199 protein-coding genes, 1 tRNA gene, 9 pseudogenes and 1 riboswitch (2 of these 210 cut by a window edge) are annotated in these 230,686 nt (G+C 36.8%); of the genes and pseudogenes, 123 read left to right on the top strand and 86 right to left on the bottom strand.

Going from position 1 to position 230,686, the window contains the following annotated elements; translation table 11 throughout:
- From ltrA (NSQ14_RS08445) to NSQ14_RS08490, 10 genes and pseudogenes are all read left to right on the top strand, one after another.
- Positions 1-463: the 3' portion of a group II intron reverse transcriptase/maturase gene (ltrA, locus tag NSQ14_RS08445; RefSeq protein ID WP_346208456.1), read on the top strand. 794 nt of this gene lie to the left of the window's left edge; 463 of the gene's 1,257 nt are visible here — the last part of the coding sequence; its start codon lies off the left edge, out of view; its stop codon occupies positions 461-463.
- 452 nt (positions 464-915) lie between these two features.
- Positions 916-2,475, top strand: a complete 1,560-nt coding sequence (rny, locus tag NSQ14_RS08450; protein ID WP_034769944.1) for a ribonuclease Y — start codon at positions 916-918, stop codon at positions 2,473-2,475.
- Between the two features lie 185 nt (positions 2,476-2,660).
- Complete coding sequence (locus NSQ14_RS08455) at positions 2,661-3,458, top strand: TIGR00282 family metallophosphoesterase (RefSeq protein ID WP_346208457.1); 798 nt, start codon at positions 2,661-2,663, stop codon at positions 3,456-3,458.
- A gap of 152 nt (positions 3,459-3,610) precedes the next feature.
- Positions 3,611-3,871 carry a stage V sporulation protein SpoVS gene (gene spoVS / locus NSQ14_RS08460; RefSeq protein WP_033829016.1) on the top strand — a complete coding sequence of 87 codons (261 nt, stop codon included), beginning with the start codon at positions 3,611-3,613 and terminating at the stop codon, positions 3,869-3,871.
- 433 nt (positions 3,872-4,304) lie between these two features.
- Positions 4,305-5,855, top strand: coding sequence for a tRNA (N6-isopentenyl adenosine(37)-C2)-methylthiotransferase MiaB (miaB, locus tag NSQ14_RS08465; RefSeq protein WP_034769948.1), 1,551 nt, complete (start codon positions 4,305-4,307; stop codon positions 5,853-5,855).
- Between the two features lie 4 nt (positions 5,856-5,859).
- Complete coding sequence (locus tag NSQ14_RS08470) at positions 5,860-6,300, top strand: RicAFT regulatory complex protein RicA family protein (protein WP_034769950.1); 441 nt, start codon at positions 5,860-5,862, stop codon at positions 6,298-6,300.
- Positions 6,301-6,381: 81 nt separating this feature from the next.
- Complete coding sequence (locus tag NSQ14_RS08475; RefSeq protein ID WP_231553315.1) at positions 6,382-7,170, top strand: metallophosphoesterase; 789 nt, start codon at positions 6,382-6,384, stop codon at positions 7,168-7,170.
- Between the two features lie 182 nt (positions 7,171-7,352).
- On the top strand, positions 7,353-7,892 hold the full coding sequence (gene cotE / locus NSQ14_RS08480) for an outer spore coat protein CotE (RefSeq protein WP_034769951.1): 540 nt from the start codon (positions 7,353-7,355) through the stop codon (positions 7,890-7,892).
- A 609-nt stretch (positions 7,893-8,501) separates the two neighbouring features.
- Complete coding sequence (gene mbcS, locus NSQ14_RS08485) at positions 8,502-10,067, top strand: acyl-CoA synthetase MbcS (RefSeq protein WP_346208527.1); 1,566 nt, start codon at positions 8,502-8,504, stop codon at positions 10,065-10,067.
- 80 nt (positions 10,068-10,147) lie between these two features.
- Positions 10,148-10,828, top strand: a pseudogene (locus tag NSQ14_RS08490) (ISL3 family transposase); the annotation flags it as partial.
- 93 nt (positions 10,829-10,921) lie between these two features.
- Here the strand turns inward: NSQ14_RS08490 and NSQ14_RS08495 are convergent.
- Positions 10,922-12,094, bottom strand: a complete 1,173-nt coding sequence (locus NSQ14_RS08495; protein WP_328189306.1) for an MFS transporter — start codon at positions 12,092-12,094, stop codon at positions 10,922-10,924.
- Positions 12,095-12,106: 12 nt separating this feature from the next.
- Positions 12,107-12,574, bottom strand: coding sequence for a MarR family transcriptional regulator (locus NSQ14_RS08500; protein WP_034769954.1), 468 nt, complete (start codon positions 12,572-12,574; stop codon positions 12,107-12,109).
- A 212-nt stretch (positions 12,575-12,786) separates the two neighbouring features.
- Between NSQ14_RS08500 and NSQ14_RS18900 the strand changes: the two genes are divergently transcribed.
- The 13 genes from NSQ14_RS18900 to glnA all read left to right on the top strand — a co-directional run bounded on the left by NSQ14_RS18900 (position 12,787) and on the right by glnA (position 29,630).
- Positions 12,787-12,915 carry a tRNA-dependent cyclodipeptide synthase gene (locus tag NSQ14_RS18900; protein ID WP_081912311.1) on the top strand — a complete coding sequence of 43 codons (129 nt, stop codon included), beginning with the start codon at positions 12,787-12,789 and terminating at the stop codon, positions 12,913-12,915.
- Between the two features lie 336 nt (positions 12,916-13,251).
- On the top strand, positions 13,252-13,947 hold the full coding sequence (locus NSQ14_RS08505) for a tRNA-dependent cyclodipeptide synthase (protein WP_034769955.1): 696 nt from the start codon (positions 13,252-13,254) through the stop codon (positions 13,945-13,947).
- Positions 13,948-13,968: 21 nt separating this feature from the next.
- Positions 13,969-15,177, top strand: a complete 1,209-nt coding sequence (locus NSQ14_RS08510; RefSeq protein WP_034769956.1) for a cytochrome P450, cyclodipeptide synthase-associated — start codon at positions 13,969-13,971, stop codon at positions 15,175-15,177.
- Between the two features lie 185 nt (positions 15,178-15,362).
- A complete protein-coding gene (locus tag NSQ14_RS08515; protein ID WP_340733982.1) occupies positions 15,363-17,129 on the top strand; it encodes an IS1182 family transposase in 1,767 nt (588 codons plus the stop codon).
- A gap of 110 nt (positions 17,130-17,239) precedes the next feature.
- Positions 17,240-19,912, top strand: a complete 2,673-nt coding sequence (gene mutS / locus NSQ14_RS08520) for a DNA mismatch repair protein MutS (protein WP_034769969.1) — start codon at positions 17,240-17,242, stop codon at positions 19,910-19,912.
- Between the two features lie 26 nt (positions 19,913-19,938).
- Complete coding sequence (gene mutL / locus NSQ14_RS08525; protein WP_034769971.1) at positions 19,939-21,933, top strand: DNA mismatch repair endonuclease MutL; 1,995 nt, start codon at positions 19,939-19,941, stop codon at positions 21,931-21,933.
- 276 nt (positions 21,934-22,209) lie between these two features.
- The gene (gene miaA, locus NSQ14_RS08530; RefSeq protein WP_227091377.1) at positions 22,210-23,160 is read left to right on the top strand and encodes a tRNA (adenosine(37)-N6)-dimethylallyltransferase MiaA; all 951 of its coding nucleotides are present in this window, start codon (positions 22,210-22,212) and stop codon (positions 23,158-23,160) included.
- A 28-nt stretch (positions 23,161-23,188) separates the two neighbouring features.
- Positions 23,189-23,413, top strand: coding sequence for an RNA chaperone Hfq (gene hfq / locus NSQ14_RS08535; RefSeq protein WP_034769975.1), 225 nt, complete (start codon positions 23,189-23,191; stop codon positions 23,411-23,413).
- Positions 23,414-23,890: 477 nt separating this feature from the next.
- Positions 23,891-24,820, top strand: a complete 930-nt coding sequence (gene spoVK / locus NSQ14_RS08540; protein ID WP_034769978.1) for a stage V sporulation protein K — start codon at positions 23,891-23,893, stop codon at positions 24,818-24,820.
- 191 nt (positions 24,821-25,011) lie between these two features.
- Positions 25,012-26,277 (top strand): GTPase HflX, encoded by a 1,266-nt coding sequence (hflX, locus tag NSQ14_RS08545; protein ID WP_346208458.1) that lies wholly within the window; start codon positions 25,012-25,014, stop codon positions 26,275-26,277.
- Position 26,278: 1 nt separating this feature from the next.
- Positions 26,279-27,550: an aminotransferase class I/II-fold pyridoxal phosphate-dependent enzyme gene (locus NSQ14_RS08550; RefSeq protein ID WP_041845207.1), complete on the top strand. Its 1,272-nt coding sequence runs from the start codon at positions 26,279-26,281 to the stop codon at positions 27,548-27,550.
- Between the two features lie 246 nt (positions 27,551-27,796).
- Positions 27,797-28,198: a MerR family transcriptional regulator gene (locus tag NSQ14_RS08555; protein WP_034769983.1), complete on the top strand. Its 402-nt coding sequence runs from the start codon at positions 27,797-27,799 to the stop codon at positions 28,196-28,198.
- Between the two features lie 94 nt (positions 28,199-28,292).
- Positions 28,293-29,630: a type I glutamate--ammonia ligase gene (glnA, locus tag NSQ14_RS08560; protein WP_041848549.1), complete on the top strand. Its 1,338-nt coding sequence runs from the start codon at positions 28,293-28,295 to the stop codon at positions 29,628-29,630.
- A gap of 488 nt (positions 29,631-30,118) precedes the next feature.
- Here glnA and lexA read toward each other — a convergent pair whose 3' ends face one another.
- On the bottom strand, positions 30,119-30,739 hold the full coding sequence (gene lexA, locus NSQ14_RS08565) for a transcriptional repressor LexA (protein ID WP_041848548.1): 621 nt from the start codon (positions 30,737-30,739) through the stop codon (positions 30,119-30,121).
- A 145-nt stretch (positions 30,740-30,884) separates the two neighbouring features.
- On the opposite strand from lexA, the gene NSQ14_RS08570 reads away from it, so the two are divergent.
- From NSQ14_RS08570 to NSQ14_RS08610, 9 genes are all read left to right on the top strand, one after another.
- On the top strand, positions 30,885-31,064 hold the full coding sequence (locus NSQ14_RS08570) for a hypothetical protein (protein WP_034769986.1): 180 nt from the start codon (positions 30,885-30,887) through the stop codon (positions 31,062-31,064).
- Positions 31,065-31,104: 40 nt separating this feature from the next.
- A complete protein-coding gene (locus tag NSQ14_RS08575) occupies positions 31,105-31,782 on the top strand; it encodes a YneB family resolvase-like protein (RefSeq protein ID WP_041848547.1) in 678 nt (225 codons plus the stop codon).
- Between the two features lie 12 nt (positions 31,783-31,794).
- Positions 31,795-32,028 (top strand): DUF896 domain-containing protein, encoded by a 234-nt coding sequence (locus NSQ14_RS08580; RefSeq protein WP_034769989.1) that lies wholly within the window; start codon positions 31,795-31,797, stop codon positions 32,026-32,028.
- 151 nt (positions 32,029-32,179) lie between these two features.
- Positions 32,180-32,632: a sporulation inhibitor of replication protein SirA gene (sirA, locus tag NSQ14_RS08585; protein ID WP_251245670.1), complete on the top strand. Its 453-nt coding sequence runs from the start codon at positions 32,180-32,182 to the stop codon at positions 32,630-32,632.
- A 133-nt stretch (positions 32,633-32,765) separates the two neighbouring features.
- Entirely contained in the window at positions 32,766-32,984 is a 219-nt protein-coding gene (locus NSQ14_RS08590; RefSeq protein ID WP_034769993.1) for a YneF family protein, read from the top strand.
- A gap of 192 nt (positions 32,985-33,176) precedes the next feature.
- Complete coding sequence (locus NSQ14_RS08595) at positions 33,177-34,925, top strand: ABC transporter transmembrane domain-containing protein (protein WP_216405258.1); 1,749 nt, start codon at positions 33,177-33,179, stop codon at positions 34,923-34,925.
- Positions 34,926-34,928: 3 nt separating this feature from the next.
- Entirely contained in the window at positions 34,929-36,767 is a 1,839-nt protein-coding gene (locus tag NSQ14_RS08600) for an ABC transporter ATP-binding protein (RefSeq protein ID WP_342014926.1), read from the top strand.
- Between the two features lie 113 nt (positions 36,768-36,880).
- On the top strand, positions 36,881-37,588 hold the full coding sequence (locus NSQ14_RS08605; RefSeq protein ID WP_346217076.1) for a cytochrome c biogenesis CcdA family protein: 708 nt from the start codon (positions 36,881-36,883) through the stop codon (positions 37,586-37,588).
- A gap of 26 nt (positions 37,589-37,614) precedes the next feature.
- A complete protein-coding gene (locus NSQ14_RS08610) occupies positions 37,615-37,974 on the top strand; it encodes a response regulator (protein ID WP_041845202.1) in 360 nt (119 codons plus the stop codon).
- A 124-nt stretch (positions 37,975-38,098) separates the two neighbouring features.
- Here NSQ14_RS08610 and NSQ14_RS08615 read toward each other — a convergent pair whose 3' ends face one another.
- Positions 38,099-38,527 carry a DUF2621 family protein gene (locus NSQ14_RS08615; RefSeq protein WP_041845201.1) on the bottom strand — a complete coding sequence of 143 codons (429 nt, stop codon included), beginning with the start codon at positions 38,525-38,527 and terminating at the stop codon, positions 38,099-38,101.
- 331 nt (positions 38,528-38,858) lie between these two features.
- On the opposite strand from NSQ14_RS08615, the gene coaW reads away from it, so the two are divergent.
- The 3 genes from coaW (at position 38,859) to lepB (ending at position 41,735) form a co-directional block, all read left to right on the top strand.
- Positions 38,859-39,659 carry a type II pantothenate kinase gene (gene coaW / locus NSQ14_RS08620; RefSeq protein ID WP_346217077.1) on the top strand — a complete coding sequence of 267 codons (801 nt, stop codon included), beginning with the start codon at positions 38,859-38,861 and terminating at the stop codon, positions 39,657-39,659.
- 247 nt (positions 39,660-39,906) lie between these two features.
- Positions 39,907-40,989, top strand: a complete 1,083-nt coding sequence (locus tag NSQ14_RS08625) for a PRK06851 family protein (RefSeq protein WP_346217078.1) — start codon at positions 39,907-39,909, stop codon at positions 40,987-40,989.
- Positions 40,990-41,189: 200 nt separating this feature from the next.
- On the top strand, positions 41,190-41,735 hold the full coding sequence (lepB, locus tag NSQ14_RS08630; RefSeq protein WP_041845200.1) for a signal peptidase I: 546 nt from the start codon (positions 41,190-41,192) through the stop codon (positions 41,733-41,735).
- 57 nt (positions 41,736-41,792) lie between these two features.
- On the opposite strand, the gene NSQ14_RS08635 is transcribed toward lepB, so the two are convergent.
- Positions 41,793-42,887 carry a mechanosensitive ion channel family protein gene (locus NSQ14_RS08635; RefSeq protein WP_095142276.1) on the bottom strand — a complete coding sequence of 365 codons (1,095 nt, stop codon included), beginning with the start codon at positions 42,885-42,887 and terminating at the stop codon, positions 41,793-41,795.
- Between the two features lie 173 nt (positions 42,888-43,060).
- Here NSQ14_RS08635 and NSQ14_RS08640 point away from each other — a divergent pair, with 173 nt between their 5' ends.
- The 20 genes from NSQ14_RS08640 (at position 43,061) to NSQ14_RS08735 (ending at position 62,214) form a co-directional block, all read left to right on the top strand.
- Positions 43,061-43,165, top strand: a complete 105-nt coding sequence (locus tag NSQ14_RS08640) for a YjcZ family sporulation protein (RefSeq protein ID WP_072012673.1) — start codon at positions 43,061-43,063, stop codon at positions 43,163-43,165.
- A gap of 216 nt (positions 43,166-43,381) precedes the next feature.
- On the top strand, positions 43,382-43,891 hold the full coding sequence (locus NSQ14_RS08645; protein ID WP_034770006.1) for an acyl-CoA thioesterase: 510 nt from the start codon (positions 43,382-43,384) through the stop codon (positions 43,889-43,891).
- Between the two features lie 28 nt (positions 43,892-43,919).
- Positions 43,920-44,480, top strand: coding sequence for a DNA-3-methyladenine glycosylase I (locus NSQ14_RS08650; protein ID WP_034770007.1), 561 nt, complete (start codon positions 43,920-43,922; stop codon positions 44,478-44,480).
- Between the two features lie 228 nt (positions 44,481-44,708).
- A complete protein-coding gene (locus NSQ14_RS08655) occupies positions 44,709-45,008 on the top strand; it encodes a hypothetical protein (RefSeq protein ID WP_051989069.1) in 300 nt (99 codons plus the stop codon).
- A gap of 244 nt (positions 45,009-45,252) precedes the next feature.
- Positions 45,253-46,461: an acyl-CoA dehydrogenase gene (locus NSQ14_RS08660; RefSeq protein WP_034770009.1), complete on the top strand. Its 1,209-nt coding sequence runs from the start codon at positions 45,253-45,255 to the stop codon at positions 46,459-46,461.
- A gap of 22 nt (positions 46,462-46,483) precedes the next feature.
- Positions 46,484-47,263 carry an SDR family oxidoreductase gene (locus NSQ14_RS08665; protein ID WP_034770011.1) on the top strand — a complete coding sequence of 260 codons (780 nt, stop codon included), beginning with the start codon at positions 46,484-46,486 and terminating at the stop codon, positions 47,261-47,263.
- A gap of 160 nt (positions 47,264-47,423) precedes the next feature.
- Complete coding sequence (locus NSQ14_RS08670; protein WP_034770012.1) at positions 47,424-47,996, top strand: TetR/AcrR family transcriptional regulator; 573 nt, start codon at positions 47,424-47,426, stop codon at positions 47,994-47,996.
- A gap of 178 nt (positions 47,997-48,174) precedes the next feature.
- A complete protein-coding gene (locus NSQ14_RS08675) occupies positions 48,175-49,242 on the top strand; it encodes a phosphotransferase family protein (RefSeq protein WP_231553320.1) in 1,068 nt (355 codons plus the stop codon).
- Between the two features lie 4 nt (positions 49,243-49,246).
- Complete coding sequence (locus NSQ14_RS08680) at positions 49,247-50,008, top strand: 2-phosphosulfolactate phosphatase (RefSeq protein WP_034770013.1); 762 nt, start codon at positions 49,247-49,249, stop codon at positions 50,006-50,008.
- 1 nt (position 50,009) lies between these two features.
- Entirely contained in the window at positions 50,010-51,683 is a 1,674-nt protein-coding gene (locus tag NSQ14_RS08685) for a long-chain-fatty-acid--CoA ligase (RefSeq protein WP_041845198.1), read from the top strand.
- A 117-nt stretch (positions 51,684-51,800) separates the two neighbouring features.
- Positions 51,801-53,414 (top strand): long-chain-fatty-acid--CoA ligase, encoded by a 1,614-nt coding sequence (locus NSQ14_RS08690; RefSeq protein WP_251240916.1) that lies wholly within the window; start codon positions 51,801-51,803, stop codon positions 53,412-53,414.
- Positions 53,415-53,552: 138 nt separating this feature from the next.
- Positions 53,553-55,205, top strand: coding sequence for an AMP-binding protein (locus tag NSQ14_RS08695; RefSeq protein WP_346217079.1), 1,653 nt, complete (start codon positions 53,553-53,555; stop codon positions 55,203-55,205).
- Positions 55,206-55,272: 67 nt separating this feature from the next.
- Positions 55,273-56,025 carry an NADPH:quinone oxidoreductase family protein gene (locus NSQ14_RS08700; RefSeq protein WP_346217080.1) on the top strand — a complete coding sequence of 251 codons (753 nt, stop codon included), beginning with the start codon at positions 55,273-55,275 and terminating at the stop codon, positions 56,023-56,025.
- Entirely contained in the window at positions 55,977-56,258 is a 282-nt protein-coding gene (locus NSQ14_RS08705; protein ID WP_346217114.1) for a zinc-binding dehydrogenase, read from the top strand. Before NSQ14_RS08700 ends, NSQ14_RS08705 begins: the two co-directional genes overlap by 49 nt.
- Positions 56,259-56,288: 30 nt before the next feature.
- Complete coding sequence (locus NSQ14_RS08710; protein WP_041845196.1) at positions 56,289-57,032, top strand: SDR family NAD(P)-dependent oxidoreductase; 744 nt, start codon at positions 56,289-56,291, stop codon at positions 57,030-57,032.
- Positions 57,033-57,065: 33 nt separating this feature from the next.
- Positions 57,066-57,473: an acyl-CoA thioesterase gene (locus NSQ14_RS08715; RefSeq protein ID WP_343127744.1), complete on the top strand. Its 408-nt coding sequence runs from the start codon at positions 57,066-57,068 to the stop codon at positions 57,471-57,473.
- Positions 57,474-57,493: 20 nt separating this feature from the next.
- A complete protein-coding gene (locus NSQ14_RS08720; protein ID WP_326974269.1) occupies positions 57,494-58,504 on the top strand; it encodes an NADP-dependent oxidoreductase in 1,011 nt (336 codons plus the stop codon).
- Between the two features lie 249 nt (positions 58,505-58,753).
- Positions 58,754-58,996 (top strand): YkuS family protein, encoded by a 243-nt coding sequence (locus tag NSQ14_RS08725; RefSeq protein ID WP_041845194.1) that lies wholly within the window; start codon positions 58,754-58,756, stop codon positions 58,994-58,996.
- Positions 58,997-59,409: 413 nt separating this feature from the next.
- The gene (locus NSQ14_RS08730; protein WP_041846195.1) at positions 59,410-60,618 is read left to right on the top strand and encodes an acyl-CoA dehydrogenase family protein; all 1,209 of its coding nucleotides are present in this window, start codon (positions 59,410-59,412) and stop codon (positions 60,616-60,618) included.
- Between the two features lie 447 nt (positions 60,619-61,065).
- Complete coding sequence (locus tag NSQ14_RS08735; RefSeq protein WP_041846191.1) at positions 61,066-62,214, top strand: saccharopine dehydrogenase family protein; 1,149 nt, start codon at positions 61,066-61,068, stop codon at positions 62,212-62,214.
- Positions 62,215-62,264: 50 nt separating this feature from the next.
- On the opposite strand, the gene NSQ14_RS08740 is transcribed toward NSQ14_RS08735, so the two are convergent.
- Entirely contained in the window at positions 62,265-62,675 is a 411-nt protein-coding gene (locus NSQ14_RS08740) for a bis(5'-nucleosyl)-tetraphosphatase (RefSeq protein WP_326974270.1), read from the bottom strand.
- A gap of 204 nt (positions 62,676-62,879) precedes the next feature.
- Between NSQ14_RS08740 and NSQ14_RS08745 the strand changes: the two genes are divergently transcribed.
- Both NSQ14_RS08745 and NSQ14_RS08750 read left to right on the top strand, forming a co-directional pair.
- Positions 62,880-63,344, top strand: a complete 465-nt coding sequence (locus tag NSQ14_RS08745; protein WP_041846193.1) for an NUDIX hydrolase — start codon at positions 62,880-62,882, stop codon at positions 63,342-63,344.
- 320 nt (positions 63,345-63,664) lie between these two features.
- Positions 63,665-64,198 (top strand): YceI family protein, encoded by a 534-nt coding sequence (locus NSQ14_RS08750; RefSeq protein ID WP_251240910.1) that lies wholly within the window; start codon positions 63,665-63,667, stop codon positions 64,196-64,198.
- An 83-nt stretch (positions 64,199-64,281) separates the two neighbouring features.
- On the opposite strand, the pseudogene NSQ14_RS08755 reads toward NSQ14_RS08750, so the two are convergent.
- Positions 64,282-64,525, bottom strand: a pseudogene (locus NSQ14_RS08755) (winged helix-turn-helix transcriptional regulator); the annotation flags it as partial.
- A gap of 486 nt (positions 64,526-65,011) precedes the next feature.
- Here NSQ14_RS08755 and ltrA (NSQ14_RS08760) point away from each other — a divergent pair.
- Entirely contained in the window at positions 65,012-66,421 is a 1,410-nt protein-coding gene (gene ltrA, locus NSQ14_RS08760; protein ID WP_041845759.1) for a group II intron reverse transcriptase/maturase, read from the top strand.
- A 150-nt stretch (positions 66,422-66,571) separates the two neighbouring features.
- On the opposite strand, the gene NSQ14_RS08765 is transcribed toward ltrA (NSQ14_RS08760), so the two are convergent.
- The 3 genes and pseudogenes from NSQ14_RS08765 to NSQ14_RS08775 all read right to left on the bottom strand — a co-directional run bounded on the left by NSQ14_RS08765 (position 66,572) and on the right by NSQ14_RS08775 (position 69,893).
- Positions 66,572-67,681, bottom strand: a complete 1,110-nt coding sequence (locus NSQ14_RS08765; RefSeq protein WP_041845813.1) for a site-specific integrase — start codon at positions 67,679-67,681, stop codon at positions 66,572-66,574.
- 115 nt (positions 67,682-67,796) lie between these two features.
- A pseudogene (locus tag NSQ14_RS08770) lies at positions 67,797-68,120 on the bottom strand (DUF771 domain-containing protein).
- Between the two features lie 576 nt (positions 68,121-68,696).
- The gene (locus NSQ14_RS08775; RefSeq protein WP_346217081.1) at positions 68,697-69,893 is read right to left on the bottom strand and encodes a transposase; all 1,197 of its coding nucleotides are present in this window, start codon (positions 69,891-69,893) and stop codon (positions 68,697-68,699) included.
- A 425-nt stretch (positions 69,894-70,318) separates the two neighbouring features.
- On the opposite strand from NSQ14_RS08775, the gene NSQ14_RS08780 reads away from it, so the two are divergent.
- The 3 genes from NSQ14_RS08780 (at position 70,319) to NSQ14_RS08790 (ending at position 72,457) form a co-directional block, all read left to right on the top strand.
- Positions 70,319-70,519: a hypothetical protein gene (locus tag NSQ14_RS08780; protein ID WP_041846081.1), complete on the top strand. Its 201-nt coding sequence runs from the start codon at positions 70,319-70,321 to the stop codon at positions 70,517-70,519.
- A 64-nt stretch (positions 70,520-70,583) separates the two neighbouring features.
- Entirely contained in the window at positions 70,584-71,816 is a 1,233-nt protein-coding gene (locus tag NSQ14_RS08785; protein WP_033827106.1) for an ISL3 family transposase, read from the top strand.
- 188 nt (positions 71,817-72,004) lie between these two features.
- Positions 72,005-72,457, top strand: a complete 453-nt coding sequence (locus tag NSQ14_RS08790; RefSeq protein ID WP_326973550.1) for a hypothetical protein — start codon at positions 72,005-72,007, stop codon at positions 72,455-72,457.
- A gap of 330 nt (positions 72,458-72,787) precedes the next feature.
- Here NSQ14_RS08790 and NSQ14_RS08795 read toward each other — a convergent pair whose 3' ends face one another.
- Positions 72,788-73,333, bottom strand: coding sequence for a helix-turn-helix domain-containing protein (locus NSQ14_RS08795; RefSeq protein WP_346217082.1), 546 nt, complete (start codon positions 73,331-73,333; stop codon positions 72,788-72,790).
- 133 nt (positions 73,334-73,466) lie between these two features.
- Here NSQ14_RS08795 and NSQ14_RS08800 point away from each other — a divergent pair, with 133 nt between their 5' ends.
- From NSQ14_RS08800 to tnpC (NSQ14_RS08890), 18 genes and pseudogenes are all read left to right on the top strand, one after another.
- On the top strand, positions 73,467-73,670 hold the full coding sequence (locus NSQ14_RS08800; RefSeq protein ID WP_095142587.1) for a PLD nuclease N-terminal domain-containing protein: 204 nt from the start codon (positions 73,467-73,469) through the stop codon (positions 73,668-73,670).
- Complete coding sequence (locus tag NSQ14_RS08805) at positions 73,667-74,572, top strand: ABC transporter ATP-binding protein (RefSeq protein WP_034770145.1); 906 nt, start codon at positions 73,667-73,669, stop codon at positions 74,570-74,572. Before NSQ14_RS08800 ends, NSQ14_RS08805 begins: the two co-directional genes overlap by 4 nt.
- On the top strand, positions 74,569-75,357 hold the full coding sequence (locus tag NSQ14_RS08810) for an ABC transporter permease (RefSeq protein WP_034770142.1): 789 nt from the start codon (positions 74,569-74,571) through the stop codon (positions 75,355-75,357). Before NSQ14_RS08805 ends, NSQ14_RS08810 begins: the two co-directional genes overlap by 4 nt.
- Before the next feature lie 33 nt (positions 75,358-75,390).
- On the top strand, positions 75,391-76,074 hold the full coding sequence (locus NSQ14_RS08815) for an ABC transporter ATP-binding protein (RefSeq protein ID WP_052514553.1): 684 nt from the start codon (positions 75,391-75,393) through the stop codon (positions 76,072-76,074).
- 4 nt (positions 76,075-76,078) lie between these two features.
- The gene (locus NSQ14_RS08820) at positions 76,079-77,656 is read left to right on the top strand and encodes a hypothetical protein (RefSeq protein ID WP_034770137.1); all 1,578 of its coding nucleotides are present in this window, start codon (positions 76,079-76,081) and stop codon (positions 77,654-77,656) included.
- A gap of 1,586 nt (positions 77,657-79,242) precedes the next feature.
- The gene (gene ilvE / locus NSQ14_RS08825) at positions 79,243-80,169 is read left to right on the top strand and encodes a branched-chain-amino-acid transaminase (RefSeq protein WP_041845960.1); all 927 of its coding nucleotides are present in this window, start codon (positions 79,243-79,245) and stop codon (positions 80,167-80,169) included.
- A gap of 47 nt (positions 80,170-80,216) precedes the next feature.
- The gene (locus tag NSQ14_RS08830; RefSeq protein ID WP_346217083.1) at positions 80,217-95,501 is read left to right on the top strand and encodes a non-ribosomal peptide synthase/polyketide synthase; all 15,285 of its coding nucleotides are present in this window, start codon (positions 80,217-80,219) and stop codon (positions 95,499-95,501) included.
- 14 nt (positions 95,502-95,515) lie between these two features.
- Complete coding sequence (locus tag NSQ14_RS08835) at positions 95,516-107,524, top strand: amino acid adenylation domain-containing protein (protein WP_346217084.1); 12,009 nt, start codon at positions 95,516-95,518, stop codon at positions 107,522-107,524.
- 136 nt (positions 107,525-107,660) lie between these two features.
- Positions 107,661-108,278, top strand: a complete 618-nt coding sequence (locus NSQ14_RS08840) for a YIP1 family protein (RefSeq protein WP_041845477.1) — start codon at positions 107,661-107,663, stop codon at positions 108,276-108,278.
- 236 nt (positions 108,279-108,514) lie between these two features.
- Entirely contained in the window at positions 108,515-109,312 is a 798-nt protein-coding gene (locus NSQ14_RS08845) for a 2-keto-4-pentenoate hydratase (RefSeq protein WP_052514515.1), read from the top strand.
- Between the two features lie 124 nt (positions 109,313-109,436).
- Entirely contained in the window at positions 109,437-110,162 is a 726-nt protein-coding gene (locus NSQ14_RS08850) for a 4'-phosphopantetheinyl transferase family protein (protein WP_041845478.1), read from the top strand.
- Positions 110,162-110,890 carry a thioesterase II family protein gene (locus NSQ14_RS08855; protein ID WP_041845479.1) on the top strand — a complete coding sequence of 243 codons (729 nt, stop codon included), beginning with the start codon at positions 110,162-110,164 and terminating at the stop codon, positions 110,888-110,890. Before NSQ14_RS08850 ends, NSQ14_RS08855 begins: the two co-directional genes overlap by 1 nt.
- A 431-nt stretch (positions 110,891-111,321) precedes the next feature.
- The gene (tnpA, locus tag NSQ14_RS08860) at positions 111,322-111,645 is read left to right on the top strand and encodes an IS66 family insertion sequence element accessory protein TnpA (RefSeq protein ID WP_041845480.1); all 324 of its coding nucleotides are present in this window, start codon (positions 111,322-111,324) and stop codon (positions 111,643-111,645) included.
- A complete protein-coding gene (gene tnpB, locus NSQ14_RS08865; protein WP_041845481.1) occupies positions 111,642-111,998 on the top strand; it encodes an IS66 family insertion sequence element accessory protein TnpB in 357 nt (118 codons plus the stop codon). Before tnpA ends, tnpB (NSQ14_RS08865) begins: the two co-directional genes overlap by 4 nt.
- A 59-nt stretch (positions 111,999-112,057) precedes the next feature.
- Positions 112,058-113,634, top strand: a pseudogene (gene tnpC / locus NSQ14_RS08870) (IS66 family transposase).
- Positions 113,635-113,852: 218 nt separating this feature from the next.
- A complete protein-coding gene (locus tag NSQ14_RS08875; RefSeq protein WP_041846703.1) occupies positions 113,853-114,047 on the top strand; it encodes a hypothetical protein in 195 nt (64 codons plus the stop codon).
- Positions 114,044-114,397, top strand: coding sequence for an IS66 family insertion sequence element accessory protein TnpB (tnpB, locus tag NSQ14_RS08880; RefSeq protein WP_041847042.1), 354 nt, complete (start codon positions 114,044-114,046; stop codon positions 114,395-114,397). Before NSQ14_RS08875 ends, tnpB (NSQ14_RS08880) begins: the two co-directional genes overlap by 4 nt.
- 90 nt (positions 114,398-114,487) lie before the next feature.
- Positions 114,488-116,060 (top strand): annotated as a pseudogene (tnpC, locus tag NSQ14_RS08890) (IS66 family transposase).
- A 383-nt stretch (positions 116,061-116,443) separates the two neighbouring features.
- On the opposite strand, the gene istB reads toward tnpC (NSQ14_RS08890), so the two are convergent.
- Together istB and istA are read right to left on the bottom strand one after the other, a co-directional pair.
- Positions 116,444-117,217, bottom strand: a complete 774-nt coding sequence (gene istB / locus NSQ14_RS08895) for an IS21-like element helper ATPase IstB (protein ID WP_041846498.1) — start codon at positions 117,215-117,217, stop codon at positions 116,444-116,446.
- Positions 117,214-118,758: an IS21 family transposase gene (gene istA, locus NSQ14_RS08900; RefSeq protein WP_285856810.1), complete on the bottom strand. Its 1,545-nt coding sequence runs from the start codon at positions 118,756-118,758 to the stop codon at positions 117,214-117,216. The genes istB and istA overlap by 4 nt, the downstream gene beginning before the upstream one ends.
- Before the next feature lie 106 nt (positions 118,759-118,864).
- Here istA and tnpC (NSQ14_RS08905) point away from each other — a divergent pair.
- From tnpC (NSQ14_RS08905) to NSQ14_RS08920, 4 genes and pseudogenes are all read left to right on the top strand, one after another.
- Positions 118,865-120,340 (top strand): annotated as a pseudogene (gene tnpC, locus NSQ14_RS08905) (IS66 family transposase); the annotation flags it as partial.
- A gap of 489 nt (positions 120,341-120,829) precedes the next feature.
- A complete protein-coding gene (locus NSQ14_RS08910; protein WP_346217087.1) occupies positions 120,830-122,203 on the top strand; it encodes a S1C family serine protease in 1,374 nt (457 codons plus the stop codon).
- Between the two features lie 244 nt (positions 122,204-122,447).
- Positions 122,448-122,562, top strand: a riboswitch (TPP riboswitch).
- 65 nt (positions 122,563-122,627) lie between these two features.
- On the top strand, positions 122,628-123,200 hold the full coding sequence (thiT, locus tag NSQ14_RS08915) for an energy-coupled thiamine transporter ThiT (protein ID WP_346217088.1): 573 nt from the start codon (positions 122,628-122,630) through the stop codon (positions 123,198-123,200).
- 149 nt (positions 123,201-123,349) lie between these two features.
- Positions 123,350-124,015, top strand: a complete 666-nt coding sequence (locus tag NSQ14_RS08920; RefSeq protein ID WP_342020153.1) for a hypothetical protein — start codon at positions 123,350-123,352, stop codon at positions 124,013-124,015.
- An 86-nt stretch (positions 124,016-124,101) separates the two neighbouring features.
- On the opposite strand, the gene NSQ14_RS08925 is transcribed toward NSQ14_RS08920, so the two are convergent.
- The 3 genes from NSQ14_RS08925 to NSQ14_RS08935 all read right to left on the bottom strand — a co-directional run bounded on the left by NSQ14_RS08925 (position 124,102) and on the right by NSQ14_RS08935 (position 126,245).
- On the bottom strand, positions 124,102-125,475 hold the full coding sequence (locus tag NSQ14_RS08925; RefSeq protein WP_034770045.1) for a dipeptidase: 1,374 nt from the start codon (positions 125,473-125,475) through the stop codon (positions 124,102-124,104).
- Positions 125,476-125,594: 119 nt separating this feature from the next.
- Positions 125,595-125,960 (bottom strand): Hsp20/alpha crystallin family protein, encoded by a 366-nt coding sequence (locus NSQ14_RS08930; RefSeq protein WP_041845127.1) that lies wholly within the window; start codon positions 125,958-125,960, stop codon positions 125,595-125,597.
- A gap of 138 nt (positions 125,961-126,098) precedes the next feature.
- Positions 126,099-126,245, bottom strand: coding sequence for a small acid-soluble spore protein P (locus NSQ14_RS08935; protein WP_072012675.1), 147 nt, complete (start codon positions 126,243-126,245; stop codon positions 126,099-126,101).
- A gap of 114 nt (positions 126,246-126,359) precedes the next feature.
- On the opposite strand from NSQ14_RS08935, the gene NSQ14_RS08940 reads away from it, so the two are divergent.
- From NSQ14_RS08940 to NSQ14_RS08985, 10 genes are all read left to right on the top strand, one after another.
- The gene (locus NSQ14_RS08940; protein ID WP_041845128.1) at positions 126,360-126,611 is read left to right on the top strand and encodes a hypothetical protein; all 252 of its coding nucleotides are present in this window, start codon (positions 126,360-126,362) and stop codon (positions 126,609-126,611) included.
- Between the two features lie 104 nt (positions 126,612-126,715).
- Positions 126,716-126,788 (top strand) — tRNA-Lys (locus NSQ14_RS08945).
- Between the two features lie 319 nt (positions 126,789-127,107).
- The gene (acnA, locus tag NSQ14_RS08950; protein WP_041845129.1) at positions 127,108-129,837 is read left to right on the top strand and encodes an aconitate hydratase AcnA; all 2,730 of its coding nucleotides are present in this window, start codon (positions 127,108-127,110) and stop codon (positions 129,835-129,837) included.
- A 148-nt stretch (positions 129,838-129,985) separates the two neighbouring features.
- The gene (locus NSQ14_RS08955; protein ID WP_043988134.1) at positions 129,986-130,117 is read left to right on the top strand and encodes an FbpB family small basic protein; all 132 of its coding nucleotides are present in this window, start codon (positions 129,986-129,988) and stop codon (positions 130,115-130,117) included.
- A 226-nt stretch (positions 130,118-130,343) separates the two neighbouring features.
- On the top strand, positions 130,344-130,487 hold the full coding sequence (locus NSQ14_RS08960; protein ID WP_041845130.1) for an acid-soluble spore protein N: 144 nt from the start codon (positions 130,344-130,346) through the stop codon (positions 130,485-130,487).
- A 99-nt stretch (positions 130,488-130,586) separates the two neighbouring features.
- A complete protein-coding gene (gene tlp, locus NSQ14_RS08965) occupies positions 130,587-130,808 on the top strand; it encodes a small acid-soluble spore protein Tlp (protein WP_034770057.1) in 222 nt (73 codons plus the stop codon).
- A 118-nt stretch (positions 130,809-130,926) separates the two neighbouring features.
- Positions 130,927-133,230 (top strand): AAA family ATPase, encoded by a 2,304-nt coding sequence (locus NSQ14_RS08970; protein WP_041845131.1) that lies wholly within the window; start codon positions 130,927-130,929, stop codon positions 133,228-133,230.
- A 2-nt stretch (positions 133,231-133,232) separates the two neighbouring features.
- Complete coding sequence (locus NSQ14_RS08975; RefSeq protein ID WP_041845132.1) at positions 133,233-133,655, top strand: acyl-CoA thioesterase; 423 nt, start codon at positions 133,233-133,235, stop codon at positions 133,653-133,655.
- Positions 133,656-133,666: 11 nt separating this feature from the next.
- Positions 133,667-133,972: a hypothetical protein gene (locus NSQ14_RS08980; protein WP_041901930.1), complete on the top strand. Its 306-nt coding sequence runs from the start codon at positions 133,667-133,669 to the stop codon at positions 133,970-133,972.
- 129 nt (positions 133,973-134,101) lie between these two features.
- The gene (locus NSQ14_RS08985; RefSeq protein WP_041845134.1) at positions 134,102-134,563 is read left to right on the top strand and encodes a FixH family protein; all 462 of its coding nucleotides are present in this window, start codon (positions 134,102-134,104) and stop codon (positions 134,561-134,563) included.
- Between the two features lie 228 nt (positions 134,564-134,791).
- Here NSQ14_RS08985 and NSQ14_RS08990 read toward each other — a convergent pair whose 3' ends face one another.
- From NSQ14_RS08990 to NSQ14_RS09000, 3 genes are all read right to left on the bottom strand, one after another.
- Positions 134,792-136,246, bottom strand: coding sequence for a transposase (locus tag NSQ14_RS08990; RefSeq protein WP_041845943.1), 1,455 nt, complete (start codon positions 136,244-136,246; stop codon positions 134,792-134,794).
- A gap of 441 nt (positions 136,247-136,687) precedes the next feature.
- A complete protein-coding gene (gene yidC, locus NSQ14_RS08995; protein ID WP_041845135.1) occupies positions 136,688-137,554 on the bottom strand; it encodes a membrane protein insertase YidC in 867 nt (288 codons plus the stop codon).
- Positions 137,555-137,588: 34 nt separating this feature from the next.
- On the bottom strand, positions 137,589-137,876 hold the full coding sequence (locus NSQ14_RS09000; protein ID WP_041845136.1) for a hypothetical protein: 288 nt from the start codon (positions 137,874-137,876) through the stop codon (positions 137,589-137,591).
- 234 nt (positions 137,877-138,110) lie between these two features.
- Here NSQ14_RS09000 and spoIIP point away from each other — a divergent pair, with 234 nt between their 5' ends.
- Positions 138,111-139,226 carry a stage II sporulation protein P gene (gene spoIIP, locus NSQ14_RS09005; protein WP_041845137.1) on the top strand — a complete coding sequence of 372 codons (1,116 nt, stop codon included), beginning with the start codon at positions 138,111-138,113 and terminating at the stop codon, positions 139,224-139,226.
- Positions 139,227-139,339: 113 nt separating this feature from the next.
- On the opposite strand, the gene plsY is transcribed toward spoIIP, so the two are convergent.
- Positions 139,340-139,942: a glycerol-3-phosphate 1-O-acyltransferase PlsY gene (gene plsY, locus NSQ14_RS09010; RefSeq protein ID WP_041845138.1), complete on the bottom strand. Its 603-nt coding sequence runs from the start codon at positions 139,940-139,942 to the stop codon at positions 139,340-139,342.
- Positions 139,943-140,142: 200 nt separating this feature from the next.
- On the bottom strand, positions 140,143-140,433 hold the full coding sequence (locus NSQ14_RS09015; protein ID WP_034770074.1) for a hypothetical protein: 291 nt from the start codon (positions 140,431-140,433) through the stop codon (positions 140,143-140,145).
- Positions 140,434-140,650: 217 nt separating this feature from the next.
- Here NSQ14_RS09015 and NSQ14_RS09020 point away from each other — a divergent pair, with 217 nt between their 5' ends.
- Complete coding sequence (locus NSQ14_RS09020) at positions 140,651-141,016, top strand: helix-turn-helix domain-containing protein (protein WP_041845139.1); 366 nt, start codon at positions 140,651-140,653, stop codon at positions 141,014-141,016.
- Positions 141,017-141,201: 185 nt separating this feature from the next.
- Here the strand turns inward: NSQ14_RS09020 and NSQ14_RS09025 are convergent, their stop codons facing one another.
- Positions 141,202-141,684, bottom strand: coding sequence for a spore coat protein (locus NSQ14_RS09025; RefSeq protein ID WP_082035235.1), 483 nt, complete (start codon positions 141,682-141,684; stop codon positions 141,202-141,204).
- A gap of 182 nt (positions 141,685-141,866) precedes the next feature.
- The gene (locus NSQ14_RS09030; protein ID WP_041845140.1) at positions 141,867-142,154 is read right to left on the bottom strand and encodes a hypothetical protein; all 288 of its coding nucleotides are present in this window, start codon (positions 142,152-142,154) and stop codon (positions 141,867-141,869) included.
- A gap of 222 nt (positions 142,155-142,376) precedes the next feature.
- On the opposite strand from NSQ14_RS09030, the gene NSQ14_RS09035 reads away from it, so the two are divergent.
- From NSQ14_RS09035 to NSQ14_RS09050, 4 genes are all read left to right on the top strand, one after another.
- Positions 142,377-142,790: a CoA-binding protein gene (locus NSQ14_RS09035; protein ID WP_041845141.1), complete on the top strand. Its 414-nt coding sequence runs from the start codon at positions 142,377-142,379 to the stop codon at positions 142,788-142,790.
- Positions 142,791-143,140: 350 nt separating this feature from the next.
- Positions 143,141-145,132, top strand: a complete 1,992-nt coding sequence (gene parE, locus NSQ14_RS09040) for a DNA topoisomerase IV subunit B (protein ID WP_095141260.1) — start codon at positions 143,141-143,143, stop codon at positions 145,130-145,132.
- Positions 145,119-147,587 (top strand): DNA topoisomerase IV subunit A, encoded by a 2,469-nt coding sequence (gene parC, locus NSQ14_RS09045; protein ID WP_346200890.1) that lies wholly within the window; start codon positions 145,119-145,121, stop codon positions 147,585-147,587. The genes parE and parC overlap by 14 nt, the downstream gene beginning before the upstream one ends.
- A gap of 301 nt (positions 147,588-147,888) precedes the next feature.
- Positions 147,889-148,356: a CarD family transcriptional regulator gene (locus NSQ14_RS09050; RefSeq protein WP_034770087.1), complete on the top strand. Its 468-nt coding sequence runs from the start codon at positions 147,889-147,891 to the stop codon at positions 148,354-148,356.
- 522 nt (positions 148,357-148,878) lie between these two features.
- On the opposite strand, the gene NSQ14_RS09055 is transcribed toward NSQ14_RS09050, so the two are convergent.
- Both NSQ14_RS09055 and NSQ14_RS09060 read right to left on the bottom strand, forming a co-directional pair.
- A complete protein-coding gene (locus tag NSQ14_RS09055) occupies positions 148,879-149,253 on the bottom strand; it encodes a hypothetical protein (protein WP_034770090.1) in 375 nt (124 codons plus the stop codon).
- On the bottom strand, positions 149,234-149,590 hold the full coding sequence (locus tag NSQ14_RS09060; RefSeq protein ID WP_346217089.1) for a hypothetical protein: 357 nt from the start codon (positions 149,588-149,590) through the stop codon (positions 149,234-149,236). The genes NSQ14_RS09055 and NSQ14_RS09060 overlap by 20 nt, the downstream gene beginning before the upstream one ends.
- 466 nt (positions 149,591-150,056) lie before the next feature.
- On the opposite strand from NSQ14_RS09060, the gene NSQ14_RS09065 reads away from it, so the two are divergent.
- Both NSQ14_RS09065 and NSQ14_RS09070 read left to right on the top strand, forming a co-directional pair.
- Positions 150,057-150,413, top strand: a complete 357-nt coding sequence (locus NSQ14_RS09065; RefSeq protein WP_141227936.1) for an MFS transporter — start codon at positions 150,057-150,059, stop codon at positions 150,411-150,413.
- 101 nt (positions 150,414-150,514) lie between these two features.
- Positions 150,515-150,739, top strand: coding sequence for a hypothetical protein (locus NSQ14_RS09070; RefSeq protein ID WP_034770111.1), 225 nt, complete (start codon positions 150,515-150,517; stop codon positions 150,737-150,739).
- A gap of 201 nt (positions 150,740-150,940) precedes the next feature.
- Here NSQ14_RS09070 and NSQ14_RS09075 read toward each other — a convergent pair.
- Positions 150,941-151,192 (bottom strand): annotated as a pseudogene (locus NSQ14_RS09075) (proline dehydrogenase family protein); the annotation flags it as partial.
- On the opposite strand from NSQ14_RS09075, the pseudogene NSQ14_RS09080 reads away from it, so the two are divergent.
- Positions 151,184-151,327: pseudogene (locus NSQ14_RS09080) on the top strand (PLP-dependent aminotransferase family protein); the annotation flags it as partial. The pseudogenes NSQ14_RS09075 and NSQ14_RS09080 overlap by 9 nt on opposite strands.
- Positions 151,328-151,387: 60 nt before the next feature.
- On the opposite strand, the gene NSQ14_RS09085 reads toward NSQ14_RS09080, so the two are convergent.
- From NSQ14_RS09085 to NSQ14_RS09110, 6 genes are all read right to left on the bottom strand, one after another.
- On the bottom strand, positions 151,388-151,771 hold the full coding sequence (locus NSQ14_RS09085) for a hypothetical protein (RefSeq protein WP_034770093.1): 384 nt from the start codon (positions 151,769-151,771) through the stop codon (positions 151,388-151,390).
- Positions 151,772-151,784: 13 nt separating this feature from the next.
- Complete coding sequence (locus NSQ14_RS09090) at positions 151,785-152,573, bottom strand: hypothetical protein (protein ID WP_251241773.1); 789 nt, start codon at positions 152,571-152,573, stop codon at positions 151,785-151,787.
- 266 nt (positions 152,574-152,839) lie between these two features.
- Positions 152,840-153,457, bottom strand: a complete 618-nt coding sequence (locus tag NSQ14_RS09095; RefSeq protein ID WP_108898031.1) for a histidine phosphatase family protein — start codon at positions 153,455-153,457, stop codon at positions 152,840-152,842.
- 221 nt (positions 153,458-153,678) lie between these two features.
- Positions 153,679-153,825 carry a hypothetical protein gene (locus NSQ14_RS09100; protein WP_162835737.1) on the bottom strand — a complete coding sequence of 49 codons (147 nt, stop codon included), beginning with the start codon at positions 153,823-153,825 and terminating at the stop codon, positions 153,679-153,681.
- Between the two features lie 94 nt (positions 153,826-153,919).
- Positions 153,920-154,309 (bottom strand): thiol-disulfide oxidoreductase DCC family protein, encoded by a 390-nt coding sequence (locus NSQ14_RS09105; RefSeq protein WP_095141255.1) that lies wholly within the window; start codon positions 154,307-154,309, stop codon positions 153,920-153,922.
- A 133-nt stretch (positions 154,310-154,442) separates the two neighbouring features.
- Positions 154,443-154,991 (bottom strand): HD domain-containing protein, encoded by a 549-nt coding sequence (locus NSQ14_RS09110; protein WP_095141254.1) that lies wholly within the window; start codon positions 154,989-154,991, stop codon positions 154,443-154,445.
- Positions 154,992-155,376: 385 nt separating this feature from the next.
- On the opposite strand from NSQ14_RS09110, the gene NSQ14_RS09115 reads away from it, so the two are divergent.
- The gene (locus NSQ14_RS09115) at positions 155,377-155,640 is read left to right on the top strand and encodes a DUF1292 domain-containing protein (protein WP_216405244.1); all 264 of its coding nucleotides are present in this window, start codon (positions 155,377-155,379) and stop codon (positions 155,638-155,640) included.
- 35 nt (positions 155,641-155,675) lie between these two features.
- Positions 155,676-155,822: a hypothetical protein gene (locus NSQ14_RS09120; RefSeq protein WP_176458874.1), complete on the top strand. Its 147-nt coding sequence runs from the start codon at positions 155,676-155,678 to the stop codon at positions 155,820-155,822.
- Positions 155,823-155,880: 58 nt separating this feature from the next.
- Here the strand turns inward: NSQ14_RS09120 and NSQ14_RS09125 are convergent, their stop codons facing one another.
- The 3 genes from NSQ14_RS09125 to NSQ14_RS09135 form a co-directional block, all read right to left on the bottom strand.
- On the bottom strand, positions 155,881-157,479 hold the full coding sequence (locus NSQ14_RS09125; protein ID WP_346217090.1) for an acyl-CoA synthetase: 1,599 nt from the start codon (positions 157,477-157,479) through the stop codon (positions 155,881-155,883).
- A gap of 158 nt (positions 157,480-157,637) precedes the next feature.
- The gene (gene htpG, locus NSQ14_RS09130; protein WP_227091330.1) at positions 157,638-159,524 is read right to left on the bottom strand and encodes a molecular chaperone HtpG; all 1,887 of its coding nucleotides are present in this window, start codon (positions 159,522-159,524) and stop codon (positions 157,638-157,640) included.
- A 120-nt stretch (positions 159,525-159,644) separates the two neighbouring features.
- The gene (locus tag NSQ14_RS09135; RefSeq protein WP_227091329.1) at positions 159,645-160,418 is read right to left on the bottom strand and encodes an NRDE family protein; all 774 of its coding nucleotides are present in this window, start codon (positions 160,416-160,418) and stop codon (positions 159,645-159,647) included.
- A 185-nt stretch (positions 160,419-160,603) separates the two neighbouring features.
- Between NSQ14_RS09135 and NSQ14_RS09140 the strand changes: the two genes are divergently transcribed.
- The gene (locus NSQ14_RS09140; protein ID WP_244810831.1) at positions 160,604-161,317 is read left to right on the top strand and encodes an NAD-dependent protein deacylase; all 714 of its coding nucleotides are present in this window, start codon (positions 160,604-160,606) and stop codon (positions 161,315-161,317) included.
- Positions 161,318-161,484: 167 nt separating this feature from the next.
- Here the strand turns inward: NSQ14_RS09140 and NSQ14_RS09145 are convergent, their stop codons facing one another.
- The 12 genes from NSQ14_RS09145 to NSQ14_RS09200 all read right to left on the bottom strand — a co-directional run bounded on the left by NSQ14_RS09145 (position 161,485) and on the right by NSQ14_RS09200 (position 174,405).
- The gene (locus NSQ14_RS09145; protein ID WP_346217091.1) at positions 161,485-163,011 is read right to left on the bottom strand and encodes an aldehyde dehydrogenase family protein; all 1,527 of its coding nucleotides are present in this window, start codon (positions 163,009-163,011) and stop codon (positions 161,485-161,487) included.
- A gap of 50 nt (positions 163,012-163,061) precedes the next feature.
- Positions 163,062-164,159 (bottom strand): SDR family oxidoreductase, encoded by a 1,098-nt coding sequence (locus NSQ14_RS09150; protein ID WP_346217092.1) that lies wholly within the window; start codon positions 164,157-164,159, stop codon positions 163,062-163,064.
- Positions 164,160-164,192: 33 nt separating this feature from the next.
- Positions 164,193-166,040, bottom strand: coding sequence for a long-chain fatty acid--CoA ligase (locus NSQ14_RS09155; protein WP_343191133.1), 1,848 nt, complete (start codon positions 166,038-166,040; stop codon positions 164,193-164,195).
- Positions 166,041-166,070: 30 nt separating this feature from the next.
- Positions 166,071-166,982: a R2-like ligand-binding oxidase gene (locus NSQ14_RS09160; protein ID WP_216405240.1), complete on the bottom strand. Its 912-nt coding sequence runs from the start codon at positions 166,980-166,982 to the stop codon at positions 166,071-166,073.
- A 251-nt stretch (positions 166,983-167,233) separates the two neighbouring features.
- Positions 167,234-167,581 (bottom strand): SCP2 sterol-binding domain-containing protein, encoded by a 348-nt coding sequence (locus NSQ14_RS09165; protein ID WP_041845154.1) that lies wholly within the window; start codon positions 167,579-167,581, stop codon positions 167,234-167,236.
- A 26-nt stretch (positions 167,582-167,607) separates the two neighbouring features.
- Positions 167,608-168,741, bottom strand: coding sequence for a thiolase family protein (locus NSQ14_RS09170; RefSeq protein ID WP_095141246.1), 1,134 nt, complete (start codon positions 168,739-168,741; stop codon positions 167,608-167,610).
- Between the two features lie 38 nt (positions 168,742-168,779).
- A complete protein-coding gene (locus NSQ14_RS09175; RefSeq protein WP_346217093.1) occupies positions 168,780-169,622 on the bottom strand; it encodes a 3-oxoacyl-ACP reductase family protein in 843 nt (280 codons plus the stop codon).
- Positions 169,623-169,644: 22 nt separating this feature from the next.
- Entirely contained in the window at positions 169,645-170,433 is a 789-nt protein-coding gene (locus NSQ14_RS09180; protein WP_346217094.1) for an enoyl-CoA hydratase/isomerase family protein, read from the bottom strand.
- A gap of 132 nt (positions 170,434-170,565) precedes the next feature.
- A complete protein-coding gene (locus NSQ14_RS09185) occupies positions 170,566-171,768 on the bottom strand; it encodes an acyl-CoA dehydrogenase family protein (protein ID WP_043988138.1) in 1,203 nt (400 codons plus the stop codon).
- Positions 171,765-172,904, bottom strand: coding sequence for an acyl-CoA dehydrogenase family protein (locus tag NSQ14_RS09190; protein ID WP_043988140.1), 1,140 nt, complete (start codon positions 172,902-172,904; stop codon positions 171,765-171,767). Before NSQ14_RS09190 ends, NSQ14_RS09185 begins: the two co-directional genes overlap by 4 nt.
- A gap of 34 nt (positions 172,905-172,938) precedes the next feature.
- A complete protein-coding gene (locus NSQ14_RS09195) occupies positions 172,939-173,277 on the bottom strand; it encodes an SCP2 sterol-binding domain-containing protein (RefSeq protein WP_041845160.1) in 339 nt (112 codons plus the stop codon).
- Between the two features lie 168 nt (positions 173,278-173,445).
- On the bottom strand, positions 173,446-174,405 hold the full coding sequence (locus NSQ14_RS09200; RefSeq protein WP_251245681.1) for a hypothetical protein: 960 nt from the start codon (positions 174,403-174,405) through the stop codon (positions 173,446-173,448).
- A gap of 550 nt (positions 174,406-174,955) precedes the next feature.
- On the opposite strand from NSQ14_RS09200, the gene NSQ14_RS09205 reads away from it, so the two are divergent.
- Positions 174,956-176,440: a response regulator transcription factor gene (locus NSQ14_RS09205; protein ID WP_052486045.1), complete on the top strand. Its 1,485-nt coding sequence runs from the start codon at positions 174,956-174,958 to the stop codon at positions 176,438-176,440.
- Between the two features lie 254 nt (positions 176,441-176,694).
- On the opposite strand, the gene NSQ14_RS09210 is transcribed toward NSQ14_RS09205, so the two are convergent.
- Positions 176,695-176,994: a hypothetical protein gene (locus NSQ14_RS09210; RefSeq protein ID WP_041845162.1), complete on the bottom strand. Its 300-nt coding sequence runs from the start codon at positions 176,992-176,994 to the stop codon at positions 176,695-176,697.
- Between the two features lie 15 nt (positions 176,995-177,009).
- Positions 177,010-178,269: an MFS transporter gene (locus NSQ14_RS09215; RefSeq protein WP_034770166.1), complete on the bottom strand. Its 1,260-nt coding sequence runs from the start codon at positions 178,267-178,269 to the stop codon at positions 177,010-177,012.
- A 173-nt stretch (positions 178,270-178,442) separates the two neighbouring features.
- Here NSQ14_RS09215 and NSQ14_RS09220 point away from each other — a divergent pair, with 173 nt between their 5' ends.
- Genes NSQ14_RS09220 through NSQ14_RS09230 form a run of 3 tightly spaced genes read left to right on the top strand, consistent with a single transcriptional unit; the run spans position 178,443 to position 180,451 of the window.
- Positions 178,443-179,192 (top strand): phosphosulfolactate synthase, encoded by a 750-nt coding sequence (locus NSQ14_RS09220; RefSeq protein WP_034770169.1) that lies wholly within the window; start codon positions 178,443-178,445, stop codon positions 179,190-179,192.
- A 1-nt stretch (position 179,193) separates the two neighbouring features.
- The gene (locus NSQ14_RS09225) at positions 179,194-179,739 is read left to right on the top strand and encodes a histidine phosphatase family protein (RefSeq protein WP_034770171.1); all 546 of its coding nucleotides are present in this window, start codon (positions 179,194-179,196) and stop codon (positions 179,737-179,739) included.
- Position 179,740: 1 nt separating this feature from the next.
- Positions 179,741-180,451, top strand: coding sequence for a phosphoadenylyl-sulfate reductase (locus tag NSQ14_RS09230; protein WP_269147492.1), 711 nt, complete (start codon positions 179,741-179,743; stop codon positions 180,449-180,451).
- A gap of 237 nt (positions 180,452-180,688) precedes the next feature.
- Here NSQ14_RS09230 and NSQ14_RS09235 read toward each other — a convergent pair whose 3' ends face one another.
- Entirely contained in the window at positions 180,689-181,306 is a 618-nt protein-coding gene (locus NSQ14_RS09235) for a YitT family protein (RefSeq protein WP_346217095.1), read from the bottom strand.
- A gap of 274 nt (positions 181,307-181,580) precedes the next feature.
- Between NSQ14_RS09235 and NSQ14_RS09240 the strand changes: the two genes are divergently transcribed.
- The gene (locus NSQ14_RS09240) at positions 181,581-181,808 is read left to right on the top strand and encodes a hypothetical protein (RefSeq protein ID WP_034770178.1); all 228 of its coding nucleotides are present in this window, start codon (positions 181,581-181,583) and stop codon (positions 181,806-181,808) included.
- A gap of 183 nt (positions 181,809-181,991) precedes the next feature.
- Here the strand turns inward: NSQ14_RS09240 and NSQ14_RS09245 are convergent, their stop codons facing one another.
- The 11 genes from NSQ14_RS09245 to NSQ14_RS18905 all read right to left on the bottom strand — a co-directional run bounded on the left by NSQ14_RS09245 (position 181,992) and on the right by NSQ14_RS18905 (position 191,346).
- Positions 181,992-182,774 (bottom strand): SDR family NAD(P)-dependent oxidoreductase, encoded by a 783-nt coding sequence (locus NSQ14_RS09245; RefSeq protein WP_034770180.1) that lies wholly within the window; start codon positions 182,772-182,774, stop codon positions 181,992-181,994.
- A gap of 20 nt (positions 182,775-182,794) precedes the next feature.
- The gene (locus NSQ14_RS09250; RefSeq protein ID WP_346217096.1) at positions 182,795-183,553 is read right to left on the bottom strand and encodes a GNAT family N-acetyltransferase; all 759 of its coding nucleotides are present in this window, start codon (positions 183,551-183,553) and stop codon (positions 182,795-182,797) included.
- Positions 183,554-183,732: 179 nt separating this feature from the next.
- The gene (locus NSQ14_RS09255) at positions 183,733-185,679 is read right to left on the bottom strand and encodes an LTA synthase family protein (RefSeq protein ID WP_270577128.1); all 1,947 of its coding nucleotides are present in this window, start codon (positions 185,677-185,679) and stop codon (positions 183,733-183,735) included.
- Between the two features lie 1,172 nt (positions 185,680-186,851).
- On the bottom strand, positions 186,852-187,193 hold the full coding sequence (locus tag NSQ14_RS09260; RefSeq protein ID WP_095141243.1) for a hypothetical protein: 342 nt from the start codon (positions 187,191-187,193) through the stop codon (positions 186,852-186,854).
- Positions 187,194-188,028: 835 nt separating this feature from the next.
- The gene (locus tag NSQ14_RS09265; RefSeq protein ID WP_095141242.1) at positions 188,029-188,595 is read right to left on the bottom strand and encodes a GNAT family N-acetyltransferase; all 567 of its coding nucleotides are present in this window, start codon (positions 188,593-188,595) and stop codon (positions 188,029-188,031) included.
- Positions 188,596-188,606: 11 nt separating this feature from the next.
- Positions 188,607-189,035, bottom strand: coding sequence for a GNAT family N-acetyltransferase (locus NSQ14_RS09270; protein ID WP_034770195.1), 429 nt, complete (start codon positions 189,033-189,035; stop codon positions 188,607-188,609).
- A 22-nt stretch (positions 189,036-189,057) separates the two neighbouring features.
- A complete protein-coding gene (locus NSQ14_RS09275; protein ID WP_346217097.1) occupies positions 189,058-189,816 on the bottom strand; it encodes an AAA family ATPase in 759 nt (252 codons plus the stop codon).
- Between the two features lie 48 nt (positions 189,817-189,864).
- Positions 189,865-190,269: a type VII toxin-antitoxin system HepT family RNase toxin gene (gene hepT, locus NSQ14_RS09280; RefSeq protein WP_346217098.1), complete on the bottom strand. Its 405-nt coding sequence runs from the start codon at positions 190,267-190,269 to the stop codon at positions 189,865-189,867.
- Positions 190,259-190,663, bottom strand: a complete 405-nt coding sequence (mntA, locus tag NSQ14_RS09285) for a type VII toxin-antitoxin system MntA family adenylyltransferase antitoxin (protein WP_034770202.1) — start codon at positions 190,661-190,663, stop codon at positions 190,259-190,261. Before mntA ends, hepT begins: the two co-directional genes overlap by 11 nt.
- A gap of 16 nt (positions 190,664-190,679) precedes the next feature.
- Positions 190,680-190,868 (bottom strand): DUF4083 family protein, encoded by a 189-nt coding sequence (locus NSQ14_RS09290; RefSeq protein ID WP_034770205.1) that lies wholly within the window; start codon positions 190,866-190,868, stop codon positions 190,680-190,682.
- 268 nt (positions 190,869-191,136) lie between these two features.
- Positions 191,137-191,346 (bottom strand): hypothetical protein, encoded by a 210-nt coding sequence (locus NSQ14_RS18905; RefSeq protein ID WP_428831587.1) that lies wholly within the window; start codon positions 191,344-191,346, stop codon positions 191,137-191,139.
- A gap of 83 nt (positions 191,347-191,429) precedes the next feature.
- On the opposite strand from NSQ14_RS18905, the gene NSQ14_RS09300 reads away from it, so the two are divergent.
- Complete coding sequence (locus NSQ14_RS09300) at positions 191,430-191,825, top strand: hypothetical protein (RefSeq protein ID WP_346217099.1); 396 nt, start codon at positions 191,430-191,432, stop codon at positions 191,823-191,825.
- A 16-nt stretch (positions 191,826-191,841) separates the two neighbouring features.
- Complete coding sequence (locus NSQ14_RS09305) at positions 191,842-192,054, top strand: hypothetical protein (RefSeq protein WP_041903506.1); 213 nt, start codon at positions 191,842-191,844, stop codon at positions 192,052-192,054.
- Positions 192,055-192,315: 261 nt separating this feature from the next.
- Here NSQ14_RS09305 and NSQ14_RS09310 read toward each other — a convergent pair whose 3' ends face one another.
- The gene (locus tag NSQ14_RS09310) at positions 192,316-193,527 is read right to left on the bottom strand and encodes an MFS transporter (RefSeq protein WP_346217100.1); all 1,212 of its coding nucleotides are present in this window, start codon (positions 193,525-193,527) and stop codon (positions 192,316-192,318) included.
- A gap of 384 nt (positions 193,528-193,911) precedes the next feature.
- On the opposite strand from NSQ14_RS09310, the gene csaA reads away from it, so the two are divergent.
- The 3 genes from csaA (at position 193,912) to NSQ14_RS09325 (ending at position 195,276) form a co-directional block, all read left to right on the top strand.
- Complete coding sequence (gene csaA, locus NSQ14_RS09315) at positions 193,912-194,241, top strand: chaperone CsaA (RefSeq protein ID WP_034770213.1); 330 nt, start codon at positions 193,912-193,914, stop codon at positions 194,239-194,241.
- 35 nt (positions 194,242-194,276) lie between these two features.
- Complete coding sequence (locus tag NSQ14_RS09320) at positions 194,277-194,606, top strand: hypothetical protein (RefSeq protein WP_034770216.1); 330 nt, start codon at positions 194,277-194,279, stop codon at positions 194,604-194,606.
- Positions 194,607-194,775: 169 nt separating this feature from the next.
- Complete coding sequence (locus tag NSQ14_RS09325) at positions 194,776-195,276, top strand: YbaK/EbsC family protein (RefSeq protein WP_034770219.1); 501 nt, start codon at positions 194,776-194,778, stop codon at positions 195,274-195,276.
- A gap of 23 nt (positions 195,277-195,299) precedes the next feature.
- Here NSQ14_RS09325 and NSQ14_RS09330 read toward each other — a convergent pair whose 3' ends face one another.
- Both NSQ14_RS09330 and NSQ14_RS09335 read right to left on the bottom strand, forming a co-directional pair.
- Positions 195,300-196,241 (bottom strand): alpha/beta hydrolase, encoded by a 942-nt coding sequence (locus tag NSQ14_RS09330; RefSeq protein ID WP_034770222.1) that lies wholly within the window; start codon positions 196,239-196,241, stop codon positions 195,300-195,302.
- 211 nt (positions 196,242-196,452) lie between these two features.
- Positions 196,453-197,622 carry an MFS transporter gene (locus tag NSQ14_RS09335; RefSeq protein ID WP_034770225.1) on the bottom strand — a complete coding sequence of 390 codons (1,170 nt, stop codon included), beginning with the start codon at positions 197,620-197,622 and terminating at the stop codon, positions 196,453-196,455.
- 209 nt (positions 197,623-197,831) lie between these two features.
- Between NSQ14_RS09335 and clpB the strand changes: the two genes are divergently transcribed.
- Positions 197,832-200,429 carry an ATP-dependent chaperone ClpB gene (gene clpB, locus NSQ14_RS09340; RefSeq protein WP_346216266.1) on the top strand — a complete coding sequence of 866 codons (2,598 nt, stop codon included), beginning with the start codon at positions 197,832-197,834 and terminating at the stop codon, positions 200,427-200,429.
- Between the two features lie 260 nt (positions 200,430-200,689).
- Here clpB and NSQ14_RS09345 read toward each other — a convergent pair.
- The 4 genes and pseudogenes from NSQ14_RS09345 to NSQ14_RS09360 form a co-directional block, all read right to left on the bottom strand.
- Positions 200,690-201,721, bottom strand: a pseudogene (locus NSQ14_RS09345) (tripartite tricarboxylate transporter substrate binding protein).
- Between the two features lie 76 nt (positions 201,722-201,797).
- A complete protein-coding gene (locus NSQ14_RS09350; RefSeq protein WP_428831592.1) occupies positions 201,798-203,303 on the bottom strand; it encodes a tripartite tricarboxylate transporter permease in 1,506 nt (501 codons plus the stop codon).
- A 29-nt stretch (positions 203,304-203,332) separates the two neighbouring features.
- Positions 203,333-203,833 carry a tripartite tricarboxylate transporter TctB family protein gene (locus NSQ14_RS09355; RefSeq protein ID WP_081912320.1) on the bottom strand — a complete coding sequence of 167 codons (501 nt, stop codon included), beginning with the start codon at positions 203,831-203,833 and terminating at the stop codon, positions 203,333-203,335.
- A 375-nt stretch (positions 203,834-204,208) separates the two neighbouring features.
- Entirely contained in the window at positions 204,209-204,379 is a 171-nt protein-coding gene (locus tag NSQ14_RS09360; RefSeq protein WP_162835728.1) for a hypothetical protein, read from the bottom strand.
- A 136-nt stretch (positions 204,380-204,515) separates the two neighbouring features.
- Between NSQ14_RS09360 and NSQ14_RS09365 the strand changes: the two genes are divergently transcribed.
- The gene (locus NSQ14_RS09365) at positions 204,516-205,430 is read left to right on the top strand and encodes an SDR family oxidoreductase (RefSeq protein WP_346216268.1); all 915 of its coding nucleotides are present in this window, start codon (positions 204,516-204,518) and stop codon (positions 205,428-205,430) included.
- Between the two features lie 619 nt (positions 205,431-206,049).
- On the opposite strand, the gene NSQ14_RS09370 is transcribed toward NSQ14_RS09365, so the two are convergent.
- From NSQ14_RS09370 to NSQ14_RS09390, 5 genes are all read right to left on the bottom strand, one after another.
- Positions 206,050-208,038: a hypothetical protein gene (locus NSQ14_RS09370; RefSeq protein ID WP_231553321.1), complete on the bottom strand. Its 1,989-nt coding sequence runs from the start codon at positions 208,036-208,038 to the stop codon at positions 206,050-206,052.
- Positions 208,039-208,235: 197 nt separating this feature from the next.
- Positions 208,236-208,595 carry a hypothetical protein gene (locus tag NSQ14_RS09375; protein ID WP_034770240.1) on the bottom strand — a complete coding sequence of 120 codons (360 nt, stop codon included), beginning with the start codon at positions 208,593-208,595 and terminating at the stop codon, positions 208,236-208,238.
- A gap of 20 nt (positions 208,596-208,615) precedes the next feature.
- Complete coding sequence (locus NSQ14_RS09380; protein ID WP_034770243.1) at positions 208,616-209,272, bottom strand: ABC transporter ATP-binding protein; 657 nt, start codon at positions 209,270-209,272, stop codon at positions 208,616-208,618.
- Positions 209,273-209,495: 223 nt separating this feature from the next.
- A complete protein-coding gene (locus NSQ14_RS09385; RefSeq protein ID WP_346208528.1) occupies positions 209,496-210,443 on the bottom strand; it encodes a HAMP domain-containing sensor histidine kinase in 948 nt (315 codons plus the stop codon).
- Between the two features lie 122 nt (positions 210,444-210,565).
- Complete coding sequence (locus NSQ14_RS09390; protein WP_034770246.1) at positions 210,566-211,276, bottom strand: response regulator transcription factor; 711 nt, start codon at positions 211,274-211,276, stop codon at positions 210,566-210,568.
- 561 nt (positions 211,277-211,837) lie between these two features.
- Here NSQ14_RS09390 and NSQ14_RS09395 point away from each other — a divergent pair.
- From NSQ14_RS09395 to NSQ14_RS09410, 4 genes are all read left to right on the top strand, one after another.
- A complete protein-coding gene (locus NSQ14_RS09395; protein ID WP_346216269.1) occupies positions 211,838-212,806 on the top strand; it encodes a bile acid:sodium symporter family protein in 969 nt (322 codons plus the stop codon).
- Between the two features lie 479 nt (positions 212,807-213,285).
- Positions 213,286-214,653: a spore germination protein gene (locus tag NSQ14_RS09400; protein ID WP_251241749.1), complete on the top strand. Its 1,368-nt coding sequence runs from the start codon at positions 213,286-213,288 to the stop codon at positions 214,651-214,653.
- A complete protein-coding gene (locus NSQ14_RS09405; protein WP_346216270.1) occupies positions 214,650-215,744 on the top strand; it encodes a GerAB/ArcD/ProY family transporter in 1,095 nt (364 codons plus the stop codon). Before NSQ14_RS09400 ends, NSQ14_RS09405 begins: the two co-directional genes overlap by 4 nt.
- On the top strand, positions 215,744-216,859 hold the full coding sequence (locus NSQ14_RS09410; RefSeq protein WP_346216271.1) for a Ger(x)C family spore germination protein: 1,116 nt from the start codon (positions 215,744-215,746) through the stop codon (positions 216,857-216,859). Before NSQ14_RS09405 ends, NSQ14_RS09410 begins: the two co-directional genes overlap by 1 nt.
- Before the next feature lie 64 nt (positions 216,860-216,923).
- Here the strand turns inward: NSQ14_RS09410 and NSQ14_RS09415 are convergent, their stop codons facing one another.
- From NSQ14_RS09415 to NSQ14_RS09470, 12 genes are all read right to left on the bottom strand, one after another.
- A complete protein-coding gene (locus tag NSQ14_RS09415) occupies positions 216,924-217,619 on the bottom strand; it encodes a hypothetical protein (protein ID WP_216405224.1) in 696 nt (231 codons plus the stop codon).
- A 24-nt stretch (positions 217,620-217,643) separates the two neighbouring features.
- Complete coding sequence (locus NSQ14_RS09420) at positions 217,644-218,531, bottom strand: LysR family transcriptional regulator (protein WP_346216272.1); 888 nt, start codon at positions 218,529-218,531, stop codon at positions 217,644-217,646.
- 93 nt (positions 218,532-218,624) lie between these two features.
- Complete coding sequence (locus tag NSQ14_RS09425) at positions 218,625-219,395, bottom strand: ABC transporter ATP-binding protein (RefSeq protein ID WP_034770261.1); 771 nt, start codon at positions 219,393-219,395, stop codon at positions 218,625-218,627.
- Between the two features lie 19 nt (positions 219,396-219,414).
- Positions 219,415-220,170 carry an ABC transporter permease subunit gene (locus NSQ14_RS09430; RefSeq protein ID WP_034770263.1) on the bottom strand — a complete coding sequence of 252 codons (756 nt, stop codon included), beginning with the start codon at positions 220,168-220,170 and terminating at the stop codon, positions 219,415-219,417.
- Positions 220,171-220,181: 11 nt separating this feature from the next.
- Entirely contained in the window at positions 220,182-221,159 is a 978-nt protein-coding gene (locus NSQ14_RS09435) for a sulfonate ABC transporter substrate-binding protein (protein WP_346208500.1), read from the bottom strand.
- 65 nt (positions 221,160-221,224) lie between these two features.
- A complete protein-coding gene (gene ssuD, locus NSQ14_RS09440) occupies positions 221,225-222,355 on the bottom strand; it encodes an FMNH2-dependent alkanesulfonate monooxygenase (protein ID WP_346208501.1) in 1,131 nt (376 codons plus the stop codon).
- Between the two features lie 53 nt (positions 222,356-222,408).
- The gene (gene ssuE, locus NSQ14_RS09445) at positions 222,409-222,975 is read right to left on the bottom strand and encodes an NADPH-dependent FMN reductase (protein ID WP_346208502.1); all 567 of its coding nucleotides are present in this window, start codon (positions 222,973-222,975) and stop codon (positions 222,409-222,411) included.
- A 160-nt stretch (positions 222,976-223,135) separates the two neighbouring features.
- Entirely contained in the window at positions 223,136-223,294 is a 159-nt protein-coding gene (locus tag NSQ14_RS09450) for a YezD family protein (protein WP_197057088.1), read from the bottom strand.
- A 104-nt stretch (positions 223,295-223,398) separates the two neighbouring features.
- On the bottom strand, positions 223,399-224,301 hold the full coding sequence (locus tag NSQ14_RS09455) for a sulfite exporter TauE/SafE family protein (RefSeq protein ID WP_041846127.1): 903 nt from the start codon (positions 224,299-224,301) through the stop codon (positions 223,399-223,401).
- 417 nt (positions 224,302-224,718) lie between these two features.
- Positions 224,719-225,630, bottom strand: a complete 912-nt coding sequence (locus NSQ14_RS09460) for an NAD-dependent epimerase/dehydratase family protein (RefSeq protein ID WP_346208503.1) — start codon at positions 225,628-225,630, stop codon at positions 224,719-224,721.
- A gap of 193 nt (positions 225,631-225,823) precedes the next feature.
- Positions 225,824-226,453, bottom strand: coding sequence for a DUF1796 family putative cysteine peptidase (locus tag NSQ14_RS09465; RefSeq protein ID WP_034770283.1), 630 nt, complete (start codon positions 226,451-226,453; stop codon positions 225,824-225,826).
- A 227-nt stretch (positions 226,454-226,680) separates the two neighbouring features.
- Positions 226,681-227,907 carry a glycosyltransferase family 4 protein gene (locus NSQ14_RS09470; protein ID WP_034770285.1) on the bottom strand — a complete coding sequence of 409 codons (1,227 nt, stop codon included), beginning with the start codon at positions 227,905-227,907 and terminating at the stop codon, positions 226,681-226,683.
- Between the two features lie 338 nt (positions 227,908-228,245).
- Here NSQ14_RS09470 and NSQ14_RS09475 point away from each other — a divergent pair, with 338 nt between their 5' ends.
- Positions 228,246-229,037, top strand: coding sequence for a sulfotransferase family 2 domain-containing protein (locus NSQ14_RS09475; protein ID WP_034770288.1), 792 nt, complete (start codon positions 228,246-228,248; stop codon positions 229,035-229,037).
- A 44-nt stretch (positions 229,038-229,081) separates the two neighbouring features.
- Here NSQ14_RS09475 and NSQ14_RS09480 read toward each other — a convergent pair whose 3' ends face one another.
- Positions 229,082-230,155: a glycosyltransferase family 4 protein gene (locus tag NSQ14_RS09480; RefSeq protein ID WP_095141226.1), complete on the bottom strand. Its 1,074-nt coding sequence runs from the start codon at positions 230,153-230,155 to the stop codon at positions 229,082-229,084.
- Between the two features lie 146 nt (positions 230,156-230,301).
- Between NSQ14_RS09480 and NSQ14_RS09485 the strand changes: the two genes are divergently transcribed.
- On the top strand, positions 230,302-230,686 hold the 5' portion of the coding sequence (locus NSQ14_RS09485) for a glycosyltransferase (protein WP_041846123.1). Its footprint extends 353 nt past the window's final position; only the first 385 of its 738 coding nucleotides appear in the window; its start codon is at positions 230,302-230,304; its stop codon lies off the right edge, out of view.

A 230,686-nucleotide genomic window follows, 5' to 3' on the forward strand; every position in this document is an offset into this window, starting at 1 on the left:
AAAATTCCTCGGATATGGATTTTACCTTTATCGTGGAAAGTGTCGTTTCAGAGTCCATCCCAAGAGTGTACAAAAACTGAAAGATAGTATTCGCGAAACCACTAGCAGAAGTAATGGTATGAGCATGGCTGAAAGAAAGAAAAAGCTAAATCAGAAAATAGTGGGTTGGGTGAATTACTTTAAACTAGCTGATATGAAGAAACTCATGGAAAGAACGGATGAATGGACGCGAAGACGTATAAGAATGATAACCTGGAAAAATTGGAAGAGAGTCCGAACGAGGTATAAATGGCTTAGGAAATTAGGTGTTAACCATTGGAAAGCACTAGAGTGGGCAAATACAAGAAAAGGCTACTGGCGAATTGCAGGTAGCAAGATTCTGAGCCAAACTCTGACGAATAAGCTCTTCAAAAGAGCTAAGTTCAAGAGTTTCCTAGAACACTATTTGTCTGTACGGCAGTAAACTCTTGGAACCGCCGTATACGGAACCGTATGTACGGTGGTGTGAGAGGTCGGCTAACCAATTAATGGCTAGCCTCCTACTCGATTCGTTAAAACATACAAACGGTCAATAAATCTTCCACTTGTTGCTTAAGGGAAATAAAGATGAACGAGGAGGGAGATAAGTGCAACTAACTATCTGTGGAGATCAAAAACTCCCCTAGTGGAAGTTTTACTTTATTCCATCCTTTTTTGGAATCGTTCTATTACTTGACAATGAAAATTCACACCTTTACAATGAAAATGTATATTTTACAATTTTTTTGTAGTTTTTGGCATAAAATTTGGCTTATTGCAATATTTTGCCTTTATGTTAGGTTCTTCATACCTGACGTTATTTATTAAAAACTTTTTGAAAATGTACATGCCGACATGTATGAAATTGTAAAGTTCATAGCAAGAGGAGGTGAAATGATGGACTTAGTGCAAATCATCATCTCCATTTTGCTTCTTATCGTCGGTGTTGTTGCTGGTTATTTCATTCGAAAATCCATTGCTGAACAGAAGATTGCAGGAGCAAAAGATGCTGCAGAAAAAATATTAGCTGATGCAAATCGAGATGCAGATTCTTTGAAAAAAGAAGCCCTGTTAGAAGCAAAGGATGAAATTCACAAACTTCGTACAGAAACTGAACGTGAACTTCGCGAACGAAGGAACGAATTGCAAAAACAAGAAAATCGGTTATTGCAAAAGGAAGAGAATCTTGATCGAAAAGATGAAACATTAGACAAGCGTGAAATGATATTGGAAAAAAAGGAGGATTCTCTAAATCAAAGACAACAGCATATTGAACAGATGGAAAGCAAAGTGGAAGAGATGGTTCGAAAACAACAGGAAGAACTTGAACGAATTTCCAAATTAACATTGGATCAAGCAAAATCCATCATACTAGAACGAGTTGAAAAAGAGCTTTCCCACGATATTGCCAAGATGGTGAAAAATGCAGAAAATCGTGCGAAAGAAGAAGCGGATAAAAAAGCAAAAAGTATTCTCTCACTGGCTATTCAACGATGTGCTGCTGATCATGTCGCTGAAACAACAGTATCTGTAGTCAATTTACCAAATGATGAGATGAAAGGTCGGATTATCGGACGTGAAGGTCGTAATATCCGTACGCTTGAAACATTAACTGGTATTGATTTAATTATTGATGACACACCTGAAGCAGTAATCTTATCTGGTTTTGATCCAATTCGAAGGGAAACAGCGCGACTTGCATTGGAAAAATTAGTTCAAGACGGAAGGATTCATCCGGCCAGAATCGAAGAAATGGTCGATAAATCCAGACGTGAAGTGGACGAATATATCCGTGAAGTCGGAGAACAAACGACTTTCGAAGTTGGTGTTCATGGTTTACATCCGGACTTAATTAAGATACTCGGACGACTGAAATACAGAACCAGTTATGGTCAAAATGTATTAAATCACTCAATTGAGGTTGCTCAATTAGCAGGAATATTGGCTTCTGAATTAGGAGAAGATGTAACGCTGGCAAAAAGAGCCGGACTTCTACATGATATTGGTAAAGCTGTCGATCATGAAGTAGAAGGAAGTCACGTTGAAATCGGCGTCGAACTTGCCACCAAGTATAAAGAACATCCTGTCGTAATCAATAGCATTGCATCTCACCATGGTGATACAGAACCTACTTCGGTTATATCCGTTTTAGTAGCTGCCGCTGATGCATTATCGGCTGCAAGACCTGGGGCCAGAAGTGAGACTTTAGAAAGCTATATTCGTCGTCTGGAAAAACTTGAAGAAATTTCCGAATCCTATGATGGTGTAGAGAAATCATATGCCATTCAAGCAGGAAGAGAAGTTCGGATTATTGTAAAACCGGAAATGATTGATGATTTAGAAGCACATCGATTAGCTAGAGATATACGGAAAAAAATCGAAAATGAACTCGACTATCCCGGTCATATTAAAGTTACTGTTATTCGGGAAACCCGGGCAGTCGAATATGCCAAATAAAACGGAGGGGACATTCCTTGGTGGTGTTTCTTCCTTCTTGAAATCACCTTTAAAAAATGGTTTTCAAGAAAGGAAGATAATCGACACGTATCCATGGTTTGTCCCTTTCCTTTATTCTTCGTATCGATTATAATATGGCAAAATAAAAATAGATGAAACACTTTTTATAAAAGAAAGGAAACAATATGAAAATTCTTTTTATTGGTGATGTGGTGGGAGAACCAGGTCGAAAAACAGTAGCAGAATATTTACCTAAGTTAAAAGTAAAGTATCATCCAACATTTACTATTGTAAATGGAGAAAATGCCGCTGCCGGAAAAGGGATTACGGAAAAAATATATCGGCAATTTCTTGAATTGGGTGTACAAGTAATTACAATGGGAAATCATACTTGGGATAATAAAGACATTTTTGAGTTTATTGATCATGCGAAGTATCTTATAAGACCGGCAAATTTCCCCGAAAACAATCCGGGGAAAGGGATCGTTTATGTGAAAATTAATTCATTTGAATTGGCCGTCATAAATTTGCAAGGCAGGACATTTTTACCGCCAATTGATTGTCCTTTCCAAAAAGCAGAACAATTAGTAAATGAAGCAAAAAAGCGAACCCCCTATATTTTTGTCGATTTCCATGCAGAAGCTACCAGTGAAAAGCAGGCAATGGGTTGGTTTTTGGATGGTCGTGTCAGTGCTGTTGTGGGCACGCATACCCACGTTCAAACAGCAGATAACCGTGTTTTGCCGGGGGGTACAGCCTTTATAACAGATGTGGGCATGACAGGTATTTATGATAGTATACTTGGTGTAAATAAGGAAACGGTGTTAAGAAAATTTTTAACAAATTTACCGTCAAGGTTTGACGTTCCGAAACATGGCCGGACGCAACTTTGTGGTGTTGTTGTTGAAATCAATGACAAAACGCGATTGGCTGAAAATATTGAACGGATGATTTTAAATGATGATCAGCGGTTATTTAATTAGATGAAAGTATGATAAAGAAAAATTATTTAAAAATCAGTTTCAGCTTGGAATAAGGGTTCGACTCCTTGAATATAGTAGCAATGGAATGGTTTTACACTTGCAGGTCAGTCCACGAAAAAAATAAACCAGAGAGATTCAAGGAGGAACAAAGTATGGAAATATTAAAGGTTTCAGCAAAATCGAGCCCGAATTCAGTAGCCGGTGCACTTGCAGGAGTTCTACGGGAAAGGGGCGGTGCAGAAATCCAAGCTATTGGTGCAGGTGCGTTAAATCAAGCGGTAAAAGCGGTAGCCATTGCCAGAGGTTTTGTTGCCCCGAGCGGAGTTGATTTGATTTGTATTCCAGCTTTTACCGATATTCAAATTGATGGGGAGGAACGAACAGCAATTAAGTTGATTGTAGAACCTCGATAGAGCAGTTTAAAACCATTTTCAACTTGTATCGTGATGATACTTTCATCATTTTGAAATTTATAAAAGGTCCTTTTACAAAAGTCTGGTTGTTTAACGCAATCAGACTATTTTTGTCTAATGTTTCAATTTCTACTTTTCTTACGCATAAGTGTACAAGGAAAGCTTCGCGGGAATACATCGCAGCAGAAAAAATTTTATATTTTTTCGGTGAACCCACGGCTCGAACGCACGAGTTTTCTTTAGTTTATCTCACCTTATCCGAGTTTTGATTATTTTATGGAACTTCCATGTCTTCATATAACCACCCATTACATACTATATCTTATTGTTAATTGCTTTATAAACGTTTATAATGATAAATTGAATAGAGATGTGTTTTAACAGATGTGGCAAGAATATGATTTGTTTTTATGGTCTTGAAAGGAGTTTAATTATGAACGAACAACAACGGTTACAAAGTCAACAAGTGAAACAAGCTTCTCCAACGGACAAAAAATCCGCTGCCGGAGAAAAAGATTATAGTAAATATTTTCAAACTGTCTACATGCCGCCTTCCCTAAAGGATGCAAGGAAACGAACAAAAGGAAATGTAGGTTATTTTAAAGATTTTGACGTGCCGGAACCATTAAAAGGAATGGGGGAAGGTCGAAAATTTTATATCCGTACGTATGGTTGTCAAATGAATGAACATGATACCGAAGTAATGGCCGGAATTTTCATGGAATTAGGCTATGAACCGACCGATACAACCGAGGATGCCGATGTCATTTTACTCAATACTTGCGCGATTCGGGAAAATGCCGAAAATAAAGTGTTTGGCGAACTGGGTCATTTAAAATCATTAAAACAAGAAAAACCGGATCTTCTTCTCGGGGTTTGCGGGTGTATGGCACAAGAAGAATCAGTCGTCAACAGGATTTTGCAAAAACATCAACATGTCGATATGATTTTCGGTACCCACAATATCCATCGTTTGCCGCAGATTTTACATGAGGCTTATATGGCTAAAGAAATGGTTGTTGAAGTTTGGTCAAAAGAAGGCGATATTATTGAAAGTCTTCCTAAGGCACGGAAAGGTAACATTAAAGCTTGGGTTAACATTATGTACGGCTGTGATAAATTCTGTACATATTGTATTGTTCCATACACACGCGGGAAAGAAAGAAGCCGCCGTCCGGAAGATATTATCGAAGAAGTTCGTCATTTAGCTGCCCAAGGGTATAAAGAAATTACTTTACTTGGCCAAAACGTGAACGCATATGGAAAAGATTTTGAAGATATCGATTATCGCTTCGGTGATTTAATGGATGATCTGCGGAAAATTGATATACCGCGAATTCGCTTCACAACCAGCCATCCGCGTGATTTCGATGATCATTTAATTGAAGTATTGGCAAAACGCGGCAATCTTGTTGAACATATTCATCTTCCGGTTCAATCCGGTTCCAGTTCCATGCTGAAAATTATGGGACGGAAATATACCCGGGAATCTTATTTGGAATTGGTGCGCAAAATTAAAGCGGCCATACCGGATGTTGCCTTGACAACGGATATTATTGTCGGTTTCCCGAATGAGACGGATGAACAATTTGAAGAAACGTTATCCTTGTACCGTGAAGTGGGATTTGATTCAGCTTTCACTTTCATTTACTCACCTCGGGAAGGAACACCTGCGGCAAAAATGAAGGACAATGTCCCGATGGAAGTGAAGAAAGAACGGTTACAACGATTAAATGATTTAGTGAACGAAATTTCTGCACAAAAAATGAAAGCAATGGAAGGGCAAACCGTCGAAGTACTTGTTGAAGGTGAATCGAAAAACAATCCGGAAGTACTCAGCGGTTACACGCGAAGAAACAAACTGGTCAATTTTGTCGGACCAAAATCGGCCATCGGTCAAATTGTAAAAGTAAAAATTACGGAAGCAAAAACATGGACATTAAACGGGGAAATGGTGGTTGAGGAAAAAATCGAGGTGAGCTAAAACAATGGGGAAATATACAAAGACGGAAATCATTGATAAAGCAAGGGAACTGGCTAAAATGATCGCCGAGACAGAAGAAGTGAATTTTTTTAAGCGGGCGGAAGCAAAGATTAATGAAAATCAAAAGGTTAGGGAAAAAATTAACAGCATAAAAAGTTTACAAAAACAAGCAGTTAACTTCCAAAACTATGGAAAAATCAAAGCTTTGAAACAAGTCGAAGAAAAAATAGAAGCGCTGGAAAAGGAAATTGATGAAATTCCGATTGTGCAGGAATTTAAAGAGTCACAATATGAAGTAAATGAACTTTTACAAATGGTTTCAAATACAATTGCCAATACAGTTACAAATGAAATTATTCTGTCGACTGACGGTGACTTGTTGCAAGGTAAAACAGGCGCACAAGTCCGGAGTGAAAAAGCAGTCATGTCACAAGACTTATCATAAAAAGGATATTTCCATCCTGTTAAACACATAAACGATTAAGGGTCTATCTTCCAGAGGTAGGCCTTTTTTAGGAGACATATTATGGAAATTTTATTGATTATTATTATCGTTTTACCGGTTCTTTTCCTTTGGTATATGTGGAAAGTCGCTCAAGAAAATCATATGATTAAACACAAGTTATCTTTTCCTTCGTTCCCCGTTTCCTTTGGCGAAATCAACATTTTTTTCATATCTGATATCCATCGACGTCTTATCAGTGAAAAAATCATTGATCAAGTTAAGGGGAAAGCTGATCTTGTCATCATTGGCGGTGATTTAACAGAAAAAGGAGTTCCCTATACGAGAACGGAAGAAAACTTACGGCGACTAAATGAAATAGCCCCCATCTACTTTATTTGGGGAAATAATGACTATGAGAAGAACCGAACAAAATTGATGGAAATCTTCCATAAAAATTTTGTCACTGTTTTAGAAAATGATTATCGAGTGCTTCAATCAGATAAAGGGGAAAAATTATATATCATTGGGATCGGTGAAATAAAATATCAGGACATTTGTTTGAAGAGTGTTTTAGAACCTGTAGACAAGGAATCGTTTAAAATTGTTATTTGCCATAATCCGGAAATTTGGAATGATGTAAAAAAAGAACATCGTATTTCTTTGTTGTTAAGCGGTCATACCCATGGAGGACAAATCCGTTTATTTGGGCTTGGTCTATATCCAAAGGGGAAATTGTATCAAGGACAAGAAACAACCTTATTAATAAGCAACGGATATGGAACGACGCAATTACCGTTACGATTGGGAGCAAGGCCTGAAACCCATTTAATAAAAATAACCGGAAATAAGGAAAACGAAGATCACCCGTAACAGTGTAAACTCAATCTTCCGTTAATCATTTTATCTGCTTCGTATCGACTGCCGGTAGACAATTGCCAACCTCTCTTCCTTTAGTCATTTTCCTTGAAAACGAACTTCCAAGAAAATTTACGCACACTGGTTTTTTGTCCCGCATAGGATGAAGTGATAAAACTTGAGGAGGTTACGCTCGCATGGGAAATACAAGAGAGATTATTACAAAAGCGGTCGTTGCGAAAGGGCGAAAAAATACCACTTCCAATCATACAATCCGACCAAACCATGCTCCGTCCAGTATCCTTGGTGCATGGATTATCAACCATGCATATAAAGCGGAGAAAGTCGGAAAAACTGTGGAAGTAAGTGGACATTATGATATTAACTGCTGGTATTCCTGCAATGATAATACGAAAACGGATGTTGCAACTGATCGGGTCGAATACAAAGATGTCATCAAATTAAAATATAAAGATGACAAAACCATTGCCGATAAAGAAGTCAATGTACAAGTACTTCAACAACCGAATTGTGTCGAAGCAGTCATTTCACCGAATGGGAATAAACTGGTTGTTACGGTCGAACGCGAATTTTTAGTCGAATTGATTGGTGAAACGAAAGTAGTTGTCCGATTAAGTGATGAAGATTTTGAAGATGACGATTGGGATCTCGATATTGACGATGAGGAGTTTGAAGAATTAAACCCGGATTTTCTTGTAGATGGGGAAGAGGAATAACGAAAATTTATTGATAATACTATTTGGTTCTGTCTGACACTCACTTCCAACACGGTACAATGGTGATAAACCTTAAAATGATATCATGTGGGGTCAGACTCCTTTTGTTTTACATGAAGAATGTATAAATTTCCAGCAAAAGAGAGAATTTGCTTGGTACGGGAAATTAAAAGAATGAAGGAAAAGTGCACAAGGAAAGCAACGAAGCGTTTTATCGGAATCGAAAAACCAGGGTATTTTTTCGTTGAACTGTGCTCTTCTCTCACCTAAAGCTCGGACCCCCGAGTTTCTTTATACGTTAAGAAAGTATAAATTTCCAGAAAAGAAGCGAATTCGACGTAGTGGGAAATTTTAAGAATTAAGTATAAGTGCATAAGGAAAGCTTCACTGGAATACATCGCAGCCGAAAAAATTTTATATTTTTTCGGTGAACTACGGCTTTGCCACCGCCTAAAGGCTCGGCAATCGCCGAGTTTTCTTTATTTGGAAAAATTTTTTTGAAAAAATTTATTACCTAGTACTAACATTTAGTAATATGTTGAGGTATAATATACATATTCGATTTAATTTAAATAGAAAGTGTGATTAATAATGGTGGAAAACAAGTCAATTACATTGAAAAGTTTAATTGCGCCTACAAAATATAATATTATTGATGAAATTGAAAAACATAAATCGAGTAAAATTGCTTTGAAATTTATTAGTCAAAATGGCGATCGGAAAGAAATTTCTTATGAAGAGTTCATTGCACGGGGCAACAAACTTGCAAATGCCTTAAAAAAATTAGGCTTAAAAAAGGGCGACCGTGTTTTTATCATGGTCCCGCGGATGATTGAGACCTATATTATTTATTTTGCTTGTTGGAAGGCCGGTCTTGTTATCATCCCGGGTTCTGAGTTACTTCGGGCGCAAGATATTCTTTTTCGGCTGAATAATGGGAAAGTGAAAGCAATCATTTCTTATTTTTCATTTTGTGAAGAAATCGACAAAATAACAAATGAAGCGACCAATTTACAATATAAAATTACTTTTTCAGAGTCAGTACCCGGTTGGAAGCAAATGGAAGAACTTACTGAAAATGAATCAGAAATTTTTAAAAAGGTAGAAACTTCAAGGGATGACTATGCATTAATTACGTATACTTCCGGAACAACCGGACAACCAAAAGGAGTTGTTCACGTACATGGTTGGGCATATGCACATTTACGGATTGCCGCGACACAATGGCTCGATATTCATGAAGGGGATATTGTTTGGGCGACTGCAGGCCCCGGTTGGCAAAAGTGGGTGTGGAGTCCTTTCCTTTCTGTACTTGGCATGGGGGCGACCGGGCTGGTATATTTAGGCAGGTTTAATCCGGAAACCTATTTAAAAATACTGGATCAAGAAAAAGTGAATGTTCTCTGCTGTACGCCAACAGAATATCGACTAATGGCAAAAGTCCATGATTTATCGAAATATCATTTATCCCATTTACAAAGTGCCGTTTCAGCCGGAGAAGCATTAAATCGGGAAGTCATCGATATCTTCCAAAATCAATTTAATATCATGGTTCGTGATGGCTATGGTCAAACAGAAAGTACGCTTGTCATCGGAACCGTAAAAGGAATGGAAATCAGACCGGGATCAATGGGTAAACCGATTATGCCGGAATTTGTGGAGATTGTTGATGAAGATGGGAAGCCGGTAAAAGTAGGTGAAAAAGGGAATATTGCCTTACGAAAAGATTTCCCGGCACTTTTTGTCAAATACTACGAAGATCTCGAAAGAACTGAAAAAGCTTTTAAAGGGAATTATTTTGTAACCGGAGATCTTGCCTATAAAGATGAGGATAATTATTATTGGTTTGTCGGAAGAAGCGATGATATGATCATTAGTTCCGGATATACAATTGGACCTTTTGAAGTGGAAGATGCGTTAATGAAACATCAATTTGTAAAAGAATGTGCGGTTGTTGCCCATCCCGATCCGATTCGGGGAAATGTGGTGAAAGCTTTTGTTGTTCTTAAAGACGGAATTGAAGCCGGTAAACATTTAGTTAGAGAACTTCAAGATCATGTTAAACAACTTACTGCACCTTACAAATACCCAAGATTAGTTGAATTTGTTCAATCTTTACCAAAAACAGATTCAGGAAAAATCCGTCGTGTTGAATTGAGAAGCCAAAATTCATAATAACGAAAAATAGGACTCCTCACATATAACTTGGATGTTTCAGTGGTTAAAAAAAGGGGACAACCGAAAAAGGAAAATATCAATGTGTCATCGGAGACCCTCGAGGCTTCAAGGTATTTGATGTGATTCAAGACCGTAAGTTGTCCACGCTAAAAGATTATTTTCGTTCTTTACCGACTCATCGTGTTCAAATGGTGGTCATGGATATGTGGCAGCCGTATAAAATATTGGCTCAACAACTCTTTCAAAATCCAATTATCATCGTGGACAAATTCCATTATGCTCGTCATAACTTCTGGGCACTTGAACGAGTACGAAAGAGAGTACAAAAGTCGTTCCAAGACAAAGATCGAAAATCGATGAAAAAGTTACGTTTTCTCTTACATAAACCGAAAGAGAAGTTAACCACAAGAGAACAGGAGCTCCTGCAATATTATTTAGAGTTGTCCCCCGATTTAAAGAAAGCTTACCAAGTGAAAGAAGTCTTTAAAAAATGGATGACACAAAGCAATGAACGCAATGTAAGGTTGAACTTAGAACAACTGTATCAAGCGATTGACGAATCAGGACTGGACGAATATCAGTACATGAAACGAACCTTTAAAAGCTGGGAGAAAGAAATCATCAATTCGTTTATTTATCCCTACACTAACGGTTATTTAGAAGGGATTAACAATAAAATGAAAGTCATTAAACGAATGTCTTATGGTATTCGCAACTTTCAACGACTTAGAAATAAGGTATTATGCTCACTTATTTAACTTTCATACATATAAAAGAGGTGCACTTCACATCAAGTGCACCCCAACAATTGACATAGAACCATTGTAAATAAAGGATGAAGAAACCATTTTTTATTTTAAAATCTGATTAATCATGAACGAAATCACTAAAAACACGATTCCTAGAATAAGAAATAAGGAAGAGGAACTCAGAAAGCTAATTCCGACAATTCCTGCTCCTATTGCCATTCCACAATATCGTACAAAATTAAATATTCCTAATGCCAATCCTTTTTCATTTGTATATTGACTACTAATGATTGTTGAAAATAATGGTGGAGAGAATCCTAGTAAAACACCATAAATGAATAAAATAATACTTAATATGATAATGTTCTTTTTCATCATTAAACCAAATAATATAATGAAAAATGGCATTAAGTATAAAATTGCACGATATAACTTTTCTAAATTAAATCTTCTTTGTAACTTTTTAAATAGGGTACTACCTATAATCATACTAATTGTCAAAGGCAAATATAATAATCCGATAATCTGTAAAGATATTTGATAGTGATCGTGCAATAAAACAGGTAAATATGTCAATATTGAAAAATATACCAGAAAGACGAAAAAACCAATTCCGATAACACTCATGCCTTTTTTATTTGCCCATAAAATTTGATATTTTAGAAGTGTTTGAGCTTTATTTTTATTATCGGATAATTGTTTACTATTTAATGTTGGAAGTTTGTATCCTAAAAAAATCAACAATGTCATTGAAATGACAAATAGAAATAAAAATACACCTGAATAATTGTAGTATTGTCCAATGAATCCTCCCAAGATCGGCGCAAGTGCGGGGGCTAATGTCAATAAGATTTGATATGTTCCCATTGCATCGCCCCGTTCTGCCCCTTCAAATAAATATGCAATGACATTCACTGCAATCAACGGAATCATTCCTGTACCGATGGCTTGAAACATTCGTGCAACAAAAAATACCATAAAATTTGTTGTAAATGCACAAAATAAGGTTGAGATACTTGTAATCAAAAGACTAGTGATCATTAACTTTTTTTGATTAGCAGAATCAATAAATGTTCCTAATATTACTTGCATGATAGAAATAATAAAGATAAAACCACTAACTGTTAAATCCACCCAAAAAATCGTTGTGTCAAAAGTATCTCGAATAAGAGGAATCAAAGGGGAATAAATATTTTGATTTAATGACGCAAAAAAAGCTGAAATACTTAGGAGAAGAACCAGAACTTTGCTTTTTTGTTGAAGGGCTTTATCCAAAGCTCTTCCCTCCTACTTCATATTTTCATTTTTCAAATGATTAGTAAGCGTATTTAAAAATAATATGATTGTTTCAAGTTGTTCCTTATTGAAGTTATCTAAAAGTGATAAATATTGTTCTTCAGCCTCCTTATGCAGCTTCTCATGAATTGCGGCCATTGTTTCCCCTTTTTCAGTTAAAACATAGAAAATTTCTTTTTTATTTCCTTCATTTTGTTTTTCCTTAATAATACCTTTCTCCAGTAATTTTTTTGTTGCTTTAGTTACCGCTGGTTTAGATATATTAAGTTCTTTAGCTAAGGTTGTATTATTCATTAATTCATTTTCTTTCAGAAGGGCAACAATGTGAAATTGTGTCAATGTCCATGAAACACCGAACAATACGTTCTTATTATTACTCGATTCAGTTCTTCTGATCGATTCTCTAGTTGTGATGAATTCTTGTAATGCTTTTAGAACTTTCTTTTTAGTGCTTTCCATTTTTATCCTCCTTACGATAGTTAACCAGTTAACAATAATGGTAAGGGAATTTTTACGTGTTGTCAAGAAATAAAGGAAAAATATTTAAATGATAATTCGCATAACTCAATAATGTTTTTGAGTTGTGTTATATTATGTTAAATGTTTAATGTTAACTTATTAATCATAGTTAGGGAAAGGAGTTTTTTTAATGCAACAAGTTATTAAAAGATTTGTTCCATGTTGTTCCACCATCTAGAAATTGCGAGGAAATTTATAAGAATAAGACTCACATGCTCTTAGGTATCAGTCCCTCTAACAATAAGTTTTCCCAAAACTATATTCATCAACGGGTTAGATAAACAACAATGTGAAATTGTGTCAATATCCATGAAACGCCAAACAATACATTCTTATTATCACTCGATTCAGTTCTTCTGATCGATTCTCTAGTTGTGATGAATTCTTGTGATGGATGCTTTTAAAACTTTCCCTTTAGTGCTTTCTATCTTATTGTTAACCGGTTAACAATAATACTAAAGGAATTTTCGTGTGTTGTCAAGGGGGTTCGAATAATAATTTGTTCAATTCGATAATGTTTGACAATATTTTTGGGGTGTGTTATATTATCGTTAACCAGTTAATATTAATCGGTTAATATTAACTGGTTAATTATAATTGGGGAAAGGGGTTTTTAAATGCAACAAGTTATTAAAGATTTGTTCTATGTTGTTCCACTATCTAGAAATTGTGAGAAAATTTATAAGAATAAGACTCACATACTTTTAGGTATCAGTCCCTTTAACAGTAAGTTTTCACAAAACTATATTCACCAACTTATTGATTGGTCATCAAAAAATTTCAAAAATGTGACCGTTTTATTAGCTGGAGATGAAGCTAAGAACTTACTTGAAGCCCTCGGAACTCCTACAACAAAAGCGGAAAGAAAAGTCAGAAAGGAAATCAGACGTCATTTCCGTTTTAGCGAAGAAGCATTAAGGAAAAATGGTAGAGAGATTGATATATATACTTTTTCAGATTTTAAAAACAACAAAATTTATAATGAAGTTTATCAAAACGTAATTTATTACTTTGAAAAAGATGAAAAATTTAGGAAATCTTGTTTGGCAATGTCTCATGATGCACTTTCTAGCCGAGCGAAGTCTTTAAATATGGAAGATATAGAAATTACAGATAATATGTTATTTCACGCTGTAAAATACGTATTAGCAGAACTACCTTTCTTTCTATCAGGTGCTTCAATTCTAGGCTATAAAGAGTCCGTGCTTGCATATCATAGACCATGGAAATTAGGAGAGAAAATAAAAAATTCAGAATTTTATATTAAGATGAGTGACAACCAAGGCTATATCATCTTGAAACAAATTAATTAATATTTGAAAGGAGTTTTATATATGCTGCAACAAAGTAAAATAAGTATTTTTTCAGAAGCTTACTCAAAAGATCCTTACAAGTTTTTCCCTTATTTTAGAACACAAGAGCCTGTTTTTTATGAAGAATCTATTGACTGTTATTTTGTTAGTAATTATGAAGATGTAAAATATGTTTTAGAAAATGAAGAAATATTTACTACTAAAACGTTAGCGAAACGAGCTCAACCAGTTATGCGTGATAGAGTTTTAGCCCAAATGACTGGAAAAGAGCATAAAGAAAAAAAGAAAATGATAATGAAAGGGCTCACAGGTGAAAATCTCAAACGATTACTTTCTTTATTCAAACAAAATGCTATTGAAGTCTTAAAACCTTATCTTAATCGTGGAAAAATAGACTTAGTAAATGATTTTGGCAAGATATTTGCTGTTCAATCAACAATGGATATGTTGGGCTTAGATAAAAAGGATCAAGAGCAAATTGCCGAATGGCACAAAGGCATAGCAAAATTTATTACTTCTTTCAATCTCTCTGATGAAGAAATTGAGTATTGCTTTTGGTGCAGTGAACAGTTAGAAAAATATTTACTTCCAATCATAGAAAGTAAAAAAGACTCTTCTGGAAACGATTTAATATCTATACTACAACGTTCAGAATTTAATGGCATAAAAATGACTTCTCAGGAGATTCTTGCCCTAACATTGAATATTTTATTGGCTGCAACTGAACCTGTCGATAAAACTTTAGCTTTGCTATTTTACAATCTACTTCAAAATCCAAAACAATTCGAGGATGTAAAAAATAATCGCAAGCTTTTGAAGAATGCTATTAATGAAACATTGCGTTTTAAACCTCCAGTTCAATTTATTCCTAGACAAGTTTCTAGAGAAGTGACTATCAAAGGAGTTTTGATTCCTAAAAATGCAGTAATTATAAATATGATTGGTGCTGCTAATAGGGATCCTAAAGCCTTTTCAAATCCAGATAAATTTGATATTTATAGAAGCATTGAAGATAATAAAGCTTTCACTAGTCACTCACAAAATCTAGCATTTGGGTATGGAACACATACTTGTGTAGGGGCTTCCTTAGCGCTTATGCAATTAGAACTTGTAGCAAATATTATTTTAGACAGTTTTAAAAACATTGAGTTGGACGAGTCTTTTTCGTATGAAGAAAAAGGATTATATACTAGAGGTCCAGTTTCTTTAGTTTTAAAGTTCACTACATAGTGAACTCGAGACTTTTCTGAGATTCAAATATATCAATAAATTTATAGAATCAAGGGGCTGTCCGAAAAGTCGATTGAATCGACCTTGGGCTCAGCCCTTTTTTCTGTTTTTAGGGTACAAAAAAATCGTCCTTTTTTATAGAATGAAATTGACCAAAAAACATTCTACAGAAAGGACGATTTCTTATGAATAATCAAATGACTATTCAAGAAAATTATAACACGCAATTAGAAATGACTCTAGAGGGTATTCAAAAAATAGAGGTTCAAAAGAATAAGAAACGCAAAAAACTAGTTTTCCAACCTTATTGCAATCGTCAAGTCATGAGCATTTTAGATATCGAAATGTATATTCCTGAAAATCATGTCGCCCGTTTAGTGGATGAAATGGTGGAATCGATTCCGGATGAAGTGTTGTATACTCATTATGTTGGTGGGGGTCGTGCACCCTATCACCCTAAAATGTTATTGAAAGTGATTTTATATGCGTACACTCAAAATGTTTATTCAAGTCGGAAAATAGCGCAAATGGTGAAAGAAAATCTTCCGATGATGTGGTTGGCGGGATTGCAAACCCCTGACCATCGCACAATAAATGATTTTCGTAGTGTTCGTATGTCAAACATGATGGATTCTGTATTTGAACAATTTGTCCTTCAACTAGTAGAACAAGGACTTATCGACCTCGACCATATTTTTGTGGATGGTACGAAAATAGAAGCGAATGCCAACAAATATACGTTTGTATGGCGAAAATCCGTAGAAAAATATGATCAGAAACTACGAGCCAAAATTCAATCGTTTCTACAAGAAGCGCACCAAATCGCCTTGGAGGAATTAAAAGAAGAACAATTAGAAGAAGAATTAGAAAAATCATCGGCACAACTTTCTGAGAGAATAGAAGCTTTGGAAAAAGATTATAAACAGGAAGAAGACAAAGAAAGAAAAAAAGAACTTCGCTCTAAAAAATCCCAACTCACCAAACAACTGAAAACGATTCAAACGGATTATCTTCCACGATTACGAAAATACAAAGTACAAAAACAGATTCTAGGTGAACGAAATAGCTACTCGAAAACCGACCATGAGGCCACTTTTATGCGAATGAAAGAGGACCATATGAAAAACGGCCAACTCAAGGCGGGTTATAATGTTCAACTCGCCACACAACATCAATTTATCGTGGGATTTGAAATTTATCAAAATCCAGGAGATACTCGCTGTTTCCAACCATTTATGGAAAAGTTATTGGAATCGATGCCGAAGGAAAAGAAACTCAAGTATGTCATTGCCGATGCAGGATATGCGAGTGAAGAAAACTATTTATATGCGATTGGCGAAGAAAAAGAACCTCGTTTTGAATTATTAGCCCCATACCAAACCTATTTGAAGGAACAAAGTAAAAAGTTTAAAAAGGATTTATCAAAAGTACAAAACTGGAAATACATCGAAGAAGACGATTGCTTTATCTGTCCGAACAATCGGAAAGTCGTATTCAAGTATTATCAAAAAAGAAAAAATGCATCTGGATACATACAAGATTTGAAAGTGTACGAGTGTGAAGATTGTACGGATTGCCCGTTGAAGAATGGGTGTACGAAAGCCAAAGGAAATCGTCGAGTATATTGGAACACGATTTATGAAGAAATGAAAGCGAAAGCCAAAGCAGCTCTTGGTGACGAACAAAAGGCAGCTCTTTATGCGAAGCGTAAAGTGGATGTCGAAAGTGTGTTCGGTAACATCAAGGGCAATTTGCGTTTCACTCGATTTCTGTTACGGGGGCTTCATAAAGTCCGAACAGAATTCGGGATTGTGGCAATGGCCCACAACATACTGAAATGGGCCGCAAATTCCCAAACCAATTTCAAAAATAAGGAAACAGAGCGAATGGAAAAACTCATTGTTTTCTCCATTCGCTCTGTTTTTATGGACTTTTTAGACAAGCCCTTTTAAAATTTATAAAAAAATGAAGGGAAAGGAACATGAATTTTTTCGAATGATAACTCCATAATGATATGTTATAATTATTATTTGAGAATGAAACGGAAAAGGTGTGGGCAAAAATGAAACAATATACGCCTATGATCCAACAATATTTGAGCATAAAGGCAGAATACCAAGATGCCTTTTTATTTTTTCGTTTAGGCGATTTTTATGAATTATTTTTTGAAGATGCTGTCAAAGCAAGTCAAGAACTGGAAATTACGTTAACGTCCAGAGATGGCGGAGTTGAGGAAAAAATACCGATGTGTGGCGTACCCTATCACTCTGCTTCCGGATATATTGAAACTCTGGTAAATCGTGGCTATAAAGTAGCGATATGTGAACAAATGGAAGACCCGAAACGAGCAAAGGGAATGGTTAAGAGAGAAGTTATTCAGTTAATTACTCCCGGTACATTGATGGATGGGACTAGCCTTCACGATAAAGATAATAATTATATCGCATCCATTACCCTGTTTAACGATGGTACTTTTGGATTATCCTTTTGTGATTTATCAACGGGGGAAAGCCGGGTAACATTGATACAAGAAGAATTCGAGGAAGTCATGAATGAACTGTCCACGTTCAGAACAAAAGAGGTTGTTGTTTCACCGGATTTTTCCGAGGAATTGCAAAGTCAAATGAAAGAACGTTTCCCTATCGCCATCTCCTTTGAAGAAAGTATCGACATTCCGGCGGTATTTTCGGATAAGTTGGTCAAAATTACGCAAGAAAAATTACGAATGACCATTGCTCGTCTCTTTAATTATTTATATCGCACCCAGAAACGAAATTTAGATCATATTCAACCGGTCGAGTTTTATCAAGTCAATCAATATATGAAAATTGATTATTATTCGAAGCGAAATTTAGAATTAACCGAAACGATCCGGTCAAAAGGAAAAAAAGGGTCCCTTCTTTGGTTGCTTGATGAAACGATGACGGCGATGGGTGGAAGGTTGTTAAAACAATGGATTGACCGCCCGCTTTTATCGATTGATGCGATTGAACAACGGTTAAATAGTGTGGACACGCTGAAAAATCATTATATGGAACGACAAGAATTACGTGAAAAATTGAAGCAAGTCTATGATATTGAAAGACTTGCCGGCCGTGTCGCATTCGGAAATGTCAATGCCCGCGATCTAGTCAGTTTAAAGACAACACTATGGCAAATTCCGGAAATTATACATATTTTACAATCTATTTTAGATCCGGAAATGCAAAGAAGGGCGAAAAACCTTGACCCATGTACTGAACTGGCTGACATGATTGACCGGGCAATTATTGAAACTCCTCCATTATCGGTAAAGGAAGGGGGAATCATTCGCGATGGTTATAATGACCGCTTGGATTCTTATCGCTATGCCAGTCGCAACGGAAAAGTATGGATCAGTGAAATGGAAAAGAATGAACGGGAAAAGACAGGAATTAAGTCGTTAAAAATCGGTTATAACCGGGTTTTTGGGTATTATATTGAAGTGACAAAGGCTAATCTCCACCTTCTTCCAAAAGATGGATCCTATGAACGAAAACAAACCTTGGCCAATGCCGAACGATTTATTACACCGGAATTAAAGGAAAAAGAAAGTATTATTCTGGAAGCAGAAGAAAAAAGTGTTGACCTCGAATATGAGTTGTTTATTGAAATTCGTGAACAAGTAAAGGAATATATTCCAAGATTGCAAGAGTTGGCGAAACAAGTAAGTGAGCTTGATTGCTTACAATGTTTTGCCACCGTCAGCGAGGAAAGAATGTACACAAAACCTGTTTTTCGAAAAGACAGAAAACTAATTATTAAAGAAGGTAGGCATCCTGTCGTTGAAAAGGTCATGAATCTCCAATCTTATGTACCGAATGATTGCTTTATGGATGGAGACAGAGAAATGTTATTGATTACCGGTCCAAATATGTCAGGGAAAAGTACATATATGCGGCAAATTGCTTTAACCGCCATACTTGCACAAATCGGCTGCTTTGTCCCGGCTCAAGAGGCGGAATTGCCGATTTTTGATCAAATTTTTACTCGGATTGGTGCGGCAGATGATTTAATTAGTGGCCAAAGTACATTCATGGTGGAAATGTTGGAAGCGAAAAATGCGATCAGTGGTGCAACGGAAAACAGTTTAATTTTATTTGACGAAATTGGGCGGGGAACATCAACCTATGATGGTATGGCTCTTGCTCAGGCTATGATCGAATATATACATGATAAAATCGGTGCGAAAACACTTTTTTCGACCCATTATCATGAATTAACTGTTTTGGAACAATCATTAAAGAAATTGAAAAATGTTCATGTTAGTGCAGTAGAAAAAGACGGTCATGTTGTTTTCCTCCATAAAATAAAAGAAGGACCTGCTGACAAAAGCTATGGTATCCATGTCGCAAAATTGGCAGACTTACCACCGGAGTTGATTACACGTGCGGAAGAAATTTTGCAGCAATTAGAAAATCAGGATGAAAAACCAAATTTTGCCAAAGTGTCACACTTGCCAGATCAAATGACAGAAATTGAAGAAGCAAAAACAGACACCCAAATGAATTCGGAACAAATATTTGAATCAACTACTACGGATATAGAGCAATTATCATTCTTTCAAGAAGAACCAAAATCACCGGCTTCAACCAGATTAACAAATAAAGAGAAGAAAGTGGTTGATGAGTTAAAATCGTTGAACTTGTTAGAAATGACTCCGCTTGATACGATGAATGCATTATATAAGTTACAAAAAAAGCTGAATAAAAATTGAACGATTATGTTGGGTGGTGAGAAAAAATGGGCAAGATTATCCAATTAGATGAAGTACTTTCCAATAAAATAGCAGCAGGTGAAGTGGTTGAACGTCCAGCATCAGTTGTAAAAGAACTTGTTGAAAATGCTATTGATGCGGGTAGTACGATGATAGAAGTGGAAGTGGAAGAAGCGGGCTTGAAAAAGATCCGGGTGATTGACAATGGATCCGGGATTGAACCGGAAGACGTACCCCTTGCTTTTGAAAGACATGCAACCAGCAAAATAAAAGATGAAAAAGATTTGTTCCGTATCAAGTCGCTCGGATTTCGCGGTGAGGCTTTACCAAGTATTGCTTCGGTGGCAAAAGTTGAACTGGTGACAAGCACCGGCAGTGGACCCGGAAGTCGTCTCGTTGTAGAGGGAGGGACGAAGCTTCTGTTTGAACCCGCTCCGAGCCGAAAAGGAACAGATTTTACAGTAACCGATTTATTTTTTAATACACCAGCCCGTTTGAAATATATGAAAACCATCCATACCGAGTTAGGAAATATTACAGATGTTATGAACCGATTGGCACTTAGTCATCCTGAAGTTGCAATGAAACTCATTCATAACGGTAGAACGCTTCTGCAGACAACCGGAAATGGAGATTCCCGGCAAGTTCTCGCCGGGATCTATGGCTTAAATATTGTCAAAAAAATGATTCCCATTCACGGTGAATCACTCGATTTTCAAGTCGATGGTTATATCACATTGCCGGAAGTAACCAGAGCATCACGAAACTATATTTCAATCATGGTTAACGGTCGGTTTATTAAAAATTATCCAATTTCTAATGCGGTTATTGCTGGATATCACACCTTGCTTCCCATTGGACGCTTTCCCATCGTTTACTTGAACATTACGATGGATCCCATCTTAGTTGATGTGAATGTTCATCCTGCGAAACTAGAAGTACGTTTAAGTAAGGAAAAAGAATTGTCAGAATTAATTACGGAAACCATTAAACAGAGCTTCAAAAAAGAGACACTGATCCCTGCCGGTCAAGCGCCAAAACAAGAAAAATTAAAATCCGAACAAATTTCACTTTCTTTAGATCATTTACCTGAGAACTTGGGACAACAAGATGAACCGTTTGATCAGAAACGAGAGAAAGTCGCAAGGTCCAATATTGACAATGGACACTCCACATTAACAAAAGAAGAAAGAACAGTAGCCGGCTTATTTTTGCAATCGCTGAAAGAACATGAATCGGTTAACGAAATAAAAGAGAGTGAAGAATCGTTTCACCAAACGAATCATAATCAAGAGGAAAATTTTGACAAAGTAACCGAAAATTCAATTGGGGAAAATTTGAACGGTATTGATCTTGATGAAGCAACGAATGAGAAAAAAGCTCATGATGATCATGAACCATTCGATAATAACCCGGATTTTACCAAACAACCGGTAAGTAGAATTCCGGTCTTATATCCAATCGGGCAAATGCATGGCACATATATTTTTGCTGAAAATGAAAAAGGATTATACATCATCGACCAGCATGCAGCCCAAGAGCGGATAAAATATGAGTATTTTAAAGAAAAAATTGGGGAAGTTTCAAATGATTTGCAAGAGCTGCTTATCCCGCTGACACTCCAGTTTTCTAACGACGAATTTATTAAGTTGGAAGAAAATCTGGAAGAACTTAAAAAAGTCGGCTTATTTCTCGAACCTTTTGGAACGAATACATTTATCATCAGGAATCACCCACAATGGTTTCCCCGCGGTGAAGAAGAAGAAACCATTCAAGAAATCATTGAACAAGTGTTGACAATGAAAAAAGTTGATATTAAAAAATTGCGTGAAGAAACAGCTATTATGATGAGCTGCAAAGGTTCGATTAAAGCCAATCACCGGCTGCGTCATGATGAAATTCAGCAATTGCTGGATACATTGCGGATGACAAGTGATCCATTTACATGCCCGCATGGACGACCAATTATCATTCATTTTTCAACATATGAAATGGAAAAAATGTTCAAAAGGGTCATGTAAGAAAGCTTGAAGAAAAGATGGAATTTTACTCTAATCGAATCTGGCTAAAAATGCAGTTAAAATTTAGCGGAAACATTTCTATCCTCACGCTTACTTTTTATAGCATATATTTTAAAAAAAGTTTTCGAAATTCCATCATGAATCGACAAAGTGAGGTATATCTTTCCTGTTTCGGGACATAATAGTTTGATGTTTAACATATTTATTTTATTGTGGTAAACTAAAAATGACAGGAAATTATTTCAAATAAATGTGTTGAAAGTAGTGGGATTTTTTGTGAACAAGGAGAAGTTGCTGTGTATTATCGGACCTACCGCAGTGGGAAAAACCAAATTGAGTATTGATTTGGCAAAACAATTTCATGGTGAAATTATTAGTGGAGATTCAATGCAAATTTATCGCGGACTTGATATTGGGACAGCCAAAATCTCCAAAGAGGAAATGAAAGGAATCCCACATCATCTAATCGATATTAAAAATCCGGATGAATCTTTTTCTGTATATGATTTTCAACAACTTGTCCGAAAAAAAATTTCCGCTATTACCGATCGAAATCATTTACCGATGGTTGTCGGAGGGACAGGGCTTTATATTCAAGCTGTTATTTATGATTATCAATTTTCTAATCAAGGAAAAAACAACAAAATACGTAGCCTTTTAGAAGAAAGAGTGAAATTAGAAGGGATTGAACGTTTGTATCAATACCTTTCAAAAGTCGATCCGGAGACTGCCCGGCAAATTCATCCTAATAACGAGCGCCGTGTTATCCGGGCTTTAGAAGTATATTTTTCTACCGGGCAAACGATGGCGGAATTAAAAGCAAAACAACAATATACATTATTATATGATGTTGCGATTGTTGGTTTAACAATGAATCGTGACATTTTATATAAAAGAATAAATGAACGAGTCGACCAAATGATCGAAAATGGGCTAATCAACGAGGCAAAAGCTTTATATGATCAAGGGTTCAAAAATGTTCAGGCGACACAAGCGATTGGCTATAAAGAATTGTTCGCTTACTTTGACGGAAAAATTACCCTTGAAGAAGCGGTAGACCAATTAAAACAAAATACGAGACATTTTGCCAAAAGACAATTGACATGGTTTCGGAATAAGATGGATGTCGAGTGGTTTGATATCACGAATCTGAAAGAATATGAAAAAAATTTACAAAAAATTTCTGATTTCGTTGCAGGAAAGCTTCACCTTAGAGCGAATATATAAATTAGGAGAATAATGAGGAGGACAAAGAATGAAACAACCGATCAATATTCAAGACCAATTTTTAAATCAAATACGGAAAGAGAATATTTTAGTTACCGTATTCCTAACAAACGGTTTCCAAATCCGCGGTCTCGTCCGAGGGTTTGATAATTTTACTGTTTTATTTGAAACCGATGGCAAACAACAACTCGTTTTTAAACATGCAATATCAACTTTTGCCCCGTCACGAAATGTGCAAATTGATTTAGAGTAGGGGAAAGTAATAATACAAAAGAGGTATGGTTTTCATAAATCATACCTCTTTTTCTATTTGTAGGCTATAAGTATAATCGAGGACGTATTACTTTTAAGGAAAATATGATACTCGAGTCATGACTTGTATTATTTATGAATAAATATAGTAAAAGATATTTTAAGACCTTTAAAAGCCTTATGGGAAGAGAAGCAAGGTTTCCATGAACCATATTTCGTTTTATACAAATCTTTGTGCATGATATGATCACATCAGCTGTTTTTCCGTGATGAAAGCAAATTTGGAAATAATATTCATTATTTCTTGGGAAAGCGCAAGATTTGACAAAGGGAAAGTAGGATTTTGTCATTAAACATAAATTATTGTCAAAACATAAAGAAAAGTGAAGCAGGAAATACATTTTTTCGACAAATAGGCGAATGTCACCTTTTTTTCATCTGGGCGTATACTGTTTTACATACAAGAGAGGTGAACACATTGGATCAACCAATACGGATGAAAAATAATGGTCAAATAAGTATTACTTTAAACCGAAAAGCAAGAGTTGAACCGGTTACTGAACCAAAAGAGCAGACTGGTGATCATGAAATATTAAGAGAAATTGAAGAACAGTTAAATTCCTTAGTTGGTCTAAATGATGTAAAACACGTAATTAAAGAAATATATGCCTGGATTATTGTGAATAAAAAGCGGGAGGAAAAAGGATTAAAAGCTGGGAAACAGGTCCTCCATATGATGTTTAAAGGAAATCCGGGAACAGGAAAAACAACGGTTGCCCGACTGATCGGGAAACTTTTTCAAAAGGTTGGTGTTTTATCAAAGGGACATTTGATTGAATGTGAAAGAGCCGATTTAGTTGGTGAATATATCGGACATACTGCACAAAAAACTCGTGATTTGATTAAAAAAGCTATGGGCGGCATCCTCTTTATAGACGAAGCATACTCTCTAGGCCGTGGCGGTGAAAAGGATTTTGGGAAAGAGGCCATTGATACTTTGGTCAAACATATGGAAGATAAACAACATGATTTTGTACTTATATTAGCCGGTTACTCACGCGAGATGGATCATTTTCTCGCCTTAAATCCTGGTCTTGAATCACGCTTCCCGATTATCATTGAATTTCCTGATTATACGGTTGAACAGCTAATGGATATCGGAAAAATGATGATGAAAGAAAAAGAATATATATTAAGTCATGAAGCTGAAAAAAAATTACGAGAGCACTTATCATTTGTGAAATCATCGTTTATTCGAAATCGCTTTTCAAATGGACGTTATGTAAGAAATATTATTGAAAAGTCGATTCGTGCCCAAGCAATGAGATTATTAATTAATAATCAATTTGACCGGAGTGAATTAATGACGATTCGCAGCCAAGATCTTATTTTTCCGGATGAACATTGAACTGAAAAATAGATAAATCTTTTGCCCCAGCATGTTGGGGTTTTTTTTATAATGAACTAAATTTTTTTACGAACCGAATTTGCAGTCAAATTTATTTTGTGTAAATATAGTAATGGATAAATGAGGCTCCGCAGGTTCAACTTGCGGATAAGAAAAATAATGATTGATTATAAAAGAAATTAGGTGGTTTTGTGGAAAACGCAAGAGAAAAAGTTATTGCCGTTGGCTGTCAACTCCCGGAAATGGATGATTTCCGTTTTGAAAATTCAATGGAAGAACTTGTCTCGTTGACGGATACAGCTAATGGTGAAGTGATCCTTCGTGTGACACAAAAAAGAGACAAGCCGGATTCTTCTACTTATCTGGGGAAGGGAAAGGTGGAGGAATTACGGAATCTTATTGAAGAACTTGAAGTAGATGTTGTCATTTTTAATAGTGAATTGACACCGAGCCAGTTACGAAATTTATCAAACCAATTGCAAACGAAAATCATCGACCGGACGCAATTAATTTTGGATATATTTGCGAGAAGAGCGAAGTCAAGAGAAGGGAAACTACAGGTGGAGCTCGCTCAACTGGAGTATTTATTGCCCAGATTAGTTGGACAAGGAACCGAGTTATCCCGTCTTGGTGGGGGAATTGGAACAAGAGGACCGGGTGAAACAAAACTGGAAACTGATCGAAGACATATTCGTAACCGGATTAATGAAATTAAAAATCAGCTTTCTGTTATTGTGGAACATCGGAAACGTTATCGCTCGAATAGAAAGAAAAAAAATACATACCAAATTGCCTTAATCGGGTACACGAATGCCGGGAAGTCAACTTTGTTTAACCGATTGACAGATGCCGCATCCTACGAAGAAAATAAACTATTCGCCACCCTTGATCCACTGACACGAAAATTAGTGCTCCATAGCGGATTTACTGTTTTATTAAGCGATACAGTCGGTTTTATTGAAGATTTACCAACAACACTGGTTGCAGCATTTCGTTCCACATTGGAAGAAGTTGCAGAAGCCGATCTGTTGCTTCATGTCATCGATGCTTCCAATCCGGATTACGATCAACATGAAAAAACCGTGAATAAAATATTAAAAGAGTTACATGTTGAGAAAATTCCCCAACTCGTTTTATATAATAAAATGGATCGGGTCCACAATGATTTTGTTCCAACAGCGGACGGTAAGGTGTTACAAATCAGTGCCTTAAACCTTGCTGATCGTGAGCGACTAAAGCGTAAAATTGAAGAGATGATGATAGAAGAAATGGTCCAACATGAAGTCAACTTGCCCTCGACATCCGGAAAATTATTAGCCCGGCTAAAAGAGGAAACCATTTTACGGGAGCTCAAATTTTTGGAAAGTGACGAAACCTATCAATGTAAAGGCTATATTTTTGCCCACTCCCCTCTATATGGGGAAATCAAGAAACAAAATGACGGAGATGGAGAATAACATGGAAAATGTACTAACCAACAATGCAAAACTTCAATCAATTATTAATGAGGTGGAAATGAAAATTCGACCCATACATGATCAAATTGATAAAATTGTCGAAAACAATCAATATCGTGTATTGAAAAGTTTCCAAAAAAATGAAGTCAGTGATTCACATTTTATTCCTTCAACGGGATACGGCTATGATGATATTGGTAGAGATACGTTAGAAAAAGTATATGCCGATTGTTTTGGTACCGAGGCTGCATTGGTCAGGCCACAAATTATTTCCGGTACCCACGCCATTTCTACATGCTTATTCGGAGTTCTAAGGCCGGGAGATGAACTTCTTTATATTACCGGCAATCCTTATGATACTTTGGAGGAAATCGTTGGTATACGCGGGTCAGAAAATGGAAATTTAAAAGAATTTGGCATTGGTTATCAAACCGTTCCGCTTACACAGGAGGGGAGACCTGATTTTAAAAACATTGCTGAACGTATTCATCCGAAAACAAAAATGATTGGGATTCAACGTTCAAAAGGTTATGCCGACCGACCATCATTTACTGTAAATGAAATAAAAGAAATGATTGATTTTGTTAGAGAGATTAAAAAAGATGTAGTTATTTTTGTAGATAATTGTTATGGAGAATTTGTTGAAGAATTGGAGCCAACTCATGTCGGTGCCGATTTAATGGCCGGTTCGTTAATAAAAAATCCAGGAGGCGGCATTGTAAAAACGGGAGGCTATATTGTCGGGAAAAGAGAGTGGGTAAATAAATGTGCTTATCGATTAACGGCTCCCGGACTGGGTGGTGAAGCTGGTGCCTCCCTATATAGCTTACTTGAAATGTATCAAGGTTTTTTCCTAGCACCCCATATTGTTGGTCAAGCATTAAAAGGTGCCGTATTTACTGCAGCGATGTTGGAACGTATTGGATTGAATACAAATCCATCTTGGGATGCAAAAAGGACCGACCTCATTCAATCTGTTCAATTTAATGATAAGGATAGAATGATCGCTTTCTGTCAAGCAATTCAGTATGCTTCTCCTGTTAATTCAAAATTTACACCTTATCCAAGTTATATGCCGGGGTATGAAGATGATGTGATTATGGCCGCAGGTACCTTTATTCAAGGTGCAAGTATTGAATTATCTGCAGACGGCCCAATACGCCCTCCGTATATTGCTTATGTTCAGGGGGGATTAACTTATGAACATGTCAAAATTGCTATTTGTCTTGCCGTCAACAGGTTAATTGAAAAACAGTTAATCACCATTGAATAAACATGAAAAAACACCCCAGCCATCTTTTGATTAGAACCCAAAAAGTTCTTTCGAAATGGTCGATATGTACAAACAATGGTCGGTTTAAGTTTTTAAAAAATTAGCTCTTTGTCGGTGAACCATTTTTTTATTTCTACATCCATCATTTAAGTCGTAAATAATATGTTAGATATGCTCACATGTTGTTGACATTATATTTAACATTGGATATAATGATAATAAATAATTTGTAAAGGGGGCGGAAAGGTGAGCGGAAAAGAAATTCGCAGATCCCTACCTTTATTTCCTATAGGAACTGTGATGGAACTGACGGAACTTACAGCGAGACAAATTCGGTACTACGAAGAACATCAATTGGTGGTTCCGGCACGGACAAAAGGGAACCAGCGAATGTTTTCTTTGAATGATATCGATAAGCTCTTGGAAATTAAAGACCTTTTAGATCAAGGCGTTAATATCGCAGGGATTAAACAAATCTTTGCGATGAAGGAACTGGAAAAGTTAGAAAAGCAAAACCGAAAAAAGGAAAGAGACCAAGAAATTTCGGAAAAAGAACTAAGAAAGATCTTAAGGAATGAGTTACTTACCAACAGTCGAATCAATCGTTCTGATTTACGGCAAGGGGACATGTATCGTTTCTTTCACTAGGAGCATACAAAAAAAGAACCACATTCGTATTAATGAGGTTATCACAATCAATAGAGTTAAAGATTATTAAAGAAAATGATGGAGGAAAAAGACAATGGGAAAAAAATATAATCGCGATGATATTATTCGGATGGCAAAAGAAGAAAACGTGGCTTTCATACGTTTGCAATTCACAGACATTTTAGGAACGGTTAAAAACGTAGAAATTCCATTGAGCCAACTTGAAAAAGCACTGGATAATAAAATCATGTTCGACGGTTCATCGATTGAAGGATTTGTCCGTATTGAAGAAAGTGATATGTACTTATATCCGGACTTAGATACTTGGGTGGTCTTTCCGTGGACGGCCGGTCGTGGTAAAGTGGCTCGGATGATTTGTGATATTTACAATCCGGATGGTACACCATTTATGGGAGATCCGCGTAACAATTTAAAACGAATTGTTGAAGAAATGAAAGAACTCGGTTTTACACAATTTAATTTAGGTCCTGAGCCTGAATTTTTCTTGTTTAAATTGGATGCTAACGGAGAACCGACAATGGAATTAAACGATCATGGCGGTTATTTTGATTTGGCACCGACTGATTTAGGTGAAAACTGTCGAAAAGACATTGTCGTTGAACTGGAAGATATGGGTTTTGAAATTGAAGCATCCCATCACGAAGTAGCACCCGGTCAACACGAAATTGATTTCAAATACGAAGATGTTGTTACTGCCTGTGATGAAATCCAAACTTTTAAACTGGTTGTAAAAACAATTGCACGTAAACATGGTCTTCACGCAACATTTATGCCAAAACCGCTTTTTGGAATTAACGGTTCCGGAATGCACTGTAATATTTCTTTGTTTAAAGAGGGTGCCAATGCATTTTATGATCCAACAGGTGAATTGGAATTAAGTGAAACAGCCTATCAATTTATGGCTGGAGTTTTGAAACATGCGCCAAACTTTACGGCTGTTACAAATCCAACAGTTAACTCATACAAACGGTTAGTACCGGGATATGAAGCACCGGTTTATGTTGCATGGTCGGCACGAAACCGTAGTCCATTGGTTCGGGTTCCTGCTTCAAGAGGGATGAGTACCCGTATTGAATTGCGTAGCGTAGACCCGTCTGCTAATCCGTATTTAGCTATGGCGGTTATATTGAAAGCTGGATTAGATGGTATCAAGAACAAACTAACACCTCCAAGTCCGGTAGATCGAAATATTTACGTCATGACAAAAGAAGAACGTGAGGCAGAAGGAATTAATGATCTTCCCGGAACATTGCAATCAGCTTTAGAGAAATTGCAAGAAGATGATATCATTATGTCAGCTTTAGGAGAACATATTTTAACAAACTTTATCGAAGCGAAAGAAATTGAATGGGATATGTTCCGTACGCAAGTGACACCTTGGGAGAGAGAACAATATTTGAAATTATATTAATTTTTAAGGGTGCTTCCTTTTTGGGAGGCACCCTTTCATATAGTATAAGAAAGTATAAAAATACAAGCAATTAACTTGGGATTAGTTTTATTGTCTAGCTACGAGCGCCAGCGACTGAGAAACTAACTCCCCTTTAATGTGCTCCTGCGCCATAGCCTATTCGAGGAAGCGGATGTTCAGCTCGTCGCAAAGCTTCATGAAGTATATCAAGGAAGATTACTCATGAAGTTCACTCTAGGAGTAGCTTCACTACGATAAGTCAACATCGGCTCGTCCCTCACCGTGTTTCCTTTTCCTTAGAAAAAGCTACTCGCTTTTTCTTCGTGCGATGCTTATTCAAGGAAGATTATTCAAAGTCCTCGAAAAAGCTAATCGCTTTTTCTTCGTGCGATGCCTATTCGAGGAAGCAAATCTGTTCTCATTGCGGGGCGCTCCAGTTTGTACGTCGCTAAGCGGGCGCTCTGCGCTTTTCTTATGATTATAAAAGTTTAATATATTTGTCGATAGACGCCGATTACTTTTCCAAGTATCGAAACATTCGGAACAATAATTGGGTTCATTGTTGCGTTTTCCGGTTGTAGTCGGATATAGTTTTTCTCTTTATAAAAACGTTTTACAGTTGCTTCATTGTCCTCAGTTAAAGCGACAACGATATCACCGTTTTCTGCGGTACTTTGTTGTCGGACAATTACATAGTCTCCATCTAAAATACCTGCCTCAATCATACTTTCTCCCATAATTTCCAACATGAAAACAGGATCTCCACTGGGAGCAATTTTTTCCGGCAGAGGAAAATAGTCTTCAATATTTTCAATAGCGGTAATAGGCATTCCGGCGGTTACTTTACCGACAATTGGCACTTTCCGCACAGGAACATCAGGTTCATTCAACCCTTTATTGTCGAGAATTTCTATCGCTCTCGGTTTAGTAGGGTCGCGGCGGATTAGTCCTTTGCTCTCAAGTCTGGCTAAATGACCGTGTACCGTTGAACTGGAGGATAGACCAACCGCTTCACCAATTTCACGAACCGATGGTGGATACCCTTTTTCTCTTACTTCTTTTTTAATAAAATCTAAAATTTCCTGTTGACGTTTGGATAATTTAGTCATATTCAACACCCCTTAGCATATTTTTCTATAGTATATCATAACTGACATTATTTTGACAAACATAAGTTCGAAATTTTTCTTGACTCAAATATACGTTCGTTTTATAATAAGGTTACGAACTAATATTCGTTAACGGGGTGATCGAATGTTATTGCAAAAATTGTGGAAAAATTATTCTTATGTGATTCTATTATTACTCATTTCATTTATTTGTGGACTCATTTATGTACATATATTATCATCCTCAAGCGATGAAACGGAAAAAATAGAGGATCATAAAGATTTAGAACAATATACGGTTGAAATGACAAGTATGAATGAATAATATATACTATAATACAAACAATGTTTTAGAAGGTGTTGTTTTGAAAGCGATCATCTATTGTCGGGTAAGTACGGAAAAAGAGTCACAAGAAACATCATTGGCCAGACAGGAAGAAGAACTTAAAGCTCTTTCAGAAAGGTATCAATTTCAAGTCGTTGATACAATTTGTGAGCAAGCAAGCGGGTATGATCTTGACAGACCTGGTATCCTTGAAATATTGGAGAAAATTAAAGAACACCAAATCCAAGCACTTTTAATTCAAGATGAAACGAGACTTGCCAGAGGGAATGCAAAAATCGCCCTTCTTCACGTATTGTTTAAACTGGGAGTAAAAATTTATACAATCTCTCATCAAGGTGAATTACAAATTTCCGAAGCGGATTCAATGGTATTAAAAATTATAAGTCTTGTGGAAGAATACCAAAGAAAGTTACATAACAGTAAAATCAAGCGCGGGATGGAACGTGCTGTTCGGGCCGGATACAGACCGGAGCAGAATTTATCAAATCGTGGTGAAAATGCCGGCCGTGATAGAAAAGAAGTTCCATTGGAAGAAATTATTCGATTACGAAACATGGGACTGACTTTTTCAGATATAGCCGCAACGTTAAGGGGATTCGGATATTCAGTATCCAAGGCAACCGTACATAGACGTTTTCAAGAATATTGTCAAGAAATGCAAGTCAATAACAAAGATAACCATGTTAATTATAAATAAAGGAGTTTTCATATGCTTTCAAAAGAAAAACTGGCCAGAATTAATGAATTGGCAGCAAAGAAGAAAAGGGAAGGGTTGACAGTGGAAGAAGCAAAAGAACAGTCAAAATTGAGAAGTGAATATTTGCAATCCTTCCGAAATTCATTTAAAAAAACAATTGAAAATGTAACAGTCATTGATCCGAATGGAAATGATGTTACACCTGAAAAATTGAAGCAACTTAAGAAACGAAAAAGATACCATTAATCATTTAAAAATGAGTGTTTGACCAAAGACTACAAGAATTCGACAAATATAGAAGAAATTTTTCTCAATAAAGCGACATTTTTTTTGTCTCCCGCCTATTAAAATATATATAAAAGATTTGTCCAATTATACGAAAAAGGGGCGGGAGATTATGAGAAAATACGATATGTATATCATTAAGGAATTATTTGCAAATTTTTACTATGGTAGAGAGTATTTCTTTTATCATTTATTTAAGGAATATGAAACAGCAAATAATAAAACGAAAAAGATCCTTTCAAAACAAATTGACTATATTTCTTCGTCGATACCGGCAATCCAAATTTATAAACAACTAATCGAACAATTACAAGGAAGAAAAGATTTCATTATGAATAATGGGATGTTTCTCGTAGAAAACAGTCGAGGTTCAGTTAATTTTAAAATATATCCAAAAAAATGTGTTATGCAATCGACCGGGACAATGGATATCGATATGATATTTATGGAAGCGTTAAGAAAGACTGAATTCAATTTTCTAGTTGTTGATTTGGATAATGGACGTTTTGGTTGGATTAAACCGATGAAGGATCATCATTATTTGGAAACTCTATCCTCTCGGTGAATAGTTTCTAGTGATTTTGTTAATTAAGTATTGAAATTTTCACCAAAACATGGGAAAATTTAAAGGTTCTGTATTGTAAAATGAAAGTACGTTTAGTAAACTGAATAGTAGACAACAAGAAGGAGGATTTGCAATGGTTTGGTGGGGATATTTACTAATTTTTGTTGCCCTCTTAGCAGGAATTGCCATCGGATTTTTCCTTGCACGCCGTTATATGATGGACTATTTGAAGAAAAATCCACCAATCAATGAACAAATGATTCGCGTGATGATGATGCAAATGGGAATGAAGCCGAGTCAGAAAAAAATTAATCAAATGATGAATGCCATTAATAAACAACAACCGAAGTAATTTTTTACTGCTCTTTTAAAAAGAGTTTTCAAATATATGGATTCTATAATAATCGAAGTCAAACATTGATTTTGTCCATATACGAATATGATCGTTTTTATCGGAACAGATCCGATATGAACGATCTTTTTTGTACATAGAGATGTATAAATTTTGTAAGGATCTTATATCATCAAAATATGGAGGGGAGCTATGAAAGTCTTTTTCGAATTAGCATGGTTTTTTAAAAAAGAAAAGAAGTCGTATATGATTGGCATCATATTGTTATTATTTGTTGCGTTGTTGCAACTAATTCCGCCCAAAATTATCGGTTTTGTGGCTGATGATATTGGCAGCAACCGTTTGACATGGGGGAAAATGGGTATATGGGTTTTTGCCCTTATTATAACATCATTACTTATGTACATATTACGCTATTATTGGAGGATTTATATTTTTGGTAGTTCTGTGAAATTAGCACGGATTTTAAGAAGTCAACTTTATGAACACTATACAAAGATGCCCTCCTCTTTTTATCAACGGAAACGTATTGGTGACTTAATGGCACATGCCACCAATGATATACAGGCAATCCAGCAAACAGCCGGCAGCGGAGTTCTAACTGCTGTTGACTCTTTAGCAACAGGCGGATTTGTCATTATTACCATGGCGGCAACAATCAGTTGGCAATTGACATTAATCAGCTTACTTCCACTACCGCTAATTGCTTTATTAACTAATTGGTATGGGACCAAACTTCATGCACGGTTTGAAAAAGCTCAAGAAGCCTTTTCTTTATTAAATGGCAAAACCCAAGAAAGTATTTCCGGTATGAAGGTCATCAAAACATTCGGCCAAGAAAAGGAAGATATTGAAGCATTTAAGAAACAATCCACCGATGTTGTAGAAAAAAACATCGCTGTTGCAAAAATTGATGCCTTATACGACCCAACGATTTCTGCCTGTGTCGGCATTTCTTTTTTCTTGTCCATCGGGTTCGGAGCATACTATGTTGTTAAAGGAAGCATTACAATTGGTGAATTAATTTCTTTTAATACATATTTAGGTTTGTTAATTTGGCCGATGCTCGCTTTCGGTTGGTTTTTCAATATTGTTGAACGTGGGCGTGCTTCATACGACCGCGTAAAACGATTATTAGAAGAAAAGATGGAGATTGCCGATTCAGATGTGAGCATAAGTCTTATCCCAACCGGTGATATTGACTATCATGTACATTCATTCTGCTATCCCGGAAAAACAGACCCGGTTTTACGTGAAATAGCATTTACTCTTCAACAAGGGAAAACACTTGGAATTGCCGGGAAGACCGGTAGTGGGAAAACAACATTGATTAAATTGTTGATTCGTGAATTTGAGGGATATGAAGGTGAAATATTGATTGGCGGACTTCCAATTCAAAAATATAAACTTGATGAATTCCGTAAAGCATTTGGTTATGTTCCGCAAGACCACTTTCTCTTTTCAACAACCGTCCGGGAAAATATCGCCTTTGCAAAGGTAAATGCGAGTGATGAAGATATCATTTCTGCTGCAAAGATTGCCAATATTCATGAAGATATTATTGAATTTGCACAGGGGTACGAAACGGTTGTCGGTGAACGGGGAGTAAGTTTGTCCGGTGGTCAAAAACAACGAATTGCGATTGCCCGGGCACTACTTTTGAATCCGGAAATATTAATTTTAGATGATTCCTTGTCAGCCGTCGATGCAAAAACGGAAGAATCCATCCTGCAAGCATTAAAACAAAACCGTTCCGGGAAAACCACAATCATCACGTCGCATCGACTCAGTGCCATTCAACATGCCGATTTAATTCTTGTATTGGATGAAGGAAAAGTCATTCAAAGTGGTACTCATGAAAATTTAGTAAGTGAACAAGGCTGGTACAGAGAAATGTATCTTCATCAGCAACTGGAATCGCTTGTGGAAGATGGAGGATGAGACATGGAGCCATTATCGAAAAATGTGCATTTGGATGCTAAGCAACAACGACAAGTTTTGTACCGTCTGTTACGTTATACAAAGCCGCACGGGAAATCATTACTATTTGCCTTTTTACTATTAGTTCTGACAACGGTTGGTGAAGTTATTGGTCCAATTTTTATAAAAATCTTTATAGATGATTATGTAACACCGAGAAATTTCGAATCGAAACCTATTATTATATTAGCTATAACTTATATCGTTATTCAGATGTTCAATTCTCTTATTATGTATTTACAATCAGTAAAATTTCAAGAGATTGCTTTAAAAATCATTCAACAGTTACGTATTGATGTATTCAGTAAGGTAGAAATGCTTGGAATGAAGTTTTTTGATCAAACCCCCGGGGGAACGATTGTATCAAGAGTAACCAATGATACTGAAGCAATAAAAGATATGTTTGTTAGTGTATTGGCAATTTTTCTTCAAAGCTTTTTTATGATTATCGGTATTTTCATCGCTATGTTTGTTCTCGATATTAAACTTGCAGCACTATGTCTTTTCCTTTTACCTGTTTTATTCTATATTATCCATTTATATCGAAAATTAAGTTCGAAATTTTATAGTGAGTTACGGGAATTACTTGGGCAACTGAATGCCAAATTAAATGAATCATTACAGGGAATGGGAATTATTCAAATATTCCGCCAAGAGGAACGGATGTGTAAAGAGTTTGCAGCTATTAATGATGCTCACTACCGTTCAGGCATGCGAAAAATCAAGATTGATGGACTATTATTACGCCCGGCAGTAGATTTAGTGTATATATTAGGCCTTATTATGATATTAAGCTTTTTTGGGATTACCTCCATGGAAACATCTGTGGAGCTTGGAGTATTATTTGCCTTTACCACCTATTTAAGTCGCCTTTTTGAACCGGTTAATAACTTTATGGAGCAATTAAGTTTTTATCAACAAGCGATCGTTTCCGCTTCACGGGTTTTTCATCTTTTGGATGAAAAAGAGTTGGCTCCTCAACAAACTGAAGTGGAAGGTTTGGAAATTGCATCAGGGAAAATTGAATTTCGCCATGTTTCGTTTTCTTATGACGGCAAACAAGATATATTGAAAGATATTACATTTACAGTGAATCCCGGTGAAACAATTGCATTTGTTGGTCATACCGGTAGTGGAAAAAGTTCGATTATTAATCTATTTATGCGGTTTTATGAGTTTGACCGTGGAGAGATATTCATTGATGGAAATTCGATCAAAACCTATCCGATAGAAGAATTACGAAGAAAAATCGGGTTAGTTTTACAAGACCCGTACTTGTTTTATGGTACAATCAAAGAGAATATCAGATTGTATAATCAAGAAATAACCGACAAAGAAATCGTTGAGGCGGCCAAATTTGTTCAAGCACATGACTTCATAAAAGATTTACCGGAACAATATCTTTATCCTGTCAATGAAAGAGGATCAACTCTTTCAGGTGGACAAAGACAGTTGATCGCATTTGCCCGGACTATTGCGATGAATCCGAAAATTCTCATTCTCGATGAGGCAACAGCGAATATTGATACGGAAACGGAAGAATTAATCCAATCATCTCTGGAAAAAATGCGGAAAGGCAGGACGACGATTGCCATTGCTCATCGACTGTCGACGATTCAAGAAGCGGATCTTATTTGTGTCCTTCATAAAGGAAAAATTGTCGAACGTGGCAACCATCAACAATTACTGGCACAAAAAGGGTTGTACTATAAAATGTATTTGCTGCAAAATGGGTTATCGGAAAAAATGGAAGAGGCGGTACACGAAGGAAGCAGTCGTAGCAATCAATCCTTTGGAATATAAATGAATGCGTGGACAATAATGCTTTATATTTTATTTAGATTTGATAAAATGAAGATAGTATATGGGAGAATTTTCAACGGGTAAAGAGAAATCGATTTATCGGGGGGATATTGTTGCCGGATTTAAATGTATTTTTAGCTTTCGGAGCCGGGATTTTAAGTTTTATTTCACCTTGTTGTCTGCCTCTATATCCCGCCTTTCTTTCTTATATTACCGGGATGAGTGTCGCGGAATTAAAAGAAGAAAATATATTATTGCAAAAAAGAAGTTTCTTGCATACTACTTTTTTCCTTATCGGGTTTTCCATTGTTTTTCTAGTTTTAGGCTTGAGCACCACTTTTGTATATAGTTTATTTGTAAAGCATATGGATCTTATTCGTCAAATTGGGGCAATCTTTATCATTTTTTTTGGTTTGATAACGGTTGGCTTGTTAAAACCTGAATTCTTAATGACAGAAAGGCGCTTCGAATTTAAAAATAGACCGAGCGGATATCTTGGATCGTTATTGATTGGTCTGGCTTTTGCTGCCGGTTGGACACCTTGTATGGGACCAATATTAGGAGCCGTTATTGGATTGAGTGCCACGAATCCATCTGAAGGTTTTATTTATATGATATCTTATGTACTCGGCTTTATTGTTCCGTTTATTATTATGACCTTTTTTATCGGAAAAATCAGTTGGATTCGAAAGCATAACGTAATGATCCTGAAAGTCGGCGGTTCTTTAATGGTCCTTGTTGGCTTCATGTTATTTTTTGATTGGATGAATATATTCATTAGCTGGCTAACGGTTCTTTTTTGTGGTTTTCAAGGGTTTTAAATTTGTTGATGAGGAGGATTTGTCAAGTGGGAAAGGTTTTAATCGTTGATGATGCAAAATTTTTACGAATGACAATTGCTAGAGCCATTACAAAAGCCGGACATGAAGTAATCGGTGAAGCGCAAACGGGCGAAGAAGCTGTGCAATTATATAAGAATTTGAAGCCTGATCTTGTTTTTATGGATATTACTATGCCGGATATGGATGGTATCGAGGCGGTAAAACATATAAAAAAGGATTTTCCTGATGCGAAGATTATTATGTGCTCGGCAATGGGCCAACATAAAATGGTGTTAGAAGCAATTGAAGCCGGAGCAAGAGATTTTATTGTTAAACCGTTTGAAGAATCCCGTATTATTGAAGCAATTGATAAACATATTTCCTAAAGTGGAAAAAATTGAAACTCAGGGTATTTCTCGTTATAAAGAGAAACGATATGACCGTTCATACAAGATGATAAAAAGCCCCGCAAAAGGAAAGAGGGGGCTTTCTCTATGTATAAAATGAATTTTATTGGAATAACTGTTCGTAACCTTCTGTACGAATATTTAATTGTTCCAGTTTTTTTCTTAGATATTTATGATCTCTTTTCGGTGTGGCGATAATATAACCCCGAATAATTAAATCCAAAGTCATTTTTTTTGCATGTTCTTTTAAAGCAAGTTCACCGATCTTTCCTTGAATTTTATGTCTTGCTACATCACGGAATAATTCAGGGACCGGTGAAACGAGTTCATTCAAAAGGGCTAGTTGCTCTTCCGTCCATAAATGTTTCGTATTTTCTACATAATAAATTTCCCAATCCATGTCTGATTTTCCATCTTCTTTTGGCAATTTTTTTAGAAATTTTCTAAACATAAAAAATCCACCAATTCCAAAAAGAACGGGAAGCGCGAAAATCCACATTAAAATAAACCAAAGAAACCAGCCGTCCAGCATATTTACCCCCCTCGTTTGAAAAGATAAAGCGTTAGGATGAATAAAAATCTAAATTATTCTTTGCGGGTAGTAAGACTCCCACCTCAAGATTCTGGTCAACGAGGAAGATCGGAGGGAGAAAGGCATGCCGCATGTCTACTTTTTTACATGAAGTAAATATAAATTTTAAGCGTTTCACTTTGTATTATAACAATGCATGAAGCCGGTTTTCAATTAAAATGATTCTTAGGGGTTTTCAATAGAGGACAATCATTTTAAAATAAATTATAATTGTTACTTTCAAGTAGCCTTATCTGTTTGGAAAAATAAAAAATAAAGGTGTCGATGACTCGTGAATCGAATTGGAATTGATGCAGGTGGCAGTCTTGTAAAAATGGTTTTTGAAGAAAAGGGTGAGCTTCACTATCGGAAATATGCAATAACAAAAATAGACAGTTTTATTCAATGGTTAAATATGACCATTCCCACTGCAAAGTTGGTCGTGACAGGCGGGAAATCGTATTTAGTTAAAGAAAAAACTTCACATCCTGTTACCATTGTCAATGAATTTGAAGCAATGGCAGAAGGGGCCCGTTATCTTTTAGAACAAGAATTTCATTTATTACATGAAGAATTCATATTAATCAGCATCGGAACAGGGACATCCATTTATCATGTAACCCCCTCCAATTTTGAAAGGGTTATAGGTACAGGGATTGGGGGAGGAACATTCATTGGACTTGGTACATTGTTGGCAGGTACCAGTAATTTTACAGAATTAGTTGAACGAGCTGGATCCGGCGACCGGAAAAAAATAGATCTTCTTGTTCGTGATATATACGGATCAAATGAAACGCCTCTTATCGGGGATTTAACGGCTGCTAATTTTGGCAAAGCACATCTTTCCCAGGATGCAACGAAAGATGACCAATTAGCAAGTACGATTCAATTAATTGCAGAGACGATTATTTTATTGGCGAATCAAGTTGCTCAAATAAAAGATGTGAGTAAACTTGTTTTTGTTGGTAGTACTTTGAGTGGGAACCATATGTTAAGAAAAGTGCTGGATGAATTTTCCCAATCCCTCGGTCGCGAAGCTTTATTTCCTACAAACGGCGCATTTGCCGGTGCCATTGGAGCTTATTTACTTTAGAATTAAGCCAACTCCATATATTTGCATATAGGCATTCACCTATTTCATTTGGAATCATATTTATGAATGAAGAGGATGTTTAAGGCGTCCGGGAAAAAGTCTTCCTATTTTTTACCACTCTTTACGTTAAAAATAAGACTCTGAATTTAGAAAATGTGTTTCCTCGAAGTTTTGAACATGAACGTAAAGAGATCATGTAATTGTACGGGTTAAATTTCGGGAATCTTATTGTTTAGGAGTTGGTACTTTGAAAGAATTAAATTATTATGCCGGCGGGAATACAGCAAAGGGGTTTGTTCATTTCTTTGAATCTAATTTCCAAGATTTGGAAATATTATTCATTTTAAAAGGAGGGCCGGGTACAGGAAAATCATCAATCATTAAATCAATTGGCCGTGAATGGCGAGATAAAGGGTATGCGGTTGAATGGATTCATTGTTCCTCAGATGTGGATTCTTTAGATGCCGTTATCATACCACATTTAAAAGCCGGTATTGTCGACGGAACGAAACCGCATATTATAGAACCTAAATATCCCGGTGTTATTGAAGAATATGTTAATTTAGGCATTGCTTGGAATCGTAACCAACTTTTACAGCATAAAGAGGAGATTCTTTCATTAAGCAATCGTGTCAATACAGGTTTTCAAATCGCATACTGTTCTTTTCGTGAAGGTCTTGCCAATCATGATGAATTAGAGAAAATTTATATCAGAAATATTGACTTTGACCGGGCAGCCCAACTTACAAATAAATGGATTGAGAAACTGTTACCTGAAAAATCAAAGACAGGAAATGGCCTAGTCAAACACCGCTTTTTAGGGGCGACCACACCTGTGGGACCGGTTAATTTTGTAGAAAATTTAACAGAGGATGTGGAAAATCGATATTTTATTAAAGGCCGGGCAGGTAGCGGTAAGTCGACTATGTTGAAACAGATTGCTCATGCAGCCGAAAAGCAAGGATTTCATGTGGAAGTGTACCATTGCGGATTTGATCCAAATAGTTTAGATATGGTAATTGTTCGCGAATGTCAATTTGCTATTTTTGATAGTACTGCACCACATGAATATTTTCCGACAAGGGAAAAGGACGAGATCATTGACTTGTATGAGGAAACAATCCAATCAGGAACAGATGAAAAATATGCTGAAGAAATTTCTTTTTGGACAAAAAAATATAAAGATAAGATGGATGAAGGTATTCACCATTTGGCTGAGACAAAAAAACTTCGCGATAAGTTAGAATCTTTTTATGTAAAAGCAATGGATTTTGAAACAGTAGACGGTATTCGTAATCAAATTAATGAAGAATTGAAAAAACTACGTTGAACCTCGGACGCATGGAGACAGCTCATCCCCCACCTATCCAGAATCTTGGGGTGGGGATCTTGACTCACCGTTAAGTTGGGATAAAATTATTGTTGAAAGACGTCTTACCTTTCTCCTATACATATATCATCTCGTTTCATTGTTATTTCAGTTGTTTAAGAGGTATAATAAGGTCAACCCTGAAAGAAGGAGAGAGTAGAGTGGAAAAATCAGCAACAAAGGAATTGCTGTCTTGGATAAAATCTTTTTTTATTGCATTTATTATCGTTATATTAGTTCAGAAATTCCTTATTTCACCAACTACAGTATATGGTGAATCGATGGAACCGACGTTTTCTGATAATGATCGAATCATAATTGGCAAAAATACTTCCATTGAGCGATTCGATATCATCGTATTTGATGCACCAAATTCAAAAGAATATTATATAAAACGGGTAATCGGATTACCGGGTGATAAAGTTGAGATGAAAAATGATAAGTTATATATTAATGGGAAAAAATATAATGAACCTTATTTAGATAAAATAAAAAAGAGTCATAAGTACAGAAAAATAACCGGAGATTTCACGCTGGAAGAATTAACGGGTAAAACGATTGTCCCTAAAGATTCTTTGTTCGTTTTGGGAGATAACCGCTTAGTCAGTTATGATAGTCGCCAATTCGGATTTATATCTTTTGATTCCGTTATTGGTGAAGTTAAGTTTCAATTTTTTCCGTTTAATGAAATAGGGATACGGAAATAATATGTAATACTGTAAGCAAGGATGGAGCTGAATGACTCCGATTCCTTGCTTTTTTGTTTAATCGTTTGTACCGAAAGTTTTCTGTATAATTTCTTTATTGCTAGCCGTTATATATAGGGTTTGGCTTGGAAACGCAATTTCAATTCCTTCTTCATTTAAAATTTCAATAATCTTTAAATTGATTTCCTGTTTAACTTCTAAATATTCCGACCAAACTGTTGTTTTCGTAAAGAAATAGAAAAACAGTTCTAAACTGCTTTCGGATAATTTATCAAAAGTGACCAGAATCGTTTCCGGATGAATCCCTTCGTGTGCTTGTAACATCTCACGTAAACGGAAAATGGCTTGTTCAACTTTGTCAATCGGTGTATTGTAACTGATGCCAATTCGAAAATCAATTTTTCTTTTTCCCATCTTGCTATAGTTGATGATATTGGTCGCGGCAAGAGACGAATTTGGTACGGTAACCAGCGCTTGGTCAAAGGTTCGAATTAATGTACTTCGAAAGCTAATGTCTTCAACTGTGCCTTCTACACTGGTAGCATTAATCCAATCACCTATCGAGAAAGGTTTTTCAAAAATAATGACTAGTCCGCCAATGAAATTTTTAATCATATCCTGTGCAGCAAGGGAGATGGCTAACCCGCCGATTCCCAGACCGGCAACTAATCCGCTGATATTATAGTTAAACTCTTGTAAAATGACACTAATGCTAATCAATACGATAATCCCACGAAGTAATTTTGATAAAAAAGGAATTAAAATTTGATCAATTTCAAGATCATAACGACTGTTTAATTTTTGAAAGATGACCGATGAAGTAGAAGAAAGATTATAAAACCCCCATGTAATTAATAAAATGATGGTTGAACGGTAAATCTTTAAAAATAACGCATTATTTGGGTTGAAATATGGAATGAACTGAGCGGCCAGATAAATACCGATAACGACAAAAAACCAACGAATCGGTTTCTCAAAGGAAAGCCACACGTTCGTAAAAAATTCTGTCGGTGTCTTTTTTGATATTTTAAGGATGAATTTAAATACATATTTACTGAACAAATTACGGAACAACAAAAATAATAAAAAGATACAAATGGCTTTTAGGGTATCTGTTAAGGTTTTGTATTCGAGAAAAAAATCCCAACTCATAAAAAAACTCCTTTACTATTGAAAAAGTATTACATTGAATCTGACTATTCATATGTTTATAGTGTAACATGAATCTGGTTGTTCATCTATTTTTTTATTTATAAGAAAATAGCCTTGTCCGTTTCCTTTCACCTGCATATTTTAATTATGTAAGTGAAAGGTGGTGAAGCTTAATGGGATACACTGAGGGTGGAGCTGGATACGGCTCTGGTTTCTTCTTAATTGTTGTTTTGTTTATCCTATTGATTATTGTAGGAGCTTCTTATGTAGGTTACTAATGGAAGAAGGAAGGCTGCTAGCATTATAGCAGCTTTCCTTTTTCAATGAAAGATATTTTTTCCAATACATATTAATTGGAATACCCATACTTTCGCAACTGGAATTATTTTGGTGTTTTGTGATCGCCTGAAGGATTGATTGGACATTCCCGTATAACGATAATTAGCTTTCTTTCATTCCCTTATCGTTGTTATAATGAAAACGAGGTGAAAATAATGGAACAACAAAAAGTTTTTATGAAAGATACCATTGCAATTAAAACGGCACTTGTTTTTCCGCAAGATACGAATATGCATGGAACACTGTTTGGCGGTAAGTTAATTTCATACATAGATGATATTGCTTCCATTTCTGCACTGAGGTTATGCAAAACACCTGTTGTCACTGCGTCCATCGATTCTGTTGATTTCATAAAACCCATTCGGGAAGGCGATGCGGTCACTTTAGAGGCAATGGTAACTTGGACAGGGAATTCTTCAATGGAAGTTTTGGTTAAAGTAACTTCTGAACATTTAATGACAGGGAAAAAATCATTAGCGGCACTTTCTTTTTTAACATTCGTATCGTTAAATGAAGACGGGAAACCAAATCCTGTCCCGAAAGTGGTTCCTGAAACAGAATATGAAAAATGGCTTCATGATACCGGGGAAGAACGGGCAAAACATCGAAAAACAAGAAGATTACAAAGCAAAAGTCTCATCGATTTAATATCAAGCAAAAACTGAAAATTTGTTGAATAGAGGAGCGAATGACATGAATCGATGTGATTGGGTGACAGATGATTTGCTTTATATTCATTATCACGATTTTGAATGGGGACGACCTGTTTTTGATGACCAAAAATTATTTGAAATGTTAACTCTGGAAGGTGCTCAAGCAGGTCTGAATTGGCTTACGATTTTAAAAAGACGAGAGAATTACCGGGTGGCATTTGATAACTTTGATGTTGAAAAAATTGCCCGTTACGGAGAAGAAAAAGTGCAAGAATTATTACGGAATGAAGGAATAATTAGAAATGAAAGGAAAATTCGTTCAACCATTCGTAATGCTCAAGCATTTATAGAGATAAAAAAGAAATATGGTTCTTTTTCATCATTTTTGTGGGGATTTGTTGATGGGCAACCGATTAAAAATGAGTGGAAAACAAGTACAGATGTTCCAAGTCAAACGGAACTAAGCCACAAGATTAGCAAAGAATTAAAAAGACATGGTTTTTCTTTTGTCGGTCCTACAATTGTTTACGCATATATGCAAGCTGTCGGAATCGTCAATGATCATATACAATCTTGTTTTTGTTACGAGGAAATAATGTGAAACTTTCATAAGTGGGTTTCTTCATACCCTACTGATAGTTTGTTGACCCGAACGGACGCATCGCGCTCCACCAACCTTCTTTATAAATTCGAAAATCTTGAGGTGGGGGTGTCGACTTGCCGTTAAGGTGGGATAAATAGGTATAAACCCATTTCTTCATAGTCATGCACCTATACTTGGTTATGTACATAATCTTATGGTGTATTGACTATGAGGAGGTATGCAAAGATGGATCAATTTTATAACCCTGTTAGTGAAGAAGAACTGTTAAGACAATATGGCGGGTGGTATGGTGGACAACAATACGGGCATCACCATGGCCACCACCATCACCATGGGCATCATCACCATGGCCATCATCACCACGGACATCACCATCATGGCCATCATCACTTCTATCCCTATCCGATTAGCTGGGGATATGGTTACCCGTATGGTGGATTTGGCGGGTATGGTGGATGGGGCAACCCGAGCCCAGAATATAATTGGGGATATGGTCCTGGATATTGGGGACAATGGCAATACTAAATCGATTATAAGGAACAAAAACAGAGGAAGCAGTGAAGGACATTGCTTCCTTATTTATTTTTTCATTTGTTTAACTTTATCCTTAAGGGATAAAGTTTTCAAATAAATAGAAAAAGAGAGATTGTAATTAATATTTTTTTGAAAAAATGTTGAAAACCTTTTAATATTTGCTATAATATAACTAAAATTCGGAACATACCATGTAGTATGTTCCGGAAATTGAAGAGTACTGGAGGAATGTCAAGTGGATTTTTCGTATTCTGATAAAGTGCAAGAGTTAAGAAAGAAATTGACTGAATTCATGGAGGCGTATATTTATCCAAATGAAAAGATTTATAGAAATCAATTAAACCAACAAAGTGACCGTTTCGGTTCAGTTCCTCCAATTATTGAAGAAATAAAGCAAAAAGCAAAGGCTGAAGGGTTATGGAATTTATTTTTGCCGGACAACGAATATGGGGCAGGGCTGACAAATCTAGAATATGCCCCGTTGTGTGAAATCATGGGGCGTTCTGTAGTAGGGCCTGAATCCTTTAACTGTAACGCACCGGATACTGGCAATATGGAAGTGTTAGTACGATACGGGTCTGAAAAACAAAAAAAAGAATGGCTGGAACCTTTGCTTACCGGAGAGATTCGCTCTTGTTTTTCCATGACTGAACCGGATGTAGCGTCCAGTGATGCGACGAATATCTCCACTAGTATTGTGAAAGATGGTGACGAATATGTCATCAATGGGAGAAAATGGTGGTCATCAGGGGCAGGCGATCCTCGTTGTAAAATTGCTATTGTCATGGGGAAAACAAACCCGGATGCCCCAAGACATGAGCAACAATCAATGATTCTTGTACCAATGGATACGCCGGGGGTAAAGATTGAACGAATGGTTCCGGTTTTCGGTTATGACGATGCCCCACATGGACACGCGGAGATTACCTTTGAAAACGTCAGGGTACCGGCTGAAAATATCATCTGGGGGGAAGGGAAAGGTTTTGCGATTGCACAGGGACGTCTCGGACCAGGTCGGATTCACCACTGTATGCGATTAATCGGACTGGCGGAACGTGCACTGGAAGATTTGTGTAAGCGTGTTCAGGAAAGGGAGACATTTGGAAAAAAACTGTCTGAACAAGGTGTTATCCAAGAATGGATTGCCAATTCCAGAATTGAGATCGAACAAGCACGTTTATTAACACTAAAAGCGGCATATATGATGGATACAGTCGGCAATAAAGAGGCTAAGACGGAGATAGCGATGATCAAAGTTGTTGCACCGAACATGGCTTTACGGGTACTTGATCGAGCCATTCAAGCATTTGGGGCAGCAGGGGTCAGTGATGATTTCACCTTGGCTTATCATTGGGCAAATGCAAGAACACTTCGGATTGCCGATGGTCCGGATGAAGTGCATCGCCGGCAAATTGCAAAATTGGAGCTGAAGAAATATTCATAATAAGGAGAATGGAGGAATTCAAATGGGAGTTTTTGATTTATTCAGATTGGATGGCAAAACAGCTATTGTAACCGGTGGAGGTAGAGGACTAGGTGCGCAAATTGCAGAGGCATTTGCTGAAGCCGGAGCAAATGTAGTGATTTGTTCCAGAAGACTGGAACAATGCCAAGAAAAAAGTGAAGAGTTAAAAAAGAATTTTGGAATTGACTCAATAGCTTTAGCCTGTGATGTCAGTAAACATGATGATGTAAAGAAGGTTGTCGATGAAACGGTTAAGCAATTTGGCACCGTTGATATTTTGGTCAACAATAGTGGAGCCACTTGGGGGGCGCCTGTTCTCGATATGCCTTTTGAAGCTTGGCAGAAAGTTATTAATGTAAATATAACGGGTACATATTTAATGAGTAGAGAAGCAGGAAGAATCATGATTAATCAGGGAAGCGGTAAAATCATTAATATTGCTTCCATTGCCGGGTTTGGCGGTACGAATCCGGAAGTGATGAATACGATTGGTTACAATACAAGTAAAGGTGCAGTGATAACATTTACTAAAGATTTGGCAGTAAAATGGGGACAATACAATATTCATGTAAATGGAATTGCGCCCGGATTTTTCCCATCGAAAATGTCAAATGCGTTAATAGAAAAAGGAGGAGACAAAATTCTGGCGAACACACCTTTGAAGCGATTCGGCAGTAATGAAGACTTAAAAGGTGCTGCACTATTCTTGGCCTCAAGAGCGTCGGACTTTGTGACAGGAGAGATTATTAAGGTCGACGGAGGATCGAGTGCTTACGCCTGATAAGTGAAACTTCCATCAAGGTGGGTTTCTATATCCCCACCAATCTCTTTGTCAACTTGAAAATGATGAGGTGGGGGTGTTACTGGCGAGGTAGGGTAGAGAATGATTATGGATAGACGATAAAAAAAGTGAATTTACAATCAAGCGAGGTTTAAAGCAGATGAAAGAAAAAATAATTGAAAAAGCAATTGAATTGTTTGAAAAGAAAGGTTTCAGTACGACGTCTATTCAAGATATTGTCGATGAGTTAGGAGTAACGAAGGGCTCTTTTTATTATTATTTTTCCAGCAAAGAACAATTATTGATGGATATTTATAATGAATACATTACGAACCTATTGGACAGACAAACAAAAATAATCGCAAATAAAACGCTGTCACCAAAGGAGCAGCTGATCGAAATTATTCGGCTGTTAATTGACGATCTTATCGAAAATGGACCCCGGGCACGTATTTATTTTCGGGAAATGAGACATTTATCCGAAAATCATATCAATACGATTAAAAAGATTCGAAAACAATTTCGTAAAAATATTGAAATGGTTATCAGAACAGGGGAGGAACAAGGTGTTTTCAAAAATCAGCTCCCAGCAGATATATTAGCGTTTGCTCTCCTTGGACTGACAAACTGGAGTTACAACTGGTACACCCCGGCTGGAGAAATCCCGCCGGATCAACTGGTGAAAATTTATTCAGAATTGCTGCTTACAGGTTTACTGGATAAAGATCATTAACGAAAGCTAACAATCACACAAAACGTTTTTGAAAAGAACTAGAAAGTGCTCGTCAGAATTACAGATAAGTAGATTCTCTGTTGTTAAAAAAATCAATAAGCGGAAAGGATTGCTCTGGTTTCTTCCTTTTCAGCTAAATTGGACGAACGAAATCATAGCGTAAAGGATGGTGCGGATTGTGGGATATTCCTATCATGATACAATCAGTGTCAGAAAAGGGGAAGAATTAGATAAAGAGACACTGACAAAATTTTTAAAAGAAAATTTACCGTTTATTCCTGATGGACCGTTGGAGATTGAACAATTCGGGGCAGGTCATTCCAATTTAACTTATTTATTACGGATCGGAAATTGGGAAGCGGTTCTAAGACGGCCTCCCCACGGACCGGTTGCACCGAAAGCACATGACATGCACCGTGAATATCGGATTTTAACAAGCCTTCATCCGTATTATCCGACAGCTCCAAAACCATACATTTTTTCGGATGATGAATCAATTATTGGAAGTCCTTTCTTTATCATGGAACGGAGAAAAGGGGTTGTTGTCGATACCGAATTTCCTGAATGGGTGAACTATACCCCACAATTGGGACGGAACCTGTCGATATTGATGGTTGATAAACTCGTAGAACTGCATGAAATTGATTACCGAAAGACAGAACTAATAACGATGGCGAAACCGGATGGATTTATGGAAAGGCAAGTAGCCGGTTGGACAAAACGGTACGAACTTTCCAAAACCGATGAAATTCGCGGTGTAGAAGAGTTAACCAATTGGCTTGCGAAAAAAATTCCGACATCCCCGGAACCGACGATTATTCATTATGATTATAAATTAAATAATGCCATGTTCTCGCCTGATTTTAATGAAATGGTCGGACTATTTGACTGGGAGATGACAACAATTGGTGATCCTTTCGCTGATCTTGGCGCCGCTCTTAGCTATTGGGTGGAAGAAAAGGATCCTGATGAATTGAAAAAAGCATTCGGTGCGGAATCAGTAACAACGAAAGAAGGCTTCTTTACACGAGAAGAATTTATTGAACGATATGCAAAGAAGAGTGGCAGGGATTTAAGTCATATCCAATTCTATTTGACCTTTGCTTATTTTAAACTAGCGGTTATTTGTCAACAAATCTATTATCGATATAAAAGAGGGCAAACAAGTGATCCACGTTTTGCCAAATTTCAAAAAACAGTTGAAAGTTTGATTCATCATGCTTTGAACTATAGTAAAGGTGTGTGAACCATTGAAAATCCATACACTTTTAAAAAAAGAAGAAATCGACACGGTACAAATGAATGAGGAAAAAATTGCCGTTGTATTTGATGTGCTCATGGCCACATCTGTCATTGCTTCTTGTTTTCATTATGATGCAAAACAGGTTATCCCTGTTTTGGACGCGACCGAAGCATTACAGGAAGCAAGGAAGTATCCTCCTGATGAAGTCGTTTTAATAGGGGAACATAACGGAATTACTATTGAAGGCTTTTTCGATCCTTTGCCTTCTGTATTTAAAAAGCAGGTCTCAGGGAAAACGGTTATTTTATCAACTACAAATGGAACGGTAGCCATTAGAAATTCTTCAAATGCCAAAAAACTCTATGTTGCTTCCTTGCTTAATGGTGAAGCAGTAAGTAAACATATTGCAAGGAATATTCATCAAGAAACGATTATCGTAGTTTGTTCAGGCTCATCAAACACTTTTTGTTTAGAAGATTTCTATGGTGCCGGTTATTTCATTGCACAATTTGTTAAGGAATTCGGCGAAGAAAAGGTTGAGTTAACCGATAGTTCATTGGCGGCAAAATTATTTTATGAAAATAGAGCTGAAGACTCCTATGAAATTCTCCGTCAATCACGGGTAGGTATGAATTTACAAAAATACCATTATGACGAAGATCTGTTATTTGTCAGTCAAAAAGGCGTTTTGCCACTTATTTTGATTTTAGAAGAGAAAAGATTGATATCGATAAAGAAAGAAAAAGTCGCAAATAAAAGGGAGGAATAAGATGAATTCAACTCATTTTCAGTATTGGCCGGCACGGTTGCCAAAAACTTTAACAGTACCGAAAACAACACTTTATGAAAATTTAGTTATAACCACTAAGAAATATCCGCAAAAACAAGCTTTACACTATTACGGGAAATCTTATACGTACAAACAATTGCTTGATGAAGTCGAAAGGTTAGCCGGATATTTGGAAAAAGTACTTCAAGTAAAGTCGAATGAAAAGATTTTACTGTTTATGCAAAATTCACCGCAGTTCATCATCAGTTTTTTTGCTATATTACGGGTTCGTGCAGTTGTTGTTCCAATTAATCCGATGAGTTTGACAAAGGATTTAGAATTTTATATTAAGGATTGTCAGATTAAACATGCCTTGGTCAGTCAGGAATTATATGAAAAAGTGGCACCGCTCAAAGGTTTCACATCGCTTCAAAGTATTATTGTGACCACATATTCAGACTATGCAAGCGAAGAACAAGCGATAGGCAATTTACCTCCAGAAGTAAAGGCACCACGTCAAACATTGTCACAAGACATTTCATGGCAAGAAGTTCAAAAGACCGGATTTTCACCATCCCCTTATACTGGTTTAGCAGATGATGTTGCTGCTATTCCATATACATCCGGGACAACCGGATTGCCAAAAGGGTGTGTCCATACAAATAAAACCATTCAGGCCAATACGGTCAGTGCTTACCAGTGGATGAATGTGACCGCAGATGCAGTAGCTTTAACGACTTTACCGCTTTTTCATGTGACAGGACTTATTCACAGTCTTCTTGCACCGATTTATGCAGGCAGTACGATTATTTTATTTACAAGATGGGACAGAGATTATGCGGCAAAAGCGATCGAACAGTTTCAATGTTCGCACTGGATCAATATTAGTACGATGTTAATTGACTTTTTAGCAAATCCAAATCTTAAAGAATATGATCTTTCATCTTTACAAGTCATTGGAGGCGGCGGAGCAACAGTACCACAGGCTGTTGGAGAAAATTTATACAAAAGAACCGGTTTACAATATGTTGAAGGATACGGATTAACTGAAACTATGTCACATACCCATTTCAATCCGCCAGACCGGCCAAAAATGCAATGTCTTGGGATTCCCTCCTTCAATACAGATGCAAGAATTATTGATATTGGAACCGGAAAGGAACTTGGTCCTAATCAGGAAGGTGAACTCGTTGTCAATGGTCCCCAAGTGTTTAAAGGGTATTATCAACGGGATGAAGAAAATAAAGAAGCCCATATTGAGATTGATGGAAAATTATTTTTTCGGACCGGTGATATTGTAAAAATGGATGAAGAAGGATACTTTTTTATGGTTGATCGATTAAAACGGATGATTAATGCTTCCGGTTTCAAAGTTTGGCCGACAGAAGTAGAGTCGATTCTTTATGAACATCCTGCTGTTCAACAAGCTTGTATTGTCAGTGCCCCTGATCCAAGACGAGGAGAAACCGTGAAAGCTTATATCATTTTGAAAGAAAATGCAAAAGGTAAAGTTACTGAACAGGAAATCATTGAATGGGCAAAGGGAAAAATGGCAAGTTATAAAGTTCCTAAAATAGTAGAGTTTCGTGAAACATTCCCGACCACAAGTAGCGGAAAAATATTATGGAGAGTTCTTCAAAAAGAGGCAATGGAACAAAAAACAGCTTCAATCTAATTACAATTAAGCATGAAAAATGCTTAGCATGAATATTTTGATGTGAAGGAGAAAAACTTGTAATCTTGCAATTGGATGTAAGCGCTATCTATTAAATCGATTTTGGAGGTTGGTAATATGGAAAAAGTCTGGCATAAGCATTATCCAAAACATATTCGCCCGGAGTTGGAGATTCCCAATCAATCATTGCCTGAAATGTTGGTCGAAACAGTTAAGAAATATCCTAATCATCCGGCCCTTTATTTCTTCGGACAAGAAATTTCTTATACTAAGTTAGGGGAACTGGCCGGTGCATTTGCATCTTGCCTGCAACAGGATGGGTTTGAAAAAGGAGATCGGGCAGCAATTATGTTACCGAATTGTCCTCAGTATATCATTAGCTATTACGGAATTTTACAAACGGGTGGAATTGTAACCCAAGTAAATCCGATGTATACATCGAACGAATTGGAATACATTTTACGGGATTCCGGAGCAAAAGTCATTGTGATCTATGAACCATTGTTGCCGGTACTGAAACAAATTATTGCAAACACTTCTGTTAAACGCGTTATTACTGTGAATTTTGAGGGAAAAGAAGCAGTGGATGAGTTCTCAATTGATTTTGCCAGCTTTTTAAAATCAGTAAAAAAACCGCCGACACCGGTAATGATTCAAGCTAGTGAAGATGTTGCCGTATTGCAATATACCGGTGGAACAACCGGACGTTCGAAAGGGGCCATGCTTACCCATCGAAATTTACTGGCCAATGTAATCCAGTGTTATGAGTATTTTAAAGATGAGATTAAACCGGGGCAAGATCGTATGTTGACTGTTATTCCATTGTTCCACGTATACGGGATGACGTCCTGTATGAATTTGGCAATCTATACCGGTGCACTTAATATTTTGTTACCACGATTCGAAATTGAAGAAGTATTGCAAACGATTAAAGAAACAAAACCGACTTCCTTCCCGGGTGTGCCGACAATGTATATCGCATTAATCAACCATCCGAAAGTAAATGAATACGGTCTTGACAGCATTTCAATTTGTAATAGCGGCAGTGCACCGATGCATGTGGAATTAATGCGTACCTTTGAAGAGAAAACCGGGGCAAAGATTCTGGAAGGGTATGGACTGTCAGAAAGTTCACCGACAACACATTGTAATCCGGCATTTGGTCCGAGGAAGCCGGGCAGCGTAGGTATTGGTGTTCCATCCACCGATTATAAAATTGTCGATTTGGGCGATGGTATAAAAGAATTAAAGCCCGGCGAAATAGGCGAATTGATTATAAAAGGACCGCAAGTGATGAAAGGATACTGGAATATGCCTGAGGAAACAGCGAATACACTTCGGGATGGATGGCTTTATACCGGTGATATTGCCTACATGGATGAAGATGGCTATGTCTACATTGTTGATCGGAAAAAAGATATGATTATTGCCAGCGGGTATAATATATATCCCCGTGATGTAGAAGAAGTGATTTACCAACATCCGGCGATTAAAGAAGCGGTTGTGGTCGGTGTACCGGATGCCTATCGCGGTGAAACCGTAAAAGCTGTCGTCGTTTTAAAAGAAGGTCAACAAGTATCAGAAGATGAATTAATCAGTTTTTGCCGTGAAAAATTGGCTGCTTTTAAAGTACCGAGAATTGTTGAGTTTCGGTCAGAATTACCAAAAACAAGCGTTGGTAAAATTTTAAGAAGAAAGATTAGAGAAGCATCTGCGAAAGTTTCAGAGTAATTCAATTAGTTGAAAGTGTTATATAAGACTATAAACATTCAGGCAGTTGTTTGGAAACGGGGCCTCTTTGTTGAAAGAAAATTTAGAAGAGGACCTGTCTAAAAATTCCCGTTCATATGCGTTGGAGGTGTGGTTAGTTTGAGTTCCGTACTAAAAAAGAGTTGGCCAAAATTTATCCCGGAAACACTAGTGTATCGTCTTGGTGAAAGACCATTACACGAATATTTAATACAAAATGCAACGGACTACCCCAATGAAACTGGGTATGTTTATTATGGGAATCATATCACATGGAAACAGTTATGTGAGAGCTCTCTTAAATTCGCAAACTTCCTAAAATCGAAACAAATTGTCAAAGGGGACAGAATCGCATTATATATGCAAAATTGTCCGCAATATTTAATTGGTCATTACGCCATACAAATGCTAGGTGCTGTCGTTGTTCCGCTGAATCCAATGTATAAAGAAGCTGAATTGGAATACTCGGTAAATGAAGTAGGGATTAAGGCATTAATTACGAGTCAAGAGTTATTTCCAATTGTTGAAAAGATGATGGACCAAGTTTCAACACTGCAACTGATTATTACGACAAATTATCGTGATTTTTTAAGTGATCAAATTACATTACCCGTCCCAAATGAATTGAAGTCACCTAAAGAGCAAAGTAATTTGAATAGTTTTGACATGATAGAAGTAATAAAGGCTCATGATCCATTAGATACAACAGTTAAAATTGATGTGTGGGAAGACGTCAGTTTGATGGTCTTTACATCAGGTACAACCGGCAGGCCGAAAGCAGCCATGCTAACCTATGGTAATGCTCTATTTAAAACTGCAGCAACCGTGAATACGTACCAAATCAATAAAACAGACCGTACACTAGCCACAGCTCCATTATGCCATATTGCAGGAATGGTGATGGGAGTAAATATTCCTGTTTATTCTGCATCAACATGTATTTTACTAACAAGATTTGAAGTGGAAGCAGCAATAAAAGCAATAGAAATTTACAAAATTAATAAATTGTATACGATTGCCTTAATGAATGCCGCGATATTAAACGTTCCCAGCATTGAACAACGAGATTTAACTTCTCTTGAATTAAATTTTGCCACAAGTTTTGGAATGAAAGTGGATGAAAAATTGGCCAATGCATGGAAACAACGAACAAAGGGTTGTCCACTTTTTGAAGCATCATATGGATTAAGTGAAACACATACATGCGATACGTTCATGCCAATGGATAAAGTCAAATATGGTTCATGCGGGATTCCCACCTATGAAACGGAAATAAGGATAGTAGATACTGTTACTGGGGAAGATTTACCTACCGGGAAACAAGGTGAGATTGTTATTAAAAATCCCGGTGTTTTTAAAGGGTATTTTAACAATCCGGAGGCAACAACAAAAACTTTGCGCAATGGATGGGTATTTACCGGAGATATTGGTAAATTTGATGAAGAGGGCTTTTTATATTTTCTTGGTCGTTCCAAGGAAATGATAAAATCTTCCGGATATAGTGTATTCCCTGAAGATGCTGAAGCGTTAATGAGTAGACATGCTGCCGTCTTGCAAGTTGCAGTAATTGGTGTTCCTGATGAAGTGCGCGGAGAAAGTGTTAAGGCCTTTGTCGTTTTAAAGCCGGAATATAAAGGAAAAATTACTGAACTTGAAATGATGAAATGGGCGAAAGAAAACATGGCTGCCTACAAATATCCCCGTTTTATTGAGTTTATTGACCAATTACCCGCAACTTCTTCGGGGAAAGTTTTGCGACGGCTTTTAAAATGATTGCTGTAGCAAATTGAACTTATCTGATTTTCCAGACGAACCGATTAAAAAGGGAGGTATATGCAGTATGCAAAGTTGGAAAGTGACAAAATTAGGCGAACCGAAAGAGGTATTGGCATTGCAAGAAGTGCCGGTTCCATCTGTTGAACCGGGAAAAGTTTTAATAGAAGTTGAAGCGGCGGCATTAAATTTCTTTGATATTTTACTTTGTCAAGGAAAATACCAGGAAAAACCCCCGCTTCCTTTCACTCCGGGTTCTGAAATTTCCGGGGTTGTCAGAGATGTTGGGGAAGGTTGCAATGTCAAAATAGGCACACGCGTTCTTGCTACCCCCGGATTACCAAATGGCGGTTTATCGGAGTATGTCGTCATTCCGGAACATTCCGTCTACGAAATTCCGGATTCGATGTCAAGTTCGGAAGCTGCCGGAATATTTATTACCTATCAAACGACTTACTATGCACTGCATCATCGGGCAAATCTCAAAACTGGTGAGGTATTACTCGTTCATGCCGGAGCTGGTGGAGTTGGTTCTGCTGCCATCCAACTTGGTAAGGCGATTGGAGCAAAAGTAATTGCTACGGCGGGCGGAGCTGAGAAAGTAAAAATTTGTCAACAATTGGGAGCAGATGTTGCTATCGATTATACACGTGATGACTTTGTGGATATTGTTAAGAAAGAAACCAATGGGCGAGGAGCAGACGTTATTTATGATCGGTCGGTGGGGATGTATTCGACAAATCCCGAAAATGTATTGCCTTTGATGGAAGAATCCTTGTCATTGGTTTTGCCGGCGGAAGAATTTCAGATGCTCCGGTGAACCACGCATTGGTAAAAAACTATTCCATTGTTGGTGTCCATTGGGGATTGTTTGCAAAGCTTTATCCGGAAAGAGTAAAAGAAATCCATCAGAAGTTAATGAACCTTAATGGACAAGGAAAGATTCATCCTCTTATCTATCGTGAATTTGATTTAAAAGAAGTTCCGGAAGCATTAGAAATTTTGGCCGAGCGGAAAACATACGGAAAGTTAATTGTAAATATATCAAAATAGAAATTCAATAAAGATAGAAAGGAAGATTGGATGAGGTTACAGAATAAAGTTGCCATTATTACAGGCGGTGGGGGAGGAATCGGCCGTGCCACTGCATTAAAATTTGTTGAAGAAGGTGCTCGGGTCGTTATTTCTGATATTCAGGAAGCAAAAGGCATCGAAACTGTCAGCATGATTAAAGAAAGGGGAGGTGACGCATTATTTATAAAAGTAGATATGTCCAAACCGGATGAAGTTCAGTCATTGGCAGAAGCAACAATGAATACATTCGGAAAAATTGATATTCTTTTTAACAATGCAGGGGTAGGCAGTATGGAGAAAAAATTGCCCGATGTTTCTTTGGAAGAATGGCAACAGGTAATTAATATCAATTTGACCGGTGTCTTTCTGGGAATGAAATACGTCATTCCAAAAATGGAGCCGGGCAGTTCCATTATTAATACAGCAAGCATCGCCGGGATAAAGGGACAAAAGCTTGTTAGCGCCTACTCAGCATCCAAAAGCAGTGTCATCGCTTTAACAAAAACGGCCGCGACCGAGTTTGGCAGAAAAAATATACGAGTGAATGCCATCGCCCCCGGAATTATTGATACAGATATCGTTGAAGATTGGAAGAAGTCGGAAAAATGGCCGATTCTTTCAACGGCAAATGCATTAAGAAGAGTCGGAAAACCGGAAGAGATTGCTAATGCAGTGTTATTCCTGGCCTCAGACGAATCCTCCTTTATAACCGGTGAAACATTAATCATTGACGGAGGAACATTAAACCTTTAGAAATACATAATTTAATAGAAAAGGAGACTAGCTATGCACGAAATTGAAGTATATGTCCGTTTTAGTGAAACCGATGCGGCCGGACATGTAAATAATACAAGTTATTTTTTATATATGGAAGAAGCACGGACAAAATTTTTCAATGAACTGGGTTACGGTCATCATGAATCCTTACCCGGATTAAATTTAATATTAGCTTCAACAAAATGTGATTATATTGCTCAGAGCTATGCAGGTCAAACATTAAAGGTGGCGACCACTGTTTCTAATATTGGAAATAAAAGTTTTACCGTCGAACATCTCATTATCAATGCTGATTCGGGAACCATCATCGCAAAGGGAACAGCCACACTCGTTAGTTTCGATTTTGAACAGCAAAAAACAATGCCGATTCCGGAAGTCGTTCGGACCAATTTAGAACAATTTTTACAGCCACAGTAATTGAAAGTGAGGGGTTTCAAATGAAAAATGAAAACAGACGTATCATTTTAGGTAGCCGGCCAAGCGGAATGCCGACAAAAGAAAACTTCCAAATCGTAACAGAGGCTATCCCTGAGATTAAGGAAGGAGAAATTTTAATTCAAACAATCTTTTTATCCGTCGACCCTTATATGCGTGGAAGAATGACCGGGATAAAAACATATGTTGACCCGTTTGAAGTAGGTAAAGTTTTAACCGGCGGGGTAGTCGGTAAAATTGTCGAATCGAAACATTCGAATTTCCAAGAAGGGGATATTGTAGAAGGGCAACTTGATTGGGCGGATTACTCCGTTTCAAACGGGCGCCACATTCGAAAAGTGGATCCGAACTTAGCACCGATTTCGACAGCGCTCGGCGTTATCGGAATGCCGGGTTTAACCGCTTATTTCGGGCTGCTAGATATTGGAAAACCAAAAGAAGGGGAAACGGTTGTCATCTCAGGGGCAGCCGGTGCAGTCGGCATGGTTGTCGGCCAAATTGCGAAACTAAAAGGTTGTCATGTCGTGGGTATTGCCGGTTCCCAGGAAAAAATTGCATATTTAAAAGAAGAACTGGGATTTGATGCAGTTATCAATTATAAAACAGATCAAATAAAGCAGGCGTTAAAAACAGCTTGCCCAAATGGGATTGACGTTTATTTCGATAATGTTGGTGGAGAAATTTCTGATATAGTGATGCGCTTCATGAATTTTCATTCGCGCATCGTCCTTTGTGGTGATATTTCTCAATATAATAATGAAAAAATTGAATATGGACCACGTTTCCAAAGCCTGTTAGTGACCCGCAGTATTTTAATGCAAGGGTTTATTGTCTCCAATTATTCTAAACGTTTTGCGGAAGGATACCGCGATTTGGCGACATGGGTGACCGAAGGAAAATTGAAATACCGGGAAACAATTATTGATGGGCTGGAAAACGCTCCGGCTGCATTTATCAATTTATTCTATGGGAAAAATATTGGAAAGCAACTAGTTCGAGTATCAAATGAATAGGGTTCAAGTGATTCATTTATAAAAATCTTGTCACGGAGCTGGCCCTTTTGGTCAGATCTGAATGATAAATGACGTAGCTTTTTCAAATTTTTTCATACGTTTCTTTTGTAATGCCCAATGAATTCCCAATATATAAATATTTGACTTCTCCCTATTAAAAAATAAAAAATAAAATGATTTCTCTGGTAGAATGAATCAATGTATAAATTTGACAAGGAAGGCAAAATTACCAATGAGGAGGTGGAATGTATGCCAAAAATCTGTGTTGAGTCTTCTTTGACAGATATAAAATTCGCATTAATGGAAAAAGGATATGATGTGGTAGAATTGAAAAATGAAAATGATGCTTCTGGTTGCGATTGTTGTGTAGTAACAGGTCTGGATACTAATATGATGGGGATGCATAATACGGTTACACAAGGTTCAGTCATTGAAGCCAGTGGATTAAGTGCTGAAGAAGTTTGCCATCAAGTGGAAAGCAGATTAAGTTAATTTTCTCCTAGGATTGAATCAATTCGGAAAATCAAAAAGAAAACGTTTACAAATCATTGGTTTTGTATTAAAATAAACAGTAATAACACATGTTTTAACATTCTATTGTTAGTTACTTGTGTTTCCTCCATCATTTTGCATGGTCTGCTATAAAGCAGATTACTTCCTTTACCAGTTCATGATGACAACATCTAGTTCGTGTCATTTATGAACTGGTTTTTTTAATAAGGAAATGATTAGGATTTACAAATAATTTTATGGAGGAAAACATAAATTTTATTGAAAGGAGTTGAATGGAAGCTTATTCTCTGAGATATTGGTGAAAGAATGTCATGTTTCATAAACCCGATAATAAAAGGGGCTTATCACAATTGTTTAAATATTATTCGGACTATTTATGGGAGATGAGAAAATTGAACTTTGATTTTACCGAAGAACAAAATATACTAAGAGAAACAGTTAGGAGCTTTGTAGATAAAGAGATTGTTCCCTATATTCGTGAATGGGATCATTCAGGCGCATTCCCTCGTGACATTTTTGATAAGCTGCGTGAACTTGGATTGATGGGTGTTTGCATTCCAGATAAATACGGTGGGAGTGGAATGGATTATAACTCACTTGCCATTGTCTGTGAGGAATTAGAAAGAGGAGATACAGCTTTCCGGACGGCGGTTTCTGTCCACACCGGTCTAAATAGTTTAAGTTTACTACAATGGGGTACCGAGAAACAAAAGCAAAAATATTTGGTCCCGCAGGCTAAAGGTGAAAAGATTGGGGCTTTTGGGTTGACGGAACCTGCGGCAGGTTCAGATGTTGCCGCTATTCAAACAACCGCAAAAAGAGAGGGAGAGTATTATATTTTAAATGGTCAAAAAACATGGATTTCCCTTTGTGATATCGCCGATCATTTTATCGTGTTTGCTTATACCGATAAAACAAAGAAATATCACGGGATGTCTGCATTTATTGTGGAACGGACTTGGGAGGGTTTTTCTTCTAGAGCTATTAAAGGAAAATTAGGGATTCGTTCTGGTAATACGGGGGAATTATTTTTCGATAATCTGAGAGTACCAAAAGAAAACTTACTTGGTGAAGAAGGAGAAGGATTCAAGATTGCGATGTCTGCCCTCGATAACGGTCGTTTTACAGTTGCTGCTGGGGCAGTCGGTCAAATTATGGCTTGTCTGGAAGCAAGTGTAAAGTATTGTCATGAAAGGGAAACGTTTGGAGAACCCATCGGTAAACATCAATTAGTTCAGCAAATGATTGCCAATATGGAAGCGGGTTTACAAATGAGCAGACTCCTTGTTTATAAAGCTGGGGAGCTAAAAAATCAAGGGAAACGAAATACACGTGAAACATCACTTGCAAAGTGGCAGGCATGTGATTTTGCCAATAAAGCTGCCGATGATGCTGTCCAAATTCACGGAGCTTATGGTTATTCCGATGAATATCCGGTAGAACGATTTTTACGCAATTCAAAAGCACCGGTTATTTACGAAGGGACGAGAGAAATCCATACAATTATGCAAGCAGAGTATGTATTGGGTTATCGGAAAGATAAACCATTGAATAAAATGCTACCTGCATGGGAAGGTAAAGATGAGTTACAGATCAAGTGAATCCTGATTCGTTCAATAAAGGAGTCTCGTCTATGTTTGTTTCTATTTGAAATTCATACCTCTATCGTCCTTTTCGCTGCAAATTTGTCCCGCACAAACGGTCACTAATCTTCCTCCTAGTTATAAGGAAGATCAAAGAAGAAAAGGAGGAAGAAAGTTCCCGTAAGTGCCCGATTGGTTCAACTAACCATCAGTGGGCAGACCACTGATGGAAGTTTCACAGTATCCCGCAATGCTGAAATCCACTAAACTTTCAACCAGGTTAATAACAGAATATTCCAACATTACTCATGTCAAGCATACCTACTAAGACGGCAACTTATAAACTGCTCAAAATGATATAGAACCATTTTAAAAAACAGTAATGTTATCGATATTTGAATGAATGGAAATTGTCGGTATCCTTTTAACTTGTCGAAAAACGAAAAAATGGAAAGGAGTATGGTGATGAAAATCGGAGTGTTAGGTTCTGGACTTATGGGAAAAGAAGTTGCTCGGGATTTAGTGGAAAGTTTCGGTGTAACAACAGTCGGATTGGCCGATCTTGATTTTAACCTTGCAAAAACAGTTTGTGAACAAATTCAGTCGCAAATATTGACTCCTTTTCAAGTTGATGCTCGCAATGAAGAAGAACTGGCGAATTTTATGAGTCAATATGATTGTATAATTAATGCACTCTTTTACTCGTTTAATGAAGTTGTCGCAAAAACAGCAATTAAAGTAGGTGTTCATTCTGTTGATTTAGGTGGTCATATAGGTCATGTAACGGATAAAGTGCTTGCTTTAAAAAATGATGCGAAAAACGCCGGTGTTACCATTATTCCTGATTTAGGGGTAGCTCCGGGTATGATTAATATTTTATCAGGCTATGGATATAGTAAGCTTGATAAAACAACAGCAATCAAATTGTACGTGGGCGGAATTCCGGTAAGACCAGAACCTCCATTAGAATATAATCATGTATTCTCACTGGAAGGTTTACTTGATCACTACACCGATCCTTCTTACATTATTCGTAATGGCAAATTAATGGTTGTACCGTCGTTATCTGAAGTAGAACCGATTTATTTTGAAAAATTTGGTCCACTAGAAGCCTTTCATACTTCAGGTGGAACTTCTACATTATCTATTTCTTTTCCGGAATTAGAAACATTGGAATATAAAACAATCCGTTATCCGGGTCATGCGAAAAAGATGAAATTACTTGTAGATTTAAATCTTACAAGAGCTGATTATGAAGTTGAAGTAGATGGTAAAACCATTAATCCAAGGAGCATACTATTAAAAGTCCTAGAACCGATTGTTGAATTAAAAGATAAAGACGATGTCACTTTATTACGGGTAATTGTTTCAGGAGAAAAAGAGTTAAAACCAACTACCTATACGTATGAAATGGTGACATTTAAGGATTCAACTAAAAATGTCACCGCGATGGCGAGAGCAACAGCTAATACGATTTCAGTTGTTGCACAAATGATTGCAAGTGGTCTTCTCACAAAAAGAGGCGTTTTTCCACCTGAACAAATTGTTCCCGGTGATATTTATATTGAAGAAATGAAAAAACGTGGTGTAGTTATATCTGAAAGTAAAAGTTGAATGGAGATCTTGGCAAACAAGATCTCAAAATTTTAAATGTCCGGAACATCTTACTTTCGTTTTTTTATATAGTCAATCGCAGCTTTCAGAATAATTTTATCGTTTTCGAATGTCACTTTATCGATTGCTTCTGATAACGGAAACCATTCTGCATCACTTACTTCCTCCAGTTGACGTTGAATAGCAGTTGATTTTGTGTAAGCGAGAAAATATATGACATCTTTTAAAACGTCCCCGAAAGGAAAATAGGTAACCACTTTGCGAAAGTTCGTATCTAAGTTAACTTGAAGACCGGTTTCTTCCGCAATTTCACGGAGGGCAGTTTCAGTTTCAGTTTCGTCCTCTTCCACATGTCCCTTAGGAAATGCCCAATGCCCGCCGTTTTGATGTTTAATAAGCAGAACTTTGTGAGGTTCTTCTGATGTAAAAACAATGGCACCGCAAGATTTTTCTCTTTTCATATAAACAATCCTTTCTTTTAAACAATCCTTTCTTTACCCTTTAATCAATATTATAACAAAAAAACCTTAGCTGTATGATTCCTTATTAACCTTTGCAAAATTTTTATGGAATAGTGATTAAAGCTCCCTATTTTTAATTCCTTTCCATTGAAGCAATTAATTCATATAATACGGATAGAAAATAAAATGACAGGAGTTTTTGATGTGGGCTATATTGAGGATTTACGTAAAATGATTGGGTCAAGACCGATAATTTTGGTAGGCTCTGTTACTGTTATCGTAAATGATGAAGGTGAAATTTTATTACAGGAAAGAACATATCCAAAAGGTACTTGGGGTTTACCTGGTGGATTAATGGAACTGGGAGAAACAACGGAAGAGACAGCACGTCGTGAAGTATTTGAAGAAACCAGTCTTATCGTTGATCAATTACAATTTATCAATGTGTATTCAGGACCAGAATATTTTGTTCGTGCACAAAATGGTGATGAGTTTTTTATGGTTACTGTTGCATATTATACAAACCATTTTTCGGGGGAGTTGAAGGTCGATTTCTCTGAATCGGTATCGGCCCGATTTTGCCATCCGAATCAGCTCCCCCAACAATTGGTGAAAGGCCATAAAGTAATATTGGATGAGTTTTTCAGTAAACATTATCAAAACATATGAAAAGACAAATAACACCTTTCTTAATGAGAGGTGTTTATTTATTTGTTAGTTTGAAAAAATGTTAAGCAAGTATATGGATATAGATTGAGAAAAGTCGCTACTTATTTTTTTTCGTTTATTATTAGGAAAAATAAGATAAAAATGCTTCTAATTTCAGTGGTAATAAATCTTACATCAAGTCTAGGTTAACATTGGCGGTTCAATTGTTTTTAAAAAGTATCTTTAAATCGAGATATTTTAATTGACAATAATTTTTTTTACTTTATACTTATGTATATAAATAAACTTACATAAAGTAAGTTGAAATGGGGGAATTAATTATGGCAAAAGAAAAATGGGTTTTAGATGCAGCTCATAGCAGTGTTGATTTTTTTGTAAAACATATGATGATTTCAAAGGTGAAAGGAACATTCCACACATTTGATGCAACCATTGAGGCTGACCCGAACGATTTAACAACAGCAAATATTGATTTTGTCGTTGATTTGGCAAGCATTGATACAAGAAACCAAGACCGTGATGGGCACTTAAAATCTGCAGACTTTTTTGATGTAGAAAATTATCCAAAATTAACGTTTTCTGCTACAAAGATTGTCAAAAACGGGGATAATGAGTATGATGTGACCGGCGATTTGACCATTCGTGGTGTTACACGATCAGAAACATTTAAAGTGGAGTTGGTTGGATTTTCGAAAAATCCGATGTCAGGTGCTGAAACTGCTGGTTTTTCTGTCAGTGGACAAATTAATCGCAGCAATTATGGATTAACATGGAATGCTGCACTAGAAACTGGCGGTGTGCTTGTTGGTGTTGAAGTAAGTATATCGCTTGAATTAGAAGCAACAAGAGGATGAGTAAAACTGCCAGGTGATCATGAGAAGGAAAGAGATTACCTGGCATTTCTATGGCTATTTTGTAGATTCTTCATTACATTTAATTATACATTTATATACTTTAATGCCCAAGTTTGCAATTCCTTAATCACCGGAGTTAATGCCAATCCTTTTTCCGTTAATGAGTACTCCACCCGTACGGGCACTTCCGGGAATACTTGTCTTGATATAATCCCCAGTTTTTCCAGACTTTTTAGTCTTTCTGAAAGGAGTCTGCCTGGAGCTTTCGATTTCACAGAACCGCATGGGACCATTCAATAATTGATAAATAATTAATCCTGTCCACCGGTATCTTTAGTATTTTTTAAGTTAATTTTTAAAAAGACTTATTTGCTCGTAAGCCTTAATATATAAGGGTTTACGAGCCTTTTTTAGTGCGCCGTGCATGGCGATTAACTAGGCGGTGAAAGTCCGCTATGGGGGTAGGTAGTAACCAACCATTAGCCAAGAGCAAGGGTGTCCATCGTGAGGTGGAATCTGAAGGAAGCTGGAGGCAAAATTCCGGCCTGAGGAACACGAACATCATCAGGCGCATCTCATGGGGCGAGACTGCTAAACAAGTCAAAGCCCGAAAACTACCCGGACATGGGAGCGTAAATGGTGCAGGTATATGGAAGGAAAGTGAATCGTCTTACCGCGGGAGGTCTCACGGACGAGTGGAAACAGTGTATGAAGCTCGGTTGAAATAAGATTTGTCGTGAGAAGTCAGCAGAACCATAGTACGGAGGTGTCTTTGACACCGAAGGAAGGGGAAACCAGAGGAGGTGGCAGTCAATGAATGTTACCGAAGACATGCCAGAATGCAGAAAACAAACAGAAACCTACTGTCGGAAAGATAGTGCGGAACACGAAGGATATGACAGAGGGCATAGTGTACAGAGGATAACTGAAAACAACGCCACCAACAGTCACAGACAAAAAGATGGAATGTTGGAGAAAATTTTATCCCCTGACAATCTTAATCAAGCTTACAAAAGAGTCAAAAGTAATAAAGGGTCTGGTGGAGTCGATAAGATGACAGTAGACCAGTTACTAGGCTATTTAAGGTTAAATGGGAAAGAATTAGTCCGGTCCATTTATGCAGGGAAATATCATCCCCAGCCAGTCCGAAGGGTTGAAATACCAAAGGATAACGGGAAAATGAGAAAGTTAGGAATACCAACAGTTGTAGACCGTTTAATTCAACAGGCTATTGCTCAAGTGCTAACCCCAATTTATGAGAGACAATTCTCGGATGGTAGTTTCGGCTTTCGTCCTCGTAGAAGTCAACATGATGCCCTACAACGATTAAAAGAGCATGTAGATGACGGGTACCGTTATGTGGTTGATATGGATTTAGAAAAGTACTTTGACACGGTTAACCACAGCTTACTTATACAACTTCTTAGTAAAACAATAAAGGACGGTAGAGTTATCTCTTTGATTCACAAATTCCTAAACGCTGGAATTATGGCAAATGGTGTATTCGAATCGAACACCAGAGGTGTTCCACAGGGAGGACCGTTAAGTCCGTTATTAGGGAACGTTATGTTGAATGAGCTGGACAAAGAATTAGAAGCAAGAAACCATCGTTTTGTCCGTTTCGCAGATGACTTGATTATCTTCTGCAAAACAAAAAGAAGTGGGCAAAGAACATATGAGCATATACTTCCTTTCATTGAGAAGAAACTGAAACTCAAGGTAAATCAAGAGAAAACGGAAGTAACACATATAAAAAGAATAAAATTCCTCGGATATGGATTTTACCTTTATCGTGGAAAGTGTCGTTTCAGAGTCCATCCCAAGAGTGTACAAAAACTGAAAGATAGTATTCGCGAAACCACTAGCAGAAGTAATGGTATGAGCATGGCTGAAAGAAAGAAAAAGCTAAATCAGAAAATAGTGGGTTGGGTGAATTACTTTAAACTAGCTGATATGAAGAAACTCATGGAAAGAACGGATGAATGGACGCGAAGACGTATAAGAATGATAACCTGGAAAAATTGGAAGAGAGTCCGAACGAGGTATAAATGGCTTAGGAAATTAGGTGTTAACCATTGGAAAGCACTAGAGTGGGCAAATACAAGAAAAGGCTACTGGCGAATTGCAGGTAGCAAGATTCTGAGCCAAACTCTGACGAATAAGCTCTTCAAAAGAGCTAAGTTCAAGAGTTTCCTAGAACACTATTTGTCTGTACGGCAGTAAACTCTTGGAACCGCCGTATACGGAACCGTATGTACGGTGGTGTGAGAGGTCGGCTAACCAATTAATGGCTAGCCTCCTACTCGATTGTTTTTTAGTTTCGATTGAAAACGATTGGTTTCAAAACGATTTTACACATTTTTTACACAAGAATTACACAATCATTTTCTCAAAAATATTGATGGTTTCTTGCTCGTCTTTCTCACGCAACTCTTTAATGACGTGGGTATATTCCCTTAACGTTGTGTCTATGTCTCCATGCCCAAGTCGTTCACTTACATAATGAATTGAAACATTTTTATACAAAAGAACACTTGCATGTGTATGACGTAACCCGTGAATGGTGATTGGTTCAATACCAAGATTGCTTAACGTTTTCTTCAATAGCTTGTTAGCATTTGTGTTGCTTATAACTTTGTATTTAGAGGTAGGACTATAGAAAACCAACTGATGAATATTTGTAGGCATGGTTTTAAATAGTTTTTTAAAATGAGCCATGACAGTTGGATTCATTGTTATCGTTCGGACAGATTGTTCGTTTTTTGTCGGTCCGAAACCTTCAGGGTGGCGTTTCATATAACCCCAGGTCTTATTAATTCTTATCGTATTTTTTTGAAAGTCAAAGTCTTTCCTTGTAAGTCCAACCATTTCGCCAAAGCGCATTCCGGAAGTTAATCCTAGTAGAAGTAGTGAATAACCTAATCCCTTGTTAATGTTCTTCCATATCTGTTTTAATAAGATCTCGCTTTCTTTATAGTTAAGATGTTTTTCTTCTGATTTTTTGGCTGGTACAGTATAGGTAATTACAGCATTTCTTGTAAAATCACGATGAATAATTTGTTCATCCATTGCATCCTTCACACATGCACGAATATGGGTATTTACCTTTTCTACTGTTTCTTTAGATCTACTAGAACCAAACTGATTAATAAACATTTGATAATCATGTCTGGTGATCTCTTGTAAGGGTTTACTCCCGAAGTATTCTTTGATCGCTTTATAAGTGTATTCGTAATGCTTTCGAGTAGTAACACTGATATTTGTTTTATAAAGCCTAACCCACTTGTCAAAATAGTCATCTATTGGCACTGGAGTTAGATGAGGAAGAAGTCCTTTACTTAACTGTGATTCTATCTCTGCAGCTGCAATTTGAGCTTCTTTCTTAGTGCGGAAGCCTCCCTTTCTTATAGGTTTTGATTTTCCGTTAACCATATGGCTAACAGTAAACTGATATGTTTTTCCTCGTTTTTGAATACTAGCCATATTTTCCCCTCACTTTTCATAAGGGTGGCCAGTTCCGAAATAGGTCACCCTTATTTTAACAATTTTTTATATTGTTTTGTAGTTACATATAAGGAAGTAGGAATTCTATCTGCTACTAGGAAGAAAATATTCGGTGAAAATTCTTATCCAAAAAGTCTGCCATTTTTAAAGCATGAAAAGACTAAGTTTGCCCTTTTGTTTTTGGGTAGAAGACAAAACCACCATGTTCAGCATCAAGTATTTTTCTGAAATGTGATGGATAAAGAATATTTTCTTTAATCCATTCATGTTTTCGATTGATTCTTGTTTCGAGATCTTTCATTGACCAGTAGACTCCATACAGTTGTTGCTGTTTAAGCTCCTCCAGTTCTACTTTTGAGATTAATACGGTATCAGACGGGATCGGGATAGTTAGATTAACTGATAGCTGTTGTTCCATTTTTCATACCTCCACCATGATGATTTTTCGATCATTGCAGCACAAAAAAATGCTTTTACAACAAGGAACAGAATCCATATGGACCTGTGACTTATTGCAAAAGCATTTTTGTTTTGCATTTTATCTGAAGTGTGTTAGTAGTTTGTTATAAGTGTTTCAAACAAAGCCTATTTGGGCTAAAAAAATAAATGACTGGATGCAAGTAAATACTCCTATCAAGTTGAATCTGGCTGCAATGTGTAATTGCTAGGCGCTTTGTCTATTGTGTAATTAATTTTTATTTCTTCATTGGTGTTTATTCATTTTGTAATATTAATTTACAGGATTTAATAATTTATGTCAAGAAAATATTTATCCATACAGCTATGAGGAGTAAATTTATCAATTTCCGGTAATTTTGTGGAAATACACTTATCCACATTTGGTAAAAATTTCCAGTTAAATTTATTCATAAAAAGGGTCAAAAAGAACCAATTTTGCCTATTTTTTTAAAAAATGTGGATAACTTATTTTTGTTTGTTGTGGATAACTATTTTTTCTTTGCCAAACATCACATCCTTTGGTACAATTAACTCACTAGGTAAACCTAATTTGCATAGGTTTTCCCAGTTGTGCGATATCCTCGTCTGTTAGTGTTTGCCCACGGAAGGCTTCTAACAATCGCGAGGATATTTCTTTTACCGTTTTCTTCATGATTCTCAATGCTTTTGACCCATGCTCATGCAACACCATGATAATCTCTGTAATCTGGGTCAATAGGTAGTGATTTTTCATGGCATTGTAATCTTGGCTGCTTGCGTGTTCAATGTGGTAGCGCAGGTTTTTTTGCCTGTTAAACCCCTCATTCTCTATTCTCCAGCGGCTTCTGCCAGCGTTCATCAGTTTCTTTGCATTGTTTTTTGTGATTTTTATATCTGTGATAAAAGTAAACTTTTGTTTTCTTTTTTTATCCTCTACTTCGCATTCGAAAACATTTACCCCATAGCCTCTGTAATTAATATCGTTCACCCAGGTGATTTCCCCTCGCTGTTCGCTTTCACGTATCTTTACCACATTAGCTTTCTTGCCTTCTTCCTCTTCCATATTTTTTAACGCTTGAAATTCATTGGCAATACTTTTGATACGATCTTCCTTAAAACGGAATAAGTAGTTCCAATTATTCACCTTGCATTGTTTAAATACATTTTCACAGGCATAAAGACTATCGGCAATCATACAGATAGGCAGTCGTTTGAAGCGGTCTTTCAGTTTAGCGGCCAGTCGATAAAAAGCATTCAACTCACAATCTTGTTTTTCCACGTCCTCTGATTCATTTTCAATAAACTCGGAGGCCACACTTAGCACCATATTTCCCACGATTAATTTGGCTTCCAAGACATGATGCATGTAGATGGTCTTTATTTTTTCTTCACCCGTTTCCTTGTCTATGTATTTGTGCTCCCGTTTCAGGCAGTGTTCACAATGTTTTTTGTCAAAAGTAAAAATCCCTGTCCCATCTATGGCAATACCCCAGTATTTCCCATTGATACGATAGGAGTCAAAACACCTCTTTTCAAATAATTTCTTGATCATATCGATTCGGATCCTTTCAAGTTCTGCCGGGTTCACTCGTGATAAAAAATCATTGATTGTGTCATAATGGGGCAGTTCTTCCAAATCCTCATTCTCCAACAATTTCCCCAAATTTTTAATACACTCTTCCTTATTAAATTCGTTTGTCATTTCGCGCATGCTTTTTAAGTTGCATGCATTTTTCAAAATAACCATCATCAAAAGGACTGCCGTGTCATAGGTAATATAGCTTTGGTGCCTTGGATCATCAATATTTTTGAGTAATTTGTTTAAATTTTTAAAAAATGATTTTGTGTTTTTAGCAACTCGAATAAATAATTTACCTCTTTTTCCTTTTCACGCTTTTCTTTCCTTGTTACCATAAAAAAATCCCCCCCAAATGCCAATAGAATAGGTTTTTTACATACCATCATTATCCCATATTTGACAAAGTTTGGGTGGAATTATCTCGAAAAAATTTTACTCTTCAGGGCTGTTATCCATATGGAAATCTGACTAAGTGTAGATAATTATAATTGTGGTACTAGCAAAATATTTTTGAGTTATCGAGGGTGTAAGTGCTTGACCGTTACACCACTGTTACGTTTAATATATATTTATCCAAATTATCATTAGGGGTGAAATTAATGTCAAATACATATACAACGGGTCAAGTCGCAAAGATATTAGGGGAAAATCATAGAAATCAGGTTAATAGAATAATGAAATATATGGGAATGAATTTAGAAAAAAATGAACGAGGGCATTACATAATTGATGATGAGTCACTTGACTTGATAAGAATGTATGCAGATTTCAAAAGAGCTTCCTCGCTATTTAATGTTTAGTTTAAAGCCTCCCAAAGCTGTCTATACTGGGTAATACTACTAAATTACCTGGGGTGATAGTCTTATGAAAAACTTTGAAGAAGAGTATAATGTATTCCAAGATGCGTTAGAAATACCTAAACCTTGGTATGTTTTCCATAATGAATTAGCTAAAGAAGAAAACACCTTACACATTTATATTGAATATCAATCAGGAGCGGAATTTTCTTGTCCTAATTGCGGTAAAACGGGATGTAAAGTTCATGATATACAAGATCAAGACCGGACTTGGAGACATCTAAATTTTTGGCAATACAAGACCATTCTCCATGCCAGAATGCCACGAGTAAAATGTGAGTCATGCGGTAAAATACGTACGGTTGTCATTGATTGGGCACGTCCAGGAGCTGGATTTTCATTATTATTTGAGCACCATGTGTTGTCGCTAATGGTTGAAATGCCTGTCGCTGCCGTAGCTCGTGAAGTAGGCGAACATGATACGCGCCTTTGGCGAGTATTTAAATATTATGTCAACAAAGCCATGGAAAACATAGATGTATCTAATGTCACTCGTATAGCGATGGATGAAACATCACGAGCAAAAGGCCATAAATATGTGACATTTTTTATTGATATGGATACCAAACGCTTAATTTTCGCTACTACTGGTAAAGGTGCAGATGTACTGCAGGTGTTTAGCCAGTTTCTAGACAGTAAAGGGGTTTTACATTCCCAGATTAAAGAATTTTGTTGCGATATGTCACCAGCCTTTATTTCGGGTATTGAAGAGAAATTCCCGAATGCAACGATTACGTTTGATAAATTTCATGTCATGAAAATGGTAAATGAAGCATTAGATCAGGTACGAAAACAAGAACAAGCTACACAGCCAGAACTTAAAAATTCACGATACGCTTGGCTGAAGAACCCCGAAAACCTAACAGAAAAACAAGGAAGTAAATTGGCTAAATTAAAGGATTTGGATTTGGCAACAGGCCGTGCCTATCGCATGAAACTATCGCTTCAGAAAATGTGGACTAAACACCCAATCCTTTCTGAATTGTATTTTGATGAATGGCATAGCTGGGCTATTCGATCCCGACTAGAACCAATGATTAAAGTTGCAAAAACACTAAAACAACATAAAGGCGGAATCTTAAGATGGTTTGTTACAAAGATGACCAATGGCCTTCTTGAAGGAATAAACAGTTTAGTTCAGGCTACCAAAAGAAAGGCTCGTGGATACCGAACAGCCGATAATTTTATTGCCATGGCCTATGCAACGGTTAATAAACTTGATCTTATTGGTATATCATGACTTGTTTTATCCTTTCTTGTTTGCTTAGCGACCAGCACTTAGATGTAGGATAGGCTGTCAAGTGCTTTCCTTGACAACCTATCCTACATCTAAGATAATACCGGTGGCAAACAAGGAAATGATAGAATCCTATGGGCACTGGTAACCTGTTTTTTCAACATTAAACAGCGAAGAGCCTCAAAAGAAATGTGAAGATAACTTATAAAGATTTTAACGAACTTGAAAATATTATAAAAAATGTCTCATCTAAAGTTGAAGCTGTTCAAAGGGCATATGATATTTTGGTTAACTATGATAATACAGCGAGTAATATTTCTACAAAAAAATTATTTTATATAACTTGTAGTGCAATCTTAGGATTATCACATGAAAAAATAGAATTATTAGAGACAATAACAGGGGTATATCCTAATGAAAATGAAACATTATTATCTTTATATAATTATTTTTTGTATCAAGCCTATGTAATTGATATACTCCTGAATCTTTCTACACTTGAACTAGAACCTGAAGAGGAATTTTGGGATTTAGATGTTGTAAAGGGATATGAAATGTATATTTTCAACATTGTCTTTAACAGGCCACCAATTACTGAAAATATAAATGAGTTTTTCATGTGTGTCCTAATGAAGAAAAAATAGAAAAAAATAAATATTAATGCTGTCATATTTATTGACGTTATTAAGTACGTTCTAATTTATATGTAATGGTGCAATTATTTCTTTGTCCTTTTCTTTATTGTTTGGTTTAATGTTGACATATCATCCATGCGTCTCGATTAGATGTACAAAAATATATTTCAGACTCACCAATGTTTAAGTGCACAAAAACGGACACCTTTTAAAATTTATCTATAAAAAAGGTGTCCTTATATTTCAAGTGTGGATTTGAAATTTAGTTATATGAAATCCTTAAACAAGAACCTTTGACCCTCGCCACAACGTGCGGTTTATGGCACCGTAACAAGGTATTTAACTATCCGGAATAATAGTAATACCGATGGTTTGGGTAGGGGTACTTTTTTCCTTTTTCTTACTGGAAGCGTGGTAATATTTAGTTACCAGTTTGTTTAATTCATTTTGGAACTGTGTGAAATGTTCTTCATCCAATTGAAATTCCACTACAGAAAATGTAGAATTATCGTCCGTACGATTTTCCTCTTCCAGCTTTTGTAGATAAAGCTGATATTTGGATAAAAGCAATAATTGATAATAAGATATATAATCAAGCTTCTCCTTTGCAGAGACCTTTCCCCACTCATTCTTATCCAATGTTGCATAATCTTCATTTAACACATAATACTTTTCAGTCACTGATTTAACCTTTTTTTCCTTTAACACTTGAATGACATCAGCCTCCACCATAGATTGTATGTGTCTATACAATGTTGCTTGTGGTACATCTTTTATGACTTTTACCATCTCCAGAGGAGTTAGGCCATTCTCTTTATTCCCCATTAAAGCAAGACAAATTTTCATTCTTACGGGATGCATTAGAATCTCCATTTTATTATCCATCTTATCACCTCTTTCATTATCATTATAAATAATGAAAATAATTATTGCAATTTACTTTTAACCATGTTATCATTATCAATAACGATAATTAGTGGAGGTGATTAAAATAAAACCGAATCTTGACCTAAATAATATGGATTTCGACATTCTTTCTCCAGTGATATTGCCAATCATCGTAATCATTTTGTTGTTCATCATCTTTGCATTAGTGGATCTATACCGAAACAAAAGTAGGAGAAAAAATGTACTTGTATGGACCATTGTTATCATTTTAGTTATTCCACTAGGACCCATACTTTACTTTATTATAGGGAGAAAGGATAGTGACAAACGATGAAATTGGAAGTTAAAAACGTCACTAAAAAATTTAATGAGAAAATTGCTGTCAATGATTTTTCAATAGCTATCAACTCTGGGGAATGTGTAGGATTAATTGGACCAAATGGAGCAGGGAAAACCACGTTGATTAAGATCATCTCGGATATTATGAATCCCACTTCGGGTGAAGTATTATTGGATGGAAAAAAAATATCTGACATGAAAAAACAAATTGGTTACTTGCCACAATATCCGAATTTTTTTCAATGGATGACTGCAACTGAAACGCTTTTCTTTATGGGACAGTTATCCGGTCTTGATAAAAAAGAATTGAAAACTTCTATTCCGAAAATTTTATCAAAAGTGGGTTTAAGTGGAGAAGAGAATTCAAGGGTCAGTACATTTTCTGGTGGAATGAAACAGCGATTAGGCATAGCACAAGCACTGTTACATAAACCCTCTTTAATATTGATGGATGAACCTGTTTCAGCATTGGATCCGATAGGCCGCAGAGAAGTGTTGAACATTATCGATGAAATAAAGAAAGATACAACCATTTTATTATCTTCTCATATTTTAGGAGACGTGGAAGAAATCTGTGAGCGACTTGTCATCGTGAAAAACGGTAAAAAAATAGAAGATACAACTATGATAGGATTATTGAATAGAAATAGTCAAAATAAAATACGTATTGAATTATCTAATGATCGTGAGGATTGGATTGAACACATCAAGAATTTGGATTATGTGAAAGATGTTGAGTTGACAGGAAATAAATTAAAAGTAGAGGTAGAAAACATTAAAGTAAACAAAAGGATGTTATTGGAAAATGCATTAAAACACCATGTTGATATCGTTAAATTTGAAATAGCTAATGACACACTTGAAGAAATATTCTTAAAAATGGTGGTGGAAAAGTGAAGCAATTTGCAATCTTAACTAAAAAGGAAACCTTACAGTTCATAAGAGAACTTAAAATTGTATGGCTACCATTAGCTTTTATATTTTTGGGAATCACACAACCAGTTGTAACCTATTATTTACCCTATATATTAGAAGCGTTTGGTGGAGGCCAGGGGATTATCATTGATTCAAGTATGAAAGATATAGCGGGGAATGAAATACTTGCCAGTACATTGGAATCGCAGTTCGATCAACTTGGTGTCATCATCATCGTTATCTCAATGATGGGAGTGGTACAATCAGATAAAGCAAATGGAATGCTAGGTTTTATTCTGACAAGACCAGTTAAAGTCGAATCTTATATTAGTAGTAAAATTTTTTCCAACTATATGTTCGTTGCTGGCAGTGTAGCATTGGGGTATGTTGTTTCTTATATATACACCAATTTCTTGTTTACAAGTATACCTTTTACCAGTTTAATAGTTGCATTATTATTTTATTTGTTGTGGGTTTTATTTGTTGTATCATTTACAACTATGGTTAGTACTTTCTTTAACAGCCAAGGTGTTATAGCATTAATTTCTATTGCTGTTCTTTTAGGAATTAGAATGATCGTCGGCCTTAACCCTTTGCTTGATCGTTTGAATCCAGCGAGTATGAGTGAATATGCGAAGGAAGCTCTGGTTTTTGCTGATATCGATATGAGTGTTGTATGGAGTGTATTGATAACTTTATTATTGTCAGCAATCGTAATGAATTTCGCGAAGATGTGGATTGCTAATAAAAAATATAATATTGATTAATCCGTTTAAAGTAAGGAAAGGGTGATTCATTTGTTGAATATTTCCAATTTAAAAAAGAGTTATTCGGAAAAGCAGGTTTTAAAAGGTGTGAACTTGAATGTTAAAAAAGGGGAAATTTTAGGTTTTGTCGGGGCAAATGGTGCTGGGAAAACAACCACATTAAATATCATTACCGGTATGTTGGATTATGAGAGTGGAGTAGTGGAAATTAATGGGTTAAACCAAACAGCAGGATTAGATTATAAAAAGCAATATTTTTTCATACCGGATACTGTAAATGTGTTTAAAAATGTTTCAGGATTAGACTGGATACATTTTTTAATGAATTTGTATGAAATAGAAGAAAATAATAAGTTAGAGGAGTATGTACAAGTATTCCAAATGCAGGAATCCATTGATAAACCCATTGGAACCTACTCTTATGGGATGTTGCATAAAATGTCTCTGATTGCAGCCTTTACAATTAATCCACCAATCATCATTATGGATGAGCCATTAAATGGTCTTGATCCTAATGCAGTGGTTGTTTTTAAGGATTTAATAAAATCCTATGTCGATCAGGGGGGAACTGTAATCTTTTCAACACATCTTTTGGATATCGCGGAAAAAATTTGTACTACGGTTGCCATTTTAAAAGGAGGCAAAATTATTCTACATGATGAGATAAAGAATATAACAGGTAGTAAATCATTGGAATCAATATTCATGGAGGCGTAAGTTTATGAAAGAAAACCTTCAATTCCAGTTAACTAAGTTTTTTATTTCTTCCTTTTACAAGAAACCAAAGCAGCAGATTCAACAGGTAGTATTAATTATTGCGATAATTTATGTTTTATTCCAACTGACTGTCATAAATTTCCTGGTTTATTACTTTATGGATTCTCAACTATTAATTTTTTATAACTTGGCTTTCTCGATCCTTCTAGTTTATATTTTGACTTGTTATTTATCGACAACACAAGCTTTTGCATTTAGTGAATTTAAGATGTTAGCATCTCTACCCTTATCATATAGAAAAATTTCAACAGCTAAAGTAGTGAGTAGTCTATTTGTACCAATCTTCTTGACGATGATCCTCCAGCTGCCGACTATAGGATTTTTACTCATTGATTTTAAGTTTATTGAAGCGCTTAAGTTAATCATATTTTTACCAGTCCTTATTGGATTAATTGCCATGTTTTTGTTATTCGTCCTATCTTGTATCCATAGGTTTTATGCAAAATTTAAAAGTAGAGTTTCTTATTTACTGTTGAATGTTGTTACCATGTTGCTAATCCCTATTATATTTATAGCATATTTTGTAATAGAATCAGGTCTTTTGAATCATACTTACAAAGATGGATTCATAAATGCTGCAAAATATATACTGATCCAGCTTTTTGAAACTGCTAGTTTAATGCCTTGGATAGACTCGATCGTTGAATTCTTTGTATCAAATAAAGTCAGCCTACATTTAATTCTGGTTTATGTAGTATTAATTATAACCACTCTTTTGCTTTCATATTTTACAATTGAAAACATTTCCGTCAATTATTTTAAAAATGCCTTATTGGAAAATAATAAATCACAATGGAAAGGTTCAAGAGTTTATATTTCTAAAAATAAATGGAGTAATTATTTGCAAAGGGAAATATGGGTGATTCAATCTGAGGCATACTTTAAAATGCAAGTATTACTTGGGGTTTTATTAGCACCAATTATCTCAGCTATTTTACTGACGTTATTGCATTTTGATGCATTGCCGGATTTTTTGAACGTCACGAAAGACGAAACATTTGATATTTATTTTTCATATCTCGTCTTATTTTTTTGTTGTATGAATAATGTAAGTGGAACACCTTATTCCAGAGAAGGGAAATACCATTATTTATTAAAGTGTACTCCACTTGATTCTAATCTCGTATATTTTTCCAAGGTGATCATTTCATCAACAATGGGTATTATTGCTTTGCTTCTAAGTTTTCTTCTGTTTGCAATTTTTGGGTTTTGGGAAGTCGAACATTTGTTACTGTTCATGATTATTTCTGGATTGATTATTTGCTATAACTTGTTAACTCCAGTCTATGACATGAGAAATCCACTGACGGAGTGGGAAAATCCATCCGTAGCTGCGAAATCTAACACGAATGTATTAATTAGCTTGATTTATGGATTGCCCATCTTACTTATTATTGCTGCCATTCATTTTGGGCTAATTTGGTTGAATGTCCAATCGCTATTGGCGACTGTTATTGTTTTGCTGATGGTTGTAATTACAATTGTTTTATTGCTCAATCGGTTAAAAAAGGTTTTAATATAATTATTGTTAAGAGTCAACGATTTCCGACATTTGAAGCGACTATTCGGCTTTGCTTCATTCAGAGTGGTGGGTAAGATCATCGGTGTATGATTTTACCCACTATTTCTTTTTTAATTACTGAAGACCTGAGAGTTATGAACCAAACTAATAAAACAGTCTACTTCACTTGCATTCGAATGAGATTCATTATGTTGGTGGGCATCGGTTCTCACGTATAGGTAACTGGCATCAAATTTAAAAATTGGAGATATTTTTTAACAGTGAGGTTGGGACATAACTATTCCAACTATAGAAAAATCCGAACAATTCCACTCATTAGCTCCGGAAATATACTCAAGACTCCTGCGGGAGGTCGGCTAAAAACGGTCACGTCCTGTGACCAACGCCGCACGCTAACGTCCTGTGCGTCGGTCGGCCTAGGTGAGACCCCGCAGCGGGCCTTGCCCACGAGGAGGCTCACCAGCCGCTCATCAGGTGCGAAGTATATTTCCAGAGGGCTTGAAGCACTTATTGTAGATTGTTCGGATTTTATTCTTTCGATTATGTTATGTCCCAGTCTCCTTTTATGTTTGTGTAGTAAAAAATAAATTTTTGTCTATAATTCTGATTATTTTCTTATATAAAGAAAAAACATATTTTAGAATTGTGTTTAACGCTATCTATATATTGTTATTTTCCTCATATATGAAAATGTCGAGAGGTTATTGACAAATTAAATCTTAGATGATAGAATCCTATGTGAAAAAAACATATTTGAAAATTGCGTTTAAAACTAGCTACATATTGTTATTTTCCTCTTATATGACATATCGGGAAGTTAGTTATTGACACATTATATCTTAGATGATAGCGTTGCGAAAAAACAGGTAATTCAACAAGTTGATTGTCTTTGTGAGTAATTTCTCCAAACTAACAAAAAATAAAGAGGAAGTCGAAGATTGTTGAAAGAACGAAATAAAAGGCTTAGTAAATTGGATGGGATAATACAAAAAAGTATGGAAAAAAGTCCGTTAAATTTTCTGAAGAATAAGTATAGTGAAAATGTATAAAAAATATAATTCTAAATAAATATCATTTAATTAGATTGTTATATTACGAAACAGGGGGAAAGGAGTGGAAGAAGTGCCTTAGTAAGCAGCTGATACAGAAAGTCATGTAAATATAAGGGGGGAATCACGGAACATACAGAATACTCGCATTCCTAATAAATGGAAAGGATATTTCTATGACCCTTTATATCAATCTCAGAGAATATGAGATCAAAGTGTTGGCCAACTTTGATAACCCCCCCATTCCTCTAAGAGTTTTTAGGAGATATTGTATTAGATATAGATAAATATATTTGTGGTTTTCCTCTCTCCTATGTCTAGAACTCAATTTCATTTACCGGAACTTTATGCAATGGAGTAGAGCTTGATTGATACAGTACTGTAGTTTTATCAATCATTGAAGTCAGTAAAGGCAAAATCTTTACTGCAACTGTATCAATCAACACGATAAAATGATTGCTATATTTTGATATGTATCAAGTTGATGAACTTACTATATGAGATGATAAAAATATATATAATAGGGGGATGCTCGTATTGAGTAATCAATGGATTTATCTTAATAATCAATTTGTAAAAAAAGAGGATGCTTTAGTTTCTGTTTACGATCATGGGTTTTTGTATGGTGATGGTGTATTTGAAGGTATCCGCGTTTATGACGGAAACGTTTTTAAATTGGAGGAGCACTTGGAACGGTTATTTCAATCTGCACAATCAATTATGTTAAAAATCCCATACACCAAAGAAGAATTACAAGACTTGGTTGTCGAGACCGTTCGAAAAAACGATTTGAGAAGTGCGTATATAAGATTGATTGTGTCTAGAGGACCCGGAAATCTAGGCATTGATCCAGAAACTTGTCTTCATCCACAAGTAATCATTATTGCAGAAAAATTAGCATTGTTTCCAGATGAACTATATGAAAAAGGGTTAAAGGTCGGATCGGTTTCGACTAGAAGAAATCATCCGGATGTTTTAAGTCCTCAAATCAAATCATTGAATTATTTAAATAATATCCTTGTTAAAATAGAGGCAAATCAAGCAGGAGTTCATGAAGCGTTAATGTTGAACGACGAAGGATATGTAACAGAAGGATCTACTGACAATATATTTATAGTTAAAGATGGAGTAATTTATACCCCGCCAGTATATCTGGGGGCATTAGAGGGAGTTACCCGAAACACAATAATAAATCTGGCTCAAAAATTCAATTATGAAGTTAGAGAAGTTCCTTTTACGCGTCATGACGTCTATATAGCTGAAGAAGTATTTTTAACTGGTACAGCAGTTGAAGTCATTTCGGTTATTGAAGTAGATGGAAGAATAATAGGTGATGGTAAGCCCGGAAAGGTTACTCAACATTTGCTTGAAGAGTTTCGAAAAATAGTAACTGTTGATGGGGTTCAATGTTATCCCGAACTTAAAGATAGTATTGTTGAAGCAGTTAGCGATCTAATTAATTAAAAAATAAATCACAGTAATCATTCTATTATTAAGAGGAGTTGAAGATAGTGAGCGTTTTGTTATTTGCTACACAAAATGAACGGGATATCAAACAAATAAACCCTTGGATAGAGAAAGAATCTGAGGGAGGAGTTACTTTATTAATTGAATTTAAACTTGAAAATCCTAACATGGAATATCTTAAGAAAGCTATGAATTCGGTTCTAGAGAAGTTTTTTGCGGATTACAATTATAAAGTTTCATATAGGCTATACCCAGGAGATTTAGAAGAAAATCAACAGAGCTATCGAAATATTAACGCCGATTCGGATTTAGATATTCAATTAAGTTATAAGAGTGCTGACTCGTTTATGCTAGAAATAAAAAAATCAACAACATTGTTTGATGTCGATAGTCTTTTAATAGTGGTAGATGAATGGCTGAGTTACTATGATTCTATTTGTAAAGGGGATAAACCAAATCTCCCGAACACTGGTATATTTGAACATGGTTTTATTGAAAGAAACGATGAAGATCAAAGTGGACATTGGGATGAAATTATAAAAAACTCAGTTAACGGGATCTTAACTCTTGATCGGAAGAATATTGAAACTATTGATGCTAGAGGTTGGAAAAATGAATCATTTAAATGGTCATATGATGATTATACTAAGCTCCGTGAGTTTTCGGTCGAGCATAATATAAGTATGGAAGTAATATTAGAAGCGGCATGGACATTCATGTTAACTCGTTTTTCTCGACAGAAGAAAATTCTCTATGGTACATCTTCTAGTATGAGAAGTAACTTTTTTGAAACTCAAGGTAATAGATTCTTGGGATACTTGAATAAAAGTTATCCTAAGGTTGTAACAGTTCCACTAGAACAAACCTTCACCTCTTGGGTAAAGGAGTTGGAAAGTAAATATGAAAAAGAGTTGCTTCTTTTTCCATCAGAAGATGTTATTGATGAAATGAATCATTTAGAATTAGATGGTTTCATAGAGGTTAAAAATTTAAGCGAAATAATGCGGAATAGGAATTTGGAACGAGTGAACAATTTCCAAGTAAGGAAAGGGGAACATTTCCCGCTTACATTACAATGTTATATTGGAAAAGATATATATTTTTATCTTTTTTATAATAGTTCAATCTTTAATCAGTCGATTATTTCAAAACTATTCAATCGTTTTACTGAATTTTTGGATAAAATAGTAACTTACTACGATAAAAGGTTGTGTGAAATCCCTTACATTACAAATGATGAATTAGCTCGATTAGACTTAGTAAATAAAAATAAATATCATGACAACACTGTATCTATTGATATGCCTTTACATCGTATGTTTGAACAACAGGTTCTTAAAAGAAAACAGAAAGTTGCAATTACATTTGAAAATGAACAACTTACTTATGACGAGTTGAATGTTAAAGCAAATAAAGTAGCAAATTATCTAATTGAAAATGGCATTTCACCTGGTACACTCATTGGCCTATCAGTAGAACGTTCCTTAGAGACTGTTATTGGAATTCTTGGTATTTTGAAAGCTGGTTGTGCCTATGTCCCACTCGATCCTGTCAATCCTAAGGAGCGTCTAGCGTATATCATCGATGATACGAAAGTACCGTTTGTCCTAACGCAAGAAAAACTTTTATCAATGTTCGATCATGTAAATACCAATACAATATGTTTGGATCATACAGAAACCTTTGAAAGTCAAAGTGTACAAAACCCTACTATAGAAGTCGGCTTAGATGAACTTGCATATATTATTTATACTTCCGGGTCAACAGGTAAACCAAAAGGGGTTAAAATCACACATCGAAATGTAACTAGACTATTTGAATCAACTGACCATTGGTATCGTTTCGATGAAAACGATGTTTGGACATTATTTCATTCTTATGCTTTTGATTTTTCTGTATGGGAGATATGGGGAGCATTACTATATGGAGGAAGGCTTCTAGTTGTTCCATATCTTGATAGCCGGTCTCCGGATAAATTCTATAATATGTTGATCAATGAGAAGGTATCGGTGCTAAACCAAACACCATCGGCATTTTACCAACTCATACAGGTGGATAAATATAAAACGGGATTTGAAAGAGATCAATTAAATCTGCGCTATATCATTTTTGGAGGCGAAGCTTTAGATTTTTCTCGACTCAGTGATTGGTTTTCTAGACATGATGATAAGTCGCCACAATTAATTAATATGTATGGGATAACAGAGACAACTGTCCATGTATCCTATTATCCAGTTACAAAAGCTGATTCGTTATCTAGCCAAAGTAGTACTATTGGTAAAGTAATACCTGATCTCCAAGCTTTCGTTTTGGATGAAAATAAACAACAAGTTCCTATAGGGGTCATAGGAGAATTATATATCGGTGGTCCGGGTTTAGCACAGGGATACTTACATCGACCTGAATTAACAGAAGAACGTTTTATCCAAAATCCTTTTTATAAGGATTCTAATGAAAAGTTGTATCGGACTGGAGACTTAGTTCGATTGAATCCAGACGGAAACTTTGAATACATTGGACGTGCTGACCAGCAAGTAAAGATCCGAGGATTTCGGATTGAATTGGGTGAGATTGAATATCAATTAATGAAGTATGAAGGTATTCAAGATGCGAAGGTTACGGTGCGTGAGGATATTCCTGGAGATAAACGACTAGTTGCTTACGTTATATCAGATAAAGAAGTATTATACGATGAAGTGAAAGCTTTTTTATCCAAACATTTACCAGACTATATGGTACCAGCTTATATTGTTGAAATAGAGTCGTTTCCACTTACTCCAAATGGAAAACTGGATTATAGGAGTTTGCCTCAACCGGATTACAATTTTAAACGTAGTGAATTTGTGAAACCAAGGAATGCTACTGAATTAACAGTTGCACAAGTATGGTCTGATGTACTCAATGTGGAAAAGATAGGAGTTATGGATTCATTTTTTGAATTAGGCGGACATTCTTTACTAGCAACTCAAGTAGTGACGAGACTGAGTGAAGAATTCCAGATTGAATTGCCGATTCAGGTGATATTTGAAAAACCAAAACTTGAGCAATTAGCCAGCCATATTGATCATGTAGTAGCAGTCGGAACAGATGAAGGGAATGAAATAAAAAAGGTAGAGAGAACAGAACCTATTCCTTTATCATTCGCTCAACAAAGAATGTGGTTTATTGATCGATTAACTTCATCGAGTAATTTGTATAACCTTTCTTTTGCGTGGGATATTAAAGGAGATTTATCTGTTGATGCTTTAGAAAAATCATTAAATGAAGTAATAAGGCGACATGAATCTCTACGGACCACGATTTATGAAGAAGATGGACGAGCATATCAAAACATTTCACCATATAAAAAGCAGGATATTCCTGTCATTGACCTTTCTTCTTTAGAAGATAATGAGAAAAGAATGAAAGTTGACAGAATGGTGAAAGAAGAAGCAGACAAGGAATTTGACTTAGAAAAAGGTCCAGTGTTAAGGGTGAAGTTATTTAAATTAAGTGAAAAAGAATTTGTGCTTTCTTGTGTGATGCACCATATTGTTTCGGATGGTTGGTCCATGGGAGTATTTTTAAAAGAATGGTTCACTTTATATAGAGAGGCAGTCGGAGAAGGTAAAGCCAATCTTCCACCATTACCTTTCCAGTATGCGGATTTCGCAGTTTGGCAGAAAGAATGGTTGAACGATGAAGTTCTAGAACAACAATTAATGTATTGGAAAGATGAGCTATCAGGTGAATTGCCAGTTCTCCAATTGCCATTGGATTATAAACGACCAGCAGTTCAAACTTATAACGGTGCTGTACACAAATTCAAGATATCTAAATCATTATTAAATAAATTAAAGCAAGTAGGTCGTATGGAGGATGCTACTTTATATATGGTATTACTGGCCGCCTATCAAGGTTTCCTCTATAAGTATACAGGCCAGGAGGATATCGTGATCGGTAGTCCAATTGCTAACCGAACCAATTCAAAAATAGAAGGGCTAATTGGCTTTTTCGTTAACACATTACCATATAGAGTACAGATTAATTCTGACATGAACTTTAAAGAATTGTTGGCAATTGTTAGAGAAAAGGCAATACAGGGCTATTCCAATCAAGATGTACCTTTTGAAAAGATAGTTGATGAAGTTGCGCCAGGACGTGACGCGACTTATTCCTCGCTCTTCCAAACATTGTTTGTATTGCAAAATGCACCAGACTTCGAAATAGCATTAGAGGGGCTAGAGTTTCAAGAACTGGAAATCCAACGTACGACATCAAAGTTTGATTTATCTTTAATAGTTGAAGAAAAGTCTGGTGAATTGGAGGCAGAGTTCGAGTATAATACTGATTTATTTGAAGAACAGAGGATAGAAAGATTATCGAAACAATTTATTAATTGGCTAAATAATATAGCCGATAACTCGGACAAGGTTCTTGGAGATATACAAATTTTAACCGAGGAAGAAACCAAGCAAATGCTGGTGGATTGGAATGATACAGCTAGAGAATATCCACGGGAAAAAACCATCCACGAATTGTTCGAAGAACAAGTATCCTTGAAACCAGATGGAATTGCTTTGGAAACCGAGGATGGGGCTGTGACCTATCGAGAACTAAATGAAAGTGCCAATCAGATTGCGCATTATCTTATCGAACAAGGTATTGAAATCGGAGATCCGATCGGCATATGTATGAATCGTTCGCTGGAAGAAATCGCGAGTATGCTTGGAATCTTAAAAGTCGGAGGCGCATATGTCGGGTTGGATCCGGAGTACCCGGAGGAAAGGTTGAAGCATATCGTTGAAGAAACGGAAATGCCTTTACTCTTGACGACTAGTCAGTCCGGTTTAGATGAAGCAGCCTATGATGTCGATATCGTCAATATTGATTTGCTTGATTTGCCGGAAGAAAAAACAAATATATTCAGAGAAGGCATTAGCGCAACAGCACTTTCCAACATTATTTATACATCTGGGTCCACCGGAAAACCGAAAGGTGTTTGTGTGCCGCACCGGGGAGTAGTACGTTTGGTCAAGGGAGAAACTTACGTTCCGATCACATCGGATGATGTCTTTTTACACGTTGCAAGTATTTCATTTGATGCAACGACATTGGAAGTTTGGAGCAGCTTGTTAAATGGTGCCCGTTTAGTGTTGCTCCCGACGAGAAATGCGAGCTTACAAGACTATGAGAATGTCATTCAAAAGCACAATGTAAGCATCCTTTGGTTAACGGCCGGGCTATTCAATGTATTTGTGGATCATAACCTTCAAGCTCTGAAGGGAGTGAAATATTTACTCATCGGGGGAGAAACAGTATCCGTACCACATGTGCGTAAGGCGATGGAGGCATTAGAAGGCACAGAAATCATCAATGGATATGGTCCATCAGAAAACACCGTATTTACAACCTGCCACAGGATAGAGGAAGCCGACTTGGAGCGTCCATCCATTCCTATCGGACGGCCAATTGCGAATACAGAGGTGTATGTGTTGGACGAAAACCAACAACCTGTGCCAGTGGGTGTGATTGGAGAGTTATATGCCGGAGGGGACGGCTTGGCGATAGGCTATATGAATCGACCGGAACTAACTGCGGAGCGCTTCATTCCACATCCATTCAAACAAGAATCTGGAGAAAAGTTATATCGCACAGGAGACCTTGTACGCTATTTACCAGACGGAAAGATAGAATTTATTGGTCGGGCAGATCATCAGGTGAAAATACGTGGTTTCCGGATTGAATTAGGAGAAATTGAAGTTGTCTTAAAACAATATCCAGACGTTCGTGATGCCGTAACAACGGTATTTGAAGCTAAGCCGGGAGATAAAAGACTAGCGGCCTATATTGTTGGTGATGACGAAATAAACTTGATATCAGTAAGAAACTTCATGAAGGAAAAGCTACCAAGATATATGGTTCCAGCGTATATTTCGGTCTTACCAAGTTTTCCATTAACTTCAAATGGAAAAGTTAATCGCAAGGCTTTACCATCTCCTATAGTTGATAGAAAAAATGAAGATATTGTTATGCCGAGAAATGAACGTGAACGGAAATTGTTAGAAATTTGGAAATCAGTATTAAACCAGGAAAATATTGGAGTGAACGACAACTTCTTTGAGCTAGGTGGCGACTCAATTCTTAGTATCCAAATAGTGTCACGAGCTAAGAAAGAAGGTATAAACATTACTCCAAGTCAAATGTTTGTACATCAAACGATAATAGAACTGGCTCAGGTTTCGGAAGAAACAAAAGTTGCTAAACATGATGAGCGTGTTGTAACAGGTGAGTTACCATTAACGCCAATACAGTCTTGGTTCTTTAGTCAGAATCACCCGAATCCACATCATTGGAATCAATCGATGATCTTGGTCACACGTAAATCATTGGATGAGGCATTGTTGAAACAGACATTTTTTGCATTAGAAAAGCATCATGATGCATTACGATTACGATATGAATATGCAGATTCTGGTCAGGTAATCCAGTATATTACTGAACCGGATAAAGAGCCACCATTTACTTACTATGATATTTCCATGGAGGATTCAAAACAGCAGGAACAAATTATTAAGGATGTGGAATACAAAGCTCAAAGAAATATCGATATTTATAATGGACCATTATGGAATGCAGTTTATCTAAAACAAAGTAAAACAAAAGGCCATTTAATATGGGTGGTTCATCATTTAGCGATAGATGGGGTCTCTTGGAGAATATTAATAGAAGATTTTCAAAATGTTTATACTCAGTTGGAAAATGGTGAAAAAGTTAATTTGCCAGCTAAAACTACGTCTTTCAAAGAATGGTCGAACCAATTAACAAATTATTCGACAGCCTCTGCTATCGATCAAGTTAAGCCTTATTGGTTAGATTTAATGGAAGAAAATGTTGATAGGCTTCCGATTGATAACCCTAAAGGTGAAAATCTGGAGCGAACAGTCGAAAAAGTGATTGTTTCTCTCAATGCGAGCGAAACAAAGGCTCTACTGAAAGATGTGCCAAAGGCATTCCGTACTCAAATTGATGATGTATTATTGACAGCTTTAACATTGACTATTTCTGAATGGTCTGGTCAAGACAGTTTATGGATCAACTTGGAAGGCCATGGTAGAGAAGATATTATTGATGGTGTTGATCTTTCAAGAACGGTTGGATGGTTTACAAGCTTATATCCTGTGCATTTAAAAGCTCATCAAGGATTAGAAAGCACTTTAAAGCAAGTCAAGGAAACATTGCGAGGAATTCCAAATAAAGGAATTGACTATGGGATTTTGCGGTATATAAATGAAGAAACTTCTGAGATTTTGAGCAATGGTTTTGAACCTGAAATAAGTTTCAACTATTTAGGTCAGTTTAAGAACGATTCGATTTCTGGATTAATTAGTGATGTACTTCCATTTAGTGAAGGAAGTTATGATTTAGGAGCAAGGCGTGCACATTTGTTGGAAGTTGTTGGAATTATAATAAATGACGAACTAAGTATTTCCTTTAATTACAGCAATGAACAATATTTTAATTCAACGATTCAAAAAGTAGCAAACAGTTTCTTGAATAATTTAAAGGAATTAATTGAGTACTGCAGTGCGTCTGAAGTTATAGGTTATACACCATCGGATTTTCCTCTAGTTAATCTAAGCCAACAACAATTAGACAACTTAATGGAGAGTAAAAACAAAAAAATTAAAACAATCTATCCACTATCGCCTTTACAAGAAGGAATGACCTTCCATACTTTGTTAAATAATGAGAGTGGAGATTACGTCACTCAATGGATAGCAACTATGGAAGGGGAACTCAATGAAAACTATTTTGAAGAAGCGTGGCAGAAAGTCTTGAATCAACATGACGCTTTGCGAACAGGAATAACCCAAGAAAAAGATGGTAGTTTATATCAAATTGTGTATTCGGATGTACATTTACCTATAACATTTATAGATTGGTCGGAATTATCCATTTCTGATCAACATGATGAGTTTGAACAATTATTGGAAAAAGACAGAATAAGCGGATTCGATTTGGACAACCCTCCACTCATGCGATTAATGTTAATAAAACTTGCTGAGAATCAGTATCGATTCATATGGACGAGTCATCATGTCATATTGGACGGTTGGAGTTTGAATCTGATATTACGTGACGTATTTTCATATTACGAATCAAAGGTAAATGGTACAACTTATCAATTTGAATATACGCCTCAATATCAGACTTATATCGATTGGCTGAGCAAGCAAGACCAAATAAAGGCTAAAGAATACTGGAAAAATAAACTTTCGGGCTTTACAGAACCTACACCTCTAGGTATGGAATGTTCGGAAGTTCAGCCTGAAACTGGTTATGGGGAACAAATATCATATATTCCGAAGGATTTAACAACATCGATCCAATCATTTGCCCGGAAAAATAAACTAACGCCAAATACACTGTTTCAAGCTGCGTGGGCAATGCTGTTAAGTTGCTATAGCGGAGAAGATGATGTGGTGTTTGGTGTAACAAGCTCGGGAAGACCTACAGACTTACAATATGCTGAAAAAACAGTTGGGATGTTTATTAATACGCTTCCTGCAAGAATTAAACTGTCGCAAGATACGAAAGTAGTAGATTGGCTTCGTGAGTTACAACAACAGCAAATTGAAGCATTGCAATTTGAATACAGTTCCTTGGTTGATATACAAGGATGGGGTGATCTACTACCAGGTCAACCACTATTTAAGAGCTTGTTTGTTTATGAAAATTATCCAATTGAGAAATATTCAATGTCTAATATTAGAGTGCATGATATTAGAGGAATTGAACAATTGGGGTACCCTTTAGGAATTTCTATAACACCTGATGAGTGTTTTGAGATTAAGGTGCTCTTCGATAAAGAAAAATTCAATTTCGATAAAATCAATTTGATTATTTCTCAATTTATGGGAATTTTAAGGGAGTTTATAGAAAAGCGGAATAGTGATTTAAGTCTGATTCAAGTACTGACGAAAGATGAGCAAGATCAAGTGCTCAAAAAATGGAATGAGACTCAACAACCAATGCCATCGAATAAAACGATTTTTGAGTTGTTTGAGGAGAAAGTGGAAGAAACTCCTGATGCTATAGCGATAAATTGTGATAATGAGCTTGTAACCTATAGAGAGTTAAATGAAAGAGCTAATCAAGTAGCTAATTATCTGATAGCTGAGGGGGTTGGAGTAGAAGATAGAGTCGGTCTTAGTGTGAAACGTTCCGTTGAAATGATTGTAGGTATTTTAGGGATTATGAAAGCGGGAGGATGTTATGTTCCGCTAGATCCTAATTACCCATTAGAGCGCTTGGATTATATGATCAAGGATGCAGATATTTCCTTAATCATTACACAAGAGCATATTGGTATTGTGGAAAAATTCCCTGAAGTGAAGAAGTTGTATATTGATCGTGATGCCGATAAGTTAACTCAATATTCATCTAGTAATATTGTTGGAAGAGTATCGGAAGAGAATTTGGCATATATCATTTATACTTCAGGATCTACAGGAAGACCAAAGGGAGTCATGATTGAACATCGCAATGTAGTGAACGTTATCAAATATGAAATAGAAATGTTCGATATTCATCCTGATAGTCGCGTGTATCAATTTACATCTTTGAATTTCGATGTTTCTGTTTCGGAAATTATGACTACCTTAGTTGGGGGTGCAACACTTTATTTAAATAAAGGTGATAGTTTATACGGATATGAGTTAATCGATTATATTAAGAAACATCATGTTACTCTAGTTACATTGCCAATTTCCGTATTAGCTAGTTTACCTTATGAAGATTTAGATGATCTGGAGACCATTGTGGTTGGTGGAGACACGTGTCCACAACATTTAGTGAAGTTGTGGGGTAGAGGACGGAAATTCATCAACTGTTATGGACCTACCGAAGCGGCGATATGTTCAACGATGTATTTCTGTGATGCTGAATCCGAATCTGCACCACCAATTGGAAGACCTGTTGCAAACACATCCTTATATATATTGGATCACTATCAAAGACCTGTTCCTATTGGTGTCGCAGGTGAGCTGTATATTGGAGGCGCAGGTGTAGGACGCGGATATATCAATCAAGACGATTTAACAAGCGAAAGTTTTATTCCTGACCCGTTTAATCCTCAACATGGAAAATTAATGTATAAGACAGGAGATTTAGTCCGATATTTACCGGATGGGAATATTGAGTTTGTTAGTCGGATTGATAATCAGGTTAAAGTTCGCGGCTTCCGTATTGAACTTGGAGAAATAGAATCTGTGCTATTGAATCACTCCGAGGTAAAAGATTGTGTTGTTATAGTAAGGGAAGATTCACTAGGAGAAAAGCAGTTAGTTGCATATGTAATTACGGTTAATGGAAATGGAAATAAACAGGAGATTCGTGATTACTTATTGGAACAATTGCCAGAGTATATGATTCCAGCTTATATAATCGAAATGACCGAATTTCCTCTGACTCCTAATGGAAAAATTGATAAAAAAGCATTACCGATTCCACAACATACAGTAAAAGAAGAAGTTGCACCTAAGACATCGATTGAAGAGCTAGTTACAATCATTTGGTCTGATGTATTAGGGGTCGACGAAATCGGTTCTACGGATTCGTTTTTTGAAATTGGTGGTCATTCACTCTTAGCAACAGCAGCTGTCTCAAGACTTAGAGAAGCATTTGGGGTAGACCTTTCTTTACGTACGTTGTTCGAGTATACAACAGTTAAAGAATTATCAATGGAAATTGAGAAATTACTAGCTGGTGAAAACCATAACAAACTGCCTGAACTAAAAAAGGTACCAAGAGACGAAATCATTCCGCTTTCTTATGCACAACAGCGTTTATGGTTCTTTGATAAATTAACACCGCAAAGTGCACTATATAATATTCCACTCGGAATTAAAATTAATGGTGCATTACAGATTGAGGCTCTAGAAAGAAGTGTCAACCGACTAATAGCTCGACATGAGACGCTGAGGACCACTATTCAAGAAATAGACGGCAAGGCAAGTCAAGTTATTGCTCCAATTCAAGAATGTGTAATAGAAGTGGAGGATTTCTCTTCCCTAACCGAAGAGATTAAATATGAAAGAGCAAGATCTTATGCGGAAATGGTGGCTAATCAACCTTTTAACTTGCAAGAAGGACCTTTATTACGTGTCCATTTAATGAAATTGGCTGAAAAAGAATATATTGTTTTGTTTACTATGCACCATATTATATCTGATGGTTGGTCGATGGAAATATTTGTAGAAGAATTATTCGCATTCTATCAAGAGGAAATCGGCGAGGAAAATGCGGATCTTTCTCCACTAGCTATCCAATACAGCGATTATGCTGTTTGGCAGCGGGAATGGTTGGAAGATGGCTTGCTGGAAAAGCAATTAATGTATTGGAAAGAAGAATTGACAGGAAAACTGCCTGTGTTAGATTTACCGACAGATTACACAAGACCTCCAGTTCAAACTTATAACGGTACAGTATTTGCGTTCGAAATATCAGAGTCATTAAAAAATAAATTGGAAAAGTTGAGCAAACAACAAGAGACAACCATGTTTATGACGCTGTTAGCAGCATATCAAGGATTTTTGGCAAGATATACAGGGCAAGATGATATTATCGTGGGTAGTCCAATAGCGAACCGTAACCATCCAGATATAGATGGGCTGATTGGTTTCTTCGTAAACACCCTACCATTCCGGTTGAAGCTAACAGATGAAATGATTTTTAATGACATTTTATCGGAAGTAAGAAACAAAGCGTTGAACGCATATATCAATCAAGATATACCTTTTGAAAAACTAGTAGATGAAATACAGCCTGAGAGAAACTTGAGCTACTCACCTATTTATCAGACTATGTTTGTTTATCAAAAGGACTTGTCGTTGAAAGATAAGTGCTTTGGTTTAGATTTGACCGAATGGGAAGTAAGCCAACATTTATCCAACTTTGACATAACTTTAAGAATAAACGAGCAAGGTAAAGGATTAAAAGCTACATTTGAATACAATACAGATTTATTTAAGGAAGAAACAATAGAGAGGCTATCCAGACACTTTAACCATTGGTTAACAAACATTGTTGAAAGTCCAGAGAAACCTGTTGTATATATTCCGGTTATAGATGGGAAAGAACAACAGATAATTTTAAAGGACTGGAATGACAATACGATTCCATTACCAAACTATGAAATGATTAATCACTGGTTTGAAGAACAGGTCTTAGAAAACCCAGAAAATGCAGCAATCGTATCAAAGTTTGAAAAAATTACGTATCGAGAATTAAACCAGTATTCAAATCGCTTGGCTCATTATTTACTCAGCCGGGCTGATTCCACAGCGATAGATAGAATCGGTATATGTATGAACCGTTCAATCGATATGATTGTTGCTATGTTGGCGGTGGTAAAAGCGGGAGCAGCATACGTACCTATTTATCCGAGCTACCCTGCAGATCGAATCAAATATATGGTGGAAAACAGTGATATTTCTATAATCTTTAGTCAAAGTGGACTCCAGCAAAAAACGGAATCACTACCATCCGAAATAGTATTCTTGGATGAACTAAAGAAGGATCTATCACAATATTCAACTGAAAATATTCGTCTGCATGATAAGAACGGAGAAAATCTTACTTATGTAATTTACACATCTGGTTCTACCGGAAAACCTAAAGGCGTAATGGTTACACATCGCTCACTAATAAATCTAGTGAATTGGCATCGAACCACTTATGAACTAAGTTCGCAAGACCGGACATCACATATTGCCGGTATAGCGTTTGATGCAGCAGTTTGGGAGATTTGGCCGGCTCTATGTTCCGGATCAGCTCTTTATTTGCCTGAAGATGAAGAAAGATTAGATCCATTGAAGCTCCAAGATTGGCTAGTAAAGAATAAGATATCGATATCTTTCTTGCCAACACCTTTGGCGGAAAAGGTAATTCAATTAGATTGGCCAAAAAATGTACACTTGCGCGCTTTACTTACCGGTGGAGATAAACTTCATAGTTTTCCAAGTGAGGATCTTCCGTTTTCGTTGTACAACCATTATGGACCTACGGAAAACACCGTAGTCACAACAGCGTGCTTGATAGAGCCTAAAGATTCGACCCAGGCACCACCGATAGGTTATCCGATAGACAATACAGAAGTCTATGTGCTTGATCAGTACATGCAGCCTGTGCCTATTGGTGTTGTTGGAGAGTTATACATCGGCGGACTTTCGTTAGCAAAGGGATACTTAAATCAACCGGAGCTTACAAACGAACGATTTATCCGTCATCCATTTAACTCAAGCCCAGGGGCACGCTTATATAAAACAGGGGATTTAGTCCGCTATTTACCTAATCGTTGTTTGGAATTTGTCGGTCGAAGTGATGACCAGGTGCAAATTCGTGGATACAGAATCGAATTAGGTGAAATTGAATCTACTCTAATTAATTATGAAGGAGTAGAAGACGTGGTTGTCATAACTCGGGAATTAAATCATGATGTCAAACAATTGGTTGCATATGTCATGACTAAAGAGGAACTTAACATACATGAGATTCGAGAATATTTGAAAGAAAAGTTACCTAGCTATATGGTTCCAGCGTACATCTTGACTCTCGATGAATTCCCGTTGACACCAAATGGCAAAGTCGATAGGGAAAAACTACCAGAACCTAAAATCGAGAAGGATACTGGTGGTTATGTTGCCCCTCGAAACGATAGAGAAAGAAAGCTTGTAGAGATTTGGCAACAAGTATTGAATCAGAGCAATATTGGGATTTATGACAACTTCTTTGAATGTGGTGGAGATTCGATTCTAAGTATTCAAGTTGTATCCCGAGCTAGTCAAGCGGGCATTCAGATAACACCAAAACAGATCTTTGAATATCAAACTGTTGTTGAGCTGGCTAATGTAGCAAAAGAAATGCCAAAAGCACATGCAGAACAATGTATTGTAACAGGCGATGTTCCATTGGCACCTATCCAATCATGGTTCTTTGAACAGCGGTACCCGAATCCGCATTACTGGAACCAGTCAATGGCATTGTCTACTGCAAGAAGTTTGGATATTGATTTATTAAGAAAATCCCTTCATGAATTATCGAAGCATCATGATGTTCTAAGATTACGTTATAAATCTTCCGAGAGCGGGGAGTGGAAACAGTATATAACTGCCGATGTGGTAATTGATTTGGAGGTTTATGACGTTTCTGAACTAGATGGGGTTGAATATCATAGTTTTATTAACAAAAAGGAAAGTATTGCTCAAAGTAGTCTTGATATTGAAAACGGACCAATATGGAAGGCTGTATATTTCCAAAATAATTCAGGGAAAGGTAGATTGTTCCTGGTTGTACATCATCTTGCCATTGATGGTGTTTCTTGGAGAATATTAATAGAGGATCTTGAAACGGTTTATAAGCAACTTGAAAGCGGACAACAGATAAGCTTACCAGCCAAAACCACCTCTTATAAAGAGTGGGTAGCTGAACTGATTCGTTATTCCTCGTCTACTGAGATTGATGGAGCGAAAGAGTATTGGCTAGATGCTTTACAAACCGAGTCAGATTCTTTACCGATTAAAGTCAATCATACACATTCAGGTATCTCGGAGAAAATCACGGTCAGTTTAAATGCAACAGAAACCAAAGCTTTATTGACTAAAGTGACAGCCAATTACCGTGCGCAAATTGACGAAATACTTTTGACTGCATTAACAAAGGCACTAACCAATAGTCTTGAAGTGGAAAATATTTGGATTAATCTTGAAGGGCATGGTAGGGAAGAAGTTGTACAAAATATCGATATCACTAGAACGATTGGTTGGTTCACAAGCATGTATCCGGTATTATTAAGCAACGAAAAGGACTTAGCGGAAACATTGAAATATGTAAAACAAATATTGCATCGTATACCTAATAAGGGTGTAGATTACGGCATCTTGAAATATTTGAATAAAGATGTTGCACAAAAAATGAAAAATCAACAGGTAGAACCGGTTATTAGCTTCAATTACCTTGGTCAATTTAATCAAAGTGATTCTAATGCGCTACTTCTTTCTTACGATACTCCGACAACCAGTGCCAATGTCGATCCTAGTGCGGGGCAACCACACTTGTTGGATATTGTCGGCATGGTACAAGATGACGAATTAATATTACAGTGGTCCTGTGATTACGAATTATTTGATGTGTTTAATATTAAAAATGCAGCAAGTGAAATGGTAATACATTTAAAAGCATTTATCACCAATGACGTATCTCAAACTTCAGCATATGCAGTAACTGATTTTCCAGATGCGGATCTTACTGATGAGGAATTAGCAAGGCTATTAAACGATGATAATTAAGGGTGGTGAGTATTTTGAAAAATATTATTAATATTTATTCATTATCTCCATTACAAGAAGGGATGTTGTTTCATTCGTTATATGATGAAGATGACGAAAACTCACAATCATATTTTAGTCAAATGAAATTACGTCTAAATGGTAAATTAGACATCGCCATGTTTGAAAAAGCATGGAAAGAAGTTATCAAGAGGCACGATATACTACGAACCAAATTTTTATTTGGAAAAACAGAGAAGAACGTTCAAGTTGTTTATCGGACAGTACCATTTAATGTAGATTATACGGACTGGCGTTCCTTCTCTCGAGAAGAACAAGAAAGTAAAATAGAAGAATTTTTGAGATTGGATAAGCAAAGGGGCTTTGATTGGGATGATGTCCCTTTGATGCGCGTAATGCTCATCCATAATGACATCGATGAATACACAATGGTTTGGTCCCACCATCATATACTATTAGATGGTTGGAGTGTATCCTTAGTAGTAAAAGAGCTCTTTCACATCTACAATGCATTGTGTCAAGAGGCAACGATTACGTTGCCTCCTGCACAACAATATGGCAAGTATATTCATTGGCTAAGAAGTAGAAGTAAAGATTCGCAAAACACAAAGGAATTTTGGGCAACAAAATTGAAAGGTTTTACAGAACCGACCCAATTTAATTTAGCAGCCCCGATGAAAGGTTTCGATCAACAAGGGTATGAAGAATATTGGTGGCACTTATCGAAGGATTTAACACATTCTTTGAACCATATCGTTAAAGAACACAAAATAACCTTAAACACGATTATTCAAAGTGCATGGGCTTTATTGTTAAGTTACTATAGCGGAACGAAAGATGTGCTTTTTGGAGCAACTAGTTCAGGTCGTCCTGCCGATTTGCCAGGTGTGGAAAATATGGTTGGTTTGTTTATCAGTACATTACCTGTTCGTGCCCAGATTCCCGATGATGAAGTACTTTTGGAATGGATGAAAAACTTTCAATCGCAGTTGATGGAAATTCGTCAGTATGAATATAGCTCTTTGGTAGACATTCAGGGAGTAAGTGAAGTTCCAAGAGGGACACCATTATTCGAAAGTTTATTTGTATTCGAAAACTACCCGGTTGGGGAAATGGAAAGTATAACCGACCTGAGAATCGAAGAAATCCAAGGGAAAGAACAAGCAAACTACCCATTTGTATTATCTGCAGGTCCAGGTGAACAAATTCCATTTAAAATCATGTTTGACCGAAGTAAGTTTGATGAAGATACCATTCATCGGATCAGCGGACAGTTGACGTATGTATTGGATCAAATCGCTAAGAATCCAAATGTAACCATCTCTAGCATTCAATTTTTAACCGAAAAGGAAACCAAGCAAATACTGGTGGATTGGAATGATACAGCTGGAGAATATCCACGGGAAAAAACCATCCACGAATTGTTCGAAGAACAAGTATCCTTGAAACCAGATGGAATTGCTTTGGAAACCGAGGATGGGGCTGTGACCTATCGAGAACTAAATGAAAGTGCCAATCAGATTGCGCATTATCTTATCGAGCAAGGTATTGAAATCGGAGATCCGATCGGCATATGTATGAATCGTTCGCTGGAAGAAATCGCGAGTATGCTTGGAATCTTAAAAGTCGGAGGCGCATATGTCGGGTTGGATCCGGAGTACCCGGAGGAAAGGTTGAAGCATATCGTTGAAGAAACGGAAATGCCTTTACTCTTGACGACTAGTCAGTCCGGTTTAGATGAAGCAGCCTATGATGTCGATATCGTCAATATTGATTTGCTTGATTTGCCGGAGGAAAAAACAAATATATTCAGAGAAGGCATTAGCGCAACAGCACTTTCCAACATTATTTACACATCTGGGTCCACCGGAAAACCGAAAGGTGTCTGTGTGCCGCACCGGGGAGTAGTTCGCTTGGTCAAGGGGGAAACTTACGTTCCGATCACATCGGATGATGTCTTTTTACACGTTGCAAGTATTTCATTTGATGCAACGACATTGGAAGTTTGGAGCAGCTTGTTAAATGGTGCCCGTTTAGTGTTGCTCCCGACGAGAAATGCGAGCTTACAAGACTATGAGAATGTCATTCAAAAGTACAATGTAAGCATCCTTTGGTTAACGGCCGGGCTATTCAATGTATTTGTGGATCATAACCTTCAAGCTCTGAAGGGAGTGAAATATATACTCATCGGGGGAGAAACAGTATCCGTACCACATGTGCGTAAGGCGATGGAGGCATTAGAAGGCACAGAAATCATCAATGGATATGGTCCATCAGAAAACACCGTATTTACAACCTGCCACAGGATAGAGGAAGCCGACTTGGAGCGTCCATCCATTCCTATCGGACGGCCAATTGCGAATACAGAGGTGTATGTGTTGGACGAAAACCAACAACCTGTGCCAGTGGGTGTGATTGGAGAGTTATATGCCGGAGGGGACGGCTTGGCGATAGGCTATATGAATCGACCGGAACTAACTGCGGAGCGCTTCATTCCACATCCATTCAAACAAGGATCTGGGGAAAAGCTATATCGCACAGGAGACCTTGTACGCTATTTACCAGACGGAAAGATAGAATTTATCGGTCGGGCAGATCATCAGGTGAAAATACGTGGTTTCCGGATTGAATTAGGAGAAATTGAAGTTGTCTTAAAACAATATCCAGACGTTCGTGATGCCGTGGTAACGGTTGTTGAAGATGAATTGGGCGATAAACGGTTATCTGCATATATCGTGACTGATCAAAGTCTGGATGTTAAAAAGATAAAAAATCATTTAAAAGAAAAGCTTCCAAATTATATGATTCCAGATTTTGTCACTCTACTAGCTGAATTACCATTAACTAGAAATGGTAAGGTTGATAGAGCTGCTCTACCAGCTCCAGAAATAGTTGAAGGAGAAGAATATATTGCGCCAAGAACACCTACAGAAGAAATTGTTTCAGGAATCTGGTCCGGTGTTTTAGGGGTTGAAAAAGTCGGTTCCAATGACTCATTTTTCGATTTGGGTGGACATTCTTTATTGGCAACTACTACTGTTTCGAAGTTGCAAAATGCATTTGGGGTAGAGGTAACAATTAAAGATCTTTTTGAAAATCCAACTGTCGAACAACTTGCGAACCATTTAGATCAAATGCTTTCAGGAGAAAACAAAATTGACTTTCCTGAAATTGAAATAATTGACAAGGAGAAGTTCATTCCACTTTCATATGCACAACAACGATTATGGTTCATTAGCCAATTAACTTCTCAAAGTAGTATTTATAATATACCTTGGGCACTTAAATTAAATGGTAAACTACAAGTTGATGCTCTTGAGAAAAGCATAAATGATATGGTGGTCAGACATGAATCCCTCCGAACGATAATAAAAGAAGAAAATGGACAAGCTAGACAAATCGTAGTTCCTCCAAGGGATTCAAAATTAGAAATCAACGATCTTTCCAATATGGAAGAAATCATCCGATTGAAAGAGGTAGAAAGAATCACGGAGGAAGAAGCTACAAAAGACTTTGACCTAAGTGTAGGCCCTTTATTCCAAGTGAAATTACTAAAATTAAGTGATAATGAACACATCTTTTTATGTACAATGCATCATATTATTTCAGATGCATGGTCTATGGGAATCTTTTTAGAAGAATTATTTGAGCTATACCGTTCATATTGTAGCGGAACAGAGGCGAAGCTACCTCCGTTGAATTACCAATATACTGATTTCTCTGTATGGCAACGCAAATGGCTAAATAATGAAGTCTTGGAAAACCAATTGAAATACTGGAAAAATGAATTATCTGGAAAACTTCCTGTTCTACAATTACCATCGGATTATCCAAGACCAGCTCAACAAACATTTAACGGAGCGCTATTGACTGAACGTGTTCCAACAGAATTGGTGCATAAACTAAGAAAGCTAAGTAAGCAAGAAGGCACAACTTTGTTTATGACTGTATTAGCTGCTTATCAAGGTTTTCTTTCGAGGTACACGAACCAAGATGACATCATTGTTGGTAGTCCGATTGCAAATCGAAACCATGCTTCTATAGAAGGAATAATTGGCTTTTTCGTTAATTCTCTGGTCATAAGAACGAACGTTTCGACAGAAATGACTTTTACTGACTTAATGTCAAAGGTAAAAGAAAAAGCATTAAACGCTTATTTGAATCAGGATATACCATTTGAAAGAATTGTTGATGAAGTTGTTGAAGAAAGAAGTTTGAGTTATTCACCGATTTTTCAGACAATGCTAGTTTTTCAAAATAAAGCTTCAAAAATACCAAAAGGCTTAAATATTGATTTAGAACCAATAAGTGTACAACTTCCGTTTGCAAAATTTGATCTCACAGTAATAATCGAGGAAGAAGATGACGAATTTACACTGGCATTTGAGTATAATACAGATCTTTTCAAAGAAGGAACGATTAAACGACTGTCACGCAACTTCCTACATTGGTTGGAAAGTGTAGTCGTTAACCCTAAAGAAAAGTTGACCAACTTGCCGTTGACGGCTCAAGAAGAAGAACATCAACTGCTTATTGAATGGAACAAAACAGAAAAGGCATTTTTAGAGCATCAATCGATTCCAGAATGGTTTGAAGCCAAGGTACAGGAAACACCGGATGCTATTGCGGTAGTTTTTAATGACAACTCATTGACATATAAACAACTAAACGATCGGGCTAATCGTTTAGCACATTTCTTACTAGAGAAAGGTATTGATCCTGAAGAACCTGTGGGAATATGTCTAGGTAAATCATTGGAAATGATTATAGCTATCCTTGGTGTACTGAAGTCTGGAGCAGTATATGTGCCATTAGACCCGGAGTATCCATCAGAAAGACTGGAGTATATGTTGAATGATGCGCAAATTTCTCATGTGATTACGGGTAAGGAGTATTCATCCAAACTTAATGATTATACTTCACAAATATACATTACTGGACAAAATGATGTATTAAAAGATTACTCCAAGGAGAATCCTAACGTAATCACTTCACCAGATCAATTGGCATATATCATTTATACTTCAGGATCTACAGGTAACCCAAAGGGGGTTATGATTGAACATCGAGGAGTAACTAATCTAGCTACACAACAAATTGATTTTCAGAAGATAACTGCTGAAAGTAGAGTCATCCAATTCGCATCATTTTCATTCGATGCTTCTGTATTTGAAATCTTTTCTACTTTTATGGCAGGTGCAAGCTTGTATATCGGTGAGAAAGAAGAAATATTACCAGGTCCGGATTTGACTGGCTTTTTAAATAAACATAAAATCACCCATGCTACACTTCCTCCTACTGCGTTAGTATGGCTGGAGGAAAAAGAGCTCCCATATCTGGAAGTAATTGTTTCAGCTGGATCAGCATGTACCCTTGAACTTGCTAGGGAATGGTCAAAAAATAAAACCTTTATTAATGGATATGGACCGACAGAAACGACCGTATGTGCAACTTATTTTCAATGTGATCCGAGTCTCGATTTACCATCAGTACCAATTGGACGTCCAGTTCCAAATACAGAGGTATATATTTTGGATCAAAACCTTCAACCTGTTCCAACTGGTGTTGTTGGAGAGTTATACATTGGTGGAAAGGGACTGGCTCGAGGATATATAAACAATACAAAGTTAACAAAAGAGAGCTTTATAAGTCATACATTCCGGAATGGGAAAAGAATTCGTCTGTATAAAACTGGTGATTTAGTCAGATACTTGCCAGATGGGAACATTGAATATATCGGTAGAAAAGATCATCAGGTGAAAATCAGAGGTTTCCGTGTCGAGCTTGGAGAAGTAGAATCAATCTTAGCAAAATATCCAGGAGTAAAAGACGTAGTCGTAACCGCTCGCAAAGATTATAAATATAAAGAAGCTCGTTTAGTAGCATATTTAGTGACCGACGAACAACTTGATGAAAGGGCAGTTAGAAGATATGTCAAAGAGCATTTACCGACATTCATGGTTCCTTCGGATATTGTAAAGCTTGATGAATTTCCATTGACTCCAAATGGTAAAGTCGATTTAAATAAATTACCGGAACCGGAAGGACAGGCGGATGATAAAAATTACGCAGCACCGACAAATGAAGTGGAGGAAATCCTTGTTTCGATTTGGGAAAATGTATTGAACAAAAGAAAAATAGGTATTAACGATAATTTCTTCGAATTAGGTGGAGATTCTATTCTTAGTATCCAGATCATTGCTCAAGCGAAACAAAAAGGATTGAGTTTAACAGCAAAACAGCTTTTTGAACATCAAACAATTGCTGAACTTGCACAAGTAGCGAAAAGGGTAACAGGAATTTCAGCACAGCAGGATGCTGTAATAGGAGGATTTCCATTAACGCCTATTCAGAGCTGGTTCTTTGAAAAAAATTCTGACAATCCTCACCATTGGAATCAATCTATGGCTTTGAAAGTAGAAGAGCCTTTGGATCGTGAGTTGCTTGAAAAATGTTTCCAAATTATTCAACAACATCATGATATATTGCGGTTACGTTTTAACAGAAATTCGTCTGGGGAGTGGAAACCTTATATTTCAGGGCCTGATCAGACTGTTCCATTAACGGTATACGATATAACAAATATTCCTGAGGATCAATTGGAAGACTTTGTCATGGAAAAAGAAAATGAAACACAAAGCAGTCTGAACTTATTGGAAGGTCCTGTTTGGAAAGCTGTATATTTCAAACATGAGACACAGACCGGTAGATTATTTTGGGTAATTCACCATCTTGCTGTCGATGGCGTATCTTGGAGGATATTAATGGAAGATGTCAATGACATTTATCTTCAACTTCAAGATGGAAAAGAAGTTAAATTACCGCTGAAAACCAGTTCATATAAAGAGTGGGCTCATAAACTTTTAGACTATGCTGTATCTCCGGCAATTCAAAGCAGTAAAGACTACTGGTTGACAGCAAATGAAAATGAAACATTAACAACAATTCCTATTGATTTCCCATCCGGGAACAACACAGAGAAATATACAGATAAAGTTACAGTTTCACTTTCTGAAGAAGAAACAGAATTGCTATTCCAGGAGTTCCTTCATTCCTATCGAATTAATGTAGAGGAAGTATTGTTAACTTCGTTAGTTCATTCAATTGCAGAATGGACAGGTTCGGATCAATTGGTTGTTAACATAGAAGGACATGGACGCGAGGAAATTTTAGAAAATCTGGATCTAACAAGAACAGTTGGATGGTTTACGAGTTTATTCCCGGTTAAGTTGAAGAAAGGAAAAGACATAAGAAACACATTAAGAGATATAAAAGAAACTATCAGAAGTATGCCAAATAAAGGTGTTGACTACGGGATTTTACGCTATTTGAATAAAGAAACTTCTGATATATTGAAAAACAATATTCAACCATCCATTAGTTTCAATTATCTCGGGCAATTCAACAATGATAATAAGGGTGATTCAATATTCACTACTAGTGAAGAGTTGTCGAATAATCAAGATGTCAATATGGAAAGATTCCATTTAATAGATGTTGTCAGCTTAATATCTGACAATAAATTACAACTAACATTGCTTTTCAGTAATGACATGTATAAAAAATCTACCATGACTAACATCGCAAATTCTCTCAGAAGACATTTATTACAATTACTAGAGAGTAAATCTGGTGAATTTCAAATGTATACACCTTCTGACTTTCCTTTATGTAAGTTAAGTCAGGAGAAAATAGATGAGTTGATAGGTTCCAGAACTGATGTGGAAGTTATGTATCCATTATCGCCATTACAAAAGGGAATGCTGTTCCATACGTATTTAAATCATGGGCAAGGTGAGTACATTAGTCAATTGGGTCTTGTACTTAATGGTGAACTCCATAAGGAGATTTTCAAGAATGCATGGGAGCAAGTGATTAATCAACATCTAGTACTCCGCACAGCATTCAAGCGTGAAAAAGAGGGGGAAATTTTACAACTAGTATATAAGAATGTTAGTGTTTCTTTCAGCTACAAAGACTGGAGCCATTTATCAGAAGAGGAACAGAGCAGAAAGTATGAAAAACTGGAAGATATAGAACGGAAAAAAGAATTCAATCTTGAAGAACCTCCTTTGATGCGAATCCTCCTAATTAAAGTAGGACCCGAAAAGCATCGAGTTCTGTGGACACATCACCATGTTATATTAGACGGATGGAGTATTCCGTTAGTACTAAAAGACGTCTTTGCTTATTATGAAGCTGACTTAAAAGGATACAGATATCGTCCACATAAAATATCCAGCTTTGAACAATATATTGCGTGGCTTGGAAAAAAGGAAACCCATCAGTCAGAACAATATTGGCGTGAACAGTTAAAAGGAGTGAAATCTCCTACGCTATTACTGAGCAACTCATCAAATGGATTGGAAGCAGGTGATCACCAACAGATAAACTGGTACTTGTCAAAAGATTTATCGGAAACTCTTCAACGATTGACACATGAATATAAAATAACGCTAAATATACTATTGCACGGTGCTTGGGCTCTTCTTCTAAGCAAGTATAGTGGAGAAAACGACATCATATACGGTACTACTAGTGCAGGACGTCCACCTGAACTGCCAGATGTGGAAAGCATGATAGGCTTATTTATTAATACATTACCTGTTCGTTCTGAAGTTAAGAAAGACGAAAAGATAATAAATTGGCTTAAAGAGTTACAGAGTCAACATCTGGAGATGCGCCAGCATGAGTATATTTCTCTGGTAGACATTCAGGGAGTAAGTGAAGTTCCAAGAGGGACACCATTATTCGAAAGTTTATTTGTATTCGAAAACTACCCGGTTGGGGAAATGGAAAGTATAACCGACCTGAGAATCGAAGAAATCCAAGGGAAAGAACAAGCAAACTACCCATTTGTATTATCTGCAGGTCCAGGTGAACAAATTCCATTTAAAATCATGTTTGACCGAAGTAAGTTTGATGAAGATACCATTCATCGGATCAGCGGACAGTTGACGTATGTATTGGATCAAATCGCTAAGAATCCAAATGCAACCATCTCTAGCATTCAATTTTTAACCGAAAAGGAAACCAAGCAAATACTGGTGGATTGGAATGATACAGCTGGAGAATATCCACGGGAAAAAACCATCCACGAATTGTTCGAAGAACAAGTATCCTTGAAACCAGATGGAATTGCTTTGGAAACCGAGGATGGGGCTGTGACCTATCGAGAACTAAATGAAAGTGCCAATCAGATTGCGCATTATCTTATCGAACAAGGTATTGAAATCGGAGATCCGATCGGCATATGTATGAATCGTTCGCTGGAAGAAATCGCGAGTATGCTTGGAATCTTAAAAGTCGGAGGCGCATATGTCGGGTTGGATCCGGAGTACCCGGAGGAAAGGTTGAAGCATATCGTTGAAGAAACGGAAATGCCTTTACTCTTGACGACTAGTCAGTCCGGTTTAGATGAAGCAGCCTATGATGTCGATATCGTCAATATTGATTTGCTTGATTTGCCGGAAGAAAAAACAAATATATTCAGAGAAGGCATTAGCGCAACAGCACTTTCCAACATTATTTATACATCTGGGTCCACCGGAAAACCGAAAGGTGTTTGTGTGCCGCACCGGGGAGTAGTACGTTTGGTCAAGGGAGAAACTTACGTTCCAATCACATCGGATGACGTCTTTTTACACGTTGCAAGTATTTCATTTGATGCAACGACATTGGAAGTTTGGAGCAGCTTGTTAAATGGTGCCCGTTTAGTGTTGCTCCCGACGAGAAATGCGAGCTTACAAGACTATGAGAATGTCATTCAAAAGCACAATGTAAGCATCCTTTGGTTAACGGCCGGGCTATTCAATGTATTTGTGGATCATAACCTTCAAGCTCTGAAGGGAGTGAAATATTTACTCATTGGGGGAGAAACAGTATCCGTACCACATGTGCGTAAGGCGATGGAGGCATTAGAAGGCACAGAAATCATCAATGGATATGGTCCATCAGAAAACACCGTATTTACAACCTGCCACAGGATAGAGGAAGCCGACTTGGAGCGTCCATCCATTCCTATCGGACGGCCAATTGCGAATACAGAGGTGTATGTGTTGGACGAAAACCAACAACCTGTGCCAGTGGGTGTGATTGGAGAGTTATATGCCGGAGGGGACGGCTTGGCGATAGGCTATATGAATCGACCGGAACTGACTGCGGAGCGCTTCATTCCACATCCATTCAAACAAGGATCTGGGGAAAAGCTATATCGCACAGGAGACCTTGTACGCTATTTACCAGACGGAAAGATAGAATTTATCGGTCGGGCAGATCATCAGGTGAAAATACGTGGTTTCCGGATTGAATTAGGAGAAATTGAAGTTGTCTTAAAACAATATCCAGACGTTCGTGATGCTGTTGTGACAACATTTGAAGATGGTACCGGAGATAAAAAATTAATAGCATATTTAATTACAGATGGCGTAGTAGAAGATAGAGAAATTCGCGAATATACTCAGGGCAGATTACCTAATTACATGATTCCATGGAAATTCATGTTTTTATCTGAATTTCCACTAACGAAAAATGGGAAAGTTGATCGAAAGTCATTGCCTATCCCATTTGATCGTCCAAGTGAGAGTTATGTTGAACCAAAAACAAAACTTGAACGAAAATTTGTTGAATTATGGGAAAGAGTATTAGGGAGAAAAAATGTAGGAACACATGATAACTTCTTTGAATTGGGAGGTCATTCTCTACTCGCTACTAAACTTGTGTTCGTCATAAATGAAGAATTAGGATACAATATTACACTGCGCCAGTTATTTGAAAAACCTACTATAGTCGGTATGATTCAGTCGTTAGAAAACAAAACAGAAGAACGTTCAATGGAAGAGATTCTTAAAAAAGATATATTTTTAGATAAGGAAATTGATAAGCAGATACAACAAGCAAAACGCGTAAACACCAGATTTAACTCCATTCTCTTGACAGGAGCAACCGGCTTTTTAGGTGCATATATGCTAAGGGATCTTCTAAATGAGACCGATGCAACAATTTATTGCCTTGTAAGAGGAAAAGAGTATGAAGATGGTTTTAACAGAATCAAAAATAATTTAATGAAGTATGCTTTGTGGGACGAAAGATATAAACAGCAAATTATTCCTTTGATAGGTGATTTATCTCAGGACTCCCTTGGTTTATCAGTAGATACCTGGAGAGAACTTGAGAATAAGATTGATATGATATATCACACTGGTGCCGACGTTAACTTTATGATGCCATACGAAGAATCAAAATATACAAATGTATACGGAACAAAGGAAATCATTCGTCTCGCATCCAGTAAGAAAATAAAACCAATTCATTATGTATCAACATTATCCGTATTTACTCTTTCGCCTGATGGTGAGTCTATGCTTGTTTCAGAAGATATGGAACCAAGAGTAAATGAAGGATTAAGCATCGGTTATACCCAAAGTAAATGTGTCGCAGAAAATGTTATAACACTTGCTCGCAATAAAGGGTTACCAATATCTATTTATCGTCCAGGTAGAATATCAGGAGATAGTACAACTGGAAGGGTTAACGAAAGTGATCTGCTGTGGAGGCTGGTACGAGGGTGTATTGAGCTTGGTAAGGCACCAGAAATGGATGGAAATGAGGTGGAAATGACACCAGTAGATATGATCAGCAAATCGATTATCTGCCTCTCCGTGGATGAATCGACTCAAAATGGTACCTTCCATTTATTTAACAATAATAAAATTTCTTTTGAATCAATCACTCAAGAGATGAAGTCACAGTATGCTTCATTGGAAGTTGTAGGAATTGCTGAATGGCTGGAAGCATTAGAAGCTGATGCCCGAAAGCAAAGTAAAAACGCTATGTCTCCATTAGTTCACTTATTGAAAGAGGGGATTCTCGAGGCTGAAGCAATTCAATTCGAAAATAGTAAAACGATGGATCAATTAGAGAAATATGGAATAACCTATCCTAAGCCAACAAGAAAAATGATAAAGAAATCTATCCAATATTTCTCTGAAACTGGAGTTCTACAAAATGTAGAACAAGTATAAGGGAGAAACATTTGTGACCCTGCATAAAGCAGATCATTTTAATATTAATGGTTAAACCTTCGATGATATGCAGGGTTACTCCCCCTTTTGTAAAAAATCATATTCCAATAAATAATAAATGGGAGTGGGTGGAGATATGGAAAATCAATACGCATCCGGTAGCTATAACGACACACTTAAAAAACAACGATTATTAAGTATCATTACAAATCCTATTAATCACTTTCGTCAATTGAAGGTTAATCCGATCATATTAAAACCACTACTTATAGTAATTGCTTTACAGATCATACTCATATATCTGAATTTATATATCACGAATAAACAAGAGTCAGGGAATGTAGATTTACTGTTGAAAAGTTTGGTTGCCGGGGGAGCCAATGTGGTTCTTTTGTTATTGACAGCACTACTTTTCCGCTTTTTACTGTATTTATTGAAAAATAATACAGAATATAAGAAATTATTTTCCATTGTCATTCATGCTGCTGTAATAACCGTTGTCGGAATGTGTGTCAATACTTTATTGACTTATACATTTGGAGGTGCAATGCATACTTATACAAGTCCGGCAATCATTTTTGAAGAAGGTAGTTTTCTATATACTTTATCAGTCGGTCTGGATATATTTTCAATTTGGACATCCATCATTATGGGAATAGGTTTAAAGGTAGTGGCGGAAATCAGTAATAGTAAAGCTGTTACGCTTACAATTCTTTTATTTGTGTTAAGTTTTCTGTCAACGTATTTATCATAGTAAATCTATCCTTGAAACCGGAATGTGTGGTTTTAGAGTATTTTTATCGAAGCAACTCAGGTTTACAATGGTTATCATCCGTTGTGATACCAAGAAAATAGCGGAGAAAATGTAATTACCATTGAGAATATAGGTTTGTTTCCTAAAAGGTTGCTTCGTCTCTTTCTTTTTGATGGTCCCTGTCTTATTAAATTGTATAGTATCCTATGAAATTATTAATATTTGGAGGGATAATTTTGAATACGATAATTCCAGAAAAGGAACTTAACAATCTTGCGGATCGATTACTTCAGGTATATGAATCACGTTCGCCCATTGATTTTTATAGTAATGAGATATATCTAGATGAAGAAGCTGCTTACAGTCTCCAAAATAAGTTGATTCAAAAAAAGTGTGAATTATATAATGAGAAAGTTTGTGGATATAAAGTCAGTATGACAAGTCCAGAAACTCAAAGTTTGTTTGATACAAATGAGCCTGCATACGGAACATTAACGACTTCATCCATTCTTTATGATTCATCGACGATTTCCTTGGAAAGTATGTTTGAGCCTTTGTTGGAGCCTGAATTAATGATTATACTGAAAGAAGATTTAAGTGTTGGTGCAACGGAAGAAGAGGTATTTAATAAGTGTGAAATAGCAGCAGGCATTGAAATACCGGACTCAAGGTTTAAAAAATGGTTTCCGAACTTTAAGCTTATGGACTTAATAAGTGATAATGGGGTGACTGGAAAAGTCGTAATTTCTGATAAATCCAAGTATACCGGGGACTTTGAGGGTTTGGAGAATATAAAGATGGAACTTTATTATAATGGAAAAAAAATAAAAGAAGGTGTATCTTCTGTGGTAATGGGCAATCCATTATCTTCAGTAGTTTGGCTCTCCAATAAACTAGGAAAATATAATAAGTATTTAAAAAAAGGTATGATGATTTCGTCGGGTACTTTCATCAATCCAATCCCAATAAAACAAGGGAGGTATAAAGCGTTTTTTCAAGGTGTAGGTAGTATCGAAGTCTATTTTAGTAACTAGTCACTCAGAACGGAGAATGCTGTAAGAAGATGTTATAGTGAAATGGTTGTTCAATTTGTGGAAACCACCATTCTGTACTATATGGAAAGTTTTCATTTATGTTTTTCCTAATAAGAGGAGTCAAATGGATAGGATAATGAAGAAAAAATTAATGGTCCTAGATAGTTGTGATGTTAAAGTTTTCTTTTCAAAGATACCAAAATTTATTGAAGATCGCCTTATTCAAACATTGTTAGAGATAGTAGGCCAGAAGAAAGCACAGAAATTACGAAGGTATCAAAGAAATGACCAATATTGTTCATTGATAGGGGAAATGCTTTTAAGGAAATATTTATGGGATAATGGATGGGAAAAAAACATTGTATTGAAAGAAAATGAATTTGGCAAGCCTTATGTTCGAGGAATAGAATTTAATATTTCCCATTCCGGAAGTTGGGTAGTATGTGCTGTTTGTGATCAAAGGGTAGGTATTGATATCGAGAAGGTTTATGATTTCGATATCAATCTAGTAACTCATTTTTTTCATCCTTATGAAATTAATTGGATTCATCAAGTAAATGGAATTGAAAAAATAAATAGATTTTTCAAGATATGGACGAAAAAAGAAAGTTTTATAAAGGCGGTAGGAGAAGGTTTATCCATTGATTTATCCTCATTCTCAGTTATCAGGAAAGATCAAATGGGAATAAATATTAATGATCAAAAGGTGAATGTTCAATTGTTTGAAATCCCATATGTTAAAGGCTATGAATGTTCGTGTAGTGTTTTAACTTCAAGACCGATTCAACTATCAGTAAAAGAAGTCCATGCTTATACTTTAATCAAAGATATAATGAAGGTGGTGAAATAATGAATAGATTAAATTTATTTTGTGTACCGTTTGCGGGTGGTTCTGCTAATATTTATAATTCATGGAAAAAAGAATTTGGAAATGTTGTTAATTTAGTGCCCGTTGAATTATCAGGACGTGGTAAGAGAATCAACGAGCCTTTATATAATGATTTTGATGAAGCGGCCGAAGATATCTATAACAATGTAAAAACGTACGTGGATGAACCCTATGCGATGTTTGGACATAGCATGGGAGGAATGCTCGTCTTTGAAGTCGTGCATAAAATCATTGAAAGGATAGGGAGAGAACCGGATTTTATCGTTATATCCGGTAAGAACCCACCACATATACCGTTAAACTCCAAAGTCCATTCATTAGAGGATCGTGAATTTTTAAATGAACTAATCAAGCTGGGAGGAATCAATGAAGAATTTCTAAAGCATAAAGAGTTAATTGAAATATTTTTACCAATAATGAAATCTGATTTTAAAATAACCGAGTTATATCGTTATAAAAAAAGGAAAAAATTTAATTTTGATTTGCACATCCTCTATGGTACGATGGATGAACTTACGACAAAAGAAGCCTTAGAACAATGGGAAAAATATACTAATCAAAAGTGTCACTTCCAATGTTTTAACGGTAATCACTTTTTTATCGAGGATAATAAAGCGGAAGTAATAACGTATCTCAAATCATTAACAAGAAAATATTGGTATTCTAAATCAATGCAACTATCGAAATAGACATTATGATCGGAAATTTTGGGTGAAGTCATAAAGCGAACAGATATTTGGCATTGAGGCGAAAATGTTAATGATTGATTCATTTGGGACGTTAATTTATACAAGTTACGAAATAATTTCTGATAGCTGAAACTTGTTGATAAAACCAACAAGATGATGGAAGATAATCACCTCACTTACATTTAAATTTTTTAGTGAGGTGATTAACTATGTATGTCCATGTACTGAAACATAATCGCAAAGTGCTTTATTACATAATCGGAGCGGGAGTTTCGAATTTAGGGAATGTCATTACAGGATTGGCTTTTTTATTTTTAGCTTATGTAATGACAGAATCAAATTTACATACGTAAGCGTCAAATACTCCACACCTTCTAGTAGTACAGTGATCGTGAGATAATCTCCATAGAAAAAATTCTGGAGGTTATGCCATGAATGATGCTGACAAAAGAATAGAATGGAAAGCTAGGTATGATGCTTGGAAAACAAGTGGATTAAGTGCTGCTGAATGGTCTCGCAGCCAGGGTATCAAAACGCATCAACTGTATTACTGGATCCGAAAGTTCAGAGAGGACGAAGTTTCTCAAAATGAACCCCAAACCAAATGGTTGACGGTGAACGTTCAAGACATTCCCTCTCGTCACATGGATCAGGAATCTGTGCTTATTCATTTTGAGACATTGTCTGTCGAAGTGCGTCCAGGAACCAATTTAAATCTACTATCTGATGTGGTGCGTGTTATACAAAATCAATGATATCCAATAATCATTTTGAACGCGTGTACCTTGCTTGTGGAAGCACAGATCTCCGTAAATCAATTGACGGTCTCGCTGTCATCGTTAAAGAATGTTTTGATTTAGATCCATTTTCACCTTGCTTATTTGTTTTCTGTAATCGAAAGCGAGATAAGCTTAAAATCCTGCAGTGGGAGAATAACGGCTTCTGGCTCCATTATAGAAGATTAGAAAGAGGAACTTTCAACTGGCCATCTGAACAAGAAGGAGTGCCGATGGACATCAGTCCTCGCCAGCTACGCTGGTTATTAGATGGCTTATCCATCGAACAAAAACAAGCCCATCCCGCAGTGAAAGCACGCACGATTCTATGAAATTAAAAAACTTGAGAATCCGACTGGTCAAGCCGGATTCTTTTGCGTATACTGGAACTATGAAAAACACGGACACAAAAATTCAGGAAACAATTGAATACTACAAAGAGCGTAACGAAAAGCTTGAAATTGAAAAGGAAGCTTTGGAAGCAAAGCTAAAATGGTATGAGGAGCAATTTCGGTTAAGTCAACAACGTCGTTTTGGTTCTTCCAGTGGGAAAACCAATCCGGATCAACTTTCCCTTTTTAATGAAGCTCAAGATACCGCAAATCCAGATGTGGAAGAACCGACGGTCGAAACTATTACATATAAACGCAAGAAGCAGCGTAATCGTCGAGAGGACAAACTAGAAAACCTGCCTACTGAAACGGTGGAATACCGTTTACCAGCTGAGGAACAGGTCTGTTCGTGTTGTTCTGGACCACTACATGAAATGAGTACGCAAGTACGTAGTGAAATAGAAGTTATTCCTGCACAAGTAAAGGTGAAAAAGCACGTTCAATATGTTTATGCTTGCCGTCATTGCGAACGTCATGAAATAGAAACACCTATTGTCACAGCGAAAATGCCGGCTCCTGTTTTCCCAGGAAGCCTTGCTTCGCCATCTTCGATGGCTTACACAATGACGCAGAAGTACGTCGAAAGTATGCCTTTGTATCGCCAGAAAAACACATGGAGCGATTTGGCGTCTTTCTTTCAAGACAAACTCTATCAAATTGGATTCTGCATGGAGCTGACACTTGGTTGAGTCCTGTTTACAATCAGATGCGTGAACATCTTCTGAAACAGGATATCCTTCATGCGGACGAGACAAGCTTGCAGGTTCTTTCGGAACCAGATCGACCAGCTACTTCAAAGTCATTTATGTGGCTTTATCGGACAGGACGAATAGGACCTCCAATTGTCTTGTATGATTACCAGCGAACCCGTGCTTCCAAACATCCCAAACGATTTTTGGATGGTTTCCAGGGATATTTACATGTGGATGGGTATTCCGGCTATAACGGAATACCTGATGTAAATCTAGTTGGTTGTTGGGCGCATGCCCGTCGCAAATTCACTGAAGCTCTCCAGGCTCTTCCGGAGTCGGCAAAAACAACCCAGGTTAAAGCGAAAGAAGGTCTTGCATTCTGTAATCAACTTTTCGCTATCGAACGTGATCTGGAGGACGTCAGTTCTGAAGAACGATATAAAAAACGTTTAGAACGCAGCCAACCAGTTTTGGATGCTTTTTCAGCATGGCTTCGTGAACAAACACCGCGAGTACTGCCGAAAAGTGCACTTGGTCAAGCTATTAAATATTGTCGGAATCAATGGGACCGTTTAGGAGCCTTTTTAGAGGATGGGCGTTTGGAAATAGATAACAACCGTGCAGAACGATCGATCAAACCTTTTGTGATTGGTAGAAAAAATTGGCTCTTCAGCAATACAGCTAAAGGAGCTAAATCCAGCGCAATCATTTATAGCATAGTGGAAACTGCGAAGGAAAACGGATTGAACCCATTTAATTACCTTAAATATTTATTTGAGAAGCTACCAAATATAGATTTATCTGATACAGAAAAATTAGATCAATTCCTTCCCTGGTCCACTAAGATTCCAGAAGAATGTCGTGTTCCAAATAAATCTAAATAAATCATAACAATAGTCCACATCTAAAAGTAGGTGTGGACTATTTTACGCTTACCTACAAAAAAATTATTTTATATAACTTGTAGTGCAATCTTAGGATTATCGCATGAAAAAATAGAATTATTAGAGACAATAACGTAAGCCCCCATTCAAACAACGCATATAAATCAACAGCACCTCTTGTTAAAATTGACATATCAATCAAAGGAGGTGCTTTTCATATGCCAGAACAAAAATTAACAATTGTCCCCGTAACATTACATTCCGATACAGAAAATATTTCGAACATAAAACCAACTGTTTCCTCTTCAAATTCAACTTGTACGATTAAGTTTGGAAAAGTTGAAATCTCCTTTTTCAACGGTATAGATGAGCACATCATTCAAACGATCATGAGGGAGTTGAAAGATTTATGAGACACGATTATTCGAGTGTAAAAAATATCTATATCATTTGTGGAAAAACGGATATGAGAAAAGGAATAGATGGATTAGCAACACTCATTCAAGATTCCTTTGAACTGGATCCTTATGGTGATTCCATTTTCTTATTTTCTGGATGGAGTAAAGATCGTTATAAATGTTTATATTTTGACGGTGACGGCTTCGCCATGCTTTATAAGCGATTAGATAATGGAAAACTTCAATGGCCAAGAAACGAAAAGGAAGTACGAAATCTGTCACAACAAGAACTCCGCTGGTTATTAGAAGGATTATCCATTCAGCAGCCAAAAGCTATTCAACCTTCTCAAAAAGGGCAATTTTAAATCTATCAAAAAGTTGATTTAAAGCTGTATTTACTATGCTTAAAATGCTATACTAGAACTATCTTATTTGAATGAATGGTGGTGAATCTTTTGGTTAATGCTTCATCTAATAATCAGAATCAAAACGAGAAATTAATTCGACTTCTTAAAGAACAATTGGCTCATTCTAATCAACAGAATGAAGCATTGTCCAAACAGATTAAATCACTAACTGAGCAAGTTCGCTATTTAACAAAACTTTTATATGGATCGAAAACAGAGAAATCTAAATACAATACACTTGATGGACAAATATCATTATTTGACGATGACCCGTCTTTTAATGATTCTGAGCACACAGAAGAACAAAGCCAACAGACGATTTCTTATACTGTTGTACGCAAAGTTCAAAATAAAAAACGAAATGATTTTATTACATGAAAATGTTGAAGTAAAGGCCATTCATTATCATCCGGAAAATACGATTTGTGATTGTTGTCAATGCCAAATGACTGAAATAGGTACGACAATCGTACGTGAAGAGGCTGAATTTATACCTGCAAGAATGGAAAAAGTTCAACATATTGAACATGCATATGAATGTAAAAACTGCAAAGCGGATTTATCTCAAAAGGCCCAAATTAAACGTGGCAAATCACCTCAACCTCCGATTCAACGAAGCATTGCTGGTCCGAGTGTACTTGCCAAAGTAATTTATGATAAATTTGTGCAATACTTGCCCCTTTACCGGCAGGTAAAGGAGTGGGAACGTTATGGCTTGAATACGAATGATAAAAACCTTTCTAATTGGGTTATTCGAGCATCACATGACTGGCTTTTGCCCGTATATGAGCGAATGAAGAATATAATGTTGGAGAAGTCCATTTTACACGTCGATGAGACTTATGGACAAATTATCAATCGGTCGGATGGAAAATCTGGCCAATCTAATGCTTATAACTGGGTTTTTCGAAGTGTGCCCTGTCAAGGTCCGGCTATCGTTCTGTTTCACAGCTCATTATCACGATCACGATCCGTTCTTGAAGGATTCATTGAAGATTATTCGGGAACGATTGTCTGTGATGGGTATTCAGCCTATGACAAAATTGAAGGGATTACCTTCGCTAATTGCTGGGCCCATGTAAGACGTTATTGGTTAAAAGCAGACAGTAAAAACGGACGAATTGGTGTAAAATATTGCGATGAATTATTTCGTCTTGAAAGGGAATTTAAACACTTATCCCCAAGTAAACGAAGAAAAAAACGCCAAAAGCACTCGAAACCGTTAGTTGATGAATTTCTTGCCTGGGTTGAAAACTCACCATTCTACGGAAAAAATGCGCTCGCTAAAGCAGCTGAATACACGCTAAATCGAGCGAATGGACTAAAAGCATTCTTGGATGATGGACGAATAGAAATTGATAACAATCCCGCTGAGAATGCCATCCGTCCGAATGTAATTGGTCGAAAAAATTGGTTATTTTCCGTAAGTGAAGCTGGTGCGAAAGCAAACGCAATCTGTCTAAGTATCGCAGAAACAGCTAAAGCGAATGGAGTAGATTTCTACCAGTATCTAGTGAAGTTACTGAGAGACCTACCAAATTTAGATATTCATAGAAACCCAGAAATTATAAACAACTATTTGCCTTGGTCAAAAACGATCCAAGCAGAATGTGTAAAATAACCGTAAATCTGATTAAAAAATCATGGTTTTACGGTTATTTGTAGTACGTACCGTGAAGGTACGTTTATTTTTTTATTTCGGGCTTACTACCATTCTATAAAAAGTCTATTAAAATATAGAATCCGACTAGTCAAGCCGGGTTCTTTTTCGTATACTAATTTTATGGAAAATAATGCGCAAACAACCCAAGACACAATTGAATATTACAAAGAGCGCAACGAAAAGCTGGAAATAGAAAAAGATAAGCTCCAAATGGAAAAAGAAGCGTTGGAGGCAAAACTAAAGTGGTATGAGGAGCAATTCCGCCTAAGCCAACAAAGGAGTGTAACCGTCAAGTAAAATTAAACAATTTTCCACAAATAATTTTAAACAGTTTTCTACAATTAAGATTCAACAGTCTGCTTTTCAAAAATTGTCTTTCGATATTTCATTCTAATACTATCCGACTCACTATCGAACATCAGGATTTCACTACGATGAAGTAATCGGTCTAGAATTGCTGAAGTAAGTGTTGGATCCCCTAAGAATTTTCCCCACTCATCAGGTCCTTTATTTGACGTTAAAATAAAAGCTGCTTTGTCGTACATATCATATATAAACTGAAAGAACAGGTTTGCTTCTACTGCTTCATATGTCATATACATAATGTCATCAATAATGATTAAATCGGATTTTAATATACGGTTGTACCTTGTTTTAGATTTATTAATATACTCTTTCGTCTTAAGTACATAAATTAATTGGTTCATCGAAATAAAAGACACTTTATAGCCTTTTTCCACCGCGTGAATACCTAAGGCAACAGAGAGGTGGGTTTTCCCCACTCCCGTTGGCCCCATCATAATTAAAGTAAAGCAGTCATCAATCCAATGTAATTCCTGAAGAACGTGAAGTTGTTTTGCTCCGATCGCAGTTTGTTCTTCTAAATCATACGTTTCAAATGTTAACTTTTCCGGGAATTCTGCCCATTTCATTAACCTTTCTTGTTGCTTTATTTCACGACAACGTAACTCATAGCTGAGTAATTCATGAATGAGTTCATGATATGTCCAACTTTTTGCTTCTGCCGTCCTTAATAAGTCTGGTAATTCTTTTGCTGTTTCGGCAAGACGCAGTGCACGACATTTGGCTTGTAATTCTTCAAATGGGTATGTCATATGCGTTTTCCTCCATACAGAACTTTTAAGTAAATATCTTCTTTCCGTTCGGGTGCCCTTAAATCTCTATATTTTTCATTAATTACAGTTTTTACTTGCTCTCGTTGCTGCACTTCGATTGAAAGAGAACAGGCAATATCACGAAAATCATTTGCACTTGTCATGTTTAGTTTTTTCATTTCTTGTAATGTATCATCAATGAAACGGGGATATTTCTTAATCGTACTTTGTATTACCCTTAACTGATCAATAATATGTCGAGGATATCGCTCTAGTAATTTTTGGATAAGCCATTGAATTCCTTCTTTATCATCAAAGGCTTCTGTTATTTCATTGATAAGTACATCTCTTTTCGATAAATTTCTCTTCCGATGAGAAGGGTCAATAATCAAATTTCCTCTTCCCTCAGGAATTTTATGAGTCGCAAGAGACGATCCTGTTTGTGTCAAACGAATATTTAAAAGACCATTTTCAATATTTACGTAAACAATATTTGAAGCATCTTTTCGATAAGTACCTTGCGGTACGCTATAACGATTCCCTTGAAAACGAATCGTATTGTCTTTTTGAATCATTCTTGTTATACTTTCAATAACGACATTTTCGAAAATGTAAGTTCCAACGACTTTCTTTAAGTGCTTCTTTTCCAAGGCGTGCACTTCAGAATGTCTTTTTTTGATATTATGATGAATTTTGTAATTTCCTGTACGCTTTAACCATTTCCAACACGCTTGATTCCATTCCGCAAGGTTTTCAAATACTCGATGTTTACTGAAGTTATATTTCACAAATTTTACAACTTGTTCAATCTTTCCTTTAGATTCTGGATCATTCTTTCTACATAAATAAACCGAAAATTTTCGAGCTTGTTGATATTTTATAAATGCTGATGTCATGATTAAATCTCCTGCATTTTCACTAACGGCAAGCAATGCATCTTGATCATACACAATTTCTTCTGTCATACCTTCAAAGTATTTGAATGCACGTTCATGCATTTGAATAACATCGATCGTACGGAAAGGACGGTCTAGCCACTCCACATACTTAAATCGAGAATGACTTAATACAAAAGCAATAAAGTATAATCGTTTTGATTTTCCATTAAGATCCTTTACGGTATCTTGTCCAAAGTCTACTTGCATCTGTTGTCCCATTGGTAACTCCGGTACTGATAAATAAGTTCGTGAAGGATTTACTTTCGGGATATGATAGATTTCTCTTAAGTCATTAACATAATTTCTTACTGTATTTTCTGCAATATTTTTCACCCCTAACTTTTCTTGTAACCAATCATATACCTGTGCACTCGACATATCTGGATGTTCCCTTAACCAAAGTAATATTTTATCCTTGTAGCTATCTAGTTTCCGCTTTCTTGTTTTTAAAGATATTGAAAAATCTTCAAACTCTTCTATAGACATATCTAAGTACTTTATTACTCGATTTCTTGAAATACCAAGCTTCTTTGCAATGGATCGTTTAGAAAATCCCTCCTCAAATAGTCTATGAATCTCGTAGTAATCCACGTATCGTTTCAATCCTGTCTCCTCACTTTCAATAAACTACTTTAATAGTATATTAAAAGTGATCTGTTTTAGGGAAACTGTTTAATCTTATTTGGTGTTTTTGGTTCATTCTTATTTGTGGAAAACTGTTGATTCTAGTTTAGCAGTTACAAGGAGATTTGGTTCTTCTAGTGAGAAAACCAATCCTGACCAACTATCTCTTTTCAATGAAGCTGAGGATACGGCTGATTCAACTGTAGAAGAACCAACCGTTGAAATGATTACATATAAACGCAAGAAACAGCGTGGAGAGCGCCAGCAAAAGCTTGAAAACCTGCCTGTAGAGACGGTTGAGTATCGTTTATCTGAAGAGGAGCAGGTCTGTTCGTGTTGCGGTGGTTCACTCCATGAAATGAGCACGGAAGTGCGAAAAGAATTAAAGGTTATTCCTGCGCAAGTAAAAGTCGTGGAACACGTTCGCCACGTATACAGTTGCCGTCATTGCGAACGCAATGAAATCGAAACACCAATCAAAACAGCGTCAATGCCAACACCTGTTTTCCCGGGTAGCTTGGCATCTCCATCAGCAATTGCTTATACGATGGTACAAAAATATGTTGAAAGCATACCTCTATATCGCCAAGAAAAGCAACTAGAGCGCCTAGGAGTTTTTATTTCGCGTCAAACATTGGCTAACTGGATGATGCATGGCGCCAATGCTTGGCTTCAGTTGATTTACGATGCGATGTATAGGCATCTTTTACAACATGATATTCTGCATGCCGATGAGACAACATTACAGGTTCTTTCCGAACCTGATCGTCCTGCAGAATCAAAATCTTACATGTGGTTATATCGTACAGGGAGGGAAAGTTCACCAATTATTCTGTACGATTACCAGCAAACTCGTGCGAGCAAACACCCGCATCGATTTTTAGCTGATTACCAAGGGTATCTGCATGTGGATGGCTACGCAGGTTATAACGGCCTTTCTAATGTAACGTTAGTAGGTTGTTGGGCGCATGCGCGCCGCAAATTTACAGAGGCCTTACAAGCACTTCCTAAATCTGCGGAAACTTCCGCTGTGAAAGCAAAGGAAGGTTTAGCCTATTGTAATCAACTTTTTGAAATTGAGCGCGATCTCAAGGACAAAACTCCTGAAGAACGCTATAAAAAACGTTTAGAACGCAGCCAGCCCATTCTGGATGCTTTTTCAGCATGGCTTCGTGAACAAACACCACGAGTTCTTCCTAAGAGTGCACTTGGTCAGGCTATAAAATATTGTCGTAACCAGTGGGATCGTTTAGTAGCATTTTTAGAGGACGGCCGTTTAGAGATCGATAATAATCGAGGAGAAAGGTCTATCAAGCCTTTCGTTATCGGCCGCAAAAATTGGCTATTTAGTAACACAGCTAAAGGAGCAAAATCCAGCGCAATCATTTATAGCGTTGTAGAGACAGCGAAGGAAAATGGATTAGATCCATTTAGATATCTTCGCTATCTGTTTGAAATGCTTCCCAATATGGATACAACAGACCAAACGAAGTTGGATCAACTTCTGCCTTGGTCAACAACTATTCCAGAAGAATGTCGCGTTCCAAATAAATCTAAATAAATCATAACATTAGTCCTCATCTAAAAATAGGTGTGGACTATTTTACGCTTACTTTCTTTTGATAAGTATTAAATTTTACACCCATATATTCTTTTACACAAATTTTACACGTTACTCAAACGAAACCTTGTAATATCAATACTTCAAGACCTATTTCGACCCCGACCACCGTTTTCCAATGATCTCAAAAGCTTTTTCTACCTGTGGACAAAGTGTCGATTCCAAAATAAATCACCCAACTTTTACATAATTTTTTACGAAAACAAGTATACGATCTACCTAAGTAAGTTTATAATCATAATAACATGAATCTTTTAGGTTCTATAGATTATTTTTGAGAATTTATTGGGATGATACTTCATCATTATTGGTAAGTGTTTTTTTATAAATTCCTGTACATTTTTCATTTTTTTTCTACTTCTATTCATAATTTATTCATAATTTTTGTCTAAAATAATTGTAGAAAAAAGAGAGGGGAGGTTAATAAACATGGAAGATTTCACAAACAATAATCATGATGAATCTTTCGACAAACCAATTGATAACGATCAAAATGCGATGAATAAAACGACAAATCAATCGGATGGGAATGATTTACAAACAAACGAGGAACATGCAAATTCCCAAGAGACTGTTCGTCATTCTTCAACAAATACAAGTAGTGACCCGAACAATCATTTGAATGAGGATAGAAATAAGAAGAAAAGGAAATCCATTGTCAAAACAATCGGATCAAATTTATTAGTTGGTATCATAAGTTCTGTATTAACAGTTGGTCTTGTTTCTTATTTTGGATTTCCGGCAATTGGGAATGATGATGGAGATACGACATCCGACGCGAAAGTAGTTCAACCGGTTTCAAAAGACGCGGTGTATACGAGTACGTTTACAAAAGCAGATCAAGCAACCATTGCCGATATCGTTGAGGAACTGTCACCGACCATTGTTGGTGTTATTAATCTTCAAAAAATGCAAAGTCAGTTTAACTTGCAATCAGAAAGTGTTCAAACCGGATCGGGTTCGGGCGTCATTTTTAAGAAGGATGATAAATATGGTTACATTATTACAAATAATCATGTCATCGAAGGGGCAAACGAGATTCAAGTATCATTATATAGCGGTGAAAAAGTAAAAGCTGAAGTCGTTGGTGCAGATGCATTGACCGATTTAGCGGTTCTGAAAATTGACGGAAAATATGTTAATGAAGTAGCTAGTTTTGGAGATTCCAGCCAATTGCGTACCGGTGATGAGGTGATTGCGATTGGAAATCCGCTTGGTGAAGAGTTTTCAAGAACGGTAACTCAAGGGATAGTCAGTGCTACCGAACGTTCGATATCAGTTAATACATCTGCAGGGGAATGGGAAATCACAGCTATTCAAACGGATGCAGCCATTAATCCCGGCAATAGTGGTGGCGCTTTGATTAATGCAAATGGGGAAGTTATCGGAATTAATAGTTTAAAAATTGCTGAGGACGGTGTGGAAGGTTTAGGATTTGCGATTCCGAGTAATGATGTAATTCCAATTGCTGAAGAGTTGATTAATAACGGTGAAATTAAACGGCCATATTTAGGTATTCAAATGTATGATGTATCGAATATTGTTCAATTTTATCGTCAGAGTATGTTTGGAAACTTGGAAAACGGTATCGTCGTTGCCGCTGTTGAACCGGGCTCACCGGCTGCTAAAGCAGGTTTGAAAGTAAATGATGTCATTGTTGGTATTGAAGGCAATGAAATAAAAAATGTTACCGAATTAAGAAAATATTTATATAGCAAAGTAACACCGGGTGATTCCGTTAAAATCGATTTTTACCGAGATGGAAATAAACAAACTGTAACGGTGGAAACGACCTCAAGCTAAAGATAGGGAAACGGGAGGGAGTAGTACGAATCCTTCCCGTTTTTTATGGGAATTAGTACTCCTATTAAGATTTCAGTCAAACGGGCGCGAGGAAACCTATAAAACGTCCGATTGGTTCGGTCAAATAATCAGTGAGGATATTGATTCCCACCAAAGAATAAAGTTCCCTTTTTGAATATGTTTGTTTTTAAAAACTTTCCATTTTCCAAGATTTGTACTATAATATTTTTGACAATTAAATCAACGTTTCCACAGGGGGAGCTGTTGCTGAGAGTGAATAGCAATCGTAAAGAGAGCTATTCAGACCCTTTGAACCTGTCTAGTTAATACTAGCGTAGGGATTGTGGAAGAGAGGTAGGATTTATTTTCTACTTTTCTTAGCTTCCTATGGAACGTTTGATAAAAAAACATAGGAGGTTTTTTTATGCGTTCAAAACAATTACAACCATTAATTGAGTCTGCCATTATGGCGGCATTGGCACTGATCATTGATTTGTTGCCATCAATTCAATTGGGACCATGGATTAGTATGTCATTTGCTATGGTACCGGTATTTATCGTTTCTTTCCGTTGGGGATTCCGATATGGTGTAGTATCCGGGTTGCTTTGGGGACTGCTGCAAGTAGTAACAGGAGATGTTACTTTTCTTCACTGGTTCCAATTTCTTGTTGAATATTTTGTTGCATTTGCTTGTGTCGGATTTGCCGGCTTATTTATGAATGTAATACAAAGGAAATTTCGTGAAGGACAAAAATTGGCCGGTTTAGGTTTTGCTGTTCTCGCTATGTTTATCGGTAGTGTTGCTAGATATATATGGCATTACATTGCCGGAATCGTTTTTTGGGGAAGTTACGCACCTGAAGGACAGCCGGCTTGGGTATATTCTTTAATCGTAAATGGCTCTGCTTGGTTGGGTTCATTTTTGTTCTGTTCGTTTGTTATGGTGTTCCTTTTGTCAGCATCTCCACGAGTTTTAACAGTAAGTCGAAACCAATAAAGCAAATAAGGAAGGGGGCTATCCAATTAGGAGCAGCCCCTGTTTTATTTTATCCATTCAAAAAAGTTAAAAAATGGGAACTGTTTTACATAAAAAAGTTGAAAATGGGGATTCATAGGAATGGTACAGAAAACAAGGAGGGATTTTATTTGAGTAACTTAGAATGGTTGTCTCGAATTGAACAAGCAATCAGTATAAGCTTACCTGAAGTGAGTGCAAAATTTGATGACTACGAAATCCGGTTAACCGTGAATACGACGAAAAAACACCCGTCACTATCTTTTTATACAGAGATAGATACAAAAATTTTTGAATTTTGCACTATTTACTTCGATCCGGTAAATCAAGAACTTTATTCTTACTATTGGAATGAGGATTTTGAATTAAATTCAAAAATTCTTTTTACTGAGTTGGAAGAGATCATTGACTTTATCTATGATGCATTTTTTGACTTTTTGGATCATGTTGAGGAAGATGACGAAAACGAGCAAGTGGAAAGCAGTGAAGAAAATGAAGAATTGGAAGACGAATTCCCTTATAGCGAGATTGATGTTATTGAAGAAAATATTCAGTGGATTTCAAATGATAAACATTTAGAAATTGAACAAAACTGGAACGGAGGTGACCATTTTACTATTCTTTTAAAATTAGGTGTCAATACCGAGAATGGGGACGGCTTGCTCTATCGAAGTGTGATTTTTGAGGAAGATGAGAATGAAGTACAAGAAACAAATTTCTTCTCATTTAAGGAAGAAGAGGCAGAATATGTAATCGACTTACTAAATGATTATATCCGTTATCTGGAAAAGGAGTAAGCAAATTAAGTATTAGGGATGCTCCAGAAACTTGGAACTTCCCTAATACTCGAAACCTAACCGAATTAATAAAAGTCAAACGTTTCTTATAAGGATTCCGCCAGATCATACCAATAATGGCACAGTGTCTCCATCCCTTTATAAAAGTTTTCTAAATGAAAATGTTCATTTGGTGCATGAAAGTTTTCACTGGCCAAGGCAAATCCAAGCAAAACAACCGGTATATTTAATGTTTCATTAAAATCGGCAACAATCGGAATCGAGCCACCACTTCTTGTGTAAGCCACTTTTGTCCCGTAAACTTTTTCACAAGCACGTCCGGCAGATTGGATAGCCGGGTGATCAAATGGTGTTAAGAAAGGTGAACCTTGGTCAAATGGAGTGATTTGAACGGTAACGCCTTTAGGTTTATGATTTTCAATATGTTTTACTAATAATTGAAAAATTTCTGCAGGATCTTGATTTGGAACGAGTCGGCAAGTAATTTTTGCAGTTGCCGTATTAGGTAATACCGTTTTAATGCCCTCACCTTGAAAGCCGCTATACATGCCGTTAATTTCCAAGGTTGGACGATAAGAAGTTCGTTCATAGAAGCTATAACCGGGTTCGCCAAATAGTTCCGGTACACCAAGTTCTTGACGGATCTTTTCATCATCAGAAGGGACTTGAGCAATTGCTTTCTTTTCTTCTTCAGTAATTTCCTCAACTTTATCGTAAAATCCCTCTACTAAAATTCGACCTTCACTGTCATGAAAAGAAGCGAGAATTTCAACAAGGGCATGAGCAGGATTTTGCACACCGCCGCCGAAACTGCCGGAATGAAGATCACTATTAGCCCCTTTGACATCAATTTGCAAACCGGTTAAGCCCCGTAGACCATAACAAATCGACGGTTTACCTTTATCAAGCATATCCGTATCAGAAATGACCAACACATCCGCTTGCAGCATTTCTTTATGGCTTTGTAAGAAAATCGGTAAGTTCGGGCTGCCAATTTCTTCTTCACCTTCGAAAATGATTTTTACATTAACAGGAAGTTTTCCGTCCGTTTGAAATAGCGCCTCAAGTGCTTTAATATGCATAAATACTTGTCCTTTATCATCGCTGGCACCACGGGCATATATTTTTCCGTCACGGACTTCCGGGTCAAATGGAGGTGTTTCCCATAAGTTTAACGGGTCAACCGGTTGGACATCATAATGACCATAAATAAGCACGGTCGGTTTATTTTCGGCATGAAGCCAATCTCCATATACAACAGGATTACCTTTTGTCTCCAGCACTTGAACATGTTCGAGACCAATTCTTGTCAGTTCATCACGGAGCCATTCTGCTGCTTTAAGGACATCTCCTTTATGTTCAGATAAGGCACTGATGCTGGGGATTTTTAAAAATTCTTTTAATTGCTCCAAGTTTTCGCTTTGATGAGTTTCTAAATATTGTTGGAATGATTGTGCCATTTAAAATTCCTCCATATGATTTTTGCTATTTTTGACAATTTTACTCCAAATTGGTGAGAATTTCCAGTCACTAAAAAAATGACATCAAGGCAAACCTGCCGTGATGCCTCATATTTTTATTATTTATCTTTTTTGTATAATTTTATTTCAAGTATATCATGTTCAAACCGTGTATCTATCTTGAGTTCATCAATCGACATGGGAAACGTAACCGTTCGTATTTTATAATTGTGGGAATGAGGATGATTTTTCTTGTGATCCTTTACTTTTATGGAAAGTTCTTGTCCGTTAACGGCAACATGGATATTTTCCTTTTGACAAGACGGTAAAAGTGCCTCAACAATAAATTCATTTTCAGTTTCGAATAAGTCAATACGAAATACTGTTTTATCCAAGTATGTTGTAAGTGGATCAAGAAAAAACTGTTCAAACCAGTTTTCAATTAATTTGGAATCAAATGGGGCGTTTTCATCTTTCCCATTCATTTTAGGTCCCCCCAAATTTGAGCTATATAAAAATATATCGTATTACCTCTATTTTACGTATCACTTATTATTTAGTGACATAAAAAATTCGTTAAATTATTTGAATTTTATATATTTGATGTTGAAGACTACATCAAATTACATCCCATGCCCCGGATTATTATTTTTTCTTGAATGATTTTGGTTTTTTACCTTTTTTGACCCACTTAACGGTTCAGGCTGTGTTCCATTACCATCACCTTTTCTGGCATTTTTCCTTACGTCTGAACCATCATTTTTATTCATTGTTTTCCCTCCTTACAATTTTAGGGGACCTTTCGAGTATAGCATGTTCATAAAGAATGAAAGATAATCGAATAAAATTTTTCCTAATGAGCACGATAAAAAAGGGGTGATGTTATGCCTTACCATAAAAATAAACAACAGGCATTTCAAGCGGCGGAGCAAGGAATGGAACAAGCTAGAGATATTTATCAACAACTTGATCCTTCTTCATCGGAATACGGGCATTATCTGAAACGTTTGAAGCAGGAAATTGATGAAACGGAACAACAACTTGAAAACGCACATGAAGTAGCTAGTGAAACGCAAAGAAAACAACTGGAGAATTACCAAGCAGAGATTGATACAATGAAACAAAATCTAGAATAAGCTTTTTGCGACTATTCCATTGGGATAGTCCTTTTTGAGTTTTTTTCACATTTACTGTTGACAAGTCTTCTTAAAAGCAGTAGAATATTCTTTGTCAACAGAACGGGGTATTAGCTCAGTTGGAAGAGCAGCTGACTCTTAATCAGCGGGTCGCAGGTTCGAGCCCTGCATGCCCCATCAAGGTAAAAAGCAATCAATTATTTGATTGCTTTTTTTTACTTTATAAAAAATAATAGTAAATTGACTATAGGAAGGTTTTTGTCCGGCTCCAGCCACTTTGCAATTTTTTCTGGTTGGCAGGTAATTATCGTAACATAATAGTTTTCATTTTTACTGATGGTTATTTCAGTAAAATGATAAGAAAAAATTATGTATAACAATAATATAGTCATAATTTACTTATCTTATAAATTATATTAATATAGACTAAAAGGAAAGTTATATTGGACTTCGAATGTCTAACTTTTCTACTATTTGCTTTAAGGGGGGAGTTATTTTGTCAAACAAAGCACTATACGATGCAAAGAAATCCTTTCAACTAAACGGAAAACGATATCATTATTATCGTCTGAAATCAATTGAAGATGCAGGGGTAGCAAAAATTTCCCGTCTACCTTATTCGATCCGGGTATTACTTGAATCAGTCCTTCGACAAGTAGATGGACGTGTCATTACAAAGGAACACGTTGACCATTTGGCAAAATGGGGTTCTGATGAAGTGAAGGATGCCGAAGTACCGTTCAAACCTTCACGAGTAATCTTACAAGACTTTACCGGAGTTCCTGCTGTAGTTGATCTTGCTTCGCTCAGAAAGGCAATGGCAGATCTTGGTGGTGATCCAGATCAAATCAATCCGGAAATACCGGTTGATCTAGTTATTGACCATTCAGTACAAGTTGATAAGTACGGAACAAATGATGCATTGCGTTTAAATATGGAACTCGAATTTAAGCGTAATGCAGAACGTTATCAGTTCCTGAGCTGGGCACAAAAAGCATTTGATAATTACCGGGCTGTACCACCGGCCACAGGTATTGTTCACCAAGTGAATTTGGAATATTTGGCCAATGTTGTTCATGCTGTGGAAGAAGGCGATGGAGAATATATCGCATTCCCTGATACGTTAGTAGGTACTGATTCTCATACGACAATGATTAACGGTATTGGTGTACTTGGTTGGGGTGTCGGCGGTATTGAAGCGGAAGCAGGGATGCTCGGACAACCGTCTTATTTCCCTATCCCGGAAGTCATTGGTGTTAAATTGACAAATCAATTGCCAAACGGCGCAACAGCAACAGATTTAGCATTAAAAGTAACGCAAATTTTACGGCAAAAAGGGGTTGTTGGGAAGTTTGTCGAGTTCTTTGGACCGGGTGTATCAACATTGCCGCTTGCTGATCGGGCAACCATTGCCAATATGGCACCTGAATACGGGGCTACTTGCGGTTTCTTCCCGGTTGATGAAGAATCTTTGTCATACTTACGGCTCACCGGACGCAGTGAGGAACATATTGAATTAGTAAAAACTTATTTACAAAATAATGATCTATTCTTTACACCGGAAAATGAAGAACCGGTTTATACTAATGTTATTGAGCTTGATTTATCAACAATTGAAGCAAATCTTTCCGGGCCAAAACGTCCGCAAGATTTAATTCCATTGTCAAAAATGAAAGAAGCATTTCATACAGCAATTAGTGCACCTGCCGGTAACCAAGGCTTCGGCTTAAAACCTGAAGAATTAGATAAAGAAACAACAGTTACTTTCGCCGATGGGTCCAATGTAAAAATGAAAACCGGTGCTGTTGCCATCGCAGCAATTACAAGCTGTACAAATACATCGAACCCGTATGTTATGCTAGGTGCCGGACTTGTTGCGAAAAAAGCTGTTGAAAAAGGTTTACAGCCACCGAAATATGTTAAAACGTCTTTGGCACCAGGTTCAAAAGTTGTTACCGGTTATTTAAGAGATTCCGGCTTATTACCTTATTTAGAACAAATCGGTTTCAATCTTGTCGGTTATGGTTGTACAACATGTATTGGTAACTCTGGTCCGCTTTTACCTGAAATTGAAAAAGCTGTAAGTGATGCAGACCTTTTAGTTACATCCGTTTTATCCGGTAACCGTAACTTTGAAGGACGAATTCATCCACTAGTTAAGGCTAACTATTTAGCTTCACCGCCTCTTGTTGTTGCCTATGCTTTGGCCGGATCAGTGGATATCGATCTTCAAAACGATCCAATTGGTAAAGATAAAGACGGAAATGATGTTTTCTTGAAAGACATTTGGCCGACAACGGATGAAGTAAACGATTATGTAAAACGTACAGTTACACCGGAATTATTCCGCAAACAATATGAACATGTTTTCGATGATAATGAACGGTGGAATGCCATTGAAACGAGTGATGATCCGTTATACAATTGGGATTCAGATTCAACATATATTCAAAACCCGCCATTCTTTGAAAACTTGAAACCGGAACCTGATGAAGTAAAACCATTAACCGGTATGAGAGTAGTTGGTAAATTTGGCGATTCTGTCACAACTGACCATATTTCTCCGGCAGGATCAATCGGAATGAATACACCAGCCGGAAAATATTTAAGAGAAAAAGGTGTTGAACCACGTGATTTCAACTCTTATGGTTCTCGTCGCGGTAACCATGAAGTAATGATGCGCGGAACTTTTGCAAATATCAGGATCCGTAACCAAATTGCACCGGGAACAGAAGGCGGCTATACAACTTACTGGCCGACCGGTGAAGTTATGTCAATTTATGATGCTTGCATGAAATATAAAGAAAAAGGTGTTGGACTTGTTGTTCTTGCCGGTAATGATTACGGTATGGGATCATCACGTGACTGGGCGGCGAAAGGTACGAATTTACTTGGAATTAAAACTGTTATTGCCCAAAGCTTTGAACGGATTCACCGCTCCAACCTTGTATTGATGGGTGTTTTACCATTACAATTTAAACAAGGTGAAAGTGCGGATACACTTGGTTTAACTGGAAATGAAATCATTGATGTTCATATTGATGAACATGTCAAACCACGTGATTACGTAAAAGTAACTGCGAAAAAAGAAAATGGCGATGTTATTGAATTTGAAGCGCTTGTTCGTTTCGACTCGGAAGTTGAAATTGATTACTATCGCCACGGCGGTATTTTGCAAATGGTATTACGTGAAAAACTACAGAAAAAAGCAGTTGCGAAAAACTAATTCATATTATCTTTAACCTGTCCTTTATAGAAGGGCAGGTTTTTTTAATTTTTTTCTAAATCAACAAAAAATGTCAAATTTTTGTCATAATTTAGCGAGCTTTTGTCAATAATATGTGATATTATGAATATAAAGGAGTGTGAGAAAATTGGGAAAAAGTAGAAATCGCTCATTTTCCGAACTTGTTAAACAAAATAAATCACAAATTTTAAAGGATCAGGAAATTATGGAAAAAATTGAAAGAAAAATTGAGGAAAAACAAATAAAAAAGGCAGAATAAATTTTGGAAAAATGTAAGCGTCGACATTGCTTACATTTTTTTCTTTACATAACCGGTTGTATTAGATACAAGATAAATAAAGTGTGACGTATCTCACACGGATGGTTAGTTGAACCAATCGGACGCATGCGGGCAGCCCGTCCCCATTTAACTTCTTTCTAAACTCGAAAATCTTGAGATGGGGAGCTTATTGCCCGTTAAGGCGGGATAAAAGAGGAGGGATAAGATGAGTAATCCAAAAAGGAACGCTAAAGCATATCAACCGGACCATATTGGAATGCAGCCAAGGAAATACGGAGGAAACAAAGGGAAGAAAATGCAAGATCAATCCGGTCAGCATGCTCAAGTAATTCAAACAAAAGGGGAGTAACGCCCAATTACTTATTCAATTTTATTGTATTCGTATAGTTTTCCGATAACTGTTAAAAATAAGATAGAACCTTTATTACATCAAGGAGGGCTAAATCGAATGAATCATACTCCGAAACCGGATGATCGGTCTGATAATGTAGAAAAACTGCAAAATATGGTACAAAATACAATTGAAAATATTCATGAGGCTGAACAATCTATGAAAACAGCTAGTGAGGAACAACAGCAACAAATTCGTAACAAAAATGAACGTCGGCGAGAAAGCATTGCGGCTATGCGGGATGAAATTAAAGATGAATACCATTCGCAACACGAGTAACTAGGTACTATAGGGAGGTCTTTACGATCTCCCGTTTTGTTTTCATTGTCTTAATTTGCATTGGAAACCTTTTCAAAAGTATAATAAGTGAAAATAGCATTAGAAAGTGATTTATATTATGAATAAAATGAATAGCAGTAAAGCTGAGCAAATAAAGAAAACCTATAGTGAACAAGAAATGCTTGACTATCTCATTTCTAATTATGATCAACTGAAATCTGAACAACCTAAATATTTAGCTGATCTGATTGTGTCCTTTACAAATCAATTGTTAAATACAGGCATGAATCAACAATTTATTAAACGTTGGCTGGAGCATGCTTTGAAAATCGATCCGAAAAATAAACCGGCCCTTTCATCTTTAAGTACATATCGTTTGCAGGAAAAAAGGCAACTGACTAACTCACTTGTATTCCCGCCGCTAAGGGAATCTGATAATCGCTCCCAACGGCAATCGACATTATTAAAATACAGACAAGTATGTGAATCATTTTTATTGCTTGCCGATGAAGAATTACAGCAGCTCCAGCATGAACTTTTATTGTTTAAAGACAATGAACAAATGAAAAAAACGTATGATGATCTTATCGAGGTACTTGAAAAAATTATTGAAGAAATTGTTCAACTCCAAAAACGGTTAAATGACTTTGATGAATTATCCGGACGGACCTTTTATAACGTCAATCAAGTTGAACAAATCCAGGAAACCGTAACAACAATTACTGAATTGAAAAACAGGTGGATAAATTATTTTGTGGATCCAGCCGAGGACCAAGAAACAACAGCACTGCAACAGTTAAACGAAATGATCGGGTTAACAGATGTAAAAAGAAGAATTGAAAACTTTTATCGTTACTTAAAATTTCAAAAGGCACGAAAAGAGTACGGATTGCAGACGAAAGATGAACCAAGCCTAAACATGATTTTACTAGGAAATCCGGGTACCGGAAAGACAACGATTGCTCGTTTACTGGCAAAAATTTACCATGAATTGGGCGTTTTGCCAAGTGAAGAGGTGATTGAAACAAACCGATCCCAACTTGTCGGTTCATTCGTTGGCCAAACGGAAGAAAATGTACGAATGATTGTTGAAAAAGCATTGGGTGGTGTTTTATTTATCGATGAAGCATATAGCTTAAAACGGACCGGGCAATCCGGAAATGATTACGGTCAAACCGCAATCGATACGCTTGTTTCCTTAATGACCAGTAAGGAATATGGCGGAAAGTTTTCGGTTATTTTAGCAGGTTATCCCGAAGAAATGCGCCAATTTTTAGATGCGAATACGGGGTTGCGGAGTCGTTTTCCGCAATCAAATATCATCGAACTGCCCGATTACAGCTTGGAAGAATTGCTGGAAATTGGTCAAAAAATTGCCAGAAGCAATGATTTTCTTTTAACAACAAAGGCTAAAAAATCTTTAGCTTATTTAATTGAACAAGAACAAGTAGATCAAACGTTTGGAAATGCACGGGCAGTACATAATTTAATTATGCAGGCAATTTTTCAAAAAGGGTTTCAAAAACAATCAACTCAACCGGAAATATTTTTTTACACTGTTCTTGATGAAAATGATTTCAAAAAACCAGCCAAAAATGAGCAAGATTCTTTATCGCCAATGGAAAAACTGAATAAACTCGTTGGATTAAAAGAAGTAAAAGATGCGGTGCAAACATATATTTCTTTTGTCAAAATGCAGACACTGAGAAGAGAACATAATTATCCTTCTGTACCGATTCAGCTTCACTCGGTTTTTACCGGAAATCCCGGTACAGGAAAAACAACGGTTGCCAAAATTTATGCAGAATTATTGAAGGAATGTGGCATGTTGAAACGCGGACATCTTGTTGTTGTAGGAAGGGCGGATTTAATAGCGGGCTATGTTGGCCAATCTGCTTTAAAAACAAAGAAGAAAATTCAACAGGCACTTGGCGGTGTCCTTTTTATCGATGAAGCTTATTCTTTATTTCGGGAAAATAATCAAGATTACGGTAAAGAAGTTGTTGATACGATTGTTGATGAAATGACAAAACACGGGGAAAATCTTGTCATCATTTTGGCCGGTTACCCAAATGAGATGGAGCAATTATTGGAAAGTAATCCCGGTTTAAAATCTCGCTTTAAAAAGTTTTTCCATTTTGAAGATTACTCGGCAGAAGAATTAATTGCCATTATGAAGCTTTTTGCAAAAAGTTATGCTTACGAGCTGGACAAAGATGCTGTTCAATTATTGCAACATGAATTATCGATAAAGAAACCAAAAGGGAATGGTCGTTTTGCCGAAAATTTGATTCATGAGGCAATTCAACAACAATCACTACGGTTAATGAAAACAGACCATACTTTGGATTTAGCATGTGTTAATAGACTCACAAAAGAAGATATTAATGCTGCCTTTCAAATTTTACTAAAGGGAGAGTAAGTATGTATATTTCTACAATAAAAATACCAGTACGATATGCCGAAACAGACCAAATGGGCGTTGTTTACCATGCAAATTATTTAGTTTGGATGGAAATTGGCAGAACAGCTTTAATTGAAGAGTTGGGCTTTAAATATGCAGATCTTGAAAAAGATGGAATACTTGCACCAGTCCTTGATATCCAAGTTTCCTATAAAAAACCTTGCAAATATGGAGAAACGGTTCAAGTAAAAACTTGGATTGAAGATTACAATGGATTAAAAACAGTCTACGGTTATGAAATTTGGAAAGAATCAGGGGATTTAGCTGTAACAGCAACTTCTTCCCATGTTTGTGTAAAAAAAGATAGTTTCAGACCGGTATCCATCAGAAAAACCCATTCTGATTGGCATGCCGCCTATGAAAAAGCGAAAAGAAAGAAATAGGGGGGATATGGATGGCTTTCGGTATTACCCGCCAGCATGTAAATGAATGGAAAAAAAGGATTGATCAAGGGGAAATTGCATTTTTAACGCATTATTGGTATGATGAGCGATTTCCTAAGGCCAAAACTGTTACAAAAGTTGGATGCAAAGATATAAATAAATTGATCCGGTGGGGAGAGCAATACGGTTTAAAAAAGGAATGGATTCATCATCGAAAAGAAGGATACTCCCATTTTGATCTGTTGGGAGATGTTGAAAAACAAATTTTGAAGCAAGAAGGGTTATGGGAATCTTCCCGATTTTTTAATAATTATTAGATTGTTAATGGCAAATCTTGGAGCTTCATAATGTTTAAATAAATGAATGGTTGCTGAAAACATTTGAAAATACCAGTTCATTTTTATTACAATGATTGGGAATGGGTTGATAACGAAAGGGGCAAGGGGATGAAGGTGAAATTAAACAATTTAACTATTATTCTTATTCTATTTTCTTTATTTTTAACGGCTTGTAATGCTTCAGCGAATAAAACAACAAATGAAGAAGAAATACCCGAATTAGTGGAAGTTGATTTACAAGTCCCGGAAAAAGCTGAAGTAGGGGAAAAGGTTTTAATCAAAGCACACGTTATCCAAGGCAATGAAGAGGTTGATGACGCAGATGAAGTCGTATTTGAAATTTGGAAAAACGGTAGTAAAGATGAAAGTCAAATGCTTGATTTCACAAAACAGGAGAAAGGAAATTATCAATTAGAAACAAACTTTGATTCATCCGGTGTTTACAATATTCAAGTTCATGTAACTGCAAGACGGATGCATGTGATGCCAAAACAACAAATCATCATCGGTGATGTTGATCCAAGTGAATTAACAACTACTGAAGAAACCGATCATCATGATCATCATTAAGAGCCTCTGCCAAAATAAAAAATATACCCTTGAGCGAGGCTCTGGAAAATTAATTATCTCGTTTTTTGCCTTTTCTTCCAGATTTTTAAATTTAATAAAAATAAAATGGCTATTTTTCTCCAAAAAAGGGCATACGTATCCTGCCTTCACAAAATGGGTTTTTTTCACTGCCCTTTGTGGAAAGGAGACGCTGCATTTGACTTATTCACATATCCACCTGTGAATAACTTAATTCAGTCGATGGCGTGTCCATCCACAATTGGCCTTTCCTGTCTGATGATACGCCATATTTGCCATGATATGCATAGATATCATGCAACGATCCACATGCGCTTCAACTGCCTGTTTTCCACGCTTGTGAACACGACGGAGACTATATCCGTCTTTTAGAATGCCAAAGATTCGTTCGATGATCGTTCTGGCACTATATAACACTTTAAATTTCCGCCCATGTTGGGGCAACTCGACGTCTACTTGAGGCGCTTGATCAAAGTCCAGCCGAAATACTCTTCCTTGTGCTGCCCCATTACAACATTCCACGTGATTCGACAGCGGGCAGGTGAGTCCTTCTTGCCTAGCATTTGGATGAAATACAGGACAAGTGTAAATATATTGCCCCTTTTCCCGATCAGATCCTCTAAGGTCCATTTTATGTTCACTGATACAGATGGGGGTGCCGTACCGATTGATTTTTTCAATTCCCCGGGCGGAAGTTGGTTTATCTTTACGGTTCCGTGGGTTGATGGGTGCCACCAATTTCGCCTGTAATACGTCCTTTGTCACTTTTTGATTTTCCGGCGTTTGGTAGATTCCATCTGCCAAGATAAAGTCCAACTGCTCAGCCATCTCGGGGTGCTCCGCCTTAAACGTCTCCAATGTCGTTTCTAATGTTTTCCCATCAGGTGTATTTCCTTTGAATACTTCCCGCGTCAAAGGCAAGCCGGATTTCACCCCGCATACCATTGATAATTTATGCGCAATATAGGAGACTGCATTGCTTTTACGCATCACCCCTGCGTTATCATCTGTAAGGATTCTGGGGCAATCGCAATCACCTTTGCAAGAACACGTCTTCCTTGTTTTATTCAACGTTGCTTCTGCCTCTATATGTGATGTATCCACGGCGACTGCTTTCTCAAAAGTTTCAACCACGCCTTCCCTTTTATTATATTCAACCACCAATAGCCGGGCTTTTTCCCAAAGATCATTTGTTGTCATGATTTGATCAAAGCGAGCAAAGGAACGGTAGCTCGGAATTTTCTCCGTAAATCCACACATGGCGGCAAATAGCGGGTTTGATTTCACTTGTAAATAGACACTTTCAACCATCACTTCAATATATTGTAAAGAGGCCAGTTCAAAAGCACGAAAAAAGGGCATGAAAGGATGCGGTTTTCTCCCGGCAGGAGAGGAATGAAATAAGGAAGACGTAGACTTATCTTCTTCCTCCGGTATTGAAAATAGTGCTGGTTGTATTTCATTAAAATGATCATGTGCTCTTTCCTTTTTTAGGTGCAAATATAAAAAGGTGTAGTAATCTCGTTCAACCGGTTTAAAAATCTCCCATGGAAAACACATGGCCGGAATGACAAAGGGTATATCGGCATAGTCTTGCCAATTGTGGGGAATCAAATTTTGTTGTATTGATAAATCTCTGGTTTGTGTTAGAATAGAAGTAGTCATGAAATCACTCCTTGGATACTGGATATTGGGTAGTACTTATATCTTACCAAAGGAGTGACTTTCATGGCACTTTTTTTTCAAAAATAATTATGTTTTTCCATTTTACAATATTTACCAGGGGAATGAGTAGCCTAATCTATTAAAACTCGTCTAAAACCGACTGAAATGGAAAAATTCAGATATTGATAATAAGCGAATTTATCCACTGAAATTAAAACTCACCATTTTTTCTTTTATACTTGTCATAATATTCGTGCAAATACCTTTTTCTATAGTGGAATAAATCCACGATCTTTAATTGTCTGACTGCCTACTGCTTCAGGAGATACAGCATTTTGGCAAAGGCTCTAAAATTATTGTGTAAAACCGAAATATAAATAGGAAAGACCAAGAATGCTTTTCACATTCTTGGTCTTTAACTTTGTAATCAATAAAATCCTTTTATTTTCTTTTCTTTTTCTTCTTTTTGTTAGGGGATTGATTTGGCTTTCTATCTGTCCCTGATACTGCTTGGGTTGGCTGTGGTGTAACCGGGTATAATTTTCGTGTTAAATACGTTTGGCCAATTAAGAAGATACCACTGACCGTCCAGTAAACAGCCAAAGCTGATGCTGTTGATAGTGAGGCAATTAAAATCATCGCCGGAGACATGATGCCCATCATCTTCATCATTTGCTGTTGTTGTTGTGCTTGTTGTTCGTTTTGTCCAGGTGTAATATTTATCGGCGTTGTTGCCATGGAAACTTTAAATTGGAGAAAATAGGCAATACCTGCTAAGATCGCCATCCCCCAATCGGCTTCTCCTAGATTGAACCATAAAAACGAATGATCTGAAATCTCTGGAGATAGTCGGATGGCATAGTAGAGCCCGGTCCAAACTGGAATTTGCAATAAAATTGGAAGACAACCCATATTCAACGGATTGAAATTATGTTTTTGATATAACGTCATCATTTCTTGTTGAATTTTGACCTGTTCTTCCTTTGTTTTTGCAGCTTTTAACCGTGCTTGGATTGCTTCCATTTCCGGTTTCATAACTTCCATTTTCTCGCGCATTTCTTTTTGTTTCTTCGCTGTGTTTAAAGCAAATGGGAGAAGAACCGTCCTTAAGATAATGGTAATGACAATGATAGCAATTCCATAACTATTTCCGAAAAATTCTCCTAATGCCTTAATAGAAATAATAAATGGTCTGACGAGATAGTCATGAAATGCGGCACCTTCCGTTTCAGCTGCTGCACATCCGGACAATAAAATAACGGTCAGCAGTAACGAAATAGATAGAAAAAACGATTTTCCTTTTTTCAATATTATTCCTCCTCTTAGTTTCTCTAGTCTGTTTTTAGTATTGAAGGAAGAATAATCCGTCAGGTTCATCTGCACTACTACTTTCTTTCCTTCGAATGGTTTTTGGCAACCATAGTAAAAAAATATCCAATCGATTAATAGCCTGATTAGTTAGATTGGGATCCCCAATAACTAGAAATGTATCAATATTTTTTAATGGATATTGGGAAGTGTGAATTTGCGACCATTGTTTATAAATAAAAACTAATAAATACAGTAAGACAAATACATAAGATGAATAAATAAAAAGATCTTGATACGTTTCTGTCAACATTTCTATCATAGGTTAAACCCCTTATTTTTCATTTCCATTATCATTCATTTTATTTTCATAAAAGGATAATTATAAAGTGTTTAGATACAATCATCCTCAACCATTGAAACGATTACCATTTTATATGAAGTCCATCCAGGAAGTCAAGATTACCTGTAATCTTGTAAAAAAAATTCCTCTTCTAAAATAATGCCATATTTCATATCTATTAGTAAACAATGAAATTTAATAGGTGGTCTTAAAATGAAGCAAATATTAAAATTCCTCTTCTTTCTATTTTCTCTTATATCAGTAATATCTACTGTTGTTACTAGTCAATCAAATTTATTCTTTTCAAGTTTTTTTTTACAGGAAATTCAAGATGATAAAACAGAATCAGAGATTTTTTTAAGAATGATAGCTTCAGAGAACCATTATTATTCGAAAATGTTAACAAATGAAGATCATTCTCTTTTTACAAATGCGATCAAAATTACAACAAATATTAATATAAAAGATGTCCGAAGTTTGATATTTGATGAGGTGCCGGGATTATTTGCCATGACATCCGATATTTTAGTAGCAGGAGAAGGTACCGATTTTACCAATTTACCCATTGAATCATCTCCACCGATTGAAGAAGTTTTAAAAGACCGTGAAATTGTTGAAGGAAGCTTGGATAATCTGGGTGGTGATGAAGCAACACCTCCTGTCAAAAAGCCAGAAAAAAATACCGTATTTATTTATCATTCTCATAGTAGAGAATCATTTCTTCCCCACTTGAAAGACGCTAGTAACGCTTCCGATGCACAGCATAAAGAAGTGAATATTACCATGGTCGGGGAACGATTAGGGAAAAAATTAATGGAAAAAGGCATTGGATCTGTCACTGATAAAACGGATATCCCGGAATTATTGGCTGCAAAAGGTTGGAAATACCCGAAATCATACGATGCATCTCGGGAAGTTGTCCAACAAGCATTAGCTCAAAATAATGATTTTACGTATTTAATTGATGTTCATCGTGACAGTGCGAAACGGGAAACAACAACGACTGAAATCAATGGAAAAAAATACGCAAAACTATATTTTATTGTTGGGAAGGCTCATCCGAATTTTGAACAAAACGAAAAAATTGCCCTTGAATTAAATCAAAAGCTGAGAGAAAAATACCCGGGTTTAACTCGAAACGTTTTCAGTAAAGATAAAAGCCAAGGTAACGGCGTATATAATCAGGATCTTTCGCCAAATGCTATTTTAATCGAAGTTGGCGGACCGGAAAATACATTGGAAGAAATGTTTAATACGATCGATGTATTTGCGGAAGTTTTTGCCGATTACTACTGGGAAAAAACGGATGCAGTAGAGGTAAATAATTAATGAAAAAGCGTAAGTAGCGTCCGTATATCGACTGAAGCTAGACGGCAGAAATTCTCTAGAGGTTGTTTACTAGTATTTTTGTAAAAAGCCGGCTCTTGCTTTGACCGGCTTTTTTACAACCATTTTACTTTCGGCTCGGTTTTGTCTTTGATCCGCTTGATGTTAGCTCGGTGACGATAAAAAATAAATCCGCTTAATAAGAATACGATAACAATTAACGGGATATCTCTTGTAAATAACGAATAAATAATGGCAACAACGCCTGCGACCATTGAAGATAAAGAAACATATTTTGATAAATACAATGTAATTATAAAGATAAGAATTAGAATGATAAAAAGCACTGGCTCATAATACAAAATTACACCGCCTGAGGTTGCTACCGCTTTTCCCCCTCGAAAATTAGCGAATATAGGAAACATATGACCAAACGCAGCGACTGCACCGATAATTAAAGGGGAAATTGACCATTCTAACGATATTTGAAAGTAGGAAAATATATCAGCCAGTCCGGTAGCCAAAGTTCCTTTTAATATATCCGCTACCATAACAACAATTCCGGCTTTCACTCCCAGTGTACGAAAAGTGTTCGTTGCTCCCAAATTCCCGCTTCCATGGTCACGAATATCAGTATTATAAAAAACTTTCCCGATAATTAACCCTGAAGGAATCGAGCCAATCAAATATGCTAAAACAAATAAAATCACGGTGTTCATTATAAATTACCCCTTTAAAAAACCAAATGGATTCTTTTATGATTATACACAAAGAATAAAGCATTTAATAGTCATTAAATTGATGTTCGGTCAGTTTTTTTACGGATTTTTTGTACCTATCATGAAAAAAAGCCGACTTTTGTCGACTTTTTTCCTATTTATTTTGGTAACCATGTTATAATGTTATATATTTCCATTTATTATTCGGGAGTTTGTCTATTCAATATACTGCTGAAAAATAAACAACCATCAGCAAAACCTTGTTTAAACATTTTTAAATCATATTCATCGCTCGTTTGAAAAATAACGTCTCTCATTTGTGCAGCTAAGTATTTTTTTTCTTCAGGAAGATAGTGTTCGATTTGATTTATGTATTCTTCCCATTTGTCACGGGATTTTGAGCATGCTTTATTATGAAACTGCATGCGAATATACTCAATTCTTTCCAGTGCAATTTGGTTAAAATGATGATCGAAGGTAGGAGAGTGCATATGAATTCCACCTTTATTCATATATTGAATACATTTTAAATTATTATCTATATATAGAATAAAACATTATACACCATTTGTAAATAAGAAAATTATAAGTAATTTTTGATAATAGTAAGTATCACGTCTATACATAGAGAAATTGCCTTTCCATACATAAAAATGACAAATAGAAAACAGGGAAGACCATCGAAAAAATTGTTGGGAGTGGTAAATCGTGATAAATGATCAACAAATTGGCGAATTAATCAGGAAAATCCGAAAAGAGAAAGGATACACGACAAAACAATTAGCTGAGAAACTAAATATTTCCCAACCGAAATTATCCAGAATAGAAACAGGTGCACAACCGATCCCATTAACTTTGCTTTATCAATTTTGTGTTGCTTTACAAATTTCGTTAGCGGATTTTTGTTTTCTATTGGAAGATAATAATAATATTAATGAAATTATGAGCGTAAGGGAAAATTCTTCCATTTACGATGATTTATCGAATTCCTCTTTAACAAAACTGTTAACTTCATTGAGTTTGGAAGAACGAAAAGCAATTATCCAATTTATTCAAGTATTTAAAAAGAGATAACCCCCAAATTGATAAAACCAGTTTGGGGGTATTTTGAGAAATCAGTAATCCTACCTTAACGGCGAGTCAAGACCCCACCTCAAGATTTTCGAATTTACAAAGGGATAGGTGGGGGATGAAAGGTCCGATTGGTTCAATTAATCTTCAGTGGGGATGGAAAAACCCCTCTGAAGGAGAATTACTTTCTATAAGATTTCCAAGTTTACTAAAAGAGCAAGAATAATTTGTAACAATAATTGAATATTTACTGCGAGATTTACGTCCGTCGTATTGACTTCTACACAGCGGGAATTTTCAACAACTGTCTTTTGAACATTAACTTGCTTAATACCGGTTGATGAAAATAAAGTTTGCTTGATTTCTTCAGCATCATCAGCCGAAGCAACAGCGATGTTAATAATAGCTGCGATAAACGCATTTAACGAAGCGACAAGAGAAATAGCTGCTTTTGTATCGGTTGTATTGACTTTTACCTCAGCTGAATCCCGAACGAGAATCAGTTCTTGAGATATTTGATATTCTCTTACAGTTTGAGTAGCTGATTGATCATCATCATTATGTGGTAAATAGCAGCTTAGCGGGTGTTCTGATGTCGGGTCAAGCGCATTCCAGTCTGATCTTCTCTCTCTTGATTCTTCTAAATTCACTCGATATGTTTCCTGATTCAATTGAATTCCTCCTTTTTTTCATTTACTATAAAATATGCAGTGTCTTTTTTCGTGATAGGGACAACTATCGGAGGCTATTTGCCTTTTTTTAGAATAAGAAAGGATAAGAAATACAGGTGAAAACCTTTAAATTCTTTTTATTGTGACTAGCAAGCATCGCTAAACAGGCGTCCGTCGCTTTTCTAGTCATCCCTTTGATTTTCCGTTTGATTGTTAATACTTGTTAAGAATTGATTGACTTCATTCTGTAATTGATAAAAAATATTTCTTAGACGCAGCTTCTCTTCCGGAGAGATACGATTGTCAGGTTGTACATTATGTTTTTCTAAAGTTTTTTTGACAAGGAAGTTGATAATTTCACTTTGAGAATTTTGTCCAGTTGTTGTTCTTTGATTTTGGAATTGTGTTTTATTTAATTTTTTATCCCTTTGAGGATTCGGAGTATCTTCAAATCGTCTTGATCTTCTCATTAACAAGCCACCTTTCGCTTTTTATTCATTACAATATGTAAGCAGTGATGAATTTGAATAGACAACCGTTTATTTTTTAAAAAATATTCATGCAAATTATTTTATGAATCAGTAGACGGTTTTGACAGAATGAGGAGCTAAGATAAATAAAGTAATTTGTATGCGAGCCAGCAGGAATTTGCTGCTCGTCATAGAATATATAAGATTGAAAAGGAGGTAGTCATGATGGTTGAAAATCCATCTTTAGAAGAATTAGGTGCCATTTTGAAAAAGGCAAAACGAATTGCCGTCGTTGGTTTAAGCAATAACCCGGAACGTACCTCTTATCAGATTGCAAAGGCTATGCAAGAGGCAGGTTACGAAATCATACCTGTTAACCCGATGATTGATGAAGTTCTTGGCGTCAAAGCGGTTAAGTCGCTGAAAGAGATCAGTGGTCATGTAGATATTGTGGACATTTTCCGACGCAGTGAACACTTACCTGACTTGGCAAGAGAATTTATGGAAATTGATGCGGATGTATTTTGGGCCCAACAAGGGATTGTCAATGAGGAGGCCTATCAATTTTTAAAAGAACATGGTCGGACGGTTGTCATGGATTTATGCATAAAAGTCATTCATGCATTGACCCGTTGATCAGATTGCAAAGATAAAGGTCGGACTTGCCAATGTCCACCTTTTTATTATTTTGTATGCTATGATGGAGATTCCTTGTGTTAAGATGAGTCCAATTTAATCTGTTATAGACAAAATAGAAAAAAATTGTTTATAATGAATTGTATACAAACGAGCGTTCTGTATGCTTAGATTTCACCTTACGGGGAGTCCACCCCCACCTCAAGATTCTGAGATTACAAAGAAAATAGATGGAGGATGAACTGCCCGCATCGTCCGATTAGTTTAACTAACCATAATGGGGGAAAAACCCTCATTGATGGGAGTGTCACTTTATATTTTACATATGGATAACAGATTGTGAAAGGGGAATGGTTGTGGTAAAAAATCAACCAATGGAATACACTGATGATTCGATCCAGGTGCTCGAAGGACTTGAAGCGGTTCGAAAACGGCCTGGTATGTATATAGGAAGCACGGATAGCCGAGGTTTGCATCATCTCGTCTATGAAATAGTTGACAATGCAGTGGATGAAGTATTGGCTGGATTTGGTGACCATATTATTGTCAAAATTCATAAAGACAACAGTATCACCGTTATTGATAAAGGTCGGGGCATGCCGACCGGTATTCATAAAACCGGGAAACCAACACCTGAAGTCATTTTCACTGTCCTGCATGCAGGAGGAAAATTTGGTCAAGGCGGATACAAAACGAGTGGAGGGCTGCATGGAGTTGGTGCTTCCGTTGTCAATGCTTTATCTGAGCTGTTAATTGTCACTATCAAGCGGGATGGTGCCGTTTACCAACAACGTTTTGAAAATGGCGGCAAACCGGTAACAACCTTAGAAAAAGTCGGAAAAACAAAGGAAACCGGTACAGAAATTCATTTCAAACCTGATCCGACAATTTTTTCAAACACTGTATTTAACTATGAGACTCTGTCGGAGCGATTACAGGAATCAGCCTTTTTAATAAAGGGACTAAAAATCGAATTAATTGATGAACGAGAAGGGAAATCCGATGTATTTCAATACGAAAATGGACTGGAAGCATTTATTCATTATTTAAATGAGGATAAAGAACCGCTCCATCCGGTCGTTAGTTTTGAAGGCGAACAAAATGAGATTGAAGTCGATTTTGCGTTCCAATTTCACGATGGATATTCGGAAAACATGGTCTCGTTTGTAAATAATGTCCGTACGAAAGACGGCGGAACCCATGAAATTGGTGCAAGATCGGCCATGACGAGAGTATTTAATGAGTTTGCCCGGAAAATGAATTTATTAAAAGAAAAGGATAAAAATTTGGAAGGGTCCGATATTCGTGAAGGGTTATCAGCCATTATCTCGGTTCGTATCCCGGAAAATCTTTTACAATTTGAAGGACAAACAAAAGGAAAATTAGGGACAAGTGAAGCAAGGTCTGCTGTTGAAACAATCATCACTGAACAACTGACTTATTATCTTCAAGAAAATATCGAGATTAGCACGATGCTTATTAAAAAAGCGATTAAATCTCAACATGCAAGAGAAGCGGCAAGAAAAGCCCGTGAAGAAGCCAGAAATGGAAAGAAACGAAAAAAATCTGAAGCTCTTCTTTCCGGGAAATTAACCCCTGCTCAATCTCGCAATCCGGATAAAAATGAATTGTATTTAGTTGAAGGAGATTCAGCAGGCGGTTCGGCAAAACAGGGGAGAGACCGCCGTTTTCAAGCTGTTCTGCCATTAAGAGGGAAAGTCATCAATACGGAAAAAGCAAAACTTGCTGATATTATGAAAAATGAAGAAATCTATACCATTATTCATACAATTGGAGCCGGTGTAGGGACAGACTTTAATGTTGAGGATTCAAATTATGATAAGATTATTATTATGACCGATGCCGATACAGACGGTGCCCACATTCAAGTTTTGCTATTAACATTTTTCTATCGATATATGCGTCCGCTAATCGAAGCAGGGAAAGTATATATTGCTCTTCCCCCTCTGTATAAAGTGAGTAAAGGAACGGGGAAAAAAGAAATGATTAAGTATGCATGGACAGATGAAGAATTGCATGTTTTAACGAAAAAAATGGGAAAAGGATACATGATTCAACGATACAAAGGTTTAGGAGAAATGAATGCCGATCAACTATGGGAAACAACAATGAATCCAGATACCAGAACTTTAATTCGCGTGAAAATTGATGATTTTACCCGTGCTGATCGCCGAATATCGACATTAATGGGCGATAAGGTTGAACCAAGGAGAAAATGGATTGAAACGCATGTTGATTTTGGCCTGGAAGAAGATGGAAGTTTATTGGAAAATCAAAATTTACAGTCGGTAAGTGAGGTGGATAATTATGGCAAACACTGAGCAACTTCTCGATTTACCCTTGGAAGAAGTAATTGGTGACCGATTTGGCCGATACAGTAAATATATTATCCAAGACAGGGCATTACCTGATGCGAGAGATGGCTTAAAACCGGTACAACGCCGGATCCTTTACGCTATGCATAAGGAAGGAAATACCGCTGATAAAGCGTTTCGGAAATCGGCAAAAACGGTCGGGAATGTAATCGGTAATTATCACCCCCACGGTGACTCTTCTGTCTATGAAGCAATGGTGCGTCTGAGTCAGGATTGGAAAATGCGTAATGTTCTTATCGAGATGCACGGGAACAATGGTAGTATTGACGGAGATCCGCCTGCTGCCATGCGATATACGGAGGCAAGGTTATCAAAAATTAGTGCTGAACTCCTTCGTGACATCGATAAACAAACGGTGGATTTTATTCCGAATTTTGATGATACTGAGGAGGAACCGGTCGTATTGCCTGCACGGTTTCCAAATCTTTTAACAAATGGATCAACAGGAATTTCGGCCGGTTATGCAACAGATATTCCTCCTCACAATTTAGGTGAGATCATTGATGGAGCCATTTTTCGCATGCAAAATCCTTCTTGTACGATAGATGAACTTATGAACATCATTAAGGGACCTGATTTTCCAACCGGAGGAATCATTCAAGGAATTGAAGGAATTAAAAAGTCGTACGAAACCGGTAAAGGGAAAATTATTGTCAGAGGGAAAGCAGATATTGAAGCAATCCGTGGCGGTCGGGAACAGATTGTTATCACAGAAATTCCCTTTGAGGTAAATAAGGCTAATTTAGTGAAAAAAATTGATGAATTCCGCTTAGACCGTAAAGTTGAAGGGATTTCGGAAGTTCGTGATGAAACTGACCGGACCGGCTTACGTATTGTTATTGAACTAAAAAAAGAAGCGGATAGTACCGGGATATTGAATTACTTATACAAAAATACGGATTTACAAATTACTTATAACTTCAACATGGTTGCCATTCACAATCGCCGACCTAAATTGATGAGTCTGGCTGATTTGCTTGATGCCTATATCGACCACCAAAAAGACGTTGTAACAAAACGCTCGCAATATGATTTAAAAAAAGCAAAAGAAAGACAGCATATTGTCGAGGGATTAATAAGAGCATTGTCCATTTTGGATGAAGTTATTGCGACAATCCGTGCTTCAAAAGACAAGCGAGATGCAAAAGATAATTTAATTAAAGAATTCCAATTTACCGAACCGCAGTCAGAAGCGATTGTTTCATTACAACTGTACCGTTTAACAAATACAGATATTGCCCAATTGCAGGAAGAGGCCGCTGCATTGGACAAAGTAATTTCAGAGCTAACTGAAATATTGGCTGATGAAAAGAAACTGCAAAGAGTGATTATCAATGAACTGAAAGCAATAAAGAAGAAATATGCCGAAGAAAGAAAGTCACGAATTGAAGAAAAAATTGAAGAATTAAAAATTGGGTTAGAAGTCTTAATCAGCAGTGAAGATGTTGTTGTTACAGCAACAAAAGAGGGGTATTTAAAAAGAACCAGCCTCCGTTCGTATGCAGCTTCAAATGGCGAAGATTACGGGATGAAAGATACCGACAAATTAATTGCTTCATATGAAATGAATACAATGGATGTTCTATTAATTTTTACGAATAAAGGAAATTACTTATACTGTCCGATCCATTTATTACCGGATATACGCTGGAAAGATGTCGGTCAGCATGTGTCCACAATTATCCCGATCGATCGGAGCGAACAAATTGTATCCGTAATCCCTGTGAAAGATTTTCACACTATGAAATACTTACTATTTTTTACAAAAAATGGTATGGTAAAAAAATCACAATTATCGCTCTATCAAGCTCAGCGATATACAAAACCATTAATTGCCATTCATTTAAAAGATGATGATGAATTACTTTCGGTTCAATTATCAGATGGAACAAAAGAAATTTTCCTTTCTTCATATCTCGGATACGGACTTCGCTTTAAAGAAGAAGAAGTAAATCCAATTGGTGTACGTGCTGCCGGGGTCAAGGGAATGAACCTGAAAGATGGTGATTTTGTTACCGGCGGAGCAGTTATTGATGATCCGAAAAATCAATCGATTGTAATTGCTACCCAACGTGGGGCAGTGAAAAGAATGGCAATTGATGAATTTGAGATTATGACCAGAGCAAAACGAGGCCTGGTGATGGTCCGCGAATTAAAGGCACATCCCCATCGAATCGCAGGTTTTTTGCTTGCCAATGAACAAGATACGGTCGTCATCACATCAGAGAAACAAATGACGGAAAAAATTAACGTTAACGAATTACGAATGAATGATCGATATTCTAACGGTTCCTTCTTCATGGATGAGTCAGAAAGTGGAAAAGTAATCGGAATTGGAAAATTACTTATGGAGCCGGTCAAGCTAACGATAAATGCGAGTGAAGCTAGTTCAAAACAATAATATTCCGTATAAGGCTGTCATTTAGGTAACTACCTGGATGGCAGTTTTTTCTGTTATGACCGTTTAGCAAGGAAACTGTCCGGGGTTTTTCACCTGTTAATCAGTTCACTAGAACATAACAAACGATAGATCTAGGTAGTAATTTATCAGAAAAACCTGTAATTTAGCCTAACATAAAAACAAAAAAATTTTTTATCATATTTATTGACATAATACATATCTCCGTGTTATATTTATATATTTTGACAAAAATACTTTGTTATGTTACGGTTAGTATATAATAAAAGTTGGAGGGATCAGTTTGTTCAAAATCGGAGATAAAATTTTTTATCCAATGCACGGTGCCGGTGAAATTAAGGGGATTGAAAACAAAGAGGTCTTAGGAAGAACTCAACCTTATTATTTAATCAATATTCCCATTAGCAATTTGAATGTAATGGTACCTGTGAAAAATGCTCAAAAGTTGGGAATTCGTCCATTAACAGATCCAACTAGGCTAGATGAAATATTAATTACACTTCATGAACGTCAAATTGATAGCGATATTCCATGGAAAGATCGATTTAAAATTATTATGGAAAAAATAAAGAGTGGTAATATTCAAGATACAGCGACGATATATAAATATTTGCTCGACCGTAGTAAAGAAAAAACGTTAAATACGAATGAAAAAGCATTACTGAGTAAAGTGCACAAATTTCTAATTAGCGAAATATGTATGATTCAAAATATTAATGAGAATGAAGCGGAACATTTGCTCATTAGTTGATCTTCCTGTAATGAGTTCATCTTATTTTAAATATCAAATAATACGTTTAAAAACTTGCAAGCATATATGTTAATATGCTTGTTTTTCTTTTTTTAGTGCCATTTATCATAAATATGTAAATTTAGAATGGTAGAATGAAAAGGCAAAGTTTTAATTAACTATATTTATGTTATGTAAACAAAAAAATGATGGTGTAACATTTTGAAGTGAAATTAAACATAAGTTAATGTAAACGAGATTTTACTTTTGGAACTCAGTAAATTTAAATCTCAGCATAAGTGGCGATATGAAATTTAATTTGGTGCTTAACCAATGGTAAATTTATATATGAATTGATTTGTTTAAAAAAATCTCCTTTAGAAATTTTCCTTTCGTCTCAATATTTTAAGATTACTTTTTAATTGAGACGTCCTTTCTTTTGTTCTTGATTACTTCCTAGAACTTATATTATGTTCGGGGCGTTATTTTAATTGTAAAAAACATTTTACCTGCCTTCCCTATTTTTCAAAAAAAAGGATAAGTTTATTTTTCTATCCTGTATCGATAATTTTTTTCTTTAATATTATTGAAATCAATAAATTGAACGCTGTATTCAATGACATCATTAATATTAAGATGATGATCGTCAGCAAATTGTCTTACCGCAGCCAATAAATTTTTATCATAAGATGTTTTAAATTGAACACGATCTTTTGGCCGAGCTTTCTTATCAAAAGTAATAGTCCCGGATTGCAATAAATTTGATAGTCCATTTTCAAGCAAATAATTGACATGCGTATAGTGCTCTTCAGCCAATTGATACAGTTGGTTTAATATCGTTTTGCTTACATTTGTACGAAATTTTACTCTTGATGGATCGGTTTTCGGGACAATATGATCACCCACTTTTTTGAACATTAAAGCCATCTCCTCTTTGATTTATTATTGGATATCTACAAGACTGTGTATCGTCATACGTTATTTTTTGTAATATTGCATTTTTTGCCATTGTTCCATGTGTTATAAATAGTCCTAACACCCAAGCCATATCGTCAGTCCAAGTTTTAAAGAATTTTTCGTTAACTTGATGTTTGCGGGGTTGCCCGGTACGATTAACTTGAACCTTATGTTTGTATAAAACGTTTCTAATTGCACGAGCGCTTAAACCAGATATCTTTTCCATTTCCTTATAAGGTGTACCATTTCTATACAACTGAATAAGATAATCATCTGTGATACCTGGATTTCTCGGCATTGTTCTTCTCTCCTTGGAATGATTGATTCTCTACTTTATTCCAATTATATCAATAACAACACTTACGAACAAGTGTTTCTGTAAATTTTTATAAAAATATCGGTCCAATAACTATCTTCCTGGCTGACTCCATTACATTTGCCATTGCAACTATGCTTTTTTCTCTTGTTACAATTCCACAGAAACATTCACTTTTGTCGCAGCAAGAAACAAAACTTAGATACTCATTTAAACAATATAGGGATGAATTAAAGGAAGGATTTTCAATTGTCTTTCATTCATTGCTTTCTGTATTTTTATTAGGGGCAGTTGTTTGTAACTTTGCTATAGGCATTTCGATGGCCGTCCTTCCCTCATACAGTAACGATAAAGGTGGTGTGGAAATATATGATTTTTTGTTAGCTGCTCAGTCGACAGGTGTTTTGATTGGAGCTCTTCTCTCTTCTAAGTTGGAACAATTTCGTGAATGCTTGCTATCTCCCTATACGGTTTAGCGTGGATTCCAATTGGCGCGATTAATGTTTTATTCGGTGCAATTAATCAATCCATCATACCAAACAGCATGTACGGAAGAATTAGTTCAGTTACATATAGTTTGAGTGCAATTGCTATGCCATTTGGTTCACTATTGGGTGGATATTTAGCGGAAATTTTTAATAGTTCAATTGTCTTTGCCTGCTCAAGTTGCGGATTTATCATGATTTCAATTGTTTGGTTACTCCATCCAAAGTTAAGAAAGTTACCAACCGTTAAAGAAATGAAGCCGGAAACATTCTTAATTACTGTAAATAAAATGAACAATACTAGTTTACCAATGAAATAATATTTAATAAAAATACCCCATTTATAAACAGGTCAATCATCAAAACTTTCATCCAATCATATGCTTAATTATATAATTTTTTATAGAAGAGAGGTTGGATGATGGTTGTTACACATTTTGTAGAATTAGGAAATCGGGCAATTGTTCTGAGTCAGCTTCGGAATCAATTACCTTCCGTTAATGAGCAAGTAAAAATTAAAGGAAGAAAAGGAAAAGTAGTTAATGTCTACACACTAGATGGAAGTATTCACCATGTTGAAGTTGAATTTGAACAAGTGCTAAAACCGAGTTTTTCAGCGTTAGAAAATAAAAAGAAAAAAAGATAAAGACAGAACCTACCCCATGAATCCCTTTTTTCAAAACCCAATGGTGATTGATGGGGCAGGTTCTAGGTTTTGCAGGTGTGCAATAGAACTACGAAATTTACCTTCTCTCGTTCTCCACCACTCAGCTCTCAACTCGTCGAGATTCCTTCATAAATCCTTCCTCCAATAGTATGTATGAAACCTTTCTAAATCACCTGCTTTTTAATATGAACTACTCTCCCCTGCTAAGGATGGATCAATCATATCTGTTACTGCACGATACAGATTTTCCGGATATTCAGCGATTCGATGGCACAAATATAAATACCACTCTTTCCCGTAAGTCAAGTATACTTTACAGTTGTACTCTTTGTTTTTTAATTCCTTTATCAAATCTGGACGTATTCCGAAGAGCATTTCGATTTCTACATTGGGATGATTCAAAAACTAACGTTGTTCCATTTCCTGTATTACATCTGCACAGTTATATCCTATGGAATGAAGACATCTTTGCTGCCATTAAATAAAAACCCAAGATTCATCTTTGTTACTCCTCCCCATCAGTTTCCTTTAGGAGGAACGTTACCCATTCAGTTTATTGTTCACCTCAAACAAATTTTACAATTGTATTATTTCATTTCTATACTACCAATGAAACTCTAAAATGAGCTAAGCTTCTTCCGGGTAATACAAATATTTTCGTAAAGTGACATCACGGTGTTTCAATGTTTCCCCCTTGAACCGAATCCAAATTTCATCATCTGCCATAACCCCGTGTGTTTTACGAACGATTGCCCAACGGTTATAGTTATTTAAGCCGAGTTTCGCCAATAGTTCTTTTGCATTCACTCTCGTACTCGGGAACACGCGCCATTTTAACCATCTTTCAAGTTCTTCTTTTGTAATATAACCTTCTGAATCAGGAGAAAATTGTTTATTAAATCCTTTTATGTAGTTGATAACATAAGGTTTATCACTTCCCTCGGGTTTTAAATCAACACTGGCAATCACTTCATCCATAAACATGACGTCAAATTTTGTGTAATCAATCATCTAATCACCTTCTTTAATCAATAATTAATCTTTGTAAAGATCTTTCCTGCAATTGAGATAGTACAACATCTTTCGCTCTATTAAGATGATAAGGTGCTTCTTCCAATTTTTGAACTAGTAAGTTACGTTTTATAAAAGGATCACCTTGATATAAAGCTAATTGTTTTGAAAATGCAGAACTAAATGGTTTTGCTTTAACTTTTCTTTTTAAAATACTTATTGGTATATTAAGTGGATAATCCTTTATATCCGATAATAAACTTAATCCGTGATCAAATAGTGGTGCCAATTTCCAGATTTTTGTTACAGAGTCATATAAAAATAGGATGTTGTTTGTATGACGATCCTCATTAAGAATAAACGCATCAAAGGCTAGCATTTGTGAAAGACTGTGCGAAACATTAAGTCCGGTGAATTGAAAGATTTTTTCAATCATCAAATTAAATTTTTTCTCCGTTGAATAAGCATTATTATTTAAAATATCATCAGTCGCTTCAAAGTTAGCTTCAAATAATCGTTCGAGCGTTACTTCTTGTAATTGCCCGCGAAAATCTATCGAATAACATCCTTCTGTAGTGGTTCCATCAGGTTTTTCAATTAAGCAAGGCACATAAGAAACAAAAGAAGTGTTGGGGATTGTGGAACATTCTAAGATGAGAGATGATACATATTCAGCAATATTTTCATATCCTCTTGTATTTTCTTTCACCCATCTATTTCCAACCAACCATTTTGATTGATCACCTTTGCTTGATGTACTAATCATTGGTTCTGCATCAATGGGAATCTTGATTTTTTTCATTAAAGCACCCGCTTCCATCAATCAAAAATTTTCATTCAACAATCCACTTAAACTATGTTGAATTATTTTTACATACATTATACCATTAGTGATTTTATTGAAAAAACAAAAGATAATAAATTCATCTTTTCTCGTAAATCGCACTTTTGAAACCTTGATGTAACGATAGTAAAAAATCTGACCCCTATCGGAAGTCGTTTAAATTTCAAACTATTTTCTTGTTTATAAGGGTCAGATTTTCTGTTTCTTTTGAAATTATTATCTTTCTATTGATCTAAATGACTCATGTCCCCGATCTTTTCTACTGCAAATTGTGTTCCATCCCATTTAATAATAGTAAGGCTAGTCCCTTGGATAAACGGACCATCCCAAAATTTTTCAGTCGTTAAGTTAAGGCAAAATGCCAGCATTGCTCGAATGGCTACAGCATGGGAGACAATCAGTATGTTCCCGTCAACGTAATCTGAGATAATGTTCATAAGTGCAAGTCTTATCCGTTCTTGGAAATCTTGGAGAGACTCGCCACGATGGCTACGGTGGTCATATTTATGCGGACTTGTCCAAAAATTTTCGTATTCTTTTCCATTGATTTGTCCAATTTCTTCCCTCGTTTTTCCTTCCCATTCGCCAAAATTAAGTTCTTTTAAACCTTCTTCCTGCACAATTGGAATGTCTCGCTCCAATCGAATCAGTTTTGCTGTTTGTACCGCTCTTCCACTTGGGCTCGTATAAATCGTTTGAAAAGGAATGTCTGCTAGTCTCTTTCCCAGCAAAATCGCATGTTCACTCCCTTTCTTTGTTAGTGGCGAATCTTTCCAACCTTGTAGCCGGTTTTCCCGATTCCATTTTGTTTCTCCGTGGCGAGTAATATAGATGTTGAGCACAAAATCCCTGCTTTCATTATAAAATTGTATTAAAAAGTAGCTATCTTTATTAAACTGCACTTTTCAAAGTTTTTAAAGGAGAAAATAGGCTAAATCGGTTACCCCATCTAAACATGAAAAAAGTCTTGGTTTATTTTTTCCATTTCGAAATAAGATGGAATATAAAAACACCCGTTAACCTTTTGAAGTTAAGCAGGTGTTTTTTTGTTGCGAATCCAACCTTATTTAGGCTTTTTTATATTTGTCTTGTGTTCTTCTCGAATGTACATCCCTTTTAAAGACGTACGATTGGTTTTTGCCTGGTCATCCCCAAAACTTGATGCGACATTTGACATCGGTAATTGCTCCAATTCTTTTCCCCTTGGCATGCATCCACCTCCTTCTCCCCTATTGTTTACATTGGAGAAGGAAAAATCATAAAAACTGCTAATGAAACATGTTTTTTATAAATATTCTTAAGGATTATAAAAATCGTTTTCTCATTTCCGGTGAAGGGATTGTACAAGCTTCTTTTTTACCGAACCAATTGTAGCGGTTTTTTGCGATCAGTTGATAAACGAAATCTCGAAATGGTCTTGGAATAACAAGAAGCAGATATCCAAGTTTCCAAAAGCCGGATAAGTTTTTACAAATACGAAGTGCTGCGGTTGACTTTATATAATAGTTGTTGCCATCAAGGAGAACGAGACTATCCACATCTTTTGCCACATTGTATTGCGAAAGTAGCTGCTTTGCTAAATCACTTTGGAGAGAAGCAAACTTGAAATGTCCCTTTTTATCCCGCTTAATAATAAATTGGACGCTCCGATCACAAAACTGACAAACACCGTCAAAAAGAATTATTTTTGTCAATACGCTCGCCCTCTTTTAATTAGTCATTTATTTATCTTTCCTGTCTCCACTAAATTATATATTGGCCTTGCTATCCAATAAAAAACCTTGAATGGCTTTGATTAACAATGAGGATAAAATGGGATACCCCACCCTACTTTTCTTTTCCAAATACAGATATGACTTCATTTTTTAACTGAACGAAAATCCTTTCATTTGCTATTTTGTTTTCCAGTTTATGAACGACTTCCCGGTAATACCATGCCTGCTTTTCGCGTCCCCTCTTGAATCGGGTCCACACCTTCTCCCCTTCTCTTTCAAGTTCTCTCTTAATAGTTGTTAGATTATGCAGTTTGTCGGCACAAACGATGAGGCAAACATCTCTCGGCTCGGTAGCAAGATGATCGATTGTGGCCTGTTTTCTCTCTTCCCAACTTAAGCTTTTATCTTTCTCAGATGCACCGCGTACGATGTCGGCAATTCTTTCTCCAAAATCCTTTCTGATATCATCAAGCGTTAAATCAGTATCTTCCACGGTATCATGCAAAATTCCGGCGGCAACAACTTCCTCGGCATACCCGAATGTTAAAAGCAACACCCCAACAGTATATGGATGCGAGATATACGGAAGATTGGTCCCTTTCCGATATTGGTGATCATGGGCTTTTGCGGCAACTTCAATTGCTTTTTCAATGACAGACATGCTTAAACTTCCTCCAAAAAAAGAATAAGGAAAACAACAGTACTTTTAATTATTTATTTTCTCTCTTTTATATTGTTGATACGTAATTATTCCACAAGGGATACCAACTTGAAAAGCAGCCAGCAGACTCCAGTAGAAAAATCCCCACTGATGGGTAAAAAGCGAGATGATGAGAAAGACCATTGGAATAAATAGACAACTTTATAAAATCCCGAATATGCCCCATTTTATATTTTTACTCATAATGCCCCCTCCTGATTATCAGAATAGTCCTATAATAAAGTTTACCATAAAAACCAATTATTTTTAACCATATTTCAAAAGGATGTTTTTTATAAAAATGTAAATACTGTAATTAGTATCAATGATAGATGGAGGAAATTTCATGAGTTACTATTTACGGGATTCAGTTACTGTTCAAAAGGAGCAAGGCGAAGAAGTTGATTATTTTATTGAAGCGCTGTTTGATGTCGATGATGAAAGTTATGCGCTGATTCGAAATGATGATGAGACGCTGTTAATGAAAATTGAAGAAGAAAATGGAGAACAATTTCTTGTTGGTGTTGAAAAGCCGGATTTGAGTGAATCTATTTTGGACGCTTATCAAATAGCTGTTAAAGCGAATCCAGCTGATCAGCCGAAAGAATGAAAACGTTGAAATCATTTTAACGAGGAGGATTTAATGTGAAAAAATTGAATCAAAAAGAAGAGCCGACGATTGCACCGGGGATTGACAATGATGAGGAATTGGAACAAAAGGCAACAAAAGCTGAAAAAGAAAAGCGGGAGTACACGGAAGTAACTACCCTTACATTGGATGATTTTGATTGATCATCCAATAGTCATTATAGAAAAAAGCGCTACAACACGTAGCGCTTTTTTTATCTTATTATCCTAATTCTTTATACATTTCCCTCAAAGTCCGTTTTAACAGTTTTCCACTTGGGTTTTTCGGCAATTCATCGGCAAATTCAATATATTTGGGTACTTTAAATTTTGATAAATGGTTTTTACAAAAATTCAGTACATCCCCTTTCGTTAAATTGGCCCCTTTCTTTGGAACGATAATGGCCATAACTGCTTCAATCCAATATGGATCGGGTATGCTAATAACCGCCACTTCGGATACCCCATCCAATTGATAAATAACTTCTTCCACTTCCCGGCTGGATACATTTATTCCACCTGTTTTAATCATATCTTTCTTGCGGTCAACAATGGTAATATAGCCCTCTTCATCCATTACCCCCAGGTCTCCGCTATGAAACCAACCATTCCGAAATGCTTCCTCTGTTTTCTCCGGGTCAAACAAATATCCTTTCATCGCATGTGGGGTACGGTGAACAATTTCCCCAATCACACCACGTGGGACCTCCACATCATTTTCATCTACAATTTTTGTTTGAACATTTAAAGACGGCTTCCCTGCTGAACCAAGTTTTCGCATTTGGTCTTCCGGTTTTAAAACTGTAGCGAGCGGGGCGACTTCGGTTTGACCGTAAAAATTAAAAAATCGGGCTTGCGGCAGGCGCACAGACAGTTCTTTTAATACTTCCATCGGCATGATTGCTGCACCGTAATAACATTTTTCCAACGAAGATAAATCCCGTTTATTAAAATCCGGATGGCGAAGTAACGAAATCCATACTGTTGGCGGACAAAATAATTGCGTTATTTTTTCCTTCTCTACCGTCTCTAAAATGACATCCGGCTTTGCGCTTTCAAGAATAATGCCACTCGACCCTAAATATATACTAGGTCCGAGAAAACAGTGAAGTTGAGCGCTGTGGTAAAGCGGTAAAGCATGAATACAGACATCATTTTCCGCCATCTCACCGCTGACAATACAACTCACATATTCACTGACAATGCTTTTATGGGTAAGCATCACCCCTTTTGGACGTGATTCGGTACCGCTTGTGTAAAGGACATGTGCCAAAGATTCATCATCAATATCGGCATCAATGAATTCAGTTGATTGGTCTTTTCTCTCAACTGCAAGTGATTTCCAGCTTTTCAATTCATCGGGAACGGATTTGTCTAACGGATAATCCATTAAATAACGGAACCGAATGGCTCGACTGCCTGCCGCAGTATCAAGCACAGCAGCAAATTCAACCGCAGACAAAAATCCGCATACACCGGCATGATTAATGACATACTTCACATCTTGAGAAGTAAGCATGTAATTCAGAGGAATCATCACCGCTCCAATTCTTGCTAGTGCGAAATTGACGATAACAAAGTCAAGGCTGTTTTTCGAAATAACGGCAATCATATCCCCTTTTTTCATTCCATCAGCAATAAACGCATGTGCCGTCTGATTAACGAGATCATCCAGTTCAGAATAGGTAAGCCGCATTCCGTTGTAAGCGATTGCAAATTTATTCGGAACTCGCTCTCTTGTTCTTGTCAACAAATCCCCTAACGTATTTCTTCTTACCCGGTCGATCCTTTTCGATAATTCCAAATTCATTTCTGTATTCATGCCCCTACCCCCTGTTTTATAAAATATTGAAAATTTATACGTTTATTTTAATAAAGAAAAATCGGGTTGGCAATGGCGGAGTTTGTCTATATTTGGCGAATAGAAAAAAGTATCCAATAAAAAGGAGCATATACCTTTTACTGGATACTTCTTCATCTTTACACCATTACCTTACACATATCATTTGTGAATGCTACCGGGTCTTCAATCGGTAAATCTTCAATTAATAATGCTTGATTATATAAAAGCTTCGTGTAAAGTTCAAGTTTTTCTTTATCGTTTTCAAAAGCGGCTTGCAAGGATTTGAACACATCATGATGGGTGTTAATTTCAAGTACCTTTTCAGCTGTCACTTTTTGTCCATTCGGGTTAGGCATAGCGTTTAATACTTTCTCCATTTCAATGGTAATCTCACCCTCGGTTGACAAGCAAACCGGATGTGTTTTTAATCGTTTGGATGCTTTTACTTTCTTAACCTTACCACCGAGGACACTTGCCATGTAATCAAACAGTTCCTTATATTCCTTTTCTTCCGCTTCCGTTTCTTTCTCTTTCTCCTCCGATTCAATACCGAGGTCGTTGTCGGATACAGATTTAAATTGTTTCTCTTTGTAATCCATGAGCATTTTGATGGCAAATTCGTCAATATCCTCGGTGAAATATAAAATTTCATAGCCTTTATCACGAACAAGTTCGGTTTGCGGTAATTTATCAATTCGGTCAATCGAATCACCTGTTGCATAATAAATATACTTTTGGTCTTCCGGCATACGTGATACATACTCATCTAATGTCACTAATTTTTTCTCTTTGGAAGAATAGAACAACAGCAAATCTTGTAATACATCTTTATTCGCACCAAAATCGCTGTACACGCCAAACTTTAATTGACGGCCAAATGCTTCATAAAATTTTTCGTATTGCTCCCGCTCATTTTTCAACAAGTTTTCCAATTCTCGTTTAATTTTATTTTTAATATTTTTGGCAATCACTTTTAATTGCCGGTCATGTTGCAACATCTCACGGGAAATGTTCAGTGACAAGTCTTCCGAGTCGACCATCCCTTTGACAAAGCTGAAATAATCCGGGAGTAGATCGGCACATTTATTCATGATGAGCACACCGTTCGAATACAATTCTAACCCTTTTTCATAATCCGGTGTGTAAAAATCATACGGTGCCCGTTCCGGAATATACAGAATCGCATTATAGCGTACGGTACCGTCAACACTAATATGAATATGTTTTAACGGCTTGTCGAAACCATATCGTTTTTCGTTATAAAAATTCATGTAATCGTCATCGGTCAACTCGCTTTTATTTTTCTTCCAAATCGGTACCATGCTGTTGATTGTTTCTTCTTCTTTATAATCAACATATTCATTACTGTCATCATCTTTCGGTTTTGAATGGGTGACTTCCATTTTAATCGGGTAGCGGATAAAATCGGAATATTTCTTAATAATTTCTTTTAAACGCCATTCATCTAAAAATTCATCATAAGATTCATCTTCCGTATTTTCTTTCAGTTTTAAAATCACTTCCGTACCGATATCCGCTTTTTCCACCGGTTCAATAGTGTATCCGTCTGCACCACTTGATTCCCATTTATATGCTTGGTCAGAATCTAGCGCGCGACTTATGACAGTCACAACATCAGCGACCATAAACGCAGCATAAAACCCAACTCCAAATTGACCGATAATATCAAAACCGTCTTTAATTTCATTTTCTTTTTTGAAAGCAAGGGAACCGCTTTTGGCAATCGTTCCGAGATTTTCTTCCAATTCTTCTTTCGTCATCCCAATCCCGGTATCAATGACCGATAACGTCCGATCGTCTTTATTCGGCACAATTCTTATGTAGTAGTTATCTTTATCAAAGGAAAGGGAATCATCCGTCAATGCTTTGTAGTAGATTTTATCAATCGCATCACTTGCATTAGAAATTAATTCACGCAAGAAAACTTCCTTTTTTGTGTAAATGGAGTTAATCATCATTTCGAGAAGTCGCTTTGATTCCGCTTGGAACTGTTTTTTTTCCATAATCTTTCTCCTTTCAAACAAAATTATCTCGCATTTATTTTAGCACTCTATTGTCCAAAGTGCTAATCGACATTTATGTAATATCATAGAATCTAAGTTCTGTCAATTTCCTTTATTAGGTCATTTTTCTTTCCATTTAACAATTGAAATACAAAACCGTCTTTCTCCTTTTGCTTCCGGTTGATAAATTCGTTCAATATAGGAAACTTCATTGTTTGACATAAGCATGACGGTTGAACTTCGCGTGCCATAGTCATCGCTTTTAATAAAAAGTGGTGATAGCATTCGTTCCATCTCTATTGGAACACCGGTATTCGGTAATAGCTCGTCCGGAAAAGGGTCGGCTTTCATCAGTAACTTAAATAATTCGTCAGGGAGGTCGGTGACGTTCTTATTCAATAATTTTCGCAAACGATCTCTGCCAACTTCCACCTTTGGCCATGGTGTATTCAACAAATGATTGCTTAGACCGTAAATTCCGGGCAACAACTCTCGAACGATCCCTTCTATATTGGAAAAATAATACAATTGATCTTTGTCACCGGCAATGAAATTAAAACCGGGAAATTGATTGGACTCTGCTTGTACGATTTTAAAAAAGTCGGAAATTTCCCCTTTAAACGTGAGCGCATTTCGAACAAGTTCCCCGCGTGATCTTTTGCCAATAATATTTTCACTCGGATCCCGATAATTCGTTAAAGCGGCAAACCGTCCAAATTTTGTGACCCCCATCCAAGTGCCCATTTTTTCCAAATCTCGTCCGGCTAATAGATTCGGGTCGTCTTCCCAGAATTGAACAGGTGCTGTCGGTCGTTGAAAAAATTCATCCCGATTTGCTGCCACGATTAATGGATACTCCGGATGCATTTTATATGCAAATAATATCAAACACATTTTCTTCCCCCCACCTTCTCTACCAAAATCACATCTGTTAATGTGTGAAATTTTTTTGTAATTAAATCTTTACATATTTTAAAATGAATATAAAGCCAAATTTTGTTTTTTTGAACTTTGCCAGCGAGAAGCGTACTATATTTATAGGGAAACGTATTTAAAATGAAAGAAGGAGAGGAAATGACATGTTAGAAGATTGGTTAAAATCATCTCGTCATACGGTTGTCTTTACCGGGGCAGGGATGTCAACCGAAAGCGGGTTACCGGATTTTCGTTCAAGCAATAACGGACTTTGGAGAAAAAAAGATCCAAGTCAAATTGCCAGTACGAAAGCCTTGAATGATAATGTCAAAGAATTTATTGAGTTTTATCGAGAACGCGTATTAGGTGTAAAAGAATTTGGCCCTAATCAAGGACATTATATATTAGCCAAATGGGAACAAGAGGGGATTATTCGCTCCATCATCACCCAAAACGTTGACGGTTTTCATCAAGAAGCGGGCAGCACTCGTGTGGCCGAATTACATGGAACACTTCAAAAACTGCACTGTCAGAAATGTGGAAAAGAATATAGCAGTGAAAACTATGTAAACAAAGATTATTATTGTGAATGTGGCGGCGTGTTACGTCCAAATATCGTATTATTTGGTGAAGTATTGCCGCAAGATGCTTTTCAACTTGCTATGGAGGAAACAGAGAAAGCAGACTTGTTTATCGTTTTAGGTTCATCTTTATCCGTTACGCCAGCCAACCAATTTCCTTTAATTGCTAAAGGGAGTGGTGCGAAATTAGTAATTGTGAACATGGAACCTACCCCATTTGATAAGTTTGCCGATCAAGTGATTCATGATAAAAAGATCGGGGAAATACTTACAGAACTTGATCAAAAGATACAATAATCATTCTCTTGTTTCAAAACTACATTTTGGTTCAATCAGTAAGGATTTTTCCATCCCACTGATTGAACGCTCGACTTGTCTCTTTTTGAAATTAGCAAAATCTTGCTTTCTAAACGCATCCGTGATAACTGAATAGACGAATCAATATAAACATTATAAGAACCGAATTACTTCCTTAAAAGCTTCAAATAACTTTGCAAAAATCGAATCCATTTTTTTCGTTCACGGAAATAACTTTGAAATAACTGCAGAAACGCTAAGTACTTTCCTTTATATGGATACCATTGAATTTCTTTATTCAGCTTGCCTCTGTCTAAAATAATCGCTTTTTCATGGCAAAAAATCTTTAATCCTTCTTCACTGTGGTAACGACCTATACCGCTATTTTTTGTTCCGCCAAACGGTAAATAATGATTGGCTACGGAGACTAATACCTCGTTTATCGTTACAGCTCCTGAAACGAGTCGACTGGCTACCCGCTTTGCTTTTTTTAAATCAGATGTCCAAACGCTGGCATTTAATCCGTAATTGGACTCGTTAGCCAGCTTAATTACCTCTTCTTCCGTTTTAAAGGGGATGACCGGCATCACCGGGCCAAACGTTTCTTCACAAACGACTTCCATATCTTGCTTAAGATTGGCTAAGATTACCGGCTGAATAAACATGGAATCATCCCATTTATCGGGTGGAGTGCCCGAAACTAACACAGCTCCTTTCTCCAATGCATCCTTTACATGTTGTTTCACAATTTCTTTTTGCTTCGGAAAAGTCATCGACCCGATGTCACTGTCTTTATCGGTACCTTGAATAAGTTTTTCCGTTTCTATCTTTACCATATTTAAAAAATCATCGTATATCGATTCCTCTACATAAATTCGTTCCGCACTCATACATACTTGCCCGGAATTCGTAAAAGCACCCCATACCGCACCTTTTGCCGCCCGTTTCAAATTTGCATCTTTAAATACAATGAGCGGATCTTTCCCACCAAGCTCTAATGTGGTCGGAATTAATTTTTTGGCGGCAACCTCTTGAATGATTTTTCCTGTACGGACCGAACCGGTAAAAAAAATGTAATCAGGATTTCCTGCAGTCAATGCAGCACCAACTTCTTTTCCGCCATGTGCAATTTGGATAACATCTTTTGGAAAACCGGCTTTTTGAAAAATTTCTTCAATATATTTACCGACCAATGGAGTGACTTCGGAAGGTTTTAAAATAACTGTATTTCCTCCCGCCAGCGCACTGATGACCGGAACAACAGCAAGCTGAAGCGGGTAATTCCATGGCGATATCACCAGAACAACCCCTCTTGGCATATATTCGACATATGATTTTTTGCCGATTAATAAAAGCGGTGTTTTTACTCTTTTAGGAGACAATATTTTTTCAGCATGTTTCACAATTGTAGTAATCGCATCCAATGTCGGCATGATGTCTGCTACCAGTGCTTCGGTTGGAACTTTCCCTGTATCTTGGACAATTACTTGGGCAAGCCGGTCCATGTTCTCCACCATAACCGACTTCAATTTTTTCAAATAGATGAGTCGTTCCGAAATGGCAAGTGTGCTCCATTTTTCAAAAGCGGTACGCGCTTGAAGATAATACAGCTCCACTTCCTCGATTTTTGTCTCCTCAATATCTTCCATATATTCACCGATGGCCGGATTAACAGCTTGCAATAGGGTCATCATTCCCATACCTTTCAATTAAATAATTTAAAATAAAACTAGAACCGTTTCTATTATCTTATAACAATATGATACTGATCATTATCCTTATTTTCTAAATAAAAGCGGATCATGGACGGCATTTGATCTTTTAAATCCGGGCAAGATATAGAAGCTTCCCGCAAATCCCTTTGTGCATTTGTGCAATCAAATTTCCCCATCCATGTGAGATAATCCAAAGTTTCTTTTTCAATCCGTAACGCCTTTCGTATCGATGCAAAAGAAAGCAAAAATCTTGGAATAAATAATGGTATTTTCCCTCTGGGGCGTTTTCCAAGTAATTCTTTTAACATCATTTCATATAAAACCGGAACTTTGTAAGGTTTCGGATCAGTTAAATGATAAGTTTTCCCCTCACCGACATCGGCATGGCTTAAGTAAAGGACTGCTTCCTCAATAAAATCAACCGGAACTAAATTAATTTCCGCTTCCGGATTTCCCATTTTTGGAAAAAGGGGGGTATTTCGCAAGCGGTCCATCATATTTAAGAACAGATAAGGCCCGTCAAATTTCACCGTTTCTCCCGTTTTTGAATGCCCTTTGACAATTCCCGGCCGGATAATCGTTACCGGAACTTGCTTTTTTAATGCATGGACTAATAATTCTGCTTCATATTTTGTTTCTTCATAATAATTTTTAAAACCGGGTGGACGGATCAATTCGTCTTCCTTTAGTATACCTGTTCTTGTCCCTGTAATATAGGCCGTACTGAAATAGGTATATCGTTTTAATTTTTGAAGTTTCTGTACCCATTCATTGACATTTCTCGTCCCGTCTACGTTGACCCGATAAGCAATATCCCTTGGTACCGCCAAATCGTAAATAGCAGCGAGATGAAATACATGGGTTACAGATGTCTCAAGCTCTCTATTTATTTTTTCGTTAATTCCTAAATGAACTTTCGTAATATCGCCTTCTATAATCGATATTTTACCATCCGGGAGCGAATATTGTTCATTGAATTGATTGATTCTCACTTTTGCTTGATGTTTCATGGTCGGAAGAACGAGCACATATATTTTTTCAACATTATCATATTTCGTTAAAATCCCTTGAATTAATTGATTAGCAATAAAACCCGGAAAACCGGTAAAAAAATAAACCTGACTCACCCTTTCACCTCCATAGCCATATTTTTCATCCCATTAAGCGGTAAATACTTTTACATTTTTCTTATCTTTATCTTCTTCATCGTAAGCCTTTTCGATTGCATCCCGATACTTGTTTTCAACCACTTTATATCGGACGGATAGCTTCGGTGTAATTTCACCGCTCTCAACAGTCCATTCATCTTCCACGATAATGATCCGCTTTGGTTTTTCATATTCGGCAAATTGTTGAATCGCTTGTTCTACTTCACTTATTAATAAATGTTGTACCTTTTCATCATGGACAATTTCATTATAAAACTTTCCCTGAATGCCATGTCGCTCCATCCATGGGATTAACTGTTCATAATCAGGTTTTATTAAAGCCACCACAAATTTTCGCTTGTCACCTACAACTAAAGCATATTCGATAAAAGCACTTTCACAAATGGCATTTTCAATTGGCTGTGGAGCGACGTTTTTACCGGTTGATAAAACAAGAATTCTCTTTTTCCGATCAACAATTTTCAAATAACCATCTTCATCCCATTCTCCGAGATCTCCGGTTTTAAACCAATCACCATCAAAGGCTTCTTTGGTTGCTTCTTCATTTTTATAATAACCTTTCATTACACTCGGACCACGAACGAATATTTCCCCGTCATCAGCCATTTTGACTTCGAGGTTAGGTAGAACTTTCCCTACAGTTCCGATTTTAGCCCTAACCATTGGATTGGTTGCTACAACAGGTGCCGTTTCCGATAATCCGTACCCTTCTAAAATAGGGAGATCAATGGCCCAGAAAAAGTTTGCAATATCCCTATTTAACGAGCCACCGCCTGAGACCAGTCCCCGAAGATTGCCCCCAAGTTGTTTTTTCACCTTTTGAAAAACTAAACGATCGGCAATTTTCCATTTTCCTTTTAACGACTTTGGCATGGTATCGCCTAAAATCAATTCATCGACACGAGCTTTTAGATAAAGTTCATACCTTTCTATTCCCACATTCACTGCCCAATTGAACACTTTTTTCTTAATGGCACTACCTTGTTCGATTTCTTCCATTACCCTTGCATACACTTTCTCAAAAAAACGGGGAACACTGGTCATGACGGTAGGTTGAATTTCCTTTAAATTTTCCGGCAAAGTATCAATACTCTCTGCATAAGCAATTGTTGCCCCGACGGAAAGCAAAGTATAATGTCCTGCCATTCTTTCAAAAACATGAGAAAGAGGTAGGTAGGAAAGTGCCAGATCATCCGGTGTAATTTCAATTAACCAAAACTGGACAGCCTCAATATTCGCCAAAAAATTACCATGAGTAAGCATGACACCGTTTGGTTTTCCGCTTGTACCGGATGTATGAATAATTGTCACCAACTGATCACGATCAATATTGCGCCATCTTTCCTCCCAATCATTTAAAGAATTCTTTTTCCCAATTTCTTCTAATTGAGCAAAACTGATTTCTTTATCCGTTGATCTATAATCATCATTCGGGTACATGGTGATAATATAATCAATCGTCTCTAACCGACTATCAATAATTTTCTTTCTTTGTATTTCATTTTCAACGACAACCGCACGCACATCCGCATTTTCAAGAATATAACGAACTTGGTGAGTCGGCAAAGTCGGATAAATCGGTACACTCACTGCATTTAAACTTGCCAAGGCAAAGTCTGTGATTCCCCACATCGGATTACTGTTCGAAATAATGGCTACTTTATCTTGCTCTTGGATACCTAAATGATGAAGACCCGATGCAACATGGATAATTTTTTGCCAAAAGGTACGATAGGTCATTTTTTGGTAAATCCCATCTTCTTTCCAAATAAAGGCGGTCTTATTAGGATATTTGTCAATGGTTCGATCCAACATTTCCACAAGATTTTCCGGTTTCATCCGATTCCCCCTTTCAAGAAACAAATAAATTTAAACTTCTGTCGTCCATTCTTGATCTAATTGAACTGCATCAGCATATTTACGCGCCCGATCAACCTGGTTTTTCCGAATTTCAAACTGCCTTTTTGCATATTCCCTCATGATATTTGAATCAAAATCAAATCTTGTTCGTACCCAATCTTGGGCAACTTGGATATCATATAATGTTGTTAAGTATTCAATGACACCGTATGCATCCGGCCATAATTCATCCATATAATCAATGAAAATTTTATAGTTTTTCTCATTCCCGGCGACATGTCTTTGGATAGTATAAATTCCGAAACGAAGATGCCGACCTTCATCCTGGTTCAAATAATCAATCCCTTGTAAAATGCCCGGTAACATCCCTGCTTTTTTAAATATTTGGCGAAAAGAGTAATAACCGGTTTCTGCCAAAATCCCTTCAACAATCATATTGTAAACGGTTGCAGCCTTAATGATAGCTTCCGGTGAATCATCGGTATTGAGTCGTTCCATTTTTTCCGGTAATTCTTCATAAAAAATTCGCTTATAACTGTCGCCATGGAAAGAGGTAAGATCAATATTTTGAATCCCAATTTCTTTTTGCCATCTGGAAAATAATTCCGTATGTTTCGCTTCATCAAACATGAAAGTCGACAAAAACATTGTATCTTCCAATCTTCCTTGCCTTGCCATCAGCTGTACCATTGGCAAGATATCTAATGTGACAGCTTCTTCACCGCCGGCAAATGAGGCAACCAGCGGTAAAATCGTTATTCTTTCATCATCGGTCATATTTTCATAATCAATTTTATCCTGTGTAAAATCAATTTCGGCAGGGTCCCATTTCCCGTTTTTCTTCGCTTTTTCCCACAATTTATACATCGGTGATTCCCAATTCAATTGGCTGTCAACAGTTTGAAAACTCTCATGAACCATACAAATACCTCCTTGAAAAATTTGTCAAATTTAGCCGGCACAAACAGTTACTAAATCTTCCTGTTATGGTTTAAGAGAAAGAAAGATGTAAAGGAAGAAAATAAGTACCCGAAAGGCCCGATTGGTTCATCTAACCGTCAGTGGAGGATGAAGAAAACCCCACTAATGGAGTTTCACTTTATTAAGAAACGGCCCTTTCATGTAATGAGCCGTTCCGATTGTCAATTTCCAAAATCAATTTCTTCTATAAGCTAGAAATTTACTGCGTTAAGCAAGGTTTGTAGTTTCAGTGCAAGCCCCATATTCCCTTTGATTTTTAGTTTTCCGCTCATAAAGGCAACGGTCGGATTCAATTTTTTTGCAATCATATCTTTGAAATCTTCCGTATTTATCACAAGTATACAAGTTGGTTTCAATTCCTCCCCGCTTACGGCTCTGCCTCCCTTTTCATCAATGATAATTTGATAAGTACCGCCGTCTTCTCCTTGTAAGGTAAATTGATACACACCTTCTTTTCCTTTTGTTATACTCGGATCATGTTTTAATGCCGCATCAATCATTTCAAACACTTCAATGGAACTTGGTTTGGTAAAATTCATTTTAAATCCCTCCAATTTTGTTATTTTCATTCCATTTTTTCGATAATTGTGGCAGTGGCCATGCCAAAGCCGATACACATAACTTGCAGACCGTATTTTCCATCCATATCTTCCAAAGTATGAAGCAAAGTAGTCATTATTCGTGCACCACTTGCACCTAACGGATGACCGAGCGCAATCGCCCCACCTCTTGGATTTACTTTTTTCATATCCGGCTTTAATTCCTTCGCCCACGCTTTAACAACCGAAGCGAAGGCCTCATTAATTTCGATGACATCCATTTGGTCTAATGTAAGTCCGGCTTTCTTTAAAACTTTTTCAGTAGCCGGGATGACTCCGGTTAACATCATGACCGGATCAATCCCGACAACGGATCGGGCAATAATCTTTGCTCGCGGCTTTAGACCGAGTTGTTTGGCTTTCTCGGATGACATCATTAATACGCCTGCCGCTCCGTCACTGATTTGGCTTGAGTTCCCCGCCGTTATTACGCCGGATGACGGATTGAAAGAAGGAGTTAGCTCGGATAATTTTTGTAAATTGGTATCCCTGCGAATCCCTTCATCTGTTTTTATTTCCTGACCGTTTTCTCGAAAGGGTAAAATTTCTCTGGAAAATAAGCCCTTATCTGTCGCTTCAATTGCCTTTTGGTGACTTTCATATGCAAATTCATCCAGTTCTTGTCTTGATAATTGCCAATGCTCGGCAATCAGTTCTGCCGACATCCCTTGGGGTATTACTTGATGCTTATCTAACAGCTGTTCGCTGAAATTTCCGATATCGCTGGCCATTGGTACTCTCGACATATTTTCAACGCCACAAGCAATCACAATATCGTCATCATTAGCCAAAATCGCTTGTGATGCATTATGAATTGCTTGTTGGCTGGAACCGCACATCCGGTTTAAGGAAAAGGCAGGAATTTCTACCGGCAAACCGGCTGCCAAAACGCTCATTCGGCCGATATTGCCTCCTTGTTCATCCGTCATCGTTACACAACCGCAAATGACATCATCTATTTCTGATGGGTCCAATTGGTTCCGCTCTACTAATGACTTTAAAACTGGTACCAATAAATCTACCGGATGAACTTGGATAAACATTCCTTTCTTTCTTCCAATCGGTGTCCGTATTGCGTCAACAATTACAGCCTCTCGCAATCCTCTCCCTCCTTTTTCGAATCTGTAAACCTATCATTCTAGAAAGTAAATAATTCGATACCGCCGGAAACATTTAGTCCAATACCGGTTATATATTTTGCTTTATCTGAAACTAAGAAGGTAATGGCATTGGCAATATCTTCCGGTTGCCCGGGTCTTCTAAAAGCGGTCCGTTTAATCATTCGTTCATTCATGTTCGGATTCCCCATCCGAAAAGCTTCCGATTCGATCACTCCCGGAACAATGGCGTTCACATTAATACCGTGCCTTGCCCCTTCTAACGCCATACTTTTTGTAAAACTTAAGATACCACCCTTTGTTGCTGAATAGCTGGCCTGACCAAAACCACCCAAGGTCCCCGCAACAGAAGATAAATTAATGATTTTTCCGTATTGTTGCTCTTTCATATATGGCCAGACTGCTTTGGTACAATTATATGTTCCGGTTAAGTTGACATTTAAATCTCGTTGCCAAAAATCATCATTTTGGTCCGTAATTTGTGAAACATGATCTAATGTTCCGGCATTATTAACTAAAATATCAATTTTGCCAAATTCCTCTTTTACGTGAGCAAAGACATTTTTTATCTGTTCTCGATCAGTAACATCCATTTTGATCGCCATCGCTTTCCGACCCATTTCCCCAATTTCCATCGTGGTTTTTTCTGAATAAATGACATTTGTGCTCTGCATAATTTGAGCGATCGGACCATACTTTTCCGCCACTTGTTCATTACTGTCATCTGATTCCAGTAAAATATCGGTAATGACGATATCGGCACCGGCTTCTGCCAAGGCAAGTGCTGTTGCTCTGCCAATTCCACGTGAAGCTCCCGTTATAATCGCGGTTTTTCCTTTTAAAAATTCATCCCAACTGGACATGACTCTTACCTCACTTTACCTTTCAAATAAATATTGCTTTTTCTTTATTAAAAAAGGCCGTTAAACCGATTGCCGGTTCATCCGTTAAAAATGTTTCAGCAAACGCTTTTGCTTCAATTTGTAATCCTTTTTCGATCGGCAAATCAGCGGCATTGACCGCCCGTTTTGCTAAACCCATTGCTTTCACAGCGCCTTGAGCCAACAGTTCCGCAAATTCCGTCACTTCCTGTTCGAAATGTTCCGGATTTACCGCCTGATGAATAAGACCAATTTCTTTCGCTTCCTTTGCTTCCAATTGTTTGGCAGTAAAAATCAGTTCAAGCGCTTTTGCTCTTCCAACGAGTCTTGTCAATCTTTGTGTTCCGCCTGCACCGGATAAAATTCCAAGGGATACCTCCGTAAGACCGATTCGCCCTTTGCCCATGATTCGAAAGTCACATGCCATTGCCAACTCGCAGCCACCTCCTAAAGCATGGCCGTTAATGGCTGCAATTACTGGTTTTTCAAGTGTGGAGAAGCGGTGAAAACAGTTTTGCATGCGCATACTCCCTTTTTCAATACCGTTTTCTTCTCCTGCATAATCGGCTGAATTGGCAATCATCGCTTTTAAATCTGCCCCTGCTAAAAAAATCTTTGGATGTTGGCTTGCGATAACAATGACACGCACATCCGGATCGTTTTCTAATACATCGGCAGCTTTTTCGAGGTCATCCATTAACGTATCATTAATCGCATTTACAGGAGGATTGTTTATCATTAGCCAAGCTACACCTTTGTCTCGCTTATGAATGTTAATAGTTGCAAATTCCATGTTCACACCTCCAATCCGTAAATGTGATGTGTATGAATACTCGTTTTTAATACAATCTATTCAAATTGCCTGCTTTTCCCTGATAAAAACGTTTCCATTCAATTGTATAAAACGTGTTTCATACACATTAAATCAGACTCGAATGTTATACGGGGCATATTGTCGGCGAGCAACAACCAAATGCTGAATTTCATTTGTCCCTTCGAAAATATCAAATACTTTTACATCTCTATACCATTTTTCCACCAAGTGACCGGTTAATCCAACCGGTCCAAGCAAGTCTAAACATTTTTTACAAACGACAAGAGCCATTTGACCGGCAAGTGCTTTACACATTGCGGCTTCTTTCGCATTTTCTATTCCGATATCTGCTTTCCAGGCAGCTTCCCAAGTTAGCAATCTTGCAGCTGCAATGTCCTGATCTGCCTCGGCAAGCATTTCCAAACTAATTTGATATAAACGGCCATGTTTTGGAAATTCCTTTTTTACTATGTCCAATGTGTATTCATATGCCGCTCGTGCTATACCAATCGCCATAGCTGCTACAATGGGCCGGGTGCTGTCGAACGTTTTCATGGCTACTTGAAATCCGGAAGCCTTTGAAGCCCTTTGTTCATAAAGTTTTTCTCCACCCAAGAGATTTTCTTGGGGAACGAAGCAATCTTCAAAAACTAATTCAGCTGTTTCATTGGCACGAAGCCCCATTTTATCTGCTATTTTCGGACAGGAAAAACCTTCCATTCCTTTTTCAACAACAAATGCCCGATGTCCCGCTCTGCCGAGAGACGGATCAACCGTGGCAAAAACAACCACCCATGATGCCCTGGCTCCATTTGTAATGAAGATTTTTTGACCATTTAAAATATAACCTCCCCCTACCTTTCGGGCTGAGGTTCGGATTCCTGATGCATCCGAGCCCGCATCGGGTTCTGTTAATGCATATGCCCCCCATCTCGGCTGATCTGCTGTAAAAATCGTTAAAAACCGCTCTTGTTGCTCGGGAGTACCGCTCGTCATGATAGGAGGTCCTCCAAGTCCCGGACCGGGCAAAGATAAAGTAATGGCGGCATCTCCCCATGCCAATTCTTCCATTGCAATAACACCCATTCGGTTTGCTTCATTTTCTTTTTTCGGTCGCCCGTTTTTTGCTTTATCCCCCTTAAAAGATGCCGTGTTTAAATGAATCCCCATTTGATTCATTTGATTTAAAAATTCTTCCGGTACTTTTTTTAACCGTTCGGCTTCCAAGGCAATGGGTCGAATTTCATATTCAGCTAAATAATGAGTCAACTCTTTCATTTGTTTTTGTTGTTCAGATAATTCAAAGGAAATCATAATCGGGCCACATCCTTTTCCTCTTCGACCAGTCGTTTTCCATATTGCAGTAGCAGGTCTTTTTCTTTCCCGTATAACATGACCTGTGCTTGGGCATCTCGCATCCACTTTTCTACCGGGTATTCCCTGATAAATCCGTGCCCGCCTAACAATTGAACGGCAGAGTCAGTCGCAAAACAGACGGCGCGATGGGCACGTTGTAAGCCTCTTAAAGCCAGGCTATCGTTCGTTGATTTTCTATCGGTATTGACTGCTGCTTCCAGAACTAGATTATTGGCTGCTTTTCCCTCAATCGCCATTTTTGCGATCCGAAATGATACCCCTTGAAATTTCGCTATTTCCTGACCAAAGGCATATCTTCCGGCTGTATATTCAGTTGCATAATCGAGAGCTGCTTCCGCCAAACCGACTTCTTTTGCTGCCTGAAGAATTTGGATTCTACCCCGTGCTTGAGTTATCACCTTTTCCGCTTGGTCACCAATACTGAGTACTTGACTCTTCGCAATTTTCTCCCGATGAAATTGAAGGGATGCAATTCCGGAAGAAACTAAACCAAACTGATTATTTTCTTCCTTCTCCCAGTCACCATGATCGAGATAAAAGATCACTTTCCTTCCGAAAGAATCTGTCGTACTTATGACAACAAAATGAGCTTGCATGGCTAATCTGGTTGGGAGAGTCCGACCACTCAGGATATATCCATCACCATCATTTTCTAATTGTATGGTACTGCCCCAATCCATTTCCTGATCAACAGCTTCCGTATAGGCGATCGTTTTATTTTCAGCAGATAAATATTTTTCTCTAAAAGTTTGCATTTCTTCTGTTTCCGGTAATAAGCGAATTAGAGAAGCTGCATCCCCTGCTCCGGGTAGGCTTTGGATAAAATCTAAGTCCCCGTAACTAAGCGCTTTTAATATTTGCACTTGGGAAATGAGTGGCAGTTCTAATCCATGCCAACTTTCCGGTAATTCCATATCTAAAAATCCGAGCTCACTCATTTGAGATAATGTTTCTTGTAAACCTTCACTGTTTTGATCAACTTCTTTAATCAGTGGCCTGATTTTATTTATTGCCAGGTCTTTAGCAACTTCAATAAAGGCTGTCTCTTCTTCTGTCGGGCGAAATGAAATCACCTGCACGTTCCTCCTCGTTTCGTTCATCTTCTTTCTATTTTGCTGTTTTTAATGAGGATAAATAAGTTTGTAATTTTAAGGCCAGCCCTTTATCCCCTTTAATTTTTAACCTTCCGTTCATAAATGCTTCGGTTCCATTTAATTTTCCTTCTGTTGCCTTTTCAAAGTCTTCTTTTAGAAAAATCATGGTGCAATTAGCTGCTTCTTGCTCTCCTTCAACTATTTTGCCATCTGCCCCATGGATAATTAGTTGATAGACGGAATTGTCATCATGAAATTGAAATTGATAAACAGCATCTCTTCCTCCCAAGAAATTCGGATCAGCTTTTACCGCTGTTTCCAATTTTTGAATGAGTTCTTTTACTTCTGCCATCTGAATCCACTCCTTATTTGATTTCACAAAATTTTGTGTTGTCTACATATTATAGTTTTTTCTGTTTAAAACATATTCCGTACTTAGTCGTGTTAAGAAACGGCCAATTTGGTTTTTCCGAAAATTATACGTTACTCTGTAATCCAGATGTTGCCGGTAAGTAGGAAACTAGATTAATAATTGCTTCCTTTGATTCGCCCGCATGGTTACCGGTTCGATTAATGAATTGTTCTTTTCGGTATTTCCGTTATTGGTATTATTTGGCTCGTTGTTTGGGTTTTCCGGCTGGCTGTCATTTGGGGTTTCTTCTTGCTCCGGTGTTACTGGTTCATTATTGTTTTGTTCTTCAGGTGCATGATTTTCAACGTTTTCTGTAGTATTTTGATTTTCTGCCGGATTCTCATGAACGCTTTCATCCTGATTGTTCTCTTCCTGTGCGGGATGATCCAGTTCACCTTTTAATAATTTGATAAGATAATCAAATAAATCATCGGTTCCTTTAATGTCCTCGATTTTATAGGCTTCCGGTAAGAATGCTTCGATCTTCGCCTTACTATCCGGATTTGCTTCAAGTAAACTTTTTAATTCTGCCAATTTTTGTTGTCGTTCCTGTTGATCCGTCCCTTGTAACATCATTTTTTTTAAATTTGGACATTCACTTTCAAAACAACTATTTACTTTCATATTCGGAATAGAAATATTTTGAACAGACTGAGAAACTAACGTCATTTGGACATTTTCCAAACAAATCCAAAGGAGCTTACTTGGTTTACATAAACCAGAAAACTCAGGCATTTTTCCGTCAATGGTTTTTGCTTTTAGATTTTTAACAGGTATTGGTCCGGGCGATTCGATATTCAGTTTCAAATTTCCAAATCCACCGGTGTTTAATGTTTTCGTAATTTTTAAACCTTCAATTTGCCCATCCGGTATGTTAACGTTTCCAAATAAGGCTCCAAGTAAATCGATGGTCCCTTCAACTTTATCCGACGAGACAACAAAACCGCCGCTGTGTTGTTGGGCAGCAGGTTCAGCCGCATGAATTTCCTTTCCATAGAAATTTTGGAGAAATAATCCTAATAAAAACATAAAAATAAAAGCTTGGATAATTTTGTTTGTCATTTTCATTTTCTTTCACCACCCTTTTACTAATATGAAATTCCTATACTATTGGACGAAAAACAAATGATTCGTTTAACGATAAGTAAACCTCCTTCCCTATAGGTTGGTGTATAAAATATTTCAATTTTTCTATTATTTTAACTGGTAAGATGATAAAAAACTACCCGACAAATTTAGGGGAATTGAATGTGCAAAATCTACACATCACTCAAATTACAGTGAACGGAAAAATAACATTGGTCCAGAACGCACGAATTTCAACCATAAATATGAAATTTCAAGCATTCTTTTCCATTAATAAAATATAATTCATTGTAAGGAAAATGTAGTCAAAATGGATTGTGAAAGTAATACAGACAGAATGACATTTTCTAGTGTTGTTTCGCTTTCTGACATTTTTATATTTCTATTAATTGAATATTTCTTTTTATTGCAAATTAAAAAAGGTTTGCTAAAATGTAATTAACGATTTTACATCCAGTCATCATGCATGAATTCAAACATATATTCTTTTCCTTTATGTTAAAAATATCAATACTTGGAGGGAGGTTTTGTTATGTTTATGACGTTAAACGACCAAATGAATACACTATTTCAAAGAGGTTTAACTGTAATAAAGGATAATTATGAAGACATACAGAAAGAATTGCACTGGGTTATTCAGCAATATAAACGCAATAATAAAAATATCGCAGAAGCTATGGAAGACACCTTCCGTTTTTTGACTGAACATCTGATTCATGCTGAATTTCCGTTAAATCATTTTATTTCGAACCTGCCTTCAAAAATGAACACAAATCCATTCATCCTATTATTACTGGAAAATGTTGTCCATAAAGTCCTTCAAGAAAATGCAAAAAAGACGCATCATGATCATTTTTCAATACATTATGTTTTTACAAAGATTAGTGAAGAAGTTTTCTTGTTTCCCTACCAAAAAAACTCAAGTTTAAAAGATTTTATTAATCATCTTGTTGCTTCCCACCAATTGCCGATTGATTCGATCATTGTAGCTGAAAACATAAATAATTGTTTTGTTGCGACTCAGGTCTATACAAAAAACCCGTCATCTTTATCTTTACCAGCCGAAAAATTGGAAGCGGATACAATTTATGATTTAACAGAAATTTTATATAATTATATTACAGGAAATAAAAACAATCTGTCGGCAGTCCCAATACCGTATGATCATGTTACCTTGATCGTTTTTTTACCGAGAGAAGACATTTCAAAAGTGATTCCTTTTCTTACTTTCACCCTAAAAATGTATAACGATAGTCAAAAAAGTTTACTAATAGCGAAACAATCCCAGCAATGGAAAGACTCGGTGATTATGTTTAATGAGAAGGTAATGGGTTCGCAAACCTATACCGATGCCCTACAAAATATTGCCAGCGGTTTTGTGGAATTTCTTCCGTTCGAACGCAGTGCACTCTTCTCCTATAATAAAAACGAACAAACAGGTCTTGGTCTGTACGGACATCATATAGATAAAGAGGCAATTAGAAATATTACAGAAAATGTGCAAAATCTTCCATTAGTTCATAAGCAGTTAAAAATTTTAGAGAATTTTGGGCGGAGACTTAAATATATCCAACCGCTTTACATTCGGGATGCAAAAGGTATTTTTCCCGAACAATATATCAATCAATTCGAATTAAAATCTGTTGTGGTTGTCCCGGTTTATTTATCATCAAGTAATAAACTATTAGGGGCTGCTATACTCGATCAAGGTCCATGGCAGTATTTCAAAATCGATAAAGATACTTTTTTGGCCCTTATCAAGTTTGGGCAAAGTGCCGGTGAAATTTTGGCTAAATACGATAAGGAAAGGAAATCAGGGAAAAAATGGCATTTTTCACCTCGAGAATTAGAAGTGCTGAAGTTATTAGCTGAGGGGGCGTCAACATTTGAGGCGGCCATTGAAATGCATTTAAGTGAGTACACAGTAAGAGATTATGTATCCGCCATCATGCAAAAAATGAATGTAAAAAACAGGACGGAAGCTGTTGCAAAAGCAATAAGAGAGGGACTCATCTAATGCCTTGATTTTCTTATTTAGGTGCATCCCTTGATTCACTATCATTGTTTCTGGCTCATCAATAATGGAAATAGTTTGAAGTCTAAGTATGCTGTGATATGCTTCCTGTCAAGTATTAGATTTTTCGGCAAATACGGTTCTGCTGTCGCCTAATTTTCTTTACTGCCTACTTGACAGGGAGCAATATTTGGCACATCCTTAGGTTTTGCTTTTCCTCAAGTCAGAGAAAACTTTTCTGCCGGGGATTACATTCATTATTTTTTCTCTTCTTCTTTTTCATTTTCTGCATCATTTAAGCTGATTTTTTCGCAACCGACATAAAGACAAGAATACACTTCTAAATCCGGTTTCGCCTTAGCCAGCCCTTTTACGTACGGATAAACAATATCCTTAAAGTTCTCGCTTACTCCTTCTTCTTCCAATATCCCGTATACATAAAGTTTTTTTTCATCAAACAGTAATGCCACATTGCCAAGTGCCTTCTCTTGTCCATTTACCACATTTAAAATTTGAAATTGAGGTGTAATAACTTCAGGTGAAAAATAAATTTCCAATATGATCTTCTCCTTTTACGTATATTGCAATTTTTCAAATAAACTATCTTCATTTGCTTTATTTTTATTCTGTCCTTCCTCTTTCTTGCCAACCTTAATAAAGAATAGACTTAGCAGACAAACAAACAGTGTTAATCCTGCAGTGGTCAAAAACATACCGGTCCTTGACCAATCCATTAATGTACTATAGATCGGCGGACCTATGGCAACACCTAAAAATCGAACGGAGCCATAAATGGACGTGACAAACCCGCGTTTTTCGGTAGAGACACTGCCGGTGATAAAACTGTTAATACAAGGAAGAGCCAAGCCTGTCCCGACACTACTCACAACTAAAACCGCAAAAAACGGAATCAATTGTTTAAAAAATACAAGCGATGCAAATGAAATTGTCATGAGTAAAAGTCCAATTACAATAAGTTTTTTCATGAGTTTCATGTTCTTTCCTATTTTGGTTCCGGTAATATAGGAAGTTGTTGTCATGAACAAAAGAGGAACTGCCAAAATCCCGCCCTTTAAAACACCATCAATTTTGTAATCCTTCTCCAACACATCAGATATGTAAAAAAGGATACCGAATAAAGTAAATAGACATGTCGCCCCAGTTAAATAGGCAACAGACAACCACCTTCCTTCTGATTTAAAAACTGAAACCAATCCTTTTACATACTGACCAACTGGTGGAGGTTCAGCCTTTTTTTTCTTTTCCTTAATAAAAAAGATGGTTAATAAGATCGAGATCAGACAAAAAAGGGGAAATGCAAAAAAGGCCGCATACCAAACGATTAAGGCGAGTAAAGAACCGATAATCGGACTAATTACTTTTCCAAACCCGTTTGAAGCTTCAACAAGTCCTAAAACTTTACTTTGTTCCCCGCCTTTAAATAAATCTCCCGCCAAAGCCATTGCCATGGAAGTTGTCCCGGCTGCACCAATCCCTTGCATGATTCTTCCTGCGAGCACCCATGTATAGGCGCTATCAAACCATGCAGATGCTGCACCCGCCAGTAAGCCTCCTAACCCGTATAATGTTAACGACGGGATAACAACAGCTTTTCTGGAAAAACGGTCCGATAAATAACCTAAAATCGGAATCATGATCGCTGCTGAAATAGAAAAGGCAGTAATAACTAAACTTGTTTGAAATTGGCTAATATCGAGTTCAGATTTCATTTTCGGCAAGATCGGAATTAACATTGAATTTCCTAAGACAAGAATTAAAGGAATCGATCCAATGGCTGTTATCGTTAATCCCTTATGTTTTTGCTTTGACAAGGATACTCCTCCTGACACTAAAGTTAATGCAAACATATTGTTCGAAGTTTCCACCCAATTTATACAGCAGAGATTCATTATAACTCTGCCCAATTTTTGAGAAAATCACCCAATGTGTAAACATTCGCCTAAAATTTGAATAAATTATCTTTAGAAAAGTGAGGTGTCAAAATATGAATTTCCTATCTATTCCGAAGAGAAAGACGGGTAATCGTGTATGCGGAATTACTTCCGTCATTGATTTGGGGATTCCACTTGGCGTATTACAATCGATTCTTGAGGATTATAGTCCATATATTGATTTTGCTAAAATCGGGATCGGTACGGCCTATGTAACGCCCCGCTTACAAGAGAAAATAAATTTGTACAAAGCTTATCATGTCAAACCGTTCTTCGGAGGGACATTTTTTGAAAAATGCTATCATCAGAATAAACTGAAAGAATACGTTCAGACTTTAAACGAATTTGAAATAGAATGGATCGAAATATCGACAGGGACTTTAGATATACCTCTTGAAGAACGATTGCAATTAATTTCGATGTTAAAAAATGATTTTCATTGCTTGGCTGAGGTTGGCTCAAAAGATAATTCATTCGATATGCCTGTTGATGATTGGAAACAGGAAATAAAGTTATTACTTGAAGCCGGAAGTACCTACTGTATTACAGAAGGTAGAGATTCCGGGACATCCGGTATTTATGAAAAAAATGGTGAGATCAAATCCAATTTAATTCATGAACTAATAAAAGACATTGATGTCAATAAAATTATTTTCGAAGCACCGACACCGAGACACCATATGTTTTTTATTAACGAATTCGGTGCGAATGTCAATTTAGGGAATATAAAACTTACCGATGTACTTGCTCTCGAAGCTGAACGATGCGGTCTTCGCAGTGAATCATTTTTTATGGAGGGATAGGATGCTTTTATCTTTAGTCCGTCACTTGCCAACCGAATGGAATAAAAAACAATTACTACAAGGGAAAAGAGATATCCCTCTTTTACCGGTCACTGAAGAAACGATAACTTCCATTCAAAGGAATTTGGAAAAGTTAAAAAAACAGCCGTCCTTCGATATTGCCTTAGCAAGTACATTACAACGAACCCAACAGACAGCAGCCTTATATGGCATCCAACCGGAAATCGACGGACTACTAGATGAACTCGATTTCGGCCCATTCGAGGGAAAAACAAAAGCTACCTTATTTCGCCAAGATGGTGAAAACTGGTTGGCTGATCCGCAAAAATCAATTTTAAGAACGAATATTGAAGACTTGGAAGAAAGAATTAAACTTTTTTTAGAAAAATATAAAAAGTATCATCATGTATTAGTGTTTGGACACGGTTCCTGGATTAGGGCAATGCTTTCCTATGTTCAATTTGGCAACCTCAAGCAAATGAACAGGTTAACTGTAGAAAATAATATGTTAATCCAAATATTAGTAAATGGCAAAGGAGAATGTTAGATTGAATCATTTTTTGACATATGAAAATTGGGATGAAGATGAAGCAACGGCCATCATGGATGAAGAAAGAGATTATTTTGGAATATTAAAGTGGGCATATTCCCAGTATAATGACAAAATTATTTATGCCTGCAGTTTCGGTGCTGAAGGAATTGTATTGATTGATTTAATCAGCAAAATTAAAAAAGATGCCAAGATCATTTTTTTGGACACAGATTTACATTTTCAAGAAACATATGATTTAATTGAAGAAGTAAAAAAGCGTTATCCTTCATTGCAAGTGAAAATGGTTCGACCGAAGTTAACGCCTCTTGAACAAAAAGATCGGTATGGTGACGAACTATGGACGCGGGAACCAAACCTTTGTTGTTATTTGCGAAAAATTGCTCCGCTTGAAGAGGCTTTAAAAGATTCAGTTGCCTGGATTTCCGGACTTCGACGCGAACAATCCCCATTAAGAAAAAATACACAATATATTAATCTAGACCACAAATTTAAAAAAATAAAAATTTGCCCGCTCATTCACTGGACTTGGGATGAAATCATGACATACATTGAATTAAATAACCTTCCATATAATCCACTCCATGACCAAGGCTATCCGAGCATTGGTTGTGCCCCGTGTACGAGACCGATCAAAGAAAATGAAGACTTTCGTGCAGGAAGATGGTCCGGCATGGCAAAAACCGAATGCGGACTACATGTGAATTAACACCCTGTATCAATCGGTATTACTTTATAATGCTTAATAAAATAAGATGACGAAACCAATCTATGTCCAAGGACAAGAACGAAGAACACGATTATCGTTAGTTAAAACCAATTGGATATATACGGGCAGCCCGTCCTCCAACTATCTTCTTTGTTGAATCTCTTGATTGCCGTTAAGATGAAATAAAGGAAACTTGTCGTCATGAAACACACACTGGTCAGGACGTCCAAGTTTCCTTTATTTTCTTCTCCATGACAAGGATAAAGAAGGAATTTTAGGGACTTCCAATACATAAATATAATCAATCACCCGTGTTGAAAGAAACTGACAAATAATAGCAAATAGAATGATTTTATAATCAATGACAACAGAAGTAAGGAGAAAAATACACAAATTAATCCAAAACATGACCACCCCTGGATTCCAGTTTCTAATTCTCGCAATCATTAACGACGGAATGACCATGCCTCCGCTCGATGAACCAACCCGAATCAAAGTTCCGACACCAATTCCGTAAAAAATACTTCCCAACAACAGATCAAGGCCGATATGTATATGTGTCAAAAACACATTTTTGGTCATATAACTGACTGTTAATGAAGTTGTTGCCACCGATAAAATCGTCTTAATAGTCCAAGTAAAACCGAAATAATTCAGGGCAAAAATTAAAAAAACAGCATTTGCAATCCATAAAGCAAATCCTAAAGGAAAATGAAAAAAATGATTAAGCAGAATCGCTAATCCAGCACCGCCGCCAGAAGGAATATTATGGGGAAATAAAAATAAAGACATTGCCAAGCCTTGAATTACTGCTCCGAAGAATAACAATATGTAAATAATGATTTGTTTTACCATATGATCTTTCCCTTTTTTATCTGATATGCCACATGAATCCCCCCGTTTCCCCTTCTTGTCCATTTTATGAAAAATCGAGTCAGATTATGATTAGGAACAATTCAATTTCCCACTTCTATTTAGGAACCGTTATCATTCACTATGTCCTAAAATGTCATCAATGGGACGTACGGACGCACAACCATTATGTGTCAAAATCTTTCTAATCACTATTTCTCTATTCTTATCATTCATGTAAAATAAAAAGAAAGGAAATACATAGGAGGAGCTTGAAATGGAAGATATCATTGCAACTATTATGATGTTTTCAATACCCATTATCGCAATTGTAACATCACATCTCCGAAAACAGTCTGCAATTAAACAAAAATTAGTTAAAGAGGAAATTGAGTTGGAAAAATTAAAACAGGAAAATTATTTACTGGAGACTGAGAAGCTAAGACTGGAATTAGAAAAAATGCAAAAAATCGATTTTAAGGATGATAAAACGAATTCATTATAACCGTGCTCAATAACTAGGAGGAAAAAGTTAAAGGAAGTGCATTTTTGGAGTATCGAGCCTATACTGTTTTATATGTGAAGATTGGAACAGCAATTTGTAGAAAGTCGAAAGCTATTTTTTTCTTGACAGGTAACGAGGACCGAATTTGTATCCGGTCCTCGATTTACACCATATGTCGAAAACTTACAGTACCCCTGCACTGCCACCGTCAATATTGACAGAAGTTCCCGTCACATAGGAAGCTGCATCGGAGACTAAAAAAGTTATTACTTTCGCTGCTTCTTCCGGTTCGCCAATTCGTCCCAGTGGGATATGTTTTCCGGTTTCTTTGGAATATTCATCCCAGGTTAAATCAGGTCTTTGTTTTTGCCAAATTTTTTCGATCTGATCGCTCCGAACTAAGCCGATACATACGGTGTTGACTCGGATATGATCAGAGCCCAGATCTTTACTCATTGCTTTTGTCAATGCCATGCCCGCTGCACGGCTGACACTTGTTGGTAAAGATGACGCACCTGGAGTCTTGGCAAGAGCAGCAGTCACGTTAACAATGGCACCATGCCCACTCTTTCGCATATATGGAATAGCAAAGCGTGAACAATGGATCGCACCAAACAATTTTAAATCTAAATCTTGTTGCCATAGTTCTGTCTCAACAGTTTCAAACGGATTTGCTGAACTTGTACCGGCGTTATTTACCAATATATCTAATCCGCCATAAAAATCTGCTGTTGTAGTCACGGCCCGTTTACATTCAGCTTCTTTTCTAACATCTGCCTCTATGATCAATACTTCCTCATTCGTTTGTTCTTTTATTAGCGATTGTGCTTTTTCCAATCCATCTAAATTTCTCGCACATATTGCCACCTTTGCCCCTTCTTTTACAAGTTGGAGTGCTGTGGCAAGCCCAATTCCTTTACTTCCCCCGGTGACTAGAGCAATTTTATCTGTTAGTCCTAATTCCATCTCATCCTCTCCCCCTTCTTTTAACTTTCATAAAATACTTTATAAGCCTCATAACGAAAGCCATAATATTGGTAATTCTGCTTTTGATACATTTCTCTTGGTGTATCTTCCCCTTCTGCGATTAAAATTACCCAATGATCCGGGAAGTGATCCATAACATACTTTTGTAAAGCAGTGCCCACACTTAAGTTTCGGTATCTTTCCATTACTTGCAAGTTATCTAACTCCACTGTTTGGTCACGAATGATACAGTCAACTGTCCCCACCGGTTCTCCTTTATAATAAGCCAATAATTGCAGGAATGAAGAGTCTTCAAAATGTCTTCGGTGAATCTTTGCCTTTTGTTTCGCAAATTCTACACCGAATTTTACATCAAAACCAAATTGTAAATCAAGATAATAAGGAAATGTATTCTCATCGACCGCAGTAACAATGACTTCCGGATTTAATACTCTATATTTAAATTCTTTTGGGCGGATTGCATATAGCTCTGTAAAACTATAAATATATTGCTCTTTTAAAAAATAATCAATAAATTCTTTTGCAGGTTTCTGATTAGGAGGGAAGTAGAACTGAACATGGTTTTGTCCATTTCTCTTATGAAATTCAAGTAAATAATCAGCAGCGTGAGCAAACTCTTGTAATGATGGCATTGATTTAAACTGAATAAAATTTCCGCTGTAATATATTAACATTTCCGGAAAATGAACATGTTTGTATAAATCATTTTCATAAACTACCTGACCATAGTAGTGAATATGGTAATAAGTAATTGTCAATGTGCAACACCCTTTCCACCTGTTAATCGTAAAACAAAAGAAGTCAGGAAAACTTCTGTAAAAGTATGCAAGAAATGAGCCTAAAAAATCATGCTTGGTAAAAAGATTATAACATCCTTTCATAAGCAAAAAAAAGAGGTCTGTACGAAAATTAATACAGACCTCTTTTATCGTTTTTATTATTTATCCGATTTTTCTTTACTATAATTAAATTTTGTTCGATCGACTGGTTTAAAACCTTCAGGGGTATAGAACCGCAACAAGTCGCCGTTAACCACCTTATCGGACAGATACAATTTATATTCAACTTCTTCTTTCCATTCGTCAGCCAATTGTTTTTGACTGTCATCGAGTGGAAGACCAGTTGTGGCATCATAATATTTTCCATCAAGTGAATAAATGCTTGGACTTACAAAATCACCGTTTCTAAATGGAACTACTTCATTATGATTTGGCGATAATAAATCTGTACCAAATTGCACAAAATCTTTCGTATCAATTCCTAACAAGTGTAACACTGTTGGAAGTAAATCGATTTGGCCGCCATACGTTTGCATGACACCACCTTGCATTCCTGGTACATGGATAAATAACGGTACCCGTTGAAGGTTTGCACTTTCTACTTTATCCACTTCGGTTCCAATGATTTGTGACATGGCTTTATTATGGTTATCAGAAATTCCATAATGGTCACCATACAAAATAATCATTGTATTATCATACAAACCGGATTCCTTGAGATCATTAAATAATTGTGCGATCGCTTCATCTGCATAACGGGCAGTTTGAAAATAATTGTCTACAGTTGAGTCCCCGGTTGAAGCTTTTTCAATTGTCGCTAAATCTTGATCCATATCAAACGGATAATGATTTGATACAGTAATCAATTTTGCATAAAACGGTTGTGGTAAAGTTTTTAATTTATCCATTGACTGTTCAAAGAAAGGTTTATCCATTAAACCATATTCAGCCATATCTTCATCGGAACTGAAATTGTAATAATCTGCATCATAAAATTTATCGAATCCAAACGATTTATAAATTTCATTCCGGTTCCAGAAACTGCCGCCATTACCATGAAACACAGCAGATGTATAACCATATTCTTTCAAAATTGCAGGAGCAGCTTGGTACATATTTCTTCCCTTTGTAATGAAGGCTGATCCTTGTGGCAATCCGAAAATTGAGTTTTCCAACATAAATTCAGCATCAGATGTTTTTCCTTGTGCCGTTTGATGGAAGAAATTATCAAAATATAGTGTATTTGGATCATTCACTAAGGAATTTAAGAACGGTGTGACTTCTTCACCATTCAATTTGTAATTGATCAAAAAGTTTTGGAATGACTCTAAATGGATGTAAAGAACATTCATACCTTTTGCCTTACCAAAATATTCCGGATTTGGCTCAGCATAGTTTGATTTTGTATAGTTAATCACTTCGGTAATATCGTTACTGTCTGCAAGTACTCTTTGTGCAGAAGCTTTTGTACTTTCTACAGCATCATAAATCGTGTAATTGTACATTCCTAAATATTTCACAATATAGTTACGGTCAAAACCACGAGTCAATAATTCCGGGCGGTCTGCTTCGGAAAGACCTAAATTCAAACAAGATATTCCGAGAGCCAATGAAATTAATGCAATTGCTCTTTTTCTGTTGAATTCCGTTGTTTCCTTTACAATTCTCTTTGATGCGCGTAGATAAATAATCGCAACAACATCAACAAAGAATAAAACATCATATGGTCTCAGTAAAGCAATAACACTACCGCCTAAATTCCCGAAATTTTGTGTTTGGAATATTGTCGGCAAAGTAATGAAATCACTAAAGAAACGATAATAAACAACATTTGCATATAAAAGAATGCTCAATAGTGTATAAATAACTACTAACAAAGTATACCTTTTCCGACCTTTAAAAAACATAGCAAACCCTAGAAATAACATTGCAGATCCGAGTGGGTTAATAAATAACAAAAAATGTTGTAAAGCCCCATCCACACCTAAGTCGAATTGTGTCATTTGGGTAATATATGTTTTAATCCAAAGCATCAATACGGCCAAGAAGTAGAAACCGATAAATTTATTGAACAAATTAACATTTTTTCCAAGTAAGTTTTTCATAATTACACCTACCTCTAGTCCATTATTATTACACAAATTTCATTGCTTGTACATGAAAAAGAACCCAATTATTAATTTTTAAATTTGTGAGGTAACCAGTTTTTAAATTTACAAAACGCTACAAACCTTTAACATTACTTAAATAATAATGTTGTAAAATATCCCTATACAAGTATATTACGAAACTTCTATTTGTCAAGTCGACCATTCCACCTGTAGAAACTGTCACGAGAAAAAAGCAACTTACCTGATTTTACAAAATTAAGAAACCTTCTCCTATTAGTATGATACCATAATTTACTAATCTCATCACCTATTTTCGTAAACACCATATTTTGAAGATGTTAAATGAATCACCAATATTTTTTAAATTTGGAAATCGTTCATATTTATATGTTCATTTCTTCCTTTTGTGAATATTAATTTAACCATTTGCACAGGGTCAATATCATCAAAAGATGCAATTTAAGTTGGCATGACTCCTTTAATGCTTGCTATCTTAATTCAAATTCGGCTAAAGAATGCCCTTCCATAACTATAAAAAGAAACTTTTTGCTTTTTTAACTAATTTTAACGTTCCTCCATCATGATTATTACGAAATACTGAAATTATGACAGTATTTATCAAGAAATCAATAAAAAATTGATTTGCCATAAAGTCTCCTTCAATTGCCAATTAGCAGTTAGTATTACAATTACAAAAAATACAAATTTAGTCAACTCGACTAAAGAACTATCCGGAAAGAATAAAATTGTCGAAAAAGGGTGTAATTGATAGAAAAAATGAGTAATTAGGCTGAAATAAGTGATATATTATTCCTATTTCATAAGATGAAAACGAAATCATAAGGAGTCATGAATTTTTTTGGGGTGAGTTTCTTTGTTTGAGGAAATAATCACGAACCATAACGAAGTCCTTATTTCGTGCTCGATAAAGGACTTCGCTATTCGATACCTCGTCAAAAGAAGAAACGACAGATGTAATTACAGCGGGCCTCGGACAGATCATTTAATCGAACAGAAACCATCACCGATTGCAGTTCGTTGTATGAAAGGAAAGCTTGTTTTTAGCAGTCAGCATTGGTTGGTCGTTTGGACTATTTTTTGTCGATAAAATAAATGAAGGTTTCATTACATTTGTTTGTTGTGTAGGTATCATATGGATGACTAATTTACGGATTTTTCTCGCTAATCATTTTTTTAATATTTTCAAGATCTTTCATCGATAAACTGCTCAACAACTGTTTAATTTCCTTCTCGATTTGTTTTCGATTGTTTTCTAGGTAGTGCTCCCACCATTCCCGTAGTCCTTTTGTGTGATTCAATAAATATTCAAGATCAATTTCCTCAATTTCTTCATCTGATAAATAAGATAGAACGGAAGAAAGCATTTGCGATAAATTCTCGACTTCACTTTCTTCTCCTGTGTTATTTTCATTATTTTTCTCAGTTTCATTTTTTGAAGTTAAGTTTTTATTTTTTAATTCATTGATTGGAGTCGGTTTTCTAGGCATTATTTTCCTCCTATATTTTTTAATCTTCATATATTATTCCCATAATTTTGGTTAAAAAAATATCCTTTATTAGAAAAGTGGATGAAAAGCATAATAAAAAGTGGATCATGATATTGGTTATTATCACGACCCACTTAGTTCAACCTTACAGGAGACCCAACCATACCATACATCCTATTTGTAAAAAGCCACTAATTGTGAACTTTTACATGATTCGGATCGGGTTGTTTACACTTTTTATATAACTTTTCGTTTGCAGCCTATTAAGGTCTGCCATTTGGAAGTGTACCCATTAGGATGCTTCTCGTCAGCTCCGGATTTAATTTTAATATTTCCAATAGTTTTAATTACTTGGCATTCATACCATTGTCTTGAAAAGATTGAATAGAGTTTAACCAATTGATTGTCCAGCCTTCCAAATTTGATGATTCATACTTTAGCGGATTCCTAATTTTGATAAAGGTTCACGACAGATAAATATATTGCATCGATATGCCAGCTAATATACTTATCTTTTTTTCATGAATTATTCCTATTATCCATTGTTAGCGAATCATAAAGTAATCATCTTTCAAATTTTATCGGCTTTCTTCGCTCGGCTGACTCAAATCTTTTTCAATTCTTTAACAGGAAAATTATCGGTGGAATTACCATTTTCATTCCCTTTAAGAAATTTAATACGCCTAGTTTATATTCAACGGAACTAACTAGGATGGTTGACCCTCCTGCAAGGTTGAAAAATAATTTGTTTCTCTTTTATATTTTTATATTAGCATACCTCTTCAAAAAAGTCTGCGAATAATTTATTAACGTTTTCATTGAAAATTTGAACGCTTTATGTAGTTCCTTTTTCGACAAATTGTGCCATCAATAAGATATCATCATACGTTTGTTGGTCTATTTTTACTCCCTTTACTTTACAGCCTTCTTCTATAAAGCCAATTTTTTTATACAAAGCAATTGCAGCGGTATTTTTGGCAAATACTTCCAAATATACTTTTTCGATAATGGGATTATCTTCGGCCCAATTAAGAAGTATTTTTAATAAAGCACTTCCTATACCCAAATTTCGATATTCTTGTGCAACTGACATACCGAATTCACCGGTATGGCGTATTTTCCTTTTATTGCCGTTTTGAAAGTTGAGAAATCCGATTATTCTATTGTCCACCTCCGCAACAAGCGCCAACTTCCCTTCACTTTTTAAACAATCTTGTAAAAATTGTTTTTCTTTTTCAACGGTCATCGTGAATTCTGGCTCGGTTGTTAACATAAAAGGGGATTCACGGAAGATCGTTCGAACGTATTGAATGATATTTTTGGCATCACTAGGTAGGGCGGTTCGGACGATAAGTGTTTCCCCCTTCTTCAGAACAAATTTTTGTTGGATAATTTCTGCCATCGAAATTCCTCCTAATCCAGGTTATGCTTGAATACGAAACTTACTTTGTCATAGTTCATTTTGTCGGTATAAAATCGGTGGGCGTTTAATCGCATGAGGCCGGATGAAAGAGCAACTGATGAATATCCATTCGTTCTCGCCCAATCATGAACAAAATTTAATAATTCTTCTCCGTAACCCATCGAACGTTTGACGGAATCTGTTACTAAATCACAAACCCAAACAAATCGCCCGTAATAGAGGGTAATCATTGGCTTAAAACCAGTCACCGCAACAATGTCACCCTGATCATAAAGGGCAAACAGTCGGTAGTGATCCTTCTCCCTTGCTTCAAATACTAAGTCAAGATACGTTTCTTCATCTAAATGGGTTCTTAGTTGTTTCATTACCGGAAATGCTTTTATAATTTCATCCTTTGATTTCAGTTCTTTTATTTCCATATCATATATCCTTCTCCTCAAACTATGATTTTAATAAATGATGGAGGAGTCGACCTTTATCATCAAAAAATTGTTTCATGAGCTGATAATGCGCTGTTTCCTCCAACTGAACTTCATTCAACCCTTTTTCTGTCAATTGGAGGATTTTTGCATCAGGATACGCCATAATAATTGGTGAATGAGTCGAAATAATAAATTGAGATCCGCTTTCTACTAATTCATGAATCCGGGTAAGCATAGAAAGTTGTCTAAGTGGTGACAAAGCCGCTTCCGGTTCATCCAGAATATATAAACCGTTGCCTTGAAAGCGATGGATGAACGCTGCAAAAAATGATTCACCGTGAGATTGTTCGTGCAATGATTTTCCCCCGAAAGACTCGACAATCTTCCTTCCCCCCAACAGTTCACGGTCCATTTCCTCGATATTGGTAGCTAGGTTATAAAACGTTTCGGCACGGAGGAAAAAATGATCATGGGGTTTGTATGGTCCTTTTGCCACCCTTAAAAACTCATGTAAATTCGAATGAGAATCGTAACTGGAAAAATGAAAATTTAACGTTCCACCTTCAGGATTGAATCCGAGACTAACGGCGATTCCTTCTAATAACGTCGACTTCCCCATCCCGTTTTCGCCGACAATATAGGTCACGTTCGGATGGAAATGGAGTGTCCCCAAATTGCGGATGACCGGCAAGTTAAGCGGAAACGTATCAAAGGAGTATACTTTTTCTCTATTTAAATAGATGCTTTTAACATATTGATAGTCCGACGTGAGTTTCATAGCGACCTTCCTTTTTGTATCTAGTTTACATAATGTTTTTATGATCAACTATATGCGAATGATTGCTTTGGTAAATTGCAAAAAGTCATCGAGATGGTTTTCAATAATTTTTTGTAAGATGGATAGATTGATTTCTTGATAATCATGAACGGCGATATTTTTGAATCCAACCATTCGTTGCATCCTTTTAGAAAGTGATACAGGGATAATTCCTTCTGTTTCCAGTAAAAGAAATGCATCACGTGACGTTTGTGGAAGACCGAGTTTTTTCTCTGCAACCACTTGCATCGCTAGATCAATACTTGCTTCACAGGCCCGCTGCAAATTTAAAATAATCGAATCTTGCTTCGTAAAATTCACTAAGTTTTCCGGATTATTGGCGTATTCTTCATGTATTCGATTTAAACACCGCTCTATAATATGAATCTTATTCAGTACAACATCACTTTCCATAAATTCTCCCGCTTTCCTGCACTTTAAGTAAAATTGGTGCACGTTCCTCGTTCAATTTTGCATACATTTTCAACGTTTTCATATAAAAATGTGCTCTTTTCGTTTCATCTGAACAGTAAATTACTTTTCCTGTACTGACGATTTGAGCCTGAAATACGGTACTTGCTTGATTTAAATCAACCAAATCAACATCACGGTTTATGTGTGACGCAAACTCTTGTGCAATCAGAAAAATTTCATAAGCGTTATGATTTTGCTCGGCAAGAAAAGCAATGTCAAGATCGCTATCATTTCGCAATGTCCCTTTTACGGTAGAGCCAAACAGAACAACTAAGTAAGGTGAAAGTTTTTCTTGTAAAAAGTCTATGATCAATTGTTCCAGTTTTTCATTCAATCAGATGCACCTCCTTTTACGAATCCTTTTTCATTCGTTCAATCATCATATCCAATTTCTTTTCAATTGATTCCAATTGTTTTTCGAACGTTTCTCTTTTTCGCTTTTGATATAAAGTGAAATTAATGATGAGAATGATGATAAGTATCATGATACCTATAACTAATATTTGATAAAGTGAATCAAAAAAGGAAAATCCGTGCATTACCAAAATCTCCTTGTTTAGATTATTTCAGCTTTTAAAATCCTGGAAAAGCCAATAATTTCCCCGTTTTCATTTTCTGCGACATAAGCGGAACCACTCGAAAGGATCGTTTTCCACATCTCCTCCCTGTCATCATAGGACATTTGCTTTAAATAGTCCTCAGGTACAATATTCCGATCGGTTGTTGTCCATGTGTCACTTGCACCTTTGCAATTGCTTTTGCATCAGTAATTTCTGCTTTTCAAATCATCATCACCTCAAAAAAATTTTACGGTCGCATTTCCCAAGGTTCAAGTTGGCCGACAATGGTATGGTCTTTTCCTGTTTGAATTGCGGTAATGACACCGGCACAAATTTCCTCATGGGTTAATAAAATTGAAACTGGACCACCAAGCGTTAATGAAATTTTTGCAAACTTACTAGCGAACCCGTCTGTAAACGGTGATCCCCCGCCAAAAAGAAACAAATGTGTATCCATGTGTTTTACCTCAATTATTAAAATATGTATGATAAAATTTAGAATTCTACTATAATTATAGATGGAGAAAGGTGTGAATTTCAATGAAGAATGAAAAAAGTTCGATTGTATGCAGTGGAATAGAAGTTCCGATTACTTACATTCAACAAGAAACGGAGACTACTTACCTTGCGATTTTCTTACCCGGAAAAGGCTATACAACGCAGAAACCGTTATTCTATTATGCAACATCGTTATATGTTGAAAAAGGATTTGATGCCCTGCACTTGGACTATAATGAATTACTGCAAGATTTGGATAAGAAGAATTGTAAAGAAGTAATCAATCAAGCGGTACAATCATTTTTGCAGAAGCACAACTATTCAAAAATCCATTTCGTCGCAAAATCGATTGGTACCTATGCGCTCGTACATAATCCTACAACAAAACGATATCCCAAACAGTCAAGTCATTTGGTTAACACCGTTATTATCAGTTGATAAAGTTTATCAAACTATGCTTAAAAGTGAACTTGGTGGTTCTGTATTTATCGGCAACAAAGATCCATATTACGTTGAAGAAAGATTTCTAAAACTTGAAGAAAACCTGCACCTCACCCTTTCATTAATTCCGGGAGCGAATCACAGTCTGGAATTTGAGAACAACACAATTCAATCCATACGAGTAGTAGAAACAATAATAGAAGAATTGCAGAAAATCATTCAATAAAATAACCTTCCTATGTTTGGAGGCTTGTAAAAATGAGAAATAAAATTACTTATCTAGTAGCTTTAGCTTGTGTAATGGGGGAGCAATCGTTATCAATACAACCTTTTTAAGTTACTCGATTAAATCAGTTTTATTAAATATTTCAATGTTTATATTAATAATCATTGCTCTCATGAAGTTATACCTATTTTTTAAAAGAAAGCGTTCGATGATTAGCTGTATTAAAAACGGCCGGGGACTTTTTAGTACCCGGCCTTTCGATTAACTGACATCCAAATATCTTTTATTAAGTCGGCTTCTAGAAAATATCAAATATACTGATGAAAGTGCCAACAAACCACCGGCCAAGTAAAAAGCAAATTGCACATTCCATTCAGCAATTGCCCCAAAAACCAGTGTTGATAATCCGAAAAATAGTGAGATGATTGTTTGCTGGGCTCCATAAATTTTTGGCAACTCGTCAACAGTTGCTTCCTTCTGTAAATAAATCGTCATCGAAAGGTCTTTCATTTGATCGATAATGCCACTTAGCGCAACCAATAGCAGCGCTAACCAAACATACGTGTTTAAGCCAAATAAAAAGGTTACAACCGCTGCCCCAATAGATGTGCATATAAGGATCAATCGCAAACGACCTTCAATGAACCGTGAAGCTTTCGTACAAAACAGCCCGCCAACAATTAAACCAATAAAATAAATCGTATTAATGTATCCCCACCAAGCTTCGGATACATGGAAAATTTCTTTAACAAAAACATATAAAATCGCCGCAACCCAGACAACACCGGCAATTGCTTCAAACATAATTTGTACATGAATGATTCGATACAGCGGCTTATTCCAAATGATCAGCCAACCTTCCTTCATTGCCTCTGTTTTCTTTTCTCTACTTTCAGCAGGTTGGAAAGGTGTATTGTCTATAATTCCTTTCATCATGAAAGTGGAAAAGACAAATAATACAAACGTCAGCCAAATGACATTTTTCCCTGTTAAAAAGGCAACCAACATACTACCTAATGCCCAACCTGACAGTTGCGTTGTTTGATTCATAACGGCAACAAAACTGTTGGCTTTAACAAGTTCCTCTTTTTTCACTAACCGTGGAAGCATGGCATTCGTTGCCGGCAATGCCCACCCATCGAAAAAAGCAATTAGAAAGATAAGGAAAAGCACCAGCCAAATTCCCTGTTCCTTTTGAAAACTGACAAAACAGGACAGCCCGAACAAAAAAATCGTTTTTACTGTTTGTGAACCGACTAACAATGTTTTTAACCGGTATTTATTGAAAAGAATCGGTGACAAAAGACTGCTAATAAACCGACCAATTGTATTTAAAAACGGCAATAACGCCAAATAAAACGCTGAACTTGTGAACCCATATAAAATTGAAATACATCCGACAATATAAAACACATCACCAAAATTGGCCAAAAGCTGACCCAACCATAAATAACGAAATGATTTGCTTTTCATCAAAACTACCCCTTTTCTTTTTTTTTCGATAAAAGAAAAAGGCAATAGTTACACTGGATTAATCCCTCCTGAAAAATATAATCACGTGACTCAATATATCTTATTTCAAAAACAAATGTAAGTAGTAAAATCCAATATATTTGGAAACTGAATATTTTTAAAGTGAATACGGGTAGCCGATGAAAAATTTCGATATTGTTTTTTCCATTTTACTAATTTTCCAAAGTTTTTTCAATAAATAAGTTTTTATCCCCATCTATCTGCAAAAATCTTGTGTGGAATAAACCAATTTTTGCTAAAAACATAAAAGTATATGTGACTTTCTTTGCACCATTTGCCAATTTATAGTAATTTATAAGTTAGAGTACTAAGGAGGTAGGAATCATGGCAACCATTGAGGACTTTGATAAATTAGATATCCGAGTAGGAACGGTAATCTTCTCTGAACCATTCCCGGAAGCTAGAAAACCGGCGATTAAATTGCAAATTGATTTTGGTGAAGTCGGAATCAAACAATCTTCCGCACAAATAACGAAGCGATATACACCGGAAAAACTGGTCGGTCGACAAGTGATTGCCGTCATTAACTTCCCTCCCCGACGCATTGCCGGATTCAAGTCAGAGGTATTAGTACTTGGCGGCTTGCCGGGTGAAGACGATGTGGTCTTATTAAATATTGACGAACCGGTTGCGAACGGGACAAAAATCGGATAAAACCACTTGAACAACTCAAGAATCGAGGGATATATATGTCCAGGCCGATTATTTGTGAACAATGCCATAAAGTTATTGAGGAAAAAGAAGACTTGGTCACAGCAAGCATCTTTTTCCGTGTGAAACCTTATCATTATTTTTGCTATGGAAAAGATGTGCGAGGCGCAAGGTCTGTCTTTTTCACAAACCATCCACTGAACGGTATATCAGGAAACCTCAGCTACTTGTTGACACTCCTGATGACTGTTGCTCTGTTCCTCTTTACCAAGAGTTTTATCAAATATATTGCACTTGTCTACTTGATCACGGAAACAGGTTTACGGATTTACGCTTATTGTACTTATTCAAGACATCTTAAAATGTAGAAGGAGCCCGGCACTTAACGAAAAAAAGCGTTGGGCTCTTTTTAATCGAACAATTTACATCCCTTCCTTGATCCATTTGGCAAGGCATTGTTTCCCCAACTTCAAAAATTACAATTTTTTGGAACTTTATGCTATGATAATGATTAAAAAATAATGATGGGGTGGCGTTATGTCTCTTGCAAGTGTAAAAGAACATTTTAAACAGTGGAACCGTGACAAAGATATTATGGAATTTGATACATCCAGTGCAACCGTTGAACAGGCGGCAGAAACAATTGGTGTTATTCCTGCCAGAATTGCAAAGACTCTATCGTTCCGTGGGGATAACAATCAGGCAATCCTTGTCGTTACAGCCGGTGATGCCAAAATTGATAATCAAAAGTTCAGACATTTTTTTGGGTTTAAAGCACGGATGCTCAGTGCCGAGGAAGTCGTTGAACAAACCGGACACGTGATTGGTGGTGTTTGTCCGTTTGGATTGGCTAACGACCTCGGTGTTTATTTAGACATCTCATTAAAACGGTTCGAAACCGTTTTTCCAGCATGTGGCAGTACCAATTCCGCCATTGAGCTCACTTGTGAAGAATTGGAAAAGTTTTCTAATGCAAAAAGTTGGATTGATGTGTGCAAAGCTTGGCAAGATCAAGAACTACTTGAACAAATTAAATAAGAGACCGGGACTAACTCGGCCTCTTACCCTTCTACTGTATTCAATGTTCGTTCAATCCACTGAATAATATCTTCGTAAACTTCCTCTTTATTGATTTCATTTAATACTTCATGCCGGGCATCTTGATAAAATCGGTAATCGATTTTATGTAACCCATTTTTTTCAAGTTGTTTTATCGCTTTTTTGACACCTTTAGCATAGGTACCAACCGGGTCACGATCGCCACTAATAAAGAAAATCGGTAAATCTTTTCTGATTTGTTGGATAAGAGCATCTTGGTGAATAAGCTGTAATCCGGTTAATAAATCATAGAAAAAAGTTCCTGAGCAGACAAAACCGCAATACGGGTCTTGAAGATAAGCGTGAACGACGGATTCATCCCTGGATAACCAAGAAAACTTATTTTTAACATGGTCCAATCCTTTATTGTACGAACCAAATATAATCCGGTTCATTACATGGCTGGGAGCGGTTTTCCCGAATTTTCGTATCTCCCTTTTCGCCACAAGTTTACCGATAGCAGCCGCAACCCCTGGATTTCCACCGGTACCAGATAAAATGACCCCGGTGATATCACTCGAATATTTCTGAATATATCTCCGTGACAGAAACGATCCCAAACTGTGTCCGAACAAGATGATTGGTTTATCAGGATAGAGTTTCTTAATATGATTCGTAACTGCATGAAGATCATCGACTACCCGGTCAAATCCATCCTTTTGAGCAAAATAACCAAAAACGCCGGCTTTTTCACCTGTATGTCCATGACCGCGATGATCATTTCCATAAACGAAAATCCCTCTATTAAGAAGAAATTGAGCAAAATCGTCATATCGTGCAATATGTTCAGCCATACCGTGGGAAATTTGGACAATCGCCTTGGGTGATTCCCCTTCATTCACCCAGCTTCTTAAGTAAATCTCATGCCCATCATCCATTTCCAACCATTCCGTCATTTTCCCCATCATTGTTCACCTTTTCATAAATATTTTATTCCCGCTCATCCTGTCATGAACAAATGGTTTTCACTTTTTATTGAATATCGCTTATAATCAGTATCTTTATCTTATACCTTCATATACATTTCCAGCAAGGACGTAAATTCGATTTTGTCCGACTGCTTTGTCTTTCCTTTCGATTCATGTCTATCCGACCTGCTATTAGATCTTTCTAAATTTATCCTTCCATTTCCGTATCAGGGACAACAGTTTGCCGGGCTCGAAACGATACAATAATTGTTAAAACAGATAATAAGATTAAAATACTGCCCGCATAAGGATTTTCGTTAATCGATGCATGTTCAATCACCATCCCGCCAACAAATGATCCAGTTGCAACACCTAAATGGAGGGCTGAATTATTTAAGCTTTGCTGAATGGATGCCGTTTTTGGTGATGACTCAATCAAGTAACTTTGCATAGCCGGTGAAACTCCCCAGCTTAAAATTCCCCAAACAATTGAGGCGACAATAAATAAAGGAATTAATCCCGTTGTGTGGGGAATGATTAAAAATAATCCGGTAAAAAGTATCAATGAAATGACGATTGTCTTTTTGGAACCGAATAAATCGGCTAACGCTCCGCCAATTCCCCCGCCGCTGACCGCTGAAATGCCAAAAATAAAGTAGATAATACTAATCCATGTTCCATCAAGCCCCATAGTTTCTTGCAAAAAAGGTTTGAAATAACCATATAAAACTGTATGTCCGGCCATATATAAAAAGGTCGTTAATAGGGCAAAGAGAACTTTTCTGCTTTTTAGACTGGCTAATTGGATATGGAGCGGGACTTGTGACTCCGGCTCAATCCGACTCATCCATAAATAAACACCGATAATTGAAAAAAACGTCAAAACGGCAATCATAACAAATGGAGCTCGCCATCCGAAAGAATTCCCTAACACTAAACCAATTGGAATACCAAGCACCAATGCCCCACTTACCCCCATCGAGATGACACCAATTGCTCTCCCCCGGTATTGCGGTTCAACCATATTCGGCGCCATCACAAGACAAAGGATCGTTAATAATGCCCCACTGGTGGCACTGATGATACGACCGACGAACACGATTGCATAAGTTGGACTGAAAATTGTTATTATATTACCGAAGAGAAAAATCCAAAGACAAATCAGCATTAACCGTTTCCTCTCGATATTTGCTGTCAAAATTAATAACACCGGTGAAAGTAATGCAAAAATGAGAGCAAAAATGGTAATCAAATAACCGGCCTGACTGAGGCTTACATCTAAGTCTGCTGCTATAAGATCAAGAATACCACTTATGATTAGTTCAACCATCCCAACCACAAAAGCAATAATCATCAAAAAGTAAATCCGTTTATTCATTTTATAATTCCTTTCTATTTTATCTGAATATAATACTAATCATGTTTATGGGAGAAAACAAGAAATATAGATGTGATGATTTTTTGTCCATTTTTGAAGATAAATAAATACCCTTTTCCCACTCCAGTGTATTTCAGCTCATTTTGCTTTTTCAACGATAATCTTTTATAATTGAACTAAGGTCAAAAAAGGTCAAAGGAGCGGTTTATATGGATGTCAATCGTATGACGGAACGGATGCAGTCGGGAATCTTCCATGCACAAACCATTGCTAGTAATCGGCATCATCAAGAAATCGATGAAGTCCACCTGTATCTTGCGTTCATGCAAGACACAGACAATCTTGTCACCGCTATTCTCGAAAAATTGCATGCAAATAGTAACCTATTCAAACAGGGATTAGAAGCTTTAGCAAAGAAAAAACCTGTTGTCACCGGCAGCGGTGTGGAACAAGGAAACATATATATTTCCAACCAATTACAGCGTGTTTTTACCGAAGCTGAAAAAACAATGACCACCTTTAAAGATGAGTATTTATCAGTTGAACATATTCTTATTGCTTCTGTAACTTTGGAGACTGATGTCGGGAAACTCTTAAAAAATCAGGGGATCACCTTGCAAAAAGTATTAGAAGCTATAAGAGAAATAAGGGGGAATCAAAGAGTGACATCACCAAATCCGGAAAGTACATACAATGTTTTGGAAAAATATGGTCGAGACTTAGTTGCTGAGGTCCGATCCGGAAAGGTCGATCCGGTTATAGGTCGCGATAATGAAATACGGCAAGTAATTCGTATTTTGTCACGGAAAACGAAAAATAACCCGGTATTAATCGGTGAACCCGGTGTCGGGAAAACAGCCATTGTTGAAGGTTTGGCTCAAAGAATTGTTCGTCGTGATGTCCCTGAGGGTTTAAAGGATAAAACGATTTTTTCCCTTGATATGAGTGCGCTTGTTGCCGGGGCAAAATTTCGTGGTGAATTTGAAGAACGGTTAAAAGCTGTTTTGAACGAAATTAAGAAAAGTGAAGGAAAAATCATCTTGTTTATCGATGAATTGCATACTATCGTCGGTGCCGGAAAGACAGATAGTGCCATGGATGCGGGAAATATGTTAAAACCGATGCTTGCCCGAGGGGAATTGCATTGTATCGGGGCAACAACATTAGATGAACATCGACAATATATTGAAAAAGACCCGGCATTAGAGCGACGTTTTCAACCGGTTATCGTCCAAGAACCGGATGTTGAAGACACCATCTCAATTTTACGCGGCTTGAAAGAACGATATGAAATTCATCACGGCGTTAAAATCCATGACCGCGCACTGGTCGCGGCAGCAACCTTATCTAACCGTTATATTACCGATCGGTTTCTGCCGGATAAAGCGATCGACTTAATCGACGAAGCTTGTGCGATGATCCGGACTGAAATTGACTCGATGCCGCAAGAATTAGATGAAGTGACGAGGCGAGTCATGCAGCTCGAAATTGAAGAAGCGGCCCTTTCCAAAGAAGATGATCCGGTGAGTATGAGCCGCCTCGATGTTTTGAAAAAAGAACTGGCGGAACTTCGCGATCAAGCCAATGAAATGAAAGCGAAATGGCAGTTGGAAAAAGAAGGCATTCAGATGGTTCAGGATAAACGGGAACAACTGGAAAAACTACGTTGGGAACTGGAAAAGGCGGAAAATGAGTATGATTTGAATAAAGCTGCTGAACTAAGACACGGTCGGATTCCTGCATTAGAAAAAGAATTGCGGGAATTGGAGGAAAAAGTCCATGAACATGCAGAAAATCGATTGTTGCGTGAAGAAGTGACCGATGAAGAGATCGCCGAAATTGTTGCCCGCTGGACAGGTATTCCTGTGACAAAACTCGTTGAAAGTGAACGGGAAAAATTATTGCGACTGGAATCGATTTTACATGAACGAGTCATCGGACAAGATGAGGCTGTTCGGCTTGTGTCCGATGCGATACTTCGGGCAAGAGCCGGCATTAAAGATCCGAATCGGCCGATTGGATCCTTTATGTTCCTTGGTCCCACCGGTGTCGGGAAAACGGAACTTGCCAAGGCACTTGCCCAACATTTATTCGATAGCGAAGAGCATATCATCCGCATCGATATGTCCGAATATATGGAAAAGCATACCGTTTCAAGATTAATTGGTGCGCCGCCCGGATATGTCGGTTATGAACAAGGTGGTCAATTAACCGAAGCAGTAAGAAGAAATCCTTATTCGGTTGTTTTATTTGACGAGATTGAAAAAGCACATCCGGAAGTGTTCAATATATTATTGCAAATGCTCGACGATGGTCGGATTACTGATTCTCAAGGTCGTACCGTTGATTTTAAAAATACCGTGGTTATTATGACCTCAAATCTGGGATCACAATTTTTACTGGAGCGAGAACAAGGAACGGACGAAATTCGTTCAGAAGCTCGTGAACTGGTTATGGAGCAGTTGCGCAGTCATTTTCGTCCGGAATTTTTAAATCGTGTGGATGAAATTATTTTATTTAAACCTTTGACATTGGATAATATTAAAGGGATTGTTACCAAATTACTTAGCGAACTGCAGGAAAGATTGAAAGATCAACAAATTAAGCTGGAAATTTCAGATGAAGCGAAGGAATATATCGCTGAAAACGGATTTGACCCGGTTTTCGGTGCAAGACCATTGAAACGATTTATTCAACGTACGGTTGAGACGGAACTGGCAAGGAAAATAATCGCAAGAAAGGTACAAGAAAACGAGACGGTTGTAATTTCAATTGACAATGGTGAGTTGAAAATAGGGGTAAAATAAGTATTTAGAAAAACCGACCTGTTTTGGATAGTTCTGGCCGGTTTTTCTTTATGTTTATGACCTTATTAAGTTTTTCCTATTTTCGGGGAATTTTGTTGCTAATAAAGAAACGGTCTGCAATTGCCAGTGATTAAATGTTATTGCTGTTATATCGCCATTTGTGATTGTTCTTGATCCTTCTTAATCATTAGTAGTAGTTTTATTAGGGTTAATTCCTAGTTTTTGAAATTGTTCCCAAATCCATTTAACTTTCTTTTTCTTTATTTTCTAATCCCGGTTTTCTCTGCCAGTTCTGTATACCATTCCACTTCTTCTTGTACTTTTTTTGTAAAATCGGAACTGTTTAGGTAACCCGGTTGTAAATATATTTTTTCGAGCTGAGCTTGGAACTGTTTATCTTGTTGCATTTTTTCAATTGCTGCTTCCCATTTTTTTACAATATCTTTCGGTGTATCTTTTGGTAAAGAAATCCCGGTCCACCAGCTGACCGATAAGTTTGGGAAGCCGAGTTCTTCTGTTGTCGGTACATCCGGATAAAGCGGGCTTCGTTCTGAACCTTGAACAGCTAACACTTTCAATTTCCCCGATTCAACAAGGGAATACACTTCCCCTGCGTTGTGGACGGCCAAAATAACATGACCACCTGCTACTTTAGCAGCTGAATCACTGGCCCCTTCACTGGAGACCATTTGCGTTTTTGTATAGTCAACCCCAACTGAATCCAGCCATTCTGCAACACCAAAGCTGGAAAAACCGGCCGGACCGACGCTCGCCCATGTGAGTTGTTCCGGGTTTTCTTTTACCCACTCGGTAAATTCTTTTAAATCCTTCTAGGGTGCGTCACTTTTTACTGCATAAACTAACGGTGATTCGGCGACACGTGCAGCAAACTGATGGCTTTTAGCTGTTAATATAGGCTGAGTAGTCCCAGCTTCATACATGGTTGTAGAAGAATTGTTGTTCATGAGTACAGTATAGCCATCCGGTTTCGATTCCAACAGGGCATATTGGGCACCAACAATTCCTCCGCCTCCCGTTTTATTGACAACGACAACCGGTTGCCCCCACTCTTTACTTAAATAATCGGCAACGGCACGGGCAGCCAAATCCACGCCGCCACCTGCCGCAAATGGAACGACTAATTCAATTTGCCGGTTTGGATAATTACCCGAACTGGTTCCCTTTGTCTTCGCTGCGTTTGATTCTGTTGTGTTGTTTTGGACCGAGCATCCTGCTAAAATTGTAAAAATCACAATAATATTCATGAATAAAATAGGGATTAATTTTTTCATATTCACTTCTCCTCTGTTCCTTTTTTCAATACAATTTCACATTTATTTTTTATCGAGATCAACAAACTTGGATAACTTATGACATATCTTGTGATTCACCGGTTTCTTGAATCATTCTTCTTTTTGTTCTTTTGGTAAATAAGATGGAAATCATAAGGATAATGATTGAGCTTAATAATAAACCGAGTGAGATCGGTCTTTCCACAAAAATAAGTAGGTTCCCTGACGATATTTCCAAAGACTGAATAAATGATATTTCCATTTTTGGTCCTAAAACTAAACATAAGATGAAAGGAATAATCGGCCAATTGAATTTATGGAACAAGTAACCGAGAACGCCAAAAACAATCGCAACAAAACAGTCAAATAAACTATTGCGTACTGAAAATGCACCAAGTAGACTTATCATTAAAATAATCGGTGCCAAGATTCCAAACGGGACATCGGTTAGTTTTGCCCAAACTCCGACAAGCGGCAGATTTAAGATTAAAAGAATGACATTTCCGATAAACATACTTGCAATAACCGTCCAAACAAACTCACTGTTTTGCTCAAAAAGGATTGGTCCCGGGGTTAAGCCGTAAATCATGAAGGCTGCAAGTAAAACTGCCAGTGGTGGAGAAGAAGGAATCCCCAGTGAAAGGAGTGGAATAAAGCCCCCGGAACTTGTCGCATTGTTTGCCGATTCCGGGCCGGCTACCCCTTCAATCGCCCCATGACCAAATTTTTCCGGATGTTTGGAAACTTTTTTCTCAATATCATAAGAAAGAAAAGATGTAATGGTTGCCGAAAAACCAGGCAAAATTCCGAGAAAAAATCCAAGCAGGCTTCCACGTAAAATTGGCATTTTGCTATTTTTCAAGTCTTCCTTGGTCGGGAAAACTTTTTTAATTTTTTGCTGCTTAATTTTTATCCGACGCTCTTCAATTCCCTTCAGCACTTCGGTTATCGCAAATAAACCAATAATAATGCTGATCATTTCAAAACCCCCAACCAAAACCGGAAGACCAAAGTCAAATCGTGCCACACCCGAAGATAAACCAATTCCGACAAACGAAACAAGAAAGCCGCAAGCCCCCATAATCAATGATTTTATAAACGAATAACCGGAAATGTTAAATAAAATGAACAAAGCCATAAGCATTAAAACAAAATATTCGGGCGGACCGAATTTCAAAGCTTGATCTGCTAAAATTGGGGCAAACAATACAAGTCCGACGAGACCCAGTATTCCGGCAAAAAAAGAGTCAATCGCAGCAATCCCAAGCGCTGCACCGCCTCTTCCCTGCTTTGCCAGCGGATATCCGTCCAGTGTTGCCGGAACCGATGACGATTCACCGGGGATTTTCATTAAAATGGCTGTTGTCGAACCCCCGTACATTGCCCCGTAATAAATTCCGGCCATCATCATAATCCCTTGCACCGGTTCAAGGATCGTTGTCATTGGTAGTAAAATGGCAATTGCAGAAGTCGGACCGAGTCCTGGTAACACACCGACGAAAGTGCCAAGAAAGGAGCCGACCACAACGATGAATAAATTGAAAGGGGTCAACACAGCACCTAATCCGTTAAGCAAATACATGATTGAATCCAAGTATGAAATCCCCCTTTTTAAATTGATAATATTGGCGTAATAGGTAATGGTGTTTTTAATAAGGTGATAAACAAGTAGTACATAACTGCTGTAAAAATTAAGGCAAAGGCCATTGTCCATACCCATCGGTAGTTACCGATTACTTTAAGTAATAAAAGAAAGGCTATAAATGTGGTAACAAAATAGCCGAGGTAGTTCATACTGAAACAATACAGACATAATATCCCAATTGTATAAATCATTGTTTTTAATTGTTTATGATTTGGCATGACCACTTTTTCTTCTTTGTAAGGTAAGCAAAGGTAGAACAATCCTGTAACAATGAGGATGATTCCTATTATTGCAGGAAAGGCATGATCACCAATCAGTATGCCTGTGCCATAAGTATAAAGCCTGGATGCTTCCAGTGTCGCGAAAATTCCGAAAGCTATAGATACAACTCCACCGATTCGTCTAATAAGCAACGCGAAAATGATGTAACCCTCCTTCCCGGAACAATCATGTAGGATGTACTTCATCTGGGCGAGTATCTTCAATTGCCTATTTATTCTATATTCAACCGTCAGTCATTTGGGCACAAATAAATAAAAAATTTTGGGCAGGTTGGCAGTTTTACATGTTTTCGGAGCAACAAGATTATATGCCCTCCTCCTTAAAATTTTGTTTAAAGCAGATAGGTGTTATGGACGTATGGAACAATTAGGCTACCATGAAAAAACCATCTTCCTGTGGTGTAGCCTAGCGCTACATGGGGGACTGTGGAACAAAATGAATTGAAAATCAAGAAAAAATGTCTCATAGGCCCGTGCTATGGGACAAAGCATGCTGGAAAATCAGAAGAAATGTCCCATAGAGGCAATGTCCCTTTTTATCCTTTTCGAGATTTCCAATTTTTACAAGATCGGATAATATGCTTCATATCTTGGATTTGTGTAATAAGGGGGACGGACTCCAATACTTGGTAATTGAAAGGCGCGTGGATTATCATTATATAACACTCGTACCTTTCCAAAGCTTTCCGTAAGCAAAAGTAAATGGACATTCGGATTGAAATAGACCAACATATTCACCTCCTCCCTTATCATTTTTTCTAAAATATGTTCTCGTTTCAAATCATGTATCTCGTCCGAACACCATACAATGGCACAACAGCCCGGACAAATACATATAGTAACCTGAAAAAATTTTAAGGAGGTTGCCATGTTTAAAGATCAACAATCAAATTATCCTCAACTACCAAACTATGGGAAGATTACCCGTTTCCAAGATGTTCCCTTAACAGTTCCTGAACAGCGTCAATACCGCCAACCGGGGGTAGAGAGCTTAATGGTTCCTCGCCCGATTATTGAAAATCCGAATGAACATGGAAGTGGAAAACTGGAAGGAAAAGTAGCCCTTATTACCGGTGGAGATAGTGGAATCGGTGCAGCGGTTGCGATCGGTTTTGCAAAAGAAGGTGCAGATGTTGCCATTAGTTATTTAGATGAACATGAAGATGCGAATCTTACGAAACAGCGAATTGAAGAACTTGGCCGACGTGCCCTTTTACTCCCGGGGGATTTACGAGACAAGCAACAATGTGTTCACATCGTCCAACAAACGGTACAAACTTTTGGTAAACTCGATATTCTTTGTAATCATGTTGGTATCCAATTTCAACAATTAAGCCTTCTTGATATTACCGATGAACAATTTGATGACACATTCAAAGTTAATATCTATTCTCATTTTTATACAACGAGGGAAGCATTAAATTATTTAAAACCCGGAAGTTCAATTATTAATACAGCATCAGTTGTCGCATATGTCGGGAATGATCAATTAATCGATTATACCGCGACAAAAGCAGCAATTGTCGGTTTTACACGGGCATTGGCAAGAAACTTAGTAAAAAAAGGAATCCGTGTAAATGCGGTTGCCCCGGGTCGAATTTGGACACCGCTAATACCCGCAAGTTTTTCAGCAGATCAAGTTTCACTGGTGGATAACCCGATGGATCGGCAAGGACAACCGTTCGAACTGGCCCCTGCTTATGTTTTTCTAGCTTCCGATGATTCTCGGTTTGTTACCGGCCAGACCATCCACGTAAATGGTGGAGAATTTATCACATCCTAGCATTCAATATGTATTTATAAAAATTGTTTTCATCGCTATATAAAAACAACATGTATTAAGCAAGCTCAAAAAATCCGTCCATAACCTTTGACAAGGGTTGAGGGCTAAGAACATTCGTGTTTTTATAGATTAAATCAAAGGAGAAAAAATCTTAATTTCAATGTTAAAATCGTGAGTAGTCGTATACAAATCACTTATAACGGGAATGGATTTCATTCCTGTTTTGTTTTTGTGAACTTATATACTAAAATAGGTCCCACCATTGTTGGTTAATGTATAAAGTTTGATCCAAAATATCTCGCAGAACCTCATTTCAGGTTAAATAAAAAGAAGCCATTTCGAAAAAAGATTGATCAAAATGGCTTCTTATCTATTAAATTTAAGTTTTAGTTTTATTAAAAAGTTTGATCATTTTAGTGACCTTTATGCCATAAAAGAGCCTGTTAATGGAATAGCTATTTAATATTTTATCACAATTAATATGTATGATTATATCTATTTGATTACGATAAAATATCGTTGTAATCGAGCAGAAGGAGGGGCATTAACTCGTCCTCCCACACCCACTATATATGCCCTTCAGTACACGGAATTTCATTTAAGTTCATCTTCTTTAACATCAAATTCGACGTCTACTAACTCCATTAAAACACCAACGGGCAGCTACAAAATGACTTAGCGGAACAATAAGCAATCCGTATGCCGCAGTCACAAGTACAATTTCTATGGCATTAGGTCTTTGTATCATGATAACGATAATCACAAGTATGATTCCCACAAGCAGTTCTTTGACCACACGGCTCTGAAGGATTCGCATCCAAGATCGGCCTGCCAACCGTAATGGGAAGTCACGTTTTGCCCGTAATGTTGCGGTAATCAACGCACTGATTGCAGTAGCAACACCGAAAGCAACCGCCAGTGCAATCAGCGAAAGATTCTGCAACCACACAAGGTATACTGCGAACTGCGCTTGTAGTATGCCCTCTTCGGCAATGTAAATAACTTCCAGTTCGCTTTTGATCCCTCGATCACGTAGCGCATGGACATCTAGGCTGTGTCGTTCTAATAATTGTTTCGTAGCAGTTACACCAGTGAACACTATGTTGTTACTCGAGATCATGGATGTCAAGGTAGAATCATTAAAGGTGTCGTACAGCGAAGGAACGACAGCGAACAGGATATCATCTCCAAAGTGGAGACTTTGGCCTCCTCCCCCTTGAGCCACTGGAAGTCGGGATCCCTCGACCGGTTGGAGGAATTGTAATTGTTCGATTAGATTCTTGGGTTGCCCTTCTCGTTCCAGAATATCAATTTCTTCTTGAATTTCTTGAAAAAGCTCCTCTGAAATGTTGTGGTGCGAAACAGGCGTTACAATCGGCTTTTTTGCACCCGTAGTGACTAAGTCAAGCCAACGCTGGTTTACGAAAGAGACCGCAGAGTATCTACCGAAATCAACCGATGGCCGCATTTCCTTAGTGTAAGTATAGGAAAGTGCTACTGCTTCAATCGATTCCGCATCCTTTACCATCTCCCCAATCATTGGCTCCATTTGATCCATTTCGCCAATGTCTGTTTCGAACACAATTGACACTTGGTCTGCAAGCCTTTTCCACTGTGCCATTTCAGTTGCCTTAGCAGATGAGTGTTTATATGCAGACCAAGCGGGAGCAGCAGTAGCCACCACTAAAACGAACGTTAGCACCCGGATCACAATTGCAACCGATCGTAAGTTCTTTACAGCTGGTTGTCTAGTGGCAAACATAACAGCACTCGGCCATGTAGTGGCTGACATAATAAGTGCAGCAAGTATGGATATGGCAATAACAACGACTTGAAGACTAATCAGAACTTCGAGGAAGGTACTGACGTACATCCAGCCATGAAAAATACCCACGTAGATTGCTGCAACAATAGCCACAGTTCCCGCCGAAACGAGTAACGCCACACCAAACTCTGTAAGATCCTGCATCTGAATCCGCCCAATCGGAGACCCGCCTAAAACCCTAAGGGCGCGTCCCCGCGCCCTCACTGACAACCAGAACAGCACAAGCGATGAAATCAGCGCAATCGATGCAAGAATTACGGTTGTAAATCCTCTTTCTTTCACCACGAATACAAGACTATCCAAGATTGAGGCATCCCTGCGGCTAACCTCTACCCCCGCATCTTTCAAAATGTCTACAAACTCATTTAAACGGGAAGTATTGCCAGTCACAAGGTATAATCCATCAGGATAGGAATTGGCAAGCCGATCTTTACCAACAATTTTGCCTGCTTTGTCGCCGTTAAACCAAGTAAATTCTTCAGGCAGACCTTCATCGTTAAGCGTAACAAAAATCTCTCCATCTCCATCACTTGCAAGATCTGGGGCGATCTTGACCAGTCCAAGGTCCAAGCGTGTATCGAGTTCTTCTAACTTCGAAAACGCTTCAGTGATAGAGTAACCCGATTCGTTGAAGCTAAGATTAAGCCTGCTTTCGCTCCCAATAGCTTGTGGGAAGTCTCGATCATTCAGGTCGGTAATGATTGCAGCCAAAAGTGCAAGTAAAGTAAACAACGCTACCGAAACAACCACTATGATACGTTTATACATATTCATCTCACTCATTCACCCTTCTTTCTTTTTGAAGCTTTTATCCGTTGGCTACTACTCGTCATCGCCTTCTTTTCATAAATTAAGGAACCAAGCAGCTATATCAACGCTATGGGTGGTGTAGATAACAGGCGCCATGTTTAATGATTTTGGGCAACTAGTCATGCAATAGCACTGGAGACAACGTTTTAGGTTATTAGTTGAAAGGCTGGTCAGCGCTTCTTCAAATGAACCGGAACTCCAAATCCTTCACTGCGAGAGAGTAAGTTACTTATGGCATCACGTTCGGATTTCAAATCATAGCTCACCAAAATGAGCCCCCGTTCCTGATCATCTTGACACGGCTTACCCACTTCCACTTTAATCCCATCTCCCAGCTTTTCTATTTCTTTGGCTAAATTTTCGTGATTGTCCAAAGCAGCAGTGGCCTCTGCAACGGATGGCAGCTGATCACAAGGAGGGTGCGTGTCTTTTGGTGATCCCGTTATCCAACCGTTCAGAAACGCAAAGGCTCCCACTACCATTAGCAAACCAACAATTACACTAATAATTATCTTAGAAGTTGATTTCATCAGTATCCTCCTTGTGTTCTTTAGTTAATGTTACGAGCTTTGGAACCGACCTGATGCATGGCGCTGCATGCACCAATCATTTCGGAATCATGCGTTGACACAATGACCGTCCTGCCACGCACAGCAAAGTCCGTAAGCAGTTCGATGACCTTACGCCGGTTAGCTGCATCAAGTGAAGCAGTTGGCTCATCAACAAATAGGACATCAGCATTCTTGTAGATGGCACGAGCCAAAGCAAGTCTTTGCTTTTCGCCTCCACTCAGGTGTCCGGCCAACTCATGTTCTCTACCTTTTAGACCCGTCTGTTCGAGTGATTGTTTCATCTGTTCTTTGTTTCCCGAGACACGTCGTCCAAGGATACTCGCCTCCATTGTGACATTGAATGCAACCGACTCTTCATCGATAATTCCGTAATCCTGAAGTACGAATGCTGCGTGATCTCGCCAGAACCGACGTCGTGCCGCAATGCTATACCTCGTGACATCGTTCCCGTCAATCATGATGCTACCCTTATCAACCGGCAGCAACAATCCGAGGCAATGCAGGAGTGTGGTCTTTCCCGAACCACTCGCACCAACGAGGGCGGTCATAATACCGGGCTTACAGCGAACGGACTCACCATCAAGTACAAGCCGTCCACCTATTGCTACTGAAATGTCTTGAGCTTCAATTAACATTTGCACCACTCCCAAATTCGACATCTATTGCGAACATTGCCAGCAAAGTGAATATCATTTTGATTGTTTGGTTCAAAGCTTTCTTTTTTTGCTTATACAAAGTTTTTTTCATTTATTTCATTCCTCTCAATTCAGTAATGAATGTATCACCGCGAACAATCAGTTCTATACGTAGTATAGGGTAAAAAAATAAACACCATTGAAATGGTGTCTTAACAGAACCTTAATTTTTGCAAGGAAATAAAATTTTTATCTTCGTCCCTTTATTCGGCTCACTTTCGACTTTAACCTGCCCCCCTTGTTTTTCAATAAACTGTTTGGCAATGGACATTCCCAACCCTGACCCAAGATGGGATTTGTCCGTCGTCGTACCCCTGTAATATTGATTAAATAACTGTTGAATTGTTTTATCATCCATTCCGATACCATCATCTTTAATTTCTATTAAAGGGGAACCTTCTATAGTTTTTATGGAAACAGTAATCGTTGTTTCAGGAGGATTATGATAAATAGCATTCATAATGAAATTTTCTAATGATCTTTTTAATAAAGTCTGATCAAAAGATAATAAAATATCGCCTTCATCCTCGACGTTTAAATGAATAGGATAGTCATTAGCTGTCGGATACTGACGAAGATCTTCCAAAACATTTTTTACAAAAGTGACAAGATTCATGGTACGTAAATTCAAAGGAATTTGCATTTTCTCAAACTCATAAACAACACTTAAATCATCAATTAATTGCTCCATATATAATGATTTTTCTTCAACAATTTTAGCAAATTCCTTAATTTCCTCTTCATCCCATTTATGTTCGGAACGAAGCATGGCTGCGTAACCTTTTATGTAAGATAACGGTGTTTTTAAGTCATGTGTCACACCCGCAGTCCAGTTCTTCCTAGTTTCTTCAAGTTCTTTTCGTTCCTTTTCCGCCGCATTTAGTTGATCTGTTAAACCATCGAGCTTTGATTTAAGTTCCAAAAACGGACTAAACCTTATCTTATTTAAAGAAAAATTCTTTATTGTATCAGGTTTATTAAAGACCCCAAGTGATAATTGGTCAATCCAGCGTATAAAAAAGAAAAGAGGTTTCCTGATTTGGCGGTCGATAACAAGGCCAGTCAGAATAAGTATTCCAATGAATAATAGCGGGAATAAAACATATGTCACCAAGCCATTAATTCCTAAGGGGGTGTTTAATAGGTTAAGGAGTGAAAATCCGGTTATAAAAAAAAGAGCACCTAAGGCTAAAAAAACTATTATTAATATCAATGAAATTTTGGTTTCTAATTTCATTGGGGACTCCTTTGGTTTTCATGATTTAGCATGTAACCCAATCCCCTGACATTGATTAAATACTCCGGATGTTTAGGGTCTTTTTCAATTTTTTGACGCAGGCGACTAATATGGACCATAACCGTATTTTCTTTCCCCACAATACTATAATCTCCCCAAACTTTTTCATATAGATAATCTACTCTAAAAACCTGATTAGGATGCTGGCACATGAATTTTAGTAATTGAAACTCCTTGGCTGGACAATTCACTTCTTTTCCATCTACAATTAACTTTGCTTGGTCATAATACAATGCAAACCGTTCTGTTTGAAACACCTTTGCCATCCCAGTCATTGCTTTCCTTTGACGGTGTAGAATGGCCTTGATTCGTGCAGCCACTTCAAGGGGATTAAAAGGTTTCGTTATATAATCATCACCACCCATAGAAAACCCGGTTAATTTGTCAATATCGGTAGTACGTGCAGTCAAAAAGATAATGGGAACATCTGATATTTCTCTAATTTGTTGACATAAATCGAAACCGTTTGTATCAGGTAGCATGACATCGAGCAATATCAAATCAATTCTGTGTTCCTTAACACTTTTCAATGCCTCAGTACCCGACTCTGCTTGGTATATCTCTTTAAATCCTTCCTTATCTAACAATCGTTTTAGCATTTTAATTAATCCTACTTCGTCTTCTATAATGAGTATACTTTCATCCACATTTTCCCACCTCGTTTTTATAAAAATACCTTATATCAATTTGACTTTTTCTATTTGGAAATTGGTCCACGCTTGCTTTCTTAGCCTTAGCAATGGTAGAATCTCTCCATTTTTTGCTTTTTGATCTTTCTTTTGTTGATTTTATGAATCCAATGTTTTTTGCCATTGTTTTAGATATCTTTTCCCCTGTTAAAAATGAGATCTTTAAACAAAGTTTATAATCTACTCCAATACCGTTCCTCGACCTTGTTTAATCCACTGTTCAATTTCAGATGTTCTTTTTCTTTTCGACATAAAAACACCCCTTTAGATAATCATATCCAAAGGGATATAACGGTGCAAATTTTTAATAAAACATCGCGACTTTATTTAAAAACAACAACCATGCTAGCCTTGTTGGAAAATAATACTATCATTTATTAAGAACTGTCCCTTTTCCCATTGAAATTTTGACTTGAACTGTTATAATAAATTTCATTGAATCTAATCGGAATAATTAGTTTTGTATCTAGTCGGATTGTCTTCATTGACAGGCTGAAATTTTATGAGGAGACGGTTCAAATGTTACAACAAATCAATCGTATACTTGAACGGATGATGCCGTTTATTACACCGACAAGTGTTGTGTTAGGCGTCTTATTTTCTAGTATTCTGCAAGATTATACTTTTCTTGTCCCTTGGTTATTTGCTTTTATGACCTTTGAAGGTAGTCTCAGTATGAATTTTCGAGCCATCAAAGGAGCTGTTCTTCACCCGCTCCCCGTTATTATTTTGCTTTTATTTCTTCATATAGTTATGCCGTTTTGGGCGTGGTCGGTCGGACATATCGTATTTTCCGACGATATTTTTACCATTACCGGTCTTATCCTCGGCATGGTGATTCCGACTGCCATCACGAGTTTTATTTGGACGGCCATGAAACAAGGGAATACTGCATTATCGTTAGCGCTAATCTTAATTGATTCATTGCTTTCACCTTTTATCGTCCCTCTTAGTTTATCTAATTTTGTTGGGAAAAATATTGAAATGGATATCTCAAGCATGATTTCGGGATTGTTTTTTATGATTGTTTTGCCGTCCATTTTTGGGATGGTACTTAATCAGATGACAAATGGTAAAATGAGCACAGTTTGGAAGCCGAGATTCGCCCCCATTTCCAAACTATTTCTTGGATTAGTTGTTATGCTAAACAGTTCAGAAGTAGCACCATATTTTAAAAATATTGATTTAAAGTTAATTATTATTATCTGTACGGCGTTTTTTATCGCAATGTCGAGTTATTTTTTCGCTTACCTTATCAGTCGATTGTTAAAATATGATCATGAAACAATTACCGCTTTTACGTTTTTAGGTGGTATGCGCAATATTAGTGCCGGTGCTGTTATTGCCCTTTCTTATTTTCCGTCAGCTGTCGTCCTGCCAGTTGTTGTCGGCATGCTTTTCCAACAAATATTGGCATCACTTTATGCAACATTCTTAGATAAAGTATTTAGTCATCATCATAGAAAAGTAAAAAGTGTTCAAGTTTAGAAATCCGGATGTTAATTGCAAATGAAGAAGGTGCGCCGGAACACCTTCTCTTTTAATGTTTAACAAAGTTTATATTTGCCAGACAATCATTCTCCCCATCACGTTTCCCATTTTCAGTATAAATTGTGCATTTTTGTATAAACTATCCCCATCATCCCCTTTGTCCCACCTTTACGGGCAGTAGATTCCACCTCGACTTCAAATTTTTCAAGTTTACAAAGAAGATGGGGGAGAGAATCAACTGCCCGTGAAGGTCCGATTGGTCCAACTAATTACCAGTGGGAGATGCAGAATCCCCCACTGATGGAATTTTCACTTTATCCCGCACGAACGGGCATTAAATCTTCCTCTTTTACCTTTAATAAATATTTTACGTTGCAATGGTGGAAGATAAGTGCCCGTATGTGCCCAATTGGTTCAACTACTTATCAGAAGGGCTTGCCCCACCGATAGTCACTTTATAAATGAGGAGGGATAGATTGCAAACCAAAAAGAAAAAAACTACGAGTCAAACAAATTTGATTGACTTATTGGCCGAAAAGCTGGAACCAAGTTTTGATATTATCAATCAAAAATTACAAACCGACAATATAACAGTCCACCTTCTTTATTTAAAAACCGTCGTTGATAATGACCAAATACAAAATTATATCATCAAACCTTTTTTTGAAATGGGTTCAATACAACTATTTGATTCTTACATAGCTTCTCTTCCACAAAATAACAAAATCGAAACGAACGAGAAAGTACTGTCGCAATTAAGCAGAGGAAGTGTACTTGTTCAAATACAAGAACAAAATTATTTACTTGATTTAAAAAAAATAACAACTAATTTGGTATTGGAAACAAATATCGAGCCAACAATTCAGGGACCGGAATTAGGCTTAAGTGAAGATATCCAAACGAATTTAAATATCATTCGACATCGTTATCATAATATTTCATTAAAGATTGAAACGCATCAAATTGGAACAAGTAATAATCAAACATTGGCTATATTATATGATCAAGAAAATGTCAACGATTCGGTTCTAAAAAATTTACAAGAGAAAGTGAAAAATTTGAAGCACTCTGTTATTTTATCCAGTTCAGAATTACAGCGACTTTTGAATGACAAAAAATGGACATTTATGCCGATTATGATGATAACAGAAAGATCAGATCGGGTCATCCAAAATATCGCTGGCGGAAAAGTGGTCTTAATTTTAGACGGAACCCCTAATGCAATTATTGCACCTTCCGTATTCTTTGACTTTATGACATCGATGGATGATAAGTATTTACCGTTTGGGGTTTCAAAATTTTTAAAGGTACTTCGTTATTTTGGTTTATTTATTTGTTTACTGTTACCGGGCGTTTATGTAGCAGTTACCTCCTATAACCCGGAAGTTTTGCGCTCAGAATTGGCCTTTTCTGTTGCAGGCAGTCGGGTCGGTGTTCCATTTCCTTCTTTTATTGAGGTATTATTCCTTCTCGTCTTTATGGAATTATTGACTGAGGCCAGTATTCGTTTGCCCAGAGCAGTCAGTGGAACAGCAACAACGGTTGGCGGTTTAATTTTAGGTACGGCTGCCACAGAAGCTGCCCTTACCTCAAATATTATGGTTATCATTGTCTCTGCCGTTGCGATTGCAACCTTTGCTATCCCAATTAACGAAATGAGTTTTGCGATTCGAATAGTTCGTTATGTTTTATTGTTTTTTGGGACAACTGCAGGCATTACCGGTTTAATTTTATCTTTTTTAGCATTTGTTCTCTATTTAACCAATTTGGAAAGTTTTGGTGAGCCATATTTAAAATTATTTGTTCAACGAAAAAAAGTTGAAACAAAAGGTGTCAAATCATGAAACGATATGTTTTTTATCTCATAATAGTCAATATGTTATGGTACAGTATTTCTGCAGGTCATAAAGTTTTACTTGATTTAAGAGAACAGGGCTCGCTTCTTTCAATTGTTCTATCGCCGCTTTTTGGTTTTATGTTTTTAATTGGATGGATTCACTTTTTTCAAACTATACCGGGAAAGGACTTGCCTGACCAGCTCCTAAAATATTTCCCTAAATGGTTAACAAGAACCATACTAGGAATTATTTCCATTATGTGGTTTTTTGCCGGCTTGATCTCGTTAATTTCGTTTGTTTTTACACTAAAGAGATTTCTGACACCTGAAACACCTGCAATTTTCATAACAATTATCTTTTTGACGTTCATCACATTCGGCATCCTTTTGCAGACAAAAAGTATACTTTACACGATCGAAATTGTGCTACTGATTACCTTTCCATTTTTAATTCTTCTTATTCTTAAAGCATTAACTAGCAGCGAATTTGAACTTGATTTTGTTAAGGAAGCAGTCATGCATATCAATCATTTTCCAAGTTTCTCAGCGATCGCTAATTCATTCTATGTATATTTAGGAGTATCAAATTTAATTATTTTTAACAATCAGTTTCAGCAACATGACTTTACGTTTAAATGGAAAGATTATCTGATTGCTGTATTACTCTGCCTTGGTACATTGTTTGTTAGCTTTTTCATTCCTATTGGACTTCTCGGTTATGAAAATATCGATACGATTCCTTATCCGATGATGACTGCCAGTGATACGCTTAGAATGCCACTTGGAATTATCGAGCGTGTACTTTATATTGCATTAACCGTTTCCTTCTTCACTACATTTTTAAGCATTCTTGTTCATTGGCATGTTGTCGTTCAAATAGCAAAAAAGTTGATAATGACAAAGAAAAATATTCACCAACCGATAAATTGGTTACTCGGGTTAATTATTGGAACGTTTTGGATAATTAGTATTTATTTGATTAACGTGATTAATGAATATCAGTTGATAACCTTTTCTAAGTTATTTAATAACATGTTGCCGTTTTTCTTTTTTACAATGATACTGCTTTTCCAATATTTAAAAAGGAGAGCAAGATAATGAATAAGCGATTTAGATTTGTTCACTTTCTTTTCATCCTTTTCTTGAGTATTTCGTTTCTATCAGGATGTGCCTTTCGTGACATTGATAATAGAGCGTTTGTCTTAGCGATTGCAGTGGATGATTCCGGTGACACGAAGAAACCATATAAAGTAACAATAAAGGTAGTTATACCATCCGGGAATATTAAACAAGAAGGGGTAAAATATGCGTTTTTTTCAGAAAAGGGCGTGAGTATATCAGAAGCATTAGCATTAATAAGAGCTACCATTGATAAGGATATTGATTTTTCTCATACAAAAATTATTATCGTAAGTAAAAGTTTATTAGACCGAAACTTGGGAAATGTAACAGATTTTTTCCATCGGAGAAGAGATATTCAATTAGTGTCTTGGATTGGTATTGCCGAAAAAAGAGCCAAGGATATACTTAAAATGGAACCAAAATCACAATCATCAGTCACAACACCGTTATTCAATTTCTTTAGCAGAACAGCGGTTCAATCACCTTATATCACTCCGATGTATTTGTTTGATTTCAGGAGACAGCAAATTGAAACCGGCATTGACCCCGTTTTACCGATTATAAAAATTGATAAAAAAGAAAAAAGATGTGTTATCCATCGTGCTCTTGTTATCGGAGACGGAAAGTATGTCGAGTTAACTCCTCAACAAACGATGATATATAATATTTTACGAGGGAATATAGAAAGATTTAATGCAGAAATAAAAGAAAAAAATGGGAAATTTAAATATGGGGTATTTATTGATTCAACGAGTATTTACTATAAAATTAATCGTGAAAATAGTAAACAACCGATTATAAATTATAAAATTCGCCATCAAGGCATTCTTGAAGAATCATCCAAGTATACGGAATCGAACCTCCTTAAGGAATATGGGAAAGAAACAAGTAAAATAGCCAAAAAAATGATTTTAGAATTATTAACTTATTTTCAAAAACAAAATGTTGACCCACTTGGATTTGGCTTACGTTATAAAGCAACAAATCTTCATACAGGTGATACGTATAAAGATTGGGAAAGCTTATATCCACAGGCGAAATTCACTTTAGATATTAATGTAAATATTATAAGTACCGGAAAGATGGAATAATCATTATTCAACATAAAGTCTGTAAGAATACCGCCCCTACAGACTATTTTTTTGCATCAAAAAATTATTTCTTTTTCACTCCAAACTGTACCATCCATTCGTCATTTTGGTAAAAAATTCCCGTACCGAAATATCCGAGCTGGAATAACTCCTTCTGTCTTCCGTAATCGGACATATTGACGGAAAAATCCACAAGTTCAAATTCAACCGATTCCTTTTGAAAATCTTTAAAAAAGGTATAGCGCAGTTTTCCGTTATATTGCTCTTTTAAATCTACGATGGAAAAACCGAGAAAAAATTTATCTTTTAAACTTGGAATATTGAATGGAGCAACCGTAGATAAAACATAACGGAAACGGTTTCGATCAATTGTTTCCATTATTTTTTCCCCTAATAACTTTTGTAATCCCGACCCGCGATAATCCGGATCAACATTAGTAACTACCGAAAAGAGCGTGATTGGCAATTCTTCTTTCAAGATTCCCACCTCTAGGGCAATCTTTTCTTCAAGCGAATCCGGTGAAGAAAAGATTCGAAAGGCGACAAGACGGTCTTGGACAAATACACCAAGCATGATTCCCTCTTTTTGGAAAATGTCGATGAATTGTTCTTTACTTGTATGTTCTAAAAACTCCGGAGAAGGTAAATGGTCAATTACTTTTGATTGTAATTGACTCATCGTATCTAAATCATCCACCGTCAATGTTCTGACAATAAACGGCTCACCATTTTGAAGAATTCCTGTGGTAATTTCTGCCATGCATTTCCTCTCCTTTCACTCGTTTTATAGTATGTTGGAAAAAAAGTGTATTAATGTATCTACGTTTTTCCTTAAAAAGCGCTGCGGTTTTTGTACCATCCATAAATTTCTGTGAATATGAATGTCTTTTATTTTAACTTCTGCAAGTTCATCATGTTGCAGTTCTTTTTCCACTGTAATTCTCGGTAAGATGCTAATTCCTAATCCTGCTTCAACCGCACTTTTAATCGCTTGGGTACTGCCGAGCTCCATATAACTTTGAATTTTATTCAGTACTCCAAATTCTTTCAATGCTTGTTCCACGATTAATCTTGTTCCGGAAGTTGATTCACGCCAGATCATATGTTCCTTCGCTAATTCTTCAATATCAATATATTGTCTTTTCGTCCATGGGTGGCCGGTTGGACAAACTAAGATCAGTTCATCGTCCGCAAATTTTTCCACTGTAAAATGTTTGTTTTCAACTACCCCTTCAACAAAAGCAATATCAATAACATCATTAGAAAGTTTCTCGAGAATATTCGGTGTATTTCCGATTTCCAGCAATAATCTTACGGATGGATGATTTCGTTTGAAAACTCCGAGAATTTTAGGTAAAAAATATTCCCCAATCGTTAATGATGCACCAACATGAAGTTTCCTATCGTCATTCCCGATGAGTTGCTGGATGGTTTCTTTTGAACGATTGTAGTCTTTTACAATTTCTTTTGCGTACGGATACAAGATTTTCCCGGCACTAGTTAATTTTAGTTTCCCGTCAGTCCGATCAAACAAAAGCGTTCCATACGTATTTTCCAATTGATGCATTTGTTTTGTTACGGCCGGCTGAGATAAGCCACTCAACCGTGCCGCTTGACTAATACTTCCCTCCTCAACTACCAAACAAAACAACCGTAAACTGTCGATATTCACGAAATTCGCCCTACCTCTCGCCTATCTTCTACTTAAATTATAGCAGAACCGGGCAATCATTATTAGGATAACGTTAATTTTCTTTTATATTTTTCATAAGTTAACTGTACGTTCTGCATTATATACAGCATTTTCTCTTTTTCCCAAAATTCTATTTAGAATTTGATTAACTAATTTAGAGAATTGCGGGTGATCCCTTTGTCGCGGATAAGGTAATTGAACAGGTTGATCCATTACGATTCGCCCTTCTTCAATTAATATGACACGATTGGCCAAAGTGACTGCTTCCTCAACATCATGGGTGACTAAAATAGCAGTCAATTGCTTTTCCATCCATAGATCTCTAATTAAGTCCTGCATTTCAATTCTTGTCAATGCATCTAGTGCTCCAAGTGGTTCATCAAGTAAAAGAAGTTCCGGTTCATGAATAAGAGCTCTTGCTAATGCAACCCTTTGTTGTTGCCCGCCTGATAATGCAGACGGCCATTTGTTTGCATGTTCTTTTAATCCAACCTTTTCTAATAAGGAAATAATTTCATTTCTTTTTTCAGTAGTTTTCAAACCTAATCCGATATTTTCATAAACCTTTTTCCATGGTAACAACCTGCCATCCTGAAACATCATTTTTACCATACCATTTCTGCCATTAAGCTTTTCCTCTTTTACGAATATATTTCCTGATTGGATTTGCTCGAGCCCGGCAATAATTCTTAATAGCGTACTTTTTCCACATCCGCTCCTACCGACAATCGCAATGAATTCCCCTTTATTCACTCGTAAGTTAATATCGTTTAATACGACTTTTTCTCCGTATGTCTTTTGAACTTTTACTAATTCCAATACAGGTTCATTCCCCATTCCCATCTTATTGACCTCCAAATCCTTATTGATAACTTGGATTCCATTTTAAACTCTTTTTTTCAATTATTTTTGCGATAACATCTGAAAACTTACCTAATAAAGCATAAAGAATAATACTTAACAAAACAATGTCCAATTGCATAAATTCCCTTGCATTCATCGCCAGATATCCGATCCCGGAATTTGCTGCAATCGTTTCTGCAACGATTAATGTAACCCAGGCAGTCCCTAACGCAAAACGCACACCCACTAAAATTGACGGCAAAGAGGCAGGAAAAATGACATTCCAAAACAGACTTAATCCCTTTAACTCATATACCTTTGCCATCTCTACCAGAGAAGAATCTACATTACGGATCCCATGAAAGGTATTAATATAGATTGGAAAAAAGGTCCCTAAGGCAACTAGAAATATTTTCGATTCTTCTTCAATCCCAAACCATAAAATAACTAGCGGCAGTAAAGCCAAATGAGGAATATTTCTGACCATTTGAATACTTGAGTCAATTAGCGATTCTGACAGCTTTGACAATCCATTTATCAAACCGAAAAAAAATCCAATGCCACCGCCGATGATAAATCCCCAAAAAACTCTTTTCAAACTAATCCATACATCAGAAATTAATTGTCCGTTTAAAGTCAATTCATGTGCAGATATAACGATTTCTATTGGACTGGGTAAAACTCTTGATGAGATGATACCTAAAGTCGATAAAGCCTGCCAAATAATTATTAACGTAGTTGGTATTATCCAAGGCAGTAACTTTTTTCCATTCATATTAAGACCTCCTATGAATCAACTTTTAATAATGCTTCAGATGTATCAATTTTTTTCGGAATTAATTGTAGTTCATAAAATTTATCAGCAATTTTTTGTTGTTCTTCAATAGTTTTCTTCGTTATCTTTTCAATACCAAATGTCCTTCTTTCTAGAACTTTTTCCAATGTTTCTGCTTCAATTCCTAATTGTGGTGATAGAAATGCTGCTACTTCTGCTTTATTTTCTATTGTTTTTCTTTCTGCTTTTTCGATTTCTTTATAAACGATATCCAATAGTTCTGAATGCTTTTCTGCAAAGGATTTTGAAGCTAGGAAAAATTCACGATTCTGGACCAACCCGGTTCCATCGACTAAAATACGTGCACCTGTTTTGGCTTCTGCTTCAGCAAAAAAAGGATCCCATATTACCCATGCATCGACAGAACCTTGCTCAAAAGCAGCTCTGGCATCGGACGGAGCTAAAAAAACCGGTTCAATTTCTTCATATTGAATCCCGTATTCTTCTAATGCCTGAACAAGCAAATAATGAACATTCGATCCTTTATTCAATGCAATCTTTTTTCCCTTTAAATCTTTCACACTTTGAATAGGAGAATCTTTCGGAACTAAAATTGCTTCACCTTTTGGATTAGTAGGTTCATTGGCAAAGTACACGATTGGAGCACCAGCCGCTTGAGCAAAAATCGGCGGTGCTTCCCCTGTATGACCTAAATCTAAACTACCAACATTTAATGCTTCAAGTAATTGCGGTCCTCCGGGAAACTCGGTCCATTTTACTTTATAGCCTTTAGGTTCTAACACTTTTTCCAGCGTTCCTTCTGCCTTAAGAATGTTTAATGTGCCAAATTTTTGATAGCCGATTCGAATAATTTTATCTGTTGCATCTTTCTCCTTAGATGAAGCCGTTTGGTCACACCCTGTTAAAGTAATGAAAGAAATTGTTATTAGTAAAAAAGAAAGAAGTAGTGTCCTAGTTTTTTTTATCATTTTGTTTCCCCCGAAATATTAAAATATCTTTGTTTCAAATAATCATTCCTAAACAATAGTGTTCTTTACTTTATCGGTATTTGTTGATTGGCTATTATTTCACCAAATGGACTAATAAATACTTTTTCATTTTGTTTGCTTACGTTTTGAATTGACAGCTTAGGAAATAATAATTCCGCTGTCCGGTAAGCTTCTTCTAAATGCGGATAACCTGATAAAATAAATGTTTCAATTCCTAAATCAGCATACTCTTGGATTCGCTTTGCAACTGTATCCGGATCACCGACAAGCGCTGTCCCTGCACCACCTCGGACAAGACCGACACCTGCCCAAAGATTAGGACTGACCTCCAAATTTGACCGGTCACCTTTATTAAGTGCCGTCATTCTTTTTTGTCCTACCGAATCCATTCTTGCATATACCTTTTGTGCGGCATTAATCGTTTCGTCGTCAACATAGTTGATTAACTTTTTTGCTGCTTGCCAAGCTTCTGATTCGGTTTCCCTAACAATAACATGCAAACGGATGCCAAATTTTACTTCTCTACCTCTTTCTTCAGCCAGTTTCTTCATTTTCAAAATTTTCTTTTCTACTTGCACAGGTGGTTCTCCCCAAGTTAAATAGACATCAACATGATCTGCTGCCACCTTCATTCCCGCTTCTGATGAACCTCCAAAATATAATGGGGGATAAGGTTTCTGGAGTGGTGAATATAGAACTTCTGCCCCTTCTACATGCAGGTATTCCCCTTGGAAATCAAACTTTTCTCCTTCTAACGTCTTCCTCCATATCGTTAAAAATTCATCAGTTAAATCATAACGTGTATCATGTTTTAGAAATAATCCCTCTCCAGCTAATTCAATAGGGTCACCACCTGTCACAACATTTATTAATAATCTGGCACCGGATAAGCGATCAAATGTTGCTGCCATCCTTGCCGCAACTGTTGGTGACATCAAACCCGGTCTGACTGCTACTAGAAATTTCAGCTTTTCTGTAACGGGAATTAGACTGGAGGCAACCACCCAAGGATCTTCGCATGATTTTCCAGTAGGAATTAATACGCCTTCATATCCTAAACTATCTACGGCCTGTGCAATTTGACGGAAATAAGCGTAGTTGGCAGCTCTGCCTCCTTTTCTTGTTCCTAAATATCTACCATCTCCATGTGTAGGTATAAACCAAAAAATTTTCAAAGTTCCTCATCCTTTCAATCAAATTTTTTATTTTTCTATAATAACTCTCTGTTTTACAAATCCATTTGAGATAATACCGGAATGGCTTTTTCTGTTTTATTAACTGAGTCAACAAAATAATAAAGTTGTTTTTTGATTCGTTTATATAGCTCGTCATCGGTGATTGGATTCTCGTAAATCTTTTTATCAATTTGTTTATCCAATAGATAAATACCTTTTAAACATATCCCTTTCAACGTGGTAAGAACCGGTTTTAATGTATATTCGATCGCAAGCAAATGCGCCGGACTACCACCTGTCATAATGGGCAGAACGGGTTTATTTTTTAAAACATCTTGGGGCATTAAATCAATTAACGCTTTTAATACACCGGTATAGGCTCCTTTATAAACAGGTGAGCCAACAATGATACCCGATGCCTGTTGTATATCTTTTGAAATTTTTTGGATTTCTTCATTATCATATAGGCCACTAAATAAAACTTCAGCGGATATATCCTTTACTGATATATGTGTGACCGAATGCCCTTCTTTTTCTATGAGCTGACCTAAAAAATGAAGAACATGCTCAGAACTGGAATTTCGAGAAGGACTTCCCGAAATAATGACAATCTTACTCACAAAAATCATCTCCCTTTATTTTTTAAAACAAAAAGGATACAGACTTGATTGATATAATAGTAAATATCAATCATTCTGTATCCTTTGGTGGTCCAATCGGATAAACGTTTGAAATTGTATTAGGAATTGTGTTTCGTTCCTTTCGATGTAGTGTTTGAGATTACGATTTGTTTACTTTCGCCAAGGTAAATCGCTTCTTTTCCGTCTTGTCGATTTGGGTAATTTCACCGGCATGGACGGTAATATTTAACGAGCCATATTCCATGTTTTCCAACAGGGAAATGATATATTTCAGTTTTAACTCATCCAATTGTTTCATTAATGTCCCCTCCACCTTTAAGGTAATGTTTGATTTTACTATTACCTGTGATATATAGATGAATTGCGTGATTACCAATTGTTTTCAGCCATTCTACCCGATAATTACGCCTCGACATCCAAAGGTAAATCTGCTTCGGAAGCTTTTCTGTCCAGGTTATATTTATATATGGCATATCCAACCGCTGCAATCCAAGTTACGATAATCAATCCGTATAAAACCGGATAAATCGAATCATCGGATATCCAAGTGGAAAAGATTGTTCTTGCATTTGTTAAAACAATAAATCCGCCCACTAAAGTACCCATTATTTGTGTAGGGACAACGCGCACAAGCCAAGCAGCCAATGGTGCCGCCAAAACGCCTCCGATCATTAGCGCAATCACCCACACCCATTCAATCAGTTCTGAACCAAGAGATAGGAAAAAACCTAATGAAGCGGATAAAGCAATGACAAATTCACTTGTATCCACGGTACCGACAGCTTTTCTCGCACTCATTCCTTTTTTAGAAAGTAAGACTGGTGTTGTGATTGGTCCCCAGCCACCGCCGCCGGTTGCATCAAAAAATCCGCCGATAAAACCTAGAGGGATGGATTGCTTATAGGACAACTGAACATTTTTCTGTTCTTCCGTTTTTTTATAGATAAATAGAAAACGAAATAGAATATATACGCCTAATAGTAATAAAAATAATGAAACATATGGCTTAATGACATCACCGGGTAAATTACTTAAAAATGTTGCACCTAAAAAAGCTCCAATTGCTCCCGGGATAATCAAGCGAAAAACCATCTTTTTATCGACATTGCCAAATTTAATATGAGAAGCGCCCGATGCGGCAGTCGTCACCAATTCGGCTAAATGCACAGATGCGGATGCCGCCGCAGGATTCACACTAAAGGCCAATAACAAAGTTGTCGAAGTGACACCATAAGCCATTCCTAACGCTCCGTCAATCAGTTGTGCGAAAAAGCCGACAATTGCAAACACAATTAATTTGCTCATCCTTGTTTCCTCCTTCATTTGCCCCACAATACCTATTTAGCTACTTACGGCTTTAAAATTTTCTATGTATTATATTCAGCGTATAAAAAAATGTTATAGGGTATTTTATTGAGTTATATTTTAATCATACTATTCCGACCTGTCAACTATTTTTTAAGTGGATTTTGAAAATTTATTTTATACGGTAAGTATAAATTTTCAGTAAAGGTACGAATTCGACGCAGATGGAAATTTTGAACTAACGTATAAGGGCACAAGAAAAAGCTGCGATCCGATATACCGCAGCCAAAAAAATTTAATATCACGTCACGAGTAGCCTAAACATTTTGACGCCCAAGTTTTTTATTGAAATGTTGAAATCAAAACGTTGCAATCGTTTTTTTCAAGGGGGATTACAATAAAACGGTCCCCAAATCATTAGCTAAAAACGTATTGATATGTTTCCGCTAATCCGCTATGAATATCTATTTTTGGTTTCCATTTAAGCCATTTTTTTGCTTTTTGATTATCCAGACAACTATCTTGAATATCTCCTTTTCTCGCTGCGGAATAGCGAACCGACACCGGTTGCTTGTGTAATTGCCTGAGTATGTTTACAATTTGGTTGACGGATGTACTTTGAGCTGTGCTTATATTAAAAATATCCCGATTTCCCCGTTCAATGGCGGCCAGATTCGCTTGAACAATGTCCTTAACAAAAATGAAATCTCTTGTTTGTTCTCCATCACCATGAATATTTAATGGTTTTTGCTTCTTTAATTGATCAAGGAATACAGCAATGACACCTCCTTCTCCTTTCACGGTTTGCCGTGGTCCATACACATTACCATAACGGAGAATCGTAAAAGGAATATCGTACAGAGACGAAATCAATTGAATATATGTTTCTGCTGTACGTTTCGATAATCCATAAAAAGAAACGGGTTCAGCCAAGTCCTTTTCACTTATTCGATCTCTCACAATGTTTCCATATACCGCTGAAGTGGAAGAAAATATAAGTTTTTTTATATCGTGATTACGACAAGCTTCTAAAATATTGATTGTCCCGTTAATATTCGTATTGGCATCAACTCTAGGTTCATTCATCGATTTTGAAACATCGGCTTGTGCGGCTAAATGAAAAATCACATCCGGTTTTTCTTCTTGAATCCATTGTCTCGTTTCGTTTCCGCGTATATCAAATTCATACAAATGTGCAAGTGGCGATAAAAAATCCCGTTTTCCTGTAGAAAAATTATCGATTACATGTACGTCATATTCTAACTTAACGAGTTGATCAACGAGATGTGATCCGATAAAACCTGCTCCACCCGTAACTAGAACTTTCATTCTATGGCTCCTCTCCAACGTATTTATCCCGCACGAACGGTCACTAAATCTTCCTCCTGTGACTAAAAGAAAATCAAAGATGTAAAGGGCGAAGATAAGTGCCCGATTGGTTCTCCTAACCATCAATGGGGTGAAGAAACCCCCACTGCTGGAAGTCTCACTTTATCTCACCTTAACGGGGAAGTCCAATGAGTTATTTCATTAAGGAAACACCTTGGAAAATTTTTGCCCAATATGGATCATTTTCATCCCAAATTTCTTTATTTGGCAGTTCAACAAGAGTTACTGAGGAAAGCGGATACGGTTTTTCAATCATATGACTTATGTTTTTATGGTGGACTAATAGAATGTGAAAATCTCCGGCTACCATATTGGACAAAATCGTCTCCAATTCTTTTACATCTTCAAATTTTGCTTCATTTGCTTCAGTTCGGATGAATAAAATTCGTTTACTCGTATTCATTTTTTCAAGAAACCGATTAATTCTTCTGTCATATTTTGCTTTTACTTCCGCATACCCGCCTAAATGAGTTAATGTGTTTTTATCGGTTTTAAAATCATGGTTAAAGCCAATATCATAAACAAAGTCATGAACATATAAATCTGTAGGCGAGAGATAGCGGTCGGGTTTTAAATGATTGATATTCAAAAAATCGGAAAAACGGTTTTTAATCAGCAAATTGACTTTTGATAATTGTGGGGAACCAACCCAATCCAGCACACCCGAAAACGGACGTAACTGAAACTTCCGCAATTGCATGGCAGCTAAACAAAGATGCCCTAAACTGAAAATGGAATCATACGTACCCTTTAATTTATGCAAAACTTGTCATTCTCCTTTATCCAACCTCGGGCAGAATAAAGACCTCCACCTCAAGGTTTTCGAATATACAAAGAAGATAGGTGGAGTATGAACTGTCCCATGCGTCCGATTCGTTCAACATTTTACTTATCAAATAAATTTCTTGTTTTTTTACCCACCTCACATCTTTTAAATTTATATTATGTTCGCTCTGATTTTTCGTATATAGCATTTGACCAAAATAGCCTTTAATTTTTGTTCACTTCGTCAATCTTGGTTTTTCGTAAAAAAATTGCCTGTTCATAAATATTTACTATTTTTTCAATCGCTTGATTTAATGACCAATGTGTCAGTGCCCAATCTTTTGCCCTTTTACCTAAATTAGCAAGATACTGCTCATGTTCCAGTAAATATTCGATATGGACAGCAAGCATTTCCTCATCACCGGGTGGCGTTAAGACACCGGTCATCCCATGTTCAATCATTTCTGGCACACCACCGACATTGCTGGCAATTACCGCTTTCCCGGCAAGTTGTGCTTCGATAACAGATAATGGCTGATTATCGATTAATGTCGGGAGAACGAGGATATCGGCGAGTGATAATAGATATGGTATATCCTTTCTTTTTCCGAAAAAAGACACCTCATTGTCCAGCCCAAGTAACGCTACTTGTTTTTGTAACACTTGATCTTGCGGACCATCCCCGACGATCCAACAAACCCAATCATGTCTCTTCTTTTTCAGTCGAGCTAATGCACCAATCAAATGATGGACTCCTTTCATCTCAGAAAGTCTTCCGGTATAGATGATTACTTTTTGTGTGAACGGTTTTTGGATTGGTGATGGATGATTCATTTGCTCCAAAAAAGTCTCGATATCATAGCCATAGTGATGAATTTTAAGTTGTGAAACGGGGACATTATATTCTTCAACTAAAATATTTTTCATCCAATTATTGGCGATAATCGTTATTTCACCGGCCGTTGCGCCATTAAATTCTAGATTTCCAAAATAACTGTCACCGTGGGAAGAAACCGGATTCTTTGAACGATAATACGCTTCTAAAATTTCATGGGCAACACATCCGTGCAGTGTGGCCACCAATGCAGTATGTTTTGCACGAATTCGATTGAAAATAACGGCAGAGAACACATCTTGGCAATGGATTAAATCATAATTTCCGATTCCAAGTATTTTTGCCGCAAGTTCATAAAAATACATGCGTTCTTCATAATAATGAATGACAGAATCCAACACCATTGCCGGAAAAGCTTGTTTAATTTCACCTAGAAAAAAACGTTTATTTACTTTTTGATTTTTATTATAGATATAAACAAAATTCCCTTGATCCCCGTAACCGAAAAGATCAACTTCATGACCGAGTGATTCCAGTCTTTCTTTCAATTGTTGCATATACTTCCATACCCCTCCTGTATGAGGAATTTCCCAGAAGGTCGCAAGCAAAATTTTCATATTACGTTCCACCTCATTACTTTTCCATAAACTTTTGGCTGTCCTTAAAGTATCATATTCAAGAGGAAAAGAAATCGGTATGACCAACATGGAATTTCGAGACCACTGTGTAGAAGTGCTAAATAATAATAAGATTACTTTCTTAACATGTATTTTTGTGGCCTATCCTTCTATATATTGTGTAAGTGGACTTATTCGAATTGTTTTTCAGTGGCCTCGGAGTTTCTTTCTTTCAAATTACAGATTTTCTATGTACCCGTCCCTTGCAAAATACTAGCTTAAGCATAGATTAAATAGAAAGCATATTGAAAATAATTTTCAAAAGGAAGTGACACACAGTGCAAAGTAAAGAAGTTAGAGTGGAAAATGTAGTAAAAAAACGTTTGCCACATTTTCACCCTAATTTTCCAATTATTTTATTCTGGAGTCAAAAAAGCGGATGTACTACTTTCTTAAAATGGTTTTTCTTTCAAGTCGATCTGCTTGAGGAAGCTATTGACTACAATCCTTGGGTACATTTTTATGAGAATGAAGTCTATAAGCAGAAACCGACTTATATGCAGGATGTAATAGACCATCTTTTGACGAAAAAAAAAGATACATTGAAACTTGTTCGCAACCCGTATAAAAGAGCAGTCAGCCAATTTTTAATCCTTGCCACATCGAAAGGAAATCAACATTGGGAAAAAGAATGGGAAAAAATCCGCGAATTTTTTTATCATGATAAAAACAGTACGAAAGGCATTACATTCAAGCAATTTTTACATTATATCCAAGAGGCTGAAGGTTATGACAGCCATTTCGCCCCACAATATGAACCTGGGGAAGAAGAATTTGTTGATCAGTATATATATCTTGAAACTTTCCAGAAGCAAATAAAACAAATCGAAGACAAATATAAACTGAAAAGCTCAAATCTGCTTGAATTATCAAAATCAACTCATCACCTATCTCCAGCAATGAAGCTAAAAGGAAACTTTGCCGATAAAGAAATATCAGAATCCACCTTTATTACTACAGGCAAATTTCCAACTTATAAAAGTTTTTATGACAAAGAGGCCATTCAGTTGGTCAATACCGTGTTTTCCAACGATTTTGAAGTTTATGGCTATAAAAAATTAAAGAAGTAACATAGGACCCGGTGAGATCCTGCAAGATCCATGTTCAATATCATTCAATTAACACCAATAGCTTGAAGCATATTCCGGAAATGTTTTCCATAGAGTTCAGGACTAAAATTCACTTTCACATGTTCATAACCTTTTGAACGGATATGTTCACGAATCTCAGTATTGTTCATTAATTCGACCGCTTGAGTAACTGCTTCAGAAATATTGCCGATTGTATAATATTTACCTGTCTCATTATGAATAATCGAACTTCTTACGCCATCAGAATCGGTCGTAAGGATTGGACATTTACAACTCAAAGCTTCAAGAATGGCGTATGGGGCTCCTTCCACTTTTGATGTTGAACAAAGAAAACCGCCGGAGTCCCCTATACGAGAATAATATTCTGCCATATTTTCATTCGGAACATTTGCATGCAAAGTTACATGATTTTGCAAATTCAACCGGCTTATTGTTGCTTCAAATTTTTGTCGTTCCCTTTGTGTACTTAACGTAGGATCCTCGAACATATATAATTGAATGTTCGGATTAACCTTCTCAATTAACTTTGCACCAATAAAAAGAAATTCCCGCCAATTTTTATTGTCCTCAATCCGGCCGATCCAAGCGACAATCGGATGGGGATGGCCGGTTGTCTTTTGGTAAGAAAATTTCGTCGTATCAAAGCAATTATTAAATTGGAATTTCGGTACGGTCGGAAATAATTCATGAAATAGCTGTTCAATATGTGGGGTTTTCGGATTTAACAAGCCATCAGCATACCGGGTTACGAGCGGAACGACACTTTGAAACACTTTCCGGGCGACGTGTTTGGGGCCGTAACCTTGTACTTCGATAATCATTTTTCCTTGATACCCGAGCGATTGAAATCTTGGTAATGCTTGAAAGTCGGACGTAATGACAATGGCTTGATATTTGCCTGTCTCCAATATTTGTTTTATTTCCTGATCATTATTTGTAATGAAGACAGGGGCAGCATGATCATTTAGTAAATCCCGTCTATTTTCATAGTAAAGGAAATGACAATTCATTCCAATCTTTTTCAGTGCCAGGCTTCTTTGACGATTTAATGTTTCAACACCCCCACTCGGCACATAATAAACGAAAAGTATATTCATTGTATCCTCTCCTGTTTTTTACAAATATGCCTTATATCACCATATGCCGTAAAACTCGAATGGTGTAATGATTGTGTCAGCCCACGCTTTATTCTTTTACCGGAATATTTTAATATGAGAAACATGAACGGAAAGGGAGTGATTATTTGGTAGAAAGGAATGAGACCGTCAGTATATTGATTCCGTTTTATAATTGTCCCTATGTTGGGCAAGCGGTTCAGAGTGCATTAGCTCAAAGCTACCCTCATATAGAAGTGATTGTTATCGATGACGGCTCAACCATGTATAAAGAACGCATATCCTCTTATCTATCAAGAATTACGTATTTGGAAAAAGAAAATAACGGAGTCGCTTCGGCAATGAATTTTGGAATTAAACAGGCAAAGGGCGATTATTTCGTGTGGTTAAGTTCTGATGATACAATTCATCCCGATAAAGTCCGGCATCAACTGAACTTTATGCAAAGAAAAAATGCATTTCTTAGCTGTACAAATTTTAATACAATGAATAAAAACAGCGAAATTATTAAAT

It is taken from the genome of Caldifermentibacillus hisashii (assembly GCF_039654145.1).
In the GTDB taxonomy this organism is placed as follows: domain Bacteria; phylum Bacillota; class Bacilli; order Bacillales; family Caldibacillaceae; genus Caldifermentibacillus; species Caldifermentibacillus hisashii.

What these genes read in the sequence shown, in the direction of transcription:
- rny (WP_034769944.1), top strand. Translation starts at nt 916, where the DNA reads ATGGACTTAGTGCAAATCATCATCTCCATTTTGCTTCTTATCGTCGGT.
- NSQ14_RS08455 (WP_346208457.1), top strand. Translation starts at nt 2,661, where the DNA reads ATGAAAATTCTTTTTATTGGTGATGTGGTGGGAGAACCAGGTCGAAAA.
- spoVS (WP_033829016.1), top strand. Translation starts at nt 3,611, where the DNA reads ATGGAAATATTAAAGGTTTCAGCAAAATCGAGCCCGAATTCAGTAGCC.
- miaB (WP_034769948.1), top strand. Translation starts at nt 4,305, where the DNA reads ATGAACGAACAACAACGGTTACAAAGTCAACAAGTGAAACAAGCTTCT.
- NSQ14_RS08470 (WP_034769950.1), top strand. Translation starts at nt 5,860, where the DNA reads ATGGGGAAATATACAAAGACGGAAATCATTGATAAAGCAAGGGAACTG.
- NSQ14_RS08475 (WP_231553315.1), top strand. Translation starts at nt 6,382, where the DNA reads ATGGAAATTTTATTGATTATTATTATCGTTTTACCGGTTCTTTTCCTT.
- cotE (WP_034769951.1), top strand. Translation starts at nt 7,353, where the DNA reads ATGGGAAATACAAGAGAGATTATTACAAAAGCGGTCGTTGCGAAAGGG.
- NSQ14_RS08500 (WP_034769954.1), bottom strand. Translation starts at nt 12,574, where the DNA reads ATGGAAAGCACTAAAAAGAAAGTTCTAAAAGCATTACAAGAATTCATC.
- NSQ14_RS08505 (WP_034769955.1), top strand. Translation starts at nt 13,252, where the DNA reads ATGCAACAAGTTATTAAAGATTTGTTCTATGTTGTTCCACTATCTAGA.
- NSQ14_RS08510 (WP_034769956.1), top strand. Translation starts at nt 13,969, where the DNA reads ATGCTGCAACAAAGTAAAATAAGTATTTTTTCAGAAGCTTACTCAAAA.
- NSQ14_RS08515 (WP_340733982.1), top strand. Translation starts at nt 15,363, where the DNA reads ATGAATAATCAAATGACTATTCAAGAAAATTATAACACGCAATTAGAA.
- mutS (WP_034769969.1), top strand. Translation starts at nt 17,240, where the DNA reads ATGAAACAATATACGCCTATGATCCAACAATATTTGAGCATAAAGGCA.
- mutL (WP_034769971.1), top strand. Translation starts at nt 19,939, where the DNA reads ATGGGCAAGATTATCCAATTAGATGAAGTACTTTCCAATAAAATAGCA.
- hfq (WP_034769975.1), top strand. Translation starts at nt 23,189, where the DNA reads ATGAAACAACCGATCAATATTCAAGACCAATTTTTAAATCAAATACGG.
- NSQ14_RS08550 (WP_041845207.1), top strand. Translation starts at nt 26,279, where the DNA reads ATGGAAAATGTACTAACCAACAATGCAAAACTTCAATCAATTATTAAT.
- glnA (WP_041848549.1), top strand. Translation starts at nt 28,293, where the DNA reads ATGGGAAAAAAATATAATCGCGATGATATTATTCGGATGGCAAAAGAA.
- lexA (WP_041848548.1), bottom strand. Translation starts at nt 30,739, where the DNA reads ATGACTAAATTATCCAAACGTCAACAGGAAATTTTAGATTTTATTAAA.
- NSQ14_RS08570 (WP_034769986.1), top strand. Translation starts at nt 30,885, where the DNA reads ATGTTATTGCAAAAATTGTGGAAAAATTATTCTTATGTGATTCTATTA.
- NSQ14_RS08580 (WP_034769989.1), top strand. Translation starts at nt 31,795, where the DNA reads ATGCTTTCAAAAGAAAAACTGGCCAGAATTAATGAATTGGCAGCAAAG.
- sirA (WP_251245670.1), top strand. Translation starts at nt 32,180, where the DNA reads ATGAGAAAATACGATATGTATATCATTAAGGAATTATTTGCAAATTTT.
- NSQ14_RS08590 (WP_034769993.1), top strand. Translation starts at nt 32,766, where the DNA reads ATGGTTTGGTGGGGATATTTACTAATTTTTGTTGCCCTCTTAGCAGGA.
- NSQ14_RS08595 (WP_216405258.1), top strand. Translation starts at nt 33,177, where the DNA reads ATGAAAGTCTTTTTCGAATTAGCATGGTTTTTTAAAAAAGAAAAGAAG.
- NSQ14_RS08600 (WP_342014926.1), top strand. Translation starts at nt 34,929, where the DNA reads ATGGAGCCATTATCGAAAAATGTGCATTTGGATGCTAAGCAACAACGA.
- NSQ14_RS08615 (WP_041845201.1), bottom strand. Translation starts at nt 38,527, where the DNA reads ATGCTGGACGGCTGGTTTCTTTGGTTTATTTTAATGTGGATTTTCGCG.
- NSQ14_RS08635 (WP_095142276.1), bottom strand. Translation starts at nt 42,887, where the DNA reads ATGAGTTGGGATTTTTTTCTCGAATACAAAACCTTAACAGATACCCTA.
- NSQ14_RS08640 (WP_072012673.1), top strand. Translation starts at nt 43,061, where the DNA reads ATGGGATACACTGAGGGTGGAGCTGGATACGGCTCTGGTTTCTTCTTA.
- NSQ14_RS08645 (WP_034770006.1), top strand. Translation starts at nt 43,382, where the DNA reads ATGGAACAACAAAAAGTTTTTATGAAAGATACCATTGCAATTAAAACG.
- NSQ14_RS08650 (WP_034770007.1), top strand. Translation starts at nt 43,920, where the DNA reads ATGAATCGATGTGATTGGGTGACAGATGATTTGCTTTATATTCATTAT.
- NSQ14_RS08655 (WP_051989069.1), top strand. Translation starts at nt 44,709, where the DNA reads ATGGATCAATTTTATAACCCTGTTAGTGAAGAAGAACTGTTAAGACAA.
- NSQ14_RS08665 (WP_034770011.1), top strand. Translation starts at nt 46,484, where the DNA reads ATGGGAGTTTTTGATTTATTCAGATTGGATGGCAAAACAGCTATTGTA.
- NSQ14_RS08670 (WP_034770012.1), top strand. Translation starts at nt 47,424, where the DNA reads ATGAAAGAAAAAATAATTGAAAAAGCAATTGAATTGTTTGAAAAGAAA.
- NSQ14_RS08685 (WP_041845198.1), top strand. Translation starts at nt 50,010, where the DNA reads ATGAATTCAACTCATTTTCAGTATTGGCCGGCACGGTTGCCAAAAACT.
- NSQ14_RS08690 (WP_251240916.1), top strand. Translation starts at nt 51,801, where the DNA reads ATGGAAAAAGTCTGGCATAAGCATTATCCAAAACATATTCGCCCGGAG.
- NSQ14_RS08700 (WP_346217080.1), top strand. Translation starts at nt 55,273, where the DNA reads ATGCAAAGTTGGAAAGTGACAAAATTAGGCGAACCGAAAGAGGTATTG.
- NSQ14_RS08710 (WP_041845196.1), top strand. Translation starts at nt 56,289, where the DNA reads ATGAGGTTACAGAATAAAGTTGCCATTATTACAGGCGGTGGGGGAGGA.
- NSQ14_RS08715 (WP_343127744.1), top strand. Translation starts at nt 57,066, where the DNA reads ATGCACGAAATTGAAGTATATGTCCGTTTTAGTGAAACCGATGCGGCC.
- NSQ14_RS08720 (WP_326974269.1), top strand. Translation starts at nt 57,494, where the DNA reads ATGAAAAATGAAAACAGACGTATCATTTTAGGTAGCCGGCCAAGCGGA.
- NSQ14_RS08725 (WP_041845194.1), top strand. Translation starts at nt 58,754, where the DNA reads ATGCCAAAAATCTGTGTTGAGTCTTCTTTGACAGATATAAAATTCGCA.
- NSQ14_RS08735 (WP_041846191.1), top strand. Translation starts at nt 61,066, where the DNA reads ATGAAAATCGGAGTGTTAGGTTCTGGACTTATGGGAAAAGAAGTTGCT.
- NSQ14_RS08740 (WP_326974270.1), bottom strand. Translation starts at nt 62,675, where the DNA reads ATGAAAAGAGAAAAATCTTGCGGTGCCATTGTTTTTACATCAGAAGAA.
- NSQ14_RS08750 (WP_251240910.1), top strand. Translation starts at nt 63,665, where the DNA reads ATGGCAAAAGAAAAATGGGTTTTAGATGCAGCTCATAGCAGTGTTGAT.
- ltrA (WP_041845759.1), top strand. Translation starts at nt 65,012, where the DNA reads ATGAATGTTACCGAAGACATGCCAGAATGCAGAAAACAAACAGAAACC.
- NSQ14_RS08765 (WP_041845813.1), bottom strand. Translation starts at nt 67,681, where the DNA reads ATGGCTAGTATTCAAAAACGAGGAAAAACATATCAGTTTACTGTTAGC.
- NSQ14_RS08780 (WP_041846081.1), top strand. Translation starts at nt 70,319, where the DNA reads ATGTCAAATACATATACAACGGGTCAAGTCGCAAAGATATTAGGGGAA.
- NSQ14_RS08785 (WP_033827106.1), top strand. Translation starts at nt 70,584, where the DNA reads ATGAAAAACTTTGAAGAAGAGTATAATGTATTCCAAGATGCGTTAGAA.
- NSQ14_RS08795 (WP_346217082.1), bottom strand. Translation starts at nt 73,333, where the DNA reads ATGGATAATAAAATGGAGATTCTAATGCATCCCGTAAGAATGAAAATT.
- NSQ14_RS08800 (WP_095142587.1), top strand. Translation starts at nt 73,467, where the DNA reads ATGGATTTCGACATTCTTTCTCCAGTGATATTGCCAATCATCGTAATC.
- NSQ14_RS08805 (WP_034770145.1), top strand. Translation starts at nt 73,667, where the DNA reads ATGAAATTGGAAGTTAAAAACGTCACTAAAAAATTTAATGAGAAAATT.
- NSQ14_RS08820 (WP_034770137.1), top strand. Translation starts at nt 76,079, where the DNA reads ATGAAAGAAAACCTTCAATTCCAGTTAACTAAGTTTTTTATTTCTTCC.
- NSQ14_RS08840 (WP_041845477.1), top strand. Translation starts at nt 107,661, where the DNA reads ATGGAAAATCAATACGCATCCGGTAGCTATAACGACACACTTAAAAAA.
- NSQ14_RS08850 (WP_041845478.1), top strand. Translation starts at nt 109,437, where the DNA reads ATGGATAGGATAATGAAGAAAAAATTAATGGTCCTAGATAGTTGTGAT.
- NSQ14_RS08855 (WP_041845479.1), top strand. Translation starts at nt 110,162, where the DNA reads ATGAATAGATTAAATTTATTTTGTGTACCGTTTGCGGGTGGTTCTGCT.
- tnpA (WP_041845480.1), top strand. Translation starts at nt 111,322, where the DNA reads ATGAATGATGCTGACAAAAGAATAGAATGGAAAGCTAGGTATGATGCT.
- tnpB (WP_041845481.1), top strand. Translation starts at nt 111,642, where the DNA reads ATGATATCCAATAATCATTTTGAACGCGTGTACCTTGCTTGTGGAAGC.
- NSQ14_RS08875 (WP_041846703.1), top strand. Translation starts at nt 113,853, where the DNA reads ATGCCAGAACAAAAATTAACAATTGTCCCCGTAACATTACATTCCGAT.
- tnpB (WP_041847042.1), top strand. Translation starts at nt 114,044, where the DNA reads ATGAGACACGATTATTCGAGTGTAAAAAATATCTATATCATTTGTGGA.
- istB (WP_041846498.1), bottom strand. Translation starts at nt 117,217, where the DNA reads ATGACATACCCATTTGAAGAATTACAAGCCAAATGTCGTGCACTGCGT.
- NSQ14_RS08910 (WP_346217087.1), top strand. Translation starts at nt 120,830, where the DNA reads ATGGAAGATTTCACAAACAATAATCATGATGAATCTTTCGACAAACCA.
- thiT (WP_346217088.1), top strand. Translation starts at nt 122,628, where the DNA reads ATGCGTTCAAAACAATTACAACCATTAATTGAGTCTGCCATTATGGCG.
- NSQ14_RS08925 (WP_034770045.1), bottom strand. Translation starts at nt 125,475, where the DNA reads ATGGCACAATCATTCCAACAATATTTAGAAACTCATCAAAGCGAAAAC.
- NSQ14_RS08930 (WP_041845127.1), bottom strand. Translation starts at nt 125,960, where the DNA reads ATGAATGGGAAAGATGAAAACGCCCCATTTGATTCCAAATTAATTGAA.
- NSQ14_RS08935 (WP_072012675.1), bottom strand. Translation starts at nt 126,245, where the DNA reads ATGAATAAAAATGATGGTTCAGACGTAAGGAAAAATGCCAGAAAAGGT.
- NSQ14_RS08940 (WP_041845128.1), top strand. Translation starts at nt 126,360, where the DNA reads ATGCCTTACCATAAAAATAAACAACAGGCATTTCAAGCGGCGGAGCAA.
- NSQ14_RS08960 (WP_041845130.1), top strand. Translation starts at nt 130,344, where the DNA reads ATGAGTAATCCAAAAAGGAACGCTAAAGCATATCAACCGGACCATATT.
- tlp (WP_034770057.1), top strand. Translation starts at nt 130,587, where the DNA reads ATGAATCATACTCCGAAACCGGATGATCGGTCTGATAATGTAGAAAAA.
- NSQ14_RS08970 (WP_041845131.1), top strand. Translation starts at nt 130,927, where the DNA reads ATGAATAAAATGAATAGCAGTAAAGCTGAGCAAATAAAGAAAACCTAT.
- NSQ14_RS08975 (WP_041845132.1), top strand. Translation starts at nt 133,233, where the DNA reads ATGTATATTTCTACAATAAAAATACCAGTACGATATGCCGAAACAGAC.
- NSQ14_RS08980 (WP_041901930.1), top strand. Translation starts at nt 133,667, where the DNA reads ATGGCTTTCGGTATTACCCGCCAGCATGTAAATGAATGGAAAAAAAGG.
- NSQ14_RS08985 (WP_041845134.1), top strand. Translation starts at nt 134,102, where the DNA reads ATGAAGGTGAAATTAAACAATTTAACTATTATTCTTATTCTATTTTCT.
- NSQ14_RS08990 (WP_041845943.1), bottom strand. Translation starts at nt 136,246, where the DNA reads ATGACTACTTCTATTCTAACACAAACCAGAGATTTATCAATACAACAA.
- NSQ14_RS09000 (WP_041845136.1), bottom strand. Translation starts at nt 137,876, where the DNA reads ATGATAGAAATGTTGACAGAAACGTATCAAGATCTTTTTATTTATTCA.
- spoIIP (WP_041845137.1), top strand. Translation starts at nt 138,111, where the DNA reads ATGAAGCAAATATTAAAATTCCTCTTCTTTCTATTTTCTCTTATATCA.
- plsY (WP_041845138.1), bottom strand. Translation starts at nt 139,942, where the DNA reads ATGAACACCGTGATTTTATTTGTTTTAGCATATTTGATTGGCTCGATT.
- NSQ14_RS09015 (WP_034770074.1), bottom strand. Translation starts at nt 140,433, where the DNA reads ATGCACTCTCCTACCTTCGATCATCATTTTAACCAAATTGCACTGGAA.
- NSQ14_RS09030 (WP_041845140.1), bottom strand. Translation starts at nt 142,154, where the DNA reads ATGAGAAGATCAAGACGATTTGAAGATACTCCGAATCCTCAAAGGGAT.
- NSQ14_RS09035 (WP_041845141.1), top strand. Translation starts at nt 142,377, where the DNA reads ATGATGGTTGAAAATCCATCTTTAGAAGAATTAGGTGCCATTTTGAAA.
- parE (WP_095141260.1), top strand. Translation starts at nt 143,141, where the DNA reads ATGGTTGTGGTAAAAAATCAACCAATGGAATACACTGATGATTCGATC.
- parC (WP_346200890.1), top strand. Translation starts at nt 145,119, where the DNA reads ATGGCAAACACTGAGCAACTTCTCGATTTACCCTTGGAAGAAGTAATT.
- NSQ14_RS09055 (WP_034770090.1), bottom strand. Translation starts at nt 149,253, where the DNA reads ATGTTCAAAAAAGTGGGTGATCATATTGTCCCGAAAACCGATCCATCA.
- NSQ14_RS09060 (WP_346217089.1), bottom strand. Translation starts at nt 149,590, where the DNA reads ATGCCGAGAAATCCAGGTATCACAGATGATTATCTTATTCAGTTGTAT.
- NSQ14_RS09065 (WP_141227936.1), top strand. Translation starts at nt 150,057, where the DNA reads ATGCTTGCTATCTCCCTATACGGTTTAGCGTGGATTCCAATTGGCGCG.
- NSQ14_RS09070 (WP_034770111.1), top strand. Translation starts at nt 150,515, where the DNA reads ATGGTTGTTACACATTTTGTAGAATTAGGAAATCGGGCAATTGTTCTG.
- NSQ14_RS09085 (WP_034770093.1), bottom strand. Translation starts at nt 151,771, where the DNA reads ATGATTGATTACACAAAATTTGACGTCATGTTTATGGATGAAGTGATT.
- NSQ14_RS09090 (WP_251241773.1), bottom strand. Translation starts at nt 152,573, where the DNA reads ATGAAAAAAATCAAGATTCCCATTGATGCAGAACCAATGATTAGTACA.
- NSQ14_RS09100 (WP_162835737.1), bottom strand. Translation starts at nt 153,825, where the DNA reads ATGCCAAGGGGAAAAGAATTGGAGCAATTACCGATGTCAAATGTCGCA.
- NSQ14_RS09110 (WP_095141254.1), bottom strand. Translation starts at nt 154,991, where the DNA reads ATGTCTGTCATTGAAAAAGCAATTGAAGTTGCCGCAAAAGCCCATGAT.
- NSQ14_RS09115 (WP_216405244.1), top strand. Translation starts at nt 155,377, where the DNA reads ATGAGTTACTATTTACGGGATTCAGTTACTGTTCAAAAGGAGCAAGGC.
- NSQ14_RS09125 (WP_346217090.1), bottom strand. Translation starts at nt 157,479, where the DNA reads ATGAATACAGAAATGAATTTGGAATTATCGAAAAGGATCGACCGGGTA.
- htpG (WP_227091330.1), bottom strand. Translation starts at nt 159,524, where the DNA reads ATGGAAAAAAAACAGTTCCAAGCGGAATCAAAGCGACTTCTCGAAATG.
- NSQ14_RS09135 (WP_227091329.1), bottom strand. Translation starts at nt 160,418, where the DNA reads ATGTGTTTGATATTATTTGCATATAAAATGCATCCGGAGTATCCATTA.
- NSQ14_RS09140 (WP_244810831.1), top strand. Translation starts at nt 160,604, where the DNA reads ATGTTAGAAGATTGGTTAAAATCATCTCGTCATACGGTTGTCTTTACC.
- NSQ14_RS09145 (WP_346217091.1), bottom strand. Translation starts at nt 163,011, where the DNA reads ATGATGACCCTATTGCAAGCTGTTAATCCGGCCATCGGTGAATATATG.
- NSQ14_RS09155 (WP_343191133.1), bottom strand. Translation starts at nt 166,040, where the DNA reads ATGAAACCGGAAAATCTTGTGGAAATGTTGGATCGAACCATTGACAAA.
- NSQ14_RS09160 (WP_216405240.1), bottom strand. Translation starts at nt 166,982, where the DNA reads ATGGTTCATGAGAGTTTTCAAACTGTTGACAGCCAATTGAATTGGGAA.
- NSQ14_RS09165 (WP_041845154.1), bottom strand. Translation starts at nt 167,581, where the DNA reads ATGAATTTTACCAAACCAAGTTCCATTGAAGTGTTTGAAATGATTGAT.
- NSQ14_RS09175 (WP_346217093.1), bottom strand. Translation starts at nt 169,622, where the DNA reads ATGTCCAGTTGGGATGAATTTTTAAAAGGAAAAACCGCGATTATAACG.
- NSQ14_RS09180 (WP_346217094.1), bottom strand. Translation starts at nt 170,433, where the DNA reads ATGGAATTTGCAACTATTAACATTCATAAGCGAGACAAAGGTGTAGCT.
- NSQ14_RS09185 (WP_043988138.1), bottom strand. Translation starts at nt 171,768, where the DNA reads ATGATTTCCTTTGAATTATCTGAACAACAAAAACAAATGAAAGAGTTG.
- NSQ14_RS09195 (WP_041845160.1), bottom strand. Translation starts at nt 173,277, where the DNA reads ATGGCAGAAGTAAAAGAACTCATTCAAAAATTGGAAACAGCGGTAAAA.
- NSQ14_RS09200 (WP_251245681.1), bottom strand. Translation starts at nt 174,405, where the DNA reads ATGAAAATGACAAACAAAATTATCCAAGCTTTTATTTTTATGTTTTTA.
- NSQ14_RS09205 (WP_052486045.1), top strand. Translation starts at nt 174,956, where the DNA reads ATGTTTATGACGTTAAACGACCAAATGAATACACTATTTCAAAGAGGT.
- NSQ14_RS09220 (WP_034770169.1), top strand. Translation starts at nt 178,443, where the DNA reads ATGAATTTCCTATCTATTCCGAAGAGAAAGACGGGTAATCGTGTATGC.
- NSQ14_RS09225 (WP_034770171.1), top strand. Translation starts at nt 179,194, where the DNA reads ATGCTTTTATCTTTAGTCCGTCACTTGCCAACCGAATGGAATAAAAAA.
- NSQ14_RS09235 (WP_346217095.1), bottom strand. Translation starts at nt 181,306, where the DNA reads ATGGTAAAACAAATCATTATTTACATATTGTTATTCTTCGGAGCAGTA.
- NSQ14_RS09240 (WP_034770178.1), top strand. Translation starts at nt 181,581, where the DNA reads ATGGAAGATATCATTGCAACTATTATGATGTTTTCAATACCCATTATC.
- NSQ14_RS09245 (WP_034770180.1), bottom strand. Translation starts at nt 182,774, where the DNA reads ATGGAATTAGGACTAACAGATAAAATTGCTCTAGTCACCGGGGGAAGT.
- NSQ14_RS09255 (WP_270577128.1), bottom strand. Translation starts at nt 185,679, where the DNA reads ATGAAAAACTTACTTGGAAAAAATGTTAATTTGTTCAATAAATTTATC.
- NSQ14_RS09260 (WP_095141243.1), bottom strand. Translation starts at nt 187,193, where the DNA reads ATGCCTAGAAAACCGACTCCAATCAATGAATTAAAAAATAAAAACTTA.
- NSQ14_RS09265 (WP_095141242.1), bottom strand. Translation starts at nt 188,595, where the DNA reads ATGGCAGAAATTATCCAACAAAAATTTGTTCTGAAGAAGGGGGAAACA.
- NSQ14_RS09270 (WP_034770195.1), bottom strand. Translation starts at nt 189,035, where the DNA reads ATGGAAATAAAAGAACTGAAATCAAAGGATGAAATTATAAAAGCATTT.
- NSQ14_RS09275 (WP_346217097.1), bottom strand. Translation starts at nt 189,816, where the DNA reads ATGAAACTCACGTCGGACTATCAATATGTTAAAAGCATCTATTTAAAT.
- hepT (WP_346217098.1), bottom strand. Translation starts at nt 190,269, where the DNA reads ATGGAAAGTGATGTTGTACTGAATAAGATTCATATTATAGAGCGGTGT.
- NSQ14_RS09290 (WP_034770205.1), bottom strand. Translation starts at nt 190,868, where the DNA reads ATGCACGGATTTTCCTTTTTTGATTCACTTTATCAAATATTAGTTATA.
- NSQ14_RS18905 (WP_428831587.1), bottom strand. Translation starts at nt 191,346, where the DNA reads ATGGATACACATTTGTTTCTTTTTGGCGGGGGATCACCGTTTACAGAC.
- NSQ14_RS09300 (WP_346217099.1), top strand. Translation starts at nt 191,430, where the DNA reads ATGAAGAATGAAAAAAGTTCGATTGTATGCAGTGGAATAGAAGTTCCG.
- NSQ14_RS09305 (WP_041903506.1), top strand. Translation starts at nt 191,842, where the DNA reads ATGCTTAAAAGTGAACTTGGTGGTTCTGTATTTATCGGCAACAAAGAT.
- NSQ14_RS09310 (WP_346217100.1), bottom strand. Translation starts at nt 193,527, where the DNA reads ATGAAAAGCAAATCATTTCGTTATTTATGGTTGGGTCAGCTTTTGGCC.
- csaA (WP_034770213.1), top strand. Translation starts at nt 193,912, where the DNA reads ATGGCAACCATTGAGGACTTTGATAAATTAGATATCCGAGTAGGAACG.
- NSQ14_RS09320 (WP_034770216.1), top strand. Translation starts at nt 194,277, where the DNA reads ATGTCCAGGCCGATTATTTGTGAACAATGCCATAAAGTTATTGAGGAA.
- NSQ14_RS09325 (WP_034770219.1), top strand. Translation starts at nt 194,776, where the DNA reads ATGTCTCTTGCAAGTGTAAAAGAACATTTTAAACAGTGGAACCGTGAC.
- NSQ14_RS09330 (WP_034770222.1), bottom strand. Translation starts at nt 196,241, where the DNA reads ATGGGGAAAATGACGGAATGGTTGGAAATGGATGATGGGCATGAGATT.
- NSQ14_RS09335 (WP_034770225.1), bottom strand. Translation starts at nt 197,622, where the DNA reads ATGAATAAACGGATTTACTTTTTGATGATTATTGCTTTTGTGGTTGGG.
- clpB (WP_346216266.1), top strand. Translation starts at nt 197,832, where the DNA reads ATGGATGTCAATCGTATGACGGAACGGATGCAGTCGGGAATCTTCCAT.
- NSQ14_RS09350 (WP_428831592.1), bottom strand. Translation starts at nt 203,303, where the DNA reads ATGTATTTGCTTAACGGATTAGGTGCTGTGTTGACCCCTTTCAATTTA.
- NSQ14_RS09355 (WP_081912320.1), bottom strand. Translation starts at nt 203,833, where the DNA reads ATGAAGTACATCCTACATGATTGTTCCGGGAAGGAGGGTTACATCATT.
- NSQ14_RS09360 (WP_162835728.1), bottom strand. Translation starts at nt 204,379, where the DNA reads ATGTTGGTCTATTTCAATCCGAATGTCCATTTACTTTTGCTTACGGAA.
- NSQ14_RS09365 (WP_346216268.1), top strand. Translation starts at nt 204,516, where the DNA reads ATGTTTAAAGATCAACAATCAAATTATCCTCAACTACCAAACTATGGG.
- NSQ14_RS09370 (WP_231553321.1), bottom strand. Translation starts at nt 208,038, where the DNA reads ATGAGTGAGATGAATATGTATAAACGTATCATAGTGGTTGTTTCGGTA.
- NSQ14_RS09375 (WP_034770240.1), bottom strand. Translation starts at nt 208,595, where the DNA reads ATGAAATCAACTTCTAAGATAATTATTAGTGTAATTGTTGGTTTGCTA.
- NSQ14_RS09380 (WP_034770243.1), bottom strand. Translation starts at nt 209,272, where the DNA reads ATGTTAATTGAAGCTCAAGACATTTCAGTAGCAATAGGTGGACGGCTT.
- NSQ14_RS09395 (WP_346216269.1), top strand. Translation starts at nt 211,838, where the DNA reads ATGTTACAACAAATCAATCGTATACTTGAACGGATGATGCCGTTTATT.
- NSQ14_RS09405 (WP_346216270.1), top strand. Translation starts at nt 214,650, where the DNA reads ATGAAACGATATGTTTTTTATCTCATAATAGTCAATATGTTATGGTAC.
- NSQ14_RS09410 (WP_346216271.1), top strand. Translation starts at nt 215,744, where the DNA reads ATGAATAAGCGATTTAGATTTGTTCACTTTCTTTTCATCCTTTTCTTG.
- NSQ14_RS09415 (WP_216405224.1), bottom strand. Translation starts at nt 217,619, where the DNA reads ATGGCAGAAATTACCACAGGAATTCTTCAAAATGGTGAGCCGTTTATT.
- NSQ14_RS09425 (WP_034770261.1), bottom strand. Translation starts at nt 219,395, where the DNA reads ATGGGAATGGGGAATGAACCTGTATTGGAATTAGTAAAAGTTCAAAAG.
- NSQ14_RS09430 (WP_034770263.1), bottom strand. Translation starts at nt 220,170, where the DNA reads ATGAATGGAAAAAAGTTACTGCCTTGGATAATACCAACTACGTTAATA.
- NSQ14_RS09435 (WP_346208500.1), bottom strand. Translation starts at nt 221,159, where the DNA reads ATGATAAAAAAAACTAGGACACTACTTCTTTCTTTTTTACTAATAACA.
- NSQ14_RS09450 (WP_197057088.1), bottom strand. Translation starts at nt 223,294, where the DNA reads ATGAAACAATTGGATGAGTTAAAACTGAAATATATCATTTCCCTGTTG.
- NSQ14_RS09455 (WP_041846127.1), bottom strand. Translation starts at nt 224,301, where the DNA reads ATGAGCAAATTAATTGTGTTTGCAATTGTCGGCTTTTTCGCACAACTG.
- NSQ14_RS09460 (WP_346208503.1), bottom strand. Translation starts at nt 225,630, where the DNA reads ATGAAAGTTCTAGTTACGGGTGGAGCAGGTTTTATCGGATCACATCTC.
- NSQ14_RS09470 (WP_034770285.1), bottom strand. Translation starts at nt 227,907, where the DNA reads ATGAAAATTTTGCTTGCGACCTTCTGGGAAATTCCTCATACAGGAGGG.
- NSQ14_RS09480 (WP_095141226.1), bottom strand. Translation starts at nt 230,155, where the DNA reads ATGAATATACTTTTCGTTTATTATGTGCCGAGTGGGGGTGTTGAAACA.